Consider the following 227385-nt stretch of genomic DNA (forward strand, 5'->3'; position numbering starts at 1 on the left):
CCGGGCTCCGGGCTCCGGGCTCCGGGCTCCGGGCTCCGGGCTCCGGGCTCCGGGCTCCGGGCTCCGGGCTCCGGGCTCCGGGCTCCGGGCTCCGGGCTCCGGGCTTCGGGCTTCGGGCTTCGGGCTTCGGGCTTCGGGCTTCGGCAGGAGGGTACGGCTCTGCGGTAGGCCGTTTGTGATCTGACGTTCAGGTCCGTTCGTGCAGCCTTCGTCGCCACCAGGCATCCAGGTGCCGATCTGTGGGTTCGAGGTCCGGATCGGGCAGGGTGCGACGGCGTAACTGTCGATCAAGCCTGCTCACGATGCGGCGCAGTTCGGTACGCGCGAGTGCCGGCAGACGGTCGATCTCCGACTGCAGGAGGTCGCGGGAGTAGACCAGATCACAACACGGACAGTCCGGCCGAGGAAGCAGCTACCTCCTACCCGGCTTGCGCAGGAACTCTTCATAACGCTCAAGCGCCCGGGCGATTGACGGAGACCATCGCTTCCGGGCGTCTCCGGTGCCGGACCGGATGGCGTCAAGGTGGCCGCTGGGCTTTGGGCCTGAGCCCCTGATCGGTGCATGGCGCGTACGACGCCTGGCGGCCTACGCGGCATCGTCCCTTCGGATCGCGATCATGTCGCCATCGTGCCATGGGCCTTTCATCAGCGCGAAAGTGCTCCGGCATGGGCACCAACCGGCGATCGAGCTTGGGCGTCAGGGACAGGCGAAGGCTGGGGTCGCCGTTCGTCCAGGCCGGACTGGTCTTTGTGAGGGCCGGGCAAGGGGTGGCTGGGGTGGCGGATCGCCTTGAGGGTTGCGTCCGCGCGGCACACCCGTCGTATCGGTCGCAGGCCGAGCCTCGAAGGGGTGTTGTCCGAGGTCGCAGTGGTGGCGCTTGAGGATTGCGCACGGCAAGGTCGTCGCCGGGCCAGCGGGGCAGGGGTGACGTTCCTGATCACCGATCAGGAGGGGCGGCCCCAAGGACGTGTGAGGTGTGATGGTGCTGACTGCGAACCAGGGATGACTCTCGTGGATGCTGGTGAGGGCACGCCCCCAAAGCACATTCAGGGTGATGGAGCCGAGCGCGGACCAGGGATGACGTTCCTGATCGCCGGTCAAGGGGGCAAGCCCAAGGGCGTGTCAGGAGTGATGGTGCTGACTGCCGACCAGGGGATGACGTTCCTGGACGCGGGTCAGAGGACGCCCTCAAAGGACACGTCCAGGGTGATGGCGCCCGGGAGTGGGTCAGGGGTGGCGTTCCTGGATGCGGATCAGGTTGCCGGAAGGGTCGCGGACGGCGCAGTCGCGGACGCCGTACGGCTGGTCCATCGGCTCCTGGACGATTTCGGCGCCGCTGGCCTTCAGGCGTTCGAAGGTGGCGTCGAGGTCGGTGGTGGCCAGGTTCACGCCGGCGTAGGTGCCCTTGGCCATCATCTCGGTGATGGTGCGGCGTTCGTCGTCGGTGATGCCGTAGCCGTTCGCGACCGGTGGTTGCAGGACGATGGAGGTGTCCGGCTGACCGGCGGGGCCCACCGTGAGCCAGCGCATCCCCTTGTAGCCGACGTCGTTGCGTACCTCGAAGCCGAGGGCGTCACGGTAGAAGGCCAGGGAGGCTTCCGGGTCGGTGTGCGGGAGGAAGCTGGAGTGGATGGTGATGTCCATGGAAGTCACGCTAATTGGGGTCAGGTAAGCGCGGTCTCTCGGTTCCTGATGGGTCTGGTCACCTGTTTCGCCACGCACGACGGCATCCCCGCGGTCGCGCTCGCCGCGCGGCGACGGTAGACGCTGGGTGGCACGCCGACCAACTCGGTGAAGCGGGTGCTGAAGCTGCCGAGCGAGGAACAGCCGACCGCGAAGCAGACCTCGGTGACGCTCATGTCGCCGCGGCGCAGGAGCGCCATCGCGCGTTCGATGCGGCGGGTCATCAGGTAGCCGTACGGGGCCTCGCCGTACGCGCGGCGGAACTCGCGGCTGAGGTGGCCGGCTGACATGTTCACGCCGCGGGCCAGGGCTTCGACGTCGAGCGGCTGGGCGTAGTCGCGGTCGATGCGGTCGCGGACGCGGCGCAGCAGGGCGAGGTCACGCAGGTGCTGCGCTTCGGCGGGTCTGCTGGTCACATGCGCCATCGTACGTCGGCCCGAGGTCAGCCGGGACCGCCGGCCACCCAGCTCACAGCGCAGTCTCCACCCTACGAACGCCCCCGACACGAGTCCGACATGCCGGAAAGAACCAGGCATCGAAGACAAATAGCTGGAAGGCCGGGCTCCCAGCAGCGCAAGAAGATCACCCGAGGGCCGGATCGCGAATCACGGAAGGAGACAGACGGGCCAAGGCCCTCGACCGCAGGCAGCACCGTGCTCCCCGGCGACCGGACCACAGCTCATCCGACCGAACGCAGAGGGCCCGTCCCCCAGCACTCCCGACCGAGCGCAGACGTCCCGCAGCTCACCCGGCAGAACGCAGGCGTCCGGGCATGGAAAGAGCCGGGCGCTGGGTGCGCCCGGCTCTTCAGAGGCAGGTGGGGATCAGGAGATCCTGCGCCGGCGGCAGGACCTCCTTGATCACACCTGCTGGCTCAGCGCCTTCCGCAAGCGGTCGTTGGCCCGCTTGACCTCGCGTCGCGCCCGCTGTACGCGGCTTACGCGCAGGATGAGACGCTGCTCCTCCGCTTCGCGGTGGAGAGTTTGTATTCGGTCGTTGACCAAGTCATGAAACAGATACGGCACGGCCAGGCTCCTGGTGGAAGAAGTGCTCATCGGTGTTCTTGTTCTCTCTCGCTCGTTGGGCTGGTGGGTGGTCAGGCAGCGACCGGGTGCTTGCGGGGACGCCCGCGCGGACGCTTGCGGGGAACGACTGTTCCCCTGAGGATCAGTTCGCCGCCCCAGACGCCCCAGGGCTCCTCGCGCTCCAGCGCGCGGGCCAGGCAGGCCTGCTGGATCGGGCAGCCGCCGCAGAGAGCCTTGGCGAACTCGACGTCCTCGGGTGACTCTGCGAACCACAGGTCAGGGTCGGTACGACAGGGGATCTTGGCTTCGTCGATCAGGTCCATGATCGTCTTGGCCCCCATCTGCTTCTCCTTTTGATCGAGCTTTTTGATCTTGGTCGGGCACCTCGGATGTGGTCGGGGATCGCGGAAAAACAAAGAGGCCGCGGATCCTGTGTGCGGATCCGCGGCCTGGGGGCTGCTATGTGCCGGTCAGGTTATGACCGGAGCATCCCTCCAGGGTTGCGGACCGCACAGTCCACCCTTGGTGAGCTGGTTGATCGGGGCAGCGATACCTGCGCCATAGACAGGAACGCCTTGCGGAGCGGCGACACCCGCGTGAGCCCTCGCACGAACGGCGGGGGCCTGGCTACGGGCAGACTTCTCCTGCCGCAGCTTGGCCGGCCCATCGGCGAGCCTCACCGAGTCACGGCACGCGGAAGCGAGCCACTGCGTGGCCGACATCTGGATGCTCATCACCGGGGCTCACCTCCACTCATCAGATCGTCGGAAACAGGAGTGTCCGACTCGCTTGTCCATGACCCTAAACCGGGAAGCCGGGAAGGGGCAACATATTTTCTACCTGCGATTTTGTGACACAACCACGGTGTCACAACGTGCTGCGAACCGACTACTTCGCCACGCGGATCATCGCCTCCTGGACGACGGAGACCACGAGCTCGCCCGACGCGGTGAACATCTCGCCGCGCGCGAGCCCCCGAGCCCCCGCCGACCAGGGGGCCTCCTGGGCGTACAGGAGCCAGTCGTCGGCGCGGAACGGGCGGTGGAACCACATCGCGTGGTCCAGGGACGCGCCGATCACGTTCGAGGCTCCCCAGGCCATGCCGTGGGCCAGCAGGATCGTGTCCACGAGCGTGAAGTCCGAGGCGTACGCGGCCAGCACGACGTGCAGCAGCGGGTCGTCGGGCAGGTCGGCGTCGTAGCGGAACCACACGTTGGTCTGGGCGCTGCGCAGCTCGGGGTTGAGGTGCGCCTCCCACGTCAGGGGCGAGACGTAGCGGGCGTCCACGGGGCGCGGGCGCGAGAGCCACTCCCGCAGCTCGGGGTGGTCGCCCAGCACCTCCGACATCCTGTCCTGGAACGTCGGCAGCGTCTCGGGGGCAGGCACGACGGGCGCCACCGACGCCTGGTGCTCCACGCCCTCCTCGAAGATGTGGAACGAGGCCGACATCGTGAAGATCGCCTTGCCGTGCTGCACGGCGACGATCCGGCGGGTGGTGAACGACCGGCCGTCGCGCAGGCGCTCGACGTTGTAGACGATGGGGATGGACGGGTCGCCCGGCCTGATGAAGTAGGCGTGCAGCGAGTGGACGTGCCGGTCCTTGGGGACGGTGCGGCCGGCCGCCACGAGGGCCTGCGCGGCCACCTGGCCGCCGAAGACGCGCTGGATGCGCTCCTCCGGGCTTCTGCCCCGGAAGATGTCGAGCTCGATCTGCTCAAGGTCGAGCAGGTCGAGCAGCTCCTTCAGCGCCTCGTTCACAGGGCCCCCTCACAGACGAACCTTCCATGGACAAGTCTGACGTGCCACGCCTGTTCCCCCAAACCCGCCCTGCCTTGCCGGAATGCTCCCGTCTCACCGTTTCGCCCGGTGGGGAAGGGGCTCACGCGCGAGGGGGCCGGCCGTACGTGAGGGATCTCACCCGCGGCACAGGCCGAGGACGGCCTCGCCGTAGCGGTCGACCTTGACCCGGCCGATGCCGGCGATCGACAGCAGCTCCTGCTCGGTGGCCGGCGCGCGTTCGGCGATGGCCTGGAGGGTGACGTCGGTGAAGACGACGTACGGCGGGATCTTGGCCTCCTTGGCGGTGGCCGTGCGCCAGACCTTGAGGCGTTCGAGCAGGGCCTCGTCGTAGTCGGCGGGACAGGTCGCGCAGCGGCCGAGCTTCTGCTCGGCCGCTGCCACCAGCGTCTTGGCGCACACCCGGCAGCTCACCGGCGCGGCGACCGTGCGGCGTTCGCTCGCCGGGGTGGTCATGCGGGGCGGTGTGGAGGCGCGGCCGGTGAGCCCGTCGAGGAAGCGCGAGGGACGGCGGCTCTTGCGCCCGCCGGGCGCGCGGGCCAGCGCCCAGGAGAGCGACAGGTGCTCGCGGGCGCGGGTGACGCCGACGTAGAGCAGCCGCCGCTCCTCCTCGATCTGCTCGGGGGTCTCGGCGTAGATGATCGGCAGCATGCCGTCGGTGACGCCGACCAGGAAGACCGCGTCCCACTCCAGGCCCTTGGCGGCGTGCAGCGACGCGAGCGTGACGCCCTCCACCGGCGGCGCGTGCTGCTCGGAGGCGCGGCGTTCCAGCTCGGCGACGTACGCGGGCAGGTCGGCGCCTTCGGCGGCCATGTCCTCGGCCAGGTCGGCCAGCGCCTTCAGCGACTCCCACTTCTCCCTGGCCTTCCCGCCGCCGGGCGGGGACGGGGTCAGTCCGACCCCGGTCAGGATGTGGTGCACCTCCGAGGCCAGCGGCTCGCCCGCGGCCGACCGCGCGGCGCCGCGCAGCAGCACGACCGCCTGCCGCACCTCGGGACGCTCGAAGAAGCGCTCGGCGCCGCGCAGCACGTACGGGATCTCGGCCTTGGACAGGGCCTCCTCGTAGGACTCCGACTGGGAGTTGACCCGGAACAGCACGGCGATCTCGCGCGAGGGCACCCCCTTGTCCAGCAGCTTCCTGATGGCCCGCGCGACGCCGGCGGCCTCGGCGGGCTCGTCGTCGTAGTCGGAGAAGACCGGTTTGGGGCCGTCGGGGCGCTGGGCGATGAGTTCGAGGCGGTTGGGGGTCTTGGACTTGGCGATGACCAGGTTGGCCAGGTTCACGACCTGCGGGGTGGAACGGTAGTCGCGGACCAGCCTGATGACGGCGGCCTTCGGGTGCTCGACGGCGAAGTTGGTGAGGTAGCGGGGGCTGGCGCCGGTGAACGAATAGATGGTCTGGTTGGGGTCGCCGACCACGCAGATGTCGTCCCGGCCGCCGAGCCAGGTGTCGAGCAGGAGTTTCTGGAGCGGGTTGACGTCCTGGAACTCGTCCACGACGAAGTAGCGGTACTGCTGGCGGATCTGGGCCGCGACCTCCTGGTGCTCGGTCATCACGGCCGCGGTCAGTTCGAGGATGGTCTCGAAGTCGACCAGGTGGCGTTCGCGGCGGATGCGCTCGTACGACTCGTAGAGCCGGGCCACCTCCTCCGGCGAGCCGGGCGGCGTGCGGTGGTGCTTGGCGGCGGCGGCCACGTAGTCTTCGGGGCCGATCTGGGAGACCTTGGCCCATTCGACCTCGGCCGCGATGTCCCGCAGTTCGGACCGGTCGGGATTTTTCCGGATCTGGCGGCAGGCTTCGACCAGCACCGGCAACTTCGACTCGATGACCGAAGGGGCCTCGCCGCCGATCACCCGCGGCCAGAAGTAGGTGAGCTGGCGCAGGGCGGCCGCGTGGAACGTGCGGGCCTGGACGCCCGGCGCCCCCAGCGCCCGCAGCCGCTGCCGCAACTCCCCCGCCGCCCGGGTGGTGAACGTCACCGCGAGCACGCTGGGCGCGTCGACCACCCCGCTGCGCACGGCGTGGGCGATGCGATGAGTGATCGCCCTGGTCTTGCCGGTGCCGGCGCCGGCGAGCACGCACACCGGGCCGCGCACCGCCTCGGCGACCTCCCGCTGTTCCGGGTCGAGGCCGCTGAGGACGTCATCCACGCTGTTCACCCGATCTTCCTCCCCGCAAGTGGCGCCGAAGCACTTTATTCTGGCAACATGCGGCCCGACGTATGTTCATAGTCACCGAGATGCAAAGGAATGGTTGCTTCCCCCACAATGGGGCCGACCATGCCGCATGGGGGAAAGGAAGGCCGTGCGAACAGCGGTTTTCGCGGGCGCGCTGGTGCTCGCTGCCGTGGCGCTCACACCTGCCGTCGCGTTCGCGGCCGAGCCGCCGGTCCCCGTGGTGACCAATCCCACAGACCCCGACGGCCTCGGCGGGCTGGCCACGGAGACCCTTTCCTACGGCCGCCAGCGCAACCAGGACATGGACGTGTGGTGGACGCCCGACGGCCAGAAGCGTCCCGGCGTCTTCCTGATCCACGGCGGCTGGTGGTCCGGCGGCGACAAGAAGTACATGAAGGAGATCACCCGTAGCTACGCCGACCTCGGGTACACGGTCTTCAACCTGAACTACCGCCTCTCCGGCGAGGCCGCCTGGCCGGCGCAGCGCACCGACGCGCTGGCCGCCATCGCCCTGGCGCGCAAGCACGCCGACCGCTGGGCCTTCGACGCGAGCAAGTACGTCGTCGTCGGCTTCTCGGCGGGCGGGCACATCGCCGCCTCGGTCGGCACGTACGGCAACGGCATCGCCGGGCTGAAGGGCGTGGTCGGGCTGTCGCCGATCATCTCGCCGCTGCGCGCGTACGCCGACGGCGAGAAGACCGCCGACCACGACAAGCGCAAGCTGCGCGAGGCCGCGATCCGGCTGGCCGGCGGCTGCGAGCCCAAGGGCAAGTGCTCGCGCGTCTGGGCGAGCATGGAGGTGGCCTGGCACGCCAGCGCCAAGGACGCCCCGGTGCTCACGGTGCACTCCGAGGACGAGTTCGTGCCGCCGACGCAGAGCCAGCTGCTCAAGCAGATGCTCGGCCAGGTGGGCGTGCCGATGACGATCATGACGGCGCCGGGCACCAACCACAGCGCTCCCCTGTACCGGGAGCCGGGCGTGGCCGAGCGGGTGCAGGCCTGGATCGCCGAGCGCATCGGCTAGAGGGCCCCGGGTAGGGATTAAGCGGGCGCCTCCGCGTTGTTGCACCGAGCGCCTGATTTTCCTGACCTTGGAGGGACAACCCGACATGGCGCTCACGGTCTACAGCACTACCTGGTGCGGCCCCTGCAAGCGGCTGAAGTCTCAGCTCGCCCGCGAAGGCATCGCGTTCAAGGAGGTCGACATCGAGCGCGACCCGGCCGCCGCCGAATTCGTCATGAGCGTCAACAACGGCAACCAGACCGTTCCGACGGTCGTGGCGGTTTCCCGTTCAGGGGTGGAGCACGTCAGGACCAACCCCAGCGTCATCGAGGTCAAGCGCCTGCTCGACTCCTAGGCCAGGACGCGGAAGGGGGAGCCCTGCTTCGGACTCCCCGGCTCCGCTCGGCAGGTCACCAGTCGCCGACGAGCTCGCCGCCGTACCACGTCTCGATCAGGCGGCGGGCTATCGACACCGGGGGCGGCAGGCGCACCTCGCCCGACCGGAGCGACGCCACCAGCTCGTCGCGGGTGAACCAGCGCGCCTCGGCGATCTCGTCGGCGTCGGGGGTCAGCGCGGTCGTGGTGGCGTCGGCGAAGAAGCCGAGCATGAGGCTGCGCGGGAACGGCCAGGGCTGGCTGCCCAGGTAGCGTGGGTTGACGACGTGGATGCCGACCTCTTCGGCGACCTCGCGGACCACCGCGTACTCCAGGGACTCGCCCGGCTCCACGAAGCCCGCCAGGATCGACAGGCGCCCCTCGGGCCACTGGGGGCCGCGGGCCAGCAGGCAGCGGTCGTCCTCGTCCCTGATCAGCATGATGACCGCCGGGTCGACGCGCGGGAAGTGCTGGCTGGCGTCCTTCGGGCACACCCGGACGTGGCCGCCGGCCTGCACCGACGTACGGGCGCCGCAGCGCGGGCAGAACTGGTGGGTGGCGTGCCAGGCCTCCAGCGCCACCGCGTGGACCAGCAGGCCCGCGTCGCGGTCGCCGAGCAGCCCGCCCACCTGGCGCAGACCCGCCGGAACCGGATGGCCTTCAGGCGTGTCGTTCAGGCTCATCGGCATCGTCACCCGGCCGTTGAGGTCGCCGGCCGGCGTGCCGGGCAGCGGCGCGGCCACCGCGAAGTAGGCGGTGCCGCCCTCGACGCCGAGCAGGTAACGCTCGCCCTGCGGCGCCTGCGCGGAGGTGTAGAGCACCGCGTGCACCTCGTCGCCGGCCCGCCGCACGAGAGTGTGGCCGTTGTCGATCACCAGCACCCTGGTCTCGGGGTCGGCCCACGCCTTCTCCAGCCATCTGTCGTCGGCACGCAGCGCCGACGATCTGTCGATGGTCCCCCGTGCCAGGAGCAGTGGGCCGATGAGTTGTTCTTCCGCGGTCTTTTCCACTGGCCGCCCCTCCCCAAGTCGCTTGTCATCCTATGACCTCGCAGTTAGCCGCCGATTAGGGTGTGCGGGCCCCGGAGCGATCATTCTCGGGCTAAGATCATCGAGTTAGGTTAGCCTTACCTGATTCCTGCGGGGGTGCCTTCGCGTTGCGGCTCTACCTGACCGCGCTCAAGCCGACGGACTCGGTGACGTACGGCTTCCTGCCCGCGGCGCGGGCCCTCGGGTGCGAGGTGACCGTCCTGACCGACCGGCCGGAGCGGCACCCCGGCTCGGTGCGGTGCGACGTACGCGACCCGCGCGCCCTGATCGACGCGGTCGAGCACCTGGGCAGGCCCGACGCGATCTTCTCCAACTCCGACCACCTTCAGGCGGAGACCGCCCTCGCGGCGTCGTACTTCGGACTTCCGGGCAAGGACTGGCGGGCCTGTCTGGCCGCCAAGAACAAGCTCCTGATGCGACGCGGGCTCGCGGCGGCCGGCATCGAGACGGTGCGTTCGCTGCGGCTGACACCCGCCGATCCGGTGCCCGAGCGCCTGCCCCGGCCCGTGGTGCTGAAACCCCGCGAGGGGGTGGCCAGCGAGGACGTCGTGCTGGTCGAGGACGACCTCCCGCGCGCCGTGGCCGCGGCCAGGCGGCGGCGTCCGGGCGAGACGCTGGTCGTGGAGGAGTACCTCGAAGGACCGCTGCGGACCCTGGAGACCCTCGGGGACGGCTCCGCGACGCGGGTGCTGGGCGGCTTCGCGACCACGCTGGGCCCGCTGCCGCACTTCGTGGAGGAGCGGCTCGACTGGGCGCCCGCCGCCGACGCCCACGTGCTGGCCGCGCTGCGGGCCCTCGGGGTGGGCTTCGGCGCCTGCCACACCGAGTACGTCCTGACGGCCGCCGGGCCGCGGATCGTCGAGGTGAACTACCGGGCGATCGGCGACCACTGCGACTTCCTGCTGGCCGACGTGCTGGGCGTGCCGCTGTTCGAGTGGATCCTGCGCACCCACCTCGGGGAGCCGGCGCCCGAGCCGCCGCCCGCGTCCCGGCACGGCTGCGCGGTCAGCGTGGTCGCCGACCGGCCGGGCGTCGTCAAGGAGGGGCCGCCGGAGGAGGACGTCGAGGACGGCGGTGTACGGCTGTGGCACCGGCCGCTGCGGGCCGTCGGGGACGTCATAGAGCTGACCCACACGAACCGGGACTACCTGGGCGTCATCCGGGCCGTGGGACCGGACCGGGCCCGCGTGGACGCCGCCGTCGAGCGGTACCGGGCGGCCCGGCCGTGGGTGGTCGGGTGAGCTCGCGGGAGGCGTACCTGGCCGCCCGGGTGCTGGACGCGCTGGTCCGCGAGGACTATGGCGGGCTGGCCGCCCGGCTCGACCGGACCAGGTCCGGGGCCGGGCTGCTGCTGGCCGACGGGCGGTGGGTGCGGATGGTCCCCGGGTCACCGTTCCAGGACTTCGTGGTGGCGCCGGACGAGCGGCTGGGGCTGGAGCAGGTGCTGGAGACGCTCGTGGAGGTGTCCGACGCGGCCGACGCCGAAGGGGTGGCGGCCTTCTTCGACGAGTGCCTGACCGCCCTGTCCGCGCTGGAGCTGCACGACGCGCACGCCGAGGAGGTGCTGCGGCGCGGGCCGTCGTACGAGTCGCTGGCGGCCTTCGCCGACCATCCCGTCTACCCGACCTCGCGGGCCAGGATCGGCGCCTCGGACCGCGACCTGCTGGCGTACGCGCCGGAGTTCGCCCCCTCGTTCGCGCTGCGGTGGGCGGTCGTCCCCCACGCGGCGATCGTCCCCCACAGGGTGACGGAGCTTCCCGCGGACGTGCCCCGGCCGGCGGGCCGCGGTGTGCTGTTCCCGGTGCACCCCATGGCCGTCGGCGAGGTGCGGAAGATCGACGGGGTCCGGGTGCTGGACGAGGAGGCGGTCACCGTACGGCCCACCCTGTCCATGCGGACCGTCGAGGTGGGGCCGCGTACGCACCTCAAGCTGCCGCTGCCGGTGAGCACGCTCGGCGTGCGCAACCGGCGCTCGATCAGGGCGGGCACCCTGGACGACGGCGCGCGGGCCGAGCTGCTGCTGCGCCGGCTCGCCGATCCCGGCGTGCTGCTGGCCGACGAGCAGACCTACGCGCACGCGGGCCACGAGTACCTGGCGTGGATGGTCCGGCGGCTGCCGGAGGGGCGGATCGTCCCGGTCGCGGCGCTGGCGGTGCCCGGCGTGCTGGACGAACTCGGCCCGGACGTCCTGCCCCGCTACCTGCGCCTGCTGCTGCGCTGGAACGTGCGGCTGTTCGTCCGGTACGGCGTCGCCCTGGAGGCCCACCAGCAGAACCTGGCCCTCGTCCTGCGGGACGGCGACCTGCGGCTGCTGGTCAAGGACAACGACGGCCTGCTGGCCTCGCCGTCGAGGCTGGCGGCGGCCGGGATCGACGTGCCGGCCTTCTCCGACGGGCGCATGCTCACCGACGACCCGCACGCGCTCGCCGACGTGTTCGTCACGATCACGCTGCACCTGGCCGCCGCGGCGGTGGCGTTCGCGGTGCTGCCGCCGGCGCGGGCGGCGGCCCTGGTGCGCGGCACGCTCGCCGAGGCGCTCGACGAGCACGGCGACCACCCCATGGCCCGGCTGCTGCGCGCCAGGACGCTCGACGCGGCCAGGCTCACCGGCAAGTCGATGGTCACCGCCGGGACGCTCGTGGCCAAGGAACGGTCCGGGGCGCGGGACGTGAACAAGTTCTACGGCATCAGCGGGCCCAACTACCTGAGGAGAGCGTGAATGGACGTCCTGGCCATCGGGGCGCCGGCCGAGGAGGCGACGCTGGCGGCCCTGCTGCGGTGCTGCGTGCGCGAGGTGGCCGGGCCCAGGGGGCTGGTCTGGCCGGCGCCGCCGTACGTGCTGCTGCGGGTGGCGGGGACGCTGCTGCGGGCCCGTACGCACGGCGGCGCCGCGCTGCGCCTCGACGGGCCTCCGGAACGCCTGGAGAGCGGCTCCTGGCAGCCGCTGACGGTCGCCGAGCTGGTCCGGCTGACCGAGACCGACCTGTCCGACCTGTCCGACCTGTCCGACCTGTCCGGCCTGTCCGGCCTGGCGGGCCGGCAGGACGAGCAGGCGCGCCGAGGCCGGGGAGCCGGTGCGGAGCGCCTCCTCGCCGAACCCAACGGCGAGTTCGCCGGTCAGGTGGCCGCCAGCAGGGACGCCATCGCGGCGATCCTGGCGGCCAGGGCGCGGGCCGAGCCGCCCGCCGATCCCTGGCTGGCCTCGGAGCAGGCGCTCGTGTACGGGCACCCGTTCCACCCCACCCCCAAGGCCCGCGACGGCGCGGACTGGCTGCGCTACGCGCCCGAGGCCCACGCCGCCTTCCCGCTGCGGCTGCTCGCGGTACGCGACGACGCGCTGGCCGAGGAGGGCGACCTGACGGCGCTGGACGCGCTCGGCCCGGCGCCCGCCGGACACCGGCTGCTGCCCGCCCATCCGTGGCAGCTCGCCCTGCTGCGTCCCGCTCTCGGCTCCGAGCTGGTCGATCTCGGGCCGGGGCCGCTCGCCGTGCCGACCTCGTCGGTGCGGACCGTGTACGTGCCGGACGCCGAGGTGTGCCTGAAGTTCTCCCTGGACGTGCGGATCACGAACTGCGTGCGCAAGAACGCCTGGTACGAGCTGGCCGGGGCCGTCGAGCTCACCTCCCGGCTGGCCCCGCTGATCGGCGAGGTCGCGGCGCGGCACCCGGCCGTCCGCTGGCTTCCCGAGCCCGGCTACCGCACGGCACTCGGGCAGCGCGAGGGCCTGGGCGTGATCGTCCGGGCGAGCCCGTGGACGGCCTGCGACCCCGGCGTCACCCCGGCCCTCGCCGCCGCCCTCGCCCTGGACGCCGCCCCGGCCGACCCCCTGGCCTGGTGGACGGCGTACGTGTCGGCGGTCGCGCTGCCGGTCGTGGACCTGTACGTCAGCCACGGCGTCGTCCTGGAGGCCCACCTGCAGAACGTGCTCGTCGGCCTGGACGCCGCCGGCCGGCCCGTCCAGGCGATCTTCCGCGACCTGGAGGGCGTCAAGCTCGTCGCGGGCCGCCACGACCTGGACGGGCTACATCCGGCCGTGGCCGCCGCGCTCACCCACGACCCGGCGCGGGGCTGGGCCCGCGTCGTCTACTGCCTGTTCGTCAACCACCTCACCGAGATCGCCGCCACCCTGGCGGGCCCCGACGACGAGCTGCTGCGCGCGTTGTGGCGGGCCGCCCGCGACCTGCTCGCCCGCCAGGCCGCCGAGCTCGGGCAGCCGCTCCCGCTGCGCGACCTGCTGGCCGGGGCGCCGCTGCCCGCCAAGGCGAACCTGCGCGTGCGGTGGGCCAGAGCGGCCGACCGCAGCGCCGGCTACGTCCCGATCGCGAACCCGCTCGCATGAGCGGCGTGCTGGAGGCCGCCGCCCGGCTGCCCGCGTTGCCCGCCTACCTCTACGACCTGCCCGCGCTCGACGAGCACGCCGCGTCGGTGCGCGCGGCGCTGGGCGAGGTCGAGCTGTACTACGCGGTCAAGGCCAACCCCGACGCCGAGCTGCTGCGGGTGCTGGCCCGGCACGTGGACGGGTTCGAGGTGTCGTCGGCGGGCGAGCACGCGCACGTCTCCGCGCTGCTCCCGGGCGCGCGGCTGGCGCTCGGCGGGCCCGGCAAGACCGACGCCGAGCTGCGGCTGCCGCACCACCGCCTGCACGTCGAGTCGCCGTACGAGCTGCGCCGCCTGCTCGCGACCGGGCTGGAGGCCGACGTGCTGCTGCGGGTCAACCCGGACCTGCCGGTCGAGGGGGCCGCGCTCACGATGGACGGCCCCTTCGGCATGGACGAGGCTGGGCTGGCCGAGTGCCTGCCGCTGTTCACCGGCCGCGTACGGCTGCGCGGCCTGCACGCCCACCTGGCCAGCGGCCTGAACGCCGCCCAGCTCCTCCGCCTGGCCGGGGCCCTGCTGGAGACCGGGCATCGGGAGGTCAACCTGGGCGGGGGCATGGCGGTGTCGTACACGTCGGGCGAACGCTTCGACTGGGCGGCCTACGGCGAGGGCCTGGCCGCGCTGCGGGCCGGGCGGCGGCTGCGGGTCGAGCCGGGCAGGTCGCTCACCGCCTACTGCGGCCACTACGTCACCGAGGTCGTGGAGGTGAAGCGGGTGCGCGGCCAGGCGTACGCGATCGTCCTGGGCGGGACGCACCACCTGCGCACGCCGGTGACCAAGGGCCACGACCAGCCGTTCACGGTCCTGCCCACAGGCGGCGGGCCCGGGGTCGCCGGGGAGCCCGTGACGTTCACGGGCCAGCTGTGCACCCCCAAGGACGTCCTCGCCCGGAACGTGGTGACCTCGGTGCGGGCAGGGGACCGGGTGGTGTTCGGCATGGCCGGGGCCTACGCCTGGAACATCTCCCACCACGACTTCCTCATGCACCCCCGCCCCGCCTTCCATTACCTACGACTCTGACGCCGGGACCGCCTCGACGAGCGCGACCAGCCCGTCGGCGTCGAGCAGGTTGACCGGCCGCACGGTTCTGTTGGCCCGGACGTAGTGGAAGGCCGCGCTCACCTTCTCCAGCGGCACCCCGGCCAGGTGCGACCACGCCAGCCGGTACGCGGCCAGCTGCACCGAGGCCGTGCGGGCCGCCTTCCCCCTGGGCGGGACGCCGGTCTTCCAGTCGACCACCTCGTAGCCGCCGTCGGGCAGCTCGAAGACGGCGTCCATCCGCCCGCGCACCAGCCGGTCGGCGATCATGGTCTCGAACGGCACCTCCAGGTCGACCGGCCGCCGGTCGGCCCACTCGCTCTCCTCGAACCGCTCCTGCAACTCGGCCAGCCGCACGTCGGCCTCCTCCAGCTCCTCCAGCGGGTCGAGGTCGAAGTCGTCGATCAGCCGCTGCTGGTCCCACCGGCTCTCCAGCCACTTGTGGAACGACGTGCCCCGGCGGGCCAGCGGCGCGGGCTTGCGCGGCACCGGACGGCGGATCCTGCGGGCCAGCTCGGCCGGGTCGGTGGCCAGCGTGACCAGCGACGACACGGTCAGCTTGGCCGGCAGCTCGACGACGGTCGCCGGCCTGCGCCGGTTGAGCTCGCGCTCGCGCAGCAGCAGGTCGGTGTCGCGCTCCCAGGCGCGCAGGCGTTCCTCCTCGAACGGGCGCAGCGGCTCGTCGTCCTCGTCGGCCAGGTTGCCGGCCAGGGCGTCCTCGACCAGCCGGGCGCCGTCGAGCACCGACTCGTAGCGCAGGCCCTCCGGGGTGACCGGCCAGACGGCCTCGGCCGGCTCGGCGAGCAGCGGGTTCGTCGCGCCCTCGGCGAGGTCGCCGGCCCAGTAGGACACCCGGTCGGCCGTGTCGCGGATCTCCAGCAGGAACTCCGACGGCTCCAGCGGCTTGGTGGCGCTGCCCCAGCGGTAGCCGGAGGCGATGAGGTGGTAGTGGGCCCGGGTGACGGCGACGTAGGCCAGCCGCCGTTCCTCCATCAGGTCGCGCTCCCGGCACTGCTCGTCGAACGCGGCCAGCTCCTCCTTGCTCAGCCCGCCCAGCCGGGGCAGGTCGGCGGCGTCGCCGCGCAGCGGGTAGGGCAGCTTGCGCGGGTTGTCGGTCCAGCGGCTGTTCATCACCGGCGTGGCCGGGAACACGCTGCCCGTCGCGATCGTGCCCTTCGAGCTGAGGAGCCGCGACAGGCCGGGCACGACCACGACCGGCCACTCCAGCCCCTTGGACGCGTGGACGGTCATCAGCTTGACGCTGTTGCTCTCGCCGACCCGGCCCGCCTCCAGCCCGAACTCCTCGCTCTCGGCCGCCTGGAGGTAGGCCAGGAACGCGCCCAGCGTCGGGTCCTCGGCGTCGCCGGCGAACCTGGCGGCCGCGTCGATGAAGGCGTCGAGGTCGGCCCGCGCGGCGAACGCCCCGGCCGTGCCGCTGCGGGCGGCCACCTCGATGTCCAGGCCGAGCCGGCGTTCGATCTCGGTGACCAGGTCGGGCAGCGGCTGGGCGGTGTGGCCGCGCAGGCTGCGCAGCTCCTGGGCGAGCGCGACCAGCCGGGTTCGGGCCAGCGGCGAGAACGGCTCCAGCCACTCGGGCCGGTCGGGCAGCTCGTCGAGCGCGTCGACCAGGCTGCCGCGCTCCTCGGCCAGGTCGGCGACCACCTGGTCGAGCGGGTCGTCGGCGCGGTGGCTCTCGCTCAGCTCGCGGGCCAGCTCCCTGGCGTGCTCCCCCAGCACCCGCAGGTCGGCCGGCCCGACCCGCCAGCGCGGCCCGGCCAGCAGCCTGGCCAGCGCGTCGCCGGCGGTGGCGTCGTAGAGCACGCGCAGGGTCGCCACGATGTCGCTGACCTCGGGCACGGTCAGCAGGCCGCCCAGCCCGACCACCTCGACCGGGATGTCGCGGTCCTCCAGCGCCTTGCGCAGCGCGGGGAACTGCGAACGCTTGCGGGCCAGGATCGCGACGTCCTGGGGCTGGAGGGCGAGCGTCTTCTTGCGTTCCTTCTCGCCCCAGGGCAGGCCGTCGGGGGCGGTCTCCTGGCCGAGGATCCGGGCCACGCCGTCGGCGATCCACTTCGCCTCGTCCTCGGCGGTCTCGTGGAAGGCGCAGGTGACGCGGCCCCGGTCGACCCGGTTGGGCCCCGGCACCAGCACGGGCACCTCGCGGGCCTCCATGCGCAGCGGGAGCTGGACGCGGGCGGCGACGTCGAGCACCCGGTCGCCGTTGCGGAAGCTGACGCTGAGCTGGCGGACCGGCGCCTCCTCACCGGCGCCGGTGCGGAAGTCGCGGGGGAAGCGGCGCAGGTTGCCCGCCGAGGCGCCGCGCCAGCCGTAGATGGACTGGCAGGGGTCGCCGACGGCGGTGACCGGATGGCCGCCGCCGTAGAGCGAGCGCAGCAGGACGAGCTGGGCGTGGCTGGTGTCCTGGTATTCGTCGAGCAGGACCACGGAGTAGCGGGACCGTTCGATCTCGCCCACTTCCTTGTGGCTGGCGGCGATCCGGGCGGCCAGCGACATCTGGTCGCCGTAGTCGATGACCTCGCGGCGGCGCTTGAGCCGTTCGTACGCCTCCACCAGCGGCAGCAGCTGCTCCCTGGCCGCGTGCACGCCGACCGGCTTGCGCTGCGCCACGGTCGTGCGGCCGGGCAGCGCGGCCAGCCGGGCCTCCAGCCACTCCCCCACCCGTCGCACGTCGGCGGGCCCGCGCAGGTGCTCCGACAGCTCGCCGGCGAGTTCGAGCAGGGCGGCGGTTACCGAGGGCGGGCCCAGCTCGATCTTGTCCATCGGCCCGTCGTACAGGGCCACCACGCGCGAGGCGAGCTGCCACGACACCGCCGGGGTGACCAGGCGCATGGTGGGTTCGAGCGCCTCGCGCAGGGCGTGGTCGGTGACCAGGCGGGCGGCGTAGGCGTGGTAGGTGGAGACGGTCGGCTCGTTGTCGAGCGCGCCGGGCGCGACCAGGCCCGCCTCGGCGAGCCCGGTCAGGCGTTCCCTGACCCGGACGGCCAGCTCGGCCGCGGCCTTGCGGGTGAACGTCAGCCCCAGCACGTTCTCCGGTTTGACCAGGCCGTTGGCCACCAGCCAGACCACCCGCCCGGCCATCGTCTCGCTCTTGCCCGAGCCCGCGCCCGCCATGACGACCATCGGTTCGAGCGGCGCCTCGATGACCGCGGCCTGCTCGCTCGTCGGCGGCAGGATGCCGAGCTTGTCGGCCAGTTCGACCGGGTTCAGCACACCTGGCCCCCGTTGTCGTTGACCGGGCAGCTCGCCCGCGCCGCGCACGTGCGGCAGCCGTCGTTCACCTTGGCCTGGAAGAACGGGCCCGACATGCCCGTGGCGACGGTGTCGACCAGGTCGCCGGCCCAGCCGGGGTTCTTGTCGTCGGCCAGCGCGCCCTGCCGCTGCTCGGTGGCGGCGTTCTTGCCGGCCGCCTTGCCGAGCTGGACCAGCGCGGCGCCGCCGGGCTCGGTCATGCCGTGCCGGGCGAACGCGCCGAGCAGCGCGGCGAGCTGGTAGACGCCGAGCTGCGGATGCCGGTCGAGCTCGCCCGCCTTGGGCTTGGAGCCGCCGGTCTTCAGGTCGATGATCACCGCGCGGCCGTCGTCGTCGCGCTCGACCCGGTCGACCCGGCCCTTGATCTGCACGCCCTCGGAGACCGTGGCGACGAACGACTCCTCGATGGCGACCAGCTCACGCGGGTTGTCCTTCTGCCAGCGCAGGAACTTGCCGATCATCTGCTCGGCGACCTGGCGCTGCTTGCGGTTGTACCAGACGCCGCCGAAGTCGAGCTCGTTCCAGACCTGGTCGAGCCGCTCGCCCAGGGCGTCCTCGCCGGGCAGGTCGGTGGCGGCCAGCATGGCCAGCGCGTGGATGACGTTGCCGAGGCCCTGGGCGGTGCTGGTGCCCGCGGCGCCGACCGCCGTCTCCAGGAGCCAGCGCAGGCCGCACTTGGTGAAGCTCTCGACCGCGGACGGGGAGATGTTGACGATGCCGTCCGGCCAGCTCAGCGGGCGGTCGTCGGTGATGGGGGTGAGGGCGTACCAGTCGTTGGGGTGGGCGCCCTGGACCCCGGCGGCGGCCAGGCGGGCGAGCTGCCGCGCGGCGCGCTGCCGGACCTTGGCCGGTTTGGTGGGGTCGGTCACCGCGCTGCGGAGGTCGGCCACCAGCGCCGACATGGTCAGCCAGCGCGCCCGGTCGTCGACCGTGGCCGACTCGACCGCGCCCGGCATCAGCTCCGACAGGAACCGGGAGGGCCGCTCGTCGGTGTCCTCGCCGCCGACCGCCGTGACCACCAGCCGCCGCCTGGCCCGCGTGGCCGCGACGTAGAACAGCCGCCGCTCCTCGGCCAGCAGCTTGGAGGCCAGCGACGCGGCGCTCGGCTCGGCGCCCTCGACCACCTCCACCAGGTCGTCGGCGCCCAGCAACGACCCGCGCAGCCGCAGGTCGGGCCAGACCCCCTCCTGGACGCCCGCCACGACCACGATGTCCCATTCCAGGCCCTTGGAGCGGTGGGCCGTCAGCACCCGCACGGCGTCGCCGTCGGGGGCGCGGTCGGCCAGCGTGTCGCCCGGGATCTCCTGGGCCGCCAGGTTGTCGAGGAACACCTCGGGGCCCGCCTTGGGCATGCGGTCGACGAACTTGGCGGCGTGGTCGAACAGCGCCACCACCGCGTCGAGGTCGCGGTCGGCCTGCGCGCCGCGGGAGCCGCCGGACAGGCTCTGCTCGGTCCAGCGCGGGCCCAGGCCGCTGGCGTGCCACACGGCCCACAGGAGGTCTTCGGCGGTGCCCTCCTGCGCGGCGGCCTCGCGGGCGGCGGCGAGCAGCTTGGCGACGCGTTCGGCGGGGAGGGCGACGTGCGGCTCGACGCGGGTGAGCTCGCGGGCGTCCTGGATCGCCGCCACCAGCAGCTCGCCGGACGACCGCGCCCCGGCCTTCCCGGCGACCGGCTCCTCCTCAGGGGCCGGCTCCTCCTCCGCGACCGGGTCCTCCTCAGGGGCCGGCTCCTCCTCCGCGACCGGGTCCTCCTCGGGGGCTGGTTTCTCCTCGGCCGGTCCCTCCGCGGTCGGCGGCTCCTCGGCGGCCAGGGCCTCGTTCTCGGCTATCTTGAGCGCCCGGCGCAGGCGGCGTACGCCGATCATGTCCGTGCCGCCGAGCGGGCCGGTCAGCAGCTCCTCGGCCACCCCCTCGTCGAGCTGCGCCGGGTCGAGCGCCACCCGCAGCATCGTGAGCAGCGGCCGGACCCCCGGCTCCTGGGCGATCGGCACCTCGTCGCCGGCGATCATCGTCGGCACCCCGGCGTTGACCAGCGCCCGCCGCAGCAGCGGCACCTGGCGCTTGGCCGAGCGCACCAGCACCGCCATGCGGTGCCAGGGCACCCCCTCGATCAGGTGCGCCCGCCGCAGCGTGTCGGCGACGATCGCGGCCTCCTGGCTGGTGCTGTCGGCCAGCAGGACGCGCGCGTCGCCGGGCTCGACGCCGGCCGCCGGGACCAGGTCGCGGTGGCCGTGCCGCTGGTCGTGGTCGGGGGCCGGGGCGATCGGCAGGCGGGCGGCGACCCGGCGCGAGGCCTCCAGCAGGTCGGCCCCGCTCCTGCGGCACACGCGCAGCGCCACCACCGGCGCCTCGCGCCCGTCGAGCGTCCTGAACCGCTCGGGGAACTTCATGATCCCCTGGACGTCGGCGCCCCGGAACCCGTAGATCGACTGATCGGGGTCGCCCACCGCGACGAGGTCGCGCCCGTCGCCGGCGAGCTGGTCGAGCAGGTACTCCTGGGCCGGGTCGGTGTCCTGATACTCGTCGACGAACACCATGTCGTGGGCGGCCCGCTCGCGCGCGCGCACCTCGGGCCTGGTCAGCAGCGCCGAGGCGGCCCCGATCAGCTCGGCGTAGTCGTAGGTGTCCTCGGGGTCGAGGTCGAACCGGTCCTGGTAGCGCTCGTAGAACCGCCCGGTGGCGATCCAGTCGCTCCTGCCGTGCAGCCGGCCGAGCGCGACCAGCCGCTCGCCGTCGAGGCCGCGCTCGGCGGCCCTGGACAGGAAGTCGCGCACCTCCTCGGCGAAGCCGCGTGTCTTGAGCGCCTCGCGCAGGGACGGCGGCCAGTCGAGCGCGCCGTTCTCCAGCTCGCCGTGGAGCAGCCGGCGGATCTCCAGAAGCTGTTCGGGGCCGGTCAGCAGGCGCGGCGGCGCCTTGCCCTCCAGCACGGACTCGCGACGCAGGAGCGCGTAGGCGTAGGAGTGGAAGGTCAGCGCCAGGGGCGAGCGGGTGGTGCGCCGCAGCCGCCCGGTGACGCGCTGGCGCAGTTCCTCGGCGGCCTTGCGGCTGAAGGTGAGGATGAGCACCCGTTCGGGGTCGGCCCCGCGCCGTTCGATACGCTCGACCACGCTCTCGACGATCGTCGTCGTCTTGCCCGTGCCGGGCCCCGCGAGGACGAGCAGCGGGCCGCTCCGGTGCTCGACCACGGCACGCTGATGTTCATCCAGCGCAGGAGGCTCAACAGGGCCTCCGCTGCCACGCCGCACCAACCGCCAGGTCTGACCACTCACAGCACTAGATTCCACCAGACCACACGGACAGATCGTGCCGACTTACCCGGTCTCCCGCCGCGATCCGCCTACCGTATCGAGGCAAATATCCGAATATCGTGCGACACGCCGAGGCCGCCGTTTCGCCGTGGGCGTGGCGCTGGCTGGGGCGATGCGACGATCCGCACGATTGCCCCACACACGCAGCGTTGTCTCTTGTAACGTTGGGTTGATACCCGCGCCTCTGCTAGGGGGTTGGTCACATGCGCTGGCAGGTCCACTCCGAAACGTCGCTCTACGCCGACCAGTGGCTGGACATCCGGATCGCGGATGTGGAGCTGCCCGACGGGCGGCACCTCGATCACCGGCTGGTCCGCACCGCGCCGGCCGCGGGCGCGGTCGTCACCGACGACAAGGACCGGGTGTTGCTGATCTGGCGCCACCGCTTCATCACCGACAGCTGGGGCTGGGAGGTCCCGCTCGGCCAGGTCGACGAGGGCGAGATGCCGATGGCCGCGGCCGCCCGTGAGGTCGAGGAGGAGACCGGGTGGCGTCCGGGGCCGCTGCGTCCGCTGATGTCGGTCCAGCCCACCAACGGCTTCACCGACAGCCTCAACCACATCTACCGGGCCGACACGGCCACCCACATCGGCCCGCCCAGCGACCCCTGGGAGGCCGAGCGCATCGAGTGGGTGCACCTGTCGAGCGTCCGGCGACTGGTCGAGGCCGGCGAGATCGTGTGCGCCACGACCTTGTCGGCGCTGCTCTACCTGCTCGTCGAGCGCCTTCCGGCCGCGCCGCGTCCCCTCGGGTACGAGCCCGGCAAGCCCTTCATGCTCTCGGACCTGCCGATCGACCTCTGAGGCCGCGCCCTCAGGAGAACAGGTGGTCGACCACGCGGGCCGTCGCCTTGCCGTCGTCCTTGGGCGCGTACGTGGCCCGGAAGGCCTCGTAGCGGTCGGCGTGCGCGGCGGCCACCTCGTCGATGGAGCGCAGCGCGTCGATCACCTCGGCCGACGTCGGCAGCACCGGGCCGGGCGCCTGCTCGGCCAGGTCGAGGTAGAGCCCCCGCTTGGCGGAGTACTTCGCCAGGTCGTAGCCGTAGAAGACGATGGGCCGGCCGGTGGCGGCGAAGTCGAACATGACCGAGGAGTAGTCGGTCACGAGGACGTCGGTGACCAGCAGCAGATCCGCCATGTCCGGATAAGTCGTGACGTCGTGGGCGATGTCGGGGACGGCGGGCATGGCCTGCATCGGATGGGCGCGTACCAGGATCTCGTGGTCGGCGCCCAGGGCCTCGCGGGCCTTGGCCAGGTCGAGCTTGACCATGGCGTTCTTGCGGTCGTAGTCGCGCCAGGTCGGCGCGTAGAGCACCACCCGCTTGCCCTCGGCCAGCCCGAGCCGCTCGCGGACGGCGGCGGCCCTGACCTCGCGCTCGGGCGAGTTGAGCACGTCGTTCCTGGGCAGACCGCTCTCCAGGATCTCGCCCTTGTAGCCGAAGGCCCGGCGCAGCACCGTGGTGGCCCACGGCGACTGCGACAGCAGCAGGTCCCAGCCGCGCACCTCGGCCGCCTGCCGGTACCAGATCGGCGGACGGGGGTCGCGGGCCATGTGCGGCTGGTCGTTGCCGATGCGCTTGGCCGGGGTGCCGTGCCAGGTCTGGAGCACGACCTGGTCCTCGCGGGCGCGGAACCAGGCGGGCAGGAACGAGTTGGTGACGATGTGGCCGGCGCGGGCCAGCGCGGCGTGGTGCTCGCGGCTGCCCGCCCGCACCGCCCGCGCGCCGCCCGGCGGCACGAACGCGGCGTCCTTGACGATCCAGATGTGCTCGCGGTCGTCGCCCCTGCGCAGCCGCTCCTCGTAGATGGCGCGCACGCTGTCGGCGTAGAGCCGGCCGTCGTTGACGACGTAGACGGTCGCGTCGTGCAGCGGCTCGGTGCGCTGGGCCGGGTAGAAGACGCGGCGCAGCACGTGGGTGCCGGCCACGCCCCGCTCGTCGTTGGGACGCCCCTCCTCGACCGTGATCACCGGCACGTCGAACCGGGTGGAGATCATCCGGTACGCCCGGCTGTCGACCGTACGCGGCTCCTCGTCGAGCCCCGGCAGGGCGGCGTGGTCCATCCGGAACGGCACGATCTCGCCCGACGGGTGCCGGAAGGACATGTTCCAGGTGCCGGAGGCCAGCGGCACGGACTCGCCGAAGCGGTCCATGGACGAGGGCGTCACCCGGACGGAGAAGTCGTCGCCCGACCGCTCCATGGGCAGCGAGTACGACAGCCCCGACCGGTGGCGCAACGTCAGCACCCGGGGGCCGGGCGCGTCGGGGTAGTCGCCGCGCAGGACCAGCGTGGAGCCCTCCCAGACGGCGGCGGTGATCACCGGGCGGATGCGGTGGGCGGAGACCACGACGCGGTCGCGCCGGTCGCCGAGCACGGTGATCTCCCGGTCGCCCACCGGAGTGCGCGTCTCGACCAGGTCGCCGAGCATGACGGAGGCCGCCGGGTCGCCCTTGGGCTCGACCCACAGCCGCCGGCCGTCCTTCTCCTGGAGCAGCGCGGGCACGGCGAGCCCGATCAGCACCTCGGTGCCGCCGCCGGACGGCGTGAAGTCGGCGGCGATGCGGTGGCCGCCCAGCCTGGCGTGGCCCTTGGTCACGCTGCGGCCGGGCAGGAAGATCTTGAGTTCGAGGCGTTCGTCCTGGACGGACACGCCGGTCAGCTCGGCCCTGTTGGGCTGGAGCACGACCTGCAGCGCGCGGTCGGACGTCCAGACCGGACGCACCCACCAGCCGGGCTTCAGCTTGAGACCGGCCGGACGCTCGGGCCTGCCGATGGCCGAGCCGCGCAGCAGGCCGGTCGCCCGCGCGCCACGGCTCCAGAAGACGATCTCGGCCCGCCAGGTCGTCGCGTCGGGCACCCCCGGACGGTGGCGCAACCGCCGCCGCACGGCGTGCACCATGCCGCGCACGGCCCCGCGCCAGCGCAGCGGCCACGGGCTCAGCTCGGCGGTGAAGCCGGACCAGTCGTAGTTGCAGCCGGGCTCGCGCGCGCCGTGGGTGGCCTCGGGGGCGAGCACCCGCTTGGTGCGCATACGGATCGGCGGCAGCCAGCGCGGCCCGCGCAGCACCACGGTCGCCCAGTTGAACCTGCGGCTGCGGACCGACAACCCGGCCAGGTACGCGAAACCGGTGACGCGCAGCCTGCCGTCGACCCACACGATGTCGTCGATGTGGGTCACCGGCACCATGTCGGCGCGGCGCAGCCGGTAGAGGTCGGGCGGCAGCTCGTCGCGGAAGGGCAGGTCGGCGTACCAGCTCAGGCCCTTGCGGATGCGCTTGGACGGCTCGGCCGCCGCGGTGACGACCTTGACCAGCGTCTCGCCGTCGACCAGCTCGTCGTCGGGACGGTGCTCGATCAGGTGGCAGATCACCCGGCGGGCGACGGGCAGGTCGCGCTTGACCTCCGCGGCCACGCCGGCCAGGTAGGGGCGGATCAGGGTGAGCAGCTCGCGGCGCCGGGCCGGGCCGCGCTTGACCGCGAGGTCGATGCGCGACCCCAGAGGCCCGCTGAGCACCTCGGTGTCGAACGCCGCGTCGCGGCCGCCGGGCCCGACGGCACGCATGACCGCCTCAAGAGGCTCGCCACGATCGCAGAGATCCTGGACAGCCTTGAGGCGGTCGGCGAGCGTGTCGCCGCTGTGGCGCTGGGCTGTGACGCCGGTGGCCATCGTGGAGGCACCGCCTTTCGGGCCTGTCAGTGTTCAGCCCATGGTAATGGGAGTCACATGTCACAGAATCGCCTCAACGACGAAACCGCAGGTCAGGACCCTTACTGAAAATCGGCTGAACGCCCGTCCCAGCGCGCCTTCCTCATGTCCACCCGTTCGCCGCGCAGCGGGGTGCCCTCCTCGCGCCAATGGGCCAGGCATCGTCGCAGGTGGTCGGGGGCGGCGCCGCTGCCGTCGGCGTGCACGACCCGCCACCACGGGACGCCGCCGCCCAAGGTGGACATCACCTTGCCCACCTGGCGGGGGCCGCCCTCGCCGAGGTATTCGGCGATGTCGCCGTAGGCCATGACCTTGCCGGGCGGGATGCGTTCGACCAGGTCGAGCACCCGCTCGGCGAAGGGGTTCAGGGGGTCCATGCGGCCGGGCCCGCGTCGATGATCTCGTCGAACTTGCCGATCTCCATCACCGTCCCGCCGGACAGGACCTCGATCACGCCGTCGCGCAGCGCGTAGATCTCGCCGTCCTCGCCCACCAGGCGGGCGCCGAGTGCGGCCGACAGCCGCAGGAGCTGGGCCACCTGCCAGTCGGAGCCGGGCTCGCCCACGACCTGGCCCTGCCAGCGCGCCACCGCGTGCCGGCCGCCGTCGTGGCCGGCCACGATCTCCTCAGATCCGCGCAGCTCGAAACCGGCCGGCGCGATGGCCTTCGCGAGCTCCGCGAAGGCGAGTGGCGACTCGCGCACCACCCGCAGCTCGTATCCCATGACGCGCGACCATAGCGGATCTTTACCGTCCACGCGGGCGAAGTACGAGCGGTTCATCACTCCTTGCGCTGATTGAGCACGATGATCGCCCCGCAGAACGTCACCAGCGCGACCAGCACACCCCCTCCGTACAGCCACAACCGCCACGGATCGGCCCCCGGACGGGTCGGCACCGGGGAGTCCTCGCCCCGGCCGAAGTGGTCCTTTCCGGGCACGGTCACGCTGCGCCGCTGACCGGTCAGGCGCTCGGCGGCGTTGAGCGCGGCCCCGGCGTCCACCACGCCGAACCCGGTGTTGTCGTCGTAGCCGGCGGCCGGACGACCCCGCGCGCTGGAGGCCAGCGCCTGGGCCACCTGCTCGGGCGGCAGGCCGGGAAAGCGCGACTTGACCAGCGCGGCCACGCCGGCCACGAGCGCGGCGGCCGAGCTCGTGCCGTCGGACAGCTCGTACCCGCTGGGCCGCTTGACCACGGGCACCTGCACGCCGGGCGCGCCGACGAGGACCGACAGGTTGTCGCTGCTGAACGTGGCCTTCCTGCCCTGCTTGTCGGTCGCGCCGACGCCGATCACGCCCGAGTAGCCGGCCGGGAAACTCCAGAACGAGGTGCCCTTCTCCTTGGCATAGGGCGTCTGGCCGTCGTTGCCGACGGCGGCCACCAGCACCACGCCCTTGCTCAGCGCGTACGACACCGCCTCCCGCTCGGACCTGATCGGCCCGTAGGAGCCGATCGACATGCTGACGACCTGGGCGCCGTGGTTGGCGGCGTAGCGCAGGGCGCGGGCCAGCGAGCTCTCGGGCGACTGGAGGTCCGTGGGCGGCAGCAGGTCGAACGCCGGCTCGTCGTCGGTGGCCAGGGGCAGCGACAGGATGCGCGCGCCGGGCGCGACGCCGATCAGCCCGTCGCCTGCGCCGGAACCGGCGATCAGCGCGGCCATGGCGGTGCCGTGCCTCCCTGGCTGCACCTCGCGGGCCACCGTGCCCGAGCTCATGTCCGGCCCGGTCGTGACGCGGCCCTTCAGCTCCTTGATCCCGGCGTCCACCGCGCTGTCCACGACGGCGACCGTGACGCCCTCGCCCTTGGTCACGTTCCACGCCTGCTCGACGTTGAGCGCGTCCAGCACCCATTGCTGCTGCTCCCTGATCGGGGCGGCCGTGGGCCCGAGGAGGACGAGCAGCGTGGCGGCGAGCGCCCGTACGGCGGTCAGCACACGTTCCCCTGGGTGCACGGCGGAACCTTGGGAGGATCCGCCAGGAAGTAGGCGATCTGGTTGCCGACCGACTTGGCCGCCGGCCAGAGCTCGCTGTGCAGGATCTCCTCCGGGGGGATGGCGGCCCTGGTGCGCCCGTCGGCGTACCCGGCGGTGGAGAAGACGATGTACGGCCCGGCGCCCACCCAGCCGGTGCGCTGGCGCTGCTCGGTGCCGAAACGTTCGGTCACGGTGCCGGGGAAGGCCACGGGCAGCACGCCCACCCGGTCGTCCTGGCCCAGTTGCTCGCCCGCCGACACCCTGGACTCCTCGTCCTTCAGCACGGCCACGCCGACGGTGATGACGAAGGTGGAGGTCTGGTCGACGTACGTGGCGCGCAGCAGCGTGACGCACCCGTGGCTGTCGAGGACCCCGGCGACGGAGGCGTCCACGCCCTTGCCGCAGTCGGTCTCGGGGGCGATGCCGACCCGCCTGGCGTACTGCTGGGCGCGGTCGAGGCCGAGGTACCTGACCTCCTCGGGGAAGACGCCCGTGGCCGGCCACGCCTGCCAGCGCCGGGCGATCTCCTCCTGCTTGTACTGGTTCTGCTCGGACGGGGTCAGCGGGCGCGAGCGCGTCTCGTTGAGCAGCCCGATCGTGCCCAGCAGCACCACGAGGGCCGACACGGCCACGACCGCGCCGACCAGCACGACGAAGATGCGCCGAAAGCGCACGCCCTGCTGGAGGGCCGCCAGCTCGGCGCGTTCCCTGGCCGCGGTGCGCGTACGGGAGTTGGCCGCCGGCCAGGCGCGCACGCGGGCCCGGCGGCCGGTCGACGCCCCGAGCGGGTTGCTGCGTCCCGATGTGGCCTCGCCGGCGCGCGGTAGCCCTGAGGTCGACCTACGTGCCTTCACCACCCTGGCCTCGTTCCCGCGGTTGGTCGGTGTCTATTTCGTCCCCGTTAGCAGGCGGATCATGCGTCGTGTGCGCCGTGGTCGCGTCGTACGCGTCTGACCAGGAAGAAGATGACCGCCAGCGACGCGAGCGCGCCGCCCGCGGCGCCCGCGGCGACGGCCGCGTAGATCGTCACGCGCCGGTGGTCCCTCGCGGTGACCCGGATGGGCCCGGCCGGGCCGCCCGCCAGGGGCCGGGCGGGGTCCTGGGCCTGCGGGCCGGTCGCGGTCTCGGTGTGCGTGGCCAGGCGGGCGGCCTCGGCCAGGGCCCTGCGGGCGTTGACGACGCCGAAGCCGGTGCCGGTGTCGTAGCCGCCGGGCGGCCGGTCGTCGGCGCTGTCGGCGAGCGCCTGGACGACCAGCGGCGGCGACATCTGCGGATATTTTGCCTTGATGAGGGCGGCGACCCCCGAGACGAGCGCGGTCGCCTGCGAGGTGCCCCGGCCGACCCAGTACTCGTCGCCGGGCCCCGCGCCCATGATGTCCACGCCCGGCGCGGCCACCAGCACCGAGGAGTTCCAGTTGGAGAACGTGGCCCGGCGCAGCCGCCGGTCGGTCGCCCCCACCGACACCACGCCGGGGAAGGACGCCGGGTAGGAGTAGGGCGCGAAGTCACCGGCGGTCTTCCTGTCGCCGTCGTTGCCTGCCGCGGCCACCAGCACGACGCCCCTGGAGATGGCGTACCGGATGGCCGCCCGTTCCTCCCGGGTCGCGAGCTCCTTGGAGATCGACATGTTGACGACGTCCGCGCCCTGGTCGACCGCGTAGCGGATGCCCCTGGCCACGACGTCCTCGAAGCGCTCGGCCGAGTTGAACTCCCTGAACCCCGGCTCCTCGTCCTCCAGGATGACCCGTACCGACAGGACGCCGGCCTCGGGCGCGACGCCGATGACGCCCTTCCTTCCGCCCGGCCCGTGGCCGTGCCCGGCGATCAGGGAGGCCATGTACGTGCCGTGCAGCCGCGGCGGCGCGACGCCCGGCGGGTTCGCGCCCGCGGTGAAGTCCCGGCCCACGGTCACCGAGCCGGCCAGGTCGCGGTGGGCCGGATCGACCCCGGAGTCGAGCACGGCCACCGTGACCCCCGAGCCCTTGGTGACGCGCCAGGCCGCGGGCAGGTCGAGCGTCTCGATCACGGCCCGCTGGCCGCCGCGCACGTCGTCGTCGGCGTGGGCGCAGGCGGGCAGGGCGGCGGGAAGAACCGCGAGAAGGACCGCGGGAGCGGCGGACAGCGCCTTCGCGGCGCGCCGGCTCAGCACCGCCATCCCTCGGCCGCGCAGTCGGGCATGCGGGGCGTGCTGAGGTCGAGCAGCACGCGTTCGGACAGCTCGGCGGCGAAGGCGAAGATCGCCGGACGTGACTCGCCGGACGTGGTCGCGGGCCGCCCGTCCACCTGGCCCGCCGTGGTCAGCACGACGTACGGCCCCGCCTGGCGCACCGACCCGGCCTGCCGCATCGAGGGGGTGAACCGTTCGGCGACCGTGCCCGTGAAGCTGAGCGGCCGCAGCCCCGGCACGGGCTTGCCGTTGTCGGCGAACGCGCTCCTGGCCCGGACCGCGCGTGACTCGTCGGGCAGCGCCACCACGCCCACGGTGACGAGCACCCCGCGCAGCGCGTCGATGTAGGTGGCCCGCAGCACGCCCCGGCAGCCCGCCTCGCGCAACGTCCTGACCGCCTTCGCGTCGACGGACTCGGCGCCGCAGCCGGTGTGCGGCGAGATGCCGATGCGCTCGGCCCGCTCCTGCCCGCCCTGCTCGGCCGCGTACGGCAGAGCAGCGGGGAAGACGCGCCCGGCGGGCCAGGCACGCCAGCGTTCGGCGACCTCGCGCGTGGCGGCGGCACGCAGCTCGGACGCGCTCGGGCCGCGGGTCAGCTCGGTGCCCGCCGCGCTCCCGGCCACCCCGGCGGCCACCGCGCAGACCAGGGTCAGCGCGGAGGACACCACCAGGGTGGGCCAGGGGCGGGCGTGGTTCACGACACCGACCTTAAGCGCCTCGGCGGGAGGTTCCCCGGAAAACGCCTCAGTAGCTGGGCAGGCTGGGGTCGACCGTCTTGACCCAGCTCAGCACCCCGCCACCGACGTGCACCGCGTCGGCGAAGCCCGCGTTCTTGACGATCGCCAGGGCCTCGGCCGAGCGCGCGCCCGACTTGCAGTGGAGCACGATGCGCTTGTCCTGGGGCAGCTTCTCCAGGGCCGAGCCGTTGAGGAACTCGCCCTTGGGGATCAGCGTGGCGCCCGGGATGGAGACGATCTCGTACTCGTTGATCTCGCGGACGTCGACCACGTAGATGTTGTCGCCCTTGTCCATCATGGACTTGAGCTCCCGCGCGGTGATCGTGGAGCCGCTGGCGGCCTGCGCGGCCTCGTCGGAGATCGCGCCGCAGAACGCCTCGTAGTCCTCCAGCAGCTCGGTGACCGTCGGGTTCTTGCCGCACAGCACGCACTCGGGGTCCTTGCGGACCTTGACGTCCCGGTACTTCATCTCCAGGGCGTCGTAGATCATCAGCCGGCCGACGAGCGGGTCGCCGATGCCCGTCAGCAGCTTGATGGCCTCGTTGACCTGGATCGAGCCGATCGACGCGCACAGCACGCCGAGCACGCCGCCCTCGGCGCACGACGGCACCATGCCGGGAGGCGGGGGCTCGGGGTAGAGGCAGCGGTAGCAGGGCCCGTGCTCGGCCCAGAACACGCTGGCCTGGCCGTCGAAACGGTAGATCGAGCCCCAGACGTACGGCTTGCCGAGCAGCACGGCGGCGTCGTTCACCATGTAGCGGGTGGCGAAGTTGTCCGTGCCGTCGACGATGAGGTCGTAGCCGGAGAAGATCTCCATGACGTTCTCGGTGGTCAGGGTCGCGTTGTGGACGACGACCTCGACCAGCGGGTTGATCTCGCGGACAGACGCCGCGGCGCTCTCGGCCTTCAGCCTGCCCACGTCGGACTGGCCGTGGATGATCTGGCGCTGCAGGTTGGACTCATCGACGACGTCGAAGTCGATGATGCCGAGGGTGCCGACGCCCGCCGCGGCCAGGTACATCAGGGCGGGCGAGCCCAGGCCGCCGGCGCCCACGCACAGCACCTTGGCGTTCTTCAGCCGCTTCTGCCCGGCCATCCCGACATCGGGGATGATCAGGTGGCGCGAGTAGCGGCGCACTTCGTCTACGGTCAGCTCTGTGGCCGGCTCGACCAGCGGTGGCAACGACACGTTCTACGCTCCCGTTTCAGGGGGTCACATCTCTAGCTGAAACCTACTCGGCGAGTGGGGCATTCCCCAATCTCGTCTCACCGATCAGACGGCGTGCCTCCGCCGCCACCACGCGGGGCATCTCCATCATCGCCACGTGCCCCGCCGTCGGCAGCAGCACGAGCCTGACCTGCCGGAACGTACGGGCCGCCTTCGCCGCCATGGCCGGGCGCACCAGGCGGTCGTGCCGGCCGTGGACGATGAGCGTCGGGGCCTTCACCTTGGCCGCCTGGCGCCACAGGTTGTCCTCGCCCCGCCGGAAGTACTCGGCCACGATGCCCCGCGCCGAGCCGATCATGGCCTCCCCCGCGTACGGGACGTCGTCGCGCCGGCGCATCTCCTCCACGGCGTCGGCCAGGCGCACCGGGTGGACGGCGTTCACGTCCGCCCAGACCATGGCGAAGGAGGCGTTGATGCGCTGCTCGGCGGGGAGCAGGCGCAGCTTGCCGGCGAACCACTCGCCCACCCTGGGCACGGCGGCGGCGGCCACGCGGACCGGGCCGTACCTGGGGAGCAGGTCGGGCAGGGCGGGCGAGACGAGCGTGAGCGAGCGGACCAGGTCGGGCCTGGCCGCGGCGACCCGCACCGCGACCGCGCCGCCCAGCGAGTTGCCGAACAGGTGGGCCGGGCCCGTGTGCTCCATCAGCCCGATCACCGCCGCGGCGTGGCCGGCCACCGTGTAGTCGCCGTCCCGCGGCGCCGGGGAGAAGCCCGCGCCGGGCAGGTCGAGGGCGTGGCCGGTGACGGTGTCCTTGAGCTCGTCCATGAGGTCGGTCCAGTTGGTGGCCGAGCCCGCCAGCCCGTGGACGAACACGGCCTGCTCGGCCGGGCCGCCGTCGGGGGTGGATCGCACGTGCACCGGGCCGATCATGCGTCCCGGCCAGTGAGGGACCGGCTCCACCGCTGTCATACGTCCTCCTTGTCGCTCTTCCACGATAACCAGCGCGCTCAGGCGGGGTCTGCATTCCGTACAGACGCCGCTTTCGCTGACCTATCAGAGCAGCACTGGACATACGGGACGCGCAGGGGGTCGCGCCCGCGAGCGGACATGGGGCAGGCCCGAAATTTCCGCTCATAGATGTCTAATGGATCTCTTGGCGGCTTAAGTGTGCGGCAAAAGCTGTCTGTCCCCGTTTACCAGGTTCGAGACGGGTAAGCATCAGGAACGGATACAGTGCGCGACCTACCGGACACTCTTGGTTAGCGATCGGGAAGTCGCGGTCACCGGAAATCCATCGGGGAAGCGTAACGGCATTTCCCGAACGATCCCGACGACAGCATCGTCCAGCATTTCTCATGCCTGGCGCACAGGTGTGCCGGCGAGCATTTTCTGCACGCCGTAAATACACGCGCGGCCGCCGCCTTCCGGCGTTTATGGCCGTGCCGTCATTTCACGAGAAAAGCGCGGCCGACGCTGTCGGAACCCGATGTGATGGGCACTCCGTCATATGCGCATAATCGGACATATCATGGCATTTCATTCGATAGAGCTGTAATGCAAGCAATAAGATTGCTAATGCATAGCAAAATAGGGCCACTCCTGTTTGCTGTAGCTCTGTCTCGGAAATGACATTTCACGGATGGCTCATCAGCTAGTCGTTCAAGACCTGGTTCCCGGCCTCTCGGGAACGTCGAGAACGGGGCAACCAATCCTTTAGGGGGAAAACGCAATGCCCAAGCTCAAAAGTGTTATCGCAGGTCTGGCCGTCAGCACCGCGCTGACCGGCGGCGTGGTCAGCCTGGGCGCGACGACCACCGCCAACGCCAGCACCGCCAACAACGTCACCAGCCCGACGACCCTCAGCTGGGGCGATGGGGACGGTCACGGCTGGTGGCACCGTCGCCACCACCGCTGCAACAGGAACCGCCACGGCTGGGGCGGCGGCTGGGGCGGCGGCGGCTGGGGCTGGGGCGGCGGCTGGGGTGGCGGCTGGCGCCGGCACCACCGCGGCGGCGGCGTCTGCGTCAAGATCTTCAACGAGAACACGAACGACAACACCGAGACGAGGACCAACAACGAGCTGCGCGAGGACCGTCGCGCGCGCGGCGACCGCGACGACTGATCGCGCGGGAATGGTGCCCGTAATCCATGGATGGTCGCTCTTCACGGCGAAGTGAATCCGACCGGCGAGTACTGGGCTCTCAGGAAGTGACCGCACCCGGACCTTGCTGTCCTGCCTGAGAATCCATTCTCCTCTGTCACCGCGGCAATTCCCGGTGAGGGCTCCACTGGCATTCTGCCGGTGGGGCCCTCACTTGCGTTCTCCCTTGAATGCGGGCCCGTCTCCCCTGATGCCGGACCCCGCGGCCCTGATAGTCCGAAATGTCCGATTATGCACCATGATGCTCCATAGTGTCGGACAAGAGAGGACAATGTCCGTTTGTGGGGTATTCGGTCGGATATACCCCTGGCATGGATGTTCGCTAGCGGGCATCCACGCCGCTCCACAGAAATCCGGAAGGCTCGGATTACGCGGAGCGGCGAGTACGGGGCAATCAATCCTTTTAGGGGGAAACACAATGCCCAAGCTCAAAAGTGTTATCGCAGGGCTCGCCATGGGCACCGCGCTGACCGGCGGTGTGGTCAGCGCGGGCGCGGCGACCACCGTCACCGGCGCGAGCGCTGCCAGCGTCACCGGCTCGGCCACCGCGGCCACCCTCGCCGGCTGCTTCCGGGAGGTCCGGTGCGGCTGGGGCGGCTGGGGCCGCAGCTGGGGCAACCGCTGGGGCGGCGGCTGCCACCGCCGCTGCGGCGGCGGCTGGGGCTGGGGCCGCGGGGGCGGCTGGGGCTGGGGTCGCGGCGGCGGCTGGGGCTGGCGGCGTAACAACGCCCCCCGGGTCCGCGTCGTCATCCACAACTCCAACCACAACAGCAACCACAACAACACCAACGTGCAGCGGCACGACGAGCGCGAGCACCACGACGACTAGGCGGCGGTCTCACCCGGGGACGGCCCGCCCAGCGAGAGCCCACCTGAGAACTGAGACCACGCCGACGTAGAGGAGTGCCCGCATCCGGCCGACCCGCTCTCTCGACGGAGAGCGAGGATCGCCTCCCGGATGCGGGCACTCGACGTGTCCCGCGTCCTTCCCGAGCCGGCCCGCCCCTCGGCGCCGCACAGGGATCGTCATCCGGTGCCATGACCGTACGGACAAGAAGGTGAAACGAGTGAGTGCCCGCATTCCCTGCCAGGAGCTCGTTCTCGACGAGAACGAAAGTCCGGTGGGATGCGGGCACTCGGTCGCGCGATCACGGTTCGCGCTCCGGGTTCAGAACCTGCGGTCAGCTCCAGTCGCGGTCGGCGTCGTCAGCGCGGACCCGCTGGCGGACGTCATGCGCGATCGCGTCGCGGTTCCGGTTCCGGTTGACGATGATGATTTTGATCCTGGGGAGCCGGTGGCGACGCCAGTTGTTGCGCCAGCCCCAGCCGCCGCCGCACCACGAGCGGCGGAAGCAGCCGGACAGAGTGGTGGTGGTCGCCCCGGTGGTGACGTTGGTGGCGGCTTCGGCGCTGGTGGTCGTGGTCGCCGCGCCGAGGGCGATCACTCCGCCGCTCAGGGCCGTGCTCATGGCGAGCCCTGCGACAATACTCTTGAGCTTGGGCATTGCGTTTCCTCCTAAAGGTTTGGATGCCCCGTTTCTCGACGCTTCCGGATTCCCAGGAAACGACGTGGACGGTATGGCTTGCCATGCCTGCCATCCATGACCTTGATATATCCCCATGAATAGCCAGCAAACCGCAATTGTCCTCTTTTGCCGGTAGGCACAGATTTGCATGGCGACTCGCGCGCAAACGCAAGTGAGGGCTCCCCGGCCGATGCCGGTGAAGCCCTCACCAGAATTTCCGAAGGCGCGGAGAGAATGAACCCTCCGGCGCGCCGGGCCGTAATTCAGGCCATTGTCCGAGCCCGGTACCCGGTGGTCGAATTCAGCGCGGCGCCGCCTTCATGAGGATGACGGTTCCGTCCGCCGTCAGCGCCAGTCGCGGTCGCGGTCGTGGTCACGGTCGTGGTCGCGGACCATCGGGCGCGCGGTTTCGTTGTCCGTCACCCGGTTGCGGTTGAAGTTGCGGTTGTGGATGGTGACCTTCACCTTGCCCACGCGGTTGCCGTGACGGCGCCAGCCCCAGCCGCCGCCCCAGCCGCCCCAGTTGTTGCCCCATCCCCAGCCACCGCACCGGGACCTGCGGAAGCAGCCGGCCTGGAAGCTGGTGGACGTGACGACACCGGCGCTGGTGGCGGCGTCGGCGCTGGTCGCGGTGGTCGCCGCACCGAGCGCTACGACACCGCCGCCCATGGCCGTGCTGACGGCGAGGCCTGCGAGAATACTCTTGAGCTTGGGCATTGCGTTTCCCCCTAAAGGATTGGTTGCCCCGTTCTCAACGCTCCCCGGTTGCCAGGGAACTGCCCTTGGACGACCTGTGATGAGCCATCCGTGAAATGTCATTTCCTGGACGCGGGCATGGCAACACAGAACCGCCGCCTTTTTGCTATGCATTAACAGCCTTATTGCTTGCATTAAACATTTATTGACTGATATGCCATGATATGTCCGAATCTATCATGATCGCCGGGCGGGGCGTCCGACACGGATGGGCGGGCCCGGAAACCCCGAGCATCACCCCTCGACCGGCATCAAGTGTCGGTGATCGACCGACTTACCCGGGGCGATTGATGCGGCTTATTGCGATTTGAAGATAATGTCCGCTTTATGGCTAATGGCCGTTATGTGAGCCGGAACGCGGACGGCCGCCCCGGCACACCGCGAGGGCCACATCTTCTGTGCCGCCCTCGGGCCGCACAGGCAGCGCGCCCCCTGCCACGCGACGCTGAGCCCGTCCGGCGGCCCACGCACGTAGGCGCCTACGCTCAGCCACCCAGGCACGTCGCCCCCAGGAAAGGGCATCCACCGCCATGAACACGACCTGCCCGGCCCCCGCCCGCCCTGACGCGGCCACACGGCCACCACTCGCCCAACCCCCTGCTCCGCCCGGTCAGACGCGCGACCACCACTCGCCCAGTCCCCCGCTCCGCCCGGTTGTCCTGCGCGGACCTGACGTTGGACGTCTCACCCGACCAACTCCCTCGCCAGCTCCCGCGCGGTGATCGCCGCACGCCAGTGCGCCTGGTTGGTCCGCCAGGTGTCGTACGCGGCCTGGTCGGTCTCCTGGATCGGGAAGCGGCCAAGCCTCGCAGAGGGATCATTCGGCCCGGGATCGGTGGCTTGTCGCCCTCTCCGCCACCGCAACGGTCGCCTTCGCCGCCCCCGTGCGCGCCTCAGTGCCGCCCCCACCCCTTCCGGCCATGCTGTTCGTCACAGGAGCCGTGGTGGTGCGCTACTTCGCCATGGGGATCCATATCGCCTCAGAAGCTCGTCCCGGCCGCCCATCTACGCCGCCCATCTGCGCCGGCCGGTCTGTCGCCAGGGCGATGGCCATGTCCTTTGCGTCCGCACAGCGCTCGCAGGCGGAAAGGCGTCGCCCGGGGCTTGAGCGCGGGGATGATCGTCGGAGCCCCGCTGGACGGCCTCACCGGCCGGCACACGATTTTCCCCGACTCCTGGCGCCGCAAAGGCGTCCGGCCCTCGCCGGCGGTTCGCGATCGCGCTACAGGGCGTACTGTCGCCGGACCAGCGGAGAGACAGGCACGCGGGTCGGCGGGCACCAGGGCTTCGGTGTCCGGTCCGCACGTCCTGGGGACGTCGTCGTACGGACCTCCGTGGCGGAAGGGGCTCAGGCGGACTTGCGGGCCTTGCGCTTCGGCGGGGCCTTCTCCTCCTCCTTGGCCTCCTCTTCGGCCTCCTCCGCCCCCTTGGACGCCTTGGCGGACTTGCCGCCGCCCGCCGCCTTCTTCGGTTTGGCCGGTTCCCCGGTCCGCTCCCGTTTCGCGGCCTCGACGCTGGCGCGCAGGGCGGCCATGAGGTCCACCGCCGGCCCCGCCTCTTCCTCCTCCGGCGCCGCGACGACCTCCTTGCCCGCCACCTTCGCCTCGATCACCTGCTGCAACGCCTCGCGGTACGTGTCGTGGTACTCGCTCGGGTCGAAGTCCGACTCCATGGTGGTGATCAGTGACTCGGCCATCTTGAGCTCCTGCGCCCGGACCTCGATGTCCTCCTCCAGGAACTCGAAGTCGGGGACGCGGATCTCGTCCGGCCACAACATGGTCTCCAGGACGAACACCCCGTCCCGTACGCGCAGGGTGGCCAGCGACTCCCGCTGCCGCAGCGCCACCTTGACCACGGCCACCTGTCCCGAGCTCTCCAGGGCGTCACGCAACAGCACGTACGGCTTCGCGCCCTGCGCGTCGGGCTCCAGGTAGTACGACTTGGCGAAGTAGATGGGGTCGATCTGCGCGGCCGGGGTGAACTGCAGGACGTCGATCCTGCGGGACGTGCTCAGCGGCAGGTCCTCGAAGTCCTCGTCGGTGAGCACCACCATCTCGCCCGTGGCCAGTTCGTACCCTTTGGCGATGTCCGCGTACGGGACCTCCTCGCCGTCGACCGTGCACACGCGCTTGTAGCGGATCCTGCCGCCGTCGTCCCGGTGGACCTGGTGGAAGCTGACGTCTTTCTGCTCGGTCGCCGAGTAGAGCTTCACGGGGATGGTGACCAGCCCGAAGGAGATCGCACCTTTCCAGATGCTGCGCATGGGCACTCCTCAGCAGTAGCGGGCTCACCATATGGGCACATACCCGTCATGGGGCAACCAATGCCATACCCGATTGAACCAATGCTGGCCGTACCTGGGGAACTACCCTCCGATCGTGACCGGTACGGCCTGGAGGTCAAGTGGGACGGCATCCGCGCGCTCGTGCACCTCGACGGCGTCCTGAGGGTGACGGGACGGCACGGCGTGGAGTACACCCGGCGATACCCCGAAATCTCGGGGTTCGGGGTCAAGAACGCCGTGCTCGACGGCGAGGTCGTGGCACTGGACCGGCGCGGCAGGCCCAGTTTCGTCCGGCTCCAGCACCGCATGCACCTGACCGACCCGGAACCGGCCGTGCTGGAGCTCTACCCCGTCACGTACATGCCCTTCGACCTGCTCTGCCTGGACGGACGGCCGCTGTTCGACCTGGCCTACCGCGACCGCCGCGCGCTCCTCGACGAGCTGGACGTCGGCGCGCCCCCGTACTTCCCCGGGGACTCCGACCTGCTCGCCGCCACGCGGGAGCAGGGCCTGGAAGGCGTGGTGGCCAAGCGCCTCGACTCCCCCTACCGGCCGGGCGTGCGCTCGCCGTGGTGGATCAAGGTCAAGCACCTCAGCACGCGGGACGTCGTGATCGGCGGCTGGAAACCCGGCAAGGGCCGCAGAGCCGGCGGGATCGGCTCACTCGTCATGGGCGTCTTCACCGGTGAAGGGCTGACGTACGTCGGCCACGTGGGAACCGGGTTCACCGACGCCATCCTGGACGACCTCCACCAGGCACTCCGACCTCTGGAGATCCCGCGCAGCCCGTTCGCGAACGCGGTCCCGTGGAGAAATCGGTGGGTTAGGCCCGATCTCGTCGGGGAGGTGGGCTACACCATGTGGACCGACGAGCTGCGGCTGAGACATCCGGTGTGGCGCGGGCTGCGCGCCGACAAGCTCCCCGCGGAGGTGACGCTGTGAAGAAGGTGCCGGTCAGGGTCGACGGGCGCGAGCTGACGCTGAGCAACCTGGACAAGGTGCTCTACCCGGAGATCGGCTTCACCAAGGCCGAGGTCATCGACTACTACAGCCGCGTGGCCCCCGTCCTGCTGCCGCACCTCGCCGGCCGGCCCCTGACCGTCAAGCGGTACCCCAACGGCGTCACCGGCCAGTTCTTCTTCGAGAAGAACGCGCCCGAGCACACACCCGACTGGGTCAGGAAGGTCAACCTGCCCGCCCCCGGCAGCACCAAGGGCCGGGAGAGCATCGACTTCGCCGTCATCGAGGACCTGCCGACGCTCGCCTATTACGCCAACCTGGCCGCGCTGGAGTTGCACGTGCCCCAGTGGCGGGTGGACGACGACGGCGCGGCGCTGCCGCCCGACACACTCGTGTTCGACCTGGACCCGGGCGCGCCGGCGACCATCGTGGAGTGCTGCCGGGTGGCGCTCACGCTGCGCGAGGTGCTGAAGGGCGAGGGGCTCGACGCCAGGCCCAAGACCAGCGGCAACAAGGGCATGCAGCTGTACGCCGACTGGGACTGCCGCGAGGAGCCCTCCGCGTACGCCAAGAGGCTGGCCCAGGGCCTGGAGAAGGAGCACCCGAAGGAGATCGTCAGCGTCATGGCCAAGAAGGCCAGGCCGGGCAAGGTGTTCATCGACTGGAGTCAGAACAATCCGGCCAAGACCACCGTGGCGCCGTACTCGCTGCGGGCCAGGGAGCGGCCGACGGTCTCGACGCCGCTGCTGTGGAAGGAGGTCGAGGACTGTGAACACGCCGATGACCTGGTGTTCACCGCCCCTGACGTACTCGCCAGAGTGGAGAAGCACGGCGACCTTTTCGGCCGGGCGTAGTCTGGACCCGTCCGCACCAAGAGGGGGGCCGAAGATGTCGGAGATGGACACCCGCGGGGACGAGAACGTCTACGACGAGGAGGAAGAAGAGGAGTTGTCGCCGGAGACGCCCGAGGCCGACGCCGCCGAGCAGCATCGCGAGATCCGCCAGGAGGCCGCCCAGGAGCGCCGCGAGCTTCCGCTCGACGCCGACCCCGCCGACGCGGCCGACCAGGACCGCGTCGTCGACTACGACGACGACGACTACCGCTGAGCACGGGCCGCCCGCCAGATCGAGCGTGTATGACGATGACCGCCGAGGTGACGGCTACCCGCACGTAGGATGTCGGCACAGTTCGCTGAGAGACCAATGGAGACCCGCGTGACCGCAACCCCGGACGCGAAGCCCCGGGGCACCCGGCTGCCCCGACTGGCCCGACGCCGGCAACTGCTGAGCGCCGCGCAGGAAGTGTTCGTGGAGAACGGCTACCACGCGGCCGCCATGGACGAGATCGCCGATCGGGCCGGGGTCAGCAAGCCGGTGCTCTACCAGCACTTCCCCGGCAAGCTGGAGCTCTACCTCGCGCTGCTCGACCTGCACGTCGACGACATGGTCAACCGCTGCCGCGAGGCCCTGGCCTCCACCCACGAGAACAAGCTGCGGGTGCAGGCCACGTTCAGCGCGTTCTTCGACTTCGTCTCCACGCAGGGGGAGGCGTTCCGGCTGGTCTTCGAGTCCGACCTGCGCAACGTCGCGCCGGTGCGCCAGCGGGTGGAGCGGTCCCTGCAGGAGTGCGCCGAGATGGTCAGCGCGGTCATCCAGGAGGACACCGGCTGCACCAGCGACGAGGCCCACCTGCTCGGCGTCGGCCTGGTCGGCATGGCCGAGGTGAGCGCCCGCTACTGGGTCACCGCGCAGGGCTCGATCCCCAAGGACGCGGCCGAGCAGCTCATGGCGCGGCTCGCCTGGCGCGGGATCAGCGGTTTTCCGCGTACGGCATAACCCGTTCGCTGGGCGCGATCATTCACCGCCTCCGGGCCTCCGAGCGGCGACGATGGAACCGAGCGCTAACCCAGTCGACTAGGGAGCCACGATGGAAGTCAAGATCGGCGTACGCTCGGTACACCGCGAACTCGTTGTCGAGACTGACCTCTCCGCCGAGCAGGTCGAAGAGGAGATCAGGAACGCGCTGTCGGTAGATCGCGGCGTCTTCGCCATCACCGACGTCAAGGGCCGGCGCGTGGTCGTGCCGGTGGCCTCGCTCGGTTTCGTCGAGATCGGTGGGGACGAGGCCAGGCCGGTCGGCTTCGGCGGCACCCTCTAACCACCCCAAAGGCCCACAACGAGGGTACGGCCACACTCAGCCGTACCCTCACCGGTCGCGCACGCCGCCCGACGCCTCCACCACGTCACGCCGGGAACGCGCCACAGGTCGCACCCGCATCACGGGCCACAGCCCTCGCGTTCGCCCGGTTGTCCGAGGCGGCAGCCCCGGACGTGGCGACGGCGCCGCTCGGCGTGCTCCCGTCTCCGGTCGGCGTGGTGGCGGCTCTGGTCGGCGAGATCCGGTGTGTGATCGGCGTGATCCCGTGTCTGGTCGGCTTGATCCCGTGTCTGGTCGTTCATCGGGCATCCCGCGCTTCCCCTCCGCAGCACGACGCGCGAAGTCCAGCGATTCGGCCCACATCTCGTCAAGGAACTGCCATAGCGGCGCCAGGCCCTCATGTCTGGGACGGTACATCCGTTTCGTCCCCTCGCACCGCCCCACGACCAGACCGGTCTCCTTCGGCACCCGGCAAGACCGAGCTCCCGGGCCCAGCCACCCACGGCCGTCCGTCCACCGGCCGGGCTAGATGCCGAGGGTGGCCATTCGCTTGTTGTGCGCCTCCGTCAGCGTCGCGAAGAGGCGTGAGATGTCAGCAGTCTCGCCCCCCGCCGCCCTGGCCGACTCCACCAGCAGCAACGCCAGCTCCGGCCGCGCCGTCGCCACCTGCTGCCCCTGGCTGAGCGCCTCGCCGACGAGCCGCCGGGCCCACAGCGCCAGCCGCCCGCCCGCCGTCGGGTCGGCCTCGATCCCGGCCCTGACCCGCTCGACGGCGAACTGCGAGCGCGCCTCGTCCACCAGCACCTCGTCCACCAGCTCGACGATCGACGGCTCCAGGTGCCTGGCGGCCTCCCGGTAGAAGTCGAGCGCGATCCCGTCGCCCACGTACGTCTTGACCAGGGCCTGCAGCCAGTCGGCCGGCCGCGTCTGGGCGTGCCAGGCGTCGAGGGCCGCCACGAACGGCGCCATCGCCTCCTCCGGATCGGCCCCCAGCTCGGCCAGACGGTCGCGCAGCAGGCGGAAGTGGGCGTACTCGGCCACGGCCAGCTCGCTGAGCGCGGCGCGGTCGGCGAGCGAGGGCGCCAGGGTGGCGGCGTCCTCGGTCATCCGGGCGTAGGCGCTGAGCTCGGCGTAAGCTAGAACCCCGAGCAGGTCGACGACTCCAGGAGACTCGTTCATGGAGGCAGCGTACTTCCCGAAATATGCGGGAACATAAGCGAGCTCGGCCAGCGTTGTGGTATCGAGTACACTGCTCTGTGAAAGTGCGACCGCACTGTGTTAGTTCGGGGGATTCCCCCGATAACCCCCGATTCCCCGGGTGCGCGGTCGCTGATGACGCGAGAGGGCTGGCTCTACCGCGAGGACCCACGTAACGGGGGCTGTTTTCCGCCCGTCGGTCCCGGCAGGCCCGCCTTCATTTGAGACTGAGGCAGGCCACGCTGACGACTTTCCGAGACCTCGGAGTCACACCAGAGATCGCCGATGCCCTCGAGACCGAGGGTATCGTCACACCGTTCCCCATCCAGGAGATGGCGCTCCCGCTCGCCCTGAGCGGCCAGGACCTCATCGGCCAGGCGCGCACGGGCACGGGCAAGACCTACGCGTTCGGCATCGCGATGCTCCAGAGCATCGGCAAGCCGCGCAAGAACCGCAAGAAGCCCCGCGGGCTGGTCGTCGTGCCGACCCGCGAGCTGGCCGTCCAGGTCAGTGAAGACCTGGTCACCGCGGCCGGCAAGCTCGGCTCCCGAGTCCTGACCGTCTACGGCGGCCGGGCCTACGAGCCGCAGATCGAGGCGCTCAAGGCCGGGGTCGATGTCATCGTCGGCACCCCGGGCCGTCTGCTCGACCTGGTCAAGCAGAAGCACCTCGACCTGAGCCAGGTCACCTCCCTCGTGCTCGACGAGGCCGACCGGATGATGGACCTGGGCTTCCTGCCCGACATCGAGCGGATCTTCAAGCTGATCCCCGCGGAGCGGCAGACGATGTTGTTCTCGGCCACCATGCCGGGCGAGATCGTCTCGCTGTCCCGCAAATACCTCAACCGTCCCACCCACGTACGCGCGGAGATGGAGAGCGGCGAGGGCGAGACCACCCCGCAGGTGCGTCAGATCGTCTGGCGCGCCCACCGGATGGACAAGATCGAGATCGTCGCCCGGCTGCTCCAGGCCGAGGGCCGCGGGCTCACCATGGTCTTCTGCGAGACCAAGCGGGCCTGCGACATGGTCGCCGAACAGCTCGACACGCGTGGTTTCGCGGTCGCGGCCGTCCACGGCGACCTCGGTCAGGGCCAGCGCGAGCAGGCTCTGCGGGCCTTCCGGGCGGGCAAGATCGACGTGCTGGTCGCCACCGACGTGGCGGCCCGCGGCATCGACATCGACGACGTCACCCACGTGGTCAACTACGACTGCCCCTCGGACGACAAGACGTACGTGCACCGCATCGGCCGTACCGGCCGGGCCGGGCGCACGGGCATCTCGGTCACCTTCGTGGAGTGGGAGGAGCTGACCCGCTGGAAGATGATCAACCAGATGCTCGGGCTCGACTTCGCCGAGCCGGAGGAGACCTACTCCACCTCGCCGCACGTCTACACCGAGCTGAACATCCCCGCCGGCACCAAGGGCGTCCTGCCGCACGCGAGCCGTTCGCGCGCCGGGCTGGCCGCGGAGCGCATCGAGGACCTCGGTGAGACCGGCCGGAGCCGCACCCGCGGCGGCGGCAAGGGCCGGCGCGAGGAGCGCGAAGAGCGGGAGCGCCCGGCCCGCGCCCAGCGCCAGCGTCGCCGCACCCGCGGCGGCAGGGAACTGGCCGAAACCGCACCCGCCGAGACGCCGGAGGTCGAGATCGTGGCCGCCAAGACGGAGGAGACTCCCGCCATCTTCACGCCCGACGAGGTCCAGACGGCGGCCGCCGAGCCGAAGCGCACGCGCGTCCGCAGCAGGGGGGCCGCGTCGTCGGCCATCGAGCAGGCGCTGGCCGAGACACCGGAGAAGACCCCGGTGAAGCGGACCCGCTCCCGCAAGGCCGACCAGCCCCAGGCCGCCGACCCGCGGCCGCGCGAGGAGGCCGCCGAGGCGCCCGCGCGGAGCCGTGCTGCCGAGGCCGCTCCGGTGGAGCCGGTCCGGAGCCGGGCGGCCGAGGCCGCGCCCGAGCCGGTCGTGGAGTCCGTGCCGCAGCCGAGCTTCCTGGCCACGCCTCCGCCGCCGGTCCACAAGGAGCCGGAGCGGATCATCCCGCCGAGCCCGTTCGCGGTGATCTTCCAGTCACCCGACCTGGCCACGGACGACGATGACATCGCGCCGTCGGCGGCGACCGAGCGCAAGCAGCAGCGCCGCCAGGCCCGTGGCGGTGGCGGTGGCGGCAACCGCCGCCGCGCAGGCTAGCGACGACGAGAAGGAGGCGCGCATCCCGTTCGCGGGGTGCGCGCCTTTTTCGTCCGTACGGCACCGGCGCCGGGAGGGAGCCCTACGCGCCCCTCACGGCCTCGCGGACGCACCGCCCGACATATGCGCCCTCCGGGCATCGCAGGACCCCAGAGGCCGCCTCAGAGCCCGCCACGCCCCACTGGGGACGAGGACGTCGCCCACCCGCCTCCGGAGCGTGAAAGCCGCAAAGCTCACAACTCACCACAACTCGCATCAGCGTCGAAGCTTTGCCGGTGTCGAGGCGCTGACCTCTGGGTATTGTTGCCCCACGTGAGTACGCCGCGATTCCTCGACCTGCCACCCGGTGTGACGCCGCAGAAGCTCGAAACGCCCCATGGCGCGTTCGCGGCTCTGGAGGCGCTTCCGGTCAGCGGGGTGGTCGAGCGCTGGCCCGCCCTCCTGGTCCCCGGCCTGACCGGCAGCAAGGAGGACTTCATCGCGGTCCTGATGACCCTGGCCCAGTCCGGTCGCCGGGTGGTGGCCGTCGACCTGCGCGGCCAGTACGAGACCCCGGGCCCCGACGACCCCGCCGCCTACACCTGCGCCGCACTCGGGGCCGACGTCGACCTGATGGCCCAGGCCATCGGCGGCGGCGACCCCGTCCACCTGGTGGGCCACTCCTTCGGCGGCCTGGTCGGCCGGGAGGCCGTGATCGACGGGCGCACCCGGTTCGCCTCGTTCACGCTGATGAGCTCGGGCCCGGCGGCCATCGAGGGCAGGCGGGCGCGCAACGGCCGGGAGATCATGGAGGAGATCCCGGCCCTGGGGCTCGAACACCTCTGGCACCACCGGATGGAGCCCGAGGCGCTGGCCGCCGACGTCTCCGACGAGATCCTGGCGTTCCTGCGCAGGCGGCTGCTGACCAACTCCCCCACCGGCCTGGCCCGCATGGCCGAGCAGGTCCTGCACGCCCACGACCGCACCGACGAGCTGCGCGAGATCGAGATCCCCACCCTGGTCCTCTACGGCGAGCACGACGACGGCTGGTCGCCCGAGACCCAGTCGGAGACGGCCGCCCGGCTCGGCGCCGACTGCGTGGTCGTGCCCGGCGCGGTCCACTCCCCCGCCGTCGAGGCGCCGGAGACGACGGCCGCCGCGCTGGTCAGGTTCTGGAACGCGGCCGAGAAGCACTATTTGGACACGAGGTCCAACGCCATGTGATCATTCACTTACCATGACGGACGAACTCGTCGTCCAGGCGCCGCGGAGCGCGACCTGGCAGGTGCATCTCGACCGTTCGATGTGGGTGGGCGGCGTACGCGGCCTCATGTTGCAGGCGCTGCACCCGCTGGCCATGCTCGGCGTCTGGCAGAACTCCACCTTCCAGGACGACCCCTTCGGCCGCCTGCGCCGCACCGCCGACTTCGTGGGCCGGGTGACGTTCGGCAGCCCGGCCGAGGCCGACGAGATCGGCAGGCGGGTGCGCGGCATCCACAAGGCGCTGCGCATCACCGATCCGCGCACCGGCCGCACGCACCGGGTGGACGACCCGGAGCTGCTGCTGTGGGTCCACTGCGCGGAGGTGTCGTCCTACCTGGAGGTGGCCAGGCGCGGCGGGCTCGGGCTGAACGAGCGGCAGGCCGACCGCTACCTGCGCGAGCAGCGCAGGAGCGCCTCCTACGTCGGGCTGCACCCCGAGGACGTGCCGGGCTCGTGCGCCGAGATGGACGCCTACTTCAAGCAGGCCCGGCCCGCCCTGCGGGTGACCGAGGAGGCGGCGGCGGCCGTGCGGTTCCTGCTGTGGCCCCGGCTGCCGCGCGAGCTGCGCATGTTGTCGCCGGGCAAACCGGCCTACTTCCCCTTCGGCGCGCTCTGCTACTACACGCTCCCGGAGTGGGCCCGCCGCATGTACGGCGTGCTGCCCGAGGTGCCCCCGGCGACGGTCACCGCGGCCCTGAGGGCGTTCCGGCTGGGCATGAACGCGCTGCCGGAGCCGGTGCACGACCGGGCGTTCATGCCCTCGACGCGGACGATGCTGGCGGGCGCGCGGGCCCGGCTCGGCGCGGCCGGCTACGACCTCAGCAAGGGGCTGAAGGGCCTGACCGACCCCCGTCGCTGGCCGGCGGCGCGGGCCGCCTGACCGCTTCGCCGGGGATCAGTCGGCCAGGCCGTCCCAGGGGTTGCGGTCGGAGCCGGCGGCCTGGCCCTCCGGGCAGTGACGGCGGAAGTCGCACCACGAGCAGAGCGGGCCGGGGCTGGCGGCGAACACCGTGTCGAGCTCGGCGGGAACCTGGGCCGGGCCGACGACGGGACGCTCGCCCGCCCCACGGCCCGCCGCCTGGGCCGGGCGCTTGGTCGAGGTCGGGGCGCCCATCACGGCGCGGTAGCGGTCGTCGGCGGTGGCGGCCTCGACGGCGATCTCCTCGGCGCGGCGCAGGTGCCGGCCCAGCGACTCGTCGGTGTGGCGCCACTCGACGATCTCGCCGGTGGGCAGGTGGTGCAGCTCGACCGCCCGGCACGGCGTGCGCATCATCGTGGAGGCCGCGATGGCGTACGTGGCCAGCGCGAGGGACGAGCGGGCGTCGTCCTGGGTCAGCGGGCGGCGGCCGGTCTTGTAGTCGACCACGACCAGCTCGTCGCCGCGCCGGTCGAGCCGGTCGATGCGCCCGGACAGCGCGACCACCTTGGTACGCGTGGCGACCGTGCGCTCGACGCCGACCGGATCGTCCGCGGGATCTAAGGTCGTGACATATCCGGACACGAGGTCGCGGGCCCGGCCCAGCCACTCGGCCGACTGCTCGGCGTCCCTGAACCCCTCGGTGATCCACCCGTTCGTGAGCAGGACGGCGGCCGTCAGCGGCGTGCGCCGTTCGTACGGCTCACGCCACCACGCCGCCAGCGCGTTGTGCACGCTGGCCCCGACGCTGTTGTGCGCCCAGGCGGGCCCCTTGGAGGGCTGCGGCCGGTCCAGGTAGGTGAACCGGTAGCGGCGGCGGCAGTCGAGCCAGGTGTTCAACCGCGACGGCGTGCACGCGTAGAGCCGCCGCGGCATCCCGTCCAGCGGAAGCTGGTCGTACACCTACTCGTCGCCGGGGCCGAGCTTGATGCCGGAGACCCTGGTGCCGTCGGTCAGCGGGCCCTCGTCGTCGCGGGCGGCGGCCGGGTCGCGGGTCAGCGAGCCCGACACCCAGTCGTCGAAGTGCGGCTCCAGGTCGCCGACGGTGACCTCGTCACCGTGGTTGGCCAGCACCCGCGTGTCGGCCGGCAGGGTGAACAGCCGGCCGCCGATCGAGGTGAGCTGGTCGGCCAGCGCCGGGTACTCGCCGCCGAGCTTGCCCGGCCCGTCGGCCTGCAGGGCCTTGCCGGTGAAGACGGCGCCCAGCGCCTCGCAGTAGAGCGAGATCCCGCCGGGCGTGACGCCGGGCGTCTCCATGACGTCGAGCTGGACGTCGGCGACGCCGAAGACGCCGTCGTCCTCCATGTCGATGTCGGGCCAGGTCTCCCGCCAGGTCTCCCGCCACAGCGGCTTGTCCTTGGGGTGCAGGGCGACGACCGCCTCGTCTCTGCTGGCCACCTCGATGGCCGCGCCGACGTGGTCGGGCAGGCCCGCGGTGCAGATGACGGCCAGCACCTCACGCTCGCCGACCTGCTCAAGGATCTTCTCGGCGTCACGCGCCGCGTCGATGACGATGACTTCGTCGTCGTCACCGATGATCCAGGTGTTGTTCTCGACCTTGTGCTCGGTGCCGTCGATGTCGACGACGCCCTCGGTCACCACTCGCTCGATACGCGCTGTCACGCTTCCGAACTTTAGCCCGTCTGCATGAGAGCGCGAATCGCGTTGATGATGAGTTGCACGGCGAGCGCCGAGAGCAGCAGGCCGGCGATCCTGGTGACCAGCTCCACGCCGTTCTCCTTGATGACGCGGATGATGCTGACCGAGAAGCGCATGAACAGCCACAGCAGGATGTGCACGGCCGCGATGGCCAGCATCAGCGCGGCCAGCCCGTCGGCGCGTCCCTCGGCCTGCTGGGCGAAGACGATGGTCGCCACGATCGCGCCGGGCCCGGCCAGCAGCGGCGTGCCGAGCGGCACCAGGGCGACGTTGACGTTCGAGCGCACGGTGTCGGTGCGCGGCTCGGCCGTGCCGCGCAGCAGCTCCAGGGCCACCAGCAGGAGCAGCAGGCCGCCCGCGATCTGCATGGCGGGCACCTCGACGTGCAGGTACGACAGGATGGCCCGCCCGAACACCGCGAACACCACCACCAGGCAGAACGCCGTCACCGCGGCCTGCCAGGCGATGCGCCTGCGCTCGGCCGGGGTGCGGCCGAAGGTGTAGGCGAGGAAGAGCGGGATGACGCCCGGCGGATCCATGATCACGAACATCGTCACGAACGCCTCGACGAAGAACCTGACCCCGGACACCGCTCCCCCAACCGGCCGCCCGGGGGAGGCGATCCTGTGCTCAGCTCCGCGCCCGGCCCTCCAGGCGCTCGATCTCCGGCTCTCAGTCTTCCAGCAGCGGCGAGAACCCGCCGAACGGCACCTCGAACTCGCGGTCGCGGGCGTCCTGGAGGGACAGCTCGGCCAGCGCGATCATGCAGCCGGCCTCGGCGGGCCAGGCGATGGTCCACAACCAGTTGCCCAGCGCCTCACCGGCGTAGACGGCGCGGTCGTCGATGCCGGCCAGGCACCACATCGCCGTGGGATGACCCAGCACCTCGATCTTCGCGTTGGGCGGCCCGGAGTCGAACCCCTCGCCGGGATCGGGACCGTCGAGCCCCGCGAACGTCGCGCCGAGCCCGACGCCCGGTTCCTCGGCGATCACCAGCAGGTCGGCCGGCCCTTCGATCGGCGAGGGCCCGCTCAGCGCGACCACGCTGGCCCGCGAGCCGGTACGGTCGTCGCCGACCTCGCCGAACCCGGTCACCGTCCAGCCGGGCGGCAATGGCCAGGGCAGCCACACGGGCACCACCGAGCGTTTCCGCATGGCCTCCAGCGATTCGCCCGTGGGCGGTCGCGGAGGCTGGTACGGCAGGACGTCGCCGTGCGTGTCGCAATGGAACGCACCGGACAGGGCGCTCGACCCGTGAAGCGGGCCGAAGCACCTTGGGCAGGTAGGAGCCGCTCTCACAGCTACCCACGGTGCTTCCTCCGGCACGGTCGCGTCAAGACCGGGACCCGTTATCCCGTCGTAATCTTGGTCATGTGCGCGTAAATTGTGTCGGCGCGATCATTTTCGGCGCCTCTGACCAGCTTCTTCTCATCCGGCGCGGCCGCCAGCCGGGCAAGGGCCTGTGGTCGCTCCCGGGCGGCCGGCTGGAGCCCGGCGAGAGCGACGCGGCCGGCGTGCGCCGCGAGGTCATGGAGGAGACCGGGCTGCGCGTCGAGGTGGGCCGCCTGGCCGGCACGGTGGAGCGTCCCGGGCCGGGCGGCGTCACGTACGTGATCCGCGACTACCTGGCGACCTGCGCCGGCGGCGTGCCCGTGGCCGGTGACGACGCCGCCGACGTGCGCTGGTGCGGCCCCGGTGAGCTGGCGCTCCTGCCGCTCACCGAGGGGCTGCTCGAATGCCTGACCGAGTGGGGCGTGCTCACCGGCTGGCGGTGAGGCTGGAGGTCCACAGGATCAGGTGGTCGGTGTCATAGGTCGTGGACCTGCCGAGCGCCACCACCTCCGTGCCGCTGATCGCCACGGCCGTCAGGGCCTGCATGCCGAGGCCGGAGAGCCGGTCCCTGGTCAGGGCCATGCGGCTCCACGACAGGCCGTCCTGGGAGACCCAGGCCGCGCTGTCGCCCTCGCCCGGGACGCCGTGCCAGCCGACCGCCACCAGGCCCTGGTCGCCCGCGGCCAGGTCGTGCACGGCCGCCGCCTGGTCCGCGGGCAGCCAGGCCGTCGTCCAGCTCTCGCCGTCGTCGTCGGAGACGGCGGAGAAGGCGCGGCGTGAGCCGTCCGTCACGGCCGTGCCGATCGCGACGAGCTTGTCGTGGTACGTCGTGACCTGCCGCAGCCCGGCCGACGTGGCGTCCGGCGGGGTGACCCGTTTGCGGGCGCTCCAGTTCACGCCGTCGTCGGAGAACCAGACCACGCTGTTCTCCCGGTCGGCGGTCCCCGACCCGCCGACCGCGACGTAGCCGCCCTGGGTCGCGATCACGTCGTGGACGCGTACGCCCGAGCCGCCCTGGGGCAGCTTCCTGGACCGGGTGTACTTGCGCAGGTCGGGCGTGAACCACATGGCGGCGGCCACCGAGCCCGCCTGGTCGTGGGACTCGCCGGCCAGCACGTACCCCTTCTTGCCCGCCGCGACGGCGTGGGTGTCCAGGTAGGGCCGGTCGCGGTCGCGGGCCAGGTCGCCGGAGACCGGCACGCGCCGCCAGTTCTCGCCGTCGTCGGAGGTGACGAGCAGGGGGTCGGTGACGGCCAGGTTCGTCTGGGTGCTGCCGGCCGCCAGCCAGCCGCGCCCGCCGTGGGCGACGTCCTCCAGGATCTGCCTGCCGGGGCCGCCGAGGCTCATCGACTTCCAGCGCTGCCAGTTGCTGATCGTCCACAGGCCGGCGTCGCCCGAGGCGGCGCCGACCGCCACGTACCGGCCGCCGGCGGCCGCCAGGCGGGTGGTCTCGCGCGAGACCCTGGTCAGGCCCTCGACCTGGCCGAGCTGGACGCGGGAGGCGGCGCCGCGCGGCGGCGCGGTCATCAGCACGAGCTGGTTGTCGACGTCGGAGGCGGCTTGGTCGCCGCCGGCGAACAGGGTGCCGCCGTCGGAGATCGTGAACCCGCGCAACGTGGCGCCCGCCAGGTCGCCGAGGTCGGCCCGCTTGGCCCAGCCGCGCCCGTCGGCGCTGGTCAGGACCGAGTACTTGCCCAAGGTGGCCTGGCTGATCGCGGCCACGCCGGACCGGTAGGAGACCAGCGACTCCACCCCGGGGCTCTCGCCGCTCAGGCCGCCGATGGAACCGCACTGCGACCACTGGGCGCCGGTGGGCGAGCAGTAGACGCGCACGCCGCCGTCGACCGTACGCTGCCTGGTCGGCACCAGGACGAACCGTTTGGGCAGCACGGCCACCGTGCCCGTGCGCGGCTCGGCCTCGGGGAGCTGGAAGCCGGTCGCCTGCCAGCCGCGTCCGCCGTCGGAGGAGCGCAGCACCCGCGAGCCGCTTCCGTCGGACGGGCGGCCGACGGCCACGACCGTGTCGCCCTGGGCGACGACCGCCCTGATCTCCTGGACGTCCAGCCCCCTGGTCTCCACGCGCTCCCAGGCCCGGCCGTCGGACGAGCGCCAGGCCGCCGGGCCGGGGCCGCCGTCCCCCGGCGTGGCGCCGACGGCGACGAAGCCGGAGGCCGTCCTGGCGATGTCGTAGATCTGGTCGCCGGGGCGGAAGGCGGCCATGCCGGTCGCGTTGACCGTCGTCCAGCTGAAGCCGTCGACGCTGGTCCACAGGCCGCGCTCGCCGGACGGGCCGTCGCCGCCGCTGGCCAGCCAGCGGCCGTCGCCGCCGACCACGCGCTGGACGATGGGCGTGGAGGCGCCGCTGACCTGGCCGAGCTGCCAGTGCTTGCCGGCGTCGGGCGAGAACAGGAAGAGCGGGCGCGGGGTCGGGCTGGTGGTGTCGCTGCCCACCGCGACCACCGCGCGGCCGACGGAGACGATGTCGTTGAGCTTCTGGTTGGTGCCGACGCCGGCGGCCGGGACGGTGAAGAGGTCGTCCCCCGAACGGCCGGTGCCGGCCTCCAGGCGCAGCCCGGTGGCGTCGGTGTCGCTCCAGCGCCATACGAGCACCCCTGCGGCCACCAGGAGCGCCAGGGCCATGGTGAGGGCTATGGGGGCGGCCCTGCTGCCCCGGTGCACGGGGCTGGACCTGCGTACGGCGGCCGGGGCCGGGCCTCTGTGGTGCCTGCCGCCGGCCCCGGCGGGGCGCGGCGGGCCGGTGGCGACCAGCAGATCCGGTCGCGTGGGACGCCCGCCGGGCGGCCGGCCCACCCGCCTGACCTCGGCGTCCTCCTCACCGGCCGCCGCGAGCTCGGCTTCCCGGCCCCCGGGATCGCGGGACTCCGGGGCGCGGGACTCCGGATCGCCGGACTCAGGGTCGCCGGACTCGGGGTCGCCGGACTCGGGGTCATGCCATCCGGGGGCCTGGGGGCCGGGGTCGTGCGGTCGTGGCGTCTGGGGGCCGGGGGGCTCCGGCTGCGAGGGCGCGGGCTGTGTGGCGGGGGCCTCGTCGGCGGGGAGCGGCAGGTGGTAGGGCGGCTCCCGGTAGGGGCCCGCGGGGGCCGTGCCCTCCTGGGGGCCGTCGGCGGGCGGGGCCGGGGGCCCGGACGGGGGCCCGGACGGGGGCGCAGGAGGTGGGGGCGCGGCGGGGGGTTCCTGGCGGGGCGGGCCGCCGGCGACGAGCTTGTCCGGGCGGTTGACGATGCGCCGGGGGCGGCGGCGCGGCTCGACCTCGGGCTCGGCCGTCGGCGAGCTGTACGGTCTGCGCCCCTTGGGCGGCTCCTGCGGCGATTCCTCCGGGATCGGGGACGCGAACGGCGGCATGCCCCAAGGGGAGGTCAAGGGTAAGCCCCGGGCCCGGTCGTCGGTGGGGCCGGGCGGGGAGTGGCGGATCCTGGGCTCCCCGGAAGAGGCCCCGGCCTGCTCGGAGGAGGCCCTGGGCTGCCCGGGAGAGGTTCCGGGCTCCTCGGGCGAGGGGGGTTCCGCGGCGTCCTCAGGACGCGGGTCGTCGTCGTCCGGCGGTCGCCGTGGCGGATCGCTGGGGCCGGAGGCCACGCGCCGCACCTCCTAGTCGAACTCGTCGTACAGGTGGAACCCGTCGAATCGGACCTGGTCAACCGGGTTGCGCGGGGAAACGGTGAGCGAACGGACCGATTCTTTACGGACCGTTCCACAAATCCCGTCCCACCTTATGCGCCTATTTTCTACCCCGTCCCACCAAAACGATCACCTCCGTGACGCCCTCGCCTGTCCCACAGGAACCAGACCAGCATGCCTGAGCCGGATTGGCGAGACCTCTCTAGCGAGATTTCCGGAACCTCTCGCCTGATTTATCCAGAAATAGCACTAATTGCCCGCTTTTTGGATATATAGAACACACCAATCGCATACACCGCGAGCTGCACCACCGTTCCCGACAACGCCTGCCAAGGGATGGGCGTCTTGCCCTGGTCCAGTGCGTCCTCCAGGCTGCCCGAGGCCGCGCTGAGCCCGAAGGCCAGCATGTTGTTCATCACGTGCAACGCGATCGGCGCCTCCAGCCCCCCGGTCCGTACGGCCAGCCAGCCCATCACCGCGCCGAAGGCGAACACGTCGAGCAGCCCCACCCACGAGTAGCCGTGCAGCGACGCGAACAGCAGGGACCCGATGAGAATCGCCCACACCGGATTGCGCACGTGCACACCGACCGCCTGGACGAACCAGCCGCGGAAGATGTACTCCTCGGTCGCCGCCTGGAACGGCACCAGCAGCACGATCACCACGAGGGCGGGCAGGAACCGCCCCCAGCCGACCCAGCCGAACAGGTCGGAGTACCCCTCCCCCGACAACGACAGGGCCATGACCTGCGCGATCTGGCCCAGCACCAGCGCCAGCACGGCCAGGCCGAGGCAGCGCAGCAACCAGGACCAGCGCAGCCGTCCGGCGACCGACGACAGCGTGCCGGGCCTGCGGCGCTGGACGAGCGCGGCCGTGCCGAGGACGAGCGGCAGCACGGCCGCGATCGACAGCAGCACCATCACCAGCCCGAACACCGGATCGCCGAAGATCTGCCCGGGGTCGGTCGGGGCGGGCAGGCCGAGGATCCACTCGGCGGCCTTGCCCAAGAGCAGCACGCCGGTGCCGACGACGAAGAACCCGACGCCCACGAGGATCGTGCCGACGACGGCCCGCCACGGCTCGTTCGCCGGAGTGCGGGCGAGATGGTCGTAACGCGCCCCCTGCGGCGTCGGCAGGAACCAGGACCGCGGCTGCGGCACGGGCGGCGGCCCATAAGGATAGACGGGCGGCCCAGGCGGCTGACTGCCATATGGCGGATTCGGTCCAGGGTTCTCCTGCATCCATACATTCTGTCTGCCGGGTGAGCATTAGTTCACAGACGACCCGCCCCTTTGGGCGGATGCTCGGAGTCGTACGGCATTTCGCCCTTCCGACTTTGGGAGCAGTCCATGTCAAGGCTGGGACCTTTCATCACCCTGGCGGCGGGCGCGGTCCTGGCCGCGGGGCTGGGCGTCGCCAGCGTCACCGCGGCACCGGCGGCCGACACCGCGCCCACCACCGACACGGCCGCGGCGGGATCCCCCACCGAGGCCGCCGCCACGCCGTCGCCGTCCGGGTCGCCATCCGTGTCATCGTCCGCGTCGCCCGCGCCCACCGAGGCCGCGAAGATCCCCAAGGCCGACTACGGCGGGTACGTCAAGGGCAACGGCGGCCTGATAGCGATCTCCGTCCGCGACGGCAAGGCCGTCGGCTACTTCTGCGACGGCAGGTCGGAAGCCTGGTTCAAGGGCGGCGAGGCCGGCGGGAAGGCCGTGCTGAAGGGCCCGGGCACGGCCCGGCTGACCGCCACGCTCGGCGGCGGACGCGCCAGGGGCAGCCTGTCCGTCGGCGGCGGGAGGTGGACGTTCACCGCGCCCGCCGTGGTCCGGCCGTCCGGGCTGTACCGGGCGACCGCGCAGGTCAGAGGCGCGAAGCTGCGAGCGGGCTGGATCCGCGTCCCGCGCCCCGGCGGCGGCTACGACCAGGTCGGCGCCGCGTTCCTGGGCCAGGACCAGGTGGAGATCCCCCGGCTGGACGCCGGGCGGCCCACCACCCCCGTGACCGTCGCCGGCGCCACCGTCCTGCCGAAGGACGTGGACGGCTTCATCGAGGAGATGCAATGACCGCCATTCACCGGCCCTCGCACCGGCCGTCGCACCGCACGGCCGCCGTGCTCCTGCTCCCGCTGCTGGCCGGCGGCCTGGTGGCGCTGGGCCTCGGCGTGTCCGGCCGGGCGCACACGCCCACGGGGTTCGCGATCGGCCCGGCCGGGTTCTCCGGCGCGCTGCCGATGAAGGCGTGGCTGACGACCGGGGCGTTCGCGCTGGCGATCGTCCAGGTGGTCTCGGCGCTGTCGATGTGGGGAAGGCTGGGGATCGAGCTGCCGGACGGCGTCCACCGCTGGTCGGGGCGGCTGGCCTTCCTCCTCACGATCCCCGTCGCCTTCCACTGCCTGTACGCCCTCGGCCTGCAGTTCGACGTGCCGCGCGTGCTGGCCCACTCGCTGCTCGGCTGCTTCTTCTACGGCGTGTTCACGGCGAAGATGCTGGCGCTGCCCAAGCGCGACGCGCCGGGCTGGACGTTGCCGCTGCTCGGCGGGCTGGCGTTCACGGCGCTGGTCGGGCTCTGGCTGACCTCGTCGTTGTGGTTCTTCACCGCGGTGGGCGTCAAGGTGTGAACGACTTCGTCCTCGCCAGACCGGCCGCCCTGCCCTTGGCGGCCACGACGAGCGCCATCTTGCGGGACGCCTCGTCGATCATCTCGTCGCCCAGCATGACCGCGCCGCGCCGCTCCACGGTGGTGTAGTGCTCGTACGCCTCCAGGATCAGCTCGGCGTGGTCGTAGTCGTCCTGGCTCGGCGAGAACACCTCGTTGGCCGCCTCCACCTGCAGAGGGTGCAGCACCCACTTGCCGTCGAACCCGAGCGCGGCGGCCCGGCGGGCGATCCGGCGGTAGCCCTCGACGTCCTTGATCTGGAGGTAGGGGCCGTCGATCACCTGGAGGTCGTGCATCCTGGCGGCCATCAGCAGGCGCATGAGGATGTAGTGGTAGGCGTCGCCCTCCTCGTAGCCGGGCGGCTGCTCGCCGACCACGAGGGTGCGCATGTTGATCGAGGCCATGAAGTCGGCCGGCCCGAACACCAGGGCCTCCAGCCTTCTGGACGACCCGGCGATGGCGTCGACGTTGACCAGCCCGCGGGCGTTCTCGATCTGGGCCTCGATGCCGATGCGGCCCACCTCGTAGCCCATCGACCGCTCGATCTGGGTCAGCAGGGTGTCGAGCCAGACGACCTCGGTCGGGTCCTGGACCTTGGGCAGGATCAGGCAGTCGAGGAACTCCCCGGCGCCTTCCACGACCTCGATCACGTCCCGGTACGTCCACATCGTGGTCAGGTCGTTGACCCTGACCGCGCGGGTCCTGCCGGTCCAGTCGCCCTCGCGCAGCGCGGTCACGACGTTCTTGCGGGCCTCGTCCTTGGCCAGCGGCGCGACGGAGTCCTCAAGGTCGAGGAAGACCTCGTCGGCGGGCAGGGTCTGGGCCTTCTCCAGGAAGCGGGGGTTGCTGCCCGGCACGGAGAGCACGGAACGACGTGAGCGCATGCGCCAACGCTAACGGCTGCGGGGCGGCCCGCGGCAGGCGTCCCCCGTCTATGGGCACGATCAGCTGTTCCAGTAGCGCTGCTCGCGCCACGGGTCGCCGTAGTTGTGGTACCCGGCCCGTTCCCAGAAGCCGGGCCGGTCACGGTCGAGCAGGCGCAGGCCCTTGACCCATTTGGCGGACTTCCAGAGGTACAGGTGCGGGACCAGCAGCCGGGCCGGGCCGCCGTGCTCGGCGGGCAGCGGGTCGCCGTCGAAGGTGTGGACGATCCACGCCCTGCCGCCGCGCAGGTCGGCGAGCGGCAGGTTGGTCGTGTAGCCGCCGTGGCAGTACGCCTCCGCGAACTCCGCCCGCGTGTCCACGTCGTCGAGCAGGACGTCGATCGACACGCCCTGCCAGTCGGTGTCGAACTTCGACCAGCCGGTGACGCAGTGGAGGTCGGTGTGCGGGGCGCTCTGGGGCAGGTCGAGCAGCTCGTCCCAGGTCCAGACGCGTTCCCGGCCGGCCTCGGTGACCAGGGTGAACGTCCAGCCGGCGGTGTCCACCCGGGGCGTCGGGCCCGCGGACAGGACGGGGAAGCCGGGCGTGAGGTACTGGCCGGGCGGCAGGCGGTCGTCGTGCCCGCCGCGTCCCTTGAAGCCCTTCGAGACGACGGCCACGGTCAGCCACCTCCCTGCACGGGCGTCTCCAGCAGGCCGAGGCCCGGCATCGCGGCCATCATCCGGCCCGGCGCCTCCACGAGGGTCATGAGCACGTTGTCGCAGTTCGGGCAGCGCAGCACGGTGCCGGGGGCGGGGCCGTACACGGTGGCCTCCCCCAGCGGGCCGTTCATGCCGCACTGCGCGCAGACGCCCTGGGCCGCCGTCATGTCCCGGCCGAAGAACTGGGCCAGCGGGCCTGCCGCGGCGTTGCCGTCCACGGGTTGTTGCATGGTGTCTCTCCTAGCCGTACCGCTCGGTGCGGATGTCGGTGGGCGGGTAGCCCAGGGCGGTGAGGATCGCGGCGACGTGCTCGACGAACGCGGTCGGTCCGCAGACGTAGGCCAGCGGCTCGTGGGCGGGCGGCCAGGCCAGCCGGACCAGTTGCGAGCGGTCCACCCGGCCCACGGGCTCGGGCCAGTCGGTGGGGGCCGAGCGGGTGTAGACGAAGGTCACCTCGGCGCCGGCGGCCTCCAGCTCGTCGCGGTAGATCACCTGGCCGGGATCGCGCACGGAGTAGACCAGTCGTACCGGGGTGCCGTCGCCCAGCCGGGCGCGGTGGCGCAGCATCGAGCGCAGCGGCACCACGCCGGACCCGCCCGCGACCAGCAGCAGCGGCCGCCGCTCCGGCATGGGCTCCCACACGAAGTAGCCGCCGATCGGGCCGCGCACCTCCACCTGGTCGCCGGCCTCGGCCACCTCCACCAGGTACGGCGACACCTCGCCCCCCGCCACCCCGACCACGGTGATGGAGGGCCGCTCGCCGGGCGCGCCGGCCAGCGAGTACGCCCGGGTCGCCTGGTAGCCGTCGTCGGCCGTCAGCCGCACGTCCACGTGCTGACCGGCGCGGTGTCCCGGCCAGCCGGGCACGTCGAGCAGCAACGTACGCGTCTGGTCGGTCTCCGGGACGACCTCGGCGATCGTGGCCGGCTGCCAGGTCAGTCGTCGTAGTACCGCTGTTCCCGCCATGGGTCCCCGAAGTTGTGATAGCCGGACCGCTCCCAGAAGCCTGGGCGGTCCTCGTCCATGAGCCACAGCTCGTGGATCCACTTGGCGCTCTTCCACAGGTAGTGGGCGGGCACCAGCATCCGCACCGGGCCGCCGTGCTCGGGCGGGATCGGCGCGCCCTCGTAGGCGTAGACCAGCCACGCCTTGCCGTCCACGATCTCCTCGACCGGCAGGTTGGTGGCGTAGCCGCCGTAGCTGACGGCCAGGGCGTACCCGGCCGCCCGGTCGGCGCCGGTCAGCAGCCGGTCGAGGGACACGCCCGTCCAGGTGGTGTCGAGCTTGCTCCAGTGGGTGACGCAGTGGATGTCCACGGTGATCTGCTCGGCGGGCAGCGACAGCAGGTCCGTCCACGTCCAGGTGGGCTCGCCCGCGCCGCCTCTGACGGTGAACGACCAGCGCTCGGTCCGGATGTGCTGCGTCGCCCCCGCGGTGAGCACCGGGAAGCCCTCGGCCAGGTACTGCCCCGGCGGCACCCGCCCGGCCAGCTCCGGCCGCGGCCGCCGGAAGTGTTTTCCGGCGAAGCCGCGAGAGACGATCCCCATGAATGCGGTTCTCCCCGACAGAGCACCCGGCGGACACCAGAAAAGGGCAAAGTGTTCAGCCGGTGACTCCGTGGGCGCGCAGGCGGGCGATCAGGCCGTCGATGCCGCACGGCTGGTTCCAGCCGGTCGAGGAGAAGATCTCGTCCCTGCCGCCGACGGCCCGGCCGCCGGGGTCGTCGGTCACCTCGTGCAGGATCACGCCCTGCGGGGGCGTCGACCAGGCGACCGCACGTCCCTCGACGACCTTGCCGGTCGGTCCGGCGCGGTTCATGAACAGCAGCACCCGGGTGCCCGGGGGCGCCGCGCGGGCGAAGTCGGCCACGCTGTGGACCGGCGTGCCCGCGTCGTCCACCGCCGCCCCTTGGTAGAAGGCGACGTCCGCGACGTCCGCTGCGGCGCCCTTGAGCCGCTCGCCGACCTGGGTGCGCATGAGGACGTAATGGGTGCGGTCCCCCGGGATGCCCTCCTCGACCACGGGCCCGGCGACCCAGCCCGTCACCTGGCCGGTGACGACGGTCTCCACCTTCCCGGCGAGCGCCTCGGGCGTCGGGGACGCCGGGTAGTCGTACACGACCTGCCGCAGGACGCGCGTGTCCAGCGGGCCCGTACGGGCGGAGGCCCCGCACCCGGACGGCGGTTCCGGACCGGCGGCGCCGCAGCCCGCGACGAGGAGGAGCACGAGGATGAACGACCGCATACCGATGAAACGCGCGCGGGGCCCGAGCGGTTCGGGGGTTACAGTCTGATCGTGAGCGACGACACCGCGGCCATCGAGGAGGGCGCCAAGAAGTCCGGCATCCTCTGGCTCGCCCTCGACCGCCCGCGCCTGGCCTGGCACGCCTGGCACGACGGCGCCATCTACCTCGTGACCGGCGGCGGCGAGCAGGACCTGCCGGGGCTCGGCGCGCTCGACCGGGTGCGCGTGACGCTGCGCAGCAAGGACAACGGCGCGCGGCTGGTGGAGTTCGACGCGGCGGTCTCGGTCGTCGACCAGGCCGGGGCGGCCGACGCCGTGGCGGTGCTAGCCAAGGAGCGGCTCAACGCCCCCGACAGCGAGCACCTGACCGAGCGCTGGGCCCGCGACTCGACCGTCCTGCGCCTCACACCGGAACGCTGACCCTCGGCCGCGCCCGGCCCGCGGCGGCCGGGCTCACACCCGGGCGGTGATCTCGGCCGGCCGGTCCGGGGCGGGGGCCGGTTCGCCGCCCGAGGTGGCGGTCTGGGCGAGCAGCGCGCCGCCGAGCACGATCAGCCCGCCGACGATCTGGAACACCCCCAGCGTCTCGCCGACCAGCGCCCACGCGACCACCGCGCCGCCGATGACCTCCAGCGAGGCGACCGTCGCCCCCACCGCCGCCGACAGCCGCCGCACCATGTTCATGCTGAGGATGTACGCCAGCGCGGTCGCCACCAGCACCAGCCACAGGTACGCCCCCAGCACCGGCAGCGTCGTGCCGCCCTGCGGGGCGACGGAGACCGTGAAGGCCTCCCAGGGGATGTCCCAGGGCTGCGCGAAGGGGATGAGCACGACGGCCGAGCCGACCATGCCCCAGGCGACCAGACCGAGCAGGTCGATGTCGGGGCCCAGGCTGTCGCCCATCAGGAAGTAGCCGGCGCAGCACGCCCCGGCCAGCAGGCCGAGGAGCAGGCCGAACGCGTCCAGGCGCATGCCCTGCCACGCCTCGACGACGATCGCCAGGCCGACGAACGCGATCACCGCGCCGACGTACGCGGCCCCGGCCAGGCGTACCTTGCGGACGAGCCTGACCCAGGCCACCACCATCACCGGCGCCATGAACTCCAGCAGCAGCGCGATCCCCACCGGCAGCCGGGTGATGGCGACGAAGTAGAGCGACTGCACGCCCGCGACGGCCATCACGGTGTAGAGCCCCAGGAACGGCAGCCGGGCCCGCGGGATGCGCAGGGCTCGCGGCTTGACCACCGCCAGCACCGCGACCAGCAGCAGCCCGGCGCCCGCCATCCGGGTCCAGACGGCCTCGACCGGCGCCAGCCCGGCGGTGATGAGGTACTTGGCCATCGGCCCGGAGAACGCGAAACAACACGACGACACGAATGCCAGTGCGAGCCCCGCCAGCCTCATGGTGTACCCCTAGTGCCCAGTAATCAGCGTTAAATGCGTTTGATACTGACATGCCAGGCAACCGGGGCGCAACGGCGTCTCACTGTTAGCCTGGCCCACGTGAAGATCTTCGTGGCCCGGCTGGCGGGGACCCCCGTCTTCGACCCCACGGGCGATCAGATCGGCCGGGTCCGCGACGTGGTCGTGGGCCTGCGCATCACCGGCAACCCCCAGGTGCACGGCATGGTCGTCGAGGTGCAGCCGCGCCGCCGGGTGTTCCTGCCGATCACCCGCGTGCGCCGCATCGAGGCGGGCGCGGTCGTCTTCACCGGGCGGCTGAACATGCGCAGGTTCGAGCAGCGCGCCTCGGAGACCCTGGTCATCGGCGAGGTGCTCGACCTGCCCGTGCGCGTCGGCGACGAGCCCATGACCGTCTACGACGTCGCCATGGAGGAGACCCTGCCGTCCCGGTGGGAGATCACCAAGGTCGCGCTCTTCAAGGGCCGCCGGCGCGAGCCCAGGACGGTCGGCTGGACCGAGGTGTCCGGCTTCGACACCCTGCAGAAGGACCAGGGCGCGGCCGGGCTGATCGCCGCGTTCGAGTCGCTGCGCGCCGCCGACATGGCCAGCGCCCTGCACGAGCTGCCCAGCAAGCGGCGCATCGAGATCGCCCGCGAGCTCGCCGACGACCGCCTGGCCGACGTGCTGGAGGAGCTGCCGCCCGACGACCAGATCGGCATCCTCGGCACCCTCGAACCCGAGCGGGCCGCCGACGTCCTGGAGGAGATGAGCCCCGACGACGCCGCCGACCTGCTGCACGACCTGCCCGAGGACCAGGCGGCCAGGCTGCTGGCGCTCATGGAGCCCGGCGAGGCGGCCCCGGTGCGGCGGCTGCTGACCTACGCCCACGACACCGCGGGCGGCGTGATGACCAGCGAGCCGGTCGTCCTGCCGCCCAACGCGACGGTGGCCGAGGCGCTGGCCCACATCCGTCAGCAGGACCTGCCGCCCGCCGTCGCCGCCCAGGTCTACGTGACCAGGCCGCCCACCGAGACGCCGACCGGCACGTACCTGGGGGTCTCGCACTTCCAGCGGCTGCTGCGCGAGCCGCCCTCGACGCTGCTCGGCCGCGTGCTCGACCCCTCGCTCGACCCGATCAGGCCCGACTTCACCCTGCGCCAGGTCCACGCCTTCCTGGCCAACTACAACCTGGTCGCCGCCCCGGTCGTGGACGAGCTGGGCCGGCTGGTCGGCGCGGTGACCGTCGACGACGTCCTCGACCACCTGCTTCCCGACGACTGGCGCGAGGGGGACGACCGTGACCATTGACCGGCTCGACCAGCCTCGGGCGCTGCGCCGCTCGCTGCGCCCGCACTACGACCCCGAGGCGTTCGGCCGCCTCTCGGAACGCATCGCCCGCTTCCTCGGCACGGCCCGCTTCATCGTCTACATGACGGTGTTCGTGGCGATCTGGGTGATCTGGAACATCGCCGCTCCCCCGGCGCTCAAGTGGGACCCGTACCCGTTCATCTTCCTCACGCTGATGTTGTCGCTCCAGGCCAGCTACGCCGCGCCGCTCATCCTGCTCGCCCAGAACCGCCAGGACGACCGCGACCGCATCCAGTACGAGCAGGACCGCGAGGCCGCCGACCGCAACCAGGCCGAGATCGAGTACCTCACCCGCGAGATCGCCGGCCTGCGCCTGGCACTCAACGAGGTCGCCACCCGCGACTACCTGCGCGCCGAGCTCGGCCGGCTGCTGGAGGAGCTCAACAAACGTCAGTGACGTCGAGCCGGGCCAGCAGCGCCCGCACCTCGCCGAGGTCGCCCGCGCCCAGCAGGTCGAGGAACTGGTCCTTGACCCCGCGCAGGTAGGTCGGCGTGGCCTCGGCCAGCCGCGCGGCGCCCGGCTCGGTCAGCACCGCGAACAGCCCGCGGGCGTCGTCGGAGCACGCCTCCCGCCCGACCAGCCCGTGGCGCTGCAACCGGTCGATCAGCCTGGTCAGCCCGCTGCGCGAGAGCAGCACGCGGTCGGCCAGGTCGTTCATGCGCAGCCGCCGCCCCGGCGCCTCGGCGAGCTGCGCCAGCACCTCGTACGAGGCCAGCGGCAGATCGTGGGCCACCAGCAGCTCGGCCTCCAGGCGGCGGGCGATGCGCACCTGGGCCCGCTGCAACATCCGCCAGACCGCCAGCTCCTCGGCGGTGAGCCCCTCGTCGCGCAGCAGAGTCACGCAGTAACCTTAGACGTTGTTGCACAGACACCTAACAGCGCGGATTAACTGAGCGGCGCCCCTGGTTCATACCATGGAGGGGCATTTCTCACTGGCTTTCAGCGCCTGTCACACATAGACCGACTAAGGAGGGACGGCACTCCCTCGTGCCGAGACTTCGATGGCACCAACCCAGGAACAGGTGACGGCCGCCCTCGCCACCGTCATCGACCCCGAGATCCGTCGCCCGATCACGGACCTCGACATGGTCAAGAACATCGAGATCGCCCCCGACGGCGCGGTCCGGGTGGGCGTCTACCTCACCGTGTCAGGCTGTCCGATGAAGGACACCATCACCCGCGACGTGAAGACGGCGGTCGGCAAGGTCGGCGGCGTGACGGACGTCCAGATCGAGCTCGACGTCATGAGCGCCGAGCAGCGCAAGACCCTGCAGACCAAGCTGCGGGGTGACCGGGGCCCGGAGAAGGAGATCCCGTTCAACCAGCCCGGCTCGCTCACCCGCGTCTTCGCCGTCGCGAGCGGCAAGGGCGGCGTGGGCAAGTCGTCGGTCACGGTCAACCTGGCCGCCGCGATGGCGTCCAACGGCCTCAAGGTCGGCATCGTCGACGCCGACATCTACGGTCACAGCATTCCTCGCATGCTGGGCGCCGCCGAGCGTCCCACCAAGGTCGAGGACATGATCATGCCGCCGTCGGCGCACGACATCAAGGTCATCTCCGTCGGCATGTTCAAGCCCGAGGGCAACACGCCGGTCGTGTGGCGCGGCCCGATGCTCGACCGGGCGCTCCACCAGTTCCTGGCCGACGTCTACTGGGGCGACCTCGACGTCCTGCTGCTCGACCTGCCGCCGGGCACCGGCGACATCGCCATCTCGGTGGCGCAGCGGCTCCCGTCGGCCGAGATCCTGGTCGTGACCACGCCCCAGCAGGCCGCCGCCGAGGTGGCCGAGCGGGCCGGCTCGATCGCCGCCCAGACCCACCAGCAGATCGCCGGCGTCATCGAGAACATGTCCTGGCTGCCCTGCCCCCACTGCGACGAGCGCGTGGCCGTGTTCGGCGAGGGCGGCGGCCAGACCGTCGCCGACGCCCTGACCCGCACGCTGGGCGCCCGCGTCCCGCTGCTCGGCCAGGTGCCGATCGACCTGCGCCTGCGCGAGGGCGGCGACGAGGGCAAGCCGCTGGTGCTGACCGACCCCGACTCGCCCGCGGCCGCGGAGCTGCGGAAGATCGCCGCCGGTCTGAGCAAGCGCTCCTCCAGCATCAAGGGCATGCAGCTCGGCCTCGCGCCCAACCGTTCCTGACCCACTCACGCGAAGACGGGCCCGCCCAGCGGAAGCTGGGCGGGCCCGTCGCGCGTCTGCAGGGTGTGTCAGGTGGCCTCGGAGTCGTAGGGGGGCAGCTCGCCATAGGCGAGCTCCGACGGCGGCTCAGCGGCGTCGTAGGACGCGACGGCGGCCGGCTCCAGATCTTTGGGGCGGCCGTTCCAGTCGTCCTCCAGCTCGTCGAGGAGGTGCTTGCGGACGAAGTTCTTCGGGTTGAGGTCGGCGGGGTCGAAGTTCTGGAACTCCGGCCCGAGGCCCGCCCGCAGGTCGTCGCGCGCGTTGTTGGCCATGCGCCGCAGGTTGCGCAGCGTCTTGCCCGCCTGCGAGGCGGCCTGCGGCAACTTGTCAGGACCGAAGACCAGGAGCGCGATGACGATCAGCGCTCCGACCTCCATCCACCCGAGTCCGAACACCGTACGCTCCTACCCGCAGTCCACAATCCTCTCCACAGACTAAAGGCTCCAGCCCGTGGGTGAACCGTCCCCCATGGGTCATATCACTCAGGACGGGGTGGGAGCCGGCTGATCGTCGGCGACGACGGTGAGGGTGGCGGTGCGTTCCGCTCCGGCGCGCTGGTACTTGATGGTGATCTTGGCGCCCGGCGCCTTGCTGCGGATCAGGGCGATCAGCTCGTTGCCGTCCTGCAGCGCCAGCCCGTCGACCTCCAGGATGACGTCGCCCGCCTTCAGCCCGGCCTTGTCGGCGGGGCCGTTGGCGTCGACCGGCTGGCGGCCCTCGGCGGGCTCGGAGGCGATGCGCACGCCCTGGCCCTTGTAGTCCTTGTCCAGCACGATCCCGATCTTGGGACGCTTGGCCTTGCCCGTGGTGATCAGCTCCTCGGCCACCCGCCGCGTCTGGTTCACCGGGATCGCGAAGCCCAGGCCGATGCTGCCGCTCTGGCTGTTCACCGAACGGCTGAGGGTGGCGATGGCCGAGTTCACCCCGACCACCTCGCCCCGGCCGTTGACCAGCGGGCCGCCGGAGTTGCCGGGGTTGATGGCGGCGTCGGTCTGGATGGCGCTGATGTAGGCGGGCTCCTCGGTGGCGGCGCCCGTCTCGTCGCCGGCGATGACCGGACGGTTGAGCGAGCTGACGATGCCCGTGGTGACCGTGCCGCTGAGGCCGAGCGGCGAGCCGATGGCGATCACCGGATCGCCCACCACGACCTGGTCGGAGTTGCCGAGGGTGATCTCCGGCGTGCCGAAGGTCTCCTCGGGCTTGACCACGGCCAGGTCGGAGCCCGGGTCGCGGCCGACGATGCGGCCCGCGGTGGTCTTGCGGTTGTTGAACATGATCTTGATCTCGCCGCCCTTGGCGGCCATGGCGACCACGTGGTTGTTGGTCACCACGTAGCCGTTCTTGATCAGGAATCCGGAGCCGGAGGCGCCCTCGGTGTTGGTGCCGTTGCCGACCTCCAGCGAGACCACGCTGGGCAGGACCCGCGCGGCCACGCCGGCCACCGAGTCGGGCGCCCTGTTGGTCGCGCCCGTCGGGGCCGGGCCGAGGCTGTAGGACGGGTCGGTGCCGCTGCTGCCCGACCTGGTCAGCAGGTACGTGCCGAGGCTGCCGAGCACGGAGGCCACCAGCGCGATGGCCACGGCGATCGCGATCAGCACGCCGGCGTTGAGTCCGCGCCTGGGCAGCGCGCCCGCGCCGGGCCCGCCCTGGGGCGGCGGCGCCCACCCCGGGCCCATGCCCAGAGCCTGCCGCGGCGGCGGCGGGTGGTTGCCGCCGTACGCGCCCATGAAGGGCGGCGGCTGCATCGGCCGCGGCCCGGTCTCCGCCGGCCCGAAGGACGGGGTCTCGTAGGCCCGCGTGCCGCCGGGGCTCTCGAACGGGCTCTCGAACCCTCGCGGCCCGGCGGGGCTCTCGAACGACGGGCCCTCGTACGCCCGCGTGCCCCCGTCCTGCGGCGGCACACCATCGGAACGGCCCGGCGGCTCGTACGGTGACACGCCCGGGGTGTCGGGGCGGCCCGACGGGTCGCCCCAGGACGCGCCGAACGAGGCGGGCGGGTCGGACCGGCGGTCCGCCTGCTCGCCCGGCTCGTCGGCGGGCAGGAACTCCGGCCGCCCCTGTGGCTCGGGGAAGTCCGACGTCGTGCGTCCTTCGCCCGGGCGCGTCTCGTCGGTCATCTACGTCTCACCACTCCTTGCTCGGCCACCGCAATCTTTGCTCTGGCGGCATACGAGGGTCATAAAAGGCTTTGTTTGCGACAAATCCCGAACCCAGATCGTATGCCCCTGGCATCGTCGACTACGCCACCCGAGTATCCCAGGCGAGCCCCCGGTTCAAGGCGTGGCGGTGGGCGGCGCGCTGGTGGCCGGTGAGTGCTGGACCCGCCAGAGCTCGACCGGCGGCGGCGAGGTCTGGGGCCCTGTGCCCGAGACCGCGAAGAAGGTGCCGAGTGCGACGGCGGCGGACACCACGCCCACCGCGACGTAGGCCCCGCGTCGCCTACCGCCCCGCCCAGGGCCCGAGGCCCCAGCGGTGGCGTCCCGGCGCGGGCGGTTGTCCAGGGGCGCGATGCTGTGGGGCCCAGGAATGGGCACCCCCCCGAACGTACGGGTAGGAAAAGGGCGCTCCCTCGGCGGCAGCGGCCCGCCCGGCTCCGCCATGCGCAGCAGCGACATGGTCAGATCGGCCGGCATCGCCGGGCCGTCGAGCGAGCGCAGGCGCGACTTCAGCGCCCGCATCGACTCGACCTCCCGCCGGCAGTCAGCACAGAAGGTCAGGTGGGCGAGCGCGCGATCGCGCTCGGTGTGGTTCAGCTCTCCGTCGACGAGCGCCGAAACGCGTTCTCCTAGATGAGCCATATCAGACTTCCTCCCCACTGATCACGGTCGGGGGGAGTTGGGTAGTACGGGGGGCCCGATGGTCGAGCGCCTCCCGCAACTGCGCCCGGCCACGGTGAATACGGCTTCGGACCGTACCCAGCTTGACGCCGAGCGTGGCCGCGATCTCCTCGTAGGACAGGCCCTCGATGTCACACAGCACGATCGCGGCCCGGAACTCGGGGGCGAGCGCGTCGAGGGCGGCTTGGATATCGGGCTCCAGGTGGGCGTCGTCGAACGCCTGCGCCGGCGACGGCTCACGGCCGCGCAGCCGCTCGGCGGCGTCGTCGGCCAGCCCCTCGAACCGGATGCGCTGCTTGCGCCGCGCCATGTCGAGGAACAGGTTCGTCGTGATCCGGTGCAGCCAGCCCTCGAACGTGCCGGGGGTGTAGCTCGACAGCGACCTGAAGACCCTGACGAAGACCTCCTGCGTGAGGTCTTCGGCATCGTGGACATTGCCGGTAAGCCGGTACGCCAGCCGGTACACGCGTGCGGAGTGAGTCCGCACCACTTCCTCCCATGTGGGAGGCGTCCAATCAGACGACACGGGAGTATCCGCCTGGTGGTCGCTTTCGTCCACCAGCACTCCTCTCTCTGGGACCACCGCTACCGTCATAGTGCCTGGTTTCGTCCCTTCGTGCGCACTGCCTGCCTTCCGGACCGGCAAAGCCCGTTTAAACCTGCAACGCCTTCGGACCGTCCTGAGTTCCCGTCCAGGCGTGACTCCCCTAGGCTGCGATCGGTGACCAATCGCACGAAAGTGGGGGGAGGAGGCCGATGACCAGTCCGGTGGAGGCCACTCTGGCCTATGCGGAGCAGTTCCATCACGAGGATGAGATCCTGCACGCGGCGCGTCAGCGCGGGCTGGAGATGGGTGCGGTGCCCATCCTTCCCGGGGGCGGGGCGGCGCTCTGCTTCCTCGCCACCGTCGTCAACGCCAAGTCGGTCGTCGAGATCGGCACCGGCTGCGGCGTCTCGGGGTTGTGGCTGCTGCGCGGCATGCGCGGCGACGGCACGCTGACCAGCGTCGACGTCGAGCCCGAGCACCAGCGGCTGGCCCGGCAGGCGTTCGCGGAGGCGGGCTTCTCCGGCGGACGGGTGCGGCTGATCTCGGGCCGGGCGCTCGACGTGCTGCCCCGGCTCTCCGACGGCGGCTACGACATGGTCTTCGCCGACGGCGCCAAGCAGGAGTACGTCGACTACCTGGCCGAGGCGGTGCGCCTGCTGCGCGTCGGCGGCGTGGTGGCCTTCGACAACGCCCTGTGGCACGACCGGGTGGCCGACCCCACGCAGCGCGACCCCGACACGGTCTCGCTGCGCGAGCTGGGCAAGCTGGTGCAGGGGGACGACCGGCTGCGGTCGGTGCTCATGCCCCTGGGCGACGGCCTGCTGGCCGCCGTGAAGATCGCCGACTAGCCCGAGCCGCCCGGGTCAGCCCCGGGTCAGCCACTCCAGCAGCACGCGCACGCCGAACCCGGTCGCGCCCTTGGTCAGGGTGCCCTCGTCGACCGTGCTGCGGCCGACCCCGGCGATGTCGAGGTGCGCCCACGGGCGCTTGCCCGCGAACTCCCGCAGGAACAGCGCCGCCGTGATGGACCCGGCGCCGTAGCGCGAGCCGCTCTCGACGTTGGCCAGGTCGGCGATCGACGACTCCAGGGCCGGGGCGTAGTCGTCGATCAGCGGCATGCGCCAGAGCCGGTCGTCGCTGGCCTGACCGGCGGCCAGCAGCTGGGCGGCCAGGTCTTCGTCGGAGGCGTAGACGGCGCCGACGTTGCGGCCGAGCGCCACGGAGATGGCCCCGGTGAGGGTGGCGATGTCCACGACCGCGTCGGGGTCGAGCTCGGCGTCGGCGTAGGCCAGCGCGTCGGCCAGCACGAGCCGGCCCTCGGCGTCGGTGTTCAGCACCTCGACCGTGCGGCCGCCGTAGTGCCTGATGACGTCGCTGGGACGCTGGGCGGTGCCGGACGGCATGTTCTCGGCGGCGGCGATCAGGCCGGTCACGCGTACGGGGGCGCCCAGCCGGGCCAGCGCGGCCAGCACGGCGATCACCACCGCGCCGCCCGCCATGTCGGTCTTCTGGGTCTTCATGTTCTCGGTCGGCTTGAGCGACAGGCCGCCCGAGTCGAACGTGATGCCCTTGCCCACCAGCACGACGTGCCGCTCGGCCGGCTGCTCGGGGACGTAGGAGAGCTGGATCAGCCGGGGCGGCCGGACCGAGCCGCGCCCGACGGCCAGGATGCCGCCGAACCCCTCGGCCTGGAGCTGCTCCTCGTCCCACACCCGCACCGGCAGGCCCTGCTCGGCGGCGCGCTCGGCGAGCCAGGCGGGATGCTTGACCGAGGAGGGCATGTTGGCCAGGTCGCGGGCCAGCGCGACGGCCTCCGCCACGACCTCGGCCCGGCGCAGCGGCTCCGCGTCGGCGCCGGCGAACTCGATCGCCCGCACGCCCTTCCGGCCCTCTTTGCCGATCTTGAAGGTGTATCCGGCCAGCAGCGCGGCCTCGGCCATCGCCGCGACGTCGCCCTCGGGCGGCACCACGGTCAGCGTGTCGCGGCCCTTGACCTTGCGCGCCAGCGCCGCGCCGGCCCTGCGCAACGCCCGCGGCGAGCCGTCGCCCACTCCGTACAGGAGCACGCGCCCGATTCCGCCCGCCCGCGCCACCGGGACCTCGACGATCTCGCCCGCCTCGCCCTTGGCCTCGTAGTGGGCCAGCAGGTCGGCGACCGGAAGGTGCAGCTCGACGTACTGCTCGACAGCGGGACGCAGGTCGGAGGCGTAGGGCACGGCCAGCAGCTCGGCGCCCTCAGGAACCTCGGCGACCGCGGAGACGGTGGTCTCGATGGGCACGGAACCCTCCAAACGTCAGCGACCCTGGCGCCGGACTTACGCCAGGGTCGGAGGATCAGGTTGTCTCGGGAGCGCTCAGCCGACGACGTTCTTCAACGCCTCGCCGAGCGCCTTTGCCTCGTCGGCGGAGATCTCCACGACGAGCCGGCCGCCACCTTCGAGAGGGACCCGCATGACTATGCCGCGCCCTTCCTTGGTGACCTCGAGCGGACCATCGCCGGTCCGCGGCTTCATCGCCGCCATGCGTGCATCCCTTCCTGCCTTGGGCTCCCGCGGCCCGCGATTTCCGACCGCCCGAGGGGGTGGTCGGCGCATTCACGTCTTCTGTGATGTCCTATTCTCCCGCATCGAGAGCCCTCATGGGTAACGATCTCCTCCCAGAATGCGTTGTCGAGCCAGGCGATGGCGTCCAAACTGGACTTCGTGCACGCTCGCGCCGCTCTCTTCGACCTGTACGGAGACCACCTGCGTTCACGCGGTGGGCAGGCGACCGTGGCCGCGCTCGTACGGCTCATGAACCCCCTGGAAATCGCCGCTCCGGCCGTCCGCACGGCGGTCTCGCGGATGGTCCGGCAGGGCTGGTTGCGCCCGCTGCGGCTGCCCCAGGGAGCCGGCTACGGGCTCACGCCGAAATGTGTCAGGCGCCTGGATGAGGCAGCGCTGAGAATTTACCGATCAGGGACACTCGCCTGGCACGGCCGCTGGCACGTGATCGTCATCGAGCCCGTCAGGGAGCGCCAGCGCCGGGAGCGGATCAGGGCCGACCTGACCTTCCTCGGCTACGCCTGCCTGTCGGAGACGACGTGGATCGGGCCGCGCTCCTCCATCGAGCTGGACAACCTGCTGGACGGCGAGGGCGTGCGGGCCGACCGGTTCGACGCGGCGCTGGAGGGCGACCCGCGCGAGCTGGTGGCGCGGGCCTGGGACCTGGCGGCCATCAGCGAGGCGTACGAGCACTGGCACGCCGAAGCTGTCACGCTGATCAGCACCCTGCCCGAGGACGCCCCGCCCGACCGGGTGTTCGCCACCAGGAGCAGACTGGTGCACGGTTGGCGCAACTTCCTGTTCCGCGACCCCGGGCTGCCGGCCGAGCTGCTGCCCGCGGGCTGGCCGGGCGAGAAGGCCCGCACGTTCTTCGAGCAGGAGGCCACCAGGCTGCTGCCCGCAGCCGCCGCGTTCGTCGACAGGGAGCTCATGTGATCCGTTACGACATGGCCGACGCCGTCGCCACCGTCACCCTCGACCGGCCGGAGTCGATGAACTCGCTCACGGCCGAGGTCAAGGCCGCGCTGCTGGCGGCGGTCGGCAGGGCGGCGGCCGACCCCGAGGTCAGGGCGGTGCTGCTCACCGGCTCGGGCCGGGCCTTCTGCGCGGGCCAGGACCTGCGCGAGCACGCCGCCAACCTGGCCGCGGGCCGCGGGCTGGCCGACACCGTGCGCGAGCACTACAACCCGATCGTCGAGCTGATCGCGACCATGCCCAAGCCGGTCGTGGCGGCGGTCAACGGCGTCGCCGCGGGCGCGGGCGCGGCCCTGGCCTTCGCCTGCGACCTGCGCGTCGCCTCCGACAAGGCCAAGTTCGCGCTGGCGTTCGCGGGCATCGGGCTGGCGCCCGACTCCGGCGCGTCCTGGACGTTGCAGCGCCTGGTCGGCCGGGGCCGCGCGACCGAGCTGCTGCTGCTCGGCGAGCCGCTCGACGCCTCCGCCGCGCTCGACCTGGGGCTGGTCACGCGCGTGGTGCCCGCCGACGACCTGCCGAAGACCGCTCACGAGCTGGCCGTACGCCTGGCCGCCGGGCCGACCACGGCCTATGCCGCCACCAAGCGCGCGCTGGCCCACTCCGCCACGCACTCGCTGGCCGACTCGCTCGCGCTGGAGGCCGACCTGCAGGACGCGTGCGTGGCCACCGACGACCACCAGGACGCCACCCGCGCCTTCCTGGCCAAGGAGCGGCCGGTGTTCAGAGGCCGCTGATCGGCCGGTGCTCAGGGGCGCTCAGCGGGCCAGACAGCCCTCGATGTGGTCGTTGACCAGCCCGATCGCCTGCATCAGCGCGTACGCGGTGGTCGGGCCGACGAACCTGAAGCCGTGCTTGCGCAGCTCCTTGGCCAGGGCCTTGGAGCCGGGGGTGATCGCGGGCACGTCGGCCATCGTCCGGGGCACCGGCGCGTCGGGGTCGGCGAACCGCCACACCAGCTCCGACAGGCCCTCGGGCAGGTCGAGCGCGGCCCTGGCGTTGCCGATGACGGCCTCGATCTTGGCCCGGTTGCGGACGATCCCGGCGTCGCCGAGCAGCCGTTCGACGTCGCGCTCGGTGTAGGCGGCCACCTTGACGGTCGAGAAGCCGTCGAAGGCGGCGCGGAAGTTCTCCCGCTTGCGCAGGATCGTCAGCCACGACAGGCCCGACTGGAACGCCTCCAGCGCCACGCGTTCGAAGACCTCGTCGTCGCCCTTGACCGGGCGGCCCCACTCCTCGTCGTGGTAGGTGATGTACAGCGGGTCGCCCATGCCCGGCCAGGTGCACCGGATGAGTTCGGTCACGGGCGCTCGTCCTTGTCCTTGTCCTCTTTGCCCGGGGTCGTGCGCACGGAGTCGTCGTCGTCCTTCTCGGGCTCGTCGTTCTCGGGCTCGTCCTTCTCGGGCTCGTCCTTCTCGGGCTCGTCGTTCTCGGGCTCGTCCTTCTCGGGCTCGTCCTTCTCGGGGTCGGCCTGCTCCGGGAGGCGCCAGTCCGGCTCCTCCGACGGGTCGCGCAGCTCCGGCTCGCCCGCCCACTCCACCGTCGCGCCGCTCGACGTGACCGGGTCGCCGGACTCCGGCAGCTCCCTGGGCGCGGCGGGCGCCTCGGGCTCGTGGTCGGTGCGCAGCCCGGCCCCGGGCGTGGCGTAGATCTCCTGGCGCGCGTGCAGCCGGCTGGACAGCAGCTCCGACACCCGCTGCTCCAGGACGGCGATCCTGGTGTCGCGGGCGCTGATGGCCTGGGCGGCCCGGCGCAGGGTCTCGTCGACGCTCTGCGTGTGGTAGCCGACCAGGTTGACCGGCAGTTGCAGCGCCATGAAGTCGACCGCCGTGAGCTGTCCGGCCTCGGGCAGGTCGAGCGGCGGGACGTCCGGCGGGAACTCGGTCAGCTCCCCGCCTCTGCCGAGGGAGACCAGGACCACGCAGGCCAGGATGGCGATCGCGGCGATGGCGAGTATGACCAGCACATTGGCATCGTACTCATATGGACGAGCACGTTCAGCGATCTACCACAAGTGCGGGCAATCGGGGCAGGCTGCTCAGCCGGTGGCCTCACCCAGCTCGGCGACGCTCGGACGGACCGGCTGCGGACGCGCTTCGAGGTGGGCGAACGCCTCCTCGACCGTGGTCGTCCAGGAGATCGCGTCGAAGACGTCGGCCCGGGTGAAGCCCTCGGCGTGCATGCCGGAGACGAGCTGCCGCAGCGGCTCGTACAGGCCCCAGGGGTCGAGGATCACCAGCGGGCGGTCGTGGATGCCGAGCACCCGCGCCGTCCAGATCTCGAACAGCTCCTCCAGGGTGCCGATGCCGCCGGGCAGCACGAGGAAGGCGTCGGAGCGGGCGTCCATGACGGCCTTGCGCTCGCGCATGCCGTCGGTGACGATCAGCTCGTCGGAGTCGGTGTCGGCCACCTCGATGTCCACCAGCACCTGCGGGATCACGCCGACCGTGAACCCGCCGGCGGCGCGGGCGGCGGAGGTGACCGCGCCCATGCACGAGACCGTGGCGCCGCCGCTCACCAGCGTGTGACCACGCCTGGCGAGCTCGGCGCCCACCTCTTCGGCCAGGTCGACGTACTTCCTGTCGATGCGGAGGCTGGAGGCGCAGAAGACGCAGATGTTCACGGGCCGACAGCTTATTGGGGCTCCGCGGTCTGGGCGGCGGCGGCCTCCAGCTCCTCCTCCCGCTGGTGGGAGCGGGCCCGGTCGGAGTCGGCGATGATCCGCACGGCCTCGTCGGGGTCGTCGGTGACGGAGATCAGGTCGAGGTCCTGGGCGGCGATCTTGCCGGTGCCGAGCAGGGTGCTCTTGATCCAGTCGAGCAGGCCGCCCCAGAACTCCGAGCCCATCAGCACGACCGGGAACGAGGTGACCTTGTGGGTCTGGACCAGCGTCAGCGCCTCGAAGAGCTCGTCGAGCGTGCCGAAGCCGCCGGGAAGGGCGATGAAGCCGCGCGAGTACTTGACGAACATCGTCTTGCGCACGAAGAAGTAGCGGAACTCGATGCCGAGGTCGACGTAGTCGTTCATGCGCTGCTCGAACGGCAGCTCGATGCCGAGCCCGACCGAGACCGCGCCCTCGACCTCGGAAGCGCCCCGGTTGGCCGCCTCCATGACGCCGGGGCCGCCGCCCGTGATCACCGCGTAGCCGGACTCGGCCAGCGCCCGGCCGAGCCGCCGGCCCATCTGGTATTCGGGGGTGCCCTCGGGGGTGCGGGCCGAGCCGAAGACCGTGATCGCCGCGGGCAGCTCGGCGAGCTGGCCGAACCCCTCCACGAACTCGGCCTGGATGCGCAGCACCCGCCACGGGTCCATGTGCACCCAGTCGGACGGACCCTGCCGGTCGAGCAGCCGCTGGTCGTGGGTGGAGCTGGAGACGAGACTCCCGCGCACGACCGCCTGCCCCTGACGGCGTTCGGCTCGTTGCTTCTGTTCCATGGTGGTCACGCTAGTCCTCTCCGTACCGGCCCGCGGCGCCGTTCCCGACCCCGGCCGCGCCCGCCGAAGCGGACACTTTGAGGATGAACGCCCAGGTCGAAGGCCAGATGAAGGCGCCGAAAAAATCTTGGGAAAAGCAGGGAACCGAATTTCGACCCCCCTGCGTCTAACTGCCGAGGGTGCTGCTCGGGACTGAAAGTGGCTTTCCCCGCCAAATGGCCGGCGAGGAAAGCCACTTTCATTTTGTCAGCCAGTCGAGCAGGGCCCGCTCGCTCTCCGTGATCTTCGGCAGCGACACGTACTCGCCCTGCTGGTGCGCCAGGTTCGGGTCGCCGGGGCCGTAGTTCACCGCCGGGACGCCGAGCGCGGAGAAGCGGGAGACGTCCGTCCAGCCCAGCTTGGCGCGCGGGGTGCCGCCGACCGCGGCGGCGAAGGCGGCGGCCACGGGATGCGTCAGGCCGGGCCTCGCCCCAGGCGCCGCGTCGAGGAAGCTCACCTCGTAGCCCTCGAACACCTCGCGCACGTGCTGCTCGGCCTGCTCGACCGTCAGGTCGGGGGCGAAACGGTAGTTGACGGTGACCACGCACTCGTCGGGGATGACGTTGCCGGCCACGCCGCCGCGCACCGCGACCGCGTTGAGCCCCTCGTGGTACTCCAGCCCGTCGACCACCGGCAGCCGCGCCTCGTAGGCGTTGAGCCTGGCCAGCACCGGCTCGATCCCGTGGACGGCGTTGACCCCGAACCACGACCTCGCGCTGTGGGCCCGCTTGCCGGTCACGGTGACGTCGGCGCGCAGGGTGCCCTGGCAACCGCCCTCGATCACGCCGTCGGTCGGCTCCATCAGCACCGCGAAGTCGGCCGCCAGCCACTCGGGGTGGTCCCTGGCGACCCTGGTCAGGCCGTTGCGCTCGGCCTCGATCTCCTCGCAGTCGTAGAAGACGTACGTCACGTCGCGGTTGGGGGCCGGGACGGTGGCCGCCAGCTTCAGCGCGACCGCCACGCCCGCCTTCATGTCGGAGGTGCCGCAGCCGTAGAGCAGGTCGCCCTCCACCCGGCTGGGCAGGTTGGCCGCGACCGGGACCGTGTCGAGGTGGCCCGCGATCAGCACCCGCTCGGCCCGGCCGAGGTCGGTGCGGGCCACGATCGTCTCGCCGGAGCGGTCGACCTTCAGGTGCGGCAGCGCGGACAGCGCCCCCTCGACCGCGTCGGCCAGGGCCTTCTCGTCGCCGCTCACCGACTCGATGTCCACGATCGCGGCGGTCAGCGCGCGTACGTCCTGTGTCAGGTCCAGCATCAGGTGTTCACTCCATGTTCGCGCAGCACCTCGTTGAGTGCCGCCTTGTCGTGCCGCTGCTCCGGCTCCAGACGCTTGATCACCAGCACGCACGGCAGCCCGAACGTGCCGCCGGGGAACTCCTTCTGCCGCGTGCCGCCGACCGCCACGCACCAGTCGGGCACCCTGCCCCTGGCCAGCTCCTCGCCCGTCTGGACGTCGATCACGGGGATCGTGCCGGACAGGATCGTGCCCGCCCCGATCACCGCGCCCCGGCCCACCCGCGCGCCCTCGACGATCATCGAGCGGCTGCCGATGAACGCGTCGTCCTCCACGACGACCGGCACCGCACCCGGAGGCTCCAGGACGCCGCCGATGCCCACTCCGCCGGACAGGTGCACGTTCTTTCCGATCTGGGCGCATGAGCCCACCGTGGCCCACGTGTCGACCATGGTGCCCGAGTCCACGTACGCGCCGATGTTCGTGAACGACGGCATCAGCACCACCCCCGGCGCCAGGTACGAGCCCCAGCGCGCGATGGCGCCCGGCACCACCCGCACCCCCTCGAAAGAGGTCTTGAGCGGCACCCTGTCGTGGTGCTGGAAGTCGCCCACCTGGGAACGTGCCATGCCCAGCAGCCGGAAGGCGAGCAGGATCGCGCGCTTGGCCCGCTCGTCCACCACGACCTCGCCGCCGACCAGGCGGGCGACCCTCGCCTCACCCTTGTCCAGCAGGTCGACGGCGCCGACCACCTGGATGCGGGCCTCCACGTCGGCCGGGGACAGCTCCGCGCGTCGTTCCCACAGCTCGTCCACCACCGGGGACATCACGTGACTCATGGCCACGGAGCTTATCCGGCCGGGTAGGTTCTTCAGGGTGCGCCTGCGCTTCTCCCGTGGAGTCATCACCATCGCGATCATCGTCGTGGTGCTCGCCGTCGGCGTCTCCGTAGGGCTCTACCTCCTGCTCAAGCGGGCGACGCCGCTGGTCCTCCCGGAGGCCTACTGCATGGTGCGCACCCCCGAGGGCGTCCTGACTCTCGATCCGGAGCAGGCGCAGGTCTCCGCGACCATCGCCGCGGTCGCGGCCCGCCGCCGCCTGCCCGAGCGGGCCGTCGTCATCGCGTACGGCACCGCGTTGCAGGAGTCGAAGCTGCGCAACCTCTCCTGGGGCGACCGCGACTCGGTGGGCGTGTTCCAGCAGCGCGAGTCGCAGGGCTGGGGGCGCAAGAAGCAGCTGATGGACCCGGTCTACGCCAGCAACAAGTTCTTCGCCGCCCTGGTGAAGGTCAAGAACTACCGCAAGCTGCCGCTGGCCGAGGCGGCCCAGGAGGTGCAGCGGTCGGCGGGCGGCTACGCGTACGCGCAGCACGAGCAGGACGCCAAGATCCTGGCCGCCGCCTTCACCGGCCGGGTGCCCAGGTCCGTCCACTGCTGGTATCCGCCGCCCAAGCAGACGCCCGCGCCGCAGGCCAGGACCGCCGAGGCGCGCAAGCAGCTGGCCAGGGCGCTCGGCGACCCGGCGATCACGACGAAGAAGCGGGGCTGGCTGGTGGCGTCCTGGTCGGTGGCGTACGCGGAGAAGTACCAGCTGCGGCGCGTCGGCTACAGCGGCGCGACCTGGGTCAACGACGTCGAGGCGGACGGCTGGAAGAAGGGCGGCCAGGCCGGCGACGGCGAGGTCGAGCTGTCCTGACCGCCCGCGTCTCCGGCGGCCGTCAGGTGGCGCGGGTGACGATGGTGATCGAGCCCGGCGGCAGCGGCTGGGCGTAGCTGGCGCTCCAGGCGTGGCCCTGGATGCGGTCGAAGGAGAGCAGACGGCCGTCGGAGGCGTGGTAGTCGGCGAAGTCGAGCAGGCCGCGTTCGGGGTTGCCGGTCTCGCCCTCGCTCCTGAAGGCCGCCGTGCCGCGCTGGATCGGGAAGAACTCCACGCCCTCCATGATCAGCATGCTCTTGGCCGGGACCATGCCCTGCGTCGGCACCTCGGTCCACAGCAGCACCTCAAGATGGGACGCCTCGCCCGCGGCCTTGCCCTCGCGCACCTCGACCGAGAGCCACAGGCGGCGGCGGGCGACGTCGCGCAGCAGGTATTCGATCCACTGTCGGCCCTGCCAGGAGACGTGCATCGCGCCGAGCACCCGGTAGGGGGAGCCGTGCACCTCGATCCGGTCGGCGACCTGGATCGTGCGAGGGTCGGCGTAGTCGGTGCCGGCATGCCCGGGAGCCTCGACCGGCGCCGGCAGCGGGGCCTCGACCGGAGCGACCTCGGCCGGTGGCGGCGGCGCGCTCGACCGGCCCCTCCTGTCCTGCCGCATGGTGGCCAGGAACGCCCCCAGCAACAACAGGACGGTGGCGATGCTCAGCCCGAGTACGACCATGGAGGTCATGCTCATCCGTCAGCTCGCTCCACTCGCGGTCTGTCTCGGCAGACGCCTTTTTTTCAATTTGTCCGTGCGCTACGACGGGCGATCCTACTGGAGGCGGCGCACGGCCGCACTGATGCGTTCGTCGGTGGCGGTCATCGCGACGCGGATGTGCCGTCCACCAGCCGATCCGTAGAAGTCTCCCGGCGCGACCAAAATCCCGATTTCGGAAAGCTTACTCACTTGATCCCACGCGTTCTGCCCATTCGACGCCCATAGGTACAGACCGGCGGTCGAATGGTCGATCGTCCACCCCGCCCGCTCCAGCGCGGGACGCAGCACGGCGCGCCGCGCGGAGTACAGCTCGCGCTGGCGTTCGGCGTGCGCGTCGTCGCCGAGCGCGATCGTCATCGCGTCCTGGACCGGCTTCGGCATGAGCATGCCGGCGTGCTTGCGCGTCTCCAGCAGCCGCTTGACCAGGACGGGATCGCCCGTCACGAACCCGGCCCGGTAGCCGGCCAGGTTGGAGCGCTTGGAGAGGGAGTGGACGGCGAGCAGCCCCTCATGGGAGCCCCCGCAGACGTCGGGATGGAGGATGGAGACCGGCTGCTCTTCCCAGCCGAGCTCGATGTAGCACTCGTCGGAGGCCACGACCGTGCCGCGCTCGCGCGCCCAGGAGACCACCTTGCGCAGGTGCTCGGCGGGCAGCACGCGCCCGGTCGGGTTGCCCGGGGAGTTGATCCAGAGCAGGTCGACGTGCTCGGGGCCGACCGACAGCGTGCTGTCGGAGGCGGTGGCGGTCGCGCCGGCGAGCCGGGCGCCCACGTCGTAGGTGGGGTAGGCCAGCTCGGGGAAGACCACCCGCCGGGCGCCGAGGTAGGTGGGCAGCCAGGCGACGAACTCCTTGGAGCCGATCAGCGGCAGGACGTCCTGCTGGTCGACGGTGACGCCGTGGCGGCGCCGCAGCCAGTCGGCGGCGGCCTCGCGCAGCGCCTTCGTGCCGTGGGTCAGCGGATAGCCGGGGCTGTCCGCCGAATCGCGCAGCGCCTGCTGGACGGCCTCGGGCACCGGGTCGACGGGGGTGCCGACCGAGAGGTCGACGATGCCGTCGGGGTGCGCCAGGGCGCGTTCCTTGTACGGTTCGAGCCGGTCCCAGGGGAAGTCGGGCAGCTTGTTCACGGTTCTCCAGGGTCGTTCGGGGCCGTACACGCCTGCGGCGGACGCGGGCGCGCGGGGCCGCCCGACGTGGACGGCCCCGGCGCACGCGACTCGCTAGTGGTCCTCGCCCTGCGGCGGCAGCGCGGCCACCACCGGGTGGTCCTTCTCGATCTTGCCGACCTTCGAGGCGCCTCCGGGCGAGCCGAGGTCCTCGAAGAAGTCCACGTTCGCCTTGTAGAAGTCCTTCCACTGCTCGGGAAGGTCGTCCTCGTAGAAGATGGCCTCGACGGGGCACACAGGCTCGCACGCGCCGCAGTCCACGCACTCGTCGGGGTGGATGTAAAGCATGCGCTCGCCCTCGTAGATGCAATCGACGGGGCACTCCTCGATGCACGCCTTGTCCAGGACGTCCACGCAAGGCTGCGCGATGACGTAGGTCACCTCGAGCTCCTTTTTCTCCGCACCATGGCATGACTCTGACCGCGGTTTGCTACGCCCTAGTATTGCCGTGCTTGCCAGCTGGCCGAAACGGAGGGTGGCAAACTCATGGCCGCACGCCTCGTCGTCGCGATCACAACTCAGGACATAGGCGCACGGATCACCACTCGAAGGCGCGTCCCAGAAGGCTTCCGGGACGCCGTCGGCGTGCTCGAATCCTGGACGGACGGCGTGTTGCGCGTTCGCAAGCGGGACGGCACTTTGGTGGAGATCGACGAGGAATCGCTGGTCGCGGCCAAGGTCGTTCCGGTCGCGCCTCCTCGACCTCGGGCGAAGTAACGGTAAGTATTCATTGTGTGACCGTACGTATCTGCGCCGCCGTAGCAGCCGTTCTCGCCAGCGCCGGATGCGGCGCGTCCACATCGCCGTCCACGTCCGAGGGGTCGAAGGACCTTCCGGTGCTCAACGTCCGGGCCGCCTCGCTGAAGCAGGGCTTCGGCACGATGGAGCGCCTGGCCGAGGCCGCCAAGCGCGAGGGCCAGCTCACCGTGATCGGCCTGCCGCACGACTGGGTGAACTACGGCGAGATCATCGACACCTTCGCCGACAAGTACGACATCAAGGTCAACGAGCTGGAGCCGGGCGCCAGCAGCAAGCGTGAGCTCGACGCCGCCGACCAGCTCAAGCCGGACGTGTTCGATCTCACCCTGGACATGGCCGTCTACGGGGCCGACAAGTTCGCGCCGTACAAGGTGACGGGCTGGCAGGACCTGCCCGACTTCGTCAAGGACCCCAAGGGTGCCTGGTACGGCGCGTACGGCGGCTACATGTCGATCGGCTACGACCCGCGCGAGGTCAAGGCCCCGGCCTCCTTCGCCGACCTGCTCAAGCCCGGCTACCGCGTCGCGCTCGACGGCGACCCGCTGCGCTCGGCGGCGGCGTTCGGCGGTGTGATGGCCGCGTCCATGAAGGCCGGCGCCAAACCGGACGCCAGGCAGGGGGTGGACCTGTTCGCCAAGCTCAAGCAGGCCGGGCAGCTCGTCGAGCCGGCCAAGGCGAACGTGATCATCGACTGGGACCACCTCAACGCGGCCCGCAGCGCCGACCACGCCGACTCCTGGGAGGTGACGATCCCGCGCGACGCGCCGTTCGGCGGGTACCACGTCCAGGCGATCAGCAAGACCGCCCCGCATCCGGCCGCCGCCCGGCTGTGGCAGGAGTTCCTGTTCTCCGACGAGGGCCAGAACCTGCTGCAGAAAGGCTACGCCCGTCCGGCGCGCGGCGAGGCCATGCTCATGAAGGGCAAGCTCGACACCGAGCAGGCCGCCCGGCTGCCCAAGGCCGCCGGCCCGCCCGTGCTCATGACGATCCCGCAGACGGACGCGGCGAAGGCGTACCTCAAGCGGGAATGGAGCAAGAGCGTGGGATGAGTCCGTTGTGACTTGATATGTCGTAGAGACGATCAGGCTCTAAAGTGAACGGACAGCACGGCCACGGGGGCCCGATGTCTGACGAATGTGAGCTGATCGTCTTGCGATACGACGCACCGAGCTTGGAGCGGTGGAACAGTCGCGCCTACGACAGCAGTTTCGGGTACGTCTCCACCCAGGGCGCGCCGCTGGTCGACCTCCTCGACCCGCAGCCCGGGGAGCGCGTGCTCGACCTCGGGTGCGGCACCGGGGTGCTGACCGCGCAGATCGCCTTCAGGGGCGCGGACGTCCTGGGCATCGACGGTTCCGCCGCGATGATCGAGAAGGCGCTGGCCCAGTACCCGGGGATCGACTTCATCATCGGCGACGGCCACGACTTCACCGTGGTGGACCCGTACGACGCCGTCTTCTCCAACGCGGCACTCCACTGGATGAGCCGCGACCCCGTCACCGTGATCGCCAACGTCCGCGAGGCGCTGAAGCCGGGCGGCCGGTTCGTCGCGGAGATGGGCGGCGCGGGCAACTGCGCGGAGCTGACCGCCGCGATGCTGACCGCCTGGCGCGAGTACGGCCTGCGCGAGCCCGATCTGCCGTGGTACTTCCCCACTCCCGCCGAGTACGCGCGCCGGCTGGAGCAGGAGGGCTTCGTGGTCCGCCTGCTGGAGTACTTCGACCGGCCGACGCCGCTCGACGAGTGCCCCGGCGGGGCCGCCGACTGGGTGCGCATGTTCGCCTCGTCCGTGCTCGAAGGACTGCCGCCGGAGATCGTGGACCCCCTGCTCGGACGGGTCAACAAGCTGGCCGCGCCCGCCCTCCGGAGGGAGACGGGCTGGATGGCCGACTACGTGCGTCTACGCTTTGCCGCTGTTCGGCGCTGATGCGTAGTGCATGATGCGTAGGGCTGTTTTGCCGGACTATGGTCTGTTCCGTGGGCGGCGAGATGTTGGCTGCGCCGCTCCGGCGGCGTGAGGGGCTGGTGAACGGAACGGGATGAACTTCTGCCTGAGCGACCTCGTTCCACCGTTGAGGTGGAGCGACGCGTCGACGATCACGCTACTGACCGGGCAGCCGGATCTGCCGGACGCGTGGTGGCGAAGCCTGCCCATGCCGCTGGTGCTCGCAGCCATCGGCCCGGAGTCACTGGGCGAGCTGCTGACCGAGATCGCGCTGGAGCACTGGCCGGCCGCCGCCATCGGCGACGTCCTGCCGGCTCTGCACGTCCTGGACCCGGACGAGGCCGACGAACCCGCCGTCGCCATCGCGCTCGACCGCGCCGGGTCGTGGACGGGGCTGCTCTCGCTGACCGGGCGGGAGCTGGTGGACCAGCCGTTCATCCAGGCCCGGCCGGTGCTCAACACGTTGTTCGGGGCGGTGCTCGTCCGGCTGGCGCATCCGTACGCGGGTGGGCGGCAGGCCGAGGCGCATGTACCGGCGGCTCTCGCGACCCCGGCGGACGCCGTCGTGGCGGCGGAGCTCGCCCACGAGCCCGCGTTCCCTGAGGGCGGGGCCGCTGCGGAGGCCGTCGTGGAGGCGGCCGACCGTGACGTCGAACGGGTGCTCGACGCCGACTCCGAGCCGGTCGTCGAGGAGGTGCCGCGGCCCGAGGCCGAGCCCGTGCTCGACGCCGCCGAGGAGCCCGCGCCCGAGCCCGCCGCCGCGGAGGCGTCCGCGCTGGAGGCGGAGGGGGTCGGCGGCGAGCCGGAGCCCTTCTCCACGGACGACCACGACGAAGAGGCTGAACGGCGCGAACCCGCCGACCTCGACAGCTCCGCCGACGTCCCTGAGGTCCCTGAGGTCCTTGAGGGGCGGGTGGAGGAGCGGGCCGAGGCCGCACAGTTCGAGGCATCCACCGATGACGCCGAGCCCGAGGCGCACACCGAGCACCCCGAGCACCCCGAGCACGACACCGAGCCCGAGCCCGAGCCCGAGCGCGAGGCCGACTTCGAGCACTCCGAGGCCGACGCCGAGCACCCCGAGCCCGAGGCGGACGCCGGCCACGCCGAGCTTGAGGCCGACGCCAGGCACGCCGAATCCGCCGGGGCGGACGCCGAGCACGCCGAGTCCGCCGAGACGGGCGGCGAGGAGTTGTCCGAGCTGATCGAGGCCGCGTTCGCCGGGCTCGACGACAAGAGCTGGGCCGTGGCGCAGAACCGCGTCTTCACCGACGAGCCCTCGGCGGTCGACCAGCTGGCCAAGCTGTTCGCCGTCCCCCCGGCCGACATCTCCGCCACCGAGCGGGAGCTGCGCGTCCGTCTCGACCAGTGGCTGGCCAGCGAGGAGGCCGCGCCGTACCGCGCCCACCTGGACGAGCTGCGCAGGACGCTGGGCCCGGCCGCGCCCAAGGAGCAGCTGATCGGCGCGGCCGACTGGCACGCCAGGGAGATCCGCGCGCTGGAGGTGCCGGCCTGGCAGTTCGTGCTGGCCACGCTGCCCGCGCAGCCGAACCAGCCGGTGGAGTTCCAGCAGCCGGCGGAGTTCCAGCAGCCGCACTCGGCGTTCGCCGCGATGCAGCCGCCGCCTCCCCTGCCGCCACCGCCCATGCCACCGCCGCCGCCCCCGGCCAGTCCGCCCGGTCCGCCCGGTCCGCCGCAGTTCCAGGCGTTCACGCCGGTCCCGCCGCCGCCCGCGGAGGGCAACGGCGGGGCGGAGCAGAACAAGCCGTACCAGCCGCTCAAGGACGTCTCCCAGACCAGGCGCTGCTTCCGCCAGCCGGACGGCCGCTGGTGGCTGCGGATCGACGTGACCGCCGAGCAGCTGGCCGGCGGCGAGTGCGCCCTCCCGACGGGCTTCGCGGCCTACCTGGGCCTGTCCCCCGGTGAGAGCCGGGCGGTCAGGAGCGCGGCGGGCGAGCTGACCATGACCTGGCACGGCAGGCCGGTGCTGGAGTCCATCGAGCGCCTGCTCGTGGACGTCGGCGCCAAGGAGGGCGGCCACCTGTTCCTCACGCTGTCGGACGAGGGCGTCCTGCGCGCCCGTCACCTGCCGGTCGCCGCCCAGAACGCCGAGAGCATCACCAAGGCGCTGCGCCTGGTCGGCTACACGGCGCCGGGCGGCACCCGGGACCAGGCGGCCAGGGTGATCGCGACGAGGATCGGGCTCACCGGCCCCGTCGGGCTGCCCGACCTGCTCACCAGGCTCCGCGAACGCGGCGACCGCGACCTGCTCGCCCTCTTGGACTGACCGCCCGTGCCGCGGCTCGCGATCGGCCCTGACTTTCCAGGGGAGCTCGGCGCACTGGCTCAGCCGGTGCGCAGGGACGCCGTGGTCGCGCTGCGCCGGTTCCTGCTGAACGTGTCCGGAGCCCCGCACCCCGAGCGGGTGCGGGGCTGCCGGGACGCCAAGGTCGCCACGCTGCGCCTGGCCGACGGGCATCGCGGCGTGGTGGTCCGGCAGCGCGACGTCTACTGGCTGCTCGCCGTGCGGCCCGATCCGGAGGCGTGGTCGTACGCCCAGCGTCACCGGTACGGCGTCAACCCCGTGATCGGCGTCGTCGAGGAGTGGGACGCCGAGACCCTGGAACGGGTGGAGCCCGCCTTACGCAGGTCGGCCCGCCCCTCGCGGCTGTTCGAGCAGATCTGCGACGGCGACCTGCTCGCGCTCGGCATCGACGTGCACGCGCTGCCTCTGGTCCGGCTGATCTCCACCGAGGCCGACGTGGCCGCGCTCGAACCGCTGCTGCCGCCCACCCAGTACGCGCCGCTGGCCGTCCTGGCCAGGGGCGGCACGCTGTCGGAGGCGTGGCGGGAGCTGGACAACTGGCGCGCCCGCGACGAGGAGCCGGGCGCGATCGACCCCGACGACCTGCACGCGGCGCTGCTGCGCAGCCCGGACCGCGCGGTGTTCGCCGCCGACAAGGTGGAGCTCGACCGGGTGCTCGGAGCCCCGGACTGGTGCACGTTCCTGCACCCGACGCAGCACCGGCTGGCCAGGGCCGGACGGTACGAGCAGCCGGTGCTGGTCGTGGGCGGCGCGGGCACCGGCAAGACGATCATCGCCCTGCACCGGGCGGCCCACCTGGCGGCGCGGGGCAGCGGCCCGGTGCTGCTGGTGACGTTCTCACAGAGCCTGGCCGAGGAGCTGGCCGGCCGGCTGGACGTGCTGATCGACGACCAGACGGTGCGCAAGCGCGTCGAGGTGGACAACGCCGAGCGCCTGGCCGTGCGGATCGTCGCCGACGCGGAGGGACGCCGTCCCGCCCTGGTCGGCCCGGGGGCCCGGTCGCTGGCCCAGCTCACCGACGAGGCGATCAGGCTGCTGTCGATCACGACCGGCGACCTGCTGGACGACGTGGAGCCGGGGCGCAAGCCGTACCGGCACATCGTGGTGGACGAGGCGCAGGACATCAGCCCGGCGCAGTGGCGGCTGCTGCGGGCGGCGGCGCCGCACGCGCACGACGACCTGTTCGTGGTGGGCGACCCGCACCAGCGGGTGACCGACACGCGGGTGGCGCTCGGCGCAGTGGGCATCCCGGCCGTCCAGCACGACCTGCGGATCTCCTACCGGCTGCCGCAGGAGATTTTGTCCTACGTGGTCCGGCTGCGTGGTGGCGGCCCGGCGAACGGCCTGGTCAGGGGCGTGGCCGAGCTGTACGGCTACCGCGCCACGCACAACGGCCGGCGGCCGATGGTCCGGGCGTACGACACACCCGAGTCCGAACTGGCCGGGCTGCGGGCCACGGTCGGCGGCTGGCTGGCGGACGGCGTGCCGGAGGGCGAGATCGCCGTCGGGGCGCGCACCCCCACGCTGGTCTGGGCCGCCAGGGAGGCCCTGGACGGGCTGGACGTGCGCGTGGCGACCTTCCAGCACCTGAAGGGCCTGGAGTTCGAACGGGTGGCGCTCGTCGGCGTGGCGGAGGGCGTGGTGCCCGGACCGCTGCCCGCGGAGCCGGCCGCGCGGGCTCGGGCGCTGCAACGCGAGCGGAGCATACTGTTCGTCGCCTGCACACGGGCCCGAACGATGCTCTATATCTCGCATTCCGGAAGGGGGAGCCCATTTCTGTCCCCCTGATCACATAGTCTGAACTGCGGATATCTTCCCTTTGCCGGTTGGACCTCAATGAACCTCAGCCTGAGCGACCTCGCGCCACCCCTGCGCTGGACCTCCCCTGGTCAGATCGCGCCGATCGTGGAGGAGCCCCAGCTGCCCGAGGCCTGGTGGCAGGCGATCCCCCTCGACCGCGCGTGCGCGATCGTCGGGACGCAGACCGTGGCGGGTCACCTGGCCGATCTGGCCGTGGCCTGCTGGGGGCACCTGCTGCTCGGCGACATCCTGCCGCTGCTGCGTTTCTCCGACCCCGCCGAGGCCGAGCGCACGCCGGAGTCTCTGGGCAAGGACGTGGTGCAGAAGCTGTTCACCGGTGTGTTCGAGCGGCTGCTCGAACCCGCGCCCGCCGCCCTGCCCGTCCCGGCCAGGCCCGACAAACCCCTTCCCGAGCTGATCGACGCGGTGTTCGCCGCGCTCGACGACCGGCAGCGCGCCATCGCCCGCGACCGGCTCTACGCGGCGCAGCGCGCCACGCTCGACGAGCTGGCGCAGCGTTTCTCGGTCACCCGCGAGCGGATCAGGCAGATCGAGCGGGACCTGCGCGACCACGTGGAGGCCTGGCTGGGCTCGCCGGAGGCGGCGGGGCTGGTGGCGCACGTGACGTGGCTGAGGGGCAGGCTGGGGTCGGCGGTCCCGGCCGACGACCTCGCGGCCGCCGTGCCGTGGCACCGCGGCGACCTGCGCACGCTGGGCATCCCCGCGTGGCGGTTCGTCCGCACGCTGCTGACCGGCTACGAGCAGGCCGACGGGTGGCTGGTCTCCGGCGGGGCCGACGAGCTGCGGGAGAAGACGCGGCAGTTGTTCACCGACGGGCCGCGGCCGCTCGACGAGGCGGTGTCCATGGTGGCCCAGCTCGGCGTCCGTGAGGACGTCGCCGAGCGGTGGATCCTCGCCGTGCCGCAGCTTCGGGTGCTCGGCCGGCACGTGGTGCCCTGGCCGCGCAGCATCAACGAGAAGGCCGAGGCGGTGCTGGCGGTGGCGGGCACGCCGCTGTCGCCCGAGGAGATCCAGGAACGCATCGGCGAGGACTACAGCCTGGTCGGCATCCGCAACCAGCTCACCGCCGACGAGCGCTTCCGCCGGGTGGACCGGAACAAGTACGGGCTGACCAGGTGGGGCGGCGACGAGTATCTGGGCATCAGGGAGATGATCTCCAGGGAGATCGAGCGGGCCGGCGGCGAGGCCTCGGTGAGCACGATCGTGACGAACCTGACCTCCCGCTACGACGTGAGCGAGAGCTCGGTGCGCGCCTACTCGGGCGGCCCCGGGTTCGAGCGCACGCAGCGGGGCTGGATCAGGGTGGCCGGAACGTCGCCGACCGGGGAGTCGGAGCCGTACCAGCCGCGCAAGGACGTCTCGGAGACGCGCCGCAGCTTCCGCTCCCGCGACGGCCGGTGGTGGCACCGCGTGGACGTCAACGCCGAGCACCTGCGCGGGTCGGGCTCGCCCCTGCCGACCGGGTTCGCCGCCTACCTGGGCATGGCTCCCGGCGGGTCGCTGACCGCCTCGACGCCATCGGGCGACGTGGTGATCAGCTGGCACAACCAGCCGACCATGGGGTCGATCCGCAACGTGCTGGCCGACTTCAAGGCGAGCGAGGGCGACCACGTGTTCCTGACCGTCTCCGACGGCGGCGAGCTGCTGACCCGCTACCTGCCCGCGGCCGCCGTGGCGATGCCGCCGCTGAACCGGGCGCTCTACCTCATCGGCTACACCGCACCGGTGCACTCCGAGATGGAGGGGCTGCGGCTGATCGGGGCCCGCATCGGGCTGCCCGACACGGCCACCCGCGAGGAGGTGCTGGCCCGGCTGCGCGAGCGCGGGGACAGGGACATCCTCGGCTTCCTCGGCGGGTGAGGGCTAGGCTCGGGTGATGTTGCGGATCCACGACACCCGGGCCAGGCAGGTCGAGGAGATCTCGGGCGGGCGGGCGGTGCGCGTGTACACGTGCGGGCCGGCGCTGCACCGCCGCGTCCATCTGGGCGACCTGCGCACGTACGTGCTGTCCGACCTGGTCAGGAGGGTCCTGGAGGGGCGGCGTACCCGGGTCGTGGCCTGCCGGCACGTCGCCGACCTCGGGCGTCCCGACGGCGAGGCCGGGGGGCCGGTCCGCGCCCACGAGGACGCGTTCGTCGACGACGCGGCCGCGCTCAACCTGCGGCCGCCGGAGCACGCGCCGCGCGCCGGGGAGACGGTCGACCTGATGATCGAGCTGATCTCCGGGCTCGTCGAGCGCGGGCACGCCTATCCGGCGCCGGACGGCTCGGTGTACTTCGACGTACGGACGTTCCCGGCGTACGGCGAGATCTCCGGCACCGGCCTGGACGACCTCAAGCCCGCCGACCCGGTCGCCGCCGACCCGCACCGACGTTTCCACGCCGACTGGGCCCTGTGGCGGCCCGCCGACGGCGACCAGGGCCGGGACGCGCCCTGGGGCCGGGGCCTGCCCGGCCCGCACGTGGCGTGCTCGGCGCTGTCGCTGCGTTTCCTCGGCGAACGGATCGACCTGCACGTCGGCGACGCCGCCCGGTGCTTCCCGCACCACGAGGCCGAGCGCGCCCAGTCGGACGCGGCGACCGGCCACGAGGTGGTGCGCCACTGGGTGCACGGCGAGCGCCCGCTGTTCGACGGACGCGCGATGGCGGAGTCCGCGGGCGACGCGGTGCTGCTGTCCGACGTGGTGGCGGCCGGGCTCGACCCGCTGGCGGCGCGCCTGGCCTTCCTCGGGCACCGCTACCGGGAGCGGCTCGACCTCTCCTGGGACGTCCTGCGGGCCGCCGACCGCACGGTGCGGCGGTGGCGGGCACGGGTGGCCGAGTGGTCGGAGTCGCCCAGCGCGCCCATGGCCGCGTCGTACGCCGAGCGCGTCGGGGCGGCCCTCGACGACGACCTGGACACCCCGGCGGCGCTGGCCGTCCTGCGGGAGCTGGAGCTGGACGAGTCGGTGGCGCCCGGGTCGAAGTTCGAGACGTTCCTGCATCTGGATCAGGTGCTGGCGCTCGACCTGTCCACGGAGATCGGCAAGCCGCGGGTGCCGCCCGCCGGGGCCGGCGAGCTGCTGGCGCAGCGGGAGCGGGCGGTGGCGGCCAACGACTGGGCGGCGGCCGACCGGCTGCGGGACGAGCTGGCCGACCTGGGGGTTCGCGTCACCGACACCCCGGAGGGACAGAGCTGGGCCCTCTGATCGGAAGCCCTTCGCGCGAGGCCGCTCCGGCCGTCTGAAACGGCCGGAGCAGTGAGCCGGTACTGCCAGACTTGTTCCAGTTCGGCAATATGGAGGTATCGGTGAAACCCTTTGCGTGGATGCCGTGGCCTTTGCGGTGGTTCGCCCGGGTGTTGACCGTGCTTCTCGCGCTGGCGCTCGTGCTGGCCGGGGTCCTGGTGTACACGGTGCGGAAGTCGTTCCCGCAGGTGGACGGGACGCTGCGACTGCCCGGTCTAGCCGGGAAGGTCGAGATTTATCGCGATAAATCGGGGATTCCGCATCTCTATGCCGACACTGCGGCCGACCTGTTCATGGCGCAGGGCTTCGTCCACGCCCAGGACCGGTTCTTCGAGATGGACTTCCGCCGCCACACCACCGCCGGACGGCTCTCCGAGCTGTTCGGCAAGGCCACGCTCGGCAACGACAAGGCGCTGCGGACCATGGGCTGGCGCCGGGTGGCCGAGCAGGAGCTGCCCGCCCTCGACCGGCAGACCCAGGACTTCCTGGCCGCGTACGCCAAGGGCGTGAACGCCTGGCTGGACGCCAATCCCAACGCCTCCGACCGCAGCCTCGAATACTCGGTGCTCAAGCTGCAGAACGGCGAGTACCGGCCGGAGCGGTGGACCGCGGTCGACTCCGTCGCCTGGCTGAAGGCCATGGCGTGGGACCTGCGCTCCAACATGGAGGACGAGATCGACCGCGCCCTGGCGCTGACCAAGCTGCCCAAGGAGCGCGTCGAGCAGCTCTACCCCGGCTACCCGTACGACCGCCACTCCCCGATCGTCGGCGAGGGCGCGCTCGCCCAGGGCCGCTACGACCAGCAGGCCGAGCCGCGGACCGGCGGCGTGCGGGCGCTCTCCCAGGCCGCCGCGACGCTCGACGCCGTGCCGAGCACGATGAGCAGCGAGGAGCGCGAGGGCATCGGCTCCAACTCGTGGGTGGTCTCCGGCGCGCACACCACCAGCGGCAAGCCGCTGCTGGCCAACGACCCTCACCTGTCCCCGCAGATGCCGTCCGTCTGGTACCAGGCCGGGCTGCACTGCAGGAAGCTGTCCGAGCAGTGCCCTTACGACGTCACGGGGTTCACCTTCTCCGGCGTGCCCGGCGTGATCATCGGGCACAACGACAAGATCGCGTGGGGGTTCACGAACCTCGGGCCGGACGTGGCCGACCTCTTCCTGGAGAAGGTGGACGGCGACACGTATCTGTACAAGGGCGAGCAGGTCAAGCTGGAGACGCGGCAGGAGCAGATCAAGGTCGCCGGCGGCGACCCCGTCACGATCACCGTGAAGAGCACCCGGCACGGCCCGCTGATCAACGAGGTGATGGCGGACGCCCGGCCGAGCGGCGAGGCGAACGCCGTGGCCCTACAATGGACCGCCCTCACCCCCGGCAGGACCGTGGACGCGATCTTCGCGCTCAACAAGGCGGGCGACTGGCCCGAGTTCCGCTCGGCGGCGGCGCTGTTCGAGGTGCCGTCCCAGAACCTGATCTACGCCGACACCAGCGGCAAGATCGGCTACCAGGCGCCCGGGCGCATCCCCGTACGGGAGAAGGGCGACGGCGCCTGGCCGGTGCCCGGCTGGACCGGCGAGTACGACTGGAAGGCCGCGCCCATCCCCTACGACCAGCTGCCCACGGTGGAGGACCCGGCCGAGGGGTTCGTCGTCACGGCCAACAACGCCGTCATCGACCCCCGCCGCTACCAGCCGCTGCTGACCAAGGACTGGTCCTACGGCTACCGCTCCCAGCGCATCCGCGAGCTCATCGAGTCCGCGATCGCCAAGGGCAAGATCGACGCTGGGACGATGTCGGACATCCAGCAGGACACCTCCAACGAGTTCGCCGAAACGCTGGTGCCCGCGCTGCTGCGGGTGGACCTGGCCGGGCCCGCCCGCCAGGCCCGCGAGCTGCTGCGCACGTGGGACCACTCCCAGCGGCTCGACTCCGCCCCCGCCGCCTACTACAACGCGGTGTGGCGGCACCTGCTCATGCTCACGTTCGACGACGACCTGCCCGAACAGGTGTGGCCCGGCGGCGGCGACCGCTGGTACGACGTGGTCGCCAACCTGCTCAACGCCCCCGACGACCCCTTCTGGGACGACGTGACCACCAAGAACCTCACCGAGTCCCGCGACGACATGCTGCGGCAGGCGATGGCCTCGGCCTACCACGAGCTGTCGGAGCTGTTCGGCACCGACGTCAGGTCCTGGAAGTGGGGCGACCTGCACCAGCTCGAACTGGTCAACGGCACGCTCGGCACGTCGGGCCTCGCGCCCGTGGAGGCGCTGTTCAACCGCGGCCCGTTCGCCGTGCCCGGGAACAAGGACGCGGTGAACGCGACCGGGTGGAACGTGCAGAAGGGGTACGGGGTCACGGCGGTGCCGTCGATGCGCATGGTCGTCGACCTGGCGGACCTGGACAAGTCCCGCTGGATCAACCTGACGGGCGCCTCGGGGCACGCCTTCCACGACAACTACTGGGACCAGGCCGAGGCGTGGGCGCGGGGTGATCTGCTCCCGATGCACTCCAAGCCCGAGTCGGTGAAGAACGCCGCCATCCACACCCTCACCCTCACCCCCTGACCCGTCGCGTCCGTCCCCGCACCGCGCCCGGCCGGAACCCTGTCCGGAAGCGGTCACGGGCGGAGGGTGATTTCCCATGCGTAATCGTCTGTTATGAGAACGAGGCGGCGCATCGTCCCCTCCCGCTCCCGTTCGAGAGGACACCCATGGACATTCCGGCCCGAGCCACCCTGATCAACAAGAAGTCCGGGCTCGCCCTTGACATCAAGGAATGCGACATGTCCGACGGCGGCTGGGTGATCCAGTGGACCCCCCACGGCCGGACCAACCAGATCTTCCGCCTGGAACCCGCCGACGGCGGCTACAAGTTCATCGCCGAACACTCCGGCAAGGCCCTCGATGTCAGCTGGGCGAACCAGAACGCCGACTTCGCGATGCAGTGGGGCATCAACGGCAGCCCGAGCCAGATCTGGTACCTCAAGGAGCACGAGGCGGGCGTCTACCGGCTCTTCGCCAAGCACTCGGGCAAGGTGCTGGCGGTCGCGAACGCCTCCACCGAGCCGGGCGCGCGCGTGGTGCAGTTCGAAACCGGTCATGAGGAGAACGAACTCTGGCTGCTCAAGGCCGTTCCCTAGGGGCGCGTCCTCCCTGGTGGGCGGCTGGCGGGGGCCGGGTGGCGCGCCCGGCGTACGACCGTGGTTGTAGTCGAAGGCCAGACCGTGGTCCGACGCGCCGGGCCCCCGGCCGCTGTCAGCATGGCCGCATGACTCGCCTCCGGTATTCCGATCGCCTCTGGTACTCCGTCGGGATCTTCCTCCTGCTCGTGGGCCTGGCGCACCTGGGCGTGCTCGTCGTGGCCGGCGGCCCGTGGGAGGGGGCCGTGTCGTGGCGCAAGCCGTTCACGTTCGGGGTGTCGTTCGGGTTGAGCGTGCTGACCCTGACCTGGGTGTCCCAGTGGTTACGGCTGCGTGCCCGCACGTTCGTCCTCGGGGCGTTCGCGGCGGCCTCCACGGTCGAGGTGGCGCTGATCACCCTTCAGGCGTGGCGCGGGGTGCCGTCCCACTTCAACATGGAGACCCCCCTCGACACGGCCATCGCCCGCACGCTGGCCGCGTTCGGCATCACGCTCATCGTCATCGCGATCACCATGACGATCGCCGCCTTCCGCCCGGCGCCGGAGGTCGCCCCGAGCACCCATCTGGCCGTACGGGCGGGCTTCGCCACGCTGCTGGCGTCCATGGTCTTCGGCGGCGTGATGATCGCCCGTGGCGTCGTGGCGGTGATGACGGGCAACCAGCAGCTCGCCTACACGGTGGCCACCGCGCTCAAACCGGCCCACGCCGTGCTCATGCACGGGGTGCTCCTCCTGCCGGCCCTGTCCTGGCTGCTGTCCCGCACGCTCCCGTCCGAGGGCGCGCGGCTGCGGGCCGTACGCCTGGCCACCTGGGCGTACGTCGCGGTGGCCGCGCTGGTGTCCGGCCTGGCCGTGGCGGGGGTGGCGGTCGTGGGGCCGTCCACGGCGTCGGTGTTGTCAGCCGGGGCGATTTCGGCCCTGGCCATCGCGGCGGTCGCGCTGGGCCGGTTCAGCCCCCGCCTCGGCCAGGCGAAACATTGAGGCCGGGGTAATGGGTCAGCCGTTATGCCGTCGCCGCCGCCACCACACGGGCGCGCGCGGGTAACCACCGTCGTCCAGGTCGGCCAGCCGCTCGAACACGTTGTACGACGCCTGATGCCCGCACACGACCACCGACACGAGCATGGCCAGCAGGTAGAGCGGGAGCATCGGCAGTCCGGCGCAGCAGGCCCACTGGGTGGCGTGCCGTGCTTCGTGCCGGATGAGCCGGTCGTCCAGCTCGTCCTGCCTGGTCAGGACGACGTTCCCCACCGTGAACGCGCCCGCGACGGGAAAGCGGTAGCGGTAGCCGAAGGCGAGGATGAGCCCGTCGGGGCCGGGCCGGCGGGCCGCGCCGCCGACGATCGAGATGAGGAGGCCGAGCGGGGTGGCGAGGTTCACATAGTTCACCGCCCGCCGGAACCGATAGCGCCTGTTCATGCGTCTCAGTCTTGACCAATCTTGACAAGTCGGAATAATGATCTGCGTCCTGAAATCTCCCACAAGAGCAGGATTATGAGATTCTCCATCCTGGGCGCGCTGCTCGGCGCTGTTGCACTGGCCGGAGCCGGCGGAGTCGCGATCACCCAGACATCAGCCACCGATCCCCTACGTTCCACCGATTCTCCTTCCGGCGCGCAGGTGGCGTTACCCGTCGCCGCGACCCCGACGGCGACGCCCACGGCGACGCCCTCGGTCGGGGATTACACCGCCACGACGAAGGTGGTCAAGAAGAAGGGCGTCTCGTACTTGAATGTGTCCGTCAAGTACGACGGAGCGGCCCGCTTCACCGTGAAGCAGAAGGTGTGCAGGAGCCAGTCCTGCAGGAGCGCCACCGCCCAGTTCCCCGTCACCACCGGGGCCGGGCAGACCACGAAGAAGCTGGGCAAGGGCACGTACAAGGCGAGGGGCAAGCCGGCCGTCAAGGTCAAGCCGCTCCCCTGGCCGACCCGCACCGTGACGGTCTCGCCGACCGCCACGGCCGCGCCGAGCGCGACGGCGACCGTGACGTCCACGGTGACCGAGCAGGCCACGGTGACCGCCACGGTGACCCAGCCCGGCCCGACCGTGACCGTGCCCGGCCCGACGGTGACCGTGCCGGGGCCGACGGAGACAGTGACGTACACCTGTCAGCCCGCCCCGCCGACGACCCCGCTTCCGCCGGCCGAACCGCCGACCGCCACGCCGTCAACCTCGGTCTCGGAATCCCCGGACGTCCCGGACGCCCCGGCCCAGGCCCCCGCCCCACCGGCGAGCGACACCCCGACCCCGACCCCCACCCCCACCCCGACGCCGACGCCGACGCCGACCGCGACGGACGTCCCGACCGACACCCCCACCGGCGCCCCGACCGACGTCCCCACGGACGTCCCGACGGACATTCCGACGTGCGCGCCGCCCACGGATCTCCCCTCCGAGACCCCGACCCCGACCCCGACCGCGACCTCCACGGACACCGGCACCCCCACCGACACCCCCACCCCGCCGGAGCCGCCCACCCAGTAACCCCCGACCGACACAGCGCATGATTCAGGCCAGGCCCCAGCGCCTGGCCTGAATCATGTCCCCCCGCCCCACAACCCACCGCGACCGCCCTCTCACATCCGGGACGCCGCACCCCCGCTGAACCAGGCCGCCAACCCCGGAGGGACGCCGCGTCACCGCTCCCATCCCTCCGGCTCGTGACCGGGTATGCCCCGGGTGGGTCAGTGTGGGGCGTTTGTGGGGTGGGGTGGTGGGGTGGTGGTCAGCAGGCGAGTGAGGGTTTCGGTCAGCCAGCGTTCGTAGGTGTCGGCGTTCCAGCTCAGCATCTCCCGCCCCAGCAGGTACGTCTCCGTGTGCACCAGGACGGCGGTGGTGCCGGTCAGCCAGTCGAGATCGTGCCCGCCCGCCAGAAGCCCGTCGGCGGCCATCTTGTCCCAGAAGGCGCGCATGTTCGCGCGGGTGGCCTCGCGCCCGGCCCGGGTGGCGGCGGCCAGGTCCGGCTCGGTGGGAGCGGCCTGCAGGGCGACGGCCAGCAGGTCGCCGGCGCGTTCGGCCATCTGGCGGCTGCCCCCGGCCAGGGCGGCGATGCGCTCCTCGGCGGTGGAGGCGGTGCCGGCGCGGACGTACCAGTCGCGGCCGGTGATGTCGACGGCGGCCCCGTCACCGGCGAAGGCGACGTCGACGCAGCGTTTGAGCAGCGCGGCCTTGGTGCCGAAGCGCAGGTAGACGGTACGGTCCCCGACCTGGGCGGATTGGGCGACGGCGGTCAGGGTGGTGGCCGCGTAGCCGTTGCGGAGGAACAGCTCGGTGGCGGCGGTCAGGATCTTCCCCTCGGTGGCGGCGATGCGGGCGGCGCGCAGATCACGCTTGACGGGCTCCGACATAAAATGCAGTATAACTGCATCGATGCAGTGCAACTGCAAGAAGGGAATTGCCGTGTCGCACCTCCCGCGCCTGGACGGCGTGCACCACCTCAAGCTCCCGGTCACCGACCTGGACCGTTCCCTGGCCTGGTACCGCTCCCGGTTCGGGTACGAGATCGACATCGAGTTCGTCGAGCAGGGCGTGCCGATGGGCTACGCGCTCGCCCATCCGGCCGGCGGTCCCGTACTGGCGCTGCGGCTGGACCCGGACCGGGCCAGGGCCGCCGCGGGCTTCGACTACTTCGCCATCGGCGTCCCGGACAAGCAGGCCATCGAGGAGCTGGCCGCCCACCTGACCACGCTGGGCGACAGCCACGCCGGCGTGCACGAGGCGACCATCGGCTGGATCCTGCCCGGCCTGCACGACCCGGACGGCCACGAGATCCGCTTCTACACCACGCAGCCGCTTCCCCCGCGCGAGCGGGCCGTCCCCACCGCGGCCGACGCGGACGAGGAGCGTCGCAGCAGCGGCACCCGTCCGGCCGAGACCTCCTGAGGAGCGCGCCATGACCGTGCTCCGCAACCACGACGGCAGGCTGGAGACGATCGTGATCGCCTCGAACGGCCGCAGCCCCGTGCACTCCTGGCAGCACGAGCCCAACGGCGACTGGGCCAAGTGGCAGAGCCTGGAAGGCTGGTCGGTACGCGCCCTGGGCCCGGGCTTCCGCGAGTTCTGACCCCGGCCGGTCACCTCACCGAGCGGGACCGAGCGGCGCTCCGGACGGGACGCCGCCCGCCCCTTCCTTGAGCTCGACGAAGATCGCGTGCGACTCGGTGTCGCCGATGTTCCGCCCCGCGTGGTCCTGCGCGCCGACCCACCGCGCCTGCCCCGCCTCCAGGTCCAGCTCGACCTCTCGCGCGCCCGAGGTGAGGCGGCGGCTGAAGGACGACAGCGTGACCATCACGCTGTCGGGATGGCCGTGCGGGCTGGTCGAGTCGCCGGGCCGGTCGCGGTAGCGCAGCACCCTGACCCGTTCGTTCTCGAAGATCACCGTGTACAGGCCGGGGTTCGTGACCACTGGATCGGCGCTCATGGACCACCTCACAAGGCGAGTCAGCTACATGGGACGACGGTACCATGATGGGCATGTCGGTACCATATGAGCAGACCGGCCGTCACCGGCAGAAGGCCCGCACCCGCGCCGCCCTGGTCGAGGCCGCCCGCCGCCTGCTGGCCGACGGCACGGACCCCACGGTCGAGGACGCCGCCGCCGCGGCCGGCATCTCGCGCACCACCGCCTACCGCTACTTCCCCAACCAGAACGCCCTGCTGACCGCCGCGCACCCGCAGATCGAGCGGACCTCCCTGCTCCCCCCGGACCCACCCGCCGACCCCGTGGCGCGCCTGGACCTGGTGATGACCGCCTTCACCCGGCTCACCCTCGACTGGGAACCACAGCTGCGCACCTCGCTGCGCCTGTCCCTGCGACCGGGCGCCGAACAGCCGCACCTGCGCGGCGGCCGGGCCATCGGCTGGATCGAGGACGCCCTCGCCCCGCTCCGCGACACCCACCCCGGCCTGGACCTCCACCACCTGGCGGTGGCCATCCGCGCTGCGACCGGCATCGAGTCGCTGGTCTGGCTCACCGACATCGCCGGATACACCCGGCAGCAGGCGGTCGAGACCATGTGCTCGTCGGCGCGGGCGCTCCTGGTCGCCGCCCTCGACCGGCACGACCGCCGCACCGGGCGGGCGTAGCCGCGGCGTCAGAGGTTCTTGTAGCGGCCGTCGTGGTAGAGCAGCGGCGAGCCGTCCGCGGGGGTGCCGAGGGCCGTCACCTGGCCGAGCACGATGGAGTGGTCGCCGCCGTCGTACACCGCCGTCGTGGCGACCTCGACCGTGGCCAGGGCGCCGGTGAACAGGGCCACCCCCGACTCCCCGCGATGGTGCTCCCACCGGGCCAGTTGCCCGCTCAGCGGACGGCCGCGGTGGGCGAAGAAGCGGGAGGCGTCCTCCATCGAGGCGTGCAGCACCGACACGCCCCACACCCCGGCCTCGATCACGGCGTCGTGGAAACGGGCCACCTTCTCGGCGCAGAAGAGCACGAGCAGGGGGTCGAGCGACACCGACGTGAAGGAGTTGACGGTCATCGCGTGGTCCACACCGCCGAGCCGGGTCGTGACGATCGCGACTCCCGTGGCGAAGCGGCCGACGACCTTACGGTAGTTTCCCGGGTCCACATGCCGCTCTATGGAATGCACGACGTTACTTTATGCCTCTACGTCGGATTCTTTGGAGGTGGGTATCCCCGCAACAACCACGAACCCCCACCGGATGAGGGCGAGCACAGGAACGCCACCACAAGAGCCAGCAATCCGCCATACAGGTAGACGTACCCCGCCGCCCCCTGAGAGATCACCAGATCTCCGGCACTGAGTTCGAGCGTGAACGGCATCGTCACCAGCAGCCAGCCGAGCCCGACCGCGAACGCGGCGAGCTTCGTCCGCATGAGCCTGGCCGCCCCCAGCGGAAGGAGGAACAGCGCGAGCACCCAACCGATCGCCACCCACGGAACGGCGCCCAGCTGGTCGAGCGCGTGCGTGAACCCGCCGACGACGCCGAGCACGACACCCAGCACGAACAGCATGCCGTACGCCGCCCCGCCCAGCGCCGACTCCGCCTGGCTGCGATGTTCCATGGGGAACGAGGTTAGTGGATGCCCGCGAAGAGATCGTTCTCGCGGTTGTGCGGCTCGCCGAGCCCACCGGCGTCGACCGGCGGCCCGGGCACCGGCCGGCCGGGCACGCCGATGGCCAGGACGAAGTGCTCCACGCCGAGCACCTCCTGCCCGATGTTGTTGGACAGGGCGTACCAGGGGCCGTCGACGGTGATCTGGGTGGCGTGGGCGCGCATGGCCTCCCGCTTGTTGCCGACCCAGGGGCGGGCGTCGATCTCGGTGGTGATGTCCTCGTCGGGGCTGCCGAAGGGGATGTCCTCGACGTCCTCGACGAGGAAGCCGGTGCCGGAGCCGGGCAGCGCCTCGGCCGTGCGCCGCATGACGGACCTGGGCACGGCCGTGTGGTAGAACTTCGCGATCTGCCACGGCTCGTCCTGGCGCGGGGCGGGCCGGCCGCCCGGGACGTAGTCGGGCTTGGCGGCCAGCTCGAAGGCGCGGCGGGCCACCCGGTGGGCCTGGATGTGGTCGGGATGGCCGTAGAAACCGTTGGCGTCGTAGGTCACCAGCACCTGCGGGCGCACCTCGCGGATGATCTTCACCAGCTCGCCGGCCGCCTCGTCGAGGTCGGCCTGCCAGAAGGCGTTGGGACGGTCGTTGGTCGCGACGCCCATCATGCCGGAGTCGCGCCAGCGTCCGGGCGAGCCGAGGAAGCGGTGGTCCTCGACGCCGAGCGCCTGGCAGGCCGCCGCCAGCTCCCCGATCCGGTACGGCCCGAGCAGGTCGTCGCGGTCGGCCGCCAGGTGGGCGAGGTCGGCGGGGATGACCTCCCCCTCCTCCCCCAGCGTGCAGGTCACCAGCGTGACGTGGGCGCCTTCCGCGACGTATTTGGCCATGGTCGCGCCGGTGCCGATCGACTCGTCGTCCGGATGGGCGTGCACGAGCAGGAGGCGGCGATCAGTCATAGTCATGAGCGTAACAATGGCTGGATACTGGCAGGATTGAGCCCATGAGTGAGAGCTTCCCGCGACTGTCGGCACGGACCCGCCGGTTCACCCTGGGAGTGCCCAGGGGGTTCACGATCTCCCCCGACGGCGGACGAGTGGTCTTCCTGCGGACGAGATCCGGCACCGACCCGGTCACCTGCCTGTGGGAGCTCGACACCGAAACCCACGTCGAACGCCTGGTGGTCGATCCCCGCACCCTCCACGCCGACGACGAGAACCTGCCGCCGGAGGAGCGCGCGCGGCGCGAGCGCAGCCGTGAGGCGGCCGGCGGCGTGGTGGCCTACGGCGCCGACGCCGCGCTGACCAGGGCGGCCTTCGCCCTGTCCGGCGCGCTTTACGTCGTCGAGCTGGCGAGCGGCGAGACCCGCAGGCTGGAGACGCCGGGCGCGGTCATCGACCCCCGGCTGTCCCCCGACGGGCGGCAGGTCGCCTACGTCACCGGCGGCGCCCTGCACGTCCAGGACCTCGACTCGGGGCGCGGCGAGGTGCTCGCCACGCCGGAGTCGCCGACCGTCACCTACGGCCTGGCCGAGTTCATCGCCGCCGAGGAGATGGACCGGATGCGCGGCTACTGGTGGTCGCCGTCGGGCGACGCGCTGCTGGTCGAGCGGGCCGACGAAGAGCCGGTCGACACCTGGTACATCGCCGACCCGGCCAACCCGTCCCGCCCGGCCGTCGCCCAGCGTTACCCGGCGGCCGGCACGCCCAACGCCCGCACCGAGCTGTTCGTGCTCGGGCTCGACGGCTCGCGGGTGGCGGTGCCGTTCGAGGAGGAGTACCTCACCACGGCCGCCTGGGACGACCACGCGCTGTCGATCGTGACGATGACGCGCGACCAGAAGACGCTGCGGCTGTTCTCCGTCGATCCGGCGACCGGCGTGTCCACGCTGGTCCGCGAGGACACCGACCCGGCCTGGGTGGACATCGTGACCGGCGTGCCGGCGCACCTCGACGACGGCTCGCTGGTGTGGGTGGCCACGTCGGAGGGCGGCCACCGGCTGTTCGTCGGCGACCGCGCGGTCACGCCGCCCACCCTCCAGGTCCGGTCGGTGCTCGACGTCGACCACGACAGCGTGTTGTTCAGCGCCAGTGGCGGCGACCCGACCGACATCCACCTGTGGACCTGGGACGGCCACTCGCTGCTGCCGGTCTCGACCCGGTCCGGGGTGTTCTCGGGGCGGATGTCCGGCGGCGTCGGCGTGTTGTCGGAGCAGAGCCTCGACGCCGAGGGCGTCTCGACCATGGTGGTGCGGCGCGACGGCATGGCGGTCCCGATCCCGTCGTACGCCGAGCGTCCGGGGCTCGACCTGCGGGTGTCGCTGGGGCGTTCGGGCCGCCGGGAGCTGGCCACGGCCGTGGTGCTGCCGTCCTGGTACGAGCAGGGCTCGGGCCGGCTGCCGGTCCTGATGGACCCGTACGGCGGCCCGCACGCGCAGCGGGTGCTCAACCGGCGCGGCGCGTTCCTGGAGAGCCAGTGGTTCGCCGAGCAGGGCTTCGCCGTGATCGTGGCCGACGGCCGCGGCACGCCGGGCCGCGGTCCGGCGTTCGAGCGGGCGGTGCTGGGCGACCTGGCGACCCCGGCGCTGGAGGACCAGATCGACGCCCTGCAGGGCGTGGCCGAGCAGTACCCCGACGACCTCGACCTGTCGAGGGTGGCCATCCGCGGCTGGTCGTTCGGCGGCTTCCTGGCCGCGCTCGCCGTGCTGCGACGTCCCGACGTCTTCCACGCGGCGGTGGCCGGCGCGCCGGTGACCGACTGGCGGCTGTACGACACCTGCTACACCGAGCGCTACCTGGGCCACCCCGACGAGCAGCCCGAGGTCTACGACAACTCCTCGCTGTTCGCCGACGCGCCCAAGCTCGAACGCCCGCTGCTCCTCGTCCACGGCCTGGCCGACGACAACGTGGTGGCCGCCCACACGCTGCGCCTGTCCTCGGCGCTGCTCGCGGCCGGCCGTCAGCACAGCGTGCTGCCGCTGTCGGGCGTGACGCACATGACGCCCCAGGAGGTCGTGGCCGAGAACCTGCTCCTGCTCCAGGTCGACTTCCTGAAGAAGGCGCTGGGCTAGGCGGTCCGCAGGGCGTCGAGCAGTCTCGACGCCCCCAGGCCGATCAGCACGACCAGCCCCATGACCAGCAGGAACACCCACAGGGGGGCGCCGAGGTAGGCGAGCAGGCCCTGCGCCACGGCCAGGATCAGCACGCCGAGCACGGTGCCCGCCACGCCGGCGCGCTCGCCGTACGGGCTGGTGCCGCCCAGGAGGACGGCGGCGAGCGCGAACACGGTGCTGTAGAGCCCCTGGTCGCCCGGGGGCGCCGCGCCGAGGCGCAGAAGCAGCGCGATGCCGCCCGCGGCGGCGAGCATGCTCGACCCGGCGAGGCCGAGCACCGCGCCGGGCCATCCGGCGCCGAGCTCCTTGCGCACCTCCTGCCGGTTCCACAGCAGGCCGCCGGCGATCGAGACGACCGCGAACACGGCGAACCCGAGCGGGCCGGGATAGAGCGCGGCGGTCTCCAGCGGGATCGTCCCGTCGCCGAGCAGCGCGACGGCCACGGCCTCGCACACGACGGCGACCCCGAGCGTGACGGCCCAGGCCGGGGCCGTCAGCAGCATCGTGAACGCGCTCATGGCGGCCCCCAGGAGCCCGGCGAGCACGAGCGCGAGCAGCATCGCCAGCGGCAGCGGCACCCCGGCGCCCGCCGTGGACGCCACGAAGGCGGCGCTCGCGGCGGCCACCGCGCCCACGGCGAGATTGGGCGTGCCGGTGCGCAGCGACAGGCCGAACCCCATGACGATCAGGCCGAGCTGCCCGGCGTGGGCGAGGATGTCGAGCAGGCGGTCACTGACCGTAGTGATCAGGACGAGTGCCAGGCCCAGCAGGGCGAGGAGTCCGAGCACGCCTTCCCAGGCGCGCTGCCAGGTGCTCACTCCGACGATGCTGACAGCGCCGGACGATCATCGCAACCCCGGCAGGCGCTACCGCGGCGCCGCCCGCTCCAGCAGCTCCTGGAGCACGGACTGCTCGCCGGGCGTGAGCGCGGCCAGCGGCGAGCCCTCGGTCAGCAGGCCCAGCAGGCGCTCCCGCAGGCCGGCGCCCTCCTGGGTGAGCACCAGCAGCTTGGCCCGGCGGTCGCTGGGATGGGGGCGGCGCTCCACCACCCCCTGCTGCTCCAGCCGGTCGATGACGAACGTGGCGTTGGAGGGCTCGCACCCCATGCGCCCCGCCAGGTCGCTCATGGTCATCGGGCCGGTCAGCTCGCGCAGCGCCACCGCCTGGGCGGCGGTGAGGTCGAGCGCGGCCGCGCGTTCCCTGACGTGCCCCTCGATCTGCCTGGCGAGCGCGCCCACCAGGCCGCAGAGGTTCCGCTCGGCCGCGGCCCGCGCTTCGGCTTCGGACGTTGTCATACTCCAAAACTACCTCAAGCTTGGATGTTTGCAACTTGAAAGGTTCTGGCTATAAGTTTCCGCCATGAGCACTTCTGAGAGCCTTCGTCTGCGCCGCCCGTCCACCCTCCGGTCGTTGCGGGTCGGCGATCTCAAGGTCACGTTCGTGCCCGACGGGAGCGTGCGGCTCAAGCCGTACGGCTGGCTGCCGGGCACGACCGAGCGCGACTGGGCCGAGAACGCCGACCACCTGGACGAGACCGGCAACCTCGTGGCCGGCATCGGCGGCCTGCTGGTGGAGGCGGGCGAGCGGGCCCTGCTGATCGACGCGGGCGTGGGCCCGGTGCACCAGCCGGACGACCCGGCCGACCCGCTGATCGGCGAGCTGCGCGGCGGCGACCTGCCGGCCAACCTCGCCCGGCTGGGCCGCCGTCCCGAGGACGTCGAGGCGGTGGCCTTCACCCACCTGCACATCGACCACATCGGCTGGGCCTGGCACCCGGCCGCCGGCGGGCCCGCGTTCCCGTCCGCCGAGTACCTGTTCGCCGAGCCCGAATGGACCGAGCGCCACCGGACGCTCGACTTCGGCACGCCGGCGGAGGCCCTGACGACCATGGCTCCCCGGGTCAGGACGTTCGGCGACGGCGAGGAGATCTTCCCCGGCGTGCGGGCCACGTTCGCGCCGGGTCACACCGCCGGGCACACCGCCTACACGATCACCTCGGGCGGACAGCGGCTGCTGGCCTTCGGCGACGCCCTGCACTCCCCCGTGCAGGTGCGCCGTCCCGAGTGGCCGGCCGGTTCCGACCTGGACCGCGTGGCGTCGACCGTGCACCGGCGGCGGCTGGTCGAGGAGCTGCTGCGGCCGGACACGATCGGCTTCGGCATCCACTTCGCCGACGTGGTCTTCGGCCGCGCGCGGGACACGGCCGAAGGTCCGGTCTGGGAGCCCGTGGCCTAGGGAGTGGCGGCGGGGGTGCCGTGCCAGCTCGCCCACAGGGCCGCGTACGAGCCGCCCTCGGCGACCAGCTCCTCGTGCGGGCCCAGCTCGGTGATCCGGCCGTCCTCCACGACGGCCACCCGGTCGGCGTCGTGCGCGGTGTAGAGCCGGTGGGCGATGGCGATCACCGTACGGCCCTCCAGGACGGCGGCCAGCGAGCGTTCCAGGTGGCGCGCGGCCCGCGGGTCGATCAGCGAGGTGGCCTCGTCGAGCACCAGCGTGTGCGGGTCGGCCAGGACCAGCCGCGCCAGCGCGAGCTGCTGGGCCTGCGCGGGCGGCACGGCGGCGCCGCCGGACCCGACCTCGGTCTCCAGCCCCTCGGGCAGCGTCCGCACCCAGTCGAGCGCGTCGACGGCGGCCAGCGCCGCGCGCACCGCCGCGTCGTCCGCGCCGGGGCGGGCGATCAGCAGGTTGTCGCGGACGGTGCCCTTGAAGACGTGGTGCTCCTGGGTGACCAGCGCGACGTGCCCGCGCAGGTCGTCGAGCGGCAGGTCGACCAGCGGCACGCCGCCCACGCTCACCTCGCCGGTGCGCGGCCCGTGGATGCCGGCCAGCAGCCGCCCGAGCGTGGACTTGCCGGCCCCCGACGGGCCGACCATGGCCAGCCGCTCGCCCGGCTCGACGGTCAGCGACACGCCGTGCAGCACGTCGCGGCCCTCGCGGTAGGCGTACCTGACGTCGTCGGCCCGCAGCAGCTCGCCGGCCGGGCGGGCCGCGGAGGGCTCGCGGTCGTCGGGCACGTTGGCCACGCCGAGCAGCCGGGCCATGGCCGCGCCGCCCACCTGGAGCTCGTCGATCCACATGAGGAACCGGTCGAGCGGGTCGATGAGCTGCTGGGCGTAGACCAGGGCGGCGGTGACCTGCTGGACCGTCACCCAGTCGTTGGTGTAGAACAGGCCGCCGACCAGGAGCGTGGAGACCACCGGGATCACGTAGCCGAGCTCGACCGCGGGGAACCAGAGCGTCCGCAGGCCGAGGGTGTACCGCTCGGCGGCGTAGGAGCGGCTGATGTCGCCGTCGGTGCGCTCGCGCCGGCGTTCCTGGAGGCCGAGCGCCTCCACGGCCCGCGCGCCCTCGACCGTCTCGGCCAGGCCCTCGGTCATGTCGGCGTACGCGGCGTTCTCGCGCAGGTAGCCGTCGCGCGCCCGCTTGAGGTACCAGCGGGTGGCGAACCAGATCAGCGGGCCGGCGACCAGCATCGGCAGCATGAGCTGCGGGCTGACCAGCACCAGCGCGCCCATGGTGATCACGAACGTGACCAGCGCGATCAGCGTCTCGGGCACGGCGTGCCGGACGGTCCTGGACAACGAGTCGACGTCGCGGGAGGTGCGGGTGATCAGGTCGCCGGCGCCCGCCCGCTCGACCGTGGACAGCGGCAGGCCGAGCACCCGGTCGACGAACTCCTCCCGCAGCTCGGCCAGCACCTTCTCGCCCAGCCTGGCCGAGGCCAGCACGGCGAAGCGGACCAGCAGCCCCTGGAGGAACAGGAACGCGCCGATGACGACGGCCACGAGCAGCCCGTCGACCTCGCCGCCGTCCTGGACGGTCTGGACCAGGCTGCCGAGCTGCCACGGCACGACGAGCCCGGCGACGGCGGCCAGGCCGTGCAGGGCCAGGGCGACGGTGAGCTGCCGCGGGTACTTCAGCGTCAGCCTGCGCGCGTAGGCGCGCACCTGTTTCCGGTCGGCGACCGGCAGGATCTCGCGGGCCACGGTCAGCCCTCCCCTCGGGTCACGGTCGCGGCGTACTCGGGGGACGCGTCCAGCAGGTGCCGGTGTGTCCCCTCGGCCAGCACCCGGCCGCCGGCCACGTAGACCACGTGGTCGGCCCGGTCGAGCACCAGCGGGCTGGTCGTGCAGATCATGGTGGTGCGGCCCGCGCGCGCCTTGGCCAGCCGCTCGGCGATGCGGGCCTCGCTGTGGGCGTCGACGGCGCTGGTGGGCTCGACCAGGATGAGCACCTCAGGGTCGGCGACCAGGGCCCGCGCCAGGCGCAGCCGCTGCTGCTGGCCGCCGGAGAACTCGCGCCCGGCCTCGGACACCTGGGCGTCGAGGCCGTCGGGCAGCGCCTCGACGATGTCCTCGGCGCAGGCGGCGTGCAGGGCGGCGCGCACGTCTTCGTCGGTGGCCGCGTCGCGGACGTCGAGCTCGTTCCTGAGCCTGCCGGTGAACAGGCGGGCGTCGTTGCCGGCGACCAGGATGCGCGCGCGGATCTCGGCCATGGGCAGCGAGGCCAGCTCGACGGCGCCGAAGGTGACGTCGCCGGGCGCGTACCGGCCGAGGCGGTCGGCGATGGCGGCGGCCTCCTCGGGCGCGTCGGCCGCGACGGCGGTGAGCATGCCGGGCTGGAGGGTGACGCCGCTGTAGCAGTCGCGCAGCACGCCGCCGCCGCTGGTCTCGGTGCCGCCGGCGACCTCGGGCTCGATGGCCAGGATGCGGATGACGCGGCGGGCCGCGACGTGGCCCTTGGTGAGCTTGTCAGCGGCCTCGGTCAAGGTGCGCAGCGGGCCGATGAGGAAGGCGGCGTAGCCGTAGAGCGCGACGAGGTCGCCGGTGCTGATCTCGCCGCCGACCGCGAACGTGGCGCCGATGCCGGTGACGACCGCGATGAGCAGGCCGGGCAGCAGGATCTGGGCGCCTTCGAGCAGCGACTCGACCCGGGCCACGCCCACCCCGGCGTGCCGCACGCGCTGGGACTCCTCGCCGTAGCGGCCGGCGAACACCTGCTCGCCGCCGATGCCGCGGAGCACCCGCAGGCCGGCCACGATGTCGGCGGCCCTGGTGGACAGGTCGCCGGTCAGCTCGCGCTGCCGCTTCTGCCGCCGGTGCAGCGGCTTGAGCAGCGGCGAGACGGCGAGCGCCATGAGCGGCACGCCGAACAGCACGAGCAGCCCGAGCGGGACCGAGGTCGTCAGCAGGATCACGGTGACCGCGACGATGGCCACCACGGACCCGGTGCCGCGCAGCAGGATGTCCATGGAGCTGCCGATGTGGGCGATGTCGGAGTTGCCGACGCTGACGACCTCGCCGGTCGAGACCTTCTTGGGCAGCGTCGCCCCGAGCCTGGCGGCCTGCCGCGCGGTCAGCTGGACGGTGCGGTAGGCGGCCGACAACCAGTTGAACACCGCCATCCGGTGCCGCATGATCCCGGTGAACGCCTGCAGCAGCCCCAGCCCGAGCAGGATCGACGCCCAGGTCAGCAGCGCCCGGGTGTCCTTGGCGGTGACCGCGTCGATGCCCTTGCCGAGCACCGCGGGCACGAGCGCCTGCACCAGCCACCACAGGGTGGCGAAGCCGATGCCGGCGAGCAGGGCACGCGCCTGACGCCGCGCGTTCCACCACAGGTAGCGGAGCGGGCTGCGGATGTCGGGCAGGCCGGGATCGGCCTCAGGAAGGGAGCGCATGGTCTGACAAGGTTGACAAGCCGGCGCCCGGCCCGGCAAACGGTTTTTCGCCTGGCTGACGATCGGGCACGCGCCCGCGCCGGGCTAACGATCGGGCACGTGCCTGAACGTGCGCACGGTGTAGAGCAAAGTGACCAAGGCGGTCAGCGCGAGCAACAGGTAGCCCACGGTGTACGACCCGGACGCGCCGTAGACGGCCCCCATCACCAGCGGCGGGAAGTACCCGCCGAGCCCGCCGGCCGCGCCCACGAGCCCCGTCACCGTCCCCACCTTCGACGCCTCGACGAGCTCGGCGACCAGGGCGAAGACGCCGCCCGTGCCGAGCCCGAGGAAGAAGGCGATGAGCACGAAGCAGGCCCCGGCGGGCACCTCGGCGGGCGGCCGGAACGACAGCGCGACCGCCATCACGACCGTCCCGGCCAGCGAGATGAGCAGCACCCTGACCGGCCCGATCCGGTCGGACAACGTGCCGCCGATCGGCCGGGCGGCGACGGCGGCGATCGAGAACCCGGCCGCCCGCAGCCCGGCGCCGGTCTGGGCGAAGTGGTAGACGTTCTGGAGCAGGGTAGGCAGGTATGTCGAGAACGCCACGAAGCCGCCGAAGGTGACGGCGTACAGGAAGGCGCACTGCCAGGTGGCCCTGAGCTTCGTGGCCTCGCGCATCCTGGGCAGGGCCGGGGCGGTGGCGGGCGACCAGGCGGGCGAGTCGCGGCTGCCGCCGATCATGATCACGCCCATCAGGGCGAGCACCGCGGCCATGAGCAGGTGGGTCGGGAACCGGCCGAACTCCTCCACCAGGCGGGGGGTGAAGAACGCCGACAGCGCGGTCCCGCCCATGCCGGCGCCGAACACGCCGGTGGCGAACCCTCTGCGGGCGGGCTCGTACCAGGCGTTGACGAACGGGATGCCGATGGCGAACGACGTGCCGGGGACGCCCAGCAGGAAGCCCCAGAACAGCAGCCACCCGTACGACTGGGACCAGCCCACGAACAGGACGGGCACGATCGACACGAAACAGATGACCGCGAACATGCGCCGCCCGCCGAGCCGGTCGGCCAGCACGCCCACCGGGATGCGACCGAGCGAGCCGACCAGCACCGGGATCGCGACCAGCAGCGAGGTCTGTGTCGCGGACAGGTGCAGCTGCCTGCTGTAACTGCCCGACAGAGGGCCGATGAGGTTCCAGGCCCAGAACGTCACGGCGAAGGCCGCCGTGGCCAGCGCCAGGTTCCGCACCTGACCTTTACGAAGCGCAGACATACACCCTGTGTAACAGAGGGTCACCTTCTGTGATGAAGTGGGGGTATGAGCGCCGAGGATCTCCTGCTGAAGACCGGTCGGTTCCTCCGCAGATCGGCCACCAGTGGTGACCTGCGGACTCTCTACCTGAAAGGCGGCACGGAAGGCGACGCGTTCTACCGCGACCGGTGGAGTCACGACAAGGTGGTGCGCTCGACGCACGGCGTGAACTGCACGGGTTCGTGCTCGTGGAAGGTGTTCGTCAAGGACGGCATCATCACCTGGGAGACGCAGGAGACCGACTATCCGGGCGTGGGCCCCGACCGGCCGGAGTACGAGCCGCGCGGCTGCCCGCGCGGGGCGGCCTTCTCCTGGTACACCTACTCGCCGACCCGGATCCGCTACCCGTACGCGCGGGGCGTGCTGGTCCAGCTCTACCTGGAGGCGCGGGAGCGGCTGGGCGACCCGGTGGCCGCCTGGGCCGAGGTCACCAGCGATCCGGAGAAGCGGGCGAGCTACCAGGGCGCGCGCGGCCGGGGCGGGCTCGTCCGGGTGACCTGGGACCTGGCCGTCGAGATGATCGCCGCGGCGCACGTGCACACCATCCAGGCGTACGGGCCGGACCGGGTCGCGGGGTTCTCGCCCATCCCGGCGATGTCGATGGTCTCGCACGCCGTCGGCTCCCGGTTCGTGTCGCTGATCGGCGGCACGATGCTCTCCTTCTACGACTGGTACGCCGACCTGCCGGTGGCCTCGCCCCAGGTGTTCGGCGACCAGACCGACGTCCCGGAGTCGGCCGACTGGTGGGACGCCGCGTACCTGGTGATGTGGGGCTCCAACGTCCCGGTCACCCGCACGCCGGACGCCCACTGGATGGCCGAGGCGCGCTACCGGGGCCAGAAGGTCGTGGTGGTCTCGCCCGACTACAGCGACGCGGCCAAGTTCGCCGACGAGTTCCTGAGCGTGCGTCCCGGCACGGACGGCGCCCTGGCCATGGCCATGGGCCACGTGCTGCTGAAGGAGTTCTTCGTCGACCGGGAGGTGCCCTACTTCACCGACTACGTCAAGCGCTGCACCGACCTGCCCTTCCTGGTCACGCTGCGCGAGCACGGGGACGCGTACGTGCCGGACAAGTTCCTCACGGCCAAGGACCTGGGCTCGGCGGAGGAGGCGGCCGAGTGGAAGACCGTGCTCATGGCCGGGTCCGGCGAGCCGGTGGTCCCGAACGGCTCGGTCGGCTTCCGCTGGACCGACTCGGGCGAGGGCCGCTGGAACCTCGACCTGGACGTCGACCCGAAGCTCACCCTGTACGGCGGCGAGTCGGCCCAGCTCCTGCTGCCGCGCTTCGACGGCGAGGGCTCCCTGCGCCGCGGCGTGCCGGTCGCCCGCGTCGCCGGACGGCTGGTGACCACGGTGTTCGACCTGCTGCTGGCCCAGTACGGCGTCCCCAGGCCCGGCCTGCCGGGGATCTGGCCCGGCGGGTACGACGACGCGGCCGAGCCGTACACGCCGGGCTGGCAGGAGCCGGTCACCGGCGTCCCGGCCGAGCGGGTGGTCAAGATCACCCGTGAGTTCGCCAGGACGGCCGAGACCACCCGCGGCCGCTGCATGATCATCATGGGCGCGGGCGCCACCCAGTGGTTCCACGGCGACACCATCTACCGGGCCTTTCTGTCGCTGCTGCTGCTGACCGGCTGCCAGGGGCGCAACGGCGGCGGCTGGGCCCATTACGTCGGCCAGGAGAAGTGCCGTCCGCAGAGCGGCTGGGCGGTGCTGGCCGGCGCGCTCGACTGGTCGCGCCCGCCGCGGCAGGCGCCCGGCACGCCGTACTGGTACCTGCACACCGACCAGTGGCGTTACGACCGGTTCGACGCGGGCGCGCTGACCTCGCCGCTCGGGCCCGGCGCGTTCCGCGGCAGGCACACGGCCGACCTGGTGGCCGAGGCCGTGCGCAACGGCTGGATGCCCATGTCGCCCGCCTTCGACCGCAACCCGCTGGAGCTGGGCGAGCACGAGGACCCCGTGGCGTACACGCTGGAGGAGCTGCGGCGGGGCAGGCTCCGGCACGCCGCCGAGGACCCCGACGACCCGGCCAACTGGCCGCGGGTGCTGACCCTGTGGCGGTCGAACCTGCTCGGCTCGTCGGCCAAGGGCAACGAGTACTTCCTGCACCACCTGCTCGGCGCCACGTCCAACCTGGAGCACCCCGACCCCGAGGCGCCGAGGGGCAAGCTGGACCTGCTGCTCACGCTCGACTTCCGGATGACGTCCTCGACGGTCTACTCCGACATCGTGCTGCCCGCCGCCACCTGGTACGAGAAGTACGACCTGTCCTCGACGGACATGCACCCGTTCGTGCACGCGTTCAACCCGGCCATCTCGCCGCCCTGGGAGACCAGGACGGACTTCGCCGCCTTCCACGCCATCGCCAGGGCCTTCAGCGCGCTGGCCAAGGAACGGCTGGGGGTGCGCAAGGACGTCGTGGTGGTCCCGTACCAGCACGACACGCCGGGCGAGACCGGGCAGCCCGGCGGGCGCGCGCCCGGCGCGCCGGAGCCGACGCTGAAGGTGGTCGAGCGCGACTACGGCGCGGTCGCGGAGCAGCTGGCCGCGCTCGGCCCGCTCACCGAGCGGCTCGGCCTCCAGGTCAAGGGCGTGACCTTCATGCCGGACGAGGAGGTCGCCTGGCTCGGCCAGCGCTGCGGCCTGGTGCCGCGCGGCGTGGCCAAGGGCCGCCCCGAGCTGGACACCGACGCCAAGGCGTGCGAGACGATCCTCGCGCTGTCCGGGGTGAGCAACGGCAGGCTGGCCGCCCAGGGCTTCCGCCAGCTCGCCCGGCGCACCGGCCGCAGCTTCGACGACCTGATGGACGAGGGCCACCGCATCGTCTTCGCCGACACCCAGGCCCGGCCCACGCACGTCGCGGCCAGCCCGGAGTGGTCGGGCAAGGAGGCGCACGACCGCCGCTACTCGCCGTTCACGATCAACGTCGAGAACGGCAAGCCCTGGCACACGCTCACCGGCCGCATGCACTTCTTCCTCGACCACGACTGGATGCACGAGTACGGCGAGGCCCTGCCGGTCTACCGCCCGCCGCTGGACATGGCCGAGCTCTTCGGCGAGAGCGCCACCCTGCGCTACCTGACCCCGCACTCCAAGTGGTCGATCCACTCCGAGTACCAGGACAACCTGCTCATGTTGTCGCTGTCGCGCGGCGGCCCGACCATCTGGATGTCCACCGAGGACGCGACCCGGCTCGGCATCGCCGACAACGACTGGATCGAGGCGGTCAACCGCAACGGCGTCGTGGTGGCCAGGGCCATCGTGTCCCACCGCATGCCGCAGGGCACGGTCTACATGTTCCACGCCCAGGACCGCCTGATCGACGTGCCGAAGACGGAGGAGACCGGCCGCCGCGGCGGCATCCACAACGCGCTGACCAGGGTGCTGATCAAGCCCACTCACATGATCGGCGGCTACGCCCAGCTCTCGTACGCCTTCAACTACCTCGGCCCCACGGGCAACCAGCGGGACGAGGTCACCACCATTCGCCGCAGGTCGCAGGAGGTGCGCTACTGATGAAGATCATGGCTCAGATCGCCATGGTGATGAACCTGGACAAGTGCATCGGCTGTCACACCTGTTCCGTCACCTGCAAACAGACCTGGACCAACCGTCCCGGCGTCGAGTACGTCTGGTTCAACAACGTCGAGACCCGGCCCGGCCAGGGCTACCCCCGCCGGTACGAGGACCAGGAACGCTGGCGGGGCGGCTGGAAGCTCGACCGCAGGGGCCGGCTGACACTCCGCGCCGGAGGACGGTTCCGCAAGCTGGCCAACATCTTCGCCAACCCGCTCATGCCCTCCATCCAGGACTACTACGAGCCCTGGACCTACGACTACGAGAACCTGACCCGGGCCCCGCTGTCCGACGACGTCCCGGTGGCGCCGCCGCGGTCGCTGATCAGCAACGAGCCCATGAAGATCCGCTGGAGCGCGAACTGGGACGACAACCTGGGCGGCGACCCGTCCCCCGACCCGGTGCTGGGGAAGCTGGCGGAGCAGGTCAGGCTGGAGTTCGAGCAGGCGTACATGTTCTACCTGCCGCGCATCTGCGAGCACTGCCTGAACCCGTCCTGCGTGGCCTCGTGCCCGTCGGGGGCCATGTACAAGCGGGCCGAGGACGGGATCGTCCTGGTGGACCAGGACAGTTGCCGGGGCTGGCGGATGTGCGTGACGGGGTGCCCGTACAAGAAGGTGTACTTCAACCACCGGACCGGCAAGGCCGAGAAGTGCACGTTCTGCTACCCGCGGGTCGAGGTGGGGCTGCCGACGGTGTGCTCGGAGACCTGCGTGGGCCGCCTGCGCTACCTCGGGGTGCTGCTCTACGACGCCGACCGGGTGAGCCAGGCCGCCTCGGTGGCCGACGAGCGGGACCTGTACGAGGCCCAGCTCGGCGTCTTCGTCGACCCCGACGACCCGGCGGTGGCCGCGTCGGGGCTGCCCGCCGACTGGATCGAGGCGGCTCGCAGGTCCCCGGTCTACGACCTGATCATGAAATATCGCATAGCGCTCCCCCTTCATCCGGAGTACCGGACGTTGCCGATGGTCTGGTACGTCCCGCCGCTCTCCCCCGTCGTGGACGCCCTGGCGAACACCGGGCACGACGGCGAGGACGCGGACAACCTGTTCGCCGCCATCGAGTCGCTGCGCATCCCCGTGGAGTACCTGGCCGAGCTGTTCACCGCGGGCGATCCCGTCCCGGTGACGGCCGCGCTGCGCCGTCTGGCCGCGATGCGCTCGTACATGCGGGGGGTCAACCTGGGGCAGGAGCCGGTCCTGCCGGACACCGGCCTGACCGAGGACGACATCAGGTCCATGTACCGCCTGCTGGCCCTGGCCAAGTACGAGGAGCGGTACGTGATCCCGACCGCGTACGGCAACGTGCCCGGTGTGGTCGAGGAGGCCGGCTGCAGCCTCGACTACTACGGCGGCCCCGGCATGCAGGCCCCCTTCGGGGAGGCGTCGGGCAAGCCGATGCCGGTCTCCGTCGAGTCCTTCCACGGCCTCAAGGACCGCCAGACCAGCGACGAGATCACCCACGACCGGGTGAACCTCCTCAACTGGGACGGCCGGGGCATGCCAGCAGGACTCTTCCCGCCGAAAAAGGGAAAATCATGAACAAGGCTGTGATCTGGCAGGCCGCCGCGCACCTGCTCGGCTACCCCGACGAACGTTTCCGCCGCCGCCTGCCGCTGATCAAGGAGGCCGCCGAGCCGCACTTCGCGGCGTTCCTGGCGCGGATCGCGGACATGGACGCGGGCGACCTGGCCGCGCACTACGTCGACACGTTCGACCTGCACCGGCGCTGCTGCCTCTACCTGACCTACTACACCGACGGCGACACCCGCCGCCGCGGGGCGTCCCTGGCCGCGCTCAAACAGCGTTACCGCGTGGCCGGCTGGGAGCTGATGGACGACGAGCTGCCCGACTTCCTGCCGGTCGTGCTGGAGTTCGCGGCGCTCGACCCGTCCGGGGCGGCGCTGCTGCGGGAGCATCGCATCGGGCTCGATCTGCTGCTGTCCGCCCTGACCGAGCTGGACTCGCCGTACGCGGAGGTGATCGGGGTGGTGTGCGCGGCCCTGCCGCCGCCCACGGCCGCCGAACGCGCCGCGGCGCACCGCCTGGCCGCCGGAGGACCACCCGCCGAGACCGTGGGAGGGTACCGGTGAGCTGGGGCGAGAGCATGTTGTGGGTGGTCGCGCCGTACGTCACCCTGGTGATCTTCATCGGCGGCCTGATCTGGCGCTACCGGTACGACAAGTTCGGCTGGACCACCCGGTCGTCGCAGCTCTACGAGAGCCCGCTGCTGCGCGTGGCCAGCCCGGTGTTCCACTACGGCCTGATCTTCGTGATCATCGGGCACGTGACCGGCCTGCTCGTCCCGCTCTCCTGGACGGACGCGATCGGCGTGTCGAACGAGGCGTACCACGCCAACGCCCTGATCTGGGGCGGCCTGGCCGGGCTGGCCACGCTGGCGGCGCTGGTCCTGCTGGTCTACCGCCGCCGCACGAACGGGCCCGTCTTCCTGGCCACGACGAAGAACGACAAGACCATGTACGTCGTGCTCGCCGCGTCGATCGTCGCGGGCGTGGTGACGACGGTGGCGGGGTTCGTGCCGAGCGAGGTGAGCTACCGGACGACGGTCGCCCCCTGGTTCCGCGGCGTCTTCGTGCTCGACCCGGACGCCACCGCGATGGGGCACGCGAGCATCCTTTACAAGGTGCACACCGTGATCGGGATGGCGTTGTTCGTGCTTTTCCCGTTCAGCCGCCTCGTGCACGCCCTTTCGGCGCCGATCACCTATTTGTTCCGCCCTTACATCGTGTATCGGGCCCGGTCCCGATAGCGCGCCGCGCCGCCCGGAACGGGGGCCGGTGCGTCAGAATCGTTGGCTGTGGAGCACGGGTACACCAACAGCACGGTCGGCGACGGCGCTCTGGTCGTCAAGTGTTACCAGGGCCCGGAGGCCGCCTTCAGGCTGGGCACGGAGAGCAGATACCTGCGCCGGCTGCGCGGCCGGCTGCCGGTGCCGCGCGTGCACCAGATCACCGCCACGAGCCTGACCACCCGCTTCGTGGCCGGCGCCCACGGCCAGGACCTGCTCGACGAGGGCCGCGCCGCCGAGGTGCTGGCCGAGTGCGGCCGCGTCCTGGCCCGCATCCACCGCCTCGGCATCGTGCACGGCGACTACGGGCCCCAGAACCTGCTGTTCGACCCCGCCACGTTCGAGACCACCGCGATCCTCGACTGGGAGTGGGCCCATCCGGGCCGGCCGGTGGAGGACCTCGCCTGGTGCGAGTGGATCGTCCGCAGCCACCACCCCGAGCACGTTCCCCTGCTGCCGCGCTTCTTCGACGCCTACGGCGGCCCGGTGCCGTCCTGGGCCGAGCGGCAGGCGTCGATGGTGGCGCGCTGCCGCGACCTGCTGGAGTTCTGCGGCCGGTGGGAGCCGGGCGGGGGCGGCGAGAAGTTGTGGCGCGAACGCCTCGACCGCACCGCCGCCTGGAGCGCCTGACGCGTCCCGCGGCGCCCGAGCCCCGGGAGCGAGGCCCGGACGTCCTGACGGGGATCAGCCGCAGTGGCTCCAGCCGCTGGTCCACACGTACGGCGACTCGTCCCACGCGCCGCCCCACTTGACGCAGGTGTCCACGGCCGACAGGATCACCGGCCCGGCGTACGACTTGAACTCACCGGCGTCGGTCTTGGTCGCGCCGCCCTGCACGCTCAGCGTCGCCCGCATCCACCGCGTGTACGGCGTCTTGTTGACCGTCACCACGCAGTTCTTGCCGGTGCCGGAGTTGTAGGACAGGTAGATCGTGCCCAGCGCCGTGCTGCCGGACTTGAACGGGTGCGAGTCGATGACGCGGAACCCGGACCCGCACACGCCGGCCGGGTCCACGGCGGCGACGGCGGCCTGTGCGGGCAGGGCGGCGGCCAGACCGCAGGCGAGCACGCCCGCGGCGAAGAGCGTCTTGGTGATCGTGCGCATGTTCATCCTTACTGTCGCTCTTGAACGCCCGTCAGCTTCGCGCAGCGAGTGATCAAGAAAGCGAACAGCAGGCGAACAACACACAAATGCGATTTCGGTTCCCCCGTAATCCACGGCCTTCCGGCTCGTCCCGGGGGCGACCGCGCAGGTGCGGCGGGGTCATCCCAGCGCCGCGGCGAGCCGCGTGATCTCCGCCACAACGGCGCCGAGACCGGGCAAGTCTCCTGCGACATGCGCCCTGCTTTGGGGCAGGATCCCACCATGGTGTCGGTACTGCAGAATGTCGCGATCGACTGCGCGGATCCGTACGAGCTCGCCCGGTTCTGGAGCGAGGTGACCGGCTGTCCCGTGCATCCGGAGGACCGCCCGGGTGACGAGGAGACGCGGGTGATGCTGAAGGAGGGCCCGATCCTGCACTTCAACAAGGTGCCGGAGCCGAAGGCGGCCAAGAACAGGCTGCATCTGTGCCTGCGTCCCGACTCCACGCGCGACGAGGAGGTCGAGCGCCTGGTGCGCCGGGGCGCCACCCTGATCGCCGACCTGCGCGAGCCGGACGGCACCGGCTGGGCGGTGCTCGCCGACCCCGAGGGCAACGAGTTCTGCGTCCTGCGCAGCGCCGCGGAGCGCGCCGGGACGGCCCCGCACCCCTGAGCCGTCCCGCGTGACCGCGCACCCGCACGACCCGTCTCAGGGCCGTGCGGGCCTCAGCCCTTGATGGAGATGAGCTGCCGCAGGTGCGCCACGACCTCCACCAGGTCCCGCTGCGCGGCCATCACCGACTCCAGGTCCTTGTACGCCCCCGGGATCTCGTCGATCACCCCGGGATCCTTGCGGCACTCGACCCCGAACGTCTGCTCCTCCAGGTCCTTGACCGTGAACGTCTTCTTGGCCTTGGTCCTGCTCATCTTCCGGCCGGCCCCGTGCGAGGCCGAGTTGAACGCCCGCGGGTTCCCCAGCCCCTTCACGATGTACGTGCCGGTGGCCATCGAGCCCGGGATGATCCCCAGGTCCCCGCTGCCCGCCCGGATCGCCCCCTTACGGGTGACGAGCACGTCCACCCCGTCGTAGCGCTCCTCGGCCACGTAGTTGTGGTGGCAGGAGATGGGCTGGTCGAAGCCGATGCCCGGCAGGTGACGGCGCAGGACGTCGCAGACCAGGCCCATCATCAGCGCCCGGTTGCGGCGCGCGTAGTCCTGGGCCCAGTACAGGTCGCGGCGGTAGGCGTCCATCTCCGGGGTGTGGCCGAGGAACACCGCCAGGTCCCGGTCCACCAGGCCCTGGTTGTGGGAGAGGCGGCGGGCCACCCCGATGTGGTGCTCGGCCAGTTCCTTGCCGATGTTGCGCGACCCGGAGTGCAGGACCACCCACACCCAGCCCTCGTCGTCGGCGCACACCTCCAGGAAGTGGTTGCCGCCGCCGAGCGTGCCCATCTGCGCCTCGGCCCGCTCGCGGCGGGCGTGGACGGCCGGGGCCAGGTCGTCGAACTCGCGCCAGAACTCCGCCCACCCGGCCGTCCGCATCCCGTGCACCTTGCCGGGATCGACGGGCCGCTTGTGGTGCTGGAAGCCGACGGGGACCGCCTGCTCCAACTTCCCCCGCAGGTAGGCCAGGTTGTCGGGAAGCTGCGACGCCTTGTACGAAGTCTTCACGGCCGTCATCCCGCAGCCGATGTCCACCCCGACGGCCGCCGGCGACACCGCGTCCTTCATCGCGATGACCGACCCGACCGTCGCCCCCTTGCCGTGGTGCACGTCGGGCATGACGGCGACGCCATGGACCCAGGGCAGGTTGGCCACGTTCCGCAACTGCTGCATCGCCTGCGGCTCCACCGTCTCCGGCTCCGCCCACATCCGCAGCGGATGCCTGGTCCCGCTCACCTCGTTGTACGCCATGTCGCCTCCTCCCGGCCGCCTTCATGAACACGATCTATCTGGCCAGACACGACATACCCCCTGCAACCGATTTAGTACGGCCCCCGCCCCCGAAGATCTTGGCAAGCCCGGTCCGGGTCCGTGCTCCATTGGCTATGGTGACCGTGGTGTGCCGACATACACCCTGTATGCGCGCACCCGGGAGATATACCGTTGAGAACGGCCCGACCCCTCCAACCGATCGTGGCCGGGCAGCAACTCGCCGTCGCGGAGAAAACGGGGCGCACATGATCGCCGTCGCCGACCAGCCGGACGAGCATCCGCTGGTCCACCAGGCGCTGGTCTACTCCACCGACGCCGGCTTCCTGGCCGCGGCCGTGCCCTTCTGCCGCGACGGGCTGGCCGCGCGGGACAGGGTGCTCGTGGTGACCACGGCCGCCAACATCGGCCTGCTCGCGCGGGCCCTCGGCGGCGACGCGGGCGAGGTCGAGTTCGTCGAGGCCGGCGGCTGGTACGACGCCCCGGGCCGCACCCTGGCCGCCTACGGCCGCTACCTCGACGCCCATCCCCGCGTCAGGGTGATCGGCGAGCCCGTCTGGCACGGCCGCACCCCGGTCGAGGAGGCCGAGTGGACCCGGTACGAATCGGTGCTCAACGCCGCGTTCGCCGCCCGCGCGGCCTGGATGGTCTGCGCCTTCGACGCGCGCACGGTGCCGGACCGGGTCGTCGGCGGCGCCCGCCGGACCCATCCGGGGCTGCTGACCGGTGACGGCCCCCGTGCCAGCACCGACTACGTCGAGCCCGAGTCCTTCAGCCACGCCTCCGACCACGACCCGCTGCCGCCTCCGCCGTCCGGGGCCGCCGACCTGCGCTTCGACGGCGACCTGCACCGCGTGCGCCGGCACGTGCGGGCGACCGCCGAACGGCTCGGCCTGTCCCGCGCCCTGACCGACCGCCTGCTGCTGACCGTCAACGAGGTCGCCGCCAACGCCGTCGAGCACGGCGGCGGGCACGGCGACCTCGCGATCTGGACCGACGGGAACGCCGTCGTGTGCGACGTGACCGACCCGGGCAAGCTGACGGCCGTCCTGCCCGGTTACCTGCCGCCCGCCCCGACCGCCCTGCGCGGGCACGGCCTGTGGGTGGTGCGCCAGCTCTGCGACCTGCTCCAGGTGCGTTCCGAGCCGACCGGGACCCGCTTCCGCCTGCACCTGCTGCGCGACTGACGACACGGGCCGCCGCGGGGGGCTGCTCGGCCGGGCCTCAGCGCTTGGGGCCGGCGTCCGTCCAGCCGGCCTCCAGGACGGCCTCGGAGCTCGACACCGCGCCCGGCTCAAGTCCTCCCCGCTGCCCGCGCGGCTCGACCAGCACGGTCTCGGTGCCCAGCGCCCGCCCGGTGGCCTCGTCGAAGATCAGGCGGCTCTCCCGCAGCCCGGTCCTGTCGTCGTCCTGCTGGATGGCCGCGGCCGTGCCGGTGCGGCCCTCGGCGTCGGTGACGTTCTCGATGACCTTGACGGAGTCGAGCCCGGCCAGCATGCGGAAGGCGGCCCCGCGCACCTGCGGCGTCACCGGCATGTCGACGATCAGTCCGACGCTGACGGTGAACAGCCAGACGTCGGAGGACATCTCCACGCTGGACGACTCGGTCGAATGCCCGTCGTAGCTGTCGAGCAGCCACTTCTTCAGCTTCGCCGGCTCGTCCGGCAGGCCGCGCAGGTCCTTCATCGTGACGTTGCGGCCGAGCCAGAACACCTTGTCGCCGTCCACCAGGGGGGTGTGGCTGGTCGTGGGCTTGCCTTCCGAGGTCGGCAGGCGCAGCCGGCTCAGCTTCTTCACGGGCGGCACCACCTCGATCTCGCCGGGCGAGCCGGCCCGCTCCCAGGCCAGCCGGTCGGCCTCGGTCGCGGGCAGCGCGCCGAGCCGCTGCTGGCGGCTCCACTGCTCGCCGCCGGTGGCGCGCGGCGTCCACTCCTCGTTGCGCTCCCGGTCCACCACCAGGTAGCCGCCCTGGACGGCCGGGTAGACGTACCTGCTCACCGACGAGGTGTACCACCAGGCGCCGGTGCGGTCGGGCTGCCGGTCGGCCTTCTCCGCGGCGGCCAGCAGCACCTCCCTGGCCGACAGCGTGACCTTGCGCGGCGTCGCCGACGCGCTCTGCCCGGCCTGCGGAGCCTGCTTCCTGGGCGCCGGAGCCGCGTTCCCCGCCACCACGACGGCCACCGCGGTCGCCCCCGCCGCCAGGGCCGCGAGCCCCCACACCGGCCGTACGGCCGTGCGCCGGCGCCGGGATCCGCGCGGCCCGGACATGGCGTGCGCGAGCTCGGCGGCCCTGGTGTGCTCGTCCACCGGCCGGTCGCCGAGGTGCGCGGGCCGCGCGGCCCGGAGTTCGTCCATCGGGTTCATGACCACTCCTCGCTGAGGTTGCGCACGTAGGGACGGGACGGTTCGGCGGACTCCATGGCTCGCGTGAGCCGCTTGCGGGCCCGGTGCAGCCGGACGCGGAAGGCCGCCGACGAGCAGCCGACGACCCGGGCGCCCTCCTTGGGCGACAGCCCGTGCCAGGCGACCAGCATGAGCACCTCCCGGTCGTCCTCGTGCAGCTCGGCCAGCGCCCGCAGCACGCCCATGCGCTCGGTCACCTGCTCGGCCACGTCCGGGCGGCCGTCCTCGGTCCACGAGCTCAGCTCGGCGGCCAGCGCGTCCCTGCGCGCCTGCGAGCGGGCGTCGTCGCGCAGGAGGTTGCGCGCCACGCCGAGCAGCCACGGCAGCGGCGGCTCCGGCACGTCGTCCAGCCGCCGCCACGCGATGGCGAACGTCTCGCTCACCACCTCGTCGGCCACCTGCCGGCCCGCGCGACTGACCGCGTAGGCCCACACCCGTTGTCGGCATTCGTCGTACATGCCGGTGAAACGGTGGGAATCATCCGTCACCGCGCAGCCCCTTCGTCCCTGATGCGTGCTTCTGACACCGGGAAGTGGTGGGAACGGCCGTGTTGTTACAGCTTGCCGGAAAAAGCAGAAGCCCCGCCCCCGGTGGCGTTCCGGGACGGGGCCTGCTCGACCTGGCTTACTTGGCGTTGGCCTTGAGGTAGTCGCTGTTCATCTGGGCAATGGTGTCCAGCGGGATGCCCTTGGGGCAGACCGCCGTGCACTCGCCGGTGTTCGTGCAGCCGCCGAAGCCCTCGGCGTCCATCTGGTCCACCATGGCCTTCGCGCGGGTCAGGCGCTCGGGCTGGCCCTGGGGCAGCAGGCTGAGGTGGGTGATCTTGGCGGCGGTGAACAGGGAGGCCGAGCCGTTCGGGCAGGCGGCCACGCAGGCGCCGCAGCCGATGCAGGTCGCGGCGTCGAACGCGGCGTCGGCGTCCTCCTTGCGCACCGGGACGCTGTGCGCGTCCGGGGCCGAGCCGGCCGGCACCGAGACGAAGCCGCCCGCCTGGATGATGCGGTCGAACGCGCTGCGGTCCACGACCAGGTCCTTGACCACCGGGAACGGCGCGGCGCGCCACGGCTCGATGGTGATCTCGGCGCCGTCCTCGAAGTGGCGCATGTGCAGCTGGCAGGTCGTCGTGGCGCGCTGCTCGCCGTGCGCCACGCCGTTGATGACCATGCCGCACATGCCGCAGATGCCCTCGCGGCAGTCGTGGTCGAAGGCGATCGGGTCGTCGCCCTCCAGGATCAGCCGTTCGTTCAGCACGTCCAGCATCTCCAGGAACGACATGTCCGGGGACACGTCCTCCACCCGGTACGTCACCATGCGTCCGGCGTCCGAGGGGGCGCTCTGACGCCAGACCTTGAGGGTCAGGTTCACTTGTAGCTCCGCTGGGTCATCTTGACGTACTCGTACTCGAGCGGTTCCTTGTGCAGCACCGTCTCGCCGGAGGGCGTGCGCTCCCAGGCCGAGACGTGCGCGAAGTGCTCGTCGTCGCGCAGGGCCTCGCCGTCGGGGTCCTGCGACTCGGCGCGGAAGTGGCCGCCGCAGGACTCGGTGCGGACGAGGGCGTCCAGGCACATGAGCTCGGCCAGGTCGAAGAAGTCGGCGACGCGGCCGGCCTTCTCCAGGACCTGGTTCAGCTCCTCGGCGGTGCCGGACACCTTGACGTTCTTCCAGAACTCCTCGCGCAGCTCGGGGATGCGCTCAAGGGCCTTGCGCAGCGACTCCTCGGTGCGCTCCATGCCGCAGTAGTCCCACATGAGCTTGCCCAGCTCGCGGTGGAAGGAGTCGGGGGTGCGGGTGCCGTTCACCGACATCAGGCGGTCGATCCGGGTCCGGACCTTGATCTCCGCCTCGGCCACGGCCTCCTCGTCCACCTCGCCGTACGGGCCGTTGGCCAGGTAGTCGCCGATCGTGGTGGGCAGCACGAAGTACCCGTCGGCCAGGCCCTGCATCAGCGCCGAGGCGCCGAGCCGGTTCGCGCCGTGGTCGGAGAAGTTGGCCTCGCCGATCACGAACAGGCCGGGGATCGTGGACTGCAGGTCGTAGTCCACCCACAGGCCGCCCATCGTGTAGTGGACGGCGGGGTAGATGCGCATCGGCACGTCGTACGGGTTCTCGCCGGTGATGCGCTCGTACATCTCGAAGAGGTTGCCGTACTTCTTCTCCACGGCGTCGCGGCCGAGCCGGCCGATGGCGTCGCGGAAGTCGAGGTAGACGCCCAGCCCGCCAGGGCCGACGCCGCGGCCCTCGTCGCAGACGTTCTTGGCGGCGCGGGAGGCGATGTCACGCGGGACGAGGTTGCCGAAGGCCGGGTAGATGCGCTCCAGGTAGTAGTCGCGCTCCTCCTCCGGAATGTCGCCGGGGGCCCGGTCGTCGTCCTTGCGCAGCGGCACCCACACCCGGCCGTCGTTGCGCAGCGACTCCGACATCAGCGTCAGCTTCGACTGGTACTCGCCGGAGACCGGGATGCAGGTCGGGTGGATCTGCGTGTAGCACGGGTTGGCGAAGTACGCCCCGCGCTCGTGCGCCCGCCAGATGGCCGTCGTGTTGCAGCCCTTGGCGTTCGTGGACAGGAAGAACACGTTGCCGTAGCCGCCGGTGGCCAGCACCACGGCGTCGGCCAGGTGCCGCTCGATCTCGCCGGTCACCATGTCGCGCACGATGACGCCGCGCGCCCGGCCGTCGGAGACGATCAGGTCGAGCATCTCGTGGCGGGTGTGCATCTCCACGGTCCCGGCCGCGATCTGCCGCTCCAGCGCCTGGTAGGCGCCCAGCAGGAGCTGCTGGCCCGTCTGGCCGCGGGCGTAGAACGTGCGGGAGACCTGGGCGCCGCCGAACGAGCGGGTGTCCAGCAGGCCGCCGTACTCGCGGGCGAACGGCACGCCCTGGGCCACGGCCTGGTCGATGATGTTCACCGACACCTGGGCCAGGCGGTAGACGTTCGACTCGCGGGCGCGGAAGTCGCCGCCCTTGACCGTGTCGTAGAAGAGCCGGTAGATCGAGTCGCCGTCGCCGCGGTAGTTCTTGGCGGCGTTGATGCCGCCCTGGGCGGCGATGGAGTGGGCGCGCCGGGGCGTGTCCTGGTAGCAGAACGACTTGACGTTGTAGCCCAGCTCGCCCAGGGTCGCCGCGGCCGAGCCGCCCGCCAGTCCGGTGCCGACGACGATCACGTTGAGCTTGCGCTTGTTGGCCGGGTTGACCAGCTTGGCGCTGAACTTCCGCTTCTCCCACCGCTCCTCGATGGGACCGGCGGGCGCCTTGGTGTCCCGGATCTCCGAGCCTTCGGTGTACTTCACTTCACAACTCCGAACGTGATGGCGAGGGGCGGGGCCAGGAAGCCGACGACCAGGACCGCCGAGACGAGGGCGGCCGTCAGGCGCAGGCCGCGGTAGCGGCTGCGGTTGGCCCAGCCCAGCGTCTGGAAGGCGCTCCAGATGCCGTGCCGCAGGTGCAGGCCGACCATGACGACGGCCACGAGGTAGATGAGGGTCACCCACCAGCGGGACGGGTCGAAGCCGGCGACCATGCGGTCGGCGGGCTCGGAGTCGAAGCCCTTGGGGTTGACGACGCCGAAGGTCAGGTCGAGCAGGTGCCAGATCACGAACAGCAGGATCGTCAGGCCGCCGAACCGCATGATGTGCGTGGCGTAGCCGTTGGCCTGCGACTTCTTGGCCACGTACTTGACCGGACGGGCCTTGGCCGCCTTGCGCGCCAGCGAGATCGCGGCCCACATGTGCAGCACGACCGAGACGACGAGCCCGATCTCCAGGATCGTCAGCACCGTCCGGTACGGCGCGATGGGCTCAAGGAGCGTGCGCAGCGCGACGGCGTACTCGTTGAACGAGTCCTTGCCGAGGAAGATCTTCAGGTTGCCCAGCATGTGCAGGACGAGGAAGGACACCATCACGGCGCCCGTGACGGCCATGACGACTTTCTTGCCGTTCGACGAGCTCAGGAACCGGCTCGGCTTCTTGGACGTCGGTGCGGGCGAGGCACCCTTGGGGGCGTTAACAGGCGCGGTGGCGGCGCCGCGCTCTATCGTGGCAGTCACGTTTGAACGCTAGGTATCCAGCAATGATCCGTCCAAGTCATCGCGGATCTGGATTCCATAGCTTCCGGCTATGATGCTTGGTTTATACGGTCGGCATAAGGAAAAATGCTCGGCCGGTGCGAGGAAAATCACATGCAGTTGCAGCAGCTCGCCTACTTCGTCGCGGTCGCGGAGACCAGGCACTTCACCCAGGCGGCCGAGCGCATGCGGGTCGCCCAGCCCTCGCTCAGCAAGCAGATCAAGGCTCTGGAGAACGACCTCGGCGCCCCGCTGTTCTCCCGCGCGCGCGGCAACGTCACGCTGACGGCCGCGGGCGAGGCGCTGCTGCCGCTGGCCCGCCGGATGCTGGCCGACGCCGACACCGCCCGGCAGGAGGTGGCCGAGCTGGCCGGGCTGCGCCGGGGCCGGGTGCGGCTGGGGGCCACGCCGTCGTTGTGCGCGGGCCTGCTGGCCGACGCGCTGGCGCGCTTCCACCGGGCCTACCCGGGGGTGGAACTGCTGGTGGAGGAGGGCGGCTCGCGTGACCTGGTCAGGGCGCTGGCCAGGGGGCAGCTCGACCTGTCGCTGATCATCATGCCGCTGCAGAGCGACGACCCGTCCCTGGTGACCGAGGAGATCCTGCGGGAGAACCTGGTGGTGGTCTCGCCCTCGCACGAGCGGGCGCGGGGGCCGTACCTGCGGATCGAGGACCTGCGCGGCCGGCAGATGGTGATGTTCCGGCGCGGTTACGACCTGCGTGAGGCCACCCTCGCCGCCTGCCGTCAGGCCGGGTTCGAGCCCCGGTTCTCGGTGCAGGGCGGCGAGATGGACGCGGTGCTGCGGTTCGTGGAGGCGGGGCTCGGCGTGGCGGTGGTGCCGTCGATGGTGCTCGACGGGCGGCCGGGCCTGTCCGGCACGCCGCTGGCCCCGCCCGGCCTGAGCCGGACGATCGCCCTGGCCCACCGCAAGGACGTCGAACCCACCAGGGCAGCGCAGGCGTTCCGGGAGACCCTGCTCGCCTTCGTGGTCGAGGCCGGACAGGAAGGCACGCTTCCGCAAGGGGTCGAGCTCATCGCAGAATGAGCAGCAACAGCCCGACTCCCCCGGGAAGGCATTGTGTGACGGCAAACCTCAACGAGCCGCTGACACTGCTCCTCATCGAGGACGACGACGGCGACGCCTTCCTCGTCGAAGAACTGCTCAACCAGGCCGAGGCGCCACCGACGATCTTCTGGGCGCGCAGCCTCCAGGAGGCCAAGGCCAAGCTCGACCCGACGATCCAGTGCGTTCTCGTCGACCTCACCCTGCCCGACGCCAGCAGGCTGGAGGCGCTGGAGGAGGTGCTGGCGCTGGCGCCGCACGCGGCCGTCCTGGTCCTCACCGGCCTCAGGGACGTGCACGTCGGCGTGGCCGCCGTCCAGGCGGGCGCCCAGGACTACCTGGTCAAGCAGGACATCGACGCCCGCCTGCTGGCCAGGTCGATCAGGTACGCCATGGAGCGCAAGCGCGCCGACCTGGCCCAGCTCAGGCTGTTCGAGGCCGAGCTGACCGCCAAGGAGAACGCCCGCCTGGAGAGCGGCCTGCTGCCCGTGCCCCTGCTGCGCACCGAGGCGATCACGCACCAGATCCGCTACCTGCCGGGCAACCAGGGAACCCTGCTGGGCGGCGACTTCCTCGACATGGTCCAGACCTCCGACGGCGCGGTGCACGTCGTGGTGGGCGACGTCTGCGGCCACGGGCCCGACGAGGCCGCGCTCGGCGTGGCGCTGCGCATCGCCTGGCGCACGCTGGTGCTGGCCGGGCAGACCGACGACACGCTGCTGCGCACGATGGACGCCCTCCTGCGCGCCGAGCGCAAGGCGCCCGAGATCTTCACAACGCTCTGCATGGCCACCTTGACGCCCGACCTGCGCCAGGCCCGGATGCGCGTGGTCGGGCACCCGCCGCCGGTGCTGGTCCGTGACGGCGTGCCCGCGGTGCTGGCCGGCACGCCCTCGGGTCCGCCGCTCGGCATCTTCCCCGACGCCGAGTGGACGGTCATCGACGTGCCCCTGGGCGAGGACTGGGCGATCATGCTCTACACGGACGGCCTGATCGAGGCGGCCGTCGGCGGGCAGAAGGAGCTGCTCGGGGTGGAGGGCCTGGTCGGGCTGGTGCGCGAGCACGGCGTGATCGACCTCGACCGGCTGATCAGGCACGCCGGCAGGCTCAGCGACGATCTCGCGGTGGTCCTGGTGTCGAGGAGGAAGGCATGAGCATCCATCCGCTGCCGCCGCCGAAGGCGCCGACCGGGCTCGGCCGGCTGCCGGCGGCCCGCTGGTTCCTGGCCATCGGCGTGCTGGCGGGGTTCGCGTTCGCGACCGGCGTGGTGGTCACCATGTCGATGATCGCGCACGCGCGGGCACTGGGGCCGAGGCCGGAGATCGCCGTCCAGCTCGACCGGCTCAACGTGGCGCTGATCGTGCTGTTCGCGGTGCTGCTGGCGGGCGGGGCGGGCCTGGCGTTCGTGATCAGGTACGCCGTCCTCAAGCCCATCGACCAGCTCACCGAGCAGGTCCGCACGGTGGCCGCCGGCGACTTCGACCACCGGCTCGGCGTCGACCGGCCGGCCGAGCTGAGCGAGCTGTCCAGCCACGTCGACTCCATGCGCCGCCGCATCGTCTCGGCCTGGCGCGGGGCCGCCGACCAGGCCGACGAGCTGCGTCGGTCCAACGGCGAGCTGGAGCAGTTCGCCTACGTCGCCAGCCACGACCTGCAGGAGCCGCTGCGCAAGGTCGCCAGCTTCACCCAGATGCTGGAGCAGCGGTACGGCCCGCAGCTCGACGACCGCGCCCGCCAGTACATCCACTACGCGGTCGACGGCGCCAAGCGCATGCAGCTCCTGATCAACGACCTGCTCGACTTCTCCCGGGTGGGCCGGGTGAGCGGCGAGCGGATGCCGACCGACTCGGGCGGGGCCCTGGACCGGGCCCTGGAGAACCTGTCGGCCACGATCGAGGACACCGGCGCCACCGTCACCCGCGACGACCTGCCCGTGGTCGAGGGCAACCGGACGCAGCTCACGCAGCTCTTCCAGAACCTCGTCGAGAACGCGATCAAGTTCCGCTCCGAGGACCCGCCGCGCGTGCGCCTGACGGCCGAGCGGAAGGGCGACATGTGGGAGTTCAGCTGCTCCGACAACGGCATCGGCGTCGACCCCAAGTACGCCGACCGCATCTTCCTGATCTTCCAACGGCTCCATCCCCGGGACGTGTACCCCGGCACCGGCATCGGACTGGCGCTCTGCCGGAAGATCGTCGAGTACCACGGCGGGCAGCTCTGGCTCGACGCCGAACCGGCCGATCAGGGCACGACGTTCCGCTGGACGCTGCCGGCGGCGGGAGGCGACGCATGACGGACTGGCGCCCGATCGACGTGCTCCTCGTGGAGGACGACCAGGGGGACATCCTGCTCACCAGGGAGGCGTTCGACCTCAACAAGGTGCGCAACCGGCTCAACGTGGTCAACGACGGCGAGCAGGCGATGGCGTACCTGCGGCGGGAGGGCGCCTACGCCGGCGCGCAGCGGCCCGACCTGATCCTGCTCGACCTCAACCTGCCCCGGATGAACGGCCTGGAGGTGCTGAGCGAGGTCAAGGCCGACGCCGCCCTGCGGACGATCCCCGTGGTGATCCTGACGACCTCGGAGGCGGAGGAGGACATCCTGCACAGCTACCGGCTGCACGCCAACGCCTATGTAGCGAAGCCGGTGGATTTCGAGCAATTTATCCGTGTTGTCCGGCAAATAGATGATTTTTTCGTGACCGTTGTGAAGCTGCCGGCCCCCGGCCCGCGGCCCTGACGCGTATACGTGACAGGAATCACAGTGGGTCATCGAAAAAGTGAGTGACCCCGCTCACAAAATCGTATGCGGTCGTCGTAACGTATCCCCCACCAATGCGCGCCCAGAGCGGTACCGCACCCGCCGTACGCGCGCCCAGTGAAACGACCCGGACCCCCCTGTGTGCAGGGTCCGCGGGAGGTGGAGAGGTCCGCGATGACCCAGACGACGCCCGAAGCCCCGCTCAGAAGGCAACGTGCCCAGGTGAGGGTGCGCACGCTGCGCACCGACAGGTGGTGGCTGGTCCCGCTGCTGACCTTCCTCGGGCTCAGCTCGTTCCTCGTCTACGGCGTGTGGGCGATCATCGACGGCAGTTATTTCGTCGATCCGTACATCGCCCCGTTCGCCTCGCCCTGTCTGACCACGGCGTGCCCCGAGGGCGCGCGGCTGTTCGGGTGGGCGCCGATCGGCGACTGGTTCACCCTGCCGCCGGGGCTGCTCATCCTCGGCCTGCCGGGCGGGTTCCGGCTCACGTGTTACTACTACCGCAAGTCGTACTACCGGTCGTTCTGGCTGTCGCCGGCCGCGTGCGCCGTCCAGGAGCCGCACGGCAAGTACACCGGTGAGACCCGGTTCCCGCTGATCCTGCAGAACATCCACCGGTACTTCTTCTACGCGGCCATCGTGATCGGCCTCGTGCTGGCCTACGACGCCGTCCTGGCGCTGGTGCACAAGCCGCAGGGCCTCGGCACCTGGATCCTGGTCGTCAACGCCGTGCTGATCAACACGTACACGTTGTCGTGCCACTCCTGCAGGCACATCACCGCGGGCAGGCTCAACCACTTCTCCCGTCACCCGCTGCGCTACAAGGCCTGGACGTTCGTCTCCAAGCTCAACGCCAAGCACCAGCAGCTCGCCTGGGCCTCGATGTTCTCGGTCATGATCGCCGACTTCTACGTCCGCATGGTCGCCAAGGGCGTCATCGCCTTCCCGTTCGCATAAAGGACTTCTTCCAGTGGAAATCGAGCGTCACGAATACGACGTCGTCGTCATCGGTGCGGGCGGCGCCGGGCTGCGGGCCGCCATCGAGGCCCGTCAGCAGGGCAAGCGCACGGCGATCGTCTGCAAGTCGCTGTTCGGCAAGGCCCACACCGTCATGGCCGAGGGCGGCGCGGCCGCCGCGATGGGGAACGTCAATTCCGACGACAACTGGATGGTGCACTTCCGTGACACCATGCGGGGCGGCAAGTTCCTCAACAACTGGCGCATGGCCGAGCTGCACGCCAAGGAGGCCCCCGACCGCGTCTGGGAGCTGGAGGCGTGGGGCGCGCTGTTCGACCGCACCAAGGACGGCAAGATCAGCCAGCGGAACTTCGGCGGTCACGAGTACCCGCGGCTCGCACACGTGGGCGACCGTACCGGCCTGGAGCTGATCCGCACCCTCCAGCAGCGGGTCGTCGCGCTGCAGCAGGAGGACTTCGAGACGCACGGCGACCACGAGGCCTACATCAAGGTCTTCGCCGAGTGCACGGTCACCCGCCTGCTGAAGGACGGCGACCGCATCTCCGGCGCGTTCGGCTACTGGCGCGAGACCGGCAACTTCCTGCTGTTCGACGCCCCCGCCGTGGTCCTGGCCACCGGCGGCATCGGCAAGTCGTACGTCGTCACCTCCAACTCCTGGGAGTACACCGGCGACGGCCACGCCCTGGCCCTGCTCGCCGGCGCCAACCTGATCAACATGGAGTTCATCCAGTTCCACCCCACCGGGATGGTCTGGCCGCCGTCGGTGCGCGGCATCCTCGTCACCGAGTCCGTCCGGGGCGACGGCGGCGTGCTGCGCAACTCCGAGGGCAAGCGCTTCATGTTCGACTACATCCCTGAGGTGTTCAAGGACAAGTACGCCACCACCGAGGAGGAGGGCGACCGCTGGTACACCGACCAGGCCAACAACCGGCGCCCGCCGGAGCTGCTGCCGCGTGACGAGGTGGCCCGCGCGATCAACGCCGAGGTCAAGGCGGGCCGCGGATCGCCCCAGGGCGGTGTCTTCCTCGACGTCTCCACCCGCCTGCCGGCCGAGGAGATCAAGAAGCGGCTGCCGTCGATGCACCACCAGTTCAAGGAGCTGGCCGACGTCGACATCACCGCCGAGCCCATGCAGGTGGGCCCGACCTGCCACTACATCATGGGCGGCGTCGAGGTCGACGCCGACACCGGCGCGGCGGCCGTGCCCGGCCTGTTCGCGGCGGGCGAGGTGTCCGGCGGCATGCACGGGTCCAACCGGCTGGGCGGCAACTCGCTGTCCGACCTGCTGGTGTTCGGGCGGCGCGCGGGCGCGGGCGCGGCGGCCTACGTCGACGGGCTCAAGGCCCGTCCCAAGGTCGTCCAGGAGCTCGTGGACGCGGCCCGCGAGGAGGCCCTGGCGCCCCTCCAGCGCGACGGCGAGAACCCGTACGAGGTGCACCACGAGCTCCAGCGGACGATGAACGAGCTGGTCGGCATCATCCGCAAGGCCGAGGAGGTCTCCGAGGCCATGGAGGTCGTGGAGAAGCTCAAGGAGCGGGTGCGCCAGGTCGGCGCGGCCGGCTCGCGGATCTACAACCCCGGCTGGCACCTGGCCATCGACCTGCGGAACATGGTCCTGGTCTCCGAGTGCGTGGCCCGCGCCGCCCTCCTGCGCGAGGAGAGCCGCGGCGGCCACACCCGCGACGACTTCCCCGGGATGAACCCGGAATGGCGCCGCAAGCTGCTCGTCTGCTCCACCGCGGACGGCAACGACGTCCAGGTCGTGGAGAAGGTCCAGCCGTCCATGCGCGAGGACCTGATCACCCTGTTCGACCGGGACGAGCTGAAGAAGTACCTCACCGACGAAGAGATGGCCGAGTTCGACGGGATTGCCAAATGAGTTACAAGGCGAAGTTCAAGGTCTGGCGTGGTGAGGGCGGCGAGGGCAAGCTTGAGGACTTCACCGTCGAGGTGAACGAGGGCGAGGTCGTCCTCGACATCATCCACAGGCTCCAGGCGACCCAGGCCCCCGACCTCGCGGTGCGCTGGAACTGCAAGGCCGGCAAGTGCGGCTCGTGCAGCATGGAGATCAACGGCAAGCCGCGCCTGGGCTGCATGACCCGGATGTCCACCTTCTCCGAGGACGAGACCATCACGGTCACCCCGATGCGGACCTTCCCCGTCATCAAGGACCTGGTCACCGACGTGTCCTTCAACTACCAGAAGGCCCGCGAGATCCCCTCGTTCACCCCGCCGGCGGGCGTCCGGCCCGGCGAGTACCGCATGCAGCAGGTCGACGTCGAGCGCTCGCAGGAGTTCCGCAAGTGCATCGAGTGCTTCATGTGCAACAACGTCTGCCACGTGATCCGCGACCACGAGGAGAACAAGCCGGCCTTCGCCGGCCCGCGTTTCCTCATGCGGATCGCCGAGCTGGACATGCACCCGTACGACGTGGCCGACCGGCAGGAGTCCGCCCAGGAGGAGCACGGGCTCGGCTACTGCAACATCACCAAGTGCTGCACCGAGGTCTGCCCCGAGCACATCAAGATCACTGACAACGCGCTGATCCCGATGAAGGAGCGCGTGGCCGACCGCAAGTACGACCCGCTGGTCTGGCTGGGCAACAAGATCTTCAAGCGCGCCAAGTAGGCGGAGAAGCGGAAGCGGGGGCCGGACGGATCCGGCCCCCGCTTCCGCTTTGTGCTACTTGCGGCCCCAGCGCTTCTTCCGGTGCTTGGGGTCCTGCATCTCCTTGGTGGCGCCCTCCGGGGGCTGCGGCGGCAACGGCTGGACGACCGTCGCGGCGTCCCCCTCCGGCGGCAGGTACGGCGGCGGCCGGTAGCCCTCCGGCGGCTCCGGCTGCTCGGCCTGCGGTCGCACCGGCGGGCGGGGCTGGACCGGCTGCTTCGGCTCGAACAGGGACGGGCCCTGCTGCCAGGGCTCGGAGTCGCCGCTCTCGGCCGCCGCCGCCGGGGCGAGCGGGAACTCGCGTTCGTCCTCGTACGGCTTCCCGCCGCCCGGGGGGATCTCGGCCGGCGGCTGCTCGGCCGGGATCAGCGGCTCGAACGGGTCACGGTAGTCCTGGGCGGGCTGCGGCGGCTCGTTGTAGGAGTCGAACTCGTCCGGGTGCAGCACGACGGGCTCGGGCGCGGTCGCGGGCATGTTGGCGGGCATGGTGGCGGGCACGGTCGGCGCCGGCTCGGGCGGGTAGCCGCCCTGGGGCCCGTACGGGTCGTGGTAGGCCGGGTCGTGGTGGGCCGGGCCGTAGCCGGGCTGACCGGCCGGGTAGGTCTGGATCGGGACGAAGCTGATGATCGGCGCGTACGCCGTTCCTCCCGGGTAGCCGGGGGCGGGGAAGGACGCCGTGGCGTAACCGGGTCCGGCGGGGTAGCCGGGCGGCGGCGCGTCCGGGCGGCCCATCGGGGAGCCGGCCATCGGGGGGCCCGCCTTGCGCACGGCCGCCGCGTGGGCCATGCGGCGCAGCCGTCCCTCGAAGATGAGCACCGCGAACAGCGCGAGCAGGACCAGCACCAGCGCGGGGATGCTGAGCTTCTGCGTCAGCGACTTCTGGTCGAACTCCGGCGCGGCTGCGCGCACCTCAAGCTGGACGGAGTCCGTGGTCGGGGCGGTGTCGGCGGTCAGCGGGGCGGTCGTGGCGGGCGGGTCCGTCGGCGCGACGGACGGCATCTCGACGGACGGTTCCGTCGTCTGCTCCGTGGGCAGCGGACCGGCCGTGGTCTGCGCGGTGGGCAGGGGCGCCAGCGGCTGCTGCGTCGTCTCCTGGACGGGCGGGGGCGTGGGGGCCGTGGTGGTCTTGGGCGGCTTCGGGGCCTTCGTGGTCTTCGTCGGGCTCGCGGTGACGGTGTGCGTGATCGTCGTCTCCGGAGCCTCCTCCGGCGTGGGCGTGCCCAACGTCGTCGTGACCGTGACCGTGGTCTGCGGATCACAGGTCTGGCCCGCGTCGCACGGCTCCACCGCCGGGTCGAACGCCGCGCGGCTGACCGAGGCGCTCGCGCTCTGACCGACGAAGGGGGCCACGCCGACGCCCGTGAGCCCGAGCGCTAGGACGATCGCGGACACGGCCGTCGCTCGCGTGCGTGCCACCGGAGCCCTCCGCATAGTCCCGGAACCATGGTCAAGGGAATACTAGTCGGGTCAAAGCAACAGTAAAGACGGAATTACCATCCGTTTCGCGGCTTATGGCGGCGTTTTGCTCGCGTAACCAGCCACAAGGCCCCCAGCAGGACGCCGATCGCCCCGATGACCAGCGAGAAGCCGCGCGGCCCGTCCAGCGGGCTGGTGTACGCGACCGGACGAACCGGTTTCCGCGCCTCCACCACCTGCACCGGCCACGGCGCCCCGGCCCCCGACTCCGGCGCCAGACTCACCGCCCCGCCGCCGGGAACCACTCCCCCTTGCACCCCGCCACCGACGCCCCCCTGCGCCACACCCCCGGCGACACCTCCCGGGACCATGCCTCCGGCGACACCCCCGGGCACCATGCCCCCGGCCACGCCTCCCGGCGCCACCCCCCCGGCAACGCTCCCCGGCGCCACCCCTCCGGCCACACTCCCCGGTGGCATGCCGCCGGGCAGGCTCTGATGGGTCATCCCCGGCACCCCGCCCTGCGCCAGCCCTGCCGCGCCGGACAGCCCTCCGTGCGCCGCACCACCAGGCAGTCCCTTCTGGACGGCACCACCGGGCATGCTTCCCGTCACGCCACCAGGCAGACTCCCGCTCACACCGCCCGGCACACCCCCTGTCGCACCGCCTGCCAGGCTCCCCGCCACTCCACCCGGCAAGCCGCCCGAGGCACCGCCAGGCAGACGCCCCGTCAGTCCGCTCGACAAGCCGCCCGCCGCGCCACCTGGCAGGCGCCCCGTGAGTCCGCTGGACAGGCCGCCCGCCGCGCCACCAGGCACGCTGCCCGCCGTCAGGCCGCCGGGGAGGCCGTTTCGTGCCGTCCCCCGGGTTCGTGCCGTCCCCCGGGCGCCGGTGGGCGCCCGGCCGGTCGTTCCAGGGGCGAGGCCCTGGCCCACGCCTCCCGCACGCGGGAACGCCCCCAGGGTTCCGCCCGCGCTTCCCTGACGCGGCGCCCGCGCCACGCCCCCGCCGCCGCCCCTTCCCGCCGTCGTACCGGTCAGGCCGGGAAGGCCGCCTCGCGTCTTTCCACCCACCCCCGGCGCCAGCCCGGCGACGCCTCCGCCCGTCCCCGCGAGGAGCCCGGCGGCCCCCGCCTGCTGCCCCTGTCCGCCTGTCACCTGCCGGCCCGGCCGCCTCCGCTTGTGTGGGGCCGTGGCCGGAACGGGCACCGCCTGACCGCTGATCGTGGCGGTCTCGCGCGGCATCTCCTCGGCGACCTGCATGGACGTGGTCCTGTTGATGGTGGTCAGCCCACCGGAGGGCGTCCGCATCCTGGCCACCGCCGCGAGCACCACCTCCTTGGCCCCCTCGGGCGCCTGGAAGGTCACGTCCAGCGCCCGCTCCCCGAAGATCGGCCCAAGGGCGCAGACGCGCGCGCCGGGCAGCGTACCGCCATCGGAGGCCGAGCCCTCCACGCCGGCCAGCGCCCGCGCGGCCAGCATCCCGGCCGCCTGCCGCCCCCCACCGACCTGCCCCCCACCCGGCCCACCCTCAACCGGCAGCAGCATCCCTCGACCACCCTCGGCCTGAGACATCCCCTGCCCCCCCTCAGCCCGAGACGCCCCCTGACCACCCTCAGCCCGCGGCACACCCCAACCACCCTCAACCCGAGGAACGCCCCGACCACTCTCAGCCCGGGACATCCCGCGACCGTCCTCGGCCCGCGACACGCCCTGACCGCCCTCGGCCCGCGACACTCCCCGACCGCCCACAGCCCACGACGCGCCGTGACCGGCTTCAGCCCACGGCGCGCCCGGGCCGAACTGTGCCGCCTCCCGGTCCGCACCCATCTGCGGCGCGTTCCGACCGCCCTCGGCGCGCGGCGCGCCGCGACCGGCCTCCGCGCGGGTCAGGCGCCGGCCCGGCGCCGGCCGCCACGCCTCCGGGCCATCCGGGCCCTCCGGTTCCTCCTGGAACGCCCCGGCATTCGGATCCGTCGCACCTCCGGGGCTCCACGGCCCCGATACGGGATCCCCAGCGGACGCCGGAACCCCACCAAAAGCCTCGGAACCCTCGGACCCCTCAACCCCACCGGCCGACAGCCGGGAAGCACCGGAGGGCGACGGGCACGCCACCCCCGACAACGCCGCCGCCGGACTGGTCGCCACCGCAACCCTGGCCCCCTTGCCCATCCCGTTGAGCCGGACCCTGAAACGCTGGACGTCACCCGTCCTGATCCACTGGCCCACACCCTCGGGGCCGCTCACGCGTTCGAGCACGAGCGTCACCCCCGCCGCCGCCACGGGGACGGAGGGCAACGCCACCAGGATCAGCGCTCCAGAAAGGATCCAGCCACGCCGCATCACTCCACTCCCCCACTGCGACAAATCACGTGTAGTAATCGTTATGTCACAGAGAGAGACGGTCTAATCCTGCTGAAGCAGACTCTCCACGGTCTTCATGATCGGCAGGTCGGCGCCCAGCCACTCCACGTCGTAGTACTCCCCCGGCCCGAGCCAGCGAAGAGCCAGGTGCTCACGGGCCTCGGGCGTGCCGGAGGTGAGCGTGGCCAGCCAGACGCGCAGGACGTACCCGTCCGACAGCGCCCAGTCCTCGCCCACGCGCGCGCCCACCGCGATCTCCACGCCGAGCTCCTCGCGGCACTCCCGAACCAGCGCGGCCACCTCGCTCTCCCCCGGGTCCACCTTGCCGCCGGGGAACTCCCAGCCCCCGGCCAGCGCGGCCGGCGCGGCGCGCTGCGCGGCCAGCACCCTGCCGCCGGGGGCGACGATCACCGCCGCGACCACGATCGTGCTCATGCGTTCGTCATCCTCATAGTGCGGGATTCTGCAGCTTCTTGAGCTGGTCGAGCACATCGGGGTTCTGCAGGGGACGGGTGAAGCCCACCTTGTTGTCGCGCGCCTGGTAGCTCGTGACCTTGATCGGCCCGCAGAGCGTGCACCGGGCCTCCAGCATCTTGCCCTTCGACACGACCAGCCCGACATGACCCGGATTGTCGGCCGACGTGCCCGGCCCGGCGTTGAAGAACACCAGGTCACCGGGCTCCTCCTCGCCCGCTGACACCTTCACCCCGAACGGCCACTGCGTGAACGTGGTGCGCGGGATGCTCAGCCCGGCGGCCCGGTAGGCCGCGTAGATGATGCCCGAGCAGTCGAACGCGTCCGGCCCGGTGCCGCCCCACAGGTACGGCTTTCCGCGCTGCGCCAGCGCGAACTGCAGGATCTTGGCCACGACGTCGCTGGGCGCGGCCGCCACCAGGGGGTCGTCGCACTCCTCGGCGGCCTGCGGCGGCACCTCCACCTCACCCGACTTGGCATACTTCCTGGCGATCTCCTCGACCTGGTCGACGTACCACCAGGCGCGGTTGTAGGTGAACAGGGCCCGCCGGACGTTCTCGGGAGCGCCGTTGCGCTTGAGCATCTTGGCGGCCCCGAGGATGGCGTCGGCCGGGTTGTAGACGTCGCCCACGCCGTCGCCGTCGCCGTCGGAGGCGTACCCGTTGAACGTCGAGGAGATCGGGATCTGCGCCTTGCCGCCCCAGGTCGAGATCAGGAACTGCATCGGGCCGGCCGCGCCCGCGTAGTTGGTGCCGCTCTTGACGCCGGGCAGGTCGGAACGGCCGTGGTCGGTCTCGCGCTTGCCCACGGCGGCCAGGATGGTCCACTGGACGCCGATCTTCTTGCCCCACTTCTTGTACAGGTCGAGGTAGTCGCCCGGGATGTCGGCGGCGCCCGAGTCGGACACCTCCTGCACCTGGGTGCCGCCCTCGCAGTCGACCGAGCCCTCGCCGCCGCCGTTCAGGAAGGACGGCATCGTGACCAGCAGCATCGGCGAGATGATGATCGCGGCCAGCAGCAGGATCCCGGCGAGACCGAGCAGCAGCGCCAGGCGGGTTCGGGAGGACTTCACCGCTAGCTGTCCCCGTCCTGGCCCTCGGTGGCGGGCAGCACGTCGAAGATCCGCCAGTCGGCGCCGAGCTGGCTCACCGTGACCGCCAGGTCCTCGACGTCCTGCCGGTTGCCGCTCTTCGCGGTGACCTGCCTGGTCTCGGTCACGACGAACACGATGGAGGTCTTCTCGATCTGCCTGATCTCCTTCAGCCTGGCCGTGGCCTGGGAGACGATCTGGTCGTCGCGGTTCTGCTGGACGGTGCCCGCCGAGGTGAGCGTCCGGGCGAGGATGTTGCCCAGCTCGGCGGTGGTGAACGTCTTGACCCTCGTGGCGTACGCCGCCGGGTCCTCGTCGTACCTGAAGGTGCCGTAGACGGCGGTGAAGCGCTCGGCGAGGTCCGCCGCCGCGGCCAGCTGCTCCTTCTTCATCGGCAGGTACGAGTAGACGTCGAACGGCGCGGCGCTGGCCGTGGCCAGCGGTTTGCTGGCCGCCGTGGGCGCGGACGCGGACGTCGTGCCCGTGGCCGGGGCCTGCTCGGGCGGATCGTCCGAGCTCGGCCACATCGTGAGGTAGACGCCGACCGCGGCGATGACCACGACGATGGCGGCGAAGGCCAGCCCGCGCTTGTCACCGGACTGAGCCATGGTCAGTCCTTGCCGCGGTTGGGCTTGAGCCAGAAGGGCACCGACGGATCGTCACCCGAACCGCCGTTGCCGCTGCCGCGCAGCCACAGCGGCGGCGCCTCGGACGAGCGGGACGACGGCTCGTCCGAGCCGAAGATCCTCGACCCCGACGACGCGCCGGACGGCCGGGACGCGGCCCCTCCGGACCTGGACCCGCCACCGTTCCTGGACCCGCCACCGCCGAACAGCCCCCCACCGGAGCCACGCGACCCCGAGGACGGCGAGCCACCCGACCCGCCGGACCCGCCGAACCGGGAGCCTCGCGAGCCGCCCGACGACCCGTTGCGCGAGCCGCCAGAACCACCACCACGCGAGGCCCATCCGCCGCCCGACCGCCCGCCGAACCAGCCACCGCCGCCACTGCTGGAACCGCCGCCGGAACCGCCGCCGGAGGTCGTGGCTCCGGCGGCCATGCCCCCGGACGCGGTGCCGCCCGCCGCCGCGCCACCGGAGCCGCCGCGGGCGCCGCCGGCCGTCGCGGGGCGCGTCCGGCCGGCCTGGCCGCCGAGATTGAGCGGGGGCGCGGTGCCCCTGCGGGGTTCGAGCGGGGGCCGGGCCCCCGCCTTGCCGCCGTGCTGGTCGGTGTCGAGCGGCGCGGCCGCCACCGGCATCCGGGTGCCGGCCGAGACGCCCTCGCCCTCCTCGCCGCGCATCCGCGCCTGGGCGACCGCGGCGCCGGCCGCCGCGCCCGCCCCGCTGCCGGCCGCCGCCGCCCTGATGAGCGGCTCGGCCTTGCGCAGGCCCCACCGGCCGAGCTTGGCCCCGGCGACCGGCGGCAACACGTTCGCGGCCCGCTCCAGGACGGGCGAGCTCGCGGCGTCGCCGAGCATGCGGGTGGTGACCGTGTGGCCGCTCAAGGACGCGAACAGGTGCTGGAACGGACGCCGGTAGAAGAACACCGCGATCGTCAGCAGGGCCATGAACAGCACCTGGAGCCCCCAGGGCATGGCCGTGGAGATGATCAGCGCGTACCCGTAGACCAGGACGCTGAGCACGAGCGTCAGCACCGCCTGCCTGAGCAGCGTGCCGACGAGCATCTCCACCCACCGCATGGCGATGATGCGCCCGCTGCCCGGATGCACGCCGACCAGCAGGAACACCGGCCCGAGTATCAACAGCAGCAGGAAGCCCACCTTGAGCACCAGCAGCGAGACCGCCACCAGGAAGATCAGCAACCCGGCCACCACCGCCGCGATGAGCGCGCCGACGGCCACGCCGAGCCTGCTCGACCAGTCGCGGCCGGAGAAGACGGTGTAGCGGGAGTCGTTCTTGAGCAGCTCGGCGACCTTGGCGTACTCGGCCTGGTGGGCGGCGATGTCGGGGGCGGGCTGGCCGGCCACGGCGGGGGCGATCGACTGGGTCTCCAGCATCTTGCGCCCGAAGTCGCGCACGATCGGCTGCTGCGGGTCGGCGGTGCCGAACATGCCCACCAGCCACGGCTTGCAGACCAGCGTGGACCACAGGGCGTCGGCGTTCTGGTCGACGCCGGCCGTGCCGACCTGGCCGTAACCGCCCGGTTTGACCTGCGGGTTCGTCTGGCCGGGTGGCGGCAGGCAGGACGCGCCGCCGGCGCCCGGCAGGCCGGAGAAGGCGGAGTTGACCACCTCGCCCGTCTTGTCGGTCACGACCTTGCCGAGCCCGGTGAAGTCGCCGGGCCTGCTGAAGAACCACACGGCCGCGGTGACCGCGAGGACCATCCAGATCACGCCTTCGGCGGTGGTGGTGGCCCGCTTGCGGATCAGGCCGTACCAGGCGAGCCAGATCGCGCCGAGGATCACGATCGGCCGCAGGAACGGCCAGTACATGGCCTCGGACAGGTTCTGGACGATGTCGTCGACGACGTCCTTGATCGACTGGAGCGGTCCCTCCGTCGCGGCCGCCTGGTACGTCGTGATCGTCAGCCGGTCGATGGCCTTGGCCGCGGTGAAGACGCCGTTGGCCCACATGTTGCCGAGCACGGCGACGTAGTCGGAGCAGCCGAGCCCGTGGGTCTGCCAGAACTGGCCGGCCATGCCGAACTGGCCGTAGTTCGTCGTCGGGGCCTGGACGCCGCCCGCGGGAGGCGGCGGCTGAATCATGCCGTCGGTGCCGCCGCCGATCATCTCGGGGTTGAGCGGCCCCGACAGGTCACAGGGCGCCGCGGCGACGGGCGTGGAGAGACCGCCCACCACCAGCGGAACCACGAGGACGGCACTCACGAGCGCGAGCGCCAGCGCCAGTCGTCGGGATAGTCGGATCTTCATGACCGTACCTCCTGCGCCCTGCCCACGCCCCCTCGAAGATCATCATGCCCGCCACCGTCTGGTTTGTCGTGTGTCGGGTTCGTGTCGAGCCAGCGGAGCAGTTCTTCGGAGATCAGGTCTACTCCGATGCGCCCGGCTCTGCCATCCAGATCACGGAATACGCATTCGCCGTTGCCCAGCGAGCGCAGCACGGCCTTGTGCTCCTCCGACGGCTCCACGCCGAGCAGCGACATGACGTGGTCCACCTCCACCCTTTCGGTGGAACGGAACGCGAACACCGAGGACAGACAGTTGGTCACCTGCTCGTTCAGCAGGTCTCCGGCGTTCTGGGAGACCAGGACGAGCGCGGTGTTCCTGGACCGGCCCATGCGGCTGACCTCGGGGACCAGCTTGGCGCCCTCCGGCGTGGAGGTGATCGCCCACGCCTCGTCCAGGAAGATCGCCTTGGGGGCCCGCCGGTCGAGGCCGTTCATCAGCCTGCGGGCGAACTGCGAGACCAGGTAGAGCAGGGCCACCGACAGCCGCTGCTCGTAGGAGTAGTCGTCCCTGGTCGTGGCGACGTCGGGCAGCGTCAGGCCGCCCAGGGTGAACACGGTGGTCCAGCCCTCGCTGTCGATCTGGTCGCCGCCCGAGGGGTCGAAGCAGAGCCTGGCCAGGTGCATCTCCGACATCGAACGCAGCACCGCGCCCAGGTTCTTGGAGGCCGGGTCGTCGGCCTGCTCCAGGTAGTCGACCACCTTGCCCAGCGACGGGTCGGAGCCGTTGGAGACCGCGGCCACGGCCTGGATCATGGCCGACTCGCGCTCCTCCGACATGCGGGGCAGCAGCAGCCGCAGCGTCTCGGTCGCCATGGTCTTCTTCGCCGCGATGTCGTCGCCGAACGAGAACGGGTCGAGCAGCCCCGGCGCGGCCGAGCCCAGCGGGATCACCCTGGCCTTGCGCCCGCGCTTCTCCAGGAGCTGGACCAGCGACTCGGCGTCGCCCTTCGGGTCGATCACCGCGACCGTGACCCCGCGCAGCGCCATCTGGTAGATCATCAGCAGCGCGAGCGTGGTCTTGCCGCCGCCCGGCTCGCCGGTGATCGCGATGGCGGTCGGCCGGTTGCGGCTCGCGGCCAGCAGCGGGTCGAAGTGCACGATGCTGCGCGCCCTGCCGACCGTCTCCCCGATGTACGGCCCGAGCCAGCCCTCGCTGCCGTCGTCGAGCCGGTCTCCGAGGTCGACGGTGGCCGTGGCCATGCCGCCCGCGATCGTCCGCAGCGGCTGACGCTGGGCGTAGGCGTTGACGCGCACCTTCTCGCCCGGCAGCGTCTCGCAGAACAGCGAGAACTGGTCGCCGGTCGAGTTCACCACGTCGATGCCCATGTCACGGTAGTGCTCGACGACCGCCTCCACCCGCTGCACGCAGATGTCCTCCGTGGGGGCCGAGACGATCAGGCGGTGCCAGCCGTACACGAAGGGCAGTCGTTCCTTGGTGATGCCGTGTTCGAGCATGCGGGCCGCGTCGATCTGCTCGGCCAGCGCGATCGGCGCCTCGGCGCCCGCCTCGCGGATGTGGTGGTCCATGTCGCGGGCGTGGGCCAGCTTGCGCGCGACGTCCTTCGACGCCTTGACCGGCGGGATCAGCCGCATCCTGGACGAGATCTCCACCGGGAAGGGCAGCTGGTCGGCGAAGTGCATCCACGGCTCGCCGTCCGGGAACGGCATGAGGTCGGGGAAGCGGGCGAACGACAGGTGGGCCACGTACGAGTCGCCCTGCGGCTGCACGATCCGCAGCAGCGACCTGCCGTTGTGGATCTCGCCCTCGACCAGCGACTCGATCTCGCCCTTGCCCCAGCGCCGCTTCGGGCTGGCCGAGGGCGGCGGGTCGCCGACCGCTCCCGCGGCGGCGTGCTGGAACAGCCAGGCCACCTCGACGGACGTGGCGTGCCTGGCGTACAGGGCGCTGGAGGCCAGGGCCCGGCCCAGCCGTTCGGCCGACTCCGTCCAGCGGCCGATCTCGCTGTCCGGGACGTGGTCGTCCTCCATGCCGAGCGCCTTCTCGGTCTTCTGGTAGAAGCCGAGGAGCTGGGCGAGCACGCCGCTGCCGAGCTGCTTGCCGCGCGGCCCGAGGCGGACGCCCAGGTAGACCTCCTTCGACCAGAAGTCCTTCGCCCAGACGTGCCGGTACATCTCCTCCAGGTAGTCGCGCCAGCCCGGCCCCTCGTCGGAGGTGGCGTTGAGCGCCATCGCCCACTCGGCCGCCGGGTAGGTGCGGTGCGCGACCCGCAGGTGGACCTCGGCGTCGGGCATCCTGATCGCGGCCAGCGCGATCGTGACGTTGGTGGCCAGCGCCTCGCGCTCCTCCGGCGTGACGAACTCGTAGCTGACCGTCGGAAGCCGGAAGTACGCCCACGCGCAGGTGTCCGTGAGCAGGATGCGGTCGTCGAAGTAGCGGACCGCGAGACGCTGGTGCGCTCGGGACGCCCTGCTCATGCCGCCCCCTCGGCGCATGAACGGGCCAGACCTGCTCGCATGTTCACTTAACGCTCACCGATTCTCGTGCCCGGGGGGTCACTCGCCAACTCCTCTTCGCTCGGTCGGACGGCCTGTCCGTGTGCCTGTACCGCGAAGCCTGCAACCACGACGCCGGCGAGGGCGAGGTAGGCCCGCCGTCCGGCCGCGCGCAACTGACCGGGGTCGACGATCTCCGCGCCGCCGGGCGCCAGGCCGTCCTCCCACGGGACCCTGACGATGGCCCGGCATCTGCCTCTGGCCACCGCCTCCGCCTGCTCGACGTCGGCCATCGACCGCCTGCTCACGCCGTTGACGACCATCACCGCCCGCCTGCGCAGCTCGCCGCAGCCGTGCCCGTCGAGCCATTCGTACGTCATCGCCACCGCCTCGGCCGCCTCCTCGCTCGCCGGGACCACCAGCACGAGCTGGTCGGCGTACGGCAGGATGCGGGCCGCGAGCGCGGCGGCCGGGTCGATGACCGACAGCTTGTAGTGGCGGTCGAGCAGGCGCATCGACTCGCCCAGTCGGTGGTCGGAGAAGAAGCTGCGGTCGGCGAGCCGCTGCTCGGCGCCCGCGTCGGTGTCGGCCGAGATCACCTCAAGGCCGGAGGCGGTACGGGTGGTGAAGCCCCGCATCGTCAGGTAGCCGCTGACCTGGTCGAGGCCGGACAGCAGCGACGTGAGGGTCTCCGGCGTCTCGGGCTCGATCCTGCTGGTCAGCGTGGTGCCGCCGGTGTTGGCGTCGACCGCGACGATCCGGTCGTCGCGGTAGGTGGCGAAGGTGTGGCCGAGCATGAGCGCCGTCGTGGACTGGCCCGCGCCGCCGGTGCAGCCGAGCACCACGATCCGCCTGCTGCCGCCGAACACGGCCCTGGCCCTGGCCTCGTCGATCTCGGACCCGTCGGTGCGTACGCCGCCTCCGCCCACCACGACCTGGGCGATCCGGCGCCAACCGCCGGAGTCCCGGCCCACCACGGACTCGACCCTGCGCACCCGTCCCTCGGCGGGCCTGCCGCCTTCACCGGGCCTGGGAACCGGCACAGGCGCCACGAGCCCGCCCGCCCTGTCCCCTGGCCGTCCGCCGACCCCGTCCCCTGGTCGGTCGCCGGCCCTGTCACCCGGTCGGTCGCCGACCCTGTCACCTGGCAGGCCGCCGGCGGGCCGCCGCCGCGCCGCCACGTCCCGCCCGGGCTCGCCGTACGCCTCGGAAGGCTTGGCCTGCTCGTCCGGTACGCCCCCATCGCCCTCGGACCGATCGGCCGGCACCTCCGTACGTCCGACCCCAGCCCCTTCGACGACCGCGCCCGCGTCGGCAGACACCCCTACGGCAGCCCCCTGCTCGCTGGCGGCATCCTCACCCTCGGAAACGGCCCGCCTCCCGGCACCGGCCCTCCGGTCGGGAGTGCCCTGCCCAGCGGGGACATCCTCCTCACCGGTGACAACCGGCCCGGAGGACACGTGCCCCTCGCCGGAGACCGGCCGCTCGGCAACATCCTCGCCACCAACGGAAGCTTCGCTCCCAGCGCGGGCTTCGCTGCCAGCGCGGGCTTCGCTACGGGCCGAGGCTTTGCCGCCAGCGGGCGTTTCGCTGCGCGGGGAGGCTTCCCTGTGGGCCGAGGCTTCGCCCCGAGCGGGCTCTTCGGCGGGGGCTGAGACCTCGGCGGAGGCTTCGGTGGAAGCCTCGTGCGTGGTCTCGAAGGACCGTTCGGCGTCGGGCACGTCGGGGCTCGGAGCGTCTGTGCCGGCGGCGGGAGTGGTCTCCTCGACGAAAACGCCTTCGCCTGCCGACTCGTCCTCGGCCGTCGGGACATCTGCGCTGGTCCGCGCACCCTCGCCCGAACGCGCGCTTTCTCCCACATGCGCGCTTTCTTCCAGGGGCACGCTTTCTCCCACGTGCGCGCCCTCGCCCACCTGCCCGGCTTCGCCCACGTGGCCGGGTTCGTTCACCTGCCCGGCTTCGGCTGCCGGTGGGTTGTCGGCGGGCGGGTGGGGGGTGGGGATCTGGCCCTCCAGGCGGAGGGGCGGGCCGGAGAGGGGCTTGGCGTCGGGGTCGACCGGGGGCCAGGAACGCTGGGCGCCCAGGATCACCGTCCCGGGCGCGACCCGCGGCGGCTGCCCCTTCCTGTGCTGGTCGCGGGCGATCGTGTTCTCGTCCTCGCGGCCCACGCCTTCGGGACGGCCGGCGACACCCTGGCGACGCTCGTCCGTGCTCTCACGACGTCCGGTGACGTCGTCGCGGCGCTCTGGGACGCCGCGCTCGCCTTCCGCGCGACCCGCCGCCTCACCGGGCGCGTCGGCGGTGGCGGCGAGCCGGCGCAGCCGCCGCAGGGCCTCGGTGTCGATCGGCTTGCCGGCCACGGGCCTGAGCCCCTCCGCCGACCGGATCGGCACGACAGCCCCACGACCACTCTGTACCTCGCCCGCAGCCGCGTCGGTACGCTGATCCGACGCCCTGCCGGAGTCCGTACGCTCGCCCGACGCCCTGCTCGTGGAGCCCCTGCGCGCGCTCGGCTGCGCCGCCTCCGAGGCGTCTCGCTCCTCAGGAACGGCGGCCTCGGGAACGGCGGCCTCGGGAACGGCGGCCTCGGGAACGGCAGCTTCGGAACCCACGGCCTCGTGGCCGGGCGCGTCGCGTTCGGAGCGGCGGTCGGGGGCGGCGCGGCGGGGGCGGGCCGGGAGGGCGCCGCCGGTGAGCTCGCGGCTGGCCAGCTCTCCGGCGGCGACGTCGTGCTCGACCGGCGGCAGCGCCGGTCCATTCTCATCCCCTGGGACCAGGACCAGCGGCACGTCCCGGCCGAAGGCGGGGGCGGGACGGCGGGCCTGCGGCGCCAGCGCGGGCGCCGTGCCCCGCCTGGTACGCGACCCCCACCCGGTACGCGCCTCCGCCACCGGCGCCTGCTGGGCGGCCGCCGCCGCGGCGGCCACGGCCGGACGGACCTGGCGCGGACCCGTGATCCGCTGACCCTCACGCTTGCGCTGCGGCTGGCGGGACTTGCGCGCCGCCTTGGCCTTGACCCGCACCGGAGTGGTACGCCAGATGCGCCCCGAGAACGTGACCGCCTCAGGCTCGGAGGTGGGCGCGAGCCGGTACCAGGCCTTGGGCTGGCCCAGGTAGCGCAGCTGGGACTCCAGAAGCTCGGTGAGCCGCTTGCCCTCGATGACGGGACGCGTGGACAACCACGTCACGATCCCCGGCGGGACCAGGAACAACACGTGCCACGGCATGGCCACCGGCACGCCCACCAGGATCAGCAGGAGCGACCACGGCACGAACACCCCGACGAACACGCCGATCCAGACGATGGGGAGCGGCATCGGGAGGCGAAGGTCGTAGAGCTTGTAGAGCCGCTTCTCGATGCGCCAGATGTTCGTATACGTGGGCAGGTCCACGCAGTCCTCCTCTCCACCCGCTCGTACATGACCGCCCTGGAGCGGTCTCAACCCTTTACTTGATGCCGAGAGCGCCCGCGATCGCCTTCGCCGTCACCTCGATGATGTTGGGCACGTAGAAGATCACTCCGATGGCCACAGCCAGGATGAGGAACTGGACGAAACGCGTGATCTCGCGGGTGAAGAGGAAGAAGAGCGCGACCACGGAGACGACTACCAGGAACAACGGGGCAAAGAAGGCACGCAGGAAGTTGGCGAGCCCTCCGGTGTCAATGCCGGTCGGCGACGGCGACGGCGACATTTCGATCAAGGTGAGCACTACGGTCTTCAACGTCACTTCTTGTCCTCCCGGGGGGTACCGAACAACAGCGCGGTCGTGCGTCTATCCAACGGCCCGACCAGCGCCGCGGATGTCGGCGACGTACCACTTGTCGCCCTGCTTCTCCACGGTGAGGCGGTAGGCCTGCTCCAGCCGCCCGCCGACGGCGGCGGGGTCGGTGGCGCTCGGCGTGGCCGGAGCGTCGCCGTTGGGCACGATCCACACCACGACCGCCTGGATCTCTCGGGTGGCACCCCCCACAGGCACCACGATGTCCTTCAGCTCCGCGAAGGTGAAGGCGCTGCCGAAGCTCGGCAGGGTCTTCCCGGCGGCCACGTAGCGCTGCAGCCCGGCGGTGTCGCCGGAGGCGTAGTCCTTGAAGAAGCCCTCCAGTTGCGGCTTGAGCTCGGCCGCCGCCGCGTCGTCGGTCTCCGGCTTCGCGAGCTGCGGCAGGTCGGCGGGGGCCGGCGCGGGAAGGATCGCCGGACGGCCCGCGATGACGAACCGCCTGCCGTTGTCGTCGCCGGAGTAGTAGATCGGGACCGACAGCATGAGCCGGCGCGGCCCGGACTGGAAGGCCACGCTGACCACGGCGTTCTGGGCGTCGGTCGCCTCGATGTCGTACGGCTGGATCGCGACGGCGGCCATCTTGCCGAAGCCGTCCCACCACATCTGCGCGTCCATGCCCTCGGCCAGGAACGCGGCGAGCTTCCTGGTGCGGCTGGCCGCGTCTTCCGGGCTGAAATTCAGATAGACCCCCGCGAACTGGGCGGCGAAAGCCATGCCCTGGTCAGCGGGGAATCCCTTGTGCGCCACGGCGGCGCCATTCGTCGTCGTAGGCTCTTGCTGGGTAAACCGCTCAAATGGGGCACGAATCCCATTCACCACGATAACCACAATAAGCGCCCAGAGAATGATGCGGCCGGCCCAAACCAGCCACCGTCCGCCGCCACCGGACCAGCCGCCCCGACGCGGCCTGCGCGAGGGCGGCGCGTCGAAGTCTGCCATGTCCGGGCGCGCGGAAAGCTCGGGCTCGCCAGCGATCCGAGGATCGTGCTGGACGGTAGACCTACGAGCCATCACGCCTCCGCTCGCGCCGATCCCCCCGGTTGGCGCGGTGTCGTCCGTTGCCGATCCCCATCATCCGCGGTGAAGTAGTCACCCTATCCGGTCCCGCCATTCTTCCAGGAAAGCCACGCCCATGCTGCAGGCATGACCGCCCTGACGGCAAACCGGATCCGTATGGCAGACGTCAGCGCCGGTTCCCGTCACTTACTGGCGGAATCACCATTTGACCAGGCCAGACGCCCATTTCCGCCTAGCGCGGCAGACATGGATACCTGTCCAAAACAGGCATAGATGCTCACGACCTGCGCATTTGGCATGAGAGGAGGACAGAGGGTGTTATGCACCACTTCTGGGGGTACGACAGTCTCGGCTCAGGCGGGCTCGGGGTCCTGGCTCGCGCGTGCCCGGCGACGGCTGTGCAGGTCGACGACCGTGGGTGACACCGCGCGCTCCAGCGACCCACGCAGGTCGGCGAGCATCGAGGCGGCGTCCCGCTCCCGCATGCGGCTGGCCAGCTCGTTGCGCTCGTCGACCTTCCTGCGCAGGTACGCCTCACGGTTGACGCGCAACCCGTACATGAGCTCGACCCTGATCAGGGCCAGCTCCTCCTCCAGGCTGATGCCCGCGAGGGTGGGCGCCGGACGTCGTTTCCGGATGATGCGTCGGATCATGAGGGCCTCCCGAGTCAGCGTGAACGCCGTGACGATTCGACGCGTAGGGACCCAAAGTGGTTGACGCGTCAGTTGTCCCGGAATCACATAATCCCGGAGGGGCCTGCGCGTTCGTCATCCGGACGATGGGCTTTCGACGGCGATCCGCCGGTAACCTAGCGTAGCGAAAGTTAGCCCACCGTGATTGGACTGATGTGATGCGTCGCCTCGCCGCCGCCCTCCTGCCCGCCGCCGCGCTCGCCGCGTTCGCCCTCTGCGCGCCCTCCCCGGCCACCGCCGCGCCCTCCTGGGTCACCGACAGCGAGTGCACCGAGGCGGGCGGCAAGGTCTCCCCCGTCGGCCGCGGCAAGGCCGTGTGCCAGGGCGGCACGTACACGAACGAGATGATCCACTTCGACAAGAAGCCCGCCGGCAACGGCGGCGGGGGCCCGCTCAGCGGGGGCGGCGGCCCGCTCAGCGGCGGCCCCGCGGCCCTGCTCGGCGGGCTGCTCGGATAGCGCGGGCCGGCGGATCAGACGTTGAAGCGGAACTCCACCACGTCGCCGTCGCGCATGACGTAGTCCTTGCCCTCGATGCGGGCCTTGCCCGCGGACCGGGCGCTGGCGATGGAGCCCACTTCGACCAGGTCGTCGAAGGAGACCACCTCGGCCTTGATGAAGCCGCGCTGGAAGTCGGTGTGGATCACGCCGGCCGCCTCGGGCGCCGTGGCGCCCTTGCGGATCGTCCAGGCCCTGGTCTCCTTCGGGCCGGCGGTCAGGTAGGTCTGCAGGCCCAGCGTCTCGAAGCCGACCCGGGCGAGCTGGCGCAGGCCCGACTCCTCCTGGCCGACCGACTGGAGCAACTCCAGGGCCTCCTCCTCGTCGAGCTCGACCAGCTCGGACTCGATCTTGGCGTCGAGGAAGACGGCCTCGGCCGGCGCGACGATGGCCGACAGCTGCTCCTTGAGCGCGGTGTCGGTCAGCTCGTCGGCGTCGAGGTTGAAGACGTAGAGGAAGGGCTTGGCGGTGAGCAGGTGGAGCTCGCGCAGCTCCTCCCGGTCGAGGCCGCTCTCGAAGATGGTCCTGCCGGTCTCCAGGACGGCCAGCGCGGCCTCGGCGGCCTCCAGCGCCGCCTTCTTGTCCTTGTTGTTGCGCGCCTCCTTCTGCAGGCGCGGCACGGCCTTCTCCACCGTCTGCAGGTCGGCCATGATCAGCTCGGTGTTGATGGTCTCGATGTCCCGCTTGGGAGAGATCTCGCCGTCGACGTGCGTGACGTCGGGGTCGCCGAAGACGCGGATGACCTGGCAGATCGCGTCGGTGTCGCGGATGTTGGCGAGGAACTGGTTGCCCCGGCCCTGCCCCTCCGAGGCGCCCTTGACCAGGCCCGCGATGTCGACGAACTCCACCTTGGCGGGCAGGATACGGGCCGAGCCGAAGATCTCGGCCAGCTTGGGCAGGCGGTCGTCGGGCACGCCCACGATCCCCACGTTGGGCTCGATGGTGGCGAACGGGTAGTTCGCGGCGAGTGCGTTGCCGGTCTTGGTCAGCGCGTTGAAAAGCGTGGACTTACCGACGTTGGGCAGGCCGACGATGCCGATGGAAAGGCTCACGGACAGCGAGTTTACTTGCTGAGCAGGTGCAGGCAGGTCACCGGACGGTAGGTCCCGGCCGCCGCGCGCAGGTAGCGCTGGACGCCGGCCGGGCAGGCCGCTGGCGTGCTCTCGAAGGAGACGACGCGGGCCCAGGCCGCCGACGAGTCACAGGCGGCCCTGGTCACGGCCGACCTGGCGACGACGTCGGCGGGCGGTCTGACCACGCACGCGCCCTCGGCGAGCACCTGACCGCCGGGGCCCAGGCAGACGACGTTCGCTCCGCTTTCGAGCGTGTCGAGGGTGGTCGAGGGGCATTCGTCGGCGGTCGAGGCGATCGCGATGGATCTGCCGTACCAGCCGGTGCCCGCGCACGGGCGTTCCCGTCCGTCGAGGGCCACGCAGTCGCCGGGCCTGAGCAGGCCGCCGCCACCACCGGGCACGCCGGCGTGCGGGGCCAGGAAGGACCGCACGCAGGCCGTGCGGCCCAGGCCGATGCGCAGCACGTCGTCGGTGTCGTCGGGGCAGTCGGCGGGCCGCGGCGGGTCGTGGGCGACGGCCAGCACCTCGAAGTCGCCGCCGTTGCAGGGGATCAGCGCGTAGCGGTCGGTGACGCAGGCGCCGGGCGTCCAGCGCAGGGTCGGACGGGTGGCCGCCGGCCCCTCGGCCCCGGGACCGGTGATCACGGCTCCGGCCAGGGCGATCAGGGCGACCGACACCGCGGACACGGCGACGGCGAGCCTCGTACCGGTAGCCATCCCAATACTGTGCGTGACGGATCAGTCGGCGCACAAGCGGATTCCGCAAGCGTGTCGGGAAGATCCCGACGCGATGTGCTGCAATCATCGTTGGAGTGGATGTCGTCTCGCTGCTCATCGGACTCGCCCTCGGACTCCTCGTCGGCTTCCTGGTCGCCAGGACCCGCGCGGCGGTGCGGGTGGCCGAGGCCGACGCGCGGGCCAGGTCGGCCGCCGAGAAGCTGGTCTACGTCGAGGAACAGCTCGCCGAACGGTTCCAGGCCCTGTCCACGCGCGCCCTCGACGTCAACAACGTGCGTTTCCTCGAACTGGCCGAGACCCGGCTGTCGGCCAGCCGCGCCGAGGCCGCCGGCGATCTCGACCAGCGCAGGCAGGCCGTCGAGCACCTGGTCGAGCCGCTGAAGGACGCGCTCGCGCGGGTCGAGTCGCAGCTTCGCGACACCGAGGCCGGGCAGCGGGCGGCGCGGGCGGAGCTGGCCAAGCAGATGGAGTTCGTGCAGCAGAGCAACGAGCAGCTGCGCTCGCAGACGACCGCGCTGGTCAGGGCCCTGCAGCGGCCCGAGGCGCGCGGGCGGTGGGGCGAGCTGCAACTGCGCCGGGTGGCCGAGATCGCCGGGATGCAGCGCCACTGCGACTTCGAGGAGCAGGTCGTCGAGGGCGCGATGCGTCCCGACATGGTGGTCAGGCTGGCCGGCGGCAAGAACATCGTGGTCGACTCCAAGGTCTCGCTCGCGGCCTACCTGGAGGCGGCCGAGGCGGGCGACGAGTCGCTGGCCACCGTCCGGCTCGACGCGCACGCCAGGCACGTCCGCGAGCACGTCGACCGACTGGCGGCCAAGGCGTACTGGCAGGGGTTCAACCCCTCGCCGGAGTTCGTGGTGCTCTTCATCCCGGGCGAGGCGTTCCTCGCGCCCGCGCTCGAACGCGACCCCGCGCTGCTGGAGTACGCCATGGCGCGGCGGGTGCACATCGCCACCCCGACGACGCTGATCACGATGCTGCGCACCGCCCACTACGCCTGGCAGCAGGCCGCGCTGAGCGAGAACGCGCGGGCGGTGTTCGAGCTGGGCAAGGAGCTGTACGAGCGGCTGTCGTCCCTCGGCAGGAACGTGGAGTCGCTGGGCAAGGCGCTGACGCGGGCGGTGGAGGCGTACAACAAGTCGGTCGGTTCGCTTGAAAGCCGCGTCCTGGTCACCGCACGCAAACTCAACGATCTGGGCGTCGTGGACGGCGATCTGGACGCCCCGGACATGCTCGAAGGGCTGCCGAGACCCCTGGCCTCGCCCGAACTGCTCGAAACCACGTCTCTGATTTCGCACTCGAACGGTAAGTTGGCAGGCGGGTCGCCGTAAACGGGGGTGGGACAGTGGCAGAGAAGGGCAGGCGTTCTGGCGTCAGGCTGACCGCTCGCGGCGCCATCGCGCTCACCTTGGTCGCCACCCTGGCGGGCTATGTCCTGACCGCGGTGCTCGGCCTGTCCTACCTGGTGGGGGCCGCGTTCGTGGTGTCGAGCCTGCTCGGCGTGCTCCTGGTCAACAAGCGCGAGCTGCTGTCGCTGGTGGTCACGCCGCCGCTGGTGTTCTTCTGCGCGACGCTCTTCGTCGAGCTCGGACGCGCGTTCGGCTCGGTGTCGATCATGCAGTCGCTGGCCCTCGGCCTGTACGGCTCGCTGACCCGCGGCGCCCCCTGGCTGTTCGCCGGCTCGGCGGTCGTGCTGGCCGTCGCCTGGCGGCGCGGCCTGCGCGACAACGTGCGGGAGCTGCGCGAGGAGCTGAAGGCGGGCGCGGAGATGCCGCGCCCGCGCCAGCCGTTCGTGCCCGAGCCGGAGGGCTACTTCGAGCCCAAGGTCTACGGCACCCCGCGCGGCGACGACTAGGACACGCGAAGGTCCTTGCGCAGCTCGTGCGGGAGCGCGAAGCGCATGCTCTCCGGCACCGACTCGACCTCGCGCACGTCGCCGAAGCCGTGCCCGGCCAGCCGCGCGAGCACCTCGTCGACCAGCTCCTCCGGCACCGACGCGCCGCTGGTCACGCCGACCGTGGTGACGCCGTCGAGCCATTCGTCCTGGATGAAGCCGGCGTTGTCCACCAGGTACGCGGCCTCGGCGCCGTAGTCTTTGGCCACCTCGACCAGGCGCTTGGAGTTGGACGAGTTCTCCGACCCCACCACGATCACGAGCTGGGCCTCGGCGGCGATCTCCTTCACCGCGACCTGCCGGTTCTGGGTGGCGTAGCAGATGTCGTCGCTCGGCGGGTCGATCAGGGTGGGGAAGCGCTCCTTGAGGCGGGCGACCGTCTCGGTGGTCTCGTCGACCGACAGGGTGGTCTGCGACAGCCACACGAGCTTGTCAGGGTCCTTCACCTGGACCTTCTCGACCGAGTCGAGGCCGTCGACGAGCTGGATGTGGTCGGGGGCCTCGCCCGAGGTGCCCTCGACCTCTTCGTGGCCTTCGTGCCCGATGAGCAGGATGTCGTAGTCCTGGGCGGCGAACCGCTTGGCCTCGTTGTGCACCTTGGTGACCAGCGGGCAGGTGGCGTCGATGGTGCGCAGGCCCCGCTGCCTGGCCTCCTCGTGCACGGCCGGCGAGACGCCGTGGGCCGAGAACACCACGATCTCGCCCTCGGGCACCTCCTCGGTCTCCTCGACGAAGATGGCGCCCCTGGCCTCCAGCGTCTTGACGACGTGGGTGTTGTGCACGATCTGCTTGCGGACGTAGACCGGCGCGCCGTACTGCTCCAAAGCCTTCTCGACCGCTACCACGGCTCGATCGACTCCGGCACAGTAGCCGCGCGGCTTGGCTACGAGTACTCGGCGGGAAGTGGGGGTCTGGGGCTCCATACTTCTTATGCTACGTGGAGCGGCCATCAGGGCTGCGCGTGCGTGGTCGCCCGCCGTTTGCCAGACTGGCCGTCCAATACAGACCTCCCAGGGAGACGTCATGTCCCTCAGCGACGTGATACGCAACATCGCCAGAACCGTTACCAACAAGGACGAACTCAAGGAGAAGGCCAAGGACCTGCCGCTGCTCGTCGTCCAGACCACGCTCAGCGCGGCCGGGCAGGCGCTGCTGGTGGTGGACCGGGTGAAGAACTCCATCAAGGGGCTCGGCACGAAGGAGGAGCAGGAGGAGGAGCAGGAGTCCCGTCCCTCCGCCGCCGCGCAGGTCGCCGCTCCCCCGGCCGAGGAGGAGAAGCCGGCGCGCAAGGAGCCGGTCATCTTCACGCCGCGCCCTGAGGCCGCGCCCAACGGGTCGGCCAAGAGCAAGCCGGACCCGGTCATCTTCGCCCCCGCTGGCAAGACCGCCACCAAGCCGGAGACCGAGCCGAAGCCGGAGACCGAGCCGAAGGCGACGACCGAGCCGAAGCCGTCGACCGGATCCAAGGCGACGACCGAGCCCGAGCCGGAAGCCGCCGCCGACACGGAGGCCCCGGCGAAGGCCGACGCGCCGACGGAGGCCGAGCCCGCCGCCGAGGTCGAGCCGACTGCCGAGACCAAGGCCGCCGAGGCCAAGCCGGCCGCCGAGGTCGAGCCGGACGTCGTGGCTGAGGTCGCGCCCGCGGGCGAGCCCGCCGCGAAGCCCGCCAGGGCCGCCAAGGCCACGAAGACCGCCAAGAGCACGAAGGCCGCCGCGACCACCACGACCGCCAAGCCGGCCAAGCCCGCGAAGGCGACGAAGGCCGCCAAGGCCGCCGCCGAGCCCGCCGCCGTCACCGAGGTCACCGAGGAGCCCGCGGCCGCCGCCGCGTCCCAGGACGGCGTGCTCAAGGCCGCCGCGGAGGCCGTCACCGAGCCGGCCGCCCCCGTGGCGGAGCCCAAGGTCGTCCCGGACGACCTGGCCGAGCCGCTGCCCGGCTACTCCGAGCTGACCGTGGCCTCGCTGCGGGCCAGGATGCGCGGCAAGTCCGCCGAGCAGATCGGCGACTACCTCGCCTACGAGCGCGCCACCCAGGCCCGCGACGAGGTCGTCCGCATGTTCGAGAACCGGCTGGCCAAGCTGCAGACCGGGGAGTAGTCGCGGCGAACCCGTAGTCTTCCGCCATGACCTCGAAGACCTCACCCGAGTCTCCCCTGCCGATCCGCACGGTCCTGCAGATGGTGGGCGGCTGGATCGGCAGACTCGGCACGGTGTGGGTCGAGGGCCAGATCACCGATCTGAGCGCGCGCGGCGGCACGGTGTTCCTGACCCTGCGTGACCCGGTGGCCAACGTCTCGGCCCGGGTCACGGCTCCGCGCGGCGTTTACGAGGCCGCCGAGCCGCGTCCCTCCGACGGCGCGCGGGTCGTGGTGCACGTCAAGCCGGACTTCTGGGTCAACAAGGGCTCGTTCGCCTTCACGGCGATGGAGATCCGGCCGGTCGGCGTGGGCGAGCTGCTGGCCAGGCTGGAGCGGCTGCGCCGGCTGCTGGCCACCGAGGGGCTGTTCAACGCCGACAGGAAGCGGCGGCTGCCGTTCCTGCCGGGCACGATCGGGCTCGTCTGCGGGCGCGACTCGGCCGCCGAGCGCGACGTGCTGGAGAACGCCCGCCGCCGCTGGCCGGCCGTGCGGTTCAAGGTGGAGGAGGTGGCCGTCCAGGGGCCGTACGCGGTCGGGGAGGTCACCGAGGCGCTGCGCAAGCTCGACGCCGACCCCGAGGTCGAGGTGATCGTGGTGGCCCGCGGCGGCGGTTCGCTGGAGGACCTGCTGCCCTTCTCCGACGAGACGCTCGTGCGCGCGGTGGCCGCCTGCCGCACCCCCGTGGTCAGCGCGATCGGCCACGAGCAGGACAGCCCGCTGCTCGACCTGGTGGCCGACGTACGCGCCTCCACGCCCACCGACGCCGCCAAGAAGGTCGTCCCCGACGTGGGCGAGCAGCTCGCGCTGATCCGCCAGCTGCGCGACCGCGGGCGGCGGGTGCTCAACGGCTGGCTCGACCGCGAGCTGTCCTGGCTGACGTCGGTGCGCTCGCGGCCGTCGCTGGCCGATCCGGTGCGCGAGCTCGAACGCCGGGCCGAGCAGGTCGACGCGCTGCGGGAGCGGGCCAGGCGCTCGCTGACCGGCTCGCTCGACCGGGCCGCCGACGACCTCACGCACCTGCGGGCCCGCCTGGTCGCGTTGTCGCCCGCGGCCACGCTGGAGCGCGGCTACGCGATCGTGCAACATCCGTCGGGCGAGGTCGTGCGCCTGGCCAAGGACGTGCCGCCGGGCTCCACGCTGACGATCAGGCTGAGCGACGACCGGCTCACGGTCCGTACGGAGGACTAGGGCCCCCGCACGACGGCGGCGGCCAGGTCGGCGAGGCCGGCCTTGACGTCCTCCACCGTCATGCCCCGCTCCTCCCGCTGGAACTTGATCAGCCAGGCGGTGACCGGCGCGAGCAGCGCGTCGGCCAGGTAGGCGGCGTGGGCCGCCGGCCGGGCCGCGGCGAGCAGGCTCGCCAGATGCACCTGATGCACCTTGTACGGCCCGCTGTAGCGCACCTTGCCCGGCCCGTTCTCCAGCAGCAGGAACAGGTCCTGCTGCTCGACGATGCGATCGACCAGCGCGTGCAGGAACGCCGTGACCCGCTCGGCCGGCGGCGCGCCGGGCCCGAGCGGCGGCGGGCCGCTCAGGAACGCCGCCTGGAAGCGCCGCTCCCGCTCGTCGATCAGCGCGAGGACGAGCCCCGCGCGGTCGCCGAAGCGCCGGTAGACGGTGCCCACCCCGACGCAGGCGGCCTTGGCCACCTCGTCGAGCGAGAGCTCGTCGGCGCCGCGCTCGGCGATCATCGCGGCGGCCACCTCGATGATCTTCCGGCGGTTGCGCGCGGCGTCGGCCCGCTCGGGCTGGGGCTGCCCGACGACGGGCAGCAGGGGACGTGCGCACACGCCTGGAGCATAACTCCGTGGTGATCGGAGAGCTCTCCGGTATTCTCCGAATCGGAGAACTCTCCGATTATGAGGAGCTGAGGATGACCAACTCGTTCAACCAGCAGGTCATTGACGAATTCCGGGCCAACGAGGGCCGGGTGGGCGGCCCGTTCGAGGGCGCGTCGCTGGTGCTGCTCACGACGACGGGCGCCAAGAGCGGCCGGCCGACGACCACGCCGGTGATGTACCTGGCCGACGGCGACCGCTACGTGATCATCGCCTCCAACGCGGGCGCCGACAACCACCCGGCCTGGTACCACAACCTGCGCGCCAACCCCGCGGCGACCGCCGAGATCGGCACCGAGACGTTCGAGGTGAAGGCGGAGTTCATCGAGGGCGACGAGCGCGACCGGCTCTACGCCCGCATGGTCGAGATCGCCCCCGGCTTCGCGGAGTACGAGGCCAAGACCAGCCGCCGCATCCCCGTGGTGGCGCTCAACCGCACCGCCTCCTGACGGATCAGAAGGGGGCGTCGTCGGCGCCCGGCTCCGAGCGCCTCGCCATGGCGGCGGCGAGCTTGACCCGGGCGCCCTGCAGCCACTCCTCGCAGACGGCCGCGAGCCTCTCGCCGCGCTCCCAGAGCTCGATCGACTGCTCCAGGGTGAGCCCGCCCGTCTCCAGGCGGCGCACCACCTCGGTCAGCTCTTCGCGGGCCTGCTCGTACGAAGGTGTCTTCTCGTCTGCCACGGCCACCACCCTAGACGCCGCCGCGCCCGGCCAGGGTCACCCCTTGGCGCGCTGCTGCAGGAGCCCGGCCAGCTCGGTCAGCTCGGGCCAGTCGGCCGTGCCGGTGATGACGAGGGTGACGTCGGGGAGCACCCGCACGAGCGAGCGCTGGTTCTTGTCCTCGCGGAAACGCCTCTCCCACGTCACGCCGCCCACCTGCTGGCTGCCGGACGGCTTGGCGATGCCGGTCATGCGGTTGGCGAACTCGGCGGCCGGCTTCTCGTCGCTCTGGGCGAACATGGCGTGCTGCCGCTCGGCGGTGGCGTAGCCCAGGTAGAGCACCTGAGCGCCGTTCTCGCCCTTGGCGATCCTGTTGCTGTTGGGCACCCAGCCCGCCGGGTCCTTCTGCGGGGACCACACCTGGTAGGGCACGTCGTGCCCGAAGTTGGCGACGGTGATGGAGTAGTCGAGCCGCGGGATGTGCTCCTCACGGCTCTGCGGGGCGACGAGCATGAAGAGCCCCACGCCCGCCAGGCACACGAAGAGGGCTACCGCGTAGCCGTAGAAACTTTGGCTGAACCGTCGCACACTTGGCGAGGTTACCCGCTGGCGGGTGCGGTCGCCGAAGCGGCGGGCCTGATCTGGCCGATGATCGCCAACACGTCGTCGACCATCGCGCGGTCGCCGGAGAAGACGATCTCGCTGACGGCCGCGGCCAGGGCGCCGGTGACCACGACGACGAGCGCGGGCTCGTCCTCGAACAGGGCGGCGTTGCGCTGGGCCCACGTGCGCAGCCGGTCGCGCATGACCACCTCGAAGCCGGGGGGGCCGTCGCCGCGCAGGAACAGGGCGGCCAGCTCGCGTTCCTCCAGGCAGCCTTCGAGGTAGGCGCGGGCGGCGTCCATGAACACCCTCATGGGGTCGCCCTCGGCGGCGGCGCGGGCCGTACGGGCGGCCTGCTTGGTGCGCTGGGCCTGGCGGGCCTGCCATTCCTCCCACAACGTGAGGTAGAGGTCGGCCTTGCCGGAGAAATGGTGGTAGAGGCTGCCCACGCTGGCGTCGGCCCTGGCGACGACGTCCGTCACGCCGGCCTCGGCGAACCCCTTGGAGACGAAGACCTCCCGCGCGGCGGCCAGCAGCGAGCTCCGCGTCGCAGCCCCCCGCTCGGACGTGCGAGGCTGGGTCACCGCGTGTTCCACTTCGCTCATTCGATCTCCTCCACGGCGGGGGCGCATGTCCATGGTGGAGGCGAGATCTCCTACGCGCACGCGATATGGCGCAAAATCCGGTCTCCGTCATGCGGGGCACCCATATAGATATCCCTTTTCGCCAGTCCCTGACCATCGCGTGGCGGCCCTTGTGCAGAGAGCTGAGCCGGGCTGGGCAGATTATCCCCCTCTGACCGGGAATAGACCGGCAACTACGATCGAGAGAGTTCTCAACGAGGAGGCTCATCATGTCCGATCAGACGTCGGTACCGGCAGCGCTCGCGACGGGCGAGCACGCCCCTGACCGCAACCTGGCGATGGAGCTGGTACGCGTGACGGAGGCGGCCGCCATGGCCGCTGCCCGCTGGGTGGGCCGCGGCGACAAGAACGGCGCCGACGGCGCGGCGGTCAACGCCATGCGCCAGCTGATCAACACGGTGTCGATGAACGGCGTGGTGGTCATCGGGGAGGGCGAGAAGGACCACGCCCCGATGTTGTACAACGGCGAGCGCGTCGGCGACGGCAGCGGCCCCGACTGCGACGTGGCGGTGGACCCGATCGACGGGACCAGGCTGACGGCGCTCGGCATGCCGGACGCGGTGTCGGTGATCGCGGTGAGCGAGCGCGGCTCGATGTACGACCCGTCCGCGGTGTTCTACATGGAGAAGCTGGTCACCGGGCCGGAGGCGGCCGACGTGGTGAACATCGAGGCGTCGGTGGCCGACAACATCAACGCCGTGGCCAGGGCCAAGCACTGCTCGCCGTCCGACGTCACGGTGGTCGTGCTGGACCGGCCGCGGCACGAGAAGCTGGTCAAGGAGATCAGGGAGACGGGCGCGCGGATCAAGTTCATCGTCGACGGCGACGTGGCCGGCGCGATCATGGCGGCCCGCGCGGGCACCGGCATCGACCTGATGCTGGGCATCGGCGGCACGCCCGAGGGCATCGTGGCCGCGTGCGCGCTGAAGTGCCTGGGCGGCGTGATCCAGGGCCGGCTGTGGCCGCGCGACGACGCCGAGCGCGCCAAGGCCGTCGACGCCGGGCACGACCTCAGCCAGGTGCTCACCACGAACGACCTGGTCAGGTCGGACGACGTGTTCTTCGCCGCGACCGGCATCACCCAGGGCGAGCTGATGCAGGGCGTGCGGTTCAGGTCGGGCGCGGCGGTGACCAGCTCGCTGGTGATGCGCGGCCGGTCGGGGACCATCAGGAAGATCGAGAGCGAGCACCAGCTCTGGAAGCTGCGCGCCTACAGCGCGATCAACTTCGACACGGCCGGCTGACCCGCCTCAGCGGCGGCGTTTGCGCTTGGGCGGTTCCTTGATCTTGATGTCGCCGGCGAAGTTCGTGGTGCGCACCTCGACCACGGGCCCGCCGGGCTCGACCGGCTGCCTGGTCAGGCGGACGGTCTCGCCCTTGGCGACCCTGATCACCTCAAGGTCCTCCGGCACGTGGATCTCCAGGCCGCCGAAGACCAGGGTGGCGTTGATGACGATCCGGCTGTTCTGCAGGATCGCGTCGCGGAAGTCCAGCTTGGTCGTGCCGAACATGGCCGTGACGTCGAGCTCGGCGGGCACCACCCAGCGCCCGCCGCGCTGCTCCTTCTTGAAGATGGCCGACACCGGCCGGCCGTCGAGGTTCAGCGGCTGCTCCTCGGCCGGGAGCAGGTCGGCGGTGAGCCCGGCGAGGTCGCCGAGCGTGCGCGCGGAGTAGACGACGCCGAGCCGCTCCTCCAGCTCGACGAGGTCGAGCCGGCCGTCGGCGTGGGCGTCCTGGAGCACCTGCGCGATGCGTTCTCGGTCGGCGTCGGAGGCGCGCAGCTCGTGCGGCTGCGGCAGGCCGGGCGCGGCCGGTGCGCGCCGGGACGTCACGAACTCCTCAGCAAGCCGCTCTCCGACTTCCTGCAGCTTCGGCAACCACGATCCCGCGCGTTCGTTCACACTTCTGACGATATCCGGCGGCCCGGGTATTCGCTCGCCCAAGAGCGGACCAACAGGGCGCACATCGGCGAATCCGCCCGAGCAACGCGCCGATCTCCCGACCTGGCTCTCCGTTCGCCTCGGCGTGCCGGTGGCGGTGCGCCGGAATCGTCCGGCCGGCGTGCCGATGGCCGTACGCCGGAATCGTCCGGCGTTTCCCGCCGTTGATCCACGCGACAGGCTTCTGACCGCTGATCCCGGGAGGCGGGCGTGCACCAACCGGCGCGATGGGGGCTCGGTGCGGCGGGGGTGGGCATCGCCGTGATCGCGGGCCTGGATCTGACCAGCCTCGACGAGACGAACCCGTTCAGGCGCACGATCAGCGAGCACGGCCTCGGGCCCGAAGGGTGGATCTTCGGGCTCGCCGTGGGGCTGCTCGCGGCCGGGTCGGCGGCCATCGGCGTCTCGCTGGCGCGCAAGCGGCTGGCCGGGGCGGTCGGCACGGTCGCGCTCATGGCCTGGAGCGTGGGGCTGCTGCTGACGGCGTCGTTCCAGAAGCACGACTGGGCGGTCGGGCCGAGCACGAGCGGCAGCATCCACCGGGTCGGCAGTTTCGTGGCCTTCCTCAGCCTGCCGCTCGCCGCGCTGGTCATCGCCCGGCCCTGGCGGCAGCGGGAGCGCCGCAGGTCGGCGATGGTGGCGTTCGGGCTGGGGGTGTGCTCGGCGCTGTGGGTCGTGGGCATCGGCGCGGCGGTGCTGATCGGCGCCCGCCACGGGCTGCCGTGGTACCGCGTCCTGCCCCTCGGCCTGGTCGAACGGGGGCTGGCGGTGACCGAGGTGGCCGCGTTGCTGGCCCTCGGGGTGTGGGCGGCCGGACGACTGGCGGAGGCCGAGCCCGTGCGGGCGGTCAGGCGGGCCGTAGAGCGGCGATGAGGTCCTCCACGTAACCGCGGAAGACGGCCGCCATGTCCACCTGGCCGGGGTCGATCAGCCACTGGGTCTGCAGGCCGTCCATCATCGCGATCAGGCGGTCGGCGTGGGCCTCGGCGTCGAGGCCGGCCCGGAACTCGCCGCGCTCGACGCCGGCGTGCAGCGCGGCGGCCACATCGGCGCGCAGCCGCCGGTAGCGCCCCCTGGCCCACTCGTGGCCGGGGTGGCCGGGGGTCACCGCCTCGCCGCTGATCACCGAGAAGAGCTGGACGAGGCCCGGCACCCGCGCGTTGTGGTCGACGACGTCGGCCAGGGCGCGCAGCGCGGCGGCGCCGCCGTCGTGGCCGTCGTGCCCTGGCCCGAACCTGCGCCGGTCGAGCTCGTCGCGGTAGTCGAGCACCGCGACGAGCAGACGCTCTTTGCTCCTGAAGTGGTGGAGCAGCCCGGCCTGGGAGAGCTCGACCCGCTCGGCGATGCGGGCCAGCGAGGCGCCCCGGTAGCCGTGCTCGGCGAACTCCAGCAGCGCGACCGCAAGGATGCGCTCCTTGCGCGCCTCGCCGGTCGCGTAGCCCCGTCTCACCCAGGCACCCTATCCGCCGCCGGATCCGACCCTGGCGTACGGCCCTGAGCAGCCGCTAACCTGACTCCGCCTCACGTTTGATTCCCCCCCGATCAGGAGGCCGTCGTGCCGTCCCCGCGTGATCGCCAGGCCCGTACCGCCACGTACGTCGTGTACGGCGTGCAGGGCCTCTCCTTCGCCACCCTGCTCGTCCAGGTGGCCAGCCTCCAGACCGAGCTGGAGCTCACCGACGGGGCGCTCACGCTCCTGCTGCTGATCGTGCCCGTCTTCGCCGGCGTGGGCAGCGTCGGCGCGGGCACGTTCGCCGCCCGGTACGGCAGCAAGCTGCTCCTGCGGGTCGCGCAGCCCGCGGTGGCGCTCGCCGTGGTGCTCACCGGCCTCGCGCCCTCGGTGCCGCTGGCCGTGCCCGCGCTGCTGCTGTTCGGCCTGGCGGTCGGCGCGGTGGACGCGGGCATGAACATGCAGGGCGTGGCCGTCGAACGCCGGTACGGCACCGCCGTGCTGAACGGCTTCCACAGCGTGTGGAGCGTCCTCAGCCTGGCGGGCGCCCTGTGGGCGGTGTTCGCGGCCGGCCGGGTCTCGCTGGCGGTCACGATGGCGATCCCCATGGTCCTGGCGGTGGCCGGGTCGATCTACGCCGGACCGAAGCTGTGCACGATCGCCGAGGAGAAGGTGGAGAACGTCGTCGAGGCCGCGACCGGCAAGTTCCCCTGGCGGCCGATCATCCCGCTCTGCCTGGCGATGGGCTTCCTGTACATCGGCGACGCGGCGGTGTCGAACTTCGCGACCGTCTTCATGGGCAAGGCCCTGCTGGCCCAGGACAGCGTGGCGAAGCTGGCCTACAGCGTCTACCAGGGCGCGACGCTGGCCGTGCGGCTCGCCGGCGACGTCGCGGTCCGCCGCTACGGCCCGGCCGCCATCGTCCGGCTCGGCGGCGCGCTGGCCACGCTGGGCTTCCTCGGCGTCGTGGTGGCCCCGAACCAGCCTCTGGCGATCGTCGCGTTCGGGCTGACCGGGCTGGGGTTGTCGGTGGTCGCGCCGCAGTCGTTCTCGGCGGCGGGCAAGCTGGACCCGGCGGGCACCGGGGTGGCCATCGCCCGGGTGAACCTCTTCAACTACGTGGGCTTCATCGTGGGAGCCGCGCTGATCGGCGGCATCGCCGACGCCACGGACTGGCGGGTGGCGTTCGTCGCGCCGCTGCTGCTGGCCGGCGTGATCATCGCGCTCGCGCCGGGCTTCGCGCCCCGGCGGGCCGCCGCGCAGGCGTGATCCGCAAGCCTCCTCAGCCGCGCACCTCGGCCACCTGGACGGGACGCGACTCGCGCAGCGACAGGTCGGCGGCCTCGGCGACGTACAGGGCGGCCAGGGCGTCCTCGACCGAGCACAGGCCCTCGCCGCCGCGCAGGAAGGCGTCGATCTCGGCCGCGTAGGCGGGGCCGAACCTGGCGACGAAGTCGGGCCAGGGCGGGCCGGGCGGCTGCAGGCCCTCGGCGCTGCGCAGCGGCGCGCGCGGCCCGAGCCCGGCCACCTGGGTGCCGTTCGTGCCGGCCAGCTCCATGCGCACGTCGTAGCCGGCGCCGTTGTAGCGGGAGCCCTGGAGGGTGGCCAGCGTGCCGTCGTCGAGGGTGAGCAGCGCGGCGCTGTTGTCCACGTCGCCGGCCTCCTTGAAGAACGCCGCCCCCCGGTTCGCGCCGGCGGCGTGGACGGAGACGACCTCGCGCCCGGTCACCCAGCGCAGGACGTCGAAGTCGTGAACGTGGCAGTCGCGGAAGAGGCCGCCGGACAGCGGGACGTACCCGGCGGGCGGCGGCGCGGGATCGGCCGTGACCAGGTGGACGCGGTGCAGCTCGCCCAGCTCGCCGGCCCGCAGCGCGGCGCGGGCGGCCTGGTAGCCGGGGTCGAACCTGCGCTGGAACCCGATGCACACCCGCCGGCCCGCGCTCGCCTCCAGCACCTTGACCGTCTCGGCGACCGTGCCCGCCACCGGCTTCTCGCACAGGACGGGGACGCCCCGCTCGCACGCCCTGATCAGCAGCTCGGCGTGCGTGCTCGTCGGCGTGGCGATGACCACGGCGTCGGCCTCGAACGGGTCCCCCGGCCTGCCGTACGGCGAGGTCCTGACCGGGTCGGCCACGATCAGCTCGTCGACCAGGGGGTGCGCGGCCAGGTTCGCCGCGTGGAACGCGCCGATCCGGCCCAGGCCCAGCAGTCCCACCCGCATGCCGCCTCCAATGCCGCTTTCCGCCTCAGTCCTTGATATGTCCGGACATGCGGACTTTTAAGCCTTGTACGGCCTCCGCCGCCTGATGCACCGGCAGCCGGGCGAACCCGACCACGACCGCCGGCGGGCCGGGCGAGAACCGCATCGGCGCGACCGGCTCGGCGGCCAGGCCGACCTCCTCGGCCGCGCGGACGACCCGCAGCTCGTCCCAGCCGTCCGGCAGGTCGAGGTAGACGTGCAGCCCGGCCTGGATGCCCCGGACGCGGATCTCCGGCAGCTCCTCGGCCAACGACCTGACCAGGGCGTCCCGGCGGCGGCGGTACTCCCTGCGCATGCGCCGCAGGTGTTTGTCGTAGCCGCCGGTGCGCAGGAAGTGGGCCAGCGCGTACTGCTCGATGACCGGGGAGCCCAGGTCGAGCTCGCTCCGGGCGCGGCGGATCGCCTCGGCCAGGTGGGCGGGGGCGGCGACCCAGCCGAGCCGCAGGCCGGGCGCGAGCGACTTGCTGACGCTGCCGGTCAGGATCACCCGGTCGGGGGCCAGCCCCTGGAGGCAGCCGACCGGGTCTCGGTCGTAGCGGAACTCGGCGTCGTAGTCGTCCTCCAGGACCGTGCGGTCGCCCGCGCAGGCCCATTCCATGAGCGCGGCCCGCCTGGCCGGGGAGAGAACGACGCCCGTCGGGTACTGGTGTGCGGGCGTGACCAGCGCCGCGTCGCCCTCCATGGCGCCGGTGACCAGGCCCTCGCAGCCCACGGGCACCGGCACCAGGCGGGCCCCGGCCCGTTCCAGCAGCGGGACCTGGCGGCGGCTGGTGGGGTCCTCGACGATCAGGCGCAGGCCGCCGCGCCGGGCCAGGACGTGCAGCGCCAGGCTCAGCCCCTGCGCCACGCCGCCCACGACGACCAGATCGTCGGGATGGACGTCGGCCGCCCTGACCCGCCGCAGGTAACCGGCCAGCTCCTCGCGCAGCTCCGGCACGCCCCCGGGGTCGCCGTAGTCGAGCGCGTCGGACGGCACGGTGGCCAGCACGTGCCGGACGGCCGCCGACCACCGCTCCCGGGGAAAGTGCCCCAGGTCGGGGGACGTGGCCCGGTGCCCCTGGTACGGCCCGCAGGCGCCGCCGTCGGCCACCGGCCACGGACGGACGGACCGGACGGCGCCCAGCGGGGCCACCTCGGTCCCGGCCCCCACCCGCGAGACCAGGAACCCCTCGGCCACCAGCTGCTCGTACGCCTCCACCACCACGCCCCTGGAGACCTGGAGGTCGGCGGCGAGGTCGCGGGTGGCGGGCAGGCGGGTGCCGGGCACGAGCCGCCCGAGGCGCACACCCTCGCGCAGCTCGGCCGCGATCTGCCCAGCGATCCCTCCCGCATCCCGATTGATCTGGATGTGCAGGTCGGCCATATTGGTCCTGTCATATAGCGGCCTATTGGACTGTTTGCCCGAACCATTGTCTCCCTACGATCCTGCACATGAGAAACGGAATCGCCGGAGCCGCCACCGCCATGTTCCTGGTGGGCACCCTGGCCGGAGTGTCCGGCCTGATCGGCTCCTATCCCGTGTACGGCGGCCAGGCCGTGCGCTACCTCGCCGCCGCGGTCATCCTGCTGGTCGTCACCAGGGCGCTCGGCCTGCGGTTCGTCCGGCTGACCGGGCGCGAGGCCCTGTACCTGGGCGGGCTCACCCTGCTCGGGCTGGTGGTCTTCAACGTCTGCGTCGTCGAGTCCACCCGGGCCTCGGGGCCGGCGCTGGTGGGCACCGTCCTCGGCACCGTGCCGCTGGCGCTGGCGCTGGCCGGCGGGCGTCCGGCGCCGCGCCTGCTGGTGGGGGCGTCGGTGGTGGTGGCCGGCGCGACGCTGGCGACCGGCCTGGGCAGCGGGAACCCGACCGGCCTGCTGTGGGCGCTCGGGGCACTGGTGGGCGAGGTGAGCTTCTCCATGCTGGCCATCCCCCTGCTGCCGAAGCTGGGGGCGATCCGGGTGTCGGCGTACTCGACGGCGCTGGCCGTGCCCATGCTGGCCGTGGTCGGCCTGGTCCAGGAGGGCTCCGCCATGTTCAGGACGCCGACCGCGGCCGAGACGCTGGGCTTCGTGTACCTGGCGGTCGTGGTCACGGTCGTGGCCTTCTTCCTCTGGTACACCTCGCTGCCCAGGCTCGGCCCCGGGACGGCCGGGCTGTTCGCCGGGCTCATCCCGGTCGGCGCGATCGTGACGGGGCTCGCGCTCGGCATCGCGACACCGAGCGTCTACGACCTGGCGGGGGCCGGTCTGGTGATCGTCGGCATCCTGGTGGGGCTCACCGCGCGGCGCTCGCCGGAGCCCGTGCCGGCCCCGGGATGACCACCTGACGGGGGGCGTACCCTCTATGGACATGGACTTCGACTACACCGATCTGCTTCCCCTGGGCGCCGATGAGACCGAGTACCGGCTGATCACGTCGGAGGGGGTGCGGAAGGTCGAAGCGGCCGGGCGTACGTTCCTGGAGGTCGACCCCGAGGCCCTGCGGCTGCTCACCGAGACCGCGGTCCACGACATCTCCCACTTCCTGCGCACGTCGCACCTGGCGCAGCTGCGCAAGATCGTCGACGACCCCGAGTCCAGCGGGAACGACCGGTTCGTCGCCCTCGACCTGCTGAAGAACGCCTCGATCTCGGCCGGCGGCGTGCTGCCGATGTGCCAGGACACCGGCACCGCCATCGTCATGGGCAAGCGCGGCCGCCACGTGCTGACCGACGGCCGCGACGCCGAGCACGTCTCGAAGGGCGTGTACGACGCCTACACCAAGCTCAACCTGCGCTACTCCCAGATGGCCCCGCTGACCATGTGGGAGGAGAAGAACACCGGCAACAACCTGCCCGCCCAGATCGAGCTCTACGCCGAGGACCCCCACGGCCACGCCGACGAGTACAAGCTGCTGTTCATGGCCAAGGGCGGCGGCTCGGCCAACAAGTCGTTCCTCTACCAGGAGACCAAGGCGGTGCTCAACGAGAAGCGCATGCTGGCCTTCCTGGAGGAGAAGATCCGCTCGCTGGGCACCGCGGCCTGCCCGCCGTACCACCTGGCCGTGGTGGTGGGCGGCACCTCCGCCGAGTTCGCGCTCAAGACCGCCAAGTACGCCAGCGCCCGCTACCTCGACTCCATCCCCACCGAGGGCTCGCCCTCCGGGCACGGCTTCCGCGACCTGGAGCTGGAGGCCAAGGTCTTCGAGCTGACGCAGAAGCTCGGCATCGGCGCCCAGTTCGGCGGCAAGTACTTCTGCCACGACGTGCGGGTGATCCGCCTGCCCCGGCACGGCGCGTCCTGCCCGGTGGCCATCGCGGTGTCGTGCTCGGCCGACCGCCAGGCGCTGGCCAAGATCACGGCCGAGGGCGTGTTCCTGGAGAAGCTGGAGACCGACCCGGCCCGCTTCCTGCCGGAGACCACCGACGAGCACCTGTCCGACGACGTCGTCCGCATCGACCTCAACCGGCCGATGCCGGAGATCCTGGCCGAGCTGACGAAGTACCCCGTCAAGACGCGGCTCTCCCTCACCGGCCCGCTCGTCGTCGCCCGCGACATCGCGCACGCCAAGATCGCCGAGCTGCTCGACGACGGCGGCGAGATGCCGCAGTACCTCAAGGACCACGCGGTCTACTACGCCGGCCCGGCCAAGACCCCCGAGGGTTACGCCTCCGGCTCGTTCGGCCCCACCACGGCCGGCCGCATGGACTCCTACGTCGAGCGCTTCCAGGCGGCGGGCGGCTCGATGGTCATGCTGGCCAAGGGCAACAGGTCCCGGCAGGTCACCGAGGCGTGCCAGAAGTTCGGCGGCTTCTACCTGGGCTCCATCGGCGGCCCGGCGGCCCGGCTGGCCCAGGACTGCATCAGGAAGGTGGAGGTGCTCGAATACCCCGAGCTGGGCATGGAGGCGGTGTGGAAGATCGAGGTCGAGGACTTCCCCGCCTTCATCGTCGTCGACGACAAGGGTGAGGACTTCTTCACCGACCGCACCGGGCCGGTGCTGAGCATCGGGCGCAGGTAGGGCCCGAGCGCGTCGAAGGGTGCCGGGCGGCGGTCGAAGCCCCTCGGCACCGGACGACGGGGGGTTGCCCCCGGGCGTCTCAGGCCGCGACGGCGGCTCGGTGGGGGGCGACGACGCTGCCGTCGGGCAGGAGCAGACCCGTGTCCTCGAACAGCACCACGCCGTTGCAGAGGAGGCTCCAGCCCTGGTCGGGGTGGGCCGAGATCACGTGCGAACGCTCACGGTCGGGCGAGTCCGCACTGGGGCATACGGGAAAGTGACTGCACATCATCGCGCACCTCTCAGATGGCGCTCCTGCTTCCTGATGTTCAAAAGGGCAACTGTCGCCCCGACGGCGTGCGAAGGTCCAGGGTGGCGCCGACCGGCTTCCTCGGCCGGCGGCGAACCTGTGTCTGGCGCATCTCCATCACGTCCTTCAACTTCTGTCGTCAGTGGTGGAACGTCGGCGTCCTACCCAGTCTCAGGGCCGGCACCGACAGTTTCAGCTGCTCGCGGGTTCTCGCCTGGTCTCATGTCCTAACCATGCCCCCGTCCCCTTTCGGCACCCTTACATCTTGCTGACGGCGTGCCGTGGTTCCTGTCAATCAGCCTGCCGTACGCGGGAAAGTGCCCTACTAGGCATCATGCACATTTATCGGGGGGAGGGGTGTGCCGAACGTCACAGTCGCTCTGACGTGCGGTAATACAACAAAGCGCGCATCCCGGGCAGGAATGCGCGCTGTGTCGATGTGTCAGGCGGCGTAGGACGGGTAACCGTAGCCGACGACCTGCGAGGTCGGCCGGACGCGCTCCTCGACCTTGCCGTTGCCGGTGTTGCCCTCGATCGTGGAGATCGTGCCGTCGCCGTTGTCCTTGACGACGAAGCCGACGTGCTGGATGTCGCTCAGGCTCTTGCTGCCGCTCCAGGAGAAGAAGACAACGGCGCCCGGCCTGGCCTCGGTGCCCCAGCGGTCGTTGGCGGCGAACCACTTGGCGTGGGTCACGGTGTAGGCGTCCCAGCCGACCTGCGGACGGGCGCCGGTCTGCTCGCCGACCCAGGAGACGAACATCGAGCACCAGGCGGCGTTCAGGTAGTCCTGGCGGCTGCCGCCGTCGCGGGCGACGGTCTCGGCGGCGCGCTGCGAGTCGGCGTACCACTTCTGGAACTTGGTGCCGCCGCCGTTGGCGTCCTCGGAGGTGCCGACCTGGGCGCGGGCGGTGGCCAGCACCTGGGCGGCGGTGACGTTCACCCGGCCCTGGGCCGAACCCTGCGCGGCCGACTGCTGCGCCGCGGTCTGGGCGTCGGTCCGGCCCGCGGTCGCGGCGCTGACGGCGGCAGTGGCGCCCAGGGCGCTCGCGGCGATGGTCGCGCCGAGAGCGAGCTTGGCGATATGGGACGTGGTCATCATGGCGTGCTTGGCCATCGGGGGGTGCTCCTTTGCTCACCGTCCGCGCATGAGGCACGGCGGGTCACAGGTGTGAATCCTGCGATGGGTGATGACGACAGATCTGCGGGGGCGCCTCGACACGGCTGCCCTGCCGTCGCGTACAAACAGGTACAACAGCGCCCTGACCTGGGTAATTCCCACCCCAAGAAATCCCCACAGGACGCCTGTGCGCGGACGGCTCATGCCGTCCGCGCACAAACTGGACCCAACTGACTCTCGCCACGATGCCAAGGCGAGACCTAGGTCGCAAGTCTGATGCACTTGCGAACTACTTGCAATAGTGTCCTCCAGAGATCTACTTCGAGAGGACGGACCCGTGGGGGACTACACCCTTCCCGACATGCCGTACGACTACGGCGCGCTGGAGCCCGCCATCACCGGCGAGATCCTGGAGCTGCACCACGCCAAGCACCACGCGGCCTACGTCAAGGGCGCCAACGACACGCTCGACCGCCTGGCCGAGGCCCGCGACGGGGGCGACTTCACCGGCCTGGTGGGCCTGGAGAAGACCTTCGCCTTCAACCTGTCCGGCCACGTCCTGCACTCGATCTTCTGGGAGAACCTCTCCCCTGACGGCGGCGACCGCCCCGACGGCGCGCTCAGGGCCGCCATCGACGAGCATTTCGGCACGTTCGAGGCGTTCCAGAAGCAGCTCACCACCGCCACGGCGTCGGTCCAGGGCTCCGGCTGGGGCGTGCTGGCCTGGGAGCCGCTGAGCCGCCGGCTGGTGGTCGAGCAGATCTACGACCACCACGGCAACGTCGGAATGAACACCACGCCGCTTCTCGTGTTCGACGCGTGGGAGCACGCTTACTATCTGCAGTACCGCAACGTGCGTCCGGACTACGTCGAGAAACTGTGGGGCCTCGTCAACTGGGCAGATGTGGCCCGGAGGTTCGCTGACGTAACGAGTCAGGCGGGTTGACTTAAGTTCGCAACAATTTATCGGCCCCGCCTCTACTGGTCGGTTTACACAAATAGGTAAGCTGCCTGGCATGCGTGCGCCCTCCGGTTACCTTCTCGCCGCGCGCTATCGGCTTGTGGAGCCGGTTGGTCGCGGCGGCATGGGCACCGTTTGGCGGGCGCATGACGAGTTGCTCGACCGCGACGTGGCGGTGAAGGAAGTACGGCTGCCCACCGTCCTCGACGAGGAGCTGCGCGCGGAGTTGTGCGCCCGCACCGAGCGCGAGGGCAGGGCGACCGCGATGGTGGCCCATCCGTCGGTCATCACCGTCTTCGACGTCGTGACCGAGGACGACCGTCCCTGGATCGTGATGGAGCTGCTCCGGGCCAAGTCCCTGGAGCAGCTCATCCAGGAGCACGGACCGCTCCATCCGCGCCGGGCCGCCGAGATCGGCCGGCAGATCCTCGGCGCGCTGCGGGCCGTCCACGCCAAGGGCATCCTCCACCGCGACGTGAAGCCCAGCAACGTCCTGGTGACCGAGGACCGCGCCGTGCTCACCGACTTCGGCCTGGCCGCGCTCGAAGGCGACGTCTCCATCACCCAGGCCGGCATCGTGCTCGGCTCGGCCGGTTACATCGCCCCCGAACGGGTTCTCGGCTCCAAGGCCAGCCCCGCGGGCGATCTGTGGTCGCTCGGCGCGACCCTCTACACCGCCGTCGAGGGCCGCGGGCTGCACGGCCGCCGTACGGCCGCCGCCGCGCTGGCCGCGCTGACCAGCGGCGAGCCGATCCCGATGAGCAAGGCGGGCCCGCTGGCGCCCGTGCTCGACGCGCTGCTCAGGATCGATCCACAGACCCGGCTCGACTCCGTGCGGGCCTCGCTCATGCTGGCCCGGGTGGCCGCGGGCGGCTCGGCGGAGGAGCCGCTGGCCCCGCGCCGGCCCGTACGTCCGGTTCCCGTGGTGACCTCACCCTCTTTCGCGCGCAGGCCCGCGCACCGCGGGCTGCACAGGGCGGAGGCCACCGCCGCCGCGCTGTCGGTCCCGCCGCCGCGCCAGGAGCGCAGGCCGGGTGAGGGCGTCCACCGCAAGCGGGTCGAACCACGTCCAAGTCCGTCCACTTATGTCCGTTTCAAGGCTGCGGTGATAAAGTTGTTCCTTCCTCGGCGGTTCTGGCCAAGAGAACTTCGCAAGCGAGGGTAAAGCACTTCCCAAGCGAGAATCGATATCTTCTTCTCATGCCGGAACAGCAGACACGCCTGCTCGCGGAGCGCTACGAGCTCATCGCCCCGCTCGGCCGGGGCACGATGGGGACCGTGTGGCGCGCCCGCGACCGCGCGCTCGGGCGCGAGGTGGCGGTCAAAGAGATCCGCCAGGACCAGGGGCTCACCGAGGACCAGCGGGCCGAGCTACGCGAGCGCATGGTCCGTGAGGGCCGCATCGCCTCGCGGATCAACCACCCGTCCGTCGCCGCCATCCACGACGTGCTCATCCAGGACGACAGCCCCTGGATCATCATGGAGCTCATCGAGGCGCGCTCCCTGGAGCAGGTGATCGAGGAGGAGGGTCCGCTGCCGCCGCGGCTCGTGGCCGAGATCGGCGTCGACCTGCTCGGCGCGCTGCGCGCCGCGCACTCCCAGGGCATCACGCACCGCGACGTCAAGCCGGGCAACGTGCTCATCACCGAGAGCGGCCGGGTGGTCCTGACGGACTTCGGCATCGCCAAGGCCGAGGGCGACTCGCGGCTCACCAAGACGGGCATGGTGATCGGCTCGCCCGGTTACACGGCCCCGGAACGCGCCAGGGGCGAGTACACCGGGCCCGAGTCCGACATCTGGTCGCTGGGCGCGACGCTGTACTTCGCGGTCGAGGGGCGGCCGGCGTACGAGCGGGCCACGATCGCCGAGACGCTGGCGGCGCTGCTCAGCGAGAGCGCCGACCCGCCCACGCAGGCCGGTCGGCTGCGGCCGGTGCTGAACGGGCTGCTCAACAAGGACTACCGGCAGCGGCTCAGCGCCGCCAAGGCGGAGACCCTCATGCGGATGGTCGCCGACACGCCCACGAGCGAGATGCCGGCGCTCACGGCGGAAGCCCTGATGGCCCAGGAGGCCGCGTTGCCCGACCCCTTCACCGACTCCGGCCCACGGCGTCCCGCCGGCCCTCAGGGGCGCCCTTCAGGGGCTCAGGAGGCGTACGGGGCGGGCGCGCCGCCCGTCTCGGGCCCGCAGCCGACGCGTCCCGCCGGGGGGCGGCCTTCAGGGCCGCAGGGGGCGGGGCCCGTGCCGTCCGGCGCGCAGGGGTCCGGCGCGGCCGGAGGGCGTGCGGCGGCGCCGCAGGGCCCTTCAGGACCGCAGGAGCCCGCCCGGAGCCCGCTGGGGGCGCCGACGATGCCCCAGAGCACCGCACCCGGCCGGCCGCCGCAGGCCGCGCGCCCGGCGCAGCCGCCGCAGACGGGTGACGCCGGCGACGAGGGCGGCTTCGACCCCGACCGGACCGTCAGCGTCATGCGTCCCAAGGGGCCGTTCCCGCCGGGGCCCGAGCAGGGCGGCGACCGTCCGCCGCAGCGCCCCGACGACGAGGGGACCGTCACGACCAGGCACATCGCCACGCCGCGGAGCGGCTCCCCCGGCCAGCAGGTCTACCCGCCGGCGCAGCAACCGCCGCACGCCGCGCGGCAGCAGGGCCCGGGACAGCAGGGCCCGGGACAGCAGGGTCCTGGGCAGCAGGGTCCTGGGCAGCAGGGTCCGGGGGGCCCGCAGCAGGGCGGCTCGATGCCGGGCGGGTCCGGGCAGAGCCGGCCCGGGCAGCCGGTGCCGCCCGCCGCCGGCCCGCACCAGGGCCAGGGCCTCGGGACCGACCTGTTCGCCATCGCAGGGCCGCCCGAGAAGCCGCAGGCGGGCAACCGCAACGGCATGCTCGTGCTGATGGCCGTGGCGGCGGCCGCCGCGGTCGTGATCGCCGTCCTCATCGTGGCGCTCATCTCCAGCTGAGCGAGCTCGTCTTCGGTACGACGGCCCGTCCCCGCCCGGGGCGGGCCGGCCCCGGACTGATCGCCCGGCCGTGGGACAGACTGGAGTCATGAGCGAGTTCAGAATCGAACATGACTCGATGGGCGAGGTCCGGGTGCCGGCGGGAGCGCGGTGGCGGGCCCAGACCCAGCGGGCGGTGGAGAACTTCCCGGTCTCGGGACGGCCGCTCGAACCGTCCCACATCGCCGCGCTCGGCCTGATCAAGGCGGTCGCCGCCGAGGTCAACGGCGAGCTGGGCGTGATCGACAAAGATCTGGCCGAGGCCGTCGCGCAGGCCGCCGCGGACGTCGCCGACAACGAGCACGACGCCCACTTCCCCATCGACGTCTTCCAGACCGGCTCGGGCACCTCGTCCAACATGAACGCCAACGAGGTGATCGCGACGCTGGCCGAGGAGCGGCTGGGACGGCCGGTGCACCCCAACGACCACGTGAACGCCTCCCAGTCGTCCAACGACGTCTTCCCGACCTCGATCCACGTGGCGGCCGCGATCGAGGTGACCTTCCACCTGCTGCCCTCGCTCGCCCACCTGGCCGAGACGCTGCACGCCAAGGAGGCCGAGTTCGCGCAGGTGGTCAAGTCGGGCCGGACCCACCTGATGGACGCCACGCCGGTGACCCTCGGGCAGGAGTTCGGCGGGTACGCCGCCCAGATCGACCACGGCGGCACCCGCGTGCGCACGGCGCTGAACCACGTACTGGAGCTGCCCCTGGGCGGGACGGCGGTCGGCACGGGCATCAACACGCCGCCCGGCTTCGCGCAGCGGGCGATCGAGAAGCTGGCCGAGGCGACCGGCATCCCCTTCCGCGAGGCCGCCGACCACTTCGAGGCCCAGAGCGCCCAGGACTCCATCGTGGAGCTGTCCGGGCAGCTCAAGGTGGTGGCCGTGTCCCTCAACAAGATCGCCAACGACCTGCGCTGGATGGGCTCGGGCCCGCGCGCCGGGCTCGGCGAGATCAACCTGCCGGACCTCCAGCCGGGCTCGTCCATCATGCCGGGCAAGGTCAACCCGGTGATCCCGGAGGCCACGGCCATGGTCGCGGCGCAGGTCATCGGCAACGACGCGGCGATCACCTTCGCCGGGGCCTCGGGCAGCTTCGAGCTGAACGTGCAGCTCCCGGTCATCGCCCGCAACATCCTGGAGTCGATCAGGCTGCTGGCGAACGTGTCCAGGCTGCTGGCCGACCGCTGCGTGGCCGGCATCACGGCCAACGTCGAGCGCCTGCGCGAGTACGCCGAGTCCTCCCCCTCGATCGTCACCCCGCTCAACCGGCACGTCGGCTACGAGGAGGCGGCCAAGATAGCCAAGCAGGCGCTGGCCGAGCGCAGGACCATCAGGGAGGTCGTCGTCGAGCGCGGCCACGTCGCCGACGGCACGCTGACCGAGGAGCAGCTCGACGCCGCCCTCGACGTGCTGTCCATGACCCGGCCGCCGACGGAGGGGTGATCCACATAGGTCAGCTCGGATCTATGTCGGCCGAACCCATGCGTCCCGGCGCGGCGAGCGCCTAGGGTTCGGAGTATGGCGAAGGAGCTGACTGGGCGGACCGCGCTGGTGACGGGGGCTGGGGGCGGCATCGGCGCCGCCTGCGCCCGGCGACTGGCCGCCGCGGGGGCCAAGGTCCTGGTGGTCGACAGGCAGGGCGAGGCGGCCGGGAAGGTGGCCGCGGAGGTCGGCGGGGTCGCGGTGGTGGCCGATCTGAGCGATCCGGCCTTCGCGGCGTCGCTGCCCGACGAGCCGGTGGACATCGTGGTGAACAACGCCGGGTTCCAGCACGTGGCGCCGGTCGAGGACTTCCCGCCGGAGGTGTTCTCCACCATGATGCGGGTGATGGTGGAGGCGCCGTTCCTGATCGCGCGGCGGGTGCTGCCCGGCATGTACGCCCGGGGGTGGGGACGGTTCGTGAACATGTCGTCGGTGCACGGGTTGCGGGCCTCGCCGTACAAGTCGGCGTACACGACGGCCAAGCACGCGCTGGAGGGGTTCTCCAAGGTCGTCGCGCTGGAGGGGGCGGCCCACGGGGTGACGTCCAACTGCGTGTGCCCGGCGTACGTGCGCACCGCGCTGGTCGAGGCGCAGATCGACGACCAGGCCCGGGTGCACGGCATCGGCAGCGACGAGGTCGTCGAGAACATCATGCTCCAGCCGGCCGCGATCAAGCGGCTGATCGAGCCCGAGGAGGTCGCCGAACTGGTCGCCTACCTCTGCGGCCCGCACGGCTCCTTCATCACCGGCACCTCCCTCCCCGTAGACGGCGGCTGGACGGCCCATTAGTGAGCCCGCACGGAGTGAGGCCATGAGCACGCGTTTTCTGGAGCTTCTGGCGCGGGAGGCGTCGGCGGTCGAGTTCGAGGGGCCGATCGTGGAGGCCAGGGCGCAGGGCGCCGATCCGGCCACGATCGAGGAGCTGGAGCAGGCCAAGGTCGAGGCGCTGAAGGTCAGGGCGCTGCTCAGGCGGCGGGCCAGGCGCGAGGCCGAGCTGTCGGCGCTCTACGACACCGCCGGCGACCTGGCCGCGCTGCGCGACCTCGACGCCGTGCTCGAAGCCATCGTCCACCGGGCCAGGCAGTTGCTCGCGACCGACATCGCGTACATGACGTTGCACGACCCCGAGCAGGGCGACACGTACATGCGGGTCACCGACGGGTCGATCTCGGCCAAGTTCCGGGCGCTCAGGCTGGCCATGGGCGCCGGGCTGGGCGGGCTGGTCGCGCAGACGGCCACCCCGTACGCGACCGCCGACTACTTCGCCGACGCCAGGTTCCGGCACAAGGGTCACATCGACGAGGCCGTCAAGGAGGAGGGCCTGGTCGCGATCCTGGGGGTGCCGCTGCGCCTGGGCCAGCGGGTGATCGGCGTGCTGATGGCGGCCAACCGCAGCGCCAGGCCCTTCCACCAGGAGGAGGTCTCGCTGCTGGCGAGCCTGGCCGCGCACGCCGCCGTCGCCATCGACAACGCCCGGCTGCTCCAGGAGACCAGGAACGCCCTGGAGGAGCTCTCCCAGGCCCACCGCACCGCCAGGGCGCACGGCGAGGCCGTCGAGCGGGCCGCGCTGGCCCACGACCGGATGACCTCGCTGGTGCTGCGCGGCGGCGGCATCGAGGACGTCGCCGCCGTGGTGACCGAGGTGCTCGGCGGGTCGCTGGCCGTGCTCGACGACCTGGGCCGGCCGATCACCGGCGACGTGGGCGAGCTGGACGCCGGGGTGTTCGAGGCGGCGCAGGCGTCCAGGGCGCTGGGGCGTACCGTGCGCAGGGGCGACCAGCTGATCGCGTCGGTGGACGTCGGCGGCGAGCCGTTGTGCACGCTCGTCCTGCGCAGCGACGACGCCGACGAGCGCATCCTGGAGCGGGCGGCGCTGGTGTGCGCGCTGCTGCTGCTGTTCAGGCGGAGCGTGGCCGAGGCCGAGGGCCGGGTCAGGGGCGAGCTGCTGGAGGACCTGATCTCGCGGCCGGACTCGCCGGGCCTGGCCGACCGGGCCCGGCGGCTCGGCGTGGACCTGCGCGCGCCGCACGTCGTGGTGGTGGCCAGGCACGGCGGCCAGCGGGAGCGGGCGGCGTTCTGGGCCTCCTCGCATGCCACGGTCCGGCACGGGCTGGCGGCGGGGCGCGGCGAGGAGGTGGTGCTGCTGCTGCCGGGCGTGGACGCGGGCGGTCTGGCCCAGCGGGTGGCGGCCGAGCTGAGCGCGTCCCTGCACAGCCCGGCGACGGCGGGCGCCTCCCCCGCCCGCCTCCCCGAAGCCTCACCCGGCGGCCCGCCGGGCGGATCGGCGGGCGGATCGGCGGGCGGCTCAGGAGGCGGCGCGACCAGCGGATCGCCGGGCGGATCGGCGGGCGCGCGGGACGTCGCAGAGGCGTACCAGGAGGCGCGGCGGTGCGCCGAGGCGCTGCTCGCGCTCGGCCGGGCCGGCGACGGCGCGAGCCCCGCCGAGCTGGGCTTCGTCGGGCTGCTCGTGGGCGACGGCCGCGACGTGCGCGGCTTCGTCGGCCGCGTGGTCGGCGCGGTGATCGACTACGACGCCCGCCGCGGCACCGCGCTCACCGACACCTTGTCGGCCTACTTCGGCACGGGCGGCTCACCCTCCCGTACGGCCGAGGCCATGCACATCCACGTCAACACCGTCACCCAGCGCCTCGACCGGATCGGCAAGCTGCTCGGCGACGGCTGGCTGGAGCCCGAGCGCGCGCTGGAGATCCAGCTCGCCCTCCGCCTGCACCGGCTCGGCCACACATCCTCCCCGCAGACTGTGGGTCCCGGCCCCATATAAGTGACGCCGGTCACTCTTTACCGTGACCGGCATGGCCACTTCCATCAAGAGGATCGTCGCCGCGAGCCTGATCGGCACCACCATCGAGTGGTACGACTTCTTCCTGTACGGCTCGGCAGCCGCTCTCGTGTTCAACAAACTCTTCTTCCCCGAGTCCGATCCGCTGACCGGCACGCTGCTGTCGTTCCTCACCTACGCCGTCGGATTCGTCGCCCGCCCGCTCGGCGGCCTGGTCTTCGGCCACTTCGGCGACCGGGTGGGCCGCAAGACCCTGCTGGTGGTCAGCCTGCTGATGATGGGCGCCGCCACGTTCCTGATCGGCTGCCTGCCGACATACGCCACGCTCGGCTCGTCGGCGGCGCTGCTGCTGACCGCGCTGCGGCTCGTGCAGGGCTTCGCGCTCGGCGGCGAGTGGGGCGGCGCGGTGCTGATCGTGTCCGAGCACGGCGACACGAAGCGCCGCGGGTTCTGGGCCTCCTGGCCGCAGGCGGGCGCGCCCGGCGGGAACCTGCTGGCCACCGGCGTGCTGGCGATGCTGGCCGCCTGGCAGTCCGACGAGGCGTTCCTGTCGTGGGGCTGGCGGATCCCGTTCCTGCTGTCGGGGGTGCTGGTGATGGTCGGGCTGTGGATCCGGCTGACGATCAGCGAGTCGCCGGTGTTCCAGCAGGCCGAGCCGGAGCCGACCGCGCCGATCGTGGGCGTCCTGCGGCACCACTGGAAGGACGTGCTCACCGCCATCGGCGCCCGGCTGGCCGAGAACATCTCGTTCTACCTGCTGACGGTGTTCGTCATCACGTACGCGAAGAACGCCAAGATCGACAACTCGACGGTGCTGACCGCGGTGCTGGTCGCCTCGGCGATCCACTTCGTCACGATCCCGATGTGGGGCGCGCTGTCGGACCGGGTCGGCCGCCGTCCGATCTACCTGGCCGGGGCCGCCGGGATCGGCGTGTGGATCTTCGCCTTCTTCCCGCTGGTGGACACCGGCAACTTCCTGGCGATCACCCTCGCGGTCACCGTCGGCCTGCTCTTCCACGGCATGATGTACGGCCCGCAGGCGGCCTTCTTCTCGGAGTTGTTCGGCACCAGGACGCGCTACACCGGCGTGTCGATCGGCGCCCAGCTCTCGGCGATCGTGGCCGGCGCGCTGGCCCCGCTGATCGCGGTGGCGCTGCTCAAGAGCTACTCCAGCAGCGTGCCGATCTCGGTCTACCTTGGCCTGGCGGCGGTGCTCACGCTGGTCGCCGTCTACACCGCCCGCGAGACCCAGGGACGCGACCTGGCCGAGAGGATCCACGCGCGATGAAGGTCACCACCCCCCGCCTCACGCAGCACGTCCTGACCGTCGAGGGCCGGACGTCCGGCGAGCCCGTGCTGTTCGTGCACGGCAACGTCTCCTCCGGCGCCTTCTGGCGCGACAGCATGGCCGCGCTGCCCGCCCGCTACCGCCCGCTCGCCCCCGACCTGCGCGGCTTCGGCGACACCGACCCCGAGCCGGTGGACGCCACCAGGGGCCTGCGCGACTGGTCCGACGACCTGGCCGAGCTGGTCGAGGCCCTCGGGCTCGACGGCGTGCACCTGGTCGGCTGGAGCCTCGGCGGCGGCGTCGTCCTGCAGCTCCTGCGCGACCGTCCTGAGCTGGTCAGGAGCGTCACGCTGGTCAACCCGATCTCCCCGTACGGCTTCGGCGGCACCGAGGGCCCGGACGGCACGCTCACCCACCCCGACGGCGCGGGATCGGGCGCCGGCGCGGCGAACCCGGACTTCGTGGCCCGGCTCAAGGCGGGCGACATGTCCGACGAATCTCCCACGTCCCCCCGCAACGTGCTCCGCACCGGCTACGTCAAGCACCCGCGGATCCCCGACGAGGACTTCTACCTGCGATCCATGCTCACCACCCGCGTGGGCGAGGCCAACTACCCAGGCGACGCCGCCGGCTCCCCCGCCTGGCCCGGCGTGGCCCCCGGCAAGCACGGCGTGCTCAACGCGTGCGCCCCCACCCACTTCCGCCTGGACGACCTGCACGAGATCGGCCCCAGGCCGCCCGTCCTGTGGATCAGGGGCGCCGACGACGTGATCGTCTCCGACACCTCGCTGTTCGACCTGGCCCACCTGGGCGCGATCGGCGTCGTGCCCGGCTCCCCCGGCACCCCGGCCCAGCCGATGGTGACCCAGACCAGGGCGGTGCTCGACCGCTACGGCCGCTACCGCGAGGTCGTGCTGGACGACTGCGGCCACAGCCCCCATCTGGAGCGGCCCGCCGAGTTCGGCCGCCTGCTGGCCGAGCACCTGGAGGAGGTCTGATGCTCGTCGCCCTCACCCTGGTCGCGAGCCTGCTCACCGCCCCCGCCGCGGGCGAGCTGACCGTGCCCGGCGCGGAGAAGCTGATCAGCGCCACCCTCGACGACCTGACCACGGCCGGCACCACGCCGACCGGCCACACCGACCCGGCCGATTGGGCCGGCCTGCACTCCAAGGCCACCGTCAACCCGACCGGCGTGCCCGGCATCCAGCTCGACGGCTACTTCCCCGACACCTCCACCGGCAACGCCACGCACGGCTGGAACCACGACTCCCAGTTCGTGATCAGGCTGCCCGACCGGTGGAACGGCGGCCTGGTCGTCAGCGGCACCCCGGGCAACCGGGAGCAGTACGCCAACGACTACACGATCTCCGACTGGGTGCTGTCCAAGGGCTACGCGTTCGCCGCCACCGACAAGGGCAACGTGGGCGTCACCTTCCACGAGGACGGCCGCCGCCCCGGCGACGCCATCGCCGAGTGGAACGAGCGCGTCACCCAGCTCGCCGTGGCCGCCAGGTCCGTGGTCAGGCAGCGGTACGGCCGCCCGCCGGCCCGTACGTTCATGGCCGGCCTGTCCAACGGCGGCTACCTGGTCAGGTGGCAGCTGGAGAACCGCGGCTGGCTCTACGACGGCGGCGTGGACTGGGAGGGCACGCTCTTCCGGGTCAAGGGCGACAATCTGCTGAACTTCCTGCCGCCCGCGCTGAAGGCGTACCCGGACGAGGCGGGCGTGCGGGCGGCCGGGTTCGCGCCGGGGTCGGAGTTCCTGTGGCCCTTCCACCGGCAGTACTACTGGGAGCTCACCCAGCAGCTCTATCAGAAGGAGCTGGACCCGTCCTACGCGGGCGCGGCGGCCGACTACGACTACGGCGCGCGCCGGCCGTACGCCGCGATGGCCAGGATCGGGCTGACCGGCAGGATCACCAAGCCGCTGATCACGATCCACGGGACGCTCGACTCGCTGCTGCCGATCTCCCGCGACTCCGACGTCTACGCCAGGATGGTCGGCCCGCACCGCCCGTTCCGCTACCACCGGATCGAGGGCGGCAACCACCTCGACAGCCTCGTCGACGTCTATCCCGACCGGCTCAGGCCCATGCTCCCGGCCTTCAGGGACGCCTTCCAGGAGCTGGAGGGCTGGGTCACTCCTTGAGGTAGCGATGCCTGCCCGCGCGCGCCCAGCGCACGATGTGCCGCGCCCCGGGCAGGCGCCTGCCGAGGCGGTGGAGCGCGGTGTCCCGGCCCATGGGCGAGCGCCGCTGGGGGTTCACCGCGACGGCCGGGCGCGTCTCGACCCGGCCGCGGCGCACCTGGAGGCCGAACCGCAGCCCGATCTCCTCGTCGGACGAGCGCAGCGACGACAGCCAGGCGCCCGGCCCGAGCTGCTCCTCGCTCGGCATGTGCCGCCTGACCGGGATCTTGGCGACGAGCTGGCCGGCGAGCTTGCCCGGCACCCCGGCCTCGACCAGCGCGGGCGCGCACACCTCGCGTTCCCGGCGGCCGGTGCTGCGCAGCACCAGCTCCAGGGGCGGCCCACCGCTCGGCGGCACGTACGGGACCGGCAGCACGACGTACACGTGGCCGTCGAGCTGGCGGACGGTCACCCCCGGCGACACCAGCGCGATCGACTCCGAGAACGAGCGCGGCTCGACCGCCAGGCCCAGCTCCCCCTTGTCCGACCAGCACGGCACCACCAGCCGCATCCTGGGCCGCTGGGCCAGCACGCCCAGGCAGTTGAGCGGCCCCTCGGCCCGGCCGACCCGGCTCCTGGCCTGGTTGGCGCCGCTGAACATGCGGACGTGCACCTCCCACTGCCCGGGGCTGAGCGGCTGGCCCATCGCGGCGCTGGTCACGTCCAGGCGGGCCTCGCCCCTGATCTGCACGCGGACCCGGCGGCGGCCGTCGGGGAGACGTTCGACGTGCTGGGTGACCGGCAGGAAGTGCACCACGCCGGTCGTGCTGTGCCGGACGTAGACGTCGATGCGGGCCCGCTCGACGTCGGCCGTGATGTCGGTGACGTCGTCGGACAGCAGCTTGGTGTCGGCCGAGCGCGGCGGGATCCAGTGCAGGCGCTCGCCGTCCACGCGGTAGCGGTCGGGCAGGCCGTCGCCGGACATGACCTCCACGGTCAGGCCGAGCACCAGGATGTGGGCGTCCCAGCGCATCTCGGTGAGATCGGCGCGCAGGCCCGCGCGCCGGGTGGAGTTGGCGAACATGACGATCTGGTCCAGGCGTCCGCGCCGGACGAACGCGGCCACCGCCCGTAGCTGGACCGGCAGGTAGCGGTCGATCCGCTCGGGGAAACGCTCGCCGATGAGCTCCTGGACGACCCGGAAGTGCATGCCCCGGTCCACGGAGGAGTCGGCGAACCTGGCGGTCAGCAGCGGCCTGAGGACGGCCGAGCGGAACCAGTAGGCGTACATGCGGTCGCGCTGGCGGCCGGCGCCGACGTAGGTGTCGATGTCGGTGAGCAGCGTGCTCAGCCCGGCCACGATCACCCGGGGGTCCTCCTCGGGCGCCTCGGGCCGCGGCCCGAGCTGGCAGCAGACCTCCTCGGCCAGGACGGCGATCACCTTGGCCGCGAGGTAGGCCCGCATCACGAACGCCTGCTCGGCCAGCCGGCCGCCGGGCATCCCGAAGCCCAGCTCGTGCTCCTCCAGGAAGGCCCGGCGGTAGAGCTGCTGCGGGACGAGCAGCGTCATCAGGCGCTCGCGCAGGATGTCGGCGCGGGCGCTGCTGCGCTCGAACGCCACCATCGGCGGCCCGTAGTCGCGGGCCAGCCGCCCGATCAGCACGTCGGCGTCGGTCTCGACCGCGCGCTCGTGCATGCGGGCCAGCGCGTCGCGGGCCAGCCGGTCGGTCTGGTCGAGGAAGTAGACGTAATCGCCCTCCGCCGTGGCCACGCCCATGTTGCGGCCGCGAGAGGGTGACCCGGTGTGCGGCAGGTGCAGCACGCGGACGTTCTCGCGGAGACCGGCGATGGTGTCCAGCCGTTCCCCGATGCCGTCCGTGGACCCGTCGTCCACGAAGATCACTTCGTAGTCGGCGGCGGGCAGCGTCTGCTCCAGCGCAGATCGGATGCACGCGTCCGCGGTGTCACCCGGGTTGTGGACATTGACGATCACACTGACCTTCACACCCATGCGGCCAGCGTGCGCCGCTCATACACGATCGGGTGAGACGGCTTGCCGATTACAGAAGAAGAGTTTGACCTGTTAGTACCATCCTGTGGACTGCGAGTGCCCCCACGCGCCACACGGCGTGCCGTAACGGCCCTTGATGTAGCCGAGGCCCCACGCGATCTGGGTGGCGGCATTGGTCTGCCAGTCGCCGCCCGCGCTGGCCATCTTGCTGCCGGGCAGGGCCTGCGGGATGCCGTACGCGCCGGAGTAGCGGTTCATGGCCCGCTCGTTCCAGCCGCTCTCCTTCTGCCAGAGCAGCTCCAGACAGCCCCACTGGTCGGCGCCCCAGCCCTTGGCGGCGAGCATCTGCTTGGCGACGGCCTTGTTGCTGCCCGGCGAGGGGTTGCTGCCCGGCGGGAAGTTGGCGGGCGGGAAGCCGCTGCCGCCCGGCGCCTTCTTGGGCACGACCCAGTTGAGCTTCTTGGTGCCGCCGCGGTTCTTCTTGAGCAGGTCGGCCCGGTAGGCCTGCTCGGCGGCGTTCTTCAGCGCGTCGGTCTCGGGGTCGGGGGCGAACAGGTTGCCTCCGGCGAGCGCGCCGAGCTGCTCGGCCGTGAACGGATCGACCGGCGGCTTGCTGGCGTTGTCGACGGCGCGATAGGCGACGTAACCGCCACCGCCCACGACCACCACCAAGGACACGACGGCGACGGCGATGCGCTTGGGGGTGAAACGCGAAGGCCGGCGGCGCGCCGAGCGAAGGTCATCCTTCGGGGGGCGCTCACTCAACTGCGGACCGGGGCTCACGATCCATGAGCTTGCCCTGTCATGGGGGGTGGTCCGCAACCGGAACGCGGGATTCGGTTGACGTTCTCTTGGCCAACCAGCAGGTAACAACCTTTTTCACGAAAAATTGTGAATTTCGTCACAGGCTGGTTGGCGCCTCCCTTCGAGCGCCCGCACCGAAGGGAGGCCGCTTTCAGGCTTCCGCCCCATCTTCAGGATCTGATCCGCACCCGGTCACAGTTTGATGACACAACCCGGGTATAGGGGACATGGAATAATAATGTGCGCGTGGCCGGCATCCTCCTTGTAGAAGACGATCCCTCCGTCCGCACAGCCTTGGAGCTGGCGTTGACGCGACAGGGACATTCCGTCACGTCCTATGCGACGGGCGAGGAGGCTCTGGACCACATCCGCGCCCGCCGCCCCGAGATCGCGATCCTCGACGTCATGCTGCCCGGCATCGACGGCGTCGAGGTCTGCCGCCGCATCCGCAAGCTCGACCAGCTCCCCGTCATCCTGCTCACCGCCCGCGGCGACGACCTGGACGTGGTGGTCGGCCTGGAGGCGGGCGCCGACGACTACGTGGTCAAGCCGGTCGAGCCGCGGGTGCTCGACGCCCGCATCCGGGCCATCCTGCGCAGGGCCGAGTCCGCGACCTCCGACCGCATCACCTTCGGCGACCTCGTGATCGACCGGGGGGCGCTCAAGGTCACGCTGGCCAGCAAGGAGATCCACCTGACGCCGACCGAGCTGCGGCTGCTGCTGGAGCTGGTCCGGCATCCCGGCCAGGTGCTCAACCGCCGCTACCTGCTGCGGGTCGTCTGGGACCACACGCACGTCGCCGACTCGCGGCTGGTGGACGCCTGCGTCCAGCGCGTCCGCGCCAAGATCGAGCCGAGGCCGGCCGAGCCCGTCTTCATCCACACCGTGCGCGGGTTCGGCTACCGGTTCAGCCCTCCGTGATCCCGCTGCCCACCGGGCTGCGGGCGCGCCTGGTCATCACCTTCACCCTCGTCGCGGTCACCGCGTCGACGCTGGTCGCCACCATCGGCTTCGAGCTGGCCAAGACCGCGCTCGTGACCAGGGCCGAGACCACCTCCCTCGACCTGGTGACCCGCGAGCTCGGCCGGATCACCTTCCCCGTGGGCAAGCTCAGGCCGGGCGAGGCGGCGCCGTCCATGAAGGAGCTCGACCAGGTCGTCCGCACGCTGTCCAGTCCCGGCCGCAGCGTCCTGGTCGAGTACGGCAACCTGCTGTCCGCCGACGGCCCGATGACCATGAAGGACGTCCCCAACGAGCTGTACGGCCGGGCCAAGCAGAACGTCGTCACCCAGCGCAAGGTGATCGGCAACGAGCTGTGGCTCATCGTCGGCGCCGAGGTCCACCGGTTCGAGCCCGGCGTCGCCCCCGAGGCCACCGGGCTGCGCGCGTTCGTGTTCTTCCCGCTGCACGACGAGGAGAGCCAGCTCACGACGCTGCGCAACACGCTCACCCAGGGCGGCGCGGTGATCGTGCTGATCGCGCTGGTGGTGGCGCTGCTGTCGGCCCGGCAGGTGCTGCTGCCCGTACGGCGGCTCAGCGCGGCGGCGCAGGCGCTCGGCCAGGGCCGGCTGGACACCCGCCTGCCGGTGCACGGCCAGGACGAGCTGGCCGAGCTGACCGCCAGGTTCAACGACGCGGCGGCGGCGCTGGAGCTGAGCGTGTCGGAGCTGCGCTCGCTGGAGGCCATGTCCCGCAGGTTCGTGGCCGACGTCTCGCACGAGCTGCGCACGCCGCTCACCGCCATGACGGCCGTGGCCGACATGCTCTCGGAGGAGGCCGGCCGGCTGCCCGACGCGCCCGCGGAGGCCGTGCGGCTGGTGCTGCGCGAGATCGGGCGCCTGCGCGAGCTGGTCGAGCACCTGATCGAGGTCAGCAGGTTCGACGCCGGCACCGCGACGCTCAACGTCGAGCCCGTGAACGTCGCCGACGCCATCCTGGACTGCCTGGAGGTGCGCGGCTGGAGCGACGAGGTGGACGTGACCGCCTCCCAGGGCCTGACCGTCAATCTCGACCCGAGGAGGTTCGACGTCATCGTGGCCAACCTGGTCGGCAACGCGCTCAAGCACGGCCTGCCCCCGGTGGAGGTCACCGCGCGCGGCACCGAGAACGGCCTGGAGGTGAAGGTGCGCGACCACGGCAAGGGCATTCCCGCCGAGGCGCTGCCGCACGTCTTCGACCGCTTCTTCAAGGCGGGCGCGGGCCGGGCCCGCAGCCAGGGCAGCGGCCTCGGCCTGGCCATCGCGCGCGCCAACGTGCACCTGCACGGCGGCACGATCTCCGTACGCGCCCAGCAGCCGGGCACCCTGTTCACGGTCTGGCTGCCGCACCGATGAAGGCACCGATGAAGGCACCGACGACCGCACCCATGACCGCACCGATGATCGGGCGCCGGGTCCTCGTCGCCGCCGCGGCCCTGCTGGCCGTGGCGGCCTGCGGCATCTCGCCGACCGACGTCCAGACCAAGGGCGCCGCGCCCACCATCAAGCTCCCGCCGCCCTCGAAGACCATCTACCTGATCAGGAACAAGCAGCTCACGCTCGAACCCGCCGACGTCGAGAGCGGCACCGTGGGCAGCCTGCTCGGCGCCCTCTTCGCCGCCTCCGACCAGCCGCTCGGCGACCGCACCACCGAGCTGCACGGCCTGGAGTACGTCGGCATGAAGGACTCGCTCGACCCCGTGCAGCGCGACGAGATGCAGCTCCCGCGCACCTCCACGCTGACCGTGTACTTCAAGGGCGACCGGCCGCTGAGCAGGCTCGGCAAGGCCCAGATCGTCTGCACCGCGCAGCAGGACTTCGCGTTCGAGCAGGTGAAGATCGTCCGGGAGAACGACGGCCGCCCCGCCAAGGCGGAGGGGCGGCCGTACACCTGCCGCGAGCTCAGGTGAGCCCGCCGCGGCTCACATCGTGATGTCCTCCAGCATCTCCGTCACCAGGGCGGCGATCGGCGAACGCTCGGACCTGGTGAGCGTGACGTGCGCGAAGAGCGGGTGGCCCTTCAGCTTCTCCACCACCGCCACCACGCCGTCGTGCCGGCCGACCCGCAGGTTGTCGCGCTGGGCGACGTCGTGCGTGAGCACCACCCGGGAGTTGGCGCCGATCCGGCTCAGCACCGTGAGCAGCACCCCGCGCTCCAGCGACTGGGCCTCGTCCACGATCACGAACGCGTCGTGCAGCGACCGGCCGCGGATGTGCGTCAGCGGGAGCACCTCCAGCATGCCCCGGTCGAGCACCTCCTCGATCACCTCGGGCGAGGTGATCGCGCCGAGCGTGTCGTAGACCGCCTGCGCCCACGGGCCCATCTTCTCGCCCTCGGTGCCCGGCAGGTAGCCGAGCTCCTGGCCGCCGACGGCGTACAGGGGGCGGAAGACGACCACCTTGCGGTGCTGGCGGCGCTCCAGGACCGCCTCCAGGCCCGCGCAGAGCGCCAGCGCCGACTTGCCGGTGCCGGCCCGGCCGCCCAGCGAGACGATGCCGATCTCCGGGTCCATCAGCAGGTCCAGCGCGATGCGCTGCTCGGCCGAGCGGCCGTGCAGGCCGAAGACCTCGCGGTCGCCGCGGACCAGGCGGACGGACTTGTCCGGCGCCACCCTGCCGAGCGCCGATCCCTTGGCCGACAACAGCCGCAGGCCGGTGTGCGCGGGCAGTTGCCTGCCCTCCTCCAGGTCGGCCACGCCCTTGTCGAAGAGGATCTCGACGTCCTCGGCCGTCACCTGCAGCTCGGCCATCCCGGTCCAGCCGGACTCGACCACCAGCTCGGCGCGGTACTCCTCGGCCGCCAGGCCGATCGAGGCCGCCTTGACCCGCATGGGCAGGTCTTTGGAGACCAGCACGACGTCGCAGCCCTCGGCCGCGAGCGAGCGCGCGACGGTCAGGATGCGCGTGTCGTTGTCGCCCAGGCGGAACCCGACGGGCAGGATGGACGGATCGCTGTGGTTGAGCTCAACCCTGATCGTTCCATCCCCTGTCGGCATCGGCTCGTCGAGCCTGCCGTGCTGAACCCGCAGGTCGTCGAGGTAGCGCAGGGCCTTCCTCGCGAAGTAGCCGAGCTCGGGATGGTGCCGCTTACCTTCCAGCTCCGTGATGACCACGATGGGAAGGACGACGTCGTGCTCGGCGAAGCGCGTCAATGCCGCCGGGTCGGCCAGCAGGACCGAGGTGTCGAGCACGTACGTGCGCTTGGCCGGCTGGTGAGTAGGGTTGCTCGAGGACACTGCCACACGTTCTCCCCCGGGCGCCCATAGGTGCGGGCACCCTGCAGACGAGGTGGGAACCGGACCGGACCCGCGTCCCCGACCGCAACCTGCCGGCGGAGCCGGACTCCGGCCCCCCTCAGCAGATGTCGGTGCAAAGGCGGGCCCTCTCCGGGATGCCCGGCCTGTGGCCGGACACTTTCAACGTTACGTCCTGGATACCCGAATGTCGCATCAAGAACCGTAACGCCGGTGTCTCGCAGCGTAATCGCGCAGCGCCCGCAGGAAATCGACCCTGCGGAAGTCCGGCCAGTAAGCCTCGTGGAAGTAGAACTCGGAGTGAGCGCTCTGCCACAACATGAATCCGGACAGACGCTGCTCGCCCGACGTACGGATGAGGAGGTCCGGGTCGGGTTGGCCGCGAGTGTAGAGATGCTCCGCGATGTGTTCGACATCGAGGACCTCCACGAGGTCCTCGATGCTGGCGCCCTTACTCGCATGCTCCTGGAGGAGTGAGCGCACCGCATCGGCAATCTCACGTCTTCCTCCATACCCAACTGCAACGTTCACAATCAGGCCCGGACGGTGTGATGACGCTTCTTTTGCATTTTTTAGGACATTGGCCGTGCGGTCGGGGAGGAGGTCGAGCGCCCCCACCGGGCTGATCCGCCAGCCCTCCTCCACGAGTTCCTGGACCACGTCCTCGATGATGCGCAGCAGCGGCTCCAGCTCCTCGCGCGGCCGGTTGAGGTTGTCGTTGGACAACATCCAGACGGTGACGACCTCGACGCCCGTCTCCCGGCACCAGCCGAGCAGCTCCGATATCTTGTCCGCGCCCTTGCGGTGGCCGGTCGCCACGTCGCGCATGCCCATGGCGCGCGCCCAGCGGCGGTTGCCGTCGATGATGACCCCGACATGCCGGGGAACGCTGTCCTTGGACAGCTTGGTCTCCAGCCTGTGTTCGTACAGCCGGTAGACCAGGTCGCGCAGGCCCACGGAGTGCCTCCCCAGCGGTGCTGTGCCTTTGGTCGAATGACCCAACAGGCAATTATCACCGCGTTTCGCCCGTGCCTGCTCCCCCAATGGGATTCCTGGCGAGATCTCTTCCGCCGAGACACCCCTCGGCTTCATGGACCAGTTCGCGGACGAACTCGGACAACTCCGCAGACGTCAGGACGGCCCTCATACCCACGCCGGAGGCCCCCCACGCCTCGACGTAGGCCCTGCGGGTCAGCCGCCACTGGCCCGGCGCGGGCTGCCAGATGGGGATGGTGCGCAGCTGGCAGCGCAACTCGCCGCCGCCCACCAGCCCCGAGCGGGTGCGGTAGCGGAAGGAGAACAGCTCGCTCTCCGGCTCCTCGTCGGGGAAGCGGTCGTCGGGGTCGTTCCACCGCCGGGCCGCCCCCCTTCCCTGCCGCGCCTCGTCGACCCCGCGCGCCAGGCGCGCGAGCAGCCAGCCGCACCGCTCCCCCACGCTGCCGTACGGCGTGCCGTCGCGATGGAGCTCAAGGGTGATCTCGTACGGCGTGCCGACGGTGTCCGTGCACGCCACCGGCGTGACGGTCAGGTACGATCCATCGACACAGCGTAGTCCCCCCACGCCCTTCCCCGTTTCCGGCCCCAAGTCAGCTAAACCCGTAGAAACCCCTGGCCGTGTCCCCGAGCACCCGGTCCCGGTCGGTTCCGCCGAGCAGCGCGCCGGTGACCTCCCAGACCGTCCGGTAGTCGGCCGCCTGCAGGGCCACCGGCCAGTCGCTGCCGGCCATCAGCCGGTCCGGGCCGAACAGCTCGACGGCGTGCTCCACGTACGGCCGCAGGTCCTCCACCGTCCAGTTCCGGTGGTCGGCCTCGGTGACCAGGCCCGAGACCTTGGCGTACACGTTGGGGAAGCGGGACGCGCGGGCCAGGCCGCCGGCCCACGGCTCCCACTCGTGGTCCCTGATGCGCGGCTTGGACAGATGGTCGATGACGATCTTCAGGGACGGGTGCCGCCCGGCCAGCGTGACCACGTGGTCGAGGTGCCTGGGCAGCAGCGAGACCACGTCGAACGTCAGCCCGGCCGCCGCGAGCAGGCCCAGCGACTCCAGCACCTCGTCGCGGACCAGCCAGTCGGGGTCGGGCTCGTCGTGGATCAGGTGCCGGACGCCGCGGAACTTCGGATGGGCGGCGTACCGGGCGATCGCCTCGGCGGCCTCGTCCGGGCGCAGCAGCGGGATCCATCCGACCACCGCGCCGACGAAGTCGTGGGCGTCGGCCAGGGCCAGCAGGGCGTCGGTCTCGGCACAGGAGTCGGCGGCCTGCACCAGCACCGTCCGGTCCACACCGGCCCACGCCAGCTCAGGGGCCAGGTCGTGCGGCGCGTACGTCCGGTGGAGCACGCCCGCCTCGGGGGTGAGCCAGGGGTAGTCGCCGGTTTCGAGGTCCCAGAAATGCTGGTGCGCATCGACAATCACCCCCCAAACCTAGGATGTCTCGATATTTCAGAGCAAGGGGTGCCAGCCGTGCTGACGCCAGCCCGGCGGCTGGTGCCACTCGGTCCAGCCGAAGCCGGTGCCGCCGTCGTCGGACTCCAGCTCGCACAGCGCCCTCGGGAACTCGGCCACCGCCCCGTCGGGCGAGACCAGCCTCACGGGGGCGAACGCGACCGGCCGCACGGTCACCGCGCGGCCCGGGAAGCTCAGCAGCGTCTGCGCCGGACGGTCGCCGTCGAACCGGGTGCCGGCCGCGAAGCCGTCCGCGTGCTCGATCCCGCCGCCCGGCGGCACCGTGAACGCCGGCCACGGCAGCGGCATGCCCAGGTTGACCTGCGTGCCGTGCAGGTGGGTGCCGTCGGAGAGGCGGCCGCTGCTCCACGTCCAGGACAGCGACCACCAGTCCCTGACGCCCCAGCTGTGGTCGCGCTCGCCGTGGCCGTGGAAGGGGCGGCCGTCGACCGTCCCGGTCACCTCGCAGGGGACCTCGTAGCGGGGGGTGAGCTGGTAGCCGTACACGCCGCCGCGGGTGTGCCATTCGAGGTCGAGCGACAGGCCGGGGGCGGCCAGGCGCAGCCGCGCGGTGCGCAGGGGGTCGGTCGCGGCCAGGTCGGCCTCGTAGGCGTCGGCGGAGATCGTCAGGCCGGTCGGCGGGGCCTCGTGGTCGGTGATCTCCACCGGGCCGCCGCCGCGCCGGACGAGCCGGGCCCAGAACCAGGTGCGCTTCCAGTTGGGGTAGAGCCCGAGGCGGACGTATCCGCCCAGTTCGCCGTCGTCGGCGACGAAGTCGAGGTAGTAGGACTCGTTCCACAGCGGGTCGTCGCCCGGCGGGTGGAGCTGCTCGTCCTGCTCGCCGAGGGGCCAGTCGCCCATGTTGACGATGCGCATGCCGTACCGCCTCCCAAGCGCTTGCTACGAGCAAGCCTAGCGGCGATCACGGCGGAACACGAAGAGCAGGCGAGCCCACCCGCGCGGCCTCGCGGCCGGCATGAGGCCGCGGGCGCGCAGCCAGGCGGCGAAGTCGTCGGCGTCGGCCCGGTAGCCGGTCGGCGGGACGGCACGGGCCGCCGCGTAGGCGGCGAACTCCGCGGCCAGGGCGGGCCCGGCGGCACGGGCGGCGTCCGGGCGGAGCCTGGCCACCACACCGCGCCGTTTGGCGAGCAGCGCGGACGCCTGCACGCGCAGCCGTCCGGCGTCGAAGCCCACCGGCGGATCCGCCCCGGCCACCAGGCACGCGACGACCCGCCCCTGCGCCTCCGCCAGCCGCGCCCGCGCCCCATCACTCACCGCGCCCGCCCACGGTCTGCTCCACTGAGGACATGGCGGCTCGGATGCGGGTCAGCTCGCCGGCGAGCGCGGCGTCGCCGGGGTAGTCGTCGTCCCACTCCAGCAGCACCCCGGGCGGGCTGGTCCGGGCGCACAGCTCGGTCAGCAGGCCGAGGACGGCCGGCGGCACGGCGGCGGTGTGCGTGTCGTGCCAGATCCCGTGGTGCTCGTGCCCGCCGGCCACGTGCACGTACGCCAGGTGCTCCAGCGGCAGCGCGTCCAGCGCGTCCACGGCCGACAGCCCCAGGTTGACCTGGGCGGCGTACAGGTTGGCGACGTCCACCAGCAGCCCCACCCCGGTACGCTCCACGACCTCGGCCAGGAAGCGGGCCTCGGTCAGCTCGTCGTCCGGCCAGCCGAAGATCGCCGCCACGTTCTCCAGGGCCAGCGGCACGGGCAGCGCCTCCTGGGCCAGCCGCACGTTCTCCACGACGATCTCCAGCGACTCCCGCGTCCGCGGCACCGGAAGCAGGTGCCCCGCCTCCACGCCGCCCCCGCGGACGAACGCCAGGTGCTCGCTGACCAGCGGCGAGTCCAGGGCCCGCGCGCAGGCCGCGAGGTGGGCGAGCCGGGCCGGGTCCGGCGGCTCGGCGCCGCCGACGCCGAGCGAGACGCCGTGCGGGATCACCGGCACGCCCCTGGCCCGCAGCACGCGCAGCGACTCGGGCAGGTCGCCGGGGTCGATGTTCTCGGCCACCACCTCGACGAACCCGACGCCCGCCATCCGCTCGATCGTCAGGTCGAGCTCCGGCCGCCACCCGATGCCCACCCCAAGGTCCGGCAGGTCCGGCAGGTCCGGCATGTCAGCTCCCTCCGCCGCCGCAGCCGCCCCCGCAGCCGCCGCCTCCGCAGCCGCTCCCGCCGCCGCATCCCGCCGTGCCGCAACCGCCCGCGCCGGCGCTGTGCGACTGGTCGCCGCCGCGCCGCCGTCTGGTGGCCACCGTACGGGCCGGGGGGCCGTCGAGCGCGAGGATGAGGTTGGCGTCGTTCAGCTCGCCGAGGCCGTACAGCGCGACGGCCACCGGGCCGCTGGACGTGCCCGGCGGGTGGTCCAGCTTGGCCCGGTCGAGCGCGGCCTGCCCGGAAGCGGTGAGATCGGTGGGGAACGTGCGCCGGTGTCCGGCGATGGCGCTCGGCGCGCCCACGACCGTCCCGGCCAGGACGCCGAGCGCTGCCAGGGGAAGCGGCGACGTGCCCTCGACGGCCACCGACAGCGCCTCCACGGCCGCCCCGGCGAGCGCCAGCACCGCCAGCACCCGTAACCGGACGATCAGCCGGTCCACCTGGGTGAAGGAGCCGGTGGGGTGAACCGCGCCGATCCTGCCCAGCCGGTACCTGAGGGCGTCCAGGGTCTCGCCCTGGCTCACGCGCTCCCTGATCGTGCTCGCCCACGCGCCGGGGTTGCGCTCGACCTCGTCCAGGACGGCGTCCTCGACCGGCTCGCCGGTGCTCCGGGCGCCGGCCACCCGGTGCACCCGTCCGTCGCGGGACACGCGTACGGCCCCTGACGCCGCCAGCAGCCCGACGGCGGTGTCGGCCACGCGCCCGGATCCGCCCGCCAGGAAGGCCAGCTCGTAGGGGCCGAGATCGTGCGGCCGGGGCTCGACGGCGGCCCCCCGGATGGCGGCGTGCTCGCGCCGGACCGCCAGAACGGTGACCCCGGCCGCCACGGCCAGCGCCACCGCGAGGATGAGAAGGAACAGATCCATACGCCCTCCCCTCGTGCGGCCCGTCGGGCCGCGTACCGGAAAGACGTATAAGCAAGGCATAAAGGTTCCGGGCGATCAGCACGCCCCCGCGCGGTGCGACGGCCAGCACCGCCGCACCGCGCGCGCCCGCTCAGCCGAGCCGGTCGAGCAGGGCGTCGTACTCGTCCCACAGCTTCTTCGGCAGGTGGTCGCCGAACTTCTCGAAGTGGGCCGGGATCAGGGCCGCCTCCTCGCGCCACACGTCGCGGTCGACCGACAGCAGCGTGCGCAGGTCCTCCTCGGACAGGTCGAGGCCGTCGGTGTCCAGCTCGGCGGGCAGCAGGCCGATCGCCGTCGGGTTCGCCTTGGCCTCGCCGTTGAGGCGGTCGACGATCCACTTGAGCACGCGGCTGTTCTCGCCGAAGCCGGGCCAGATGAACTTGCCCTCGTCGTTCTTCCTGAACCAGTTGACGTAGTAGATGCGCGGCAGCTTCGCGCCCTTGACCCGGCCGATGTCGAGCCAGTGGCCGAAGTAGTCGCCCATGTTGTAGCCGCAGAACGGCAGCATGGCGAACGGGTCGTAGCGCAGCTCGCCCACCTTGCCCTCGGCCGCGGCGGTCTTCTCGGAGGCGACGTTGGCTCCGAGAAAGACGCCGTGCTCCCAGCTCAGCGACTCCGTGACCAGAGGCACGGCGGTGGCGCGGCGGCCGCCGAAGAGAATCGCCGAGATGGGCACGCCCTTGGGGTCCTGCCACTCCGGTGCGATGGTCGGGCACTGGGAGGCGGGTGTGGTGAAGCGGGCGTTCGGGTGGGCGGCGGGCTCGTCGCTGTCGGGCGTCCAGGAGCGGCCCTTCCAGTCGGTCAGGTGCGCCGGGGGCTCCTCGGTGAGCCCCTCCCACCACACGTCCCCGTCGTCGGTCAGGGCGACGTTGGTGAAGATGCTGTTGCCCCAGAGGGTCTTGATGGCGTTGGCGTTGGTCACCTGGCCGGTGCCGGGCGCGACGCCGAAGAAGCCGGCCTCCGGGTTGATGGCGTACAGGCGGCCGTCGTCGCCGAAGCGCATCCAGGCGATGTCGTCGCCGATCGTCTCGACCTTCCAGCCCGGGATCGTGGGCTGGAGCATGGCCAGGTTCGTCTTGCCGCAGGCGCTCGGGAAGGCGGCGGCGACGTAACGGGTCTCGCCGTCGGGCGGCGTGAGCTTGAGAATGAGCATGTGCTCGGCCAGCCAGCCCTCGTCGCGGGCCATGACGCTGGCGATGCGCAACGCGTAGCACTTCTTCCCGAGCAGCGCGTTGCCGCCGTAGCCCGAGCCGTAGGACCAGATCTCGCGGGTCTCGGGGAAGTGGCTGATGTACTTGGTGGAGCTGCACGGCCAGGCCACGTCGGACTGGCCCGGCCGCAGCGGGGCGCCGACGGAGTGGACGGCCTTGACGAAGCCGCCGCGCTGCTCGATCAGGCGCAGCGCCCGGTCGCCCATGCGCGTCATGATCCGCATCGACACGGCCACGTACGCGGAGTCGGTGATCTCGACGCCGAGCTGCGAGATCTCGCCGCCGAGCGGGCCCATGCAGAACGGGACGACGTACATCGTGCGGCCGCGCATGCAGCCCGCGAAGAGCTCGGAGAAGGTCTGGCGCATCTGCGCTGGAGCGATCCAGTTGTTGGTCGGGCCCGCGTCCTCCTCGCGCTCCGAGCAGATGTAGGTACGGTCCTCCACCCGCGCCACGTCGCTGGGATCGGACTTGGCGTAGAAGCTGTTCGGGCGCGCGGCGAGCCGGGTGAGCGTGCCCTGCTCGACGAGGAGGTTGGTCAGGCGCGTCCACTCCTCCTCCGAGCCGTCGCACCACTCGATCCGGTCGGGCTGGGTCAGGGCTGCGATCTCGTTCACCCACGCGACCAATTCGCGATTGCTCGTCGGCGCGGGCACTTCCACGGAAACGGACACGACTGCGACTCCTCCACTCTCTCAGGGCCCAGTCATCATTAACGACGAAGGCGCATGAAAGCCAATTGGCATAGACCTGTTGGCGCGACCGTCGCCGCAGGCAGCGGCCCTGACGATCCGGGGAGCCTACCCAGGACTCGGAGTTTTAAAAGAGGGATTTCGCGGGGCCGGTCCAGGTCAATTCACGTGGTCTAAACCAATTACCGCAGTGGTTTAGTCCAATTTCTCGAGCCGTTTCCGCCGGTGTTCTCAGGAATTGACGTCGGGGCCCGCGTTGCGCACTCTGTCGACGTGCTGGAGGGCGTCGCGCAGCTCGGCCAGCCAGGTGTCGGTGTTCTTGCCGACCAGGCGCACGCACCAGGCGAGCGCGTCGCTGCGGCTCCTGGCCACCCCGGCGGCGACCAGCGTGTCGAGCACCTGACGCTCCGACTGACGCAGACGCGTCATCACGGGCACGGAGAGTGTGGTGAACATCACAGTCTCGCCCCCGCACCGCACGCCCCAGGAGACCTTCTGGCGGAACCGGCGTTCCGCCTCGCGTGCGATCTCGATCCGCCGCTCGCGGGTCTCCTCACGGAACCGGCGGGCCAGCCCCTCGATGAGGGCGAGCCGCTCGGCCTCGGGCGTGTCGGCGGGCGGGTCGGGCAGCGTGCCGAGCACCGCGATCTCCTCGCGGTCACGGACGATCTCGGGGGCCCCGGTGAACCACCCCTCGGGGAGCCGGCCGGTGAACCAGCCGCGGACCTGCGCGCTCATATCGTCTGCTGACATGTAATCACGATTACACAGTTGCGCGCGAAATGCACGAGCCGAACCGCGGATCGTGCGAAGGTTCGTTCAGCGGACGCGGGCGGCCGCGACGGGGCTGACCCGGACGACGCCGGCCAGGTTCCGCGTGCTCAACGGGGAGATCTTGACGACGTCACCGGTGCGCGGCGCCTGCAGCACCTTCCCGTTGCCCCAGTAGATCGCCACGTGCGAGATGTAACCCGGATTCGTCGGGTCGTTGCGCCAGAAGATCAGGTCGCCCGGTTGCGCCTGCGCCAGCGGCACCTGCGGCCCCGCCACCCACTGCTGGTGGGTCACCCGCGGCATCCGCACGCCCGCCTGCCCGTACGCCCACTGCACCAGCCCCGAGCAGTCGAACGTGTCGGGCCCCTCGGCCCCCCACACGTACGGCCGGCCCAGCTTGGACACCGCGGCCTTCAGCGCCGCCGTGAGCTGTTCCACGGTCATGAACGACCCGGACGGCCAGTTCTTCGGGGTGTCGGCCCTGGGCCGCGGCTGGACGGGGTTGACGGTGGCCACCTGCGTGCCCTTGGGCATCGCGGCCAGGATGGCCCGGCGCAGCGCGTCGGAGTTCGCGCCCGGGGCGCTGACGATGAGCGCGTTGTCGCGCGGGAGGCGCAGCCTGCGCCCGGTCTCCTTGGACACGACCGCGTCGACCGCGCCGAACCCGGTGGTGGCGTACGCGCCGATGCGCAGCGGCCCGGCCGGCCCGCTCACGCGGCTGTGCAGCGCCAGGCCGCCGTCGTTGCCCAGCACGAACGAGACCGCCACGTCGCCGGAGGCCACGTTCTGCCACAGGGCGTCCGACGACGCCGTCACCTTGGGGGTGTAGGCCCGGAACGTGGACGGGTTCACCGCGAGCGTCTGCACCCGCTTGCCGTCGAGCGAGATGGAGGCCGCGTCGGCCAGCTCAAGGGCCCGTACGCCGCGCAGCCCTGCGACCTTGCGCAGCAGCTCGTCGGTGAACGGCTTGCGGGTGAGCACGAAGAGGTTGGGCTTGCGCAGTTTGCCCAGCGGAGCCACGGGCTGGTCGGCACGGGACTGGGCCATGAGCGTCTGCTTCGGCACCGGCCGCGCCCGCACCACCTCGACCGGCGCCTGCTCCTCCCCCGTCTGGACCAGCACCAGCACGTCGGTGGTGAGCACGGCCACCAGCATCACCACGATGAAGGGGACGAGCCTGGATAAGTCTCGCCGTTTCCGCGTCTTCACCAGGAAGCTGAGGTCCTGCGCGATTCCCGGCGAACGCGAAAACGCCGCCGGGCCGACGTGGGCCCGGCGGTCAGGATCTGCGGGGGTCAGTTGCCGATGTACGGCACAGCCTCGAGGATCTCGACGGTGTTCTGGCGGCCGTTGGGCATCGAGTACGTCGCCTTCTCACCGATCTTCTTGCCGTTGATCGCCGAACCGAGCGGCGACTTGGGCGAGTAGACGTCGATCGGCGCTCCGCTCTCCTCGCGGGAGGCGAGCAGGAAGGTGACCTCGTCGTCGTCGCCGACGAACCGGATCGTCACGGTCATGCCGGGGCCGACCACGCCTTCGGTCTTGGGGGCCTCTCCCACCTTGGCGTTGTCGAGGATCTGGCGGAGGTGGAAGATCCGGGCCTCCATCTTGCCCTGCTCGTCCTTGGCGGCGTGGTAGCCGCCGTTCTCCTTCAGGTCGCCCTCCTCACGGGCGGCCTCGATCTTCTTGGCGATGTCGACGCGCCCGGGGCCAGAGAGATATTCGTACTCCGCCTTCAGGCGGTCGTACGCCTCCTGCGTCAGCCATGTGACGTTCTCATCGCGAGAGTCGGCCACGGGTTCTCCTTGCTTGCCTAGGGGGCCCTGAGATCACTTGAGGATGTGGACGGTCGAATTGCGAAAGGCTAACAACTCAACCGCCCGGACGCTTCCCCAAATGTCTCACTATACGAGATTGCAGTACTGGATGTGGACGGAAGTGGCCTGACCACTGGTGTCGAGGCTCTCCTTGAGCTGCTTACTACCCTCACCAGCCGGGATTCTTACTTCCTTGCTACCGACTTCCGCGTGGTAGACGTCCAGTGCCCTGATCCGGCAGACGGCCACTCTATCGTCGGGCTTGTACACCTCGAAGGTGATCTCCGCGCGCCCGGGCGCGTCGATGCTGAACGAGACGACCTGCGCCGGGGCCTCCGAGCCGCCGCCGGCCGTCATCGACCACATCACCCATCCCCAGCCACCCGCGACGATGGCCACCAGCACGCCGATCACGACATGCACGACCAGCCGGCCGCCTCTCTTCGGACGGTCGGGGAAGTCGTCGGGTGTGCCGAGAACGGGTCCGTTCCCGACATCTTCGGTGACCATGGCGGAATCTCCCTGCACTCCCTGAGCGTTATCCGAGACAATTGTCGCCCGCGGGGGGCGTGCCCTCGCGACCGCCCAGCAGAAACTAACCTCTCTGGACGAGTGACCGGTCCTCCACCGAGGAGACCCTGTGAGGAGAACGCGCCCGTGAGTGCACCCCTGAGGTTGATGGCAGTCCACGCCCACCCCGACGACGAGTCGAGCAAGGGCGCCGCCACTATGGCGCGTTACGTGCGCGAAGGCGTGGAAGTGCTGGTCTGTACCCTCACGGGCGGTGAGCGGGGTTCCGTGCTCAACCCGAAGATGGACCGGCCCGAGATCGTGGCCAACATCGGCGAGGTGCGCAGGGCGGAGATGGAGCGGGCCCGCGAGATCCTCGGGGTCCAGCAGCGTTTCATGGGCTTTGTCGACTCCGGCCTGCCGGAGAGCGAGGAGGAGGAGCTGCCCGAGGGCTGCTTCGCGCTGCAGAAGCTTGAGGACGCCTCGGCCCCGCTGGTGGCCGCCGTGCGCGAGTTCCGCCCGCACGTGATCATCACCTACGACGACGACGGCGGCTACCCGCACCCCGACCACATCATGACCAACAAGGTCTCCGTCGAGGCGTTCGAGGCGGCCGGCGACCCCGACCGCTACCCCGGCACCGGCGACCCGTGGCAGCCGATGAAGCTCTACTACCAGATGGGCTTCACCAAGGAGCGCTTCGAGGCGCTGCACGAGGCCATGACCGAGCGCGGCCTCGGCTCCCCGTACTCCGACTGGATCTCCCGCTGGGAGGACCGGCCGGCCAAGTGGCCGGTGACGACGCGGGTGCCGTGCGGCGAGTACTTCCAGATCCGCGACGAGGCGCTGCTCGCGCACGCCACCCAGGTCGACCCCGACGGCTTCTGGTTCGTCTGCCCGCGCGAGCTGCAGCAGGAGATCTGGCCGACCGAGGACTACCACCTGGCGCGCTCGCTCGTCGACACCGAGCTGCCCGAGGACGACCTGTTCGCCGGCATCCACGCCGAGGACGTCTCACCCGCCTGCCACTGACCGGACCACGGCATACGGGTGGCAGACTGAAGGTGTGACAGTTCTCGCAGCTGGTGATGTCAGTCCGGGTCTGCTCGGCTTCACCGTCGTCGCCCTCATCGGGCTGGCCCTCTACATCCTCATCAAGTCGATGAACAAGCAGATGTCGAAGATCCAGGTTCCGCACGAGGGCGACACGGACAAGAAAGCCGAATAGATGCCGATCGAAGTAGTCGACAACTCGACGGAGTGCCGCTTCGAGGTCCTCGTCGACGGCAAGGTCGCCGGGTTCGCCGACTATCGACTGCTGCCCACGAAAGTCGTCTTCACGCACACCGAGGTGCTGCCCGCCTACGAGGGCCAGGGCCTGGCGAGCAGGCTCGTCGAGTACGCGCTGCGCACGAGCGTCGACACCGGCCTGCGCATCGTGCCGCTGTGCCCGTACGTGGCCCGCTACATCGAGCGTCACCCCGAGTTCAAGGAGTACAGCGACCCGTCAGTCGCGGGGTGACCAGGCGCGTTCCAGGGCCTTGGGCAGGCCCCACCAGCCGAGCGGGGTCAGCACCTCGTCGGCGTCCACGATGCCCAGGTAGGTCCACAGGCTGACCACCGAGGCGAACAGTCCCTCGGTGGCGTCGAGGTCGTCGTCGTCCTGCTCGCCCGACTCGATGTCGTCGGACTCGGCGATGAGCCTGGCCAGGCGTTCCGGCGAGGCCAGCACTCCGGGCCCCATGCGGGCCAGCGCCGCCACCGCGGCCAGCCAGTCGGCGTGCTGGATCGCGCACAGGTTGGCCAGGGCGGTGTCCTCGTGGCCGAGCTCCCCCTCCAGGTCGGCGAACTCCTCCGGCACGTCGTCGGCCTCCGACAGGTCGGAGATCGGCCCGGCCACGCCCGCCGCCACCGCCAGCCACAACTCCCGGTCGTCGTCCGGCATCGGCCGGTCGTCGAACCCGGCGCAGGCGCGCAGCACGTTCGCGGGGTAGCCGGGCAGGTCCAGCAGCACGCGCAGGCGCGCGGCGGCCAGCTCCAGCTCGACCAGCGGCAGCTCGGGCGCCTTGGGCAGCTCGCCGACGATGCGGCGCAGCTCCGACAGCGCGAACGCCTCCTCCTCGTCGAGGGCGGCGAACAGCTCCTCGTCCTGCTCGTCGCTGACCGCGAAGCCGGGCACCCGGCCGTCGGGCAGCGGCGTGGCCAGCCAGTGCTCCTGGAGCTCCTCGTACGCCCGGCGGGCGGCGTGGTCGCCCTGGGCCAGCGCGTCCGGGTCGACCTCCCCGGCGGCGACGCGCTCCTCCAGGAAGGAGACCATGCGCCCGAACATCTCGGCCGCGACCGGGCCGCGCTCGTCCTCCTCGGGCCAGACGAAGTAGCTGGGCGTCATGAGGATCGGCTCGGTGCCGGTGGACTCGACCCAGCGCTGCACGTCGCCGACGGTGGCCACGCCCGCCTCGATGGAGCTCAGCGTGGCCTTGGCGGAGTCCCAGAACGGCTGCGAGAGCGGGTTGCCCGCCGCCACCATGGCCCGCCGCAGATCGGGCAGCGCCACCAGCGCCACGCCCGAGGGCACGGCCAGCAGCGCGCGGGCGACGTCCCTGCGCGTGACGGCGGCGGGCGGGCGGCCGGCGTGGGCGCAGACGTAGTCGATGTCCACGCCCGTAACCTACGCCGTCCGCCCCGCCCGAGTCAGCCGCGGGGTGGCGGGCCGTCCCCGGGGACGCGGTTTAGGGTGAGCGAGGGAGGTCCTGATGAACCGGTTGAACGACGCCACGAGCCCATACCTGCTGCAGCACGCGGGCAATCCCGTCGACTGGCACCCGTGGGGCGAGGAGGCGTTCGCCGAGGCCCGGCGCCGGGACGTGCCGCTGCTGATCAGCGTGGGCTACTCGGCGTGCCACTGGTGCCACGTGATGGCCCACGAGAGCTTCGAGGACGCCGACACGGCCGCCCTCATGAACGAGCACTTCGTCAACGTCAAGGTCGACCGCGAGGAGCGGCCCGACGTCGACGCGGTCTACATGACCGCCACCCAGGCCATGACCCAGCAGGGCGGCTGGCCGATGACGGTGTTCGCCACGCCCGACGGCCATCCGTTCTACTGCGGCACGTACTTCCCGCGTCCCCACTTCCGGCGGCTGCTGGCCGAGATCCACCGGGTGTGGGCCGGCGACCGGGAGTCGGTGCTGGCGCAGGGCGCCAAGGTGGTCGAGGCGCTCAACCAGAACACCGCGTTCCCGCGCGGCGCCACTCCGGAGGCGGAGACGCTGGAGCGGGCCGTCGCCAACCTGCGCGAGTCGTTCGACCCGGTCAACGGCGGGTTCGGCGGCGCGCCGAAGTTCCCGCCGTCGATGGTCCTGGAGTTCCTGCTGCGCTCCGGCGAGCGCGAGATGAGCGGCCGGACGCTCGAAGCCATGGCCCGCGGCGGCATCTACGACCAGCTCGGCGGCGGTTTCGCGCGGTACAGCGTCGACGCCGAGTGGGTGGTCCCGCACTTCGAGAAGATGCTCTACGACAACGCCCTGCTGCTGCGGGTCTACACCCACTGGTGGAAAGCGGGCGGCGGCGACCTGGCCCACCGGGTGGCGCTGGAGACGGCTGGCTGGATGCTGCGCGAGCTGCGCACGCCCGAGGGCGGCCTCGCCTCGGCCCTCGACGCCGACAGCGAGGGCGTGGAGGGCAAGTTCTACGTCTGGACGCCCGAGGAGCTGCGCGAGGTCCTGGGGGACGACGACGGCCGCTGGGCCACCGGCCTGTTCGACGTCACCGGCACGTTCGAGCACGGCACGTCGGTGCTCCAGCTCCCGCGCGACCCCGAGGACCCGGTGCGGTACGCCGGCGTGCGCGGCAGGCTGCTGGCGGCCAGGGAGCTGCGGGTGCGGCCGGGCCGCGACGACAAGGTCGTGGCCTCCTGGAACGGCCTGGCCGTCGCGGCGCTCGCGGAGGCCGGCGTGGTGTTCGAGCGTCCCGACCTGGTCGAGGCCGCCACGGCGGCGGCCGAGCTGCTCGCGGACGTGCACACGACCGGCGGGCGGCTGCTGCGCACCTCCCGCGACGGGCGCGCGGGCGCCAACGCGGGCGTCCTGGAGGACTACGCGAACGTGGCCGAGGGGCTGATCTCCCTCTACGGCGTGACCGGCGCGACGAAATGGCTCCGGCTGGCCGGGACGCTGCTCGACACGGTCCTCGACCGCTTCTCCGACGGCTCCGGCGGCTTCTACGACACCGCTGACGACGCCGAACGGCTGTTCCAGCGTCCACAGGACCCCACCGACAACGCCACGCCCTCCGGCCAGTACGCGGCCGCGGGGGCCCTGCTGTCCTACGGCGCGCTGACCGGCTCGGCCCGGCACCGGGAGGCCGCCGCGGCCGCGCTCGCCACGGTGTCGGTGCTGGCCGACCGGCACGCCAGGTTCGCCGGCTGGGGGCTGGCCGTGGCCCGCGCGGCGCTCGACGGGCCCGTGGAGGTGGCGGTCGTCGGCAGCCCCGCCGACCCGCGTACGGCCGCCCTGCACCGGGAGGCGCTGCTGGCCGACGTGCCGGGCCTGGTGGTCGCGCCCGGCGACGGCGAGGCCGGCGGCGAGCCCTTCCCCGCGCTGCTGGAGGGGCGCGGGCCCGTCGGAGGCGCGCCGGCCGCCTACGTGTGCAGGGGGTTCGCCTGCCGGCTCCCGGTCACCACGGTGGAGGAGCTGCGGGCCGAGCTAGCCGGTGCCTGACGGCCGGCCGAGGTTGTCGCGCTGGGTGTCGCGGCTCTCCTCCGGGGGCCCCAGAGGCTGGTCGGAGGGCGCCGTGGGCGCGTCCTGGGGGCGTTCGTCCTGCCGGTCGCGGCCGGTCCTGCCGTTGTCGCCGGAGCCGTCGTCGGTGGGGGCCTCGGTGACCGCCGGGTCGCCGAACGGCTGCTGATCGGTGGGGCCGGAGTCGGGGTTGCCCCACTCGTTCTGGTCGGCGGGCGGCGTCGACTGCTGGTCGCGGACGTCGCGGCCGCGGTCGGGCGGCGAGTAGGAGGACTCGTAGCCGTACTGGGAGGGCTCGGGGAACTCCTCGACGGGCTCTCCGGCCATGGCCTCGGTCATGAACGCCCGCCAGATCTGCGCCGGGAGCTGGCCGCCGAACTGCGTGCCGTAGCCGGGGATGGTGACGGTCTCGTCGTCGCTGCGGAACATGTTCACGGCGACGGCGAGCTGCGGGACGAACCCGTTGAACCAGACGTTCTTGGAGTCGTCGGTGGTGCCGGTCTTGCCGGCCACCGGACGGTCGTAGAGGCGGGCGGCGGTGCCGGTGCCGTACTTGACGACCTGCTGCATCGCGTAGACGGTGTCGGCGGCGGCCTGCTCCCCCACCACCTTCGTGGCGACGGGCTTGACCGTCTTCTTCTCGCCCTTGCCGTCGGTGACCGACTTCACCACGTGGGCCTCCATGTGCACGCCCTTGTTGGCGAAGGTGGAGAAGCCCGAGGCGTTCTGGACGGCGCTGACCGAGGACACGCCGAGCGGGAAGGTCGCGTACGCCTGCTGCCCCTGCAACTGCTCCTTGGGGATGCCCGCGGCCTCGGCGACCTCCGCGACCTTGTTCAGGCCGACCTTCTGGCCGAGGTCGACGAAGGCCGTGTTGACGGAGTTCTGGGTGGCGCTGACCAGGTTGATCTGGCCGTAGGAGCGGCCGCTGTCGTTGGGGATGGGCTTGTCGGCCGAGGCCACGCGCAGCGGCGAGTTGCCGTCGACCCTGGTGGACAGGTCGAAGCCGTTGTCGAGCGCGGCGGCCAGCGTGTACGGCTTGAACGTCGACCCCGCCATCCGCTTGGCAGAGAACGCGTTGTCGTAGTCGCCGACCTGGTCGTGGCGGCCGCCGTAGAAGGCGACGACCTCGCCGGTGGCCGGATCGACGGCGGCCAGCCCGGTGCGCACCTTCTTCGGCGTCGAGGCCGGGAGCACGTCCTTGACCGCCTGCTCGGCCGCCGTCATGAGCTTCTTGTCGAACGTCGTGACGATCTTCAGGCCGCCGCTGTTGATGGTCTCGTCGGAGTAGCCGCGCCGGTTGAGCTCGGCGGTGACCTGGTCGAGCATGTACTGGCCCTGGCCCTTGAGCTCGAACGGCTTCTTGGGCGCCTTGAGCACCGGGAAACGCTCGGCGGCGGCCTGCTGGCGCGACAGCGCGCCCGTCTGGCCCATGGCGTCGATCACGGCCTGCCAGCGGGAGCGGGCCGCGTCGAGGTCGGCGCCCTCGGGGTCGGCGAACCTGCTGGGCTGCTGGATGACCGCCGCCAGGTACGCGCCCTCGGCGACGGTGAGCTTGTCGACGTCCTTGCCGAAGTAGGCGCGCGCGGCCGACTGGACGCCGTTGGCGCCGCGGCCGAAGTAGATCGTGTTGAGGTACTGCTCCAGGACCCAGTCCTTCGACTTGGACTGGTCGACCTTCATCGCGATGAGGATCTCTTTGAACTTGCGGGTGACCGAGCGCTCCTGGCTGAGGCCGCTGTAGTAGTTGCGCACGAGCTGCTGGGTGATCGTGGAGCCGCCCTGGAGCTGCTGCCCGGTGACGGTGGACCAGACGGCCCGCGCGGTGCCCTTGAGCGAGACGCCGCCGTCGTTGTAGAACGAGCGGTTCTCGGCGGCGATGACCGCGTCGCGCACGTGCTTGGGCACCTTGGCCAGCTCGACGTTCCGGCGGTCGACGCCCTGCCGGGCGAGCACCGTTTTGCCGTCGCGGTAATAGATCACCGAGCCTTCGGCGGTGGCCGATTTCTGCGTGCTGTCGGGAATGGGAGTCATCGCCCACGCAATGGCGAAAAGACCGGCAAGCACGGCGATTCCGGCGCCGAAAGAGATCAACACTATTCGGAGTACGCGCCGTTTCCGCATGCCTTTTCCACCACCGCCCCGCATCCGAGACCCCCCTCTGAGACACCTTCGCCCAACCCCCGCCAGCTGGGCGAATGTCAAGGGTAAACGATCGATAACGGTGCCTCGTCCCTAAGCGATGGTACGTCTAGCGCCCCCCGCGGCGCGGAACATCGGCGACCAAAGGCAGCACTCGGTAAGGAACCGGGGTGTCGAGTGCGATGATCGAAGAAGTCCTGAGCACCCCCTGAACATCCACGATTTGGTCGATGACCCTTTGCAGATCGGCATTCGTCCGCGCGACCACCCGGCACAGCAGGTCCGCGCCGCCGGTGATGGTGTGCACCTCCAGCACCTCGGGGATGTGGGCCAGCCGGTGGGCGACCGGGTCGTGCCCGGAGACCTGCCTGATCTCCATGGTGACGAACGCCGTCACGTCGTAGCCGAGCGCCACGGGCGACACGTCGGGCCCGAACCCGGTGATCACACCCCTGGCCACCAGCCGGTCGAGCCTGGCCTGGACGGTGCCGCGGGCGACGCCGAGGCGGCGGGAGCACTCCAGCACGCCCAGCCGGGGCTCGGCGGTCAGCAGCGAGATCAGCCGGGCGTCCAGTTCGTCGATCGTCATGCTGTACAAGTTCTCCGACTCTGACCCGAGATGGGTGGACAGATTGTGCACTCGTTCAAGTAACTGTTGCACAACTCGTCCAGCTAAATCGAGAGTTAGGGGTATGACTGATGTCTTTCCGGTTAACGGCATGGACGCCGTGGTGTTCGCCGTGGGCAACGCCCGGCAGGCCGCCCACTACTACTCGACCGCTTTCGGCATGCGACTGGTGGCCTACCGCGGGCCGGAGAACGGCAGCCGCGACGCGGTCGCCTACGTCCTGACCTCGGGCAGCGCCACCTTCGAGTTCCGGGCCTCGATCCGGCCCGGCACGGACATGGCCAGGCACGTCGCCGAGCACGGTGACGGCGTGATCGACCTGGCCATCCAGGTGCCCGACGTGGAGGCCGGGTACGCCTACGCGGTCGCCCACGGGGCCACCGGCCTGGTGGAGCCGTACACGCTGGAGGACGAGCACGGCAAGGTGGTGCTCGCGGCCATCGCCACCTACGGCGAGACCCGGCACACGCTCGTGGACAGGTCCAACTACGGGGGCGCGTACCTGCCCGGTTACGTGCCGGCCGAGCCGCTCGTCGCGCCGCCCGCGACGAAGACCGGACGCCTGTTCCAGGCGGTCGACCACTGCGTCGGCAACGTCGAGCTCGGCAAGATGGACGAGTGGGTGGAGTTCTACCGCAAGGTGATGGGCTTCACGAACATGGCCGAGTTCGTCGGCGACGACATCGCGACCGAGTACTCGGCGCTGATGTCCAAGGTCGTGGCCGACGGCACCCGGAAGGTCAAGTTCCCGCTGAACGAGCCGGCGATCAGCCGCAAGAAGTCGCAGATCGACGAGTACCTGGAGTTCTACGGCGGGCCCGGCGTGCAGCACATCGCCCTGGCCACCAACGACATCCTCACCACCGTCGACCACATGCGCGCGGCGGGCGTGCAGTTCCTCGACACGCCCGACTCCTACTACGACGACCCTGAGCTGCGCGAGCGCATCGGGCAGGTCAGGGCGCCGATCGAGGAGCTGAAGAAGCGCAAGATCCTGGTCGACCGCGACGAGGACGGCTACCTGCTGCAGATCTTCACGCAGCCGGTCCAGGACCGCCCGACGGTCTTCTTCGAGCTGATCGAGCGGCACGGGTCGCTCGGCTTCGGCAAGGGCAACTTCAAGGCCCTGTTCGAGGCGATCGAGCGCGAGCAGGAACGCAGGGGCAACCTTTAGTTTGTCCCGACTTAGTGGGGGTGATCTGGATTTTATGGGACCACCACCACATTCTGGGCTGATGAGGCGCCGGCGGCGGGGAGCCGCCGGCGCCTCCGGCTCTTCCCCCTCCACGGTGACGAGTCGTCGGGAGCGCGTGACCCTGCGTAAGATTCAGGTCACGGGCTGAAGGGGGCTGGTTCACCTATGCGGATCAGAAGACGCGGCGCGGCCGTGCTGGTGGCGCTGATCAGCGTGCTCGCGTGCGCGCCCACCGACGAGCCGCCGCCCCGCTCGGCCGCCGGCCGCCACACGGGCGCGCCGGGCATCGGCGACCCCGACTTCCCGCAGGACGGCAACGGCGGCTACGACGTCGCCCACTACTCGCTGACCGTCGACTACACCCCGGCGACCAAGCGGCTCACCGGCCTGACGAAGATCCGCGCCAAGGCCACCCAAGACCTGTCGAGCTTCAACCTCGACCTCACCGGCCTCGACGTCGCCAAGGTCAGCGTCGACGGCTCGCCCGCGCGTTTCTCCCGCAAGGACGGCGAGCTGACCGTGACCCCGGCCGCGCGGCTCGACGCCGGCTCGCCGTTCACCGCCGAGATCTCCTACTCCGGCAGCCCCACGCCCGCCAAGGACACCGCCAACCTGGGCACGTACGGGTTCATCCCCACCGCCGACGGCGCGTTCGTGGCCTCCGAGCCCAACGGCTCCAAGACCTGGTTCCCCAGCAACGACCACCCGGCCGACAAGGCCACGTTCGACTTCACGGTCACCGTGCCCGCCGGCCTGACCGTCGTGGCCAACGGCGAGCAGAGCGCGTCCCCGTCCACCGCGGGCGGCCGCACCACCTACCGGTGGAGCGAGCGGCACCCGATGGCCACCTACCTCGCCACGGCCACGATCGGCAAGTTCGAGGTGCGTCAGGGCCGTTCGCCGGGCGGCATCCCGACGTACGCGGCCGTCGATCCGAAGTTCAAGACCGGCCTCGACCGCGTCTACAACGTCTCGGGCGAGATCACCGACTACTGGAGCACGGTCTTCGGCGCCTACCCGTTCTCCTCGACCGGCGCCATCGTCGACGATTACTCGGCCGGCTACGCCCTGGAGAACCAGACCAAGCCCCTCTACGGCGGCTTCGACCCCGACGAGGGCATCATCGCCCACGAGCTGGCCCACCAGTGGTTCGGCGACAGCCTGACCATCAAGCGGTGGAAGGACCTGTGGCTCAACGAGGGCTTCGCGACGTACGCGGAGTGGCTGTGGTCGGAGCACCGGGGCAAGAAGACCGCCGACACCATCTTCAAGGACTTCTACAACCGCGGCGCCAAAGACCCGATGTGGTCCTACCCGCCGGGCCGGGCCAAGCCCGGTGACCTGTTCAACGAGTCGGTCTACACCCGCGGCGGCATGGCGCTGCACGCCCTGCGCAAAGCGGTCGGCGACCCGACGTTCTTCAAGCTGCTCAAGACCTGGACCGCCGAACACCGCTACGGCAACGTCACCACGCGGCAGTTCGTCGACCTGTCCGAGCGGCTGTCCGGCAAGGACCTCGACCCGCTCTTCGACGCGTGGCTCTTCCAGCCGCGCCGCCCCACCCTCGCCTGACCTGCGCCGAAACGCTTTCCTTCGCCCGGTCCAAGTACAGGTGTAAGGGCGAACGACGAAGGGAGCGAGGCCAGTGCGCCTCAACGAGGACCCGGCGGCCTTCGAGGCCTTCTACCGCCGCCATGTCGACGTCGTCATGCGGTTCGTGGTCCGGCGGGTGAGCGATCCCCACCTGGCCGCCGACCTGACGGCCGACGTCTTCCTGGCGGCCCTCGACTCGGCCCACACCTACGTGCCGGGCCGGGGCAGCCAGACCGCGTGGTTGTACGGCGTGGCCCGCAACGTGGTGTCGGCCCAGCTCCGCAGGTCCGCCCGGGAAGCGCGGGCGGCCGGCCGGATCGCGGGGCGGCGGCTGATGGACGACGACGACCTCGTCCGGATGGAGGAGCGGATCGACGCCGAGCGCGGGATGCGCGGCGCCCTGGAGGCCATGACGGGCCTGCCGGAGGGCGAACGCGCGGTGCTGGAGCTCGTGGCGATCGACCAGCTCACCGTCTCCGAGGCGGCCGCCGCCCTCGGCATCAGGCAGGTGACCGCGCGGGTCCGCCTGCACCGGGCCAGACGCGCCCTGGAGAACGTCGCTTCGCCGTCGGCCGTGTACGTGGAGGGAGAGGCATGAACACTTTCGAGGAGCGGTTGCTCGGCGCGCTCAAGCAGGAGATGGCGGCCGGGCCGGCGCAGGCCGGGGCGCAGGTCGGGGGGCAGGTCGTCACGCCGGTCGTCCGGCGGCCCCGGCGCAGGCTCGTGGGGCTGGCCGCGGCGGCCGGGGTCGCCGCGGTCGCGACGGTGGCGGCGACCGGCCTGTTCGGCGGGGCGCCGGCGTACGCGGTGACCGGGACGGCCGACGGCGGGGTGTCGGTGGAGATCAACGCCTTCCGCGACCCGGACGGGCTGGCGTCCGAGCTGGCCGCGGCGGGGGTCAGGTCGGTGGTGGACTACCTGCCGTACGGGCAGGTCTGCAAGGAGCCGCGCGGGCAGCACGGCACCGCCGAGGGGCGGTTCGAGGCGAGCATCGGCAGCACCGGGCACGGGATCTCCTTCAAGATCCCGAAGGGGCAGGTTCCCGCCGGGCAGACGCTCGTGCTGGCGGTCACCCTCGACAGGAGCGGGCCGGAGGCCCCTCCGGTCTCCACCTCCCTGCAGATCGTCAAGGGCGCGGTGGCCCCCTGCGAGCCGACCGCGATGCCCGCGCCGCCCACGGACGGCCCCACCGACCGCTCCGGCACCCGGACGGGCACCGGGGAAGGCACCGGCGGGAGCAACGGCGAGGGCACCGGCGACGGCCCTGGCTGGCACACCGAACAGGGCTGACGTCCCGGGCGGTCGGCGGTTCTGCCGCCCTCCGCCCGGCACACGACCGCCCTCCCGGGCAGGCGGCGGCCTCCGCACCCTCGGCCCGCGCCCGCCCGGCGACCCTCCCGCGGAGGTCAGTCGCGGGAGGAGGTCCAGTAGGCGCCGCCGGCCAGGAGGAGGGCGGCGGCGCCTACCAGGCCGGCCTCCTGTCCGAGGGCGGCGGGCACGACCTTGAGGCGGCGGGCGAAACCCATGCGGGCGTGGTCCCGCAGCGCCTCCTCCAGGGGGCCGAACAGCGGTTCGCCGGCCTGCGACAGTCCGCCGCCGATCGTGACCAGGTCCAGGTCGCACAGGTGGGTGGCGGAGGCGATCGCGATCCCGAGCGCCCGTCCGGCCCGCCGCATCGCCAGCACGGCCATGGGGTCCCCGGCGAGCGCGTCGGCCGCCAGCGCCCGCCCGGTGACCGCCCGATCCTCCAGGTACGCCTCCCCACCGTCGGACGCCCCCACGGGCTCGGAGACGGCGGCGGGGGTCCAGCCCTGGGTGAGGGCCCAGGTGGTGAGGGCGGGACCGCGGGCGATCGCTTCCAGGCAGCCGTGGCCGCCGCAGCCGCAGCGGGGGCCGCCGTCCGGTTCGACCACGACGTGCCCGATGTGGCCGGCGTTGCCCGTGCCGCCGTTGACCAGGCGTCCGCCCAGGATCAGGCCGCCGCCGACGCCGGTGGAGACCACCATGCCCAGCATGTCGGCGCTGCCCTGGCCGGCGCCCTGCCAGTGTTCGGCGATGGCCAGGCAGATGGCGTCGTTGTGGAGGCGTACCGGTAATCCGGGGAACCGGCCGGCCAGCCGGGCGCGCAGCGGGAAGCCGCGCCAGCCGGGGATGTTGAGCGGCGAGACCTCGCCGTCGGGCCAGGTCATCGGCCCGCCGCAGCCCACGCCGACCCCTTCGGCGCGCGCCGACAGGGGGTCGATGAGGGTGGTGAGGGTGTGCCAGAGCGTCTCGGCGTCGGCGTTCTGGGGGGTGGCGGCGCGCCGGGAGGTGATCACGGCGCCGTCAGGGGCCACCAGGCCGGCGGCCATCTTGGTGCCGCCGACGTCGATCGCCAGGATCACGACAGCTCCGGCTCCGCGGCGCTGGAGAAGACCAGCACGGACGCCGTGAGCCCGTGCACGTGGTTGTGCCCGCCGACCGGCCCGACCTCGCCCGCGGCGAAGAAGCCCGCGACGCCGATCGGTCCCAGCGTGTCGCGCAGGGCGACCGGGTCGTGGTCGGCGGTGCCGAACATCGCCGAGCCCCGGCCGTTGCACGAGAACAGCAGCGCGCCGTCGACCTTGCCGAGCTCCTCGCGGTGGGCGTCGAGCAGGTCGTACAGGTCCTCGTCGGCGGTGGCCGCGTCCCTGACCTGGAAGCGCACGGTACGGCCGATCTCCACGATGTCCCCGATGGCCACGGCCTCGCGTTCGGGGTCGATGCCGATGACGCCCCGGATGAGGAAGTCGCCGCGTTCGTGACGTTCGGCGTACTCGTCCATGGCCACGCCGATCTGCAGGCCGGCGGCGACCAGTTCGCGGTCGTCCTCGTCCAGCTCGCTGACGATGTCCTCCAGCCGGGCCAGCGCGGGCTGACCGGCCAGTTCGAGCAGCAGGTTCTCCTCCGAGGCCGTGACCACCATGCTGGGGCCGATCGGGCGGCAGCCCTGGCTGACCACCGTACTGATCTTGATCGGCCCGCTGAGCAGGACGCCGATCGCGCCCTCGGTGTAGATCTTGCCGTCCGCGAACAGCCGTACGGACCCCCTGCCCTGCAGCCCGTTGGCCAGGCCGCCGATCAGCGGCAGGTCGCCGAGCACGTCGACCGAACGCTCCACGAACGCGTCGGTCGGGAAGGTGTACGGGTCTGCCAGCAGGATCGCCACGTGGTCGTCGCCTGTGCGCTCGGGCAGCCCGACGACCACGAACCGGTCCTCGGCCGCCAGCGTCTCCAGGGCGAACGTGGTGAGCCTGGCCCCCTCCAGGGTGGCCGCCCACGCGCTCACCGCGGGCGTCAGCTCGACCCCCTGCCCGTCGCCGATCACACCGGTGGCGCTGCATCCGATCACGTGCGCCTCGGGCGCCAGCTTCATCGCGGCCTGGCCTGCTCTGGCGACGTCCTCGGGGTCCTCGCCGCAGATGAAGAAGCAGACCAGGTCGGCTTGGCCGCTGAGCCTCGACAGTGCCTGACCGACGGCGCTCTCCGCGGCCTCCACCAGGTCGGAACCCACGGCGAGGCCGTCGGCGAAGCGGCTTGTCATCAAGGCCACGCGTCTCGCCTCCCTCGACATGTGCATGTTCCCTAGGGCCGATTCTCCCCACTAAAGGGACAAGCACGCGTACGAACCGTCACGCAATAGGTCAAGATCCGAAATCTCCGCCAGATGCGAAACTCTCTGCCGCATTTCTCGCGGGGGACGTAGTCTCGATCCCGTGCATCAGCCACGTATTCTCCGCGAGTTGCGGGAGAGCGGCCACGTTCATCGCAGCGTCAAGGCCGAGGTCCGGGAAAACCTGCTGGCCAGGCTGCGGGCCGGCGAGCCCCGGTTCCCCGGCATAGTGGGCTTCGACGACTCCGTCCTGCCACACCTGGAGCGGGCGCTGCTCGCCGGGCACGACCTGGTCCTGCTCGGTGAGCGAGGGCAGGGCAAGACGCGGCTCATCCGCACGATCACCGGCCTGCTCGACGAGTGGACCCCGGTGGTCGAGGGCTGCGAGATCAACGACCATCCGTACGCACCCGCCTGCACGCGCTGCAAGACCCTGGCGCGCGAGCTGGGCGACGAGCTGCCGGTGGCGTGGAAGCACCGCGACGAGCGTTACGGCGAGAAGCTCGCCACTCCCGACACCTCCGTCGGCGACCTCATCGGCGACGTCGACCCCATCAAGATCGCAGAGGGGCGCACCCTCGGCGACCCCGAGACCGTCCACTACGGCCTGGTCCCCCGCACCAACCGTGGCGTGTTCTCCGTCAACGAGCTGCCCGACCTGGCCGAGCGCATCCAGGTCTCGCTGCTCAACGTGCTGGAGGAACGTGACATCCAGGTGCGCGGCTACAACCTGCGCCTGCCCCTCGACATCCTGCTCATCGCCAGCGCCAACCCCGAGGACTACACCAACAGGGGCCGCATCATCACGCCGCTGAAGGACCGCTTCGGCGCCGAGATCCGCACCCACTACCCGCTCACGGTCGAGGACGAGCTCACCCTCATCCGCCAGGAGTCGGTGCCCGACATCGGGGCCGACGTGCCGGAGCACCTGATCGAGGTGATCGCCAGGTTCACCCGGCTGGTCCGCGAGTCCACGGCCGTCGACGCCCGTTCCGGCGTGTCGGCGCGCTTCTCGATCGCCGCCGCCGAGACCGCCGCGGCCTCCGCCGTGCGCAGGTCCGCGATCAAGGGCGAGGACCAGGCCGTCACGCGCGTCTGCGACCTGGCCTGCGTCGTCCACAGCCTGCGCGGCAAGGTGGAGTTCGAGGTCAGCGAGGAGGGCAGGGAGACCGAGATCCTGGCCCACCTGCTGCGCCGGGCCACGGCCGAGACGTTCAGGAACAGGCTGGGCGGCATGGACCTGGCACCGGTGACCGACAAGTTCGCCGAGGGCAACCAGGTGGAGTCCGGCGACATGGTGGCCGCGGCCGAGCTGCTGCATCGGATCGGTCCGGTCAGCGGCCTGGCCAAGATCATGTCCAGGCTCGGCATGGGCGCCGGCGAGGAGTCCCCCGGGCACGCCGCGGCGGCCCTGGAGTTCGCGCTGGAAGGTCTCTACCTGATGCGGCGGCTGTCAAAGGAAGACCTCGACGGGGTCACGATCTACAGGACGTGAACAATCGGGCGGTTTCCCGCGTCGTAGTGTTTGGTTGATCACGACTCCGGGGGGAACCGCCCATGCGCCTGCTCATCCATGCCACCGCCGTCGGCCTCGTCCTGGGCGGCCTCGCGCTTCCCGCGCAGGCGGCCCCCGCCGAGGCAGCCGCCAAGACCGCCTACGGCTACGCCTGGGCCGACGGCAAGGGCAGCCTGCGGATCGTGCCCATGAAGCCCGCCAAGGTGCGGCGCGGCGGCAACGTGCTCTACAAGCTGACCGCGATCCCGGGGGCCGAAGAGCTCAAGCTCGACTACACCCGCGCCGCCTACAGCCGGGTGACGACGGCCTGCGACCTGAAGGAGACCGAGGGCCGGGTCGCGCTGGACCGCGACGGCCTGGGCCGGACGTCGTGCAAGCCCGCCCAGCTCACCGTCGGGCTCCGGGAGGGCGCGGTCCCGCTGCGCGTCGAGTACGAGGGCGGCAAGGCCGTGAAGGCCCAGGAGTTCCTGCTGAACGCCTGGCCGGAGCCGGTCACCGCGCGCGGCTCGGTCAAGCGCGTCGACGACGCGACGATCCTGTTCAGCACCGGAGGCAAGCAGCTCAAGCTCGGCTACACGTACCTGACGTCCTTCTACCGGGCCACCGCCCGCTGCGGCGACCGCTGGGTGTCCGGGAAGCCGGCCGGCGTCGACAAGCGCGGGCTCGGCACGCTGCCCTGCGAGTCGGCCGATCTGACCAAGGCGCTCAAGGGGGCCGGGCGCGCGGTGCAGGTGCAGGTGAGTTATACGCCCGACGCGAACAGCGCGGTCGAGGTGTGGGAAGTGGCCAGGCGTCCGTAGACGGGCGGGGGCGGGTTGGGGTTAGCGTGGAAGCGTGATGGCCTTCCGCTACGGCGAATACCACGACGGCCCCGACCCCCTGGCCCCTCCTTACGACGTACGCGCGGCCCTCGACGAGATGGGCGACGCGATCCTGTCCGGTTCGACGCCGGTCCACGCGCTGCGCGACCTGCTCAAGCGCGGGCTGCCCGGCAGCCAGGACCGGCGGGGCCTCGACGACATGCTCAAGGAGGTCCGCAGGCGGCGCAGGGACCTGCGCGAGCGCGGGCGGCTCGACGGCACCCTCGAACGCGCGCGGGCATTGCTGGACAAGGCGATCGGGCAGGAGCGGGCCGAGCTGTTCCCCGACCCGTCCGACGACGCGCGGCTGCGCGAGGCCGGGCTCGACGGGCTGCCGGAGGACACCGCGAGCGCCATCCAGGAGCTGAGCACGTACGAGTGGCGTTCGGCGGCGGCCCGCCAGACGTTCGAGGAGCTGCGCGACCTGCTTCGGCGCGAGGTGCTCGACAGCCAGTTCAGAGGGCTCCGCGACGCGCTGGCCAACCCCGACCCCGAGGCCATGGCCCGTGTCCGGCAGATGATGTCCGATCTGAACGACATGCTGGACAGGGACACCCGGGGCGAGCACACCCAAGAAGACTTTGACGCCTTTATGGCGAAATATGGCGATTTGTACCCAGAAACGCCCCGGAACCTTGAGGAGCTCGTCGACATCCTGGCCCGGCGGGCCGCCGCCACCCAGCGCATGCTGGCCTCGATGACCCCCCGCCAGCGCGAGGAGCTGTCCGGCCTCATCAACCAGACCCTCGACCAGGCCGGCCTGTCCGACCAGATGCGCCGCCTCGGCGAGGCCCTGCACGCCCGCCGTCCCGACCTGGCCTGGAACGCCCCCGAGCGCCTGACCGGCGAGGAGCCCCTGGCCATGGGCGACGCCGTCACCGCGCTGGAGGAGCTGGCCGACCTCACCCAGCTGGAGACCGCCCTGCGCCAGGACTACCCGGGCGCGCGGCTCGACGACATCGACGAGGCCGCCGTACGCCGCGCGCTGGGCCGGGCGGCGGTCGACGACCTGGAGGCGCTCAAGCGCATCGAACGCGAGCTGGAGGAGCAGGGCTACCTGCTGCGCCGCCGCGGCAAGCTGGAGCTGACCCCGAAGGCGGTCCGGCGGCTCGGCGAGACCGCGCTGCGGCGCGTGTTCTCCTCCCTCGACGCGGGCCGCCGCGGCGACCACGACCAGCACGACGCGGGCTCGGCCGGCGAACTCACCGGCTCCACCCGGCCGTGGCGCTTCGGCGACGAGCAGCCGATCGACGTCGTCCGTACGCTGGTCAACGGCGTGCGAAGCGGCGGCGTGGCGACCGCCCCGCAGGACGGGCGGGCCCGGGTGCGGCTGTCCGTCGACGACTTCGAGGTCTCCGAGACCGAGCGCCGCAGCGCGGCGGCGGTGTGCCTGCTGGTCGACCTGTCGTACTCGATGGCCCTGCGCGGCACGTGGGCCGCGGCCAAGCAGACGGCGCTGGCCCTCCAGGCGCTGGTGGCCTCCAAGTTCCCGCAGGACGCCGTGCAGATCATCGGCTTCTCCAACTACGCCAGGGTCCTGCAGCCCGACGAGCTGGCCGGCCTCGACTGGGACATGGTCCAGGGCACCAACCTCCACCACGCCCTCCTGATCGCCGGCCGCCACCTCGACCGCCACCCCGACTTCGAGCCGGTGGTGCTGGTGGTCACCGACGGCGAGCCGACCGCCCACCTCATGCGCAACGGCAGGTCGGCCTTCGAGTGGCCGCCGTCGCACGAGACGCTGGAGCTGACGCTGGCCGAGGTGGACAAGATGACGCGACGGCGGGCGACGATCAACGTCTTCATGCTGGCGGCCGACGACCGGCTGAAGGAGTTCGTGGACGAGGTGGCCCGCAGGAACGGCGGCCGGGTGTTCTCACCGAGCGCCGACCGACTCGGCGAATACGTCGTCAGCGACTTCCTCCGCCTCCGCCGCTCCCGCTGACCGGAGGGAATGCCTTCGCTCATCGGCATTCCTCCGGCGCTGGAGGCTCACTCCGCCGTACGGCTGAACGCTCGGAGACGACGGGCGGCCGTCGTCTCGATCCTGGTCTCCTCGGCCAGGTTCTCGGCCAGCTCGTCCAGCGTCGCTCCACAGCGGACGTTGGACAGCACGCTTCCGCGGGGAACCGGGCTCCTGCGGACGGCCACCCAGCCTCCGGTCACGTCATGGATGTGCCAGCCGGGGTTGCCGGCCCGCACCAGCCGCACGCTCACGGCCACTGTCTCGCCACCGCTGAACGGGCCGTGGCCCAGGCGGACAGCCGCACCGGCACGCGGCCCTGGGACGTCAGACGGGCCCTCAAGCCGCCCGGGTGCCCGGGGTTCAGTACGTCGTCATGTCGCGGCACGTGACCGAAACTACGGACGTCGCCGGAAGGAAAGTCACACGCTGTGTGCGACTTCTCTAGGGGGTCGTCCGCCGGATGCGTCGCGCCAGCGATCGCAGGGGCTCCGGAACGCGCGTATGCGCTCGCAGCAGGCCGGTGACCGTCTCGCGGGCCATCGGGTGGTACGCCGTGTGCTGCGGGGACAGCCGCTCCGCGCGCCTGAGCGAGTCGAGGGCACGATCCGGCCTGCCGGCCATGAGCTGGAGCCGGGCGAGATCGATGTAGTGGTGCGAAGACCTCTCGGGTGGGAGGGATCGGGGCGGAGTGAAGCCCTCGTTCCGCCGCAGCGCCTCGTCGGGGTCCTCCAGCTCGATGGCGGCCGCTATCTCGTGGATGCGCACGTTTCCGGGCCCGAAGGCGAGGCCGTGGTGGTTGGTGTCGCGGCCGATGCGCGAGGCGTACTCGCGCGCCGCCGCCAGGTGTTCCCACGCGTCCGTCCCTCGTGGGCGCAGCCGGGCGGACAGGATGGCGGACCTCAGGTGCATCGAGCCCAGGACGGCCAGCCCCGGTTCGCTGTCCGAGACCAGGTCGTCGAACTCCTGGTGGGCGTGTTCGAGGAAGGTGAGTCCTGTGCGGTAGGCCGCCGAGCCGAAGAACACCTGGGCCCGCTCCTCGGCGACGTAGGCGAGCAGTTCCGGTATGCCGGTCTCGCGCGCGGCCTGCGCCGCACGATCCACGGCGACGGAGACGAGATCGACGTATCCGAGGCGATAGGCGACGGACTTGGCGGCCACGAAGGCGTACATCATCATCTCGGCCACGGTCCGGCGCTTCGTGCCCTCACTGCCGTGCAGGACGGCGGACAGTTCCTCGATCAGGCCCGGTAGCACCCGGCCGAGTTCTGCATAGTCGATCCTGTCGAGCAGGACGCCGACCCTGCGAACGTCATCGGCCATCGCGTCGAGCGCTCTGGGCTCCACAGCGAGCTCAGGCGGGACGTCCCAGTGGTTGAGCGCGATGCGGACGGCGGGAATGCCGGCGTGCGCCCGGTCGGCCGGTGCGGTGGAGCCCCGGTAGGGCTGTCCGGTGAGTTCGGTGACGCCGATGCGCAACGCCCTGGCCACGGCGGCGATGAACCAGGGGGTCGCGGGCTTGCTTCCTCGCTCGACCTGGGACACCAGGCTCTTGGAGCAGGGCACGAGCAGGGCCAGGCCGTCCTGTGTCAACCCGGCCAGCTTCCTGGCCTCGGCGATCCGGGGGCCGATGCCGGCGTCGTCCAGGATCAGGATGTTCGTACCGGCGGAGCTCATGGGAGTCCCCTTCCCGGGAAGCCGGCTGCTGCCTTTTGGCTCAGGGTAAGAGGTGGCCGTCCGAGAGGGAGCCGGTTCGGCGGGACGATGCGCCGGAAGCGGGAGAGGGCCGCGCTGTGCGGGGCCGTGACACCTCGTGCCCGGCGGGATGGGCGGGGTACCGGGGGCGGCAGCCACCGGCGCGGGGGTTCGGGGGAGCTCGGCTCCCCCGAGGAAGCAGGGCCCGGAGCCCTTCAGCGCGCAGCGTCCCCAGGGCGGAGGCCCTTGCCTTTGGGGCTTTGGGGCTTTGGGGCTTTGGGGCTTGTCCTGGGGGTCTGTCAGGCTTCGATCAGGCGGGCGTAGAAGTCGAGGGCCACGTCGAATCCGTCGCGGCAGTTGCGGTGCGACCGGTAACAGGGCCGCCAGGCCGAGCTGGCCCCCACTCCGGCCCGCGCGTCCACCAGCGCCGACGGCACGCGCTCCGGCCGGGGCAGCAGCCCGTGGCCCAGGTAGCGGACGCCGGTCAGCTCGGTGTGCGCGCCCGGCCCGCCGGAGACGAAGCGGCCGAGCCGCCAGCCGCTCTCCTCGTCCCACACCAGCGCGTGGCCGTCGGTCAGCTTGACCGTGGCGTGCCGCGGATCACAGGGCCCCTCCCACCAGTCGGCCACCTCGGCTCCGAGCAGGTCGACGACGCGCTCCACATAGCCCGCCGGCTGCTGCAGCCACTCGTCGGTGTAAGGCTCGACATGCCTGATGGCCACGGACGGCACCCCCTTGTGCCCTGAAGGTAAGAAAAAAGCGACGGTGACCAACCATACCCGTGGCGAACTTATTCCGTTGCACGTCCGTCTAGTCATTACGGACGATATTTACGTCGGACACGGGGAAGGAGGAGAGCCCATGATTGCCACGATCCTGCTGATCACCCTGATGGCCGTAGCGGTGGCCGCCACGGAGCTCATCATGCGTTGCTCCTCGCAGGTTAAAGAGAGTGTCGAGCCGCCGACCGAGATCGTCGGGGACTAGTCTCAGGCGCATGTCCCTGCTTCTCTGGCTGCACATCGGCTTCGCCATCTTCACGATCGGCCCGCTGACCGCCGCGACGATGGCGGCTCCGCGGGCCATCCGCACAAACAACGTGCCCGTCCTGCGGAACATCCAGCGCACCACGAGGATCTACAGCCTGGCCAGCCTGGGTGTGCTGGTGTTCGGCGTGGCCCTGGGCATCGTCGTCGGGAACGGCGTGCTCGGCCTGTGGTACATGACGGCGTCGATGACGCTGTTCATCGTGGCGATCGTGTTGCTGGTCATCATCGACCGCGACCTGCGCACCGCCCTCCGCGCGCTCGAAAGCGAGAACGCGGAGGACGACGCGAAGGTGCAGACCGGCCGGGTCGCGGCGATCAGCGGCCTGCTGGCCGTGATCTGGCTGGTGATCCTCTTCCTGATGGTCGTCCCGACGCCTTGATGGTCGTCCCGACGCCTTAGCCGAGGGCCTGGGTGAGGTCGGCGAGCAGGTCGTCGACCGTCTCGATGCCGACCGACAGGCGCACCAGGTCGCTCGGCACCTCCAGGGGCGAGCCCGCCGCGGAGGCGTGCGTCATGCGGCCCGGGTGCTCGATGAGCGACTCGACGCCGCCCAGCGACTCGCCGAGCGTGAACAGCTTGGCCCGGTTGCACACCTCCACGGCCTCGGCCTCGCCGCCCGCCACGCGGAAGGACACCATGCCGCCGAAGCGCCGCATCTGCTTGGCGGCGACCTCGTGGCCGGAGTGCTCGGCCAGGCCCGGGTAGAGCACCTGGGTCACGCGCGGGTGCGCGAGCAGCAGGTCGACGACGCGTTCGGCGTTGTCGCAGTGGCGGTCCATGCGCACGCCGAGGGTCTTGAGCCCGCGCAGCGTCAGCCAGGCGTCGAACGGGCCGGCCACCGCGCCCATCGCGTTCTGGTGGTAGGTCAGCTCGTCGCCGAGGCCCTTGTCCCGCGCGATCAGCGCGCCGCCGACCACGTCGGAGTGGCCGCCGATGTACTTGGTGGTGGAGTGGACGACCACGTCGGCCCCGAGCGCCAGGGGCTGCTGCAGGTACGGCGAGGCGAAGGTGTTGTCCACGACCAGCAGCGCGCCGTTCTCGTGGGCCAGCTGCGCCAGGGCGGCGATGTCGGCGATGCCGAGCAGCGGGTTGGTGGGCGTCTCGACCCACACGATCCTCGTCTTCTGCGTCATGGCCGACGCCACCGCGTCGAGGTCGTGCAGCGGGACCGGGTCGTAGTGCAGGCCCCAGCGCTCGTGCACCTTGGAGAACAGCCGGTACGTGCCCCCGTACGCGTCGTTGGGGATGATCACGTGATCCTGCGGCCGGCACACCGTGCGCAGCAGGGTGTCCTCGGCGGCCAGGCCCGAGGCGAACGCCAGCCCGCGCGCGCCGCCCTCCACGGCGGCCAGCGCCTCTTCCAGCGCCGTCCGCGTGGGGTTGGCCGAGCGGCTGTACTCATATCCCGAACGCAGGCCGCCCACGCCGTCCTGCTTGTAGGTGGACGTGGCGTAGATCGGCGGCACGACCGCGCCGGTCAGCGGGTCGGGCTCCTGACCTGCGTGGATCGCCAGGGTCTCAAAACCGTTGGTCATAGGCCCCACGTTAACGGAAAGCGGCCCGCGATCCGTTCCCCAGCGGATCGCGGGCCGGTGGCGGGGCCCGTCCCCCGACGGCGCCCGCCCGGACCCGCGCGGCCATGCCCGCGCGGGCCACGTTCTCGAAGGCTCAGGCCGCCCGGGGCTCGCGGGCCGTCGCGGCCGTCGCGGCCGGGGCGCTGAGCCGGACGACCTCCACGTCGATGTGGCGGCCGCTGGCGCCCTCCGCCTCCTCACCGTTGATGCGCGAGAGCAGCACGGGGTCGGCCAGCGCGAGCAGCGCCGTGACGACCAGTCCCAACCCCAGCAGAACGAACCCGATGACAATCATGTCCTGTCCCCCTTCCGACGTGTTCCAGCATCGCCGAGGGGCCGTCGCCGCCGCCTCCGCTGAAGGGCTGGTCCGGCGGCGACCGGGTCGGCCGATCGGTTGATACGAGTTGTCCGACTTCCGGCCTACTCTCGTGACGTGGGGGATTCGAAAGGCATCGTGTACTGGGTCCGGCGGCTGAGCGAGATCGCGATGCTCGGCTGGCTCGGCCTGATGCTGATGCTCGACCTGGCCATCGCCGTCAGCACCGGGGGGTTGCAGTGGTTCGTGCCGTTCTGCGGCGCGGCCGGGATCGCGGCGGTCGTCCTGCGCCGCCGCCACCGTCTTGAGGGCTTCTGCGCGCTGCTGGGGCTGTCCTTCGCCGCGTCGGTGGTCATCGGGTCGGTCGACGCGCTGGGCGCGCCCGGCATGGCCGAGACGGGGTCGCTGCTGATCCTCCTCATCGGCGTGCTGCGGCACGTGGAGCCGGTACGGCGGGCGGCGGTGCTGTCGCTCGTGGGGCTGGGCGTGCTGATGGCCGAGTCGGCCAGGCGCGACTACCCCACGGCGGGGCTGGCGTTCGCGTTCCTGCTGTTCGCGGGGTGGTCGATGGCCGCGGGCATCGGCGCCTACCTGCGGTTCCAGCAGGAGCGCCGGACCGAGGCGGTGCACTCCGTACGCCGGGCCGAACGTCTCGAACTGGCCAGGGAGCTGCACGACCTGGTCGCCCACCACATCACTGGCATCGTCGTCCAGGCCCAGGCCGCGCGTACGGTCGCCGAGCACAAGCCCGAGGCCGTGCTGCCCGCGCTCGACGCGATCGCCTCGGCCGGGTCGGAGGCGCTGACCTCGATGCGGCGCATGGTCACCGTCCTGCGCACCGAGGACGAGGCCGACCGCAGGCCCGGCACGACGCTGGCCGACCTGCGGCTGCTGACTGAGCGGTTCTCGGTCGAGGGGCCGAAGGTGGCGTTCGAGATCGGGTCGGGCATCGACGACCGGACGCTGCCGCCCGAGGTGATGACGACGCTGCACCGGGTCCTGCTGGAGTCGCTCACCAACGTGCGCAAGCACGCCACCCGGGCCGCGTGGGTGGAGGCCGACCTGCGGCGGTACGAGCGGGTGGTCGTGCTGCGGGTGCGGAACTTCGGCTCGGTCGCGTCAGACCCGCGGGTGTCCCGGCTGGGCGGCGGGTTCGGGCTGGTCGGCATGGCCGAGCGGGTGGAGGCTCTGGGCGGCAGGCTCTACGCGGGCCCGTCCCCCGAGGGCCCCTGGGAAGTGATCGCCGAGTTCCCGCTCCCCTGACCCGGCCGGCCAGCCGGCCGGGCCCTCGCCGGGTTCCCACTGGCCCGTGACCTCAGGATCCCGCTCCCCTGCCGCGAAGGCCCCGGCGAACCCCGGCTCGCCCAGGGCGGTGCGCAGGCGGGCGGTGATCCGGTCCACGTCATGGCGTTCGCCGGCGGGAAGGGGCGCGCCGACGGCCCGCCGGAGCGCCGCGGCCCGTCCCAGCTTCCGCGCCGCCTCCGCCAGGTGCTCGCGGCCCGCGATCGACAACGCCCCCGCCAGCCCCTCCAGGGCCAGCGCGACGGCCCGCGGGTCGCCCGTCGCGCGGGCGTTCGCGTACCCCTCGCGCTGGCGCGCCAGCGCCGTCTCGGCGTCGCCGCGCTGCTCGGCCACGAACCCCCACTCGGCCATGACGAACGCCGTCCCTGGCGTCCCCCGCACCTGCCGCAGCCAGTCGAGCGCGGACAGCAGGTACGACTCCGCCTCCTCGTACCGCCCCTGCCTGCGGGCGCTCATGGCCAGGCCGAGCAGCGCGTTCTCCTCCGCCGACCGGTACGACTGCGCCACCGCCAGCCGCCTGGCCCGCCCGTGGTAGTCGTCGGACCGCTCGCAGTCGCCCGTGAGCAGCGCGAGCCGGCCGAGCGCGGCCAGCTTGAACGACACGTCGAACCCCAGCCCCTCGGCCAGCCGCAGCGCCTCCTGCCGCAGCCGGGCCGCCCGCTCGTAGTCGCCGCGGATCTCAGCCAGCCGGTCGAGGACGTCCATGGCCTCGACCTGCCCCCATTCGTCCCCCAGCTCGCGGAAGAGGGCCAGGCCGCGCTCGCCGTCGCGTTCCATCGCCGCGAGGTCGCCGCGGCCCACCGCGAGCTTGGCCCGCAGGCACAGCGCCGCCGCCACCCCCCACCGGTCCCCCAGCTCCTCGTACGCCGCCAGCGCCCGTCCCACCGCGTCCCGGTGCGCCGCGTGGTCGCCGTACGCCCAGCGGACGAAGCTGAGGAACCAGTCGGCCAGCGCGGCCCCCGCCCGGTCGAGCGCGGCGCGGCGTACCGGCGGGGTGGGCTCGCCGAGCAGCAGCCCGATGCCGGCCAGCCACACCGAGGCCAGGGCCGCGGCGCTGTCCTCGCCGCCCGCCGCCAGCGCCGCCTCGATCGACCTGCGGGCCTCGCGCAGCCTGCCGCGCAGGATCCAGTACCAGGCGAGCGCGTTGGCCAGGCGCAGGGGCTCCGGCCCTGACAGGGCCAGCCGCAGGTTGGCGCTCTCGGCGTCCAGCCGGTCGAGCCATTCGTGCTGGCGCGGGCCGCGCAGCTCGGCGCGGGCGGCCAGGTCGGTGTAGTAGCGGGCGTGCCGCTCCCGCAGCAGGTCGTGCTCACCGGCCTCGCGCAGCCGTTCGAGGCAGTAGGCGGTCACCGACTCCAGCAGCCGGTAGCGGGGTCCCAGGGGACCGGGCGCCACGGCGACCAGCGACCGGTCCACGAGCCTGGCCAGCACGTCGAGCACGTCCACGCCGGGCTCGGCGCAGACCGCCTCGGCGGCCTCCAGGGTGCAGCCGTCGGCGTGCGCGGCCAGCCGCCGCAGCACCGCGCGTTCCTCGTCCGACAGCAGCTCCCAGCTCCAGTCGATGGTGGCCCGCAGCGTGCGCTGCCGGGCCGGGGCGTCCCGCATCCCGGCGCTGAGCAGCCTGAACCGGTCGTCCAGGCGGGCGGCCAGCTCCTGTACGCCGAGCGCCCGCACCCGCGTCGCCGCCAGCTCCAGGGCCAGCGGGATGCCGTCGAGCCGCCGGCAGATGACGGCCACGGTGGGGCCGGGCTCGACGTCCGCGCGGGCCGCGAAGAGCCGCACGGCGTCGGCCTCGGCCAGCGGGTGGACGACCCGGACCCGTTCGCCGGACACGCCCAGCGGCTCCTGGCTGGTGGCCAGCACGCGCAGGCCGGGCGCGGCCCGCAGCAGCGCCGAGACGAGCCCGGCGACCTGCTCGACCAGGTGCTCGCAGTTGTCCAGGACCAGCAGCGCGCTCCGGCCCGCCAGCACCCCGGCCAGCCTGGACGCCAGCGGCACGGAGTCGTCGTCGCGCACGCCCAGCACGGCCGCCACCGCCTCGGCCACGTCGGCGCCTGCGGCCCCGGCCAGCTCCACCAGCCACACCCCGTCGGCGAACCCGCCCCGCCGCGGCTCGGCGGACCCCTCGGGGAAGGCCAGGCGGCGGGCGGCGGCGAGGGCGAGACGGGTCTTGCCCACGCCGCCCGGCCCGGTCAGGGTCACCAGCCGCGAGTCCGTCAGCAGGGCGGCGACCTCCGCGAGGTCGGCGTCCCGGCCGACCAGCGGGGTGAGCGGCGCGGGCAGGTTGGTGAGCGGTCCGGGGTCGGCGGCGGGCGGCGGGGCGGCCAGCGAGGGGTCGTGGCGCAGGATGGCCCGGTGCAGCGCGGCCAGCTCGGGCGAGGGGTCGAGCCCCAGCTCCTCTGTCAGCCTGACGCGCAGCTCCTCGTAGCCCGCCAGCGCCTCGCTCTGCCGACCGCCCCGGTACAGGGCCTTCATGTGCGAGGCGCGCAGCCGTTCGCGCAGGGGGTGCCGGGCGACCAGGTCGGCGAGGTCGACGTCGTGGCCGAGCGCGAGGCGCACCTCGGCCTGCTCCTCCAGGGCCGACAGGCGCAGCTCGGTCAGCAGGGTGATCTCGGGACGGGCGAACCCCTCGTCGGCGAAGTCGGCGTAGGCCGCGCCCCGCCACAGGGCGAGCGCCTGGTCGAGCTCGCGGGCGCGCTCACGCGGGGCGGCGCCGCGGCGGCCCACGAGCGCGCGGAACCGGACGGCGTCGCAGTCGTGGGCGGCCAGCCGGTAGCCGGCCGGGCCGTGGACGACCATGGCCGGGTCGCCGAGCGCGCGGCGGAGCTGGGAGACGCGGGCCTGGAGGGTGCCGAGCGGGTTGCGGCCGGGCCGGTCGCCCCACAGGTCGTCGATCAGCCGGTCGGCGGAGACCGGGCCGCCGCCGGCTGCCAGCAGGGCGGCGAGGAGCGCGCGGACCTTGGGCTCGGCGACGTGGATCTCCTCGCCGCCGTCCGTCCGGACGGCCAGCGGGCCGAGCACCCCGAATCGCACCATGCAGAGACTAACCCGTAGCCGGTCATAAGGATTTCCGTAGCGCGGTGCCGCAGGCTCCCTGTCATGACTCAGGTGACAGTTGCAGGACTCGGCCCGATGGGGTCGAAGATGGCCGAGACGTTCCTCGGCGCGGGTTTCGACGTGGCCGTGTGGAACCGTACGGCGAGCAAGACCGAACCGCTGGTCGCCCGGGGAGCCCGGCGCGCGGCCTCGGCCGCGGACGGCGACCTCCTGGTGTTCAGCCAGATCGGCTACCAGGCGATGTACGACAGCCTCGGCGAGGCCAGGCTCGACGGGAAGGTGCTGGTCAACCTCAGCTCGGGCACCCCCGAGGAGCTGCGCGCGGCGGCCCGCTGGGTGGCCGGACGCGGCGGCACGCTCATCACCGCCGGGATCATGGTCCCGCCCCCGGGCATCGGGCAGCCGGGGGCCTACTCCTTCTACAGCGGCCCCAAGGACGTGCTCGACCGGCACACGGCCACGCTCAGGGCCCTCGGCGACGTCATCCACGTCGGCGCGGACGAGGGCCTGGCGATGATGTACTACCAGTCGCTGCTGCTGATCTTCTGGTCGAGCCTGACCAGCCACATGCACGCCATGGCGATGCTGAGCACGGCCGGGGTCTCCCCGCTGGAGTTCCTGCCGTACGTGCGGGAGACCTTCACCCAGCTCGGCGGCGACGGCGTGATGGGGTTCGCGAAGATCCTGGCCGAGGAGTTCGCCGCCGGGACCTACCCCGGCGAGCTGAACTCGCTGCACATGCAGGCCGTGGGCCTCGGCCACGTCGTGCACGCGCTGGCCGAGGCCGGTGTGGAGACCACGGTGCCGAACGCGCTGAAGGAGCTGTTCGAGCGCGCCGACGCCGAGGGACGCGGGCACGAGGGCCTCGGCACCGTGATCGAATCGATAAGGAAGCCCTGATCAGTGGTTGGCGAGGAAGGCGAGCAGGTCCTGCCGGGTGAGCAGCCCGGCGGGCTTGCCGTCCTCCAGGACGACGGCCGCGTCGGCCTTCTCCAGCGCCTCGACCGCGCGCGCGACGGGTTCACCGCTGCCGATCGTGGGTAGCGGCGCCGACATGTGGTCGGAGATCGGGTCGTCGGAGGCGAGCCTGCCGTGGTAGAGGGCCTCCAGGAGGTCGCGCTCGACGATGGAGCCGACCACTTCGGCCGCCATGACCGGCGGCTCCTCCTTCATGACCGGAAGCTGGGACACCGAGTACTCGCGCATGATCGAGATGGCCGTGCCGACCGACTCGTGCGGGTGGGCGTGCACGAACTCCGGCAGGCCCGGCCCCTTGCGCGCCAGCACGTCGCCGACCAGGCCCTCGTCCGAGCTGGTGGTCAGGAAGCCGTAGTCGGCCATCCAGTCGTCGTTGAAGATCTTCGACAGGTAGCCGCGGCCGCCGTCAGGCAGCAGCACGACCACCACGTCGTCGGGGCCCGCCTTGGCCGCCACCTGCAGCGCCGCCACCACGGCCAT

At 71.7% G+C, this 227385-nt stretch carries 214 protein-coding genes and 1 pseudogene (1 of these 215 cut by a window edge); 97 read left to right on the plus strand and 118 right to left on the minus strand.

Going from position 1 to position 227385, the window contains the following annotated elements:
• Positions 1-1228: 1228 nt before the first annotated feature.
• The 6 genes from AB0C33_RS31980 to AB0C33_RS32005 all read right to left on the minus strand — a co-directional run bounded on the left by AB0C33_RS31980 (position 1229) and on the right by AB0C33_RS32005 (position 6657).
• A complete protein-coding gene (locus AB0C33_RS31980; RefSeq protein ID WP_352352819.1) occupies positions 1229-1645 on the minus strand; it encodes a VOC family protein in 417 nt (138 codons plus the stop codon).
• A 20-nt stretch (positions 1646-1665) separates the two neighbouring features.
• Positions 1666-2109: a helix-turn-helix transcriptional regulator gene (locus AB0C33_RS31985; protein WP_357987330.1), complete on the minus strand. Its 444-nt coding sequence runs from the start codon at positions 2107-2109 to the stop codon at positions 1666-1668.
• Positions 2110-2544: 435 nt separating this feature from the next.
• Positions 2545-2739 (minus strand): hypothetical protein, encoded by a 195-nt coding sequence (locus AB0C33_RS31990; RefSeq protein WP_357987333.1) that lies wholly within the window; start codon positions 2737-2739, stop codon positions 2545-2547.
• 41 nt (positions 2740-2780) lie between these two features.
• Positions 2781-3050, minus strand: a complete 270-nt coding sequence (locus tag AB0C33_RS31995; RefSeq protein WP_125636897.1) for a WhiB family transcriptional regulator — start codon at positions 3048-3050, stop codon at positions 2781-2783.
• Between the two features lie 547 nt (positions 3051-3597).
• Entirely contained in the window at positions 3598-4467 is an 870-nt protein-coding gene (locus AB0C33_RS32000) for an acyl-CoA thioesterase II (RefSeq protein WP_352352821.1), read from the minus strand.
• Positions 4468-4623: 156 nt separating this feature from the next.
• Positions 4624-6657, minus strand: coding sequence for an ATP-dependent DNA helicase UvrD2 (locus AB0C33_RS32005; RefSeq protein WP_358294607.1), 2034 nt, complete (start codon positions 6655-6657; stop codon positions 4624-4626).
• Between the two features lie 154 nt (positions 6658-6811).
• Between AB0C33_RS32005 and AB0C33_RS32010 the strand changes: the two genes are divergently transcribed.
• A complete protein-coding gene (locus AB0C33_RS32010; protein ID WP_358294329.1) occupies positions 6812-7708 on the plus strand; it encodes an alpha/beta hydrolase in 897 nt (298 codons plus the stop codon).
• Between the two features lie 85 nt (positions 7709-7793).
• Positions 7794-8042: a glutaredoxin domain-containing protein gene (locus tag AB0C33_RS32015; protein ID WP_358294331.1), complete on the plus strand. Its 249-nt coding sequence runs from the start codon at positions 7794-7796 to the stop codon at positions 8040-8042.
• A 55-nt stretch (positions 8043-8097) separates the two neighbouring features.
• On the opposite strand, the gene nudC is transcribed toward AB0C33_RS32015, so the two are convergent.
• Positions 8098-9072: an NAD(+) diphosphatase gene (gene nudC, locus AB0C33_RS32020; RefSeq protein WP_358294333.1), complete on the minus strand. Its 975-nt coding sequence runs from the start codon at positions 9070-9072 to the stop codon at positions 8098-8100.
• A 146-nt stretch (positions 9073-9218) separates the two neighbouring features.
• On the opposite strand from nudC, the gene AB0C33_RS32025 reads away from it, so the two are divergent.
• Genes AB0C33_RS32025 through AB0C33_RS32040 form a run of 4 tightly spaced genes read left to right on the plus strand, consistent with a single transcriptional unit; the run spans position 9219 to position 14508 of the window.
• Entirely contained in the window at positions 9219-10352 is a 1134-nt protein-coding gene (locus tag AB0C33_RS32025; RefSeq protein WP_358294335.1) for a siderophore biosynthesis protein, read from the plus strand.
• On the plus strand, positions 10349-11830 hold the full coding sequence (locus AB0C33_RS32030; RefSeq protein ID WP_358294337.1) for an IucA/IucC family protein: 1482 nt from the start codon (positions 10349-10351) through the stop codon (positions 11828-11830). Before AB0C33_RS32025 ends, AB0C33_RS32030 begins: the two co-directional genes overlap by 4 nt.
• Positions 11831-13450, plus strand: coding sequence for an IucA/IucC family protein (locus AB0C33_RS32035; protein ID WP_358294338.1), 1620 nt, complete (start codon positions 11831-11833; stop codon positions 13448-13450).
• The gene (locus AB0C33_RS32040; RefSeq protein ID WP_358294340.1) at positions 13447-14508 is read left to right on the plus strand and encodes a type III PLP-dependent enzyme; all 1062 of its coding nucleotides are present in this window, start codon (positions 13447-13449) and stop codon (positions 14506-14508) included. The genes AB0C33_RS32035 and AB0C33_RS32040 overlap by 4 nt, the downstream gene beginning before the upstream one ends.
• Here the strand turns inward: AB0C33_RS32040 and AB0C33_RS32045 are convergent.
• Both AB0C33_RS32045 and AB0C33_RS32050 read right to left on the minus strand, forming a co-directional pair.
• On the minus strand, positions 14497-17757 hold the full coding sequence (locus AB0C33_RS32045) for an ATP-dependent DNA helicase (RefSeq protein ID WP_358294342.1): 3261 nt from the start codon (positions 17755-17757) through the stop codon (positions 14497-14499). The genes AB0C33_RS32040 and AB0C33_RS32045 overlap by 12 nt on opposite strands.
• Positions 17751-21041, minus strand: a complete 3291-nt coding sequence (locus AB0C33_RS32050; protein WP_358294609.1) for an ATP-dependent DNA helicase — start codon at positions 21039-21041, stop codon at positions 17751-17753. The genes AB0C33_RS32045 and AB0C33_RS32050 overlap by 7 nt, the downstream gene beginning before the upstream one ends.
• A 266-nt stretch (positions 21042-21307) precedes the next feature.
• Here AB0C33_RS32050 and AB0C33_RS32055 point away from each other — a divergent pair, with 266 nt between their 5' ends.
• Entirely contained in the window at positions 21308-21907 is a 600-nt protein-coding gene (locus tag AB0C33_RS32055; protein WP_358294344.1) for an NUDIX hydrolase, read from the plus strand.
• 10 nt (positions 21908-21917) lie between these two features.
• Here the strand turns inward: AB0C33_RS32055 and AB0C33_RS32060 are convergent, their stop codons facing one another.
• The 9 genes from AB0C33_RS32060 to AB0C33_RS32100 all read right to left on the minus strand — a co-directional run bounded on the left by AB0C33_RS32060 (position 21918) and on the right by AB0C33_RS32100 (position 31822).
• Positions 21918-24770, minus strand: a complete 2853-nt coding sequence (locus tag AB0C33_RS32060) for a CDP-glycerol glycerophosphotransferase family protein (protein ID WP_358294346.1) — start codon at positions 24768-24770, stop codon at positions 21918-21920.
• A gap of 101 nt (positions 24771-24871) precedes the next feature.
• A complete protein-coding gene (locus AB0C33_RS32065; RefSeq protein ID WP_352352833.1) occupies positions 24872-25186 on the minus strand; it encodes an MGMT family protein in 315 nt (104 codons plus the stop codon).
• A complete protein-coding gene (locus tag AB0C33_RS32070; RefSeq protein ID WP_358294348.1) occupies positions 25174-25533 on the minus strand; it encodes a hypothetical protein in 360 nt (119 codons plus the stop codon). Before AB0C33_RS32070 ends, AB0C33_RS32065 begins: the two co-directional genes overlap by 13 nt.
• A 56-nt stretch (positions 25534-25589) precedes the next feature.
• Entirely contained in the window at positions 25590-26759 is a 1170-nt protein-coding gene (locus AB0C33_RS32075) for a S8 family serine peptidase (protein ID WP_358294350.1), read from the minus strand.
• Positions 26735-27634: a hypothetical protein gene (locus AB0C33_RS32080; RefSeq protein WP_358294352.1), complete on the minus strand. Its 900-nt coding sequence runs from the start codon at positions 27632-27634 to the stop codon at positions 26735-26737. Before AB0C33_RS32080 ends, AB0C33_RS32075 begins: the two co-directional genes overlap by 25 nt.
• 59 nt (positions 27635-27693) lie before the next feature.
• Entirely contained in the window at positions 27694-28929 is a 1236-nt protein-coding gene (locus tag AB0C33_RS32085; RefSeq protein ID WP_358294353.1) for a S8 family serine peptidase, read from the minus strand.
• Entirely contained in the window at positions 28923-29645 is a 723-nt protein-coding gene (locus AB0C33_RS32090) for a hypothetical protein (RefSeq protein ID WP_358294354.1), read from the minus strand. Before AB0C33_RS32090 ends, AB0C33_RS32085 begins: the two co-directional genes overlap by 7 nt.
• Before the next feature lie 46 nt (positions 29646-29691).
• A complete protein-coding gene (moeZ, locus tag AB0C33_RS32095) occupies positions 29692-30873 on the minus strand; it encodes an adenylyltransferase/sulfurtransferase MoeZ (RefSeq protein ID WP_358294355.1) in 1182 nt (393 codons plus the stop codon).
• A gap of 43 nt (positions 30874-30916) precedes the next feature.
• On the minus strand, positions 30917-31822 hold the full coding sequence (locus AB0C33_RS32100) for an alpha/beta hydrolase (RefSeq protein ID WP_358294356.1): 906 nt from the start codon (positions 31820-31822) through the stop codon (positions 30917-30919).
• Positions 31823-32582: 760 nt separating this feature from the next.
• Between AB0C33_RS32100 and AB0C33_RS32105 the strand changes: the two genes are divergently transcribed.
• Positions 32583-32975: a hypothetical protein gene (locus AB0C33_RS32105; RefSeq protein WP_358294357.1), complete on the plus strand. Its 393-nt coding sequence runs from the start codon at positions 32583-32585 to the stop codon at positions 32973-32975.
• Positions 32976-33432: 457 nt separating this feature from the next.
• Positions 33433-33843 (plus strand): hypothetical protein, encoded by a 411-nt coding sequence (locus AB0C33_RS32110; protein ID WP_358294358.1) that lies wholly within the window; start codon positions 33433-33435, stop codon positions 33841-33843.
• 352 nt (positions 33844-34195) lie between these two features.
• Here the strand turns inward: AB0C33_RS32110 and AB0C33_RS32115 are convergent, their stop codons facing one another.
• The 3 genes from AB0C33_RS32115 to AB0C33_RS32125 form a co-directional block, all read right to left on the minus strand.
• On the minus strand, positions 34196-34519 hold the full coding sequence (locus tag AB0C33_RS32115; RefSeq protein ID WP_358294359.1) for a hypothetical protein: 324 nt from the start codon (positions 34517-34519) through the stop codon (positions 34196-34198).
• A 366-nt stretch (positions 34520-34885) separates the two neighbouring features.
• Complete coding sequence (locus AB0C33_RS32120) at positions 34886-35257, minus strand: hypothetical protein (RefSeq protein ID WP_358294360.1); 372 nt, start codon at positions 35255-35257, stop codon at positions 34886-34888.
• Positions 35258-36644: 1387 nt separating this feature from the next.
• Positions 36645-37559, minus strand: coding sequence for a Ku protein (locus tag AB0C33_RS32125; protein WP_358294361.1), 915 nt, complete (start codon positions 37557-37559; stop codon positions 36645-36647).
• Positions 37560-37640: 81 nt separating this feature from the next.
• Here AB0C33_RS32125 and ligD (AB0C33_RS32130) point away from each other — a divergent pair, with 81 nt between their 5' ends.
• The 5 genes from ligD (AB0C33_RS32130) to AB0C33_RS32150 all read left to right on the plus strand — a co-directional run bounded on the left by ligD (AB0C33_RS32130) (position 37641) and on the right by AB0C33_RS32150 (position 40698).
• Positions 37641-38522, plus strand: a complete 882-nt coding sequence (gene ligD, locus AB0C33_RS32130) for a non-homologous end-joining DNA ligase (protein ID WP_358294362.1) — start codon at positions 37641-37643, stop codon at positions 38520-38522.
• Positions 38519-39394: a non-homologous end-joining DNA ligase gene (gene ligD, locus AB0C33_RS32135; protein WP_358294363.1), complete on the plus strand. Its 876-nt coding sequence runs from the start codon at positions 38519-38521 to the stop codon at positions 39392-39394. Before ligD (AB0C33_RS32130) ends, ligD (AB0C33_RS32135) begins: the two co-directional genes overlap by 4 nt.
• 43 nt (positions 39395-39437) lie before the next feature.
• The gene (locus AB0C33_RS32140) at positions 39438-39647 is read left to right on the plus strand and encodes a hypothetical protein (protein ID WP_358294364.1); all 210 of its coding nucleotides are present in this window, start codon (positions 39438-39440) and stop codon (positions 39645-39647) included.
• 108 nt (positions 39648-39755) lie between these two features.
• Positions 39756-40376 (plus strand): TetR/AcrR family transcriptional regulator, encoded by a 621-nt coding sequence (locus AB0C33_RS32145; protein WP_352319259.1) that lies wholly within the window; start codon positions 39756-39758, stop codon positions 40374-40376.
• Between the two features lie 91 nt (positions 40377-40467).
• Entirely contained in the window at positions 40468-40698 is a 231-nt protein-coding gene (locus tag AB0C33_RS32150; RefSeq protein ID WP_358294365.1) for a DUF3107 domain-containing protein, read from the plus strand.
• A gap of 525 nt (positions 40699-41223) precedes the next feature.
• On the opposite strand, the gene AB0C33_RS32155 is transcribed toward AB0C33_RS32150, so the two are convergent.
• Positions 41224-41877, minus strand: coding sequence for a ferritin-like fold-containing protein (locus tag AB0C33_RS32155; protein WP_358294366.1), 654 nt, complete (start codon positions 41875-41877; stop codon positions 41224-41226).
• A gap of 350 nt (positions 41878-42227) precedes the next feature.
• Here AB0C33_RS32155 and AB0C33_RS32160 point away from each other — a divergent pair, with 350 nt between their 5' ends.
• From AB0C33_RS32160 to AB0C33_RS32170, 3 genes are all read left to right on the plus strand, one after another.
• Positions 42228-44078, plus strand: a complete 1851-nt coding sequence (locus tag AB0C33_RS32160) for a DEAD/DEAH box helicase (RefSeq protein WP_358294367.1) — start codon at positions 42228-42230, stop codon at positions 44076-44078.
• Positions 44079-44390: 312 nt separating this feature from the next.
• A complete protein-coding gene (locus AB0C33_RS32165; protein WP_358294368.1) occupies positions 44391-45281 on the plus strand; it encodes an alpha/beta hydrolase in 891 nt (296 codons plus the stop codon).
• A gap of 13 nt (positions 45282-45294) precedes the next feature.
• Entirely contained in the window at positions 45295-46200 is a 906-nt protein-coding gene (locus tag AB0C33_RS32170; protein ID WP_358294369.1) for an oxygenase MpaB family protein, read from the plus strand.
• 15 nt (positions 46201-46215) lie between these two features.
• Here the strand turns inward: AB0C33_RS32170 and AB0C33_RS32175 are convergent, their stop codons facing one another.
• The 4 genes from AB0C33_RS32175 to AB0C33_RS32190 form a co-directional block, all read right to left on the minus strand.
• Entirely contained in the window at positions 46216-47139 is a 924-nt protein-coding gene (locus AB0C33_RS32175; RefSeq protein WP_358294370.1) for a PD-(D/E)XK nuclease family protein, read from the minus strand.
• Positions 47140-47859 (minus strand): MBL fold metallo-hydrolase, encoded by a 720-nt coding sequence (locus AB0C33_RS32180; protein WP_352352854.1) that lies wholly within the window; start codon positions 47857-47859, stop codon positions 47140-47142. It lies immediately after the preceding gene.
• 11 nt (positions 47860-47870) lie between these two features.
• Positions 47871-48485, minus strand: a complete 615-nt coding sequence (locus tag AB0C33_RS32185; protein WP_352319244.1) for a MarC family protein — start codon at positions 48483-48485, stop codon at positions 47871-47873.
• Positions 48486-48567: 82 nt separating this feature from the next.
• The gene (locus tag AB0C33_RS32190) at positions 48568-49221 is read right to left on the minus strand and encodes a DUF6758 family protein (protein ID WP_358294371.1); all 654 of its coding nucleotides are present in this window, start codon (positions 49219-49221) and stop codon (positions 48568-48570) included.
• 47 nt (positions 49222-49268) lie between these two features.
• Between AB0C33_RS32190 and AB0C33_RS32195 the strand changes: the two genes are divergently transcribed.
• A complete protein-coding gene (locus AB0C33_RS32195; protein ID WP_358294372.1) occupies positions 49269-49670 on the plus strand; it encodes an NUDIX domain-containing protein in 402 nt (133 codons plus the stop codon).
• Here AB0C33_RS32195 and AB0C33_RS32200 read toward each other — a convergent pair.
• Together AB0C33_RS32200 and AB0C33_RS32205 are read right to left on the minus strand one after the other, a co-directional pair.
• Positions 49654-52590: a hypothetical protein gene (locus AB0C33_RS32200; RefSeq protein WP_358294373.1), complete on the minus strand. Its 2937-nt coding sequence runs from the start codon at positions 52588-52590 to the stop codon at positions 49654-49656. The genes AB0C33_RS32195 and AB0C33_RS32200 overlap by 17 nt on opposite strands.
• A 506-nt stretch (positions 52591-53096) precedes the next feature.
• Positions 53097-54023: a type II CAAX endopeptidase family protein gene (locus AB0C33_RS32205; RefSeq protein WP_358294374.1), complete on the minus strand. Its 927-nt coding sequence runs from the start codon at positions 54021-54023 to the stop codon at positions 53097-53099.
• 189 nt (positions 54024-54212) lie between these two features.
• On the opposite strand from AB0C33_RS32205, the gene AB0C33_RS32210 reads away from it, so the two are divergent.
• Entirely contained in the window at positions 54213-54926 is a 714-nt protein-coding gene (locus tag AB0C33_RS32210; RefSeq protein ID WP_358294375.1) for a hypothetical protein, read from the plus strand.
• The gene (locus AB0C33_RS32215; RefSeq protein ID WP_358294376.1) at positions 54923-55480 is read left to right on the plus strand and encodes a DUF6529 family protein; all 558 of its coding nucleotides are present in this window, start codon (positions 54923-54925) and stop codon (positions 55478-55480) included. The genes AB0C33_RS32210 and AB0C33_RS32215 overlap by 4 nt, the downstream gene beginning before the upstream one ends.
• Here AB0C33_RS32215 and AB0C33_RS32220 read toward each other — a convergent pair.
• Genes AB0C33_RS32220 through AB0C33_RS32245 form a run of 6 tightly spaced genes read right to left on the minus strand, consistent with a single transcriptional unit; the run spans position 55470 to position 59345 of the window.
• The gene (locus tag AB0C33_RS32220; protein WP_352352861.1) at positions 55470-56402 is read right to left on the minus strand and encodes a CoA ester lyase; all 933 of its coding nucleotides are present in this window, start codon (positions 56400-56402) and stop codon (positions 55470-55472) included. The two genes, AB0C33_RS32215 and AB0C33_RS32220, sit on opposite strands and share 11 nt — an antisense overlap.
• Positions 56403-56462: 60 nt before the next feature.
• On the minus strand, positions 56463-57059 hold the full coding sequence (locus AB0C33_RS32225; RefSeq protein ID WP_358294377.1) for a sulfite oxidase-like oxidoreductase: 597 nt from the start codon (positions 57057-57059) through the stop codon (positions 56463-56465).
• 2 nt (positions 57060-57061) lie between these two features.
• Complete coding sequence (locus tag AB0C33_RS32230; RefSeq protein ID WP_352319227.1) at positions 57062-57331, minus strand: DUF6510 family protein; 270 nt, start codon at positions 57329-57331, stop codon at positions 57062-57064.
• A 10-nt stretch (positions 57332-57341) separates the two neighbouring features.
• Positions 57342-58067, minus strand: a complete 726-nt coding sequence (locus AB0C33_RS32235) for a ferredoxin reductase (protein WP_358294378.1) — start codon at positions 58065-58067, stop codon at positions 57342-57344.
• Entirely contained in the window at positions 58037-58648 is a 612-nt protein-coding gene (locus AB0C33_RS32240; RefSeq protein ID WP_352319223.1) for a molybdopterin-dependent oxidoreductase, read from the minus strand. The genes AB0C33_RS32235 and AB0C33_RS32240 overlap by 31 nt, the downstream gene beginning before the upstream one ends.
• A 55-nt stretch (positions 58649-58703) precedes the next feature.
• On the minus strand, positions 58704-59345 hold the full coding sequence (locus AB0C33_RS32245) for a hypothetical protein (protein WP_358294379.1): 642 nt from the start codon (positions 59343-59345) through the stop codon (positions 58704-58706).
• 51 nt (positions 59346-59396) lie between these two features.
• On the opposite strand from AB0C33_RS32245, the gene AB0C33_RS32250 reads away from it, so the two are divergent.
• Positions 59397-59765 (plus strand): hypothetical protein, encoded by a 369-nt coding sequence (locus AB0C33_RS32250; RefSeq protein WP_358294380.1) that lies wholly within the window; start codon positions 59397-59399, stop codon positions 59763-59765.
• Positions 59766-59798: 33 nt separating this feature from the next.
• Here the strand turns inward: AB0C33_RS32250 and AB0C33_RS32255 are convergent, their stop codons facing one another.
• A complete protein-coding gene (locus AB0C33_RS32255) occupies positions 59799-60749 on the minus strand; it encodes an EamA family transporter (protein ID WP_358294381.1) in 951 nt (316 codons plus the stop codon).
• Between the two features lie 105 nt (positions 60750-60854).
• Between AB0C33_RS32255 and AB0C33_RS32260 the strand changes: the two genes are divergently transcribed.
• Positions 60855-62057, plus strand: coding sequence for a CBS domain-containing protein (locus tag AB0C33_RS32260; RefSeq protein ID WP_358294611.1), 1203 nt, complete (start codon positions 60855-60857; stop codon positions 62055-62057).
• Positions 62047-62514 carry a DUF1003 domain-containing protein gene (locus AB0C33_RS32265; protein WP_358294382.1) on the plus strand — a complete coding sequence of 156 codons (468 nt, stop codon included), beginning with the start codon at positions 62047-62049 and terminating at the stop codon, positions 62512-62514. The genes AB0C33_RS32260 and AB0C33_RS32265 overlap by 11 nt, the downstream gene beginning before the upstream one ends.
• Here AB0C33_RS32265 and AB0C33_RS32270 read toward each other — a convergent pair.
• Complete coding sequence (locus AB0C33_RS32270; RefSeq protein WP_358294383.1) at positions 62498-62959, minus strand: MarR family transcriptional regulator; 462 nt, start codon at positions 62957-62959, stop codon at positions 62498-62500. The two genes, AB0C33_RS32265 and AB0C33_RS32270, sit on opposite strands and share 17 nt — an antisense overlap.
• A gap of 160 nt (positions 62960-63119) precedes the next feature.
• Here AB0C33_RS32270 and AB0C33_RS32275 point away from each other — a divergent pair, with 160 nt between their 5' ends.
• Positions 63120-64259, plus strand: a complete 1140-nt coding sequence (locus tag AB0C33_RS32275; protein WP_358294384.1) for an Mrp/NBP35 family ATP-binding protein — start codon at positions 63120-63122, stop codon at positions 64257-64259.
• Positions 64260-64327: 68 nt separating this feature from the next.
• On the opposite strand, the gene AB0C33_RS32280 is transcribed toward AB0C33_RS32275, so the two are convergent.
• The 4 genes from AB0C33_RS32280 to sigE form a co-directional block, all read right to left on the minus strand.
• Positions 64328-64693 carry a sec-independent translocase gene (locus AB0C33_RS32280; RefSeq protein WP_358294385.1) on the minus strand — a complete coding sequence of 122 codons (366 nt, stop codon included), beginning with the start codon at positions 64691-64693 and terminating at the stop codon, positions 64328-64330.
• A gap of 87 nt (positions 64694-64780) precedes the next feature.
• The gene (locus AB0C33_RS32285; protein ID WP_358294386.1) at positions 64781-66415 is read right to left on the minus strand and encodes a trypsin-like peptidase domain-containing protein; all 1635 of its coding nucleotides are present in this window, start codon (positions 66413-66415) and stop codon (positions 64781-64783) included.
• Positions 66416-66571: 156 nt separating this feature from the next.
• The gene (locus tag AB0C33_RS32290) at positions 66572-67096 is read right to left on the minus strand and encodes an anti-sigma factor (protein WP_352325383.1); all 525 of its coding nucleotides are present in this window, start codon (positions 67094-67096) and stop codon (positions 66572-66574) included.
• 1 nt (position 67097) lies between these two features.
• Entirely contained in the window at positions 67098-67730 is a 633-nt protein-coding gene (gene sigE / locus AB0C33_RS32295) for an RNA polymerase sigma factor SigE (protein ID WP_352325382.1), read from the minus strand.
• Positions 67731-67891: 161 nt separating this feature from the next.
• Between sigE and AB0C33_RS32300 the strand changes: the two genes are divergently transcribed.
• A complete protein-coding gene (locus tag AB0C33_RS32300; RefSeq protein WP_352325381.1) occupies positions 67892-68530 on the plus strand; it encodes an O-methyltransferase in 639 nt (212 codons plus the stop codon).
• Between the two features lie 15 nt (positions 68531-68545).
• Here the strand turns inward: AB0C33_RS32300 and AB0C33_RS32305 are convergent, their stop codons facing one another.
• Together AB0C33_RS32305 and AB0C33_RS32310 are read right to left on the minus strand one after the other, a co-directional pair.
• Positions 68546-69961: a leucyl aminopeptidase gene (locus AB0C33_RS32305; protein WP_358294387.1), complete on the minus strand. Its 1416-nt coding sequence runs from the start codon at positions 69959-69961 to the stop codon at positions 68546-68548.
• A 75-nt stretch (positions 69962-70036) separates the two neighbouring features.
• On the minus strand, positions 70037-70204 hold the full coding sequence (locus AB0C33_RS32310; RefSeq protein ID WP_020545024.1) for a DUF3117 domain-containing protein: 168 nt from the start codon (positions 70202-70204) through the stop codon (positions 70037-70039).
• Between the two features lie 159 nt (positions 70205-70363).
• Here AB0C33_RS32310 and AB0C33_RS32315 point away from each other — a divergent pair, with 159 nt between their 5' ends.
• Positions 70364-71161, plus strand: coding sequence for a PaaX family transcriptional regulator C-terminal domain-containing protein (locus AB0C33_RS32315; protein ID WP_358294388.1), 798 nt, complete (start codon positions 70364-70366; stop codon positions 71159-71161).
• 11 nt (positions 71162-71172) lie between these two features.
• Complete coding sequence (locus AB0C33_RS32320; RefSeq protein WP_358294613.1) at positions 71173-71934, plus strand: enoyl-CoA hydratase-related protein; 762 nt, start codon at positions 71173-71175, stop codon at positions 71932-71934.
• 21 nt (positions 71935-71955) lie between these two features.
• Here the strand turns inward: AB0C33_RS32320 and AB0C33_RS32325 are convergent, their stop codons facing one another.
• Entirely contained in the window at positions 71956-72501 is a 546-nt protein-coding gene (locus AB0C33_RS32325) for a DNA-3-methyladenine glycosylase I (RefSeq protein WP_357974337.1), read from the minus strand.
• A gap of 39 nt (positions 72502-72540) precedes the next feature.
• On the opposite strand from AB0C33_RS32325, the gene AB0C33_RS32330 reads away from it, so the two are divergent.
• A complete protein-coding gene (locus AB0C33_RS32330) occupies positions 72541-72846 on the plus strand; it encodes a pentapeptide repeat-containing protein (RefSeq protein WP_358294615.1) in 306 nt (101 codons plus the stop codon).
• Positions 72847-73235: 389 nt separating this feature from the next.
• Here AB0C33_RS32330 and AB0C33_RS32335 read toward each other — a convergent pair whose 3' ends face one another.
• From AB0C33_RS32335 to AB0C33_RS32350, 4 genes are all read right to left on the minus strand, one after another.
• Positions 73236-73820 (minus strand): TIGR00730 family Rossman fold protein, encoded by a 585-nt coding sequence (locus AB0C33_RS32335; RefSeq protein ID WP_358294389.1) that lies wholly within the window; start codon positions 73818-73820, stop codon positions 73236-73238.
• A gap of 11 nt (positions 73821-73831) precedes the next feature.
• Positions 73832-74632 carry a TIGR00730 family Rossman fold protein gene (locus AB0C33_RS32340; protein WP_358294390.1) on the minus strand — a complete coding sequence of 267 codons (801 nt, stop codon included), beginning with the start codon at positions 74630-74632 and terminating at the stop codon, positions 73832-73834.
• 238 nt (positions 74633-74870) lie between these two features.
• Positions 74871-75926, minus strand: a complete 1056-nt coding sequence (gene dapE, locus AB0C33_RS32345) for a succinyl-diaminopimelate desuccinylase (protein WP_358294391.1) — start codon at positions 75924-75926, stop codon at positions 74871-74873.
• Positions 75926-76744 (minus strand): 2,3,4,5-tetrahydropyridine-2,6-dicarboxylate N-succinyltransferase, encoded by an 819-nt coding sequence (locus AB0C33_RS32350; protein WP_352325370.1) that lies wholly within the window; start codon positions 76742-76744, stop codon positions 75926-75928. The genes dapE and AB0C33_RS32350 overlap by 1 nt, the downstream gene beginning before the upstream one ends.
• Here AB0C33_RS32350 and AB0C33_RS32355 point away from each other — a divergent pair.
• Positions 76743-77600 carry a hypothetical protein gene (locus tag AB0C33_RS32355; RefSeq protein ID WP_358294392.1) on the plus strand — a complete coding sequence of 286 codons (858 nt, stop codon included), beginning with the start codon at positions 76743-76745 and terminating at the stop codon, positions 77598-77600. The genes AB0C33_RS32350 and AB0C33_RS32355 overlap by 2 nt on opposite strands.
• Positions 77601-77622: 22 nt before the next feature.
• On the opposite strand, the gene AB0C33_RS32360 is transcribed toward AB0C33_RS32355, so the two are convergent.
• From AB0C33_RS32360 to fdxA, 3 genes are all read right to left on the minus strand, one after another.
• Entirely contained in the window at positions 77623-78297 is a 675-nt protein-coding gene (locus AB0C33_RS32360; protein WP_352352881.1) for a DUF4178 domain-containing protein, read from the minus strand.
• 78 nt (positions 78298-78375) lie between these two features.
• Positions 78376-79446 (minus strand): succinyldiaminopimelate transaminase, encoded by a 1071-nt coding sequence (gene dapC, locus AB0C33_RS32365; protein ID WP_358294393.1) that lies wholly within the window; start codon positions 79444-79446, stop codon positions 78376-78378.
• 93 nt (positions 79447-79539) lie between these two features.
• Positions 79540-79866 (minus strand): ferredoxin, encoded by a 327-nt coding sequence (fdxA, locus tag AB0C33_RS32370; RefSeq protein WP_106240826.1) that lies wholly within the window; start codon positions 79864-79866, stop codon positions 79540-79542.
• A gap of 105 nt (positions 79867-79971) precedes the next feature.
• Between fdxA and AB0C33_RS32375 the strand changes: the two genes are divergently transcribed.
• From AB0C33_RS32375 to AB0C33_RS32420, 10 genes are all read left to right on the plus strand, one after another.
• Positions 79972-80202, plus strand: a complete 231-nt coding sequence (locus tag AB0C33_RS32375; RefSeq protein ID WP_352325366.1) for a hypothetical protein — start codon at positions 79972-79974, stop codon at positions 80200-80202.
• 119 nt (positions 80203-80321) lie between these two features.
• A complete protein-coding gene (locus tag AB0C33_RS32380) occupies positions 80322-81293 on the plus strand; it encodes an extracellular solute-binding protein (protein WP_358294394.1) in 972 nt (323 codons plus the stop codon).
• 101 nt (positions 81294-81394) lie between these two features.
• The gene (locus AB0C33_RS32385; protein ID WP_358294395.1) at positions 81395-82171 is read left to right on the plus strand and encodes a methyltransferase domain-containing protein; all 777 of its coding nucleotides are present in this window, start codon (positions 81395-81397) and stop codon (positions 82169-82171) included.
• A 145-nt stretch (positions 82172-82316) separates the two neighbouring features.
• The gene (locus tag AB0C33_RS32390; protein WP_358294396.1) at positions 82317-84473 is read left to right on the plus strand and encodes a hypothetical protein; all 2157 of its coding nucleotides are present in this window, start codon (positions 82317-82319) and stop codon (positions 84471-84473) included.
• 6 nt (positions 84474-84479) lie between these two features.
• Positions 84480-86300, plus strand: coding sequence for a UvrD-helicase domain-containing protein (locus AB0C33_RS32395; RefSeq protein ID WP_358294397.1), 1821 nt, complete (start codon positions 84480-84482; stop codon positions 86298-86300).
• A 48-nt stretch (positions 86301-86348) separates the two neighbouring features.
• Positions 86349-88193 carry a sigma factor-like helix-turn-helix DNA-binding protein gene (locus tag AB0C33_RS32400; protein WP_352352886.1) on the plus strand — a complete coding sequence of 615 codons (1845 nt, stop codon included), beginning with the start codon at positions 86349-86351 and terminating at the stop codon, positions 88191-88193.
• A gap of 16 nt (positions 88194-88209) precedes the next feature.
• The gene (locus tag AB0C33_RS32405) at positions 88210-89520 is read left to right on the plus strand and encodes a cysteine--tRNA ligase (protein WP_358294398.1); all 1311 of its coding nucleotides are present in this window, start codon (positions 88210-88212) and stop codon (positions 89518-89520) included.
• A gap of 119 nt (positions 89521-89639) precedes the next feature.
• Positions 89640-92126, plus strand: a complete 2487-nt coding sequence (locus AB0C33_RS32410) for a penicillin acylase family protein (protein WP_358294399.1) — start codon at positions 89640-89642, stop codon at positions 92124-92126.
• Between the two features lie 146 nt (positions 92127-92272).
• The gene (locus AB0C33_RS32415; RefSeq protein WP_358294400.1) at positions 92273-92701 is read left to right on the plus strand and encodes an RICIN domain-containing protein; all 429 of its coding nucleotides are present in this window, start codon (positions 92273-92275) and stop codon (positions 92699-92701) included.
• A gap of 128 nt (positions 92702-92829) precedes the next feature.
• Positions 92830-93681, plus strand: a complete 852-nt coding sequence (locus tag AB0C33_RS32420; RefSeq protein ID WP_358294401.1) for a hypothetical protein — start codon at positions 92830-92832, stop codon at positions 93679-93681.
• A gap of 15 nt (positions 93682-93696) precedes the next feature.
• Here the strand turns inward: AB0C33_RS32420 and AB0C33_RS32425 are convergent, their stop codons facing one another.
• Positions 93697-94119, minus strand: coding sequence for a hypothetical protein (locus tag AB0C33_RS32425; protein ID WP_358294402.1), 423 nt, complete (start codon positions 94117-94119; stop codon positions 93697-93699).
• Between the two features lie 75 nt (positions 94120-94194).
• On the opposite strand from AB0C33_RS32425, the gene AB0C33_RS32430 reads away from it, so the two are divergent.
• Complete coding sequence (locus AB0C33_RS32430) at positions 94195-95184, plus strand: hypothetical protein (protein ID WP_358294403.1); 990 nt, start codon at positions 94195-94197, stop codon at positions 95182-95184.
• A gap of 200 nt (positions 95185-95384) precedes the next feature.
• On the opposite strand, the gene AB0C33_RS32435 is transcribed toward AB0C33_RS32430, so the two are convergent.
• Positions 95385-96047 (minus strand): helix-turn-helix domain-containing protein, encoded by a 663-nt coding sequence (locus AB0C33_RS32435; protein WP_358294404.1) that lies wholly within the window; start codon positions 96045-96047, stop codon positions 95385-95387.
• 52 nt (positions 96048-96099) lie between these two features.
• On the opposite strand from AB0C33_RS32435, the gene AB0C33_RS32440 reads away from it, so the two are divergent.
• Positions 96100-96582 carry a VOC family protein gene (locus tag AB0C33_RS32440; RefSeq protein ID WP_358294405.1) on the plus strand — a complete coding sequence of 161 codons (483 nt, stop codon included), beginning with the start codon at positions 96100-96102 and terminating at the stop codon, positions 96580-96582.
• A 10-nt stretch (positions 96583-96592) separates the two neighbouring features.
• On the plus strand, positions 96593-96763 hold the full coding sequence (locus AB0C33_RS32445) for a hypothetical protein (protein ID WP_358294406.1): 171 nt from the start codon (positions 96593-96595) through the stop codon (positions 96761-96763).
• A gap of 15 nt (positions 96764-96778) precedes the next feature.
• Here AB0C33_RS32445 and AB0C33_RS32450 read toward each other — a convergent pair whose 3' ends face one another.
• Positions 96779-97120, minus strand: coding sequence for a hypothetical protein (locus AB0C33_RS32450; RefSeq protein WP_358294407.1), 342 nt, complete (start codon positions 97118-97120; stop codon positions 96779-96781).
• 53 nt (positions 97121-97173) lie between these two features.
• Here AB0C33_RS32450 and AB0C33_RS32455 point away from each other — a divergent pair, with 53 nt between their 5' ends.
• Positions 97174-97785: a helix-turn-helix domain-containing protein gene (locus AB0C33_RS32455; protein WP_358294408.1), complete on the plus strand. Its 612-nt coding sequence runs from the start codon at positions 97174-97176 to the stop codon at positions 97783-97785.
• A gap of 8 nt (positions 97786-97793) precedes the next feature.
• Here AB0C33_RS32455 and AB0C33_RS32460 read toward each other — a convergent pair whose 3' ends face one another.
• The 3 genes from AB0C33_RS32460 to mshB are packed head-to-tail and all read right to left on the minus strand — an operon-like array spanning position 97794 to position 99666.
• Positions 97794-98288, minus strand: a complete 495-nt coding sequence (locus AB0C33_RS32460; protein WP_358294409.1) for a flavin reductase family protein — start codon at positions 98286-98288, stop codon at positions 97794-97796.
• A 17-nt stretch (positions 98289-98305) separates the two neighbouring features.
• The gene (locus AB0C33_RS32465) at positions 98306-98725 is read right to left on the minus strand and encodes a DUF6113 family protein (protein ID WP_358294410.1); all 420 of its coding nucleotides are present in this window, start codon (positions 98723-98725) and stop codon (positions 98306-98308) included.
• An 11-nt stretch (positions 98726-98736) separates the two neighbouring features.
• The gene (mshB, locus tag AB0C33_RS32470) at positions 98737-99666 is read right to left on the minus strand and encodes an N-acetyl-1-D-myo-inositol-2-amino-2-deoxy-alpha-D-glucopyranoside deacetylase (RefSeq protein ID WP_358294411.1); all 930 of its coding nucleotides are present in this window, start codon (positions 99664-99666) and stop codon (positions 98737-98739) included.
• A gap of 44 nt (positions 99667-99710) precedes the next feature.
• On the opposite strand from mshB, the gene AB0C33_RS32475 reads away from it, so the two are divergent.
• Complete coding sequence (locus AB0C33_RS32475; protein WP_358294412.1) at positions 99711-101777, plus strand: prolyl oligopeptidase family serine peptidase; 2067 nt, start codon at positions 99711-99713, stop codon at positions 101775-101777.
• Here AB0C33_RS32475 and AB0C33_RS32480 read toward each other — a convergent pair.
• Positions 101774-102637 (minus strand): hypothetical protein, encoded by an 864-nt coding sequence (locus AB0C33_RS32480; protein ID WP_358294413.1) that lies wholly within the window; start codon positions 102635-102637, stop codon positions 101774-101776. The two genes, AB0C33_RS32475 and AB0C33_RS32480, sit on opposite strands and share 4 nt — an antisense overlap.
• A 48-nt stretch (positions 102638-102685) precedes the next feature.
• Positions 102686-103114: a MarR family transcriptional regulator gene (locus AB0C33_RS32485; RefSeq protein ID WP_358294414.1), complete on the minus strand. Its 429-nt coding sequence runs from the start codon at positions 103112-103114 to the stop codon at positions 102686-102688.
• Positions 103115-103178: 64 nt separating this feature from the next.
• Between AB0C33_RS32485 and AB0C33_RS32490 the strand changes: the two genes are divergently transcribed.
• Positions 103179-104054 (plus strand): MBL fold metallo-hydrolase, encoded by an 876-nt coding sequence (locus tag AB0C33_RS32490; RefSeq protein WP_358294415.1) that lies wholly within the window; start codon positions 103179-103181, stop codon positions 104052-104054.
• Here the strand turns inward: AB0C33_RS32490 and AB0C33_RS32495 are convergent.
• From AB0C33_RS32495 to AB0C33_RS32505, 3 genes are all read right to left on the minus strand, one after another.
• Positions 104051-105805: an ABC transporter ATP-binding protein gene (locus AB0C33_RS32495; RefSeq protein ID WP_358294416.1), complete on the minus strand. Its 1755-nt coding sequence runs from the start codon at positions 105803-105805 to the stop codon at positions 104051-104053. The genes AB0C33_RS32490 and AB0C33_RS32495 overlap by 4 nt on opposite strands.
• Positions 105806-105807: 2 nt before the next feature.
• Positions 105808-107496 (minus strand): ABC transporter ATP-binding protein, encoded by a 1689-nt coding sequence (locus tag AB0C33_RS32500; RefSeq protein ID WP_358294417.1) that lies wholly within the window; start codon positions 107494-107496, stop codon positions 105808-105810.
• A gap of 84 nt (positions 107497-107580) precedes the next feature.
• Positions 107581-108756 carry an MFS transporter gene (locus AB0C33_RS32505; RefSeq protein ID WP_358294418.1) on the minus strand — a complete coding sequence of 392 codons (1176 nt, stop codon included), beginning with the start codon at positions 108754-108756 and terminating at the stop codon, positions 107581-107583.
• A gap of 45 nt (positions 108757-108801) precedes the next feature.
• Here AB0C33_RS32505 and AB0C33_RS32510 point away from each other — a divergent pair, with 45 nt between their 5' ends.
• Genes AB0C33_RS32510 through AB0C33_RS32530 form a run of 5 tightly spaced genes read left to right on the plus strand, consistent with a single transcriptional unit; the run spans position 108802 to position 115812 of the window.
• Positions 108802-112314 (plus strand): nitrate reductase subunit alpha, encoded by a 3513-nt coding sequence (locus AB0C33_RS32510; protein WP_358294419.1) that lies wholly within the window; start codon positions 108802-108804, stop codon positions 112312-112314.
• Positions 112314-113915, plus strand: a complete 1602-nt coding sequence (narH, locus tag AB0C33_RS32515; protein ID WP_358294420.1) for a nitrate reductase subunit beta — start codon at positions 112314-112316, stop codon at positions 113913-113915. The genes AB0C33_RS32510 and narH overlap by 1 nt, the downstream gene beginning before the upstream one ends.
• A complete protein-coding gene (gene narJ / locus AB0C33_RS32520; protein ID WP_358294421.1) occupies positions 113912-114466 on the plus strand; it encodes a nitrate reductase molybdenum cofactor assembly chaperone in 555 nt (184 codons plus the stop codon). The genes narH and narJ overlap by 4 nt, the downstream gene beginning before the upstream one ends.
• Complete coding sequence (gene narI, locus AB0C33_RS32525) at positions 114463-115143, plus strand: respiratory nitrate reductase subunit gamma (RefSeq protein ID WP_358294422.1); 681 nt, start codon at positions 114463-114465, stop codon at positions 115141-115143. The genes narJ and narI overlap by 4 nt, the downstream gene beginning before the upstream one ends.
• A 48-nt stretch (positions 115144-115191) precedes the next feature.
• Complete coding sequence (locus tag AB0C33_RS32530; protein WP_358294423.1) at positions 115192-115812, plus strand: phosphotransferase; 621 nt, start codon at positions 115192-115194, stop codon at positions 115810-115812.
• 54 nt (positions 115813-115866) lie between these two features.
• Here AB0C33_RS32530 and AB0C33_RS32535 read toward each other — a convergent pair whose 3' ends face one another.
• On the minus strand, positions 115867-116286 hold the full coding sequence (locus AB0C33_RS32535; RefSeq protein WP_358294424.1) for a spore-associated protein A: 420 nt from the start codon (positions 116284-116286) through the stop codon (positions 115867-115869).
• A 261-nt stretch (positions 116287-116547) separates the two neighbouring features.
• Here AB0C33_RS32535 and AB0C33_RS32540 point away from each other — a divergent pair, with 261 nt between their 5' ends.
• Positions 116548-116937 carry a VOC family protein gene (locus tag AB0C33_RS32540; protein WP_358294425.1) on the plus strand — a complete coding sequence of 130 codons (390 nt, stop codon included), beginning with the start codon at positions 116548-116550 and terminating at the stop codon, positions 116935-116937.
• Positions 116938-116990: 53 nt separating this feature from the next.
• Here AB0C33_RS32540 and AB0C33_RS32545 read toward each other — a convergent pair whose 3' ends face one another.
• Positions 116991-118178, minus strand: coding sequence for an RtcB family protein (locus AB0C33_RS32545; protein WP_358294426.1), 1188 nt, complete (start codon positions 118176-118178; stop codon positions 116991-116993).
• 266 nt (positions 118179-118444) lie between these two features.
• On the opposite strand from AB0C33_RS32545, the gene AB0C33_RS32550 reads away from it, so the two are divergent.
• Positions 118445-119383 carry a sensor histidine kinase gene (locus AB0C33_RS32550; protein WP_358294427.1) on the plus strand — a complete coding sequence of 313 codons (939 nt, stop codon included), beginning with the start codon at positions 118445-118447 and terminating at the stop codon, positions 119381-119383.
• 37 nt (positions 119384-119420) lie between these two features.
• Here the strand turns inward: AB0C33_RS32550 and AB0C33_RS32555 are convergent, their stop codons facing one another.
• The 5 genes from AB0C33_RS32555 to AB0C33_RS32575 all read right to left on the minus strand — a co-directional run bounded on the left by AB0C33_RS32555 (position 119421) and on the right by AB0C33_RS32575 (position 124641).
• Positions 119421-120560 carry a CU044_5270 family protein gene (locus tag AB0C33_RS32555; protein ID WP_358294428.1) on the minus strand — a complete coding sequence of 380 codons (1140 nt, stop codon included), beginning with the start codon at positions 120558-120560 and terminating at the stop codon, positions 119421-119423.
• On the minus strand, positions 120557-121087 hold the full coding sequence (locus AB0C33_RS32560; RefSeq protein ID WP_352352915.1) for an RNA polymerase sigma factor: 531 nt from the start codon (positions 121085-121087) through the stop codon (positions 120557-120559). Before AB0C33_RS32560 ends, AB0C33_RS32555 begins: the two co-directional genes overlap by 4 nt.
• Positions 121088-121223: 136 nt before the next feature.
• Positions 121224-121964, minus strand: a complete 741-nt coding sequence (locus tag AB0C33_RS32565; RefSeq protein ID WP_352352916.1) for a succinate dehydrogenase/fumarate reductase iron-sulfur subunit — start codon at positions 121962-121964, stop codon at positions 121224-121226.
• Positions 121961-123886 (minus strand): fumarate reductase/succinate dehydrogenase flavoprotein subunit, encoded by a 1926-nt coding sequence (locus AB0C33_RS32570; protein ID WP_352352917.1) that lies wholly within the window; start codon positions 123884-123886, stop codon positions 121961-121963. The genes AB0C33_RS32565 and AB0C33_RS32570 overlap by 4 nt, the downstream gene beginning before the upstream one ends.
• Positions 123883-124641, minus strand: a complete 759-nt coding sequence (locus tag AB0C33_RS32575; RefSeq protein WP_352352918.1) for a succinate dehydrogenase cytochrome b subunit — start codon at positions 124639-124641, stop codon at positions 123883-123885. Before AB0C33_RS32575 ends, AB0C33_RS32570 begins: the two co-directional genes overlap by 4 nt.
• 132 nt (positions 124642-124773) lie before the next feature.
• Here AB0C33_RS32575 and AB0C33_RS32580 point away from each other — a divergent pair, with 132 nt between their 5' ends.
• The 7 genes from AB0C33_RS32580 (at position 124774) to AB0C33_RS32610 (ending at position 132090) form a co-directional block, all read left to right on the plus strand.
• Positions 124774-125703, plus strand: a complete 930-nt coding sequence (locus AB0C33_RS32580) for a LysR substrate-binding domain-containing protein (protein WP_358294429.1) — start codon at positions 124774-124776, stop codon at positions 125701-125703.
• 35 nt (positions 125704-125738) lie between these two features.
• Positions 125739-126875 (plus strand): fused response regulator/phosphatase, encoded by a 1137-nt coding sequence (locus AB0C33_RS32585; RefSeq protein WP_358294430.1) that lies wholly within the window; start codon positions 125739-125741, stop codon positions 126873-126875.
• Positions 126872-128014: an ATP-binding protein gene (locus AB0C33_RS32590; RefSeq protein WP_358294431.1), complete on the plus strand. Its 1143-nt coding sequence runs from the start codon at positions 126872-126874 to the stop codon at positions 128012-128014. Before AB0C33_RS32585 ends, AB0C33_RS32590 begins: the two co-directional genes overlap by 4 nt.
• Positions 128011-128460: a response regulator gene (locus AB0C33_RS32595; RefSeq protein WP_358294432.1), complete on the plus strand. Its 450-nt coding sequence runs from the start codon at positions 128011-128013 to the stop codon at positions 128458-128460. The genes AB0C33_RS32590 and AB0C33_RS32595 overlap by 4 nt, the downstream gene beginning before the upstream one ends.
• Positions 128461-128655: 195 nt before the next feature.
• On the plus strand, positions 128656-129441 hold the full coding sequence (locus tag AB0C33_RS32600; protein ID WP_352324159.1) for a hypothetical protein: 786 nt from the start codon (positions 128656-128658) through the stop codon (positions 129439-129441).
• A gap of 13 nt (positions 129442-129454) precedes the next feature.
• Entirely contained in the window at positions 129455-131341 is a 1887-nt protein-coding gene (locus AB0C33_RS32605) for a fumarate reductase/succinate dehydrogenase flavoprotein subunit (RefSeq protein ID WP_358294433.1), read from the plus strand.
• Entirely contained in the window at positions 131338-132090 is a 753-nt protein-coding gene (locus AB0C33_RS32610) for a succinate dehydrogenase/fumarate reductase iron-sulfur subunit (protein WP_352324162.1), read from the plus strand. Before AB0C33_RS32605 ends, AB0C33_RS32610 begins: the two co-directional genes overlap by 4 nt.
• Positions 132091-132144: 54 nt before the next feature.
• On the opposite strand, the gene AB0C33_RS32615 is transcribed toward AB0C33_RS32610, so the two are convergent.
• The 10 genes from AB0C33_RS32615 to AB0C33_RS32660 form a co-directional block, all read right to left on the minus strand.
• Positions 132145-133545 (minus strand): hypothetical protein, encoded by a 1401-nt coding sequence (locus AB0C33_RS32615; protein ID WP_358294434.1) that lies wholly within the window; start codon positions 133543-133545, stop codon positions 132145-132147.
• Between the two features lie 2405 nt (positions 133546-135950).
• The gene (locus AB0C33_RS32620) at positions 135951-136343 is read right to left on the minus strand and encodes a (deoxy)nucleoside triphosphate pyrophosphohydrolase (RefSeq protein ID WP_358294435.1); all 393 of its coding nucleotides are present in this window, start codon (positions 136341-136343) and stop codon (positions 135951-135953) included.
• 13 nt (positions 136344-136356) lie between these two features.
• Positions 136357-137454, minus strand: coding sequence for a bifunctional lytic transglycosylase/C40 family peptidase (locus AB0C33_RS32625; protein WP_358294436.1), 1098 nt, complete (start codon positions 137452-137454; stop codon positions 136357-136359).
• A 2-nt stretch (positions 137455-137456) separates the two neighbouring features.
• Positions 137457-138080, minus strand: a complete 624-nt coding sequence (locus tag AB0C33_RS32630) for a hypothetical protein (RefSeq protein ID WP_352352929.1) — start codon at positions 138078-138080, stop codon at positions 137457-137459.
• Positions 138081-138082: 2 nt separating this feature from the next.
• Complete coding sequence (locus AB0C33_RS32635; RefSeq protein ID WP_358294437.1) at positions 138083-140362, minus strand: type IV secretion system protein; 2280 nt, start codon at positions 140360-140362, stop codon at positions 138083-138085.
• A complete protein-coding gene (locus AB0C33_RS32640; RefSeq protein WP_358294438.1) occupies positions 140359-142836 on the minus strand; it encodes an ATP-binding protein in 2478 nt (825 codons plus the stop codon). Before AB0C33_RS32640 ends, AB0C33_RS32635 begins: the two co-directional genes overlap by 4 nt.
• A gap of 47 nt (positions 142837-142883) precedes the next feature.
• Complete coding sequence (locus AB0C33_RS32645; RefSeq protein WP_358294439.1) at positions 142884-146246, minus strand: TcpE family conjugal transfer membrane protein; 3363 nt, start codon at positions 146244-146246, stop codon at positions 142884-142886.
• A 55-nt stretch (positions 146247-146301) separates the two neighbouring features.
• The gene (locus tag AB0C33_RS32650) at positions 146302-146547 is read right to left on the minus strand and encodes a hypothetical protein (RefSeq protein WP_352325464.1); all 246 of its coding nucleotides are present in this window, start codon (positions 146545-146547) and stop codon (positions 146302-146304) included.
• Positions 146548-146628: 81 nt separating this feature from the next.
• Positions 146629-147381 (minus strand): conjugal transfer protein, encoded by a 753-nt coding sequence (locus AB0C33_RS32655; RefSeq protein WP_352352933.1) that lies wholly within the window; start codon positions 147379-147381, stop codon positions 146629-146631.
• A 623-nt stretch (positions 147382-148004) separates the two neighbouring features.
• Positions 148005-148304: a hypothetical protein gene (locus AB0C33_RS32660; protein WP_352325459.1), complete on the minus strand. Its 300-nt coding sequence runs from the start codon at positions 148302-148304 to the stop codon at positions 148005-148007.
• Positions 148305-148501: 197 nt separating this feature from the next.
• On the opposite strand from AB0C33_RS32660, the gene AB0C33_RS32665 reads away from it, so the two are divergent.
• Positions 148502-148801 (plus strand): hypothetical protein, encoded by a 300-nt coding sequence (locus tag AB0C33_RS32665; protein ID WP_358294440.1) that lies wholly within the window; start codon positions 148502-148504, stop codon positions 148799-148801.
• 14 nt (positions 148802-148815) lie between these two features.
• Here the strand turns inward: AB0C33_RS32665 and ychF are convergent, their stop codons facing one another.
• Positions 148816-149892: a redox-regulated ATPase YchF gene (gene ychF / locus AB0C33_RS32670; protein ID WP_352352936.1), complete on the minus strand. Its 1077-nt coding sequence runs from the start codon at positions 149890-149892 to the stop codon at positions 148816-148818.
• 11 nt (positions 149893-149903) lie between these two features.
• The gene (locus AB0C33_RS32675) at positions 149904-150629 is read right to left on the minus strand and encodes a hypothetical protein (RefSeq protein WP_358294441.1); all 726 of its coding nucleotides are present in this window, start codon (positions 150627-150629) and stop codon (positions 149904-149906) included.
• An 86-nt stretch (positions 150630-150715) separates the two neighbouring features.
• On the opposite strand from AB0C33_RS32675, the gene AB0C33_RS32680 reads away from it, so the two are divergent.
• Together AB0C33_RS32680 and AB0C33_RS32685 are read left to right on the plus strand one after the other, a co-directional pair.
• Positions 150716-151981 (plus strand): DNA recombination protein RmuC, encoded by a 1266-nt coding sequence (locus AB0C33_RS32680; RefSeq protein ID WP_358294617.1) that lies wholly within the window; start codon positions 150716-150718, stop codon positions 151979-151981.
• Positions 151982-151995: 14 nt separating this feature from the next.
• Positions 151996-152505 (plus strand): DUF6542 domain-containing protein, encoded by a 510-nt coding sequence (locus tag AB0C33_RS32685; protein WP_358294442.1) that lies wholly within the window; start codon positions 151996-151998, stop codon positions 152503-152505.
• On the opposite strand, the gene AB0C33_RS32690 is transcribed toward AB0C33_RS32685, so the two are convergent.
• A complete protein-coding gene (locus tag AB0C33_RS32690) occupies positions 152502-153467 on the minus strand; it encodes a 4-hydroxy-3-methylbut-2-enyl diphosphate reductase (protein ID WP_358294443.1) in 966 nt (321 codons plus the stop codon). The two genes, AB0C33_RS32685 and AB0C33_RS32690, sit on opposite strands and share 4 nt — an antisense overlap.
• A gap of 100 nt (positions 153468-153567) precedes the next feature.
• Here AB0C33_RS32690 and AB0C33_RS32695 point away from each other — a divergent pair, with 100 nt between their 5' ends.
• Together AB0C33_RS32695 and xseA are read left to right on the plus strand one after the other, a co-directional pair.
• The gene (locus AB0C33_RS32695; RefSeq protein ID WP_358294444.1) at positions 153568-154641 is read left to right on the plus strand and encodes a hypothetical protein; all 1074 of its coding nucleotides are present in this window, start codon (positions 153568-153570) and stop codon (positions 154639-154641) included.
• A 26-nt stretch (positions 154642-154667) separates the two neighbouring features.
• The gene (gene xseA / locus AB0C33_RS32700) at positions 154668-155870 is read left to right on the plus strand and encodes an exodeoxyribonuclease VII large subunit (protein ID WP_358294445.1); all 1203 of its coding nucleotides are present in this window, start codon (positions 154668-154670) and stop codon (positions 155868-155870) included.
• On the opposite strand, the gene AB0C33_RS32705 is transcribed toward xseA, so the two are convergent.
• A complete protein-coding gene (locus AB0C33_RS32705) occupies positions 155867-156472 on the minus strand; it encodes a helix-turn-helix domain-containing protein (protein ID WP_358294446.1) in 606 nt (201 codons plus the stop codon). The genes xseA and AB0C33_RS32705 overlap by 4 nt on opposite strands.
• 83 nt (positions 156473-156555) lie before the next feature.
• On the opposite strand from AB0C33_RS32705, the gene AB0C33_RS32710 reads away from it, so the two are divergent.
• Positions 156556-156969: a nitroreductase family deazaflavin-dependent oxidoreductase gene (locus tag AB0C33_RS32710; protein WP_358294447.1), complete on the plus strand. Its 414-nt coding sequence runs from the start codon at positions 156556-156558 to the stop codon at positions 156967-156969.
• A gap of 4 nt (positions 156970-156973) precedes the next feature.
• On the opposite strand, the gene AB0C33_RS32715 is transcribed toward AB0C33_RS32710, so the two are convergent.
• From AB0C33_RS32715 to AB0C33_RS32725, 3 genes are read right to left on the minus strand one after another with little or no spacing between them, the layout of a single operon-like run.
• On the minus strand, positions 156974-157201 hold the full coding sequence (locus tag AB0C33_RS32715; RefSeq protein ID WP_352325447.1) for an exodeoxyribonuclease VII small subunit: 228 nt from the start codon (positions 157199-157201) through the stop codon (positions 156974-156976).
• Between the two features lie 36 nt (positions 157202-157237).
• Entirely contained in the window at positions 157238-157768 is a 531-nt protein-coding gene (locus AB0C33_RS32720; protein ID WP_358294448.1) for a DUF4245 domain-containing protein, read from the minus strand.
• 11 nt (positions 157769-157779) lie between these two features.
• Positions 157780-158388, minus strand: a complete 609-nt coding sequence (locus AB0C33_RS32725; protein WP_358294449.1) for a TetR/AcrR family transcriptional regulator — start codon at positions 158386-158388, stop codon at positions 157780-157782.
• Between the two features lie 248 nt (positions 158389-158636).
• Here AB0C33_RS32725 and glpX point away from each other — a divergent pair, with 248 nt between their 5' ends.
• Positions 158637-159671 (plus strand): class II fructose-bisphosphatase, encoded by a 1035-nt coding sequence (glpX, locus tag AB0C33_RS32730; protein WP_352325444.1) that lies wholly within the window; start codon positions 158637-158639, stop codon positions 159669-159671.
• Between the two features lie 6 nt (positions 159672-159677).
• Here the strand turns inward: glpX and AB0C33_RS32735 are convergent, their stop codons facing one another.
• Entirely contained in the window at positions 159678-160328 is a 651-nt protein-coding gene (locus tag AB0C33_RS32735; RefSeq protein ID WP_358294450.1) for a DUF1707 domain-containing protein, read from the minus strand.
• A gap of 249 nt (positions 160329-160577) precedes the next feature.
• Between AB0C33_RS32735 and AB0C33_RS32740 the strand changes: the two genes are divergently transcribed.
• Positions 160578-161240, plus strand: coding sequence for a DUF998 domain-containing protein (locus AB0C33_RS32740; RefSeq protein WP_358294451.1), 663 nt, complete (start codon positions 160578-160580; stop codon positions 161238-161240).
• On the opposite strand, the gene AB0C33_RS32745 is transcribed toward AB0C33_RS32740, so the two are convergent.
• Positions 161215-161817 (minus strand): TetR/AcrR family transcriptional regulator, encoded by a 603-nt coding sequence (locus tag AB0C33_RS32745; protein ID WP_358294452.1) that lies wholly within the window; start codon positions 161815-161817, stop codon positions 161215-161217. The two genes, AB0C33_RS32740 and AB0C33_RS32745, sit on opposite strands and share 26 nt — an antisense overlap.
• A gap of 105 nt (positions 161818-161922) precedes the next feature.
• On the opposite strand from AB0C33_RS32745, the gene AB0C33_RS32750 reads away from it, so the two are divergent.
• Complete coding sequence (locus tag AB0C33_RS32750) at positions 161923-163086, plus strand: MFS transporter (protein WP_358294453.1); 1164 nt, start codon at positions 161923-161925, stop codon at positions 163084-163086.
• A 13-nt stretch (positions 163087-163099) separates the two neighbouring features.
• Here the strand turns inward: AB0C33_RS32750 and AB0C33_RS32755 are convergent, their stop codons facing one another.
• Both AB0C33_RS32755 and AB0C33_RS32760 read right to left on the minus strand, forming a co-directional pair.
• Positions 163100-164038, minus strand: a complete 939-nt coding sequence (locus AB0C33_RS32755; RefSeq protein ID WP_358294454.1) for a Gfo/Idh/MocA family oxidoreductase — start codon at positions 164036-164038, stop codon at positions 163100-163102.
• 25 nt (positions 164039-164063) lie between these two features.
• Complete coding sequence (locus tag AB0C33_RS32760; RefSeq protein WP_358294455.1) at positions 164064-165440, minus strand: PLP-dependent aminotransferase family protein; 1377 nt, start codon at positions 165438-165440, stop codon at positions 164064-164066.
• Positions 165441-165508: 68 nt separating this feature from the next.
• Between AB0C33_RS32760 and AB0C33_RS32765 the strand changes: the two genes are divergently transcribed.
• Both AB0C33_RS32765 and AB0C33_RS32770 read left to right on the plus strand, forming a co-directional pair.
• The gene (locus tag AB0C33_RS32765) at positions 165509-166375 is read left to right on the plus strand and encodes a DMT family transporter (RefSeq protein ID WP_358294456.1); all 867 of its coding nucleotides are present in this window, start codon (positions 165509-165511) and stop codon (positions 166373-166375) included.
• 31 nt (positions 166376-166406) lie between these two features.
• Positions 166407-168056, plus strand: a complete 1650-nt coding sequence (locus AB0C33_RS32770; protein ID WP_358294457.1) for a fumarate hydratase — start codon at positions 166407-166409, stop codon at positions 168054-168056.
• Between the two features lie 79 nt (positions 168057-168135).
• Here AB0C33_RS32770 and AB0C33_RS32775 read toward each other — a convergent pair whose 3' ends face one another.
• Together AB0C33_RS32775 and AB0C33_RS32780 are read right to left on the minus strand one after the other, a co-directional pair.
• Entirely contained in the window at positions 168136-168324 is a 189-nt protein-coding gene (locus AB0C33_RS32775) for a DUF5999 family protein (protein ID WP_358294619.1), read from the minus strand.
• A 463-nt stretch (positions 168325-168787) separates the two neighbouring features.
• Positions 168788-169459, minus strand: coding sequence for a CHAP domain-containing protein (locus AB0C33_RS32780; RefSeq protein WP_358294458.1), 672 nt, complete (start codon positions 169457-169459; stop codon positions 168788-168790).
• A 340-nt stretch (positions 169460-169799) separates the two neighbouring features.
• Between AB0C33_RS32780 and AB0C33_RS32785 the strand changes: the two genes are divergently transcribed.
• The 9 genes from AB0C33_RS32785 (at position 169800) to AB0C33_RS32825 (ending at position 181137) form a co-directional block, all read left to right on the plus strand.
• Positions 169800-170408 (plus strand): superoxide dismutase, encoded by a 609-nt coding sequence (locus AB0C33_RS32785; protein ID WP_358294459.1) that lies wholly within the window; start codon positions 169800-169802, stop codon positions 170406-170408.
• 70 nt (positions 170409-170478) lie between these two features.
• Positions 170479-171588, plus strand: coding sequence for a serine/threonine-protein kinase (locus AB0C33_RS32790; protein ID WP_358294460.1), 1110 nt, complete (start codon positions 170479-170481; stop codon positions 171586-171588).
• Between the two features lie 35 nt (positions 171589-171623).
• Positions 171624-173375: a protein kinase gene (locus AB0C33_RS32795; RefSeq protein ID WP_358294461.1), complete on the plus strand. Its 1752-nt coding sequence runs from the start codon at positions 171624-171626 to the stop codon at positions 173373-173375.
• A gap of 88 nt (positions 173376-173463) precedes the next feature.
• Positions 173464-174861 (plus strand): class II fumarate hydratase, encoded by a 1398-nt coding sequence (locus AB0C33_RS32800; protein WP_358294462.1) that lies wholly within the window; start codon positions 173464-173466, stop codon positions 174859-174861.
• Between the two features lie 75 nt (positions 174862-174936).
• The gene (locus AB0C33_RS32805) at positions 174937-175689 is read left to right on the plus strand and encodes a 3-hydroxybutyrate dehydrogenase (protein WP_358294463.1); all 753 of its coding nucleotides are present in this window, start codon (positions 174937-174939) and stop codon (positions 175687-175689) included.
• 22 nt (positions 175690-175711) lie between these two features.
• Positions 175712-177682: a helix-turn-helix domain-containing protein gene (locus AB0C33_RS32810; protein WP_358294464.1), complete on the plus strand. Its 1971-nt coding sequence runs from the start codon at positions 175712-175714 to the stop codon at positions 177680-177682.
• Positions 177683-177713: 31 nt separating this feature from the next.
• Positions 177714-178988 carry an MFS transporter gene (locus AB0C33_RS32815; RefSeq protein WP_358294465.1) on the plus strand — a complete coding sequence of 425 codons (1275 nt, stop codon included), beginning with the start codon at positions 177714-177716 and terminating at the stop codon, positions 178986-178988.
• Positions 178985-179986 (plus strand): alpha/beta hydrolase, encoded by a 1002-nt coding sequence (locus AB0C33_RS32820; protein ID WP_358294466.1) that lies wholly within the window; start codon positions 178985-178987, stop codon positions 179984-179986. Before AB0C33_RS32815 ends, AB0C33_RS32820 begins: the two co-directional genes overlap by 4 nt.
• Positions 179986-181137: a tannase/feruloyl esterase family alpha/beta hydrolase gene (locus AB0C33_RS32825; protein ID WP_358294467.1), complete on the plus strand. Its 1152-nt coding sequence runs from the start codon at positions 179986-179988 to the stop codon at positions 181135-181137. Before AB0C33_RS32820 ends, AB0C33_RS32825 begins: the two co-directional genes overlap by 1 nt.
• Here AB0C33_RS32825 and AB0C33_RS32830 read toward each other — a convergent pair.
• Both AB0C33_RS32830 and AB0C33_RS32835 read right to left on the minus strand, forming a co-directional pair.
• The gene (locus AB0C33_RS32830) at positions 181127-183127 is read right to left on the minus strand and encodes a glycosyltransferase family 2 protein (RefSeq protein WP_358294468.1); all 2001 of its coding nucleotides are present in this window, start codon (positions 183125-183127) and stop codon (positions 181127-181129) included. The genes AB0C33_RS32825 and AB0C33_RS32830 overlap by 11 nt on opposite strands.
• Before the next feature lie 72 nt (positions 183128-183199).
• Positions 183200-183799, minus strand: a complete 600-nt coding sequence (locus AB0C33_RS32835) for a lytic transglycosylase domain-containing protein (RefSeq protein WP_358294621.1) — start codon at positions 183797-183799, stop codon at positions 183200-183202.
• Positions 183800-184177: 378 nt separating this feature from the next.
• Between AB0C33_RS32835 and AB0C33_RS32840 the strand changes: the two genes are divergently transcribed.
• From AB0C33_RS32840 to AB0C33_RS32850, 3 genes are read left to right on the plus strand one after another with little or no spacing between them, the layout of a single operon-like run.
• Positions 184178-184852, plus strand: coding sequence for a response regulator transcription factor (locus AB0C33_RS32840; RefSeq protein ID WP_125636689.1), 675 nt, complete (start codon positions 184178-184180; stop codon positions 184850-184852).
• Positions 184849-186264: a HAMP domain-containing sensor histidine kinase gene (locus AB0C33_RS32845; RefSeq protein ID WP_358294469.1), complete on the plus strand. Its 1416-nt coding sequence runs from the start codon at positions 184849-184851 to the stop codon at positions 186262-186264. Before AB0C33_RS32840 ends, AB0C33_RS32845 begins: the two co-directional genes overlap by 4 nt.
• Before the next feature lie 32 nt (positions 186265-186296).
• On the plus strand, positions 186297-186818 hold the full coding sequence (locus AB0C33_RS32850; RefSeq protein ID WP_358294470.1) for a hypothetical protein: 522 nt from the start codon (positions 186297-186299) through the stop codon (positions 186816-186818).
• A gap of 12 nt (positions 186819-186830) precedes the next feature.
• Here the strand turns inward: AB0C33_RS32850 and AB0C33_RS32855 are convergent, their stop codons facing one another.
• From AB0C33_RS32855 to AB0C33_RS32915, 13 genes are all read right to left on the minus strand, one after another.
• Positions 186831-188150: a PhoH family protein gene (locus AB0C33_RS32855; protein ID WP_358294471.1), complete on the minus strand. Its 1320-nt coding sequence runs from the start codon at positions 188148-188150 to the stop codon at positions 186831-186833.
• A gap of 207 nt (positions 188151-188357) precedes the next feature.
• Positions 188358-189119: an isoprenyl transferase gene (locus AB0C33_RS32860; RefSeq protein ID WP_358294472.1), complete on the minus strand. Its 762-nt coding sequence runs from the start codon at positions 189117-189119 to the stop codon at positions 188358-188360.
• A 55-nt stretch (positions 189120-189174) separates the two neighbouring features.
• The gene (locus tag AB0C33_RS32865; RefSeq protein WP_358294473.1) at positions 189175-189675 is read right to left on the minus strand and encodes a hypothetical protein; all 501 of its coding nucleotides are present in this window, start codon (positions 189673-189675) and stop codon (positions 189175-189177) included.
• Positions 189676-189748: 73 nt separating this feature from the next.
• Positions 189749-190576: an amidohydrolase family protein gene (locus tag AB0C33_RS32870; protein WP_358294474.1), complete on the minus strand. Its 828-nt coding sequence runs from the start codon at positions 190574-190576 to the stop codon at positions 189749-189751.
• Positions 190577-190603: 27 nt separating this feature from the next.
• A complete protein-coding gene (locus AB0C33_RS32875; protein ID WP_358294475.1) occupies positions 190604-191482 on the minus strand; it encodes a hypothetical protein in 879 nt (292 codons plus the stop codon).
• Between the two features lie 36 nt (positions 191483-191518).
• Positions 191519-191881 carry a hypothetical protein gene (locus AB0C33_RS32880; RefSeq protein WP_358294476.1) on the minus strand — a complete coding sequence of 121 codons (363 nt, stop codon included), beginning with the start codon at positions 191879-191881 and terminating at the stop codon, positions 191519-191521.
• Complete coding sequence (locus AB0C33_RS32885) at positions 191874-192722, minus strand: DUF692 domain-containing protein (RefSeq protein WP_358294477.1); 849 nt, start codon at positions 192720-192722, stop codon at positions 191874-191876. The genes AB0C33_RS32880 and AB0C33_RS32885 overlap by 8 nt, the downstream gene beginning before the upstream one ends.
• Before the next feature lies 1 nt (position 192723).
• The gene (locus AB0C33_RS32890) at positions 192724-193629 is read right to left on the minus strand and encodes a TIGR04222 domain-containing membrane protein (RefSeq protein ID WP_358294478.1); all 906 of its coding nucleotides are present in this window, start codon (positions 193627-193629) and stop codon (positions 192724-192726) included.
• A gap of 130 nt (positions 193630-193759) precedes the next feature.
• Positions 193760-195553, minus strand: coding sequence for a phosphoenolpyruvate carboxykinase (GTP) (locus tag AB0C33_RS32895; RefSeq protein WP_358294479.1), 1794 nt, complete (start codon positions 195551-195553; stop codon positions 193760-193762).
• A 249-nt stretch (positions 195554-195802) separates the two neighbouring features.
• Positions 195803-196324, minus strand: a complete 522-nt coding sequence (locus tag AB0C33_RS32900) for a hypothetical protein (RefSeq protein ID WP_358294480.1) — start codon at positions 196322-196324, stop codon at positions 195803-195805.
• A gap of 66 nt (positions 196325-196390) precedes the next feature.
• A complete protein-coding gene (locus AB0C33_RS32905; protein WP_358294481.1) occupies positions 196391-197554 on the minus strand; it encodes a C40 family peptidase in 1164 nt (387 codons plus the stop codon).
• Between the two features lie 86 nt (positions 197555-197640).
• The gene (gene greA / locus AB0C33_RS32910) at positions 197641-198141 is read right to left on the minus strand and encodes a transcription elongation factor GreA (protein WP_352323258.1); all 501 of its coding nucleotides are present in this window, start codon (positions 198139-198141) and stop codon (positions 197641-197643) included.
• Between the two features lie 108 nt (positions 198142-198249).
• Positions 198250-198672, minus strand: a complete 423-nt coding sequence (locus AB0C33_RS32915) for a DUF4307 domain-containing protein (protein ID WP_357974645.1) — start codon at positions 198670-198672, stop codon at positions 198250-198252.
• Positions 198673-198819: 147 nt separating this feature from the next.
• Between AB0C33_RS32915 and mca the strand changes: the two genes are divergently transcribed.
• The 3 genes from mca to AB0C33_RS32930 are packed head-to-tail and all read left to right on the plus strand — an operon-like array spanning position 198820 to position 200194.
• Positions 198820-199704: a mycothiol conjugate amidase Mca gene (mca, locus tag AB0C33_RS32920; protein ID WP_352323256.1), complete on the plus strand. Its 885-nt coding sequence runs from the start codon at positions 198820-198822 to the stop codon at positions 199702-199704.
• 34 nt (positions 199705-199738) lie between these two features.
• Positions 199739-199900: a hypothetical protein gene (locus AB0C33_RS32925; RefSeq protein WP_352323255.1), complete on the plus strand. Its 162-nt coding sequence runs from the start codon at positions 199739-199741 to the stop codon at positions 199898-199900.
• A complete protein-coding gene (locus AB0C33_RS32930) occupies positions 199901-200194 on the plus strand; it encodes a GNAT family N-acetyltransferase (RefSeq protein ID WP_352323254.1) in 294 nt (97 codons plus the stop codon). It abuts the gene before it with no gap.
• On the opposite strand, the gene AB0C33_RS32935 is transcribed toward AB0C33_RS32930, so the two are convergent.
• The gene (locus AB0C33_RS32935; RefSeq protein WP_358294482.1) at positions 200180-201331 is read right to left on the minus strand and encodes a hypothetical protein; all 1152 of its coding nucleotides are present in this window, start codon (positions 201329-201331) and stop codon (positions 200180-200182) included. The two genes, AB0C33_RS32930 and AB0C33_RS32935, sit on opposite strands and share 15 nt — an antisense overlap.
• A gap of 94 nt (positions 201332-201425) precedes the next feature.
• On the opposite strand from AB0C33_RS32935, the gene AB0C33_RS32940 reads away from it, so the two are divergent.
• Entirely contained in the window at positions 201426-203390 is a 1965-nt protein-coding gene (locus AB0C33_RS32940; protein ID WP_358294483.1) for a thioredoxin domain-containing protein, read from the plus strand.
• Here AB0C33_RS32940 and AB0C33_RS32945 read toward each other — a convergent pair.
• Positions 203376-205442: a transglycosylase domain-containing protein gene (locus tag AB0C33_RS32945; RefSeq protein WP_358294484.1), complete on the minus strand. Its 2067-nt coding sequence runs from the start codon at positions 205440-205442 to the stop codon at positions 203376-203378. The two genes, AB0C33_RS32940 and AB0C33_RS32945, sit on opposite strands and share 15 nt — an antisense overlap.
• 217 nt (positions 205443-205659) lie before the next feature.
• Complete coding sequence (locus tag AB0C33_RS32950) at positions 205660-206139, minus strand: Lrp/AsnC family transcriptional regulator (RefSeq protein ID WP_352323250.1); 480 nt, start codon at positions 206137-206139, stop codon at positions 205660-205662.
• A gap of 103 nt (positions 206140-206242) precedes the next feature.
• On the opposite strand from AB0C33_RS32950, the gene hppD reads away from it, so the two are divergent.
• The 4 genes from hppD (at position 206243) to AB0C33_RS32970 (ending at position 210256) form a co-directional block, all read left to right on the plus strand.
• Positions 206243-207352 (plus strand): 4-hydroxyphenylpyruvate dioxygenase, encoded by a 1110-nt coding sequence (gene hppD, locus AB0C33_RS32955; RefSeq protein ID WP_358294485.1) that lies wholly within the window; start codon positions 206243-206245, stop codon positions 207350-207352.
• 186 nt (positions 207353-207538) lie between these two features.
• On the plus strand, positions 207539-208945 hold the full coding sequence (locus AB0C33_RS32960; protein WP_358294486.1) for a M1 family metallopeptidase: 1407 nt from the start codon (positions 207539-207541) through the stop codon (positions 208943-208945).
• Between the two features lie 73 nt (positions 208946-209018).
• Positions 209019-209564, plus strand: coding sequence for an RNA polymerase sigma factor (locus tag AB0C33_RS32965; RefSeq protein ID WP_358294487.1), 546 nt, complete (start codon positions 209019-209021; stop codon positions 209562-209564).
• Positions 209561-210256: a hypothetical protein gene (locus AB0C33_RS32970; protein WP_358294488.1), complete on the plus strand. Its 696-nt coding sequence runs from the start codon at positions 209561-209563 to the stop codon at positions 210254-210256. Before AB0C33_RS32965 ends, AB0C33_RS32970 begins: the two co-directional genes overlap by 4 nt.
• Before the next feature lie 116 nt (positions 210257-210372).
• Here AB0C33_RS32970 and AB0C33_RS32975 read toward each other — a convergent pair whose 3' ends face one another.
• Both AB0C33_RS32975 and AB0C33_RS32980 read right to left on the minus strand, forming a co-directional pair.
• Positions 210373-211350: an ROK family protein gene (locus tag AB0C33_RS32975; RefSeq protein ID WP_358294489.1), complete on the minus strand. Its 978-nt coding sequence runs from the start codon at positions 211348-211350 to the stop codon at positions 210373-210375.
• A complete protein-coding gene (locus AB0C33_RS32980; protein ID WP_352353142.1) occupies positions 211347-212528 on the minus strand; it encodes an FIST N-terminal domain-containing protein in 1182 nt (393 codons plus the stop codon). Before AB0C33_RS32980 ends, AB0C33_RS32975 begins: the two co-directional genes overlap by 4 nt.
• Before the next feature lie 172 nt (positions 212529-212700).
• On the opposite strand from AB0C33_RS32980, the gene AB0C33_RS32985 reads away from it, so the two are divergent.
• The 3 genes from AB0C33_RS32985 to AB0C33_RS32995 all read left to right on the plus strand — a co-directional run bounded on the left by AB0C33_RS32985 (position 212701) and on the right by AB0C33_RS32995 (position 216918).
• Positions 212701-214092: a sigma 54-interacting transcriptional regulator gene (locus tag AB0C33_RS32985; protein WP_352326127.1), complete on the plus strand. Its 1392-nt coding sequence runs from the start codon at positions 212701-212703 to the stop codon at positions 214090-214092.
• Between the two features lie 62 nt (positions 214093-214154).
• The gene (locus AB0C33_RS32990; RefSeq protein ID WP_358294490.1) at positions 214155-214913 is read left to right on the plus strand and encodes a hypothetical protein; all 759 of its coding nucleotides are present in this window, start codon (positions 214155-214157) and stop codon (positions 214911-214913) included.
• 37 nt (positions 214914-214950) lie between these two features.
• Positions 214951-216918 (plus strand): hypothetical protein, encoded by a 1968-nt coding sequence (locus AB0C33_RS32995; protein ID WP_358294623.1) that lies wholly within the window; start codon positions 214951-214953, stop codon positions 216916-216918.
• Between the two features lie 47 nt (positions 216919-216965).
• On the opposite strand, the gene AB0C33_RS33000 is transcribed toward AB0C33_RS32995, so the two are convergent.
• The 3 genes from AB0C33_RS33000 to AB0C33_RS33010 form a co-directional block, all read right to left on the minus strand.
• The gene (locus AB0C33_RS33000) at positions 216966-217190 is read right to left on the minus strand and encodes a hypothetical protein (protein ID WP_358294491.1); all 225 of its coding nucleotides are present in this window, start codon (positions 217188-217190) and stop codon (positions 216966-216968) included.
• 190 nt (positions 217191-217380) lie between these two features.
• Positions 217381-218613, minus strand: a complete 1233-nt coding sequence (locus AB0C33_RS33005; protein WP_358294492.1) for a helix-turn-helix transcriptional regulator — start codon at positions 218611-218613, stop codon at positions 217381-217383.
• 317 nt (positions 218614-218930) lie between these two features.
• Complete coding sequence (locus AB0C33_RS33010; RefSeq protein WP_358294493.1) at positions 218931-219353, minus strand: DUF6292 family protein; 423 nt, start codon at positions 219351-219353, stop codon at positions 218931-218933.
• A 139-nt stretch (positions 219354-219492) separates the two neighbouring features.
• Here AB0C33_RS33010 and AB0C33_RS33015 point away from each other — a divergent pair, with 139 nt between their 5' ends.
• Entirely contained in the window at positions 219493-219618 is a 126-nt protein-coding gene (locus AB0C33_RS33015) for a hypothetical protein (protein WP_352326121.1), read from the plus strand.
• 10 nt (positions 219619-219628) lie between these two features.
• Positions 219629-220060 carry a DUF2269 family protein gene (locus tag AB0C33_RS33020; protein ID WP_352352991.1) on the plus strand — a complete coding sequence of 144 codons (432 nt, stop codon included), beginning with the start codon at positions 219629-219631 and terminating at the stop codon, positions 220058-220060.
• Between the two features lie 16 nt (positions 220061-220076).
• Here AB0C33_RS33020 and AB0C33_RS33025 read toward each other — a convergent pair whose 3' ends face one another.
• Together AB0C33_RS33025 and AB0C33_RS33030 are read right to left on the minus strand one after the other, a co-directional pair.
• Positions 220077-221216, minus strand: coding sequence for a cystathionine gamma-synthase (locus tag AB0C33_RS33025; protein ID WP_358294494.1), 1140 nt, complete (start codon positions 221214-221216; stop codon positions 220077-220079).
• A 133-nt stretch (positions 221217-221349) separates the two neighbouring features.
• Positions 221350-221550 (minus strand): hypothetical protein, encoded by a 201-nt coding sequence (locus tag AB0C33_RS33030; protein ID WP_358294495.1) that lies wholly within the window; start codon positions 221548-221550, stop codon positions 221350-221352.
• A gap of 588 nt (positions 221551-222138) precedes the next feature.
• Here AB0C33_RS33030 and AB0C33_RS33035 point away from each other — a divergent pair.
• A pseudogene (locus tag AB0C33_RS33035) lies at positions 222139-222405 on the plus strand (histidine kinase dimerization/phosphoacceptor domain-containing protein); the annotation flags it as partial.
• A 285-nt stretch (positions 222406-222690) separates the two neighbouring features.
• Here the strand turns inward: AB0C33_RS33035 and AB0C33_RS33040 are convergent.
• The gene (locus AB0C33_RS33040; protein WP_358294496.1) at positions 222691-225906 is read right to left on the minus strand and encodes a BTAD domain-containing putative transcriptional regulator; all 3216 of its coding nucleotides are present in this window, start codon (positions 225904-225906) and stop codon (positions 222691-222693) included.
• Positions 225907-225978: 72 nt separating this feature from the next.
• On the opposite strand from AB0C33_RS33040, the gene AB0C33_RS33045 reads away from it, so the two are divergent.
• Complete coding sequence (locus AB0C33_RS33045; RefSeq protein ID WP_358294497.1) at positions 225979-226827, plus strand: NAD(P)-binding domain-containing protein; 849 nt, start codon at positions 225979-225981, stop codon at positions 226825-226827.
• On the opposite strand, the gene AB0C33_RS33050 is transcribed toward AB0C33_RS33045, so the two are convergent.
• On the minus strand, positions 226828-227385 hold the 3' end of the coding sequence (locus tag AB0C33_RS33050) for a cystathionine beta-synthase (protein WP_352323551.1). It continues 813 nt past the right edge of the window; 558 of the gene's 1371 nt are visible here — the last part of the coding sequence; its start codon lies beyond the right edge, outside the window — the gene reads right to left on this strand; it ends in the stop codon at positions 226828-226830. It lies immediately after the preceding gene.

Source organism: Nonomuraea sp. NPDC048881 (genome assembly GCF_040649795.1).
Classification (GTDB): Bacteria; Actinomycetota; Actinomycetes; order Streptosporangiales; family Streptosporangiaceae; genus Nonomuraea.

Bases quoted from the DNA above. Each gene is read 5' to 3' on its own strand.
- AB0C33_RS32210 (WP_358294375.1), top strand. From the start codon at position 54,213: ATGTCAAGGCTGGGACCTTTCATCACCCTGGCGGCGGGCGCGGTCCTG.
- AB0C33_RS32015 (WP_358294331.1), top strand. From the start codon at position 7,794: ATGGCGCTCACGGTCTACAGCACTACCTGGTGCGGCCCCTGCAAGCGG.
- AB0C33_RS32430 (WP_358294403.1), top strand. From the start codon at position 94,195: ATGAGATTCTCCATCCTGGGCGCGCTGCTCGGCGCTGTTGCACTGGCC.
- AB0C33_RS32505 (WP_358294418.1), bottom strand. From the start codon at position 108,756: ATGTCTGCGCTTCGTAAAGGTCAGGTGCGGAACCTGGCGCTGGCCACG.
- AB0C33_RS32675 (WP_358294441.1), bottom strand. From the start codon at position 150,629: ATGGCTACCGGTACGAGGCTCGCCGTCGCCGTGTCCGCGGTGTCGGTC.
- AB0C33_RS32800 (WP_358294462.1), top strand. From the start codon at position 173,464: ATGAGCGAGTTCAGAATCGAACATGACTCGATGGGCGAGGTCCGGGTG.
- AB0C33_RS32510 (WP_358294419.1), top strand. From the start codon at position 108,802: ATGAGCGCCGAGGATCTCCTGCTGAAGACCGGTCGGTTCCTCCGCAGA.
- AB0C33_RS32805 (WP_358294463.1), top strand. From the start codon at position 174,937: ATGGCGAAGGAGCTGACTGGGCGGACCGCGCTGGTGACGGGGGCTGGG.
- AB0C33_RS32830 (WP_358294468.1), bottom strand. From the start codon at position 183,127: ATGGGTGTGAAGGTCAGTGTGATCGTCAATGTCCACAACCCGGGTGAC.
- AB0C33_RS32820 (WP_358294466.1), top strand. From the start codon at position 178,985: ATGAAGGTCACCACCCCCCGCCTCACGCAGCACGTCCTGACCGTCGAG.
- AB0C33_RS33020 (WP_352352991.1), top strand. From the start codon at position 219,629: ATGTCCCTGCTTCTCTGGCTGCACATCGGCTTCGCCATCTTCACGATC.
- AB0C33_RS32230 (WP_352319227.1), bottom strand. From the start codon at position 57,331: ATGCAACAACCCGTGGACGGCAACGCCGCGGCAGGCCCGCTGGCCCAG.
- AB0C33_RS32285 (WP_358294386.1), bottom strand. From the start codon at position 66,415: ATGACCGACGAGACGCGCCCGGGCGAAGGACGCACGACGTCGGACTTC.
- AB0C33_RS32665 (WP_358294440.1), top strand. From the start codon at position 148,502: ATGCGTCGCCTCGCCGCCGCCCTCCTGCCCGCCGCCGCGCTCGCCGCG.
- AB0C33_RS32375 (WP_352325366.1), top strand. From the start codon at position 79,972: ATGGCCGCACGCCTCGTCGTCGCGATCACAACTCAGGACATAGGCGCA.
- AB0C33_RS32245 (WP_358294379.1), bottom strand. From the start codon at position 59,345: ATGCGGTCGTTCATCCTCGTGCTCCTCCTCGTCGCGGGCTGCGGCGCC.
- AB0C33_RS32640 (WP_358294438.1), bottom strand. From the start codon at position 142,836: ATGAGCAGGGCGTCCCGAGCGCACCAGCGTCTCGCGGTCCGCTACTTC.
- AB0C33_RS32690 (WP_358294443.1), bottom strand. From the start codon at position 153,467: ATGGAGCCCCAGACCCCCACTTCCCGCCGAGTACTCGTAGCCAAGCCG.
- AB0C33_RS32445 (WP_358294406.1), top strand. From the start codon at position 96,593: ATGACCGTGCTCCGCAACCACGACGGCAGGCTGGAGACGATCGTGATC.
- AB0C33_RS32775 (WP_358294619.1), bottom strand. From the start codon at position 168,324: ATGTGCAGTCACTTTCCCGTATGCCCCAGTGCGGACTCGCCCGACCGT.
- AB0C33_RS32930 (WP_352323254.1), top strand. From the start codon at position 199,901: ATGCCGATCGAAGTAGTCGACAACTCGACGGAGTGCCGCTTCGAGGTC.
- AB0C33_RS32555 (WP_358294428.1), bottom strand. From the start codon at position 120,560: ATGAACCCGATGGACGAACTCCGGGCCGCGCGGCCCGCGCACCTCGGC.
- AB0C33_RS32485 (WP_358294414.1), bottom strand. From the start codon at position 103,114: ATGACAACGTCCGAAGCCGAAGCGCGGGCCGCGGCCGAGCGGAACCTC.
- AB0C33_RS32065 (WP_352352833.1), bottom strand. From the start codon at position 25,186: ATGGACCCCCTGAACCCCTTCGCCGAGCGGGTGCTCGACCTGGTCGAA.
- AB0C33_RS32405 (WP_358294398.1), top strand. From the start codon at position 88,210: ATGTTGCGGATCCACGACACCCGGGCCAGGCAGGTCGAGGAGATCTCG.
- AB0C33_RS32500 (WP_358294417.1), bottom strand. From the start codon at position 107,496: ATGCGCTCCCTTCCTGAGGCCGATCCCGGCCTGCCCGACATCCGCAGC.
- AB0C33_RS33015 (WP_352326121.1), top strand. From the start codon at position 219,493: ATGATTGCCACGATCCTGCTGATCACCCTGATGGCCGTAGCGGTGGCC.
- AB0C33_RS32160 (WP_358294367.1), top strand. From the start codon at position 42,228: ATGGCGCTCCCGCTCGCCCTGAGCGGCCAGGACCTCATCGGCCAGGCG.
- AB0C33_RS32620 (WP_358294435.1), bottom strand. From the start codon at position 136,343: ATGAGCACGATCGTGGTCGCGGCGGTGATCGTCGCCCCCGGCGGCAGG.
- AB0C33_RS32155 (WP_358294366.1), bottom strand. From the start codon at position 41,877: ATGAACGAGTCTCCTGGAGTCGTCGACCTGCTCGGGGTTCTAGCTTAC.
- ligD (WP_358294362.1), top strand. From the start codon at position 37,641: ATGCTGGCCGTACCTGGGGAACTACCCTCCGATCGTGACCGGTACGGC.
- AB0C33_RS32725 (WP_358294449.1), bottom strand. From the start codon at position 158,388: ATGAGCGAAGTGGAACACGCGGTGACCCAGCCTCGCACGTCCGAGCGG.
- AB0C33_RS32220 (WP_352352861.1), bottom strand. From the start codon at position 56,402: ATGCGCTCACGTCGTTCCGTGCTCTCCGTGCCGGGCAGCAACCCCCGC.
- AB0C33_RS31990 (WP_357987333.1), bottom strand. From the start codon at position 2,739: ATGAGCACTTCTTCCACCAGGAGCCTGGCCGTGCCGTATCTGTTTCAT.
- AB0C33_RS32660 (WP_352325459.1), bottom strand. From the start codon at position 148,304: ATGATCCGACGCATCATCCGGAAACGACGTCCGGCGCCCACCCTCGCG.
- AB0C33_RS32885 (WP_358294477.1), bottom strand. From the start codon at position 192,722: ATGCCGGACCTGCCGGACCTGCCGGACCTTGGGGTGGGCATCGGGTGG.
- AB0C33_RS33025 (WP_358294494.1), bottom strand. From the start codon at position 221,216: ATGACCAACGGTTTTGAGACCCTGGCGATCCACGCAGGTCAGGAGCCC.
- AB0C33_RS32900 (WP_358294480.1), bottom strand. From the start codon at position 196,324: ATGTCAGCAGACGATATGAGCGCGCAGGTCCGCGGCTGGTTCACCGGC.
- AB0C33_RS31980 (WP_352352819.1), bottom strand. From the start codon at position 1,645: ATGGACATCACCATCCACTCCAGCTTCCTCCCGCACACCGACCCGGAA.
- sigE (WP_352325382.1), bottom strand. From the start codon at position 67,730: ATGACGGTAGCGGTGGTCCCAGAGAGAGGAGTGCTGGTGGACGAAAGC.
- AB0C33_RS32695 (WP_358294444.1), top strand. From the start codon at position 153,568: ATGTCCCTCAGCGACGTGATACGCAACATCGCCAGAACCGTTACCAAC.
- AB0C33_RS32170 (WP_358294369.1), top strand. From the start codon at position 45,295: ATGACGGACGAACTCGTCGTCCAGGCGCCGCGGAGCGCGACCTGGCAG.
- AB0C33_RS32790 (WP_358294460.1), top strand. From the start codon at position 170,479: ATGCGTGCGCCCTCCGGTTACCTTCTCGCCGCGCGCTATCGGCTTGTG.
- AB0C33_RS32415 (WP_358294400.1), top strand. From the start codon at position 92,273: ATGGACATTCCGGCCCGAGCCACCCTGATCAACAAGAAGTCCGGGCTC.
- AB0C33_RS32945 (WP_358294484.1), bottom strand. From the start codon at position 205,442: ATGACTCCCATTCCCGACAGCACGCAGAAATCGGCCACCGCCGAAGGC.
- AB0C33_RS32315 (WP_358294388.1), top strand. From the start codon at position 70,364: ATGGCGTCCAAACTGGACTTCGTGCACGCTCGCGCCGCTCTCTTCGAC.
- AB0C33_RS32710 (WP_358294447.1), top strand. From the start codon at position 156,556: ATGACCAACTCGTTCAACCAGCAGGTCATTGACGAATTCCGGGCCAAC.
- AB0C33_RS32940 (WP_358294483.1), top strand. From the start codon at position 201,426: ATGAACCGGTTGAACGACGCCACGAGCCCATACCTGCTGCAGCACGCG.
- AB0C33_RS32400 (WP_352352886.1), top strand. From the start codon at position 86,349: ATGAACCTCAGCCTGAGCGACCTCGCGCCACCCCTGCGCTGGACCTCC.
- AB0C33_RS32890 (WP_358294478.1), bottom strand. From the start codon at position 193,629: ATGGATCTGTTCCTTCTCATCCTCGCGGTGGCGCTGGCCGTGGCGGCC.
- AB0C33_RS32550 (WP_358294427.1), top strand. From the start codon at position 118,445: ATGATCGCCGTCGCCGACCAGCCGGACGAGCATCCGCTGGTCCACCAG.
- AB0C33_RS32100 (WP_358294356.1), bottom strand. From the start codon at position 31,822: ATGACAGCGGTGGAGCCGGTCCCTCACTGGCCGGGACGCATGATCGGC.
- AB0C33_RS32770 (WP_358294457.1), top strand. From the start codon at position 166,407: ATGGACTTCGACTACACCGATCTGCTTCCCCTGGGCGCCGATGAGACC.
- AB0C33_RS32995 (WP_358294623.1), top strand. From the start codon at position 214,951: ATGGCCTTCCGCTACGGCGAATACCACGACGGCCCCGACCCCCTGGCC.
- AB0C33_RS32215 (WP_358294376.1), top strand. From the start codon at position 54,923: ATGACCGCCATTCACCGGCCCTCGCACCGGCCGTCGCACCGCACGGCC.
- AB0C33_RS32410 (WP_358294399.1), top strand. From the start codon at position 89,640: ATGCCGTGGCCTTTGCGGTGGTTCGCCCGGGTGTTGACCGTGCTTCTC.
- AB0C33_RS32990 (WP_358294490.1), top strand. From the start codon at position 214,155: ATGCGCCTGCTCATCCATGCCACCGCCGTCGGCCTCGTCCTGGGCGGC.
- AB0C33_RS32150 (WP_358294365.1), top strand. From the start codon at position 40,468: ATGGAAGTCAAGATCGGCGTACGCTCGGTACACCGCGAACTCGTTGTC.
- AB0C33_RS32875 (WP_358294475.1), bottom strand. From the start codon at position 191,482: ATGCGCATCGTCAACATGGGCGACTGGCCCCTCGGCGAGCAGGACGAG.
- AB0C33_RS32040 (WP_358294340.1), top strand. From the start codon at position 13,447: ATGAGCGGCGTGCTGGAGGCCGCCGCCCGGCTGCCCGCGTTGCCCGCC.
- AB0C33_RS33040 (WP_358294496.1), bottom strand. From the start codon at position 225,906: ATGGTGCGATTCGGGGTGCTCGGCCCGCTGGCCGTCCGGACGGACGGC.
- AB0C33_RS32595 (WP_358294432.1), top strand. From the start codon at position 128,011: ATGACGGACTGGCGCCCGATCGACGTGCTCCTCGTGGAGGACGACCAG.
- AB0C33_RS32435 (WP_358294404.1), bottom strand. From the start codon at position 96,047: ATGTCGGAGCCCGTCAAGCGTGATCTGCGCGCCGCCCGCATCGCCGCC.
- AB0C33_RS32610 (WP_352324162.1), top strand. From the start codon at position 131,338: ATGAGTTACAAGGCGAAGTTCAAGGTCTGGCGTGGTGAGGGCGGCGAG.
- AB0C33_RS32140 (WP_358294364.1), top strand. From the start codon at position 39,438: ATGGACACCCGCGGGGACGAGAACGTCTACGACGAGGAGGAAGAAGAG.
- AB0C33_RS32950 (WP_352323250.1), bottom strand. From the start codon at position 206,139: ATGACGATCGACGAACTGGACGCCCGGCTGATCTCGCTGCTGACCGCC.
- AB0C33_RS32105 (WP_358294357.1), top strand. From the start codon at position 32,583: ATGCCCAAGCTCAAAAGTGTTATCGCAGGTCTGGCCGTCAGCACCGCG.
- AB0C33_RS32420 (WP_358294401.1), top strand. From the start codon at position 92,830: ATGACTCGCCTCCGGTATTCCGATCGCCTCTGGTACTCCGTCGGGATC.
- AB0C33_RS32235 (WP_358294378.1), bottom strand. From the start codon at position 58,067: ATGGCGGGAACAGCGGTACTACGACGACTGACCTGGCAGCCGGCCACG.
- AB0C33_RS32765 (WP_358294456.1), top strand. From the start codon at position 165,509: ATGAGAAACGGAATCGCCGGAGCCGCCACCGCCATGTTCCTGGTGGGC.
- AB0C33_RS32310 (WP_020545024.1), bottom strand. From the start codon at position 70,204: ATGGCGGCGATGAAGCCGCGGACCGGCGATGGTCCGCTCGAGGTCACC.
- AB0C33_RS32755 (WP_358294454.1), bottom strand. From the start codon at position 164,038: ATGCGGGTGGGACTGCTGGGCCTGGGCCGGATCGGCGCGTTCCACGCG.
- AB0C33_RS32275 (WP_358294384.1), top strand. From the start codon at position 63,120: ATGGCACCAACCCAGGAACAGGTGACGGCCGCCCTCGCCACCGTCATC.
- AB0C33_RS32980 (WP_352353142.1), bottom strand. From the start codon at position 212,528: ATGACAAGCCGCTTCGCCGACGGCCTCGCCGTGGGTTCCGACCTGGTG.
- AB0C33_RS32340 (WP_358294390.1), bottom strand. From the start codon at position 74,632: ATGGAACAGAAGCAACGAGCCGAACGCCGTCAGGGGCAGGCGGTCGTG.
- AB0C33_RS32320 (WP_358294613.1), top strand. From the start codon at position 71,173: ATGGCCGACGCCGTCGCCACCGTCACCCTCGACCGGCCGGAGTCGATG.
- AB0C33_RS32815 (WP_358294465.1), top strand. From the start codon at position 177,714: ATGGCCACTTCCATCAAGAGGATCGTCGCCGCGAGCCTGATCGGCACC.
- AB0C33_RS32455 (WP_358294408.1), top strand. From the start codon at position 97,174: ATGTCGGTACCATATGAGCAGACCGGCCGTCACCGGCAGAAGGCCCGC.
- AB0C33_RS32475 (WP_358294412.1), top strand. From the start codon at position 99,711: ATGAGTGAGAGCTTCCCGCGACTGTCGGCACGGACCCGCCGGTTCACC.
- dapE (WP_358294391.1), bottom strand. From the start codon at position 75,926: ATGCTGGACCTGACACAGGACGTACGCGCGCTGACCGCCGCGATCGTG.
- AB0C33_RS32850 (WP_358294470.1), top strand. From the start codon at position 186,297: ATGACCGCACCGATGATCGGGCGCCGGGTCCTCGTCGCCGCCGCGGCC.
- AB0C33_RS32760 (WP_358294455.1), bottom strand. From the start codon at position 165,440: ATGGCCGACCTGCACATCCAGATCAATCGGGATGCGGGAGGGATCGCT.
- AB0C33_RS32970 (WP_358294488.1), top strand. From the start codon at position 209,561: ATGAACACTTTCGAGGAGCGGTTGCTCGGCGCGCTCAAGCAGGAGATG.
- AB0C33_RS31995 (WP_125636897.1), bottom strand. From the start codon at position 3,050: ATGGGGGCCAAGACGATCATGGACCTGATCGACGAAGCCAAGATCCCC.
- AB0C33_RS32490 (WP_358294415.1), top strand. From the start codon at position 103,179: ATGAGCACTTCTGAGAGCCTTCGTCTGCGCCGCCCGTCCACCCTCCGG.
- AB0C33_RS32110 (WP_358294358.1), top strand. From the start codon at position 33,433: ATGCCCAAGCTCAAAAGTGTTATCGCAGGGCTCGCCATGGGCACCGCG.
- AB0C33_RS32290 (WP_352325383.1), bottom strand. From the start codon at position 67,096: ATGGCTCATCTAGGAGAACGCGTTTCGGCGCTCGTCGACGGAGAGCTG.
- AB0C33_RS32450 (WP_358294407.1), bottom strand. From the start codon at position 97,120: ATGAGCGCCGATCCAGTGGTCACGAACCCCGGCCTGTACACGGTGATC.
- AB0C33_RS32780 (WP_358294458.1), bottom strand. From the start codon at position 169,459: ATGGCCAAGCACGCCATGATGACCACGTCCCATATCGCCAAGCTCGCT.
- AB0C33_RS32590 (WP_358294431.1), top strand. From the start codon at position 126,872: ATGAGCATCCATCCGCTGCCGCCGCCGAAGGCGCCGACCGGGCTCGGC.
- AB0C33_RS32960 (WP_358294486.1), top strand. From the start codon at position 207,539: ATGCGGATCAGAAGACGCGGCGCGGCCGTGCTGGTGGCGCTGATCAGC.
- hppD (WP_358294485.1), top strand. From the start codon at position 206,243: ATGACTGATGTCTTTCCGGTTAACGGCATGGACGCCGTGGTGTTCGCC.
- AB0C33_RS32425 (WP_358294402.1), bottom strand. From the start codon at position 94,119: ATGAACAGGCGCTATCGGTTCCGGCGGGCGGTGAACTATGTGAACCTC.
- AB0C33_RS32600 (WP_352324159.1), top strand. From the start codon at position 128,656: ATGACCCAGACGACGCCCGAAGCCCCGCTCAGAAGGCAACGTGCCCAG.
- narH (WP_358294420.1), top strand. From the start codon at position 112,314: ATGAAGATCATGGCTCAGATCGCCATGGTGATGAACCTGGACAAGTGC.
- AB0C33_RS32240 (WP_352319223.1), bottom strand. From the start codon at position 58,648: ATGGGGATCGTCTCTCGCGGCTTCGCCGGAAAACACTTCCGGCGGCCG.
- AB0C33_RS32255 (WP_358294381.1), bottom strand. From the start codon at position 60,749: ATGAGGCTGGCGGGGCTCGCACTGGCATTCGTGTCGTCGTGTTGTTTC.
- AB0C33_RS32125 (WP_358294361.1), bottom strand. From the start codon at position 37,559: ATGCGCAGCATCTGGAAAGGTGCGATCTCCTTCGGGCTGGTCACCATC.
- AB0C33_RS32360 (WP_352352881.1), bottom strand. From the start codon at position 78,297: ATGAGCATGACCTCCATGGTCGTACTCGGGCTGAGCATCGCCACCGTC.
- AB0C33_RS32300 (WP_352325381.1), top strand. From the start codon at position 67,892: ATGACCAGTCCGGTGGAGGCCACTCTGGCCTATGCGGAGCAGTTCCAT.
- AB0C33_RS32635 (WP_358294437.1), bottom strand. From the start codon at position 140,362: ATGAAGATCCGACTATCCCGACGACTGGCGCTGGCGCTCGCGCTCGTG.
- AB0C33_RS32120 (WP_358294360.1), bottom strand. From the start codon at position 35,257: ATGCCCAAGCTCAAGAGTATTCTCGCAGGCCTCGCCGTCAGCACGGCC.
- mshB (WP_358294411.1), bottom strand. From the start codon at position 99,666: ATGACTGATCGCCGCCTCCTGCTCGTGCACGCCCATCCGGACGACGAG.
- AB0C33_RS32630 (WP_352352929.1), bottom strand. From the start codon at position 138,080: ATGGCTCAGTCCGGTGACAAGCGCGGGCTGGCCTTCGCCGCCATCGTC.
- AB0C33_RS32540 (WP_358294425.1), top strand. From the start codon at position 116,548: ATGGTGTCGGTACTGCAGAATGTCGCGATCGACTGCGCGGATCCGTAC.
- AB0C33_RS32115 (WP_358294359.1), bottom strand. From the start codon at position 34,519: ATGCCCAAGCTCAAGAGTATTGTCGCAGGGCTCGCCATGAGCACGGCC.
- AB0C33_RS32535 (WP_358294424.1), bottom strand. From the start codon at position 116,286: ATGCGCACGATCACCAAGACGCTCTTCGCCGCGGGCGTGCTCGCCTGC.
- AB0C33_RS32200 (WP_358294373.1), bottom strand. From the start codon at position 52,590: ATGCCGCCGTTCGCGTCCCCGATCCCGGAGGAATCGCCGCAGGAGCCG.
- AB0C33_RS32810 (WP_358294464.1), top strand. From the start codon at position 175,712: ATGAGCACGCGTTTTCTGGAGCTTCTGGCGCGGGAGGCGTCGGCGGTC.
- AB0C33_RS32825 (WP_358294467.1), top strand. From the start codon at position 179,986: ATGCTCGTCGCCCTCACCCTGGTCGCGAGCCTGCTCACCGCCCCCGCC.
- AB0C33_RS32350 (WP_352325370.1), bottom strand. From the start codon at position 76,744: ATGAGTCACGTGATGTCCCCGGTGGTGGACGAGCTGTGGGAACGACGC.
- AB0C33_RS32465 (WP_358294410.1), bottom strand. From the start codon at position 98,725: ATGGAACATCGCAGCCAGGCGGAGTCGGCGCTGGGCGGGGCGGCGTAC.
- xseA (WP_358294445.1), top strand. From the start codon at position 154,668: ATGACCTCGAAGACCTCACCCGAGTCTCCCCTGCCGATCCGCACGGTC.
- AB0C33_RS32915 (WP_357974645.1), bottom strand. From the start codon at position 198,672: ATGGTCACCGAAGATGTCGGGAACGGACCCGTTCTCGGCACACCCGAC.
- AB0C33_RS32795 (WP_358294461.1), top strand. From the start codon at position 171,624: ATGCCGGAACAGCAGACACGCCTGCTCGCGGAGCGCTACGAGCTCATC.
- glpX (WP_352325444.1), top strand. From the start codon at position 158,637: ATGTCCGATCAGACGTCGGTACCGGCAGCGCTCGCGACGGGCGAGCAC.
- AB0C33_RS33005 (WP_358294492.1), bottom strand. From the start codon at position 218,613: ATGAGCTCCGCCGGTACGAACATCCTGATCCTGGACGACGCCGGCATC.
- AB0C33_RS32035 (WP_358294338.1), top strand. From the start codon at position 11,831: ATGGACGTCCTGGCCATCGGGGCGCCGGCCGAGGAGGCGACGCTGGCG.
- AB0C33_RS32355 (WP_358294392.1), top strand. From the start codon at position 76,743: ATGGCCACGGAGCTTATCCGGCCGGGTAGGTTCTTCAGGGTGCGCCTG.
- AB0C33_RS32545 (WP_358294426.1), bottom strand. From the start codon at position 118,178: ATGGCGTACAACGAGGTGAGCGGGACCAGGCATCCGCTGCGGATGTGG.
- AB0C33_RS32580 (WP_358294429.1), top strand. From the start codon at position 124,774: ATGCAGTTGCAGCAGCTCGCCTACTTCGTCGCGGTCGCGGAGACCAGG.
- AB0C33_RS32650 (WP_352325464.1), bottom strand. From the start codon at position 146,547: ATGTCGCCGTCGCCGTCGCCGACCGGCATTGACACCGGAGGGCTCGCC.
- AB0C33_RS31985 (WP_357987330.1), bottom strand. From the start codon at position 2,109: ATGGCGCATGTGACCAGCAGACCCGCCGAAGCGCAGCACCTGCGTGAC.
- AB0C33_RS32055 (WP_358294344.1), top strand. From the start codon at position 21,308: ATGCGCTGGCAGGTCCACTCCGAAACGTCGCTCTACGCCGACCAGTGG.
- AB0C33_RS32070 (WP_358294348.1), bottom strand. From the start codon at position 25,533: ATGGGATACGAGCTGCGGGTGGTGCGCGAGTCGCCACTCGCCTTCGCG.
- narJ (WP_358294421.1), top strand. From the start codon at position 113,912: ATGAACAAGGCTGTGATCTGGCAGGCCGCCGCGCACCTGCTCGGCTAC.
- AB0C33_RS33030 (WP_358294495.1), bottom strand. From the start codon at position 221,550: ATGATTGTCATCGGGTTCGTTCTGCTGGGGTTGGGACTGGTCGTCACG.
- AB0C33_RS32060 (WP_358294346.1), bottom strand. From the start codon at position 24,770: ATGGCCACCGGCGTCACAGCCCAGCGCCACAGCGGCGACACGCTCGCC.